Origin of the sequence: Pseudoalteromonas sp. JC28 (assembly GCF_013319255.1) — a bacterium.
Classification (GTDB): Bacteria; Pseudomonadota; Gammaproteobacteria; order Enterobacterales; family Alteromonadaceae; genus Pseudoalteromonas.
Genome location: NZ_QOKX01000001.1, coordinates 230,687 through 461,372, shown reverse-complemented (window position 1 = coordinate 461,372; position 230,686 = coordinate 230,687). Strand labels below are relative to the sequence as shown.

Here is a 230,686-nt window from a genome sequence, read left to right as displayed (position 1 = left end):
GTAACTCAGCATTGAAGACATAGTTTAGCGAGTCAATGTCAATGCCACGAGCTGCTACATCCGTTGCGACCAAGACGCGAATTTCACCTGATTTGAATTGAGATAGCGCTTTGTCACGCGCGCCTTGAGACTTATCACCGTGGATCGCTGCGGTTTTAAGGCCATCCTTATTCAATTCTTTTGCGTAGCTATCAGCACTATTTTTTGTGCGAGTAAACACCAGTACCTGATGCCAATTATTTTTGCCAATCAAGTGGGCGATCAATTCACGTTTGCGATCTTCGTCTACCGAATAGAAAGTTTGCGTAACTGTGCTTGCGGTGCTGTTCTGGGATTCAACTCCTACTCGCTTAGGGTCGTTCAACCAAGGCTTTACTTGGGATAACACAGCATCGTCAACCGTAGCTGAAAATAGCAATGTTTGACGCTTAAGCGGCATAGTGCGCATGATCCGCTTAATTTCCCCCATAAACCCCATATCTAACATGCGATCTGCTTCATCGAAGACCAAGTGTTGAATATTTTTGAGTGTTAATGTGCCTTTGATTAGGTGGTCAAGTAAACGCCCAGGTGTCGCAACTACTACGTCTACACCCGCTCTTAAGCGCTTTTCTTGCGGGCCAATATTTGCACCGCCATATAAGCACACGACATTTAAACTGGTGTTCACCACTAACTTTTCAGTGTGCTCTGCAACCTGCTGTGCCAGCTCACGAGTCGGCGTTAATATCAATGCCTTAACCGATTTCTCACCTTGCGTGGCGCCTATCAGCATGGAGTGCAAAATCGGCAGCATGAAGGCGGCAGTCTTACCGGTTCCAGTTTGGGCACTTGCAATTAAATCACAACCACTGAGCAGAAGTGGAATACTCTTTTCTTGAATTGGTGTGGGTGACTCAAACCCAAGCTCAGTAATTGCGCTTAGTAGTTCAGGGTGAAGTTGTAACTCGCTAAATGTCATTGGAGATCAGTGTCTATTACCAAAATTGTGCAGATTATAGCAAAGGATTGTAAGGAAAAAACTGGGAGATAGTTTTATTAAGCTAAATAAGTAAAGGTAATTAACTGATACTATTTTAAGAATCTAATTAAAGCAAACAACTCATTATTAGATAAAAAAGAACAAAACTATTTATAGCTCAGACTTGACAAACATCCAAATTGAAACAAAATTGTAAATCAGGTTAACTAAAGGTTCTCCTGCTTAAATATTACGATTATTAATTTAAAAAAGGATTTAATATGAAATATCTGTTTTCAACTGTCATTATGGCAGCATTTTTGTTCTCTAGTTTTACCTTTGCTATGAATGATAATACTACAATTTATCTCACTGAAAACGGGATTAAAGGAGTTATCCAGGCTCAACATAGCGTTAAAACAGAGTCGTTTGATCAGAAAGGCATGCATTCTCCAATCGAGTTTTCAGTATCCAATGACTTGCTTGATACTATTTCCGCATCTATCACATATCAGGGCAATCACTATGCTTTGTTACTCAATCAAGTTAAAAAACAAGTTAAGATAACTGGTACTGATATCAATAATAAACCTCTTATTAATACCCCAGCACTTCGTGCCGACATAAAGAATATGCTACACGACGTAGAGCTTAATAGTGGTTTGATTATGAAAAGCCAATCAACTCTAGATAAGGAGTCGAAACTTGCACTCTTAAAATTCTTCGAATTTTTATCTACCTATCCATTAGGTGAAGCAATTGATCAGCAAATAGAGAGCAAAATCAGTGCACAAGATTGGACTGATCTCTGTGCGTATATGGGTAAATCAAAGACTGCTGTTTGGGATATTACCAACTCGTCTGTAAAGACAAGAAATTATATCGTCGGTGGTCATGGCTTTTGTGCAGCTAGATGTGGTGCGGGTTGTCCAATGTTTGGTGATGGTCAATATACCCAAGATTGCTTGAATCACGATGCCTGTGCCGATGTTGAAGGTGAGCAACTAGGTGTATGTGGTGACGAATGGACTTCAGCCTCAGACGACTTTTGGTTTTCTCCTGACTGTACAACTCCACCACCATCATTACGTTAAAATAATAATTTTTGGCTGGTATGCTGTTTTGCAAGCGAGATCACTACATCCATATAGGCATTGAGCATGACTAAGTGAAATCGGTATTATCAGCCTAGGTTAATCTATCGGGGGCACAATCACCTGAAATGACTAATAAGGAAATGTTCATGTCACGACAAAGATTGAAGCTATTAACGATAGGTCTTTGCTTAATAGCCTTTACACCTTTGCTTGGTTTACTTCTTGCGGAGCTTATCGCTGAAATTCTTCACTGCCATGTTGCAGAAAGTGCTAGCTCAGATTGTATTGTCGCCGGCTATGATTTTGGTATGCCACTAGCAATTTTATACACAGGTGGTTGGGTAAGTATGATTACGGTCCCTGTTGCGGGCTTGGCAGCTTTAGTTTGTTACATCAAATACCGTGATGCAAAACTAAATAACAACCAATAAAAAAGGGGCTTAACGCCCCTTCTATTCACATCAACTTGATTAAATTGCTGCGTTTCTGAATTCTCTAACAAATTGCTTAACAGGCATATCGTTACAACGTAAGTTGCGAACCTGTTGGTTATTCAAACGTAGGTGATTAACGCCGTGACGTACTGCATCTAAGCATAACTCAGTTGCTGTATCTGACTTTTCAGCAATTAGCTCCACTTTCTTTTCTTGCTTTTGCGAGCGCTTCGCTGCTTTTGCAAACTCACGAATATCTTCACCATTACAGTGGATGCTTGGTGAGAAGCGAGAAATAAATAGGCCTAGTGATGCAGCTTCTTTACGTGCTGCACTGAAACCTTGCTCTGCTGCAACAGCACATACTTTTGTCGCTGGTGATGCGTCAGCTTGAGTGAACTCAACCTGTGAAGCGAAAGCTGTTGTAGAAACCAAAGAAACAAGACCAAAGAAAGAGAGAGATTTAAGCATAATATACCCCAATTGAACGATTCGGCGCGGATTATAATTACAACGACGAATAAGTAAACAGCTAAATCATGCAATTTTGGTTATTTAATGATCTATTTACACTAAGCTAAAATCCTCGTTATCCTCTCGCTAAACTTGTGCAAAATTTAACAACTGCCAACATGCTTGTCAGCTGACTAAATAAGTAATTTCACCCAAGCGCTGACCCTCTCGTTTTTAAGTGATAAACTTTGCCAAATAACAGCAAGAATCTAAAGAGAGCGCTATGAAAATTGTTTCGTTTAATATAAACGGCCTCAGAGCTAGACTACATCAATTACAGGCATTGATTGAAAAACACCAACCTGATGTCATTGGACTGCAAGAAATTAAAGTCCATGACGAAGCTTTTCCTATCGACGATGTAGAAGCACTTGGCTACCATGTTTACTTCCATGGTCAAAAGGCGCATTACGGTGTGGCACTACTCTCCAAGAAACCTGCAAAAGCTATCCAAAAAGGCTTCGCTACGGATACTGATGAATCACAACGTCGCATGATCAGCGGTACGTTTGAAAGTGATTCAGGTAACGAAGTTACCGTTATGAATGGTTACTTCCCTCAAGGTGATAACATCAGCCATGAAACAAAATTTCCGTATAAAAGACAATTTTATGCAGATCTCATGACCCACTTAAATGATTTTGCCGATCCTCAATCTAACCTTGTAGTCATGGGCGATATTAATATTTCTCCATTGGATGCGGATATTGGTATTGGTGAGCAAAACCGCAAGCGTTGGTTAAAGACGGGTAAGTGCTCGTTCCAACCAGAAGAGCGTGAGTGGTTAAAAACACTGCTAGATTGGGGCTTTAAAGATACATTTAGAGTGCTGACACCTGATGCAACCGAAAAGTATTCGTGGTTTGACTACCGCTCAAAAGGGTTTGATGATAACCGAGGTCTGCGCATAGATGTGGTTTTAGCAACCGCTCCATTAACTGCGAAATGTATTGAAAGTGACATAGATTACGAATTGAGAGGAATTGATAAGCCCTCTGATCACGCACCAATTTGGGCAACTTTCGACATTTAATCATCTGCTTTTTCCGCCGAGACTGTAAATACAGTGCTCGGCATAGAGCAAAATCACCAATTTTAAAAACTGGATAGAAACGTGACGTTTATCGCTGCCCTTGGGTTATTTTTACTCAGTTTTCATCGCAAAGAATACCTGCAATTACTACAAGTACCAGCCAGACAAACCGGCGTATTAAGTTGTGCGGTTATCCTCACGTTACTGTGGCAAATAAAAGCAGGCATTTTACCTGAGCTGAACATTCATATTCTTGGAATAACAGCAGTAACGTTAATTTTAGGTTGGCGACTGGGTGCGTTGAGTGCAACTTTGGCCTGCCTCGTCCATAGTTACTTTAGTGCTTTTACCTTGGTGGAGTTTGGTAATTTTTGGCTGTTTACTGCACTGATACCTGTCTACTTAAGCTATGGACTTTTTGCCCTTTGCTATCATCATTTACCGCGGCACTTTTTCGTTTATATTTTTGTTTGTGCATTTATTTTCGCAGGTACGGTGGGCTGTTTAAAGATACTTCTAAGCGCATTCTATTATTATGCAATCGATGCCTATACTTGGTATCAGTTGGCAGACAATTATCTCCATTTTGCCGTCATAATGTGGTTCCCTGAAGCCATGTTAAACGGCATGGCCATCACCTTACTCATTACATATCGCCCACATTGGGTAAAAACTTTTTTTGATAGGGAATACTTAGACAAATGATCTCCCACTACCGCTGTCCACTGTGTAAACTGCCTTTATATCAAGGTGGTGCGAGCTACAGCTGCAATAATAATCATCAATTTGATATTGCCAAAGAAGGCTATGTCAACTTACTACCCGTGCAAAATAAAAAATCAAAACAGCCGGGCGACAACCAAGAAATGGTTGCGGCGCGTCGGGCATTCTTCGAAACCGATCATTATCATTTTCTACGTGATAGGCTTGCACAAATCATCTCTGAAAAAGCGCCGGCTACCCTGCTGGACTTAGGGTGTGGTGAAGGCTTTTACACCCATGAAATCGCAAATCGCTGCGAGAATGCCAAAGTATACGGGGTCGATATCGCAAAACCTGCTGTCCGCTATGCCGCTAAACGCTATCCTCAAGTTGAATTTAGCGTAGCCTCCATCAAAGAGGCTCCTTTTGAAAATGAATTTGCAGATGTGATTGTGAGCATTTTTGCGCCAGTGTTCGCCGAAGAACTCGCCCGTCTATGCAAACCATCAGGCAGTTTGTATGTCGTCTCACCCGGCGAGCACCATCTATTCGAACTCAAGTCTCTGATTTATGACAATGTAAAGCTACACAAGGCACCAGAAACACCACAAGGGTTTGAGTTGGTTGAACGGACTAAATTACAACAAACACACAGAATGGAATTTGAGTGTGTTGAACACTTAATCATGATGACGCCATTTGCATGGAAATTTAAGCAACAACACATGGACAGATTACAAAAGATGGACCATATCGAAATCACGCTCTCGTTTTTGATAAACCAATATCAGCGCATGTAACCCTACATCAGCTCACCCATTATGAGCAAATCGCTGCCTACTTGCTTGGTAGGCAGGCAAACAGAAACTACAGATTTTCTTGCGTAAACGCTTTGTCCATTTTATCGAACATATCTTTTAGCAATCGCGCTAAGTCTCTATATCTAGGCTTTCTTGAGGACAGGGGTGCATCGTAGCCATTGGCAACCATCTTTTGATGCAGTTCTGTATACCAAGAATACAAAGCCGGATTTAACGGCGTTTCAGCTCTTTTACCAAGCCATAATAACCCTTGGACAGGAAGCGATAAAAAGAATAAAGCAATCGCAATGGCTTGCGGCAGATATTGAAAACCCAATTGGCTGGTCTGCAAAAACAGAGTAAACACCGCCAGCATAGGCATTGTATTTAAAGCAAGTTCTGTCGCCTTGATCACCCTAAATTCGGGGAACAACGGTGCTAACTCCTTGCGCATAGGCCACTCTTTCGAGTATTGACGTCCAAGTTGCACTTGCGAAATAAGACTTTTTTGCATCATAACTCCTAGGTGCTAACTTTTATATAAAAAATGAGGTAAAATCGACGTCTTTACTGTCAACTATACCTTAGTCTAAATGCGTAGCTTATATGCGCTATAGCTTTAAGCTTAATACGCAATAACTGTTATTGTCAAAACGGAAAGTCATTATGTCATCTCAGCATGTTTTGGTTCTTAATTGTGGAAGCTCCAGTCTTAAGTTTGCAATCATCGATAACGCAACGGGAGAGGAGATATTATCAGGTCTGGCTGAACGCCTAGCTGAACAATCACCACAAATTAAATATAAGTTCCAAGGCAACAAGGAAATCGTGCCCCTCAATAGTGGTGATGCGCACCAAGTTGCGATCACAACGCTTGTAAAACTCATCAAAGATCTCGCGTTAGACGCAAATCTTGTCGCTGTCGGCCACCGCGTGGTACACGGCGGTGAGCGCTTTACACAATCTGTCATTATCGATGACTCCGTTATAAATGCTATCCAAGAAACGGCTAGTCTGGCACCTTTACATAATCCAGCTAACCTACTAGGTATCCGCGCAGCTCAAGCCGCATTTGCGCATCTACCGCAAATTGCTGTCTTTGATACGGCTTTCCATCAAAGTATGGATCAAACAGCGTACCTTTATGCTCTACCCTATTCACTATATCGTGAGCATGGTGTTAGACGTTACGGTTTCCACGGCACCAGCCATGCTTATGTATCGGCGCAGGCCATCGAGATTTTAGGCTTAAAAGATAAGCCATCTCGTATTATTACCGCACACTTAGGCAATGGTTGTTCCGTTACCGCAATTAAAGACGGTAAATCGGTGGACACCAGCATGGGCTTAACTCCATTAGAAGGTCTAGTGATGGGCACCCGAAGTGGTGATATTGATCCGGGCTTATTCTCGTTTTTAGTTAATCACCTTAACTATTCAACACAGCAAATTGACACCTTGTTGAATAAACAAAGTGGCCTTCTAGGTATTAGTGAGCTTTCTAACGATTGCCGAACGATTGAAGAAGCAGCGCAGGAAAGCCACCCTCAAGCAACACTGGCGCTTGATATTTTCTGTTATCGTTTAGCCAAACAAATTGCTAGCTTCTTGGTACCACTAAACGGTTTAGATGCACTTGTATTTACCGGTGGAATTGGCGAAAACTCTGATGTTATCCGTGAAAAAGTAGTAAACCAGCTTAACTTCCTTGGCATGCATATCAATAAAGAGTGTAACCTCAACGCACGCTTTGGTAATCAAGGTGTGATCACTGATGAGTCTCACTCTCCTGTCGCTATGGTCATCCCAACCAATGAAGAGTGGGTGATTGCCAACGATGCAGCCACGCTTGCTAAAGGAGTGTAATGATGGGTCGTCGTATTATGCTTATTCCCATTTCTACGGGCGTTGGTTTGACGTCGGTGTCTGTAGGAATCGTCCGAGCACTGGAACAAAAAGCGGTAAAAGTAAATTTCTTTAAGCCAATTGCACAACCTCGCAAAGATGAAGTCGGCCCTGAAAAGTCAACACTCATCGTTCAGCAAGGTTCTACTATTGCCCCACCCACGCCGTTTGGGCTGAGCTACGCTGAGCAAATGATAGGTGATGGTAAAGGCGATGATTTGTTGGAAGAAATTGTGGAGCGCTTTGAAGGCACAGTACAAGACGATGAAGTTGCCATCATTGAAGGAATGGTTCCTACCCGTCGTCAACCTTACGCTGGCCGTGTAAACCGCGAGATTGCGCAAACACTAGGTGCAGATATCGTGTTTGTCTTAACGCCGGGTAATGACTCTATCGACGAGCTTGAAGACCGCTTAGAGATTGCTGCTGGCAATTATGGCGGTGTAAACCACCCTCGCGTATTGGGGTGTATTTTCAATAAAGTGAATGCACCGCTGGATGAAGATGGCAGAGCGCGCGCCGATCTGGTTGATCAATACAAACCAGAAGAACTTGAAAACGAGATGAATCGTTTGGCATCGCTACCTATTTTCAGAAAACACCCATTTCAACTTTTAGGTGCCATACCATGGGACTTTGACTTAGTAGCGCCGCGAGTTATCGACTTAAGCAATTATTTAAAAGCCGAAATCATCAATGCGGGTGATATGGAGCACCGTCGTCTGCGCCGTGTTACTTTTTGTGCAAGAACGGTATCGAACATTCTTAACCACTTTACGCCAGGTGCCCTGTTAGTTACTCCTGGCGATCGTTCAGATATCTTAGTCGCTGCGTGTTTATCGGCCATGAATGGCACCAAGATTGGCGCTATCTTGTTAACTGGTGGATTCAAACCAGAAGAGAAGATCATGACCTTATGCGAGCAAGCGATGGATACAGGTCTACCTATCCTTGCTACTGAGGCTGATACTTGGCGCACTTCTTTGCTATTACACAATTTCAATATGGAAGTACCCAGCGATGACGAGCAGCGCATCGAGCGCGTAAAGCAGCACAACGCCCGTCACATCGATAGCGAGTGGCTGGAAAGTTTGGCCAAAGGGGTCGCAAAAACCCGCAAACTCTCCCCTCCTGCGTTTCGTTACCTGCTGACTGATTTAGCTAGGCGTGCGAGCAAAACCATTGTGCTGCCTGAAGGTAATGAGCCGAGAACAATTAAAGCGGCTGCTATCTGTGGTGCGCGAAATATCGCTAAAACCGTACTGCTTGGAGATAGAGAAGAGATTGAACGTATCGCACAGCAACAAGGTGTTGAGCTTAATGAAAACGTGACTATCTTATCTCCTGAAGAAGAGCTGCAAAAGTACATTGCGCCTATGGTTGAGCTACGTAAAAACAAAGGCCTAACCGAGGTCGTTGCGGCAGAGCAACTGCAAGATAACGTCGTGCTCGGCACCATGATGTTAGCCGAAGGCCAAGTTGATGGCTTAGTATCTGGTGCGGTAAATACCACCGCCAATACTATTCGCCCACCCCTGCAGTTAATCAAAACGGCACCAGGCGCGTCGTTGGTAAGCTCAGTATTTTTCATGCTGCTACCGGACCAAGTGCTAGTATACGGTGACTGTGCAATTAACCCAGATCCAACGGCAGAACAGTTAGCAGATATCGCAATTCAATCTGCAGATTCCGCTGCAGCATTCGGCATTGAACCTCGCGTTGCCATGATCAGTTACAGCACAGGAACATCTGGACAAGGTGCAGATGTAGAAAAAGTGCGTGAAGCCACCGAGATCGCACAAAAGAAACGCCCTGATCTCGATATTGACGGGCCGCTGCAATACGATGCTGCCATTATGGAAAATGTCGCACGTAAAAAAGCGCCAAACAGCAAAGTCGCTGGTAAAGCAACGGTATTTGTCTTCCCAGATTTAAATACAGGTAACACCACATACAAGGCGGTGCAGCGAAGTGCTGAACTTGTTAGCATCGGACCTATGTTACAAGGTATGCGTAAGCCTGTTAACGACCTAAGCCGCGGGGCTTTGGTTGATGACATAGTATACACCATTGCCTTGACTGCTATTCAGGCAACACAAATCGAAGAATAATCTTTATACCAAGGGCTCAATGCATGAGCCCTTTTCTTTTTCATCTCACTAATCCTTTCTTTTGCCTAGAATTCAGGCGAACGCTCTGGTCTTTAAATTGACTTCGCTATACTATGAATTATACCAATTGGTATTTTTCCAAAAACAAGGGTTGGTAATGTCAAAGCAAACGCTGCAATTGCTCAAACAAGAATTTACGATACATAGCTTGGATTGCGATGACGCTGTTCCACAAGCAGTGTTAAACAGTGAAATCTTTTTTATTGCCAAAACTGAGGATGAACTCTCTATAGTTTGCGCGTCAGATATCGCAGTCAGTAGCCTCGCGGCTGAAAGTCATTGGAGAGCATTGGAAGTCGTGGGCCCGCTGGGGTTTTCGCTTACGGGAATTATGGCCAATATTTCTGGTGTGCTAGCAAAGTCCAACGTCTCTATTTTTACGTTATCAACGTACGATACCGATTACATTCTGGTAAAAGAAAGCCAAATCCAGCAAGCGATGCAAGCACTTAAAAAAGATGGATATTTATTACTTTGATTGAACTCTCACCACCAATCCAATATCGGCCAATATCCCAAATCGCAAACCCTATTGCCCATATTCCAAGTCCCTTTTCTGGCAAAGTCTTACCGCTAAGTACATATCCAAACGCGGCGATTGCGTCAGGTATGTTAGGGATTGGTGTTTGTGTACAAATGCGCGTGCCTTTGCTGCTATCTCCTTGTAACGGAAAACTAATCCAGATCAGAAAAAATAACTGCGAATACATTTTACACGCCAATAACGGCTTAAAAATGTTACTGAGCTTAGAAATCGGCAATGAATTTGCCAAACCCGAATATCTCAAAGCAAACAGCTTTGGCAAAACCACGGTAAAGCTTGGAGAGCCGCTATGCTTTTTTGATATTCCACTCAGTGAAGCAAAAACCATGGCCGCCATTGTGCTACTCAATGCACAAAAGCTTGGTGCGTGTTATTATCCTTTAAAACAAGTATCTGCGGCCAAAGAGCCGATAATCACAATTGCAAGGGCGTGTGCTTTATGACAATCACAATGTATGGGATCAGCAACTGCGATACCATTAAAAAAGCCAAAAAATATCTTCAAGACAACAATATCGAATTCACCTTTCACGACTACCGCAAAGATGGATTAGACGAAGCTCTACTCACCGCTTTTATTGATCAACTTGGCTGGGAAAACGTGTTAAACAAACGCGGGACCACATACCGAGCTCTTAGTGAAGAACAAAAACAAAATCTCGATGCGCAGTCAGCGAAACAACACCTTTTGGCGACACCAGCCATGATAAAACGTCCTATTTTGCAGTACCAAGGTCAATATCACTTGGGTTTTAAAGCTGCACAGTATGATGAGATTTTTGCCTAATGAGCGAAGTAGTTAAGCTCGCTCAAGCTCTGATCCAAAGGGCTTCTGTTACACCTGATGATGCTGGTTGCCAACAATTAATAAATGAACGCTTGGCAAAGCTTGGCTTTACCATCGAAGAACACTTCTTTGTTGATACGCTCAACACGTGGGCACGAAAAGGCGACAGCGGACCACATTTTTGCTTTGCTGGACACACAGATGTAGTACCGGTTGGTGACGAGAGTCAATGGCAGCACCCGCCATTTGCTGCAGAGATTGAAAATGACATGTTACATGGCCGCGGAGCTGCTGACATGAAAGGCTCACTTGCAGCTATGGTCGTGGCAACGGAAAGGTTTATCGAAAAACACCCCAACCACAAAGGGTCATTGTCTTTTTTGATAACCTCTGATGAGGAAGGTCCTTTCGTGAACGGCACAACTCGAGTTGTAGATTTATTAGAAGCCCGAAACGAAAAAATTGATATGTGCTTGGTTGGTGAACCTTCATCACGTCATGAGCTTGGCGACGTAGTAAAAAATGGTCGTCGCGGTTCACTCACCGGACACCTAAAAGTGATTGGAAAACAAGGTCACGTAGCCTACCCTCATCTCGCTAAAAACCCCATTCACTTGTCTGCGGCGGCGATTGCTGAACTCAGTCAAACCGAGTGGGATCAAGGGAATGCATTTTTCCCCGCAACAAGCTTCCAAGTTTCCAATATCAATGGCGGAACTGGAGCTGGCAATGTGATACCGGGCTCTTTGCAAGTACAGTTTAACTTTCGCTTTAGCACTGAAGTTACAGCCGATGAGCTCAAACAACGTGTTATTGCAATTTTAGACAAGCATCAACTTGATTATGAGCTTAATTGGATACTGAATGGGCTACCGTTTTTAACAGAGCCAGGCCCATTGCTCGATGTGACGATTGCAGCCATCAAAGAAGTGACGGGAATGCAAACCACACCGGAAACTTCAGGTGGCACATCTGATGGCCGATTTATTGCCCAAACGGGATGTAAAGTAATTGAGCTTGGTCCAATTAATGCCACAATCCATCAAGTCGATGAATGCGTGAGTTGCAAAGACTTAGATCAATTGGCCTTAGTCTATGAAAAGATCTTGGAGAAGTTACTTGCCTAGCCGCTATATGCTTACAAGCGCTGAATGCAGCGCTTGTGGCGTTAATGAATCACATCTGGTTTTTTACCATGGCCGCCATGTGCATAGCGCAATCGTTTCCGATCTCAACGCCCTCTCACAAGCTGCAAAAAAGGCAGGTTTTGAATTCTACATGGCGTCCGCATATCGAGGGTTTGAAAGGCAAAAAGCGATTTGGAATAGCAAGTTTGCGATGCGCCGTCCTGTTTTTGATATCTCTAACCAAGAGGTAGAACTGAGCAACCTCTCAGACATCGACAAAGTAAAAGCAATTATGTTGTTCTCCGCCCTACCTAGTGCTAGCCGCCACCATTTGGGTACTGATCTGGATGTGTTCGCCAAAAACCTTGTACCGACAGGACAATCACTACAACTAGAACCATGGGAATACCAGCAAGATGGACATCAGCACGAATTTTCGCTGTGGCTTGATGCGCATTTAGCAACTTTTGGTTTCTACCGGCCTTATGATTGCTATCGAGGGGGAGTTGCCGCGGAGCCTTGGCATATTAGCCACCAGCTAACGGCATCAAAACTTGCCACGTTGCAGTCCGTTGATGCGATTGATGCCGTGCTGAAACGCAGCGATATCAAAGGTAAAGGCGCAATATTGGCGAATCTCAGCGCACTACATCAGCAATTTATCACCAATGTAGCGCAGCCATAACGACTGATCCGAGCTTAAGTTACTTAGACTAGAAACGAAAGGTTATTTGTTTTTGTCGTGGATAGCGTCAAGCCTAGCCAGTAGACTTGAGGTATCAAAACGGTTGCCGCCAAGCGCTTGAACATCCGCATAATATTGATCCACTAAAGCTGTAAGCGCCAAATTTGCGCCGTTACTTCTTGACTCGTCTAGTGCAATGCCTAAATCTTTTCTCATCCAATCGACTGCAAAACCAAAGTCATATTCGCCTGCCAACATGGTTTTATAACGATTCTCCATTTGCCAAGAGCCAGCTGCACCCTTAGCAATCGTTTCAATTACCTTTTCACCATCAAGACCCGCCTTTTTAGCAAAGTGTAAGCCTTCTGCGAGCCCCTGTACCACACCTGCGATACAAATCTGATTGACCATTTTACAAAGCTGCCCAGCCCCCACTTCTCCAATTAATTGGCTAAAGCGAGCAAACGCGGCCATGATTGGTTGTGCTTTTTCAAACGTACTTTCGCCTCCTCCAACCATCACCGTTAACACGCCATTTTCTGCACCAGCCTGACCACCAGATACAGGGGCATCTAAGAATTCAACTTGTAATTTTCTGGCTTCTTGCGCTATTTCACGGGCAACTTTTGCAGATGTTGTCGTATGGTCAACTATCACCGCTCCCGGCTTTACCCCCGCTAACACACCACTCTCGCCATATACGACTGAGCGTAAATCGTCATCATTGCCAACACACATAAACACAAAATCACAGTCAGTCGCTGCATCTTTAGGTGTAACTGCAAAGTTGCCAGTATACTCAGCGGCCCATTTTTCGGCTTTGCTGGTAGTACGATTGTATACCGTGACTTGGTAACCCGCCTTTTGCAAATGCCCAGCCATTGGATACCCCATGACGCCTAATCCTATAAATGCGACTTTCACTGACATATTTCTGTCCTATTTCGTTGTTATCTTAATAAGAATGGAGTTTTTATACCCGACCACCTCTGTCATAGCAAATGAAAAAACCGCTTTGATACCGAATAACATGAATAAATCACACGGAGCCTGAAAGGATGGAGAATATTTATCGTTTTAGTGCACAGCTTATTGATGGCCAAGTTTTGCCATTACAGTCCTTAGCGGGAAGACCGCTATTGATCGTTAACATTGCGAGCAAATGTAGCTTTGCTCCGCAACTGTCTGCACTTGAAAAGCTATACAGCAAATACAAACCTTTTGGATTTGAGGTATTGGCCTTTCCTTGTAATCAGTTCGGTCGCAATGAACCACTTGAAGATGAAATGCTTAAAGAGTTTTACAATACACATTTCAATTTAAGCTTTAAGATCTGTACTAAAACACAAGTCAACGGACCTGATGCACATCCATTATTTAGCTATTTAAAATCTCACACCCGTGGTATCGCGCAAAACCGCGCAATTAAATGGAATTTTACCAAGTTTCTAATAAACTCTGAAGGCATGCTAGTATCAAGATATGCCCCAAGAACAAAACCAGAAACGCTTAAGTCAGTGATAGAGAGCCACATTAATCATGAGAATCGCCCTATTCAGTTCGCAAAACTATGAAGTGCCGTTTTTTGAGCAAGCCGTAAATACCTACTCAGAACTTGAAATAAGTTTTATTAGTGAGTCACTCAATGAAAAAACGGTTTCGCTGTGTCAGCACTATGACGCGGTTTGTGTATTTGTAAACGATACTGTAAATGCACAAGTGATTGATAAACTGGCTGACTATGGCGTTAAAACCATCGCCCTACGCTGCGCAGGTTTCAATAACGTTGATATTCAACAGGCAAAACAGCGTGACATAAAGGTTGTCCGTGTTCCAGCCTACAGCCCAGAAGCGGTTGCAGAACACTGTATCGCGTTGATGCTAACGCTCAGCCGCAAGACACATAAGGCCTACAATCGAGTTCGAGAAGATAATTTTGATCTCAACGGCTTACTCGGTTTTAATATTTACAATAAAACGGTTGGTATCATCGGCTGTGGCAAAATTGGCCAAGCCTTAGTCAGTATCTTAAACGGCTTTGGTGCCAATGTCCTAGTTTATGACCCAAACATAGGGGAAGGTCCTTATACCTTGGTCTCTCTAGATATCTTACTGGCGCAATCGGATATTATTAGCCTACACTGTCCGCTTAATGAACATACTCATCATATTATTGATGATGCTGCGTTTGCCAAAATGAAAGCGGGTGCCATGCTTATTAACACTAGTAGAGGCGCCCTGTTAGATAGCAAAGCCTGTATCGCCGCGCTTAAGTCTAAACGACTCGGTTACCTCGGCTTAGATGTATATGAGCAAGAGTCAGAGCTATTTTTTAAAAACCACAGTGAAGAAATAATTCAAGACGATGTTTTCTCGCGTTTGGTTAGCTTCCCCAATGTGCTAGTTACTGGACATCAAGGTTTTTTTACCAAAGAAGCACTAAAACAGATTGCAACAATAACCTGTGAAAACCTCGACGCAGCAAGACTTGAAAGGCCACTGACAAACCAAGTAGTCTGATTTCAGAAACCAAAAAAAGAGCATATCAGCCATGATGTGCTCTTTTGGTTACTTCAAAGTCGGGGGGAAGTAATTTGATTTATGCTTTACTCTTCAATTCAGCCGTAACCTGAGCCAAACCTACTTCTGAGATTCTCATCGTGATTTCTTTTTGCTTAGCGCTCAATAAAGAAATACCCTCAGCAACCATGTCATACACTTTCCAGTCTCCATCTTTGCTTTGACGAAACTTAAAATGCATGTCTATATCTGGTTTTGATTGCTCTCTTATTACCACCTTTACCGTCGCAAAATCAGCACCATCAGAAACTGGTAACTCTTCAAACAATACGTCTTGGCCTTTGTACTGTAAAAGTGCATTAGCGTAGGTAGATACAAGATAGTTATCAACCGCACCAATAAACTCGATGGCTTCGTCTCTTTTTAGCCCTTTAATATGTTTACCAAGCAATTTAAAAGATACAAACTTCACATCGATGTGTGGCATCAAGCGACTACGTACTATGCCCTTCATCTGAGTTTCAGTTGCTTTGCCATCTTGATTAACCGTTTTTATATCAGCAAATAGCTTATCGCCAACTTGGTTAATTAATTCATAAGGTGTGTCATTCGCAAACGCGACACCTGAGAAGATGAGAAAACTGAAAATAACAAGTAACTTTTTCATTGTTTAATCCTTATTAAACTGATGACACTAGTCTATCCAATTTGACGAGTGCAAATAAACATATCAATTCGCACCAAATTGATGCCCCTCCGACATCAATTAACGCAATGTAAAATTTCGCCTTACGATGACAATGACTCTTTATGAAGTCGTAAAGGAAAGGCGTATTCCCTTCATGGCGAGGTCTGAAGGGAAGTATACGGTGTTCAAGCGATGAAAAATGTCAGAAATTGTATCAATTTATTTGGACGCTGAGCCTAGCGAATGTAGCCAAGCTCAGTATTGTTGCGTAAAGGGGATAAATTATTGTTGCTAGTGGGGACTACAGTTTCATATCTGCCGCAAAAAACGTGATGTTATCGTTGCTTTCTAGCTTTTTCAGCGTTTCAATTATCGCATCATGCTGCGGTGAAATTGATTCAAGTTGCTGCAAAGTAATTTCATTTTTTTCAAGCTTTTCAGCCAGAGTATTGCCAATAAATGCCATTCTCTGCTGCGCACAAACACTATTAGAAAGCCAACTACCACACAAAGAAACGATGCCTATGTTTGGCGCTTTCTTCATTAAGACGTGTTGCTCAATAGCAGGTAATCCCGCTAAGCAACTTACTCGACCACAAAATATCAAATGCGAAATCAATTGTTGGGTATGTGTACCTGTTAAATCTAGTGCGCCTTGCACCTCTGCTGCACCAAAATGAAGCTGCAGGGCATCGGCTAAGCCGGCAAAGTCAGACTGGGTATAGACGAGATCTGCACCTAGCTTTTCAAGCAGCTTTTTATATTTAGACTCGGAACATGCCGCCACCCCAAGCCCCACCTGTTTGGCAAATTGTATTGCCATTTGGCCAACTGGATGATGAGCTGATTCGATTAAAATCGTATCACCTGTATTCAGTTGAAGCTTAAATAGCGCAATCAATGCACACATAGCAGGTGCGATTGCCGCTGAGGCGAGCTTACCATCAACATTTTCTGGTAGTACAGTAAGTGCGTGACTTGGCACCAAGGCAAATTCACTCATCGTGCCTTGCTCTCGAATGTCTCCATGCCAAAAAACCCGCGTACCTGGTTCTGGAAATCCCGTTTTACATGCTTTTTCCACAACACCCACAGCATCCACACCAAACACTCTATTCGGTGTTTCTTCACAGGGACAATTGGCCACTTTGGTATCGATAAAGCTTAAACCAACGTATTCAACTTTGACCAAGACTTGATCATCGGTTGCCTCAGGTAAGTTAATTTCTCCCTGCTCGAAGGTAAGTCCATTTGTGTGATTGAATCGGACTGCTTTCATCATATGCCTTTGCGTTAGGTTAAAAATAAAGTAGTGAGACTAGATTCATTAAACCATTGTTAGCATGTTGCCACAACTTTATTAGTGTAAATATGCCCCTCGCAATTCCAATTGTTTAGTGTCACAATGGCATCAGTCTTAGTGAACTTTCTCGCATTATGGATATTAGCAGCAGATTATTAATCTTTTTAGACGTTGTAGAGCGTGGTTCCTTTGCCAGTGCCGCACAACTGAGAAATATCGATCGCTCTGTCATTTCAAAGCAGATGACCAAGCTGGAAGAGGAACTCGGTGTAAGATTAATGAATCGTACGACTCGTTCCTTCTCGCTCACCTCTGCAGGTTCCGAGATGGTGAAAAAGGCAGAAGAGCTAAGGCTGCTACTAAACGACACTCAGCGCATCGCACAGAATTATCACACCGAGCCTAAAGGTTTGCTTAAAATTGCCAGCTCAACTGTGGTAGGTCGACGCTACGTACAACCTGTTATCAATGACTTTCAAAAACGTTTTCCTCATGTTGAGGTTGAACTTAGGCTTGAAGACAGACTCGTGGACTTAGTGGGTGAAGGCTTTGATTTAGCTTTTCGTGTCGGCGAGCCGAAAGATTCATCACTTATCGCCCGCAGAATTGCACGCAATCGATTGCTCATATTAGCAAGCCCGACGTTCTTAAAAACTCATGGCACGCCAAACTCGCTTGAGGAGCTCAGCGAATTACCTGCAGCAACCTACGCCAGTGATGCGTTAAGGTTTACCAGTATCACCTATCAAGACGAGCAAGGCATCGAGCAGCAAATGCCTGTAAAGAGTATCTTCAGAACCAACGACGGAGATACATTGATGGAAAGTGTGCTGTCTGGTACCTGTTATATTGTTGCACCAGCCTTTCTAGTCGGTAAAGAAATTACTGAAGGCAAATTACAACCGATTTTAACTAACACAAAACTGGTCGATTTTGCTGCGATGTATGCGCTCTATCCTCATCGTGATTTACCAGTCAGAACTAGGCTGTTCCTTGATGCATTCCGTGCATATATCGGTGAAGAAACCCCAATATGGGAAACAGAGATCCCTGGATTTGAACAAATGTACGGTTTTATCCCACCTAAGCCGATGTTAACTTTCTAGTCGACAGCAATTTATTCGTATATCTGGATATCAAGCTTTTTGCAGAGAGAGGTTATAGACCTCATCCGTCTAACCTTTTCATTGCGCCTTTCACCATATTCTGGGAATTAATCCACTTTACGCATTCGCTTAGCGAAAGTGGTTCACATATCTGAAAGCCCTGAATATACGGACAATTCAAGCTATACAAATACTGCAAACAAGCATCGCTTTCAACACCCTCAGCAACAATACTGCAGTTCAATTTACGTGCTAAAAACATACTGGTTTCTACTATGGCTTGATCTTTTTCACTTTCATGACTTAGCCTTACAAACGAACCGTCTATTTTGATCTGCGAAATTGGTAACTCTTTTAAAATAGAAAATGAAGAAAAACCAGTGCCGAAGTCATCAATACTCACTGCAAATCCCATATCTATTAATGTTTCAATTAGGCTTCTCGCTTTTTCCACTTCTTCCATTACGGTGCTTTCTGTAAGCTCAAATACTATATGAGTTGGGTCGACTCGGTGAGTATCCAGTAGCATAGCAAGGGTATTAATTAGATTCTGTTCAGCAAAATCTTGGCAGGAAAGGTTGATATGCACAACTAACTTGTCATCTATTTCAATCAATATTGCAAGGTCTTGGAATACACGGTTAATCACAAATGCACTCAGCTGCCGGATAAGATTATTACGCTCCGCTAACTCAATAAACTGATCTGGCATTATCATTGTACCGTCGGGCTGAGGCCACCTTAGTAGCGCTTCTACTCCATGAATATCACCACTTTGAGAACACACTATCGGTTGATAATAGAGCGCCAATTCACCTCGAGCGAGCGCAACTTTGAGATTAGCTAAAAGTTGGAACTCGGCCTCAATTCCCTCATGAAGCTCTTCATCAAAGATGACGATGCTTTGACGGCTATGCTTGGCCGAATACATGGCGATATCAGCTTGCTTCAAAAGGTCAAACACATCAAGTTGGCGCGATTTAGTCCATAAGCTTGCTCCTGCGCTGTAGGTCACATCCAGTTGTAACTCCTCAATTTCTATCCCAGACTTTAATTCGCTCAGTAGTGCATTGTTTTGAGAGTAAATACAGTTTACGTCTGTAACGTCCATCAGGATAATGAATTCATCGCCGCCCATGCGATATAACTTGCTACGAGGAAGCAGTGCTGCACGCATTTTGTGTGCAAGTTCCACCAACAATTTATCACCAAAGAAGTGCCCTTTTGCATCGTTGATCTGCTTAAAATTATTCAGATCAACCAAGATAACACTAAAGTCGAGCTGCTGATGCTTACGTTCATTAATGGCGTCAATGCAGCGCTGGCGATTCTCTAAATCCGTTAAAAAATCATGTTCAGCGTTATATTTGGCCTGCGTTGCAATTTCATTTAATTCTTGCAGACTTGTTAGACTTAGACAATTCACCACAAAAACAAAAATGGAGCCAAGAAACAGGATTAAACTTAAGCCTTGCTCAATGAAACTAGCGCTATTGTGATCGTACAGAAAGTAGGCAAAGCTCAAGTATCCGAGTTCAAACAGAGCCATAAGAATTAACAACACTCGCCACCCGACCGAAGAGGTTAATCGACATATTTTAAAGGCCGGTGAAAAAGCTAATCCCATGATAAAGCTGCCAGCTAATACTAATATAAGTGCAATCAAAGGAGTCGTCGTGCATGGAATACAATGGTTAGAGTATAGATTATAAATCTGCCCTTGCTCGGGACAGGCTAAATTATTCAACAATTGGTGGGGAATTTAGTAGCGGACTTGGCAGCCCGCTCACATAGACCAGTTGGCCTTGATTAAAAGTTAGTCTGCACTTTTTAGAATTCGGTAAAGTTGATCTTTTAACCACAGTCTCTTTTTCTTCAGTGACTCAAGATACTCATCACTTGAGTGCTCTACACCGTCTTCAATTCGAATAACTTCATTGTCTACTTCATGATAATCTTTAAAAAGTTTTGAGAAATGTCCATCAGACAGTTTTAATTCATGAATTCTGTCTTTAAACTCTGGCAGTTCTTTAGCTAGGCTGTGGCGTTCAATATTCATCGTTTTATTCCCATAAATAGCTAGGTAATCTGAGTTTGGGTATAAATCTCAGATTAAGGCTGAAAATGCATTTGAGTTTAGGGTAGACCCAATCAATGCGCCGTTAGTGACAGTGATTTCGAATACATTTTTTGAAGTTACTGTCTGATTGGGCCTGTTTCCATAGTACGCTGCCACCTTCTTTGAGTATTGATCTAACGCAAATCACATTCAGTTATAAACAATCAAAGTTTTTGTCGTTTCTTTATACTGTTCGTGATACAAAATCGAGGACCTTTGACCACATTCTTAGGGTTTCTCGCAAAGTCGCTAGCCGCCTAGATGCAATTGTTGTAAAATGTCGGCGTTTCTAAGCAAATCTATCTAGCAACTTTTGAGGAAAACCTGTGAGCGAACAAAAACAGTCTCTTAGTTATAAAGACGCTGGCGTTGACATCGATGCGGGCAACGCATTGGTCGAAAGAATTAAAGGCGTAGTGAAAAAAACTCGTCGCCCAGAAGTAATGGGTGGCATTGGTGGTTTTGGTGCACTATGCGAACTTCCAACTGGATATAAAGAGCCTGTTTTGGTTGCTGGCACTGACGGTGTTGGTACTAAGCTACGCTTAGCTATCGATTTGAAAAAGCACGACACAGTAGGTATTGACCTAGTTGCTATGTGTGTTAACGATCTTATTGTCCAAGGCGCTGAACCCCTATTTTTCTTGGACTACTATGCTACAGGCAAGTTAGACGTTGATGTTGCGGCGGACGTAGTATCTGGTATTGGTAAAGGATGCGAGCTTTCTGGTTGTGCGCTTATCGGTGGTGAAACGGCTGAAATGCCAGGCATGTACGAAGGCGATGACTACGATATGGCAGGCTTTTGTACTGGCGTGGTAGAGAAGTCTAAAATCATTGATGGAACTAAAGTTGCGGCTGGCAATCAGCTAATTGCACTAGGTTCAAGCGGTCCGCACTCAAACGGCTACTCTCTAATCCGTAAAGTACTAGAAGTATCTGGCGCAGACACTAACGCAGAGTTCGAAGGCAAAACCCTAGGCGAGCACCTGCTAGAACCAACGCGTATCTACGTGAAGCAAATCTTAGCGCTATTAAAAGAAGTTGATGTTCACGCACTTTCTCATATCACTGGCGGCGGTTTTTGGGAAAACATCCCTCGTGTGCTACCTGAGTCAGCAAAAGCGGTGATTAAAGGTGATAGCTGGCAATGGCCTGCAATCTTCAACTGGTTACAAGAAAACGGTAACATTGCAACGCACGAAATGTACCGCACATTCAACTGTGGTGTTGGCATGATCTTAGTTGTTCCTGCTGACAAGCTTGAACAAAGCCTTGAAATCCTGAAAGCACAAGGCGAAAACGCTTGGCACATCGGTGAAATTCAAGACGCTCAGGCTGGTGAAGAGCAAGTTGAGATCTTAGGTGGTGCCGAGTAATGGCACCCACTCGCCTTGTTGTTCTGATCTCTGGTAGTGGTTCAAATTTGCAAGCAATCATTGATGCTTGCAAATCTGGCTATATTCAAGGTGAAATTGCAGCCGTTGTCAGTAATAAAGCGGACGCATACGGCCTAACCAGAGCGCAAGAGGCTGGTATAGCGACTTCTGTTTTAGACCATAAGCAATACGCATCTCGTGAAGAGTATGACGTTGCGCTTGGTCAACTAATTGATAGCTTTACACCAGATTTGGTTGTATTAGCTGGATTTATGCGTATTCTAACTCCAAACTTGGTGCAAAAATTTAGAGGAAAAATGTTGAACATTCATCCTTCTTTGTTGCCTAAGTATCAAGGGCTGAACACCCACCAAAGAGCAATCGATGCAAACGATGCAGAACATGGTGCTAGCGTTCACTTTGTCACAGAAGAGTTAGATGGTGGTCCTGTGGTCTGTCAGGCCAAGGTCGCTGTTCTTCCAGATGATACGGCAGAGTCACTGGCGCAACGTGTGCATAAGCAAGAACACATTCTTTATCCTTTGGTGGTCAAATGGTTCAGCGAACAAAGACTAACAATGGAAGCAGACTATGCTGTTTTTGATAACAAAACCTTACCAGTTCAAGGTGCGCCGTACCCAGAAAAATAAAAAATGGAGCGCTGTGCTAATTGGTATTAGCGCTCTACTTTCCACTTCGACATTTGCGAACTCTCTCACTGAATATCACGCCGAATACCAAGTTTCACGCAAAGGTAAGGTTCATGGTAGTGCCACGCGAGACCTCACAAAAATAGCGGATGCAACATACGCTGTACGTTACAAAAGCGATATCGAATGGATGATTTTTTCAGACGTAAGAACTGAAGAATCATTGTTTAAAGTCGCTGAACATACCGTCAGCCCACTACATTACAGTATGACCCGTGAAGGGACTGGTCCAGATAAAAGCTACAAAATTAAGTTTGATCATCAAAACCAAGCAATTACCTCCAGTGAAGAAAAGTATCCACTGAAAGTGAAGTGGCTTGAGAATCAGCAAGATTTAATTAGTTATCAAGTACAGCTGCGAGAGGATTTAAAGGCGGGAAAGACCAAGTTTAGCTATCCTATCATAGACAAAAAAGGCGACCAGCGAAGCTATGATTTTGAGGTGGCTGGCGAGGAAATGATCACTCTACCTTTTGGCAACGTCAAAACCATCAAAGTTAAACGCGTTTATGATGATAGCGATCGTCAAGCCATTGCTTGGTTTGCACCAAGTTATGATCATATGCTGGTTAAAATGTACAAAGGTAAAGATGGTATGGAGCAGTTTCAGATAGAGCTTAAAACCTACCAACCCAAATCAGAGAGTTGATAGCTACATCGTTAACTCATCAAGGCGGCTCAACTAGGCCGCCTTTGCTTACAAAAACTCAGAACTACACCTTCTCACCTAATTTGAATAAAGCAAACTCGCCGGGCTCAAGTTTCTGCCACTGTTCATCGTTGGTCAGCGGTCGAGTCGCAATAACAGTGACAACATCATCTGGTGTGGTTTCCTTTTGAAAATCCACCACCATATCCGCATCAATTAAGGTAGCCTTACCAAATGGGGCTCTACGGGTTATCCAATGTAGATTATTGGTGCAATACGCCAACACATAAATACCATCGGTTATCAACATGTTGAATACCCCTTTGTCTCTCAATGTGTGCGCTAGCTTTGCGATATACCTGAAAACTGAGATCATGTTTGACGGACGACTTGGGTATTTTTCTCTTACTTTGTCCAAAATCCAGCAAAAGGCAAGTTCACTGTCTGTATTCCCAACAGATCGATAGAAGTCAGTTTTTAAATCTTTATAGTCCGAAAGCTGGCCATTGTGAGCATAAGTGATCTCCCGACCCCATAATTCTCGAGTAAATGGGTGGGTATTTTCAAGACAAGTCCGCCCCCTATTTCCCTGTCGAATATGACTTATTACAGACACGCTTTTAATCGGATATGCTTTGACTAGTTTAGCAATTTCAGACTGACAGCTAGGCTCTGGATCTTTAAAGGTTCGACATCCTTTCCCCTCGTAAAAGGTGATACCCCAGCCATCTTTGTGAGGACCCGTATTACCACCGCGCTCCAACAACCCAGAAAAGCTAAAACAAATATCCGTCGGTACGTTCGCCGACATCCCCAAAAGCTCACACATAAATCACTTAAACCCTAAATATCATAAAGTTATGATTAAAATACAAATCACAAATATCAAAAGGTCACACGTTTGGTCACACTTATGACTAGTAGCTCGATTATCGTAGATAGTCATACTACTGAATTATTGGCGGTAAGTTTATCATGTATCTCTGTGTCTTTACCTTTTAAATTCAACTACCTTGAGAGCGGTATTAATACGATTATTTTGAATGACTATCGGACTGTTCTCATCTAGAAAGCACTTTATTGGTTGAAAACCTTAATGACCACCCCAAGTTGACTGATAGATGGATCACATAGACACAAAGTAGATTACGAACTGAGGATTACTTCGCAATATCTAACCAAGTGCCACCCGTAAGCGTATCTAGATCATGCGCTTTTAACTCAAAAACCGAGTTGGGCGTGCCTGCCGCAGCCCAAATACGATCGTATTGCTTTAAATCTTTATCAATTATCGTCAACACAGAGTCAGTGTGCGCCACAGGAGGCACACCGCCAATGGCAAAACCGGTTTTTCCCCGCACAAAGTTTGCGTTCGCTTTTTCGAGCTTTACATTAATTGCTGCTTCCACTTTTTTCACGGACACTTGGTTGCTACCAGAAGCAATTATCAAGACCGCCTTTTCAGTATTGCTATCTTTAAATATCAGAGACTTGGCGATTTGAGACTCAGTGCAACCAATCGCATTTGCAGCATCTTTCGCGGTACGAGTAGAGTCTGCAAGCTCTGTAACGGTGAAGTTATGCCCATGACTGGCTAGGAACTCTTGAACACGTATTGATGAGGATTTTAACGGCTGTGACATTCAATTGCTCTTCCATGCTATGGTAGTTAAAACCAATCTAACAGCTAGTGAGCGGATTTTAAACATCATGTATGTTTTATACTATTTGTGATATCAGGCTAACCCTATCTCGGGGGTAGCATTGAAAAATATCCGAGTATCCCATTAAGAGAAACTCGGATCATGGCTGTATATAAACACTCAAGATATTAAGTTCAGTAAAGTCTATATTGTTACCACATGCCATTGATACGCAAGGCTAGCGCCAGCCAATGAGCATGCTAATAAAAAGTTCATTACCTCTTTTGAGCTAAGTGAACGAGACTCCCGAGAAAAATGCTTAGCATGTAATCTCATACCTAGTGGTTGCAATTCTTTTTCATGTTTTGGCAATGCTATCAATCCAGCAAGTAGCATGACTAAACAAAGCATATAACTACCTTGCACGATAAAGAATAGAGTAAGTGAAAATGCGGTGACAGAAAAAATCCAAGAAATGAATTTGAACATAGCAGCTCCGTTTGCTATCAGTGTTACCAGTTCGATTTTACAATCATCAAGCTGGCTAGTTTCTAATTTTAATACGGAGTTTAGAGTTATTAGTTTAAAAGCACAAGCAGACTAAAGTATTAGCCCTTATTTTCGAACAATGCCTTCATAAATTCATAGAATGCCTCTGCCTTGCGTGTCTTCAGCGAGTGCTGAGGCCTGACAAACCAAATAGGTGCGTCGTCACTTTCGAGACAACCTGGAATTATAGGCACTAACTCACCTCTTTTTAGGTTATCTCTGATGGCAATGTGAGATTTAACTGCAATACCATGCCCAGCTAGGGCAGCAGAAGTCATATTGTCTGAGTTTGAAATCGTAAAACGAGTTTTTGCGTTAAAGTGTACAATTCTACCGTTTGGTTCTTTTAACTTAAATTCTCGTTGCCAATGTAAGCATACAAAAAAGTGGTTTTGTAATTCGCTGATATTATCAGGCATGCCATAGCGGTCAATATAGCTCGGCGCTGCACATAATATCCGATGGTTATCGCATAGTTTTCTCGCCAACAACCCAGAATCAGCCAATTGTCCAACGCGTATCGCTACATCTTGAGCACCTTCAACTATGTTTACAAACTGATCGTTGATCAGGAAATCGAGTGCTAATTGCGGATGCGCTTGCTCAAATTGACTTAGATTTGGCATCACAAATTGTGAAAACACCCAAGGCGGCATAGTGACACGAAGTAACCCGCTCACCGCTGAGCCCCTTGCACCTATTTCGTGCTCAGCATCATAAAGCGCCTCTAATATATGCTCCACCCGCTCTCTAAAAGTACTTCCGGCTGGGGACAATGTTAGCGTACGACTATCTCTAAACAGCAAAGTCATGCCTAAATGTTGCTCTAACTTGTTAAGACGATGACTAACTGTCGCAGGCGAGAGTCTCAATTGCTTCGCAGCATTAACCACTCCTTGATGTTTAATAATAGCTAAGAATGTTTCGAGTTCAGCGATTGAATACATGTCGATTTAGTTTTTTCGAATCTTGCTTTCGAATATGCGCGCTTTGTTTAAATTTATCAAATAAATATACTGCTTCTCATCGCAACTAAATTGGAATTATCAATGAAACGCACCTTAATTAGTCTATTCGTTATGTTAGGAGGCCTAATGCCGAATATTAGCCAAGCCAACTCAAAGGTTGAACGCCCGGAAGTTATTTTCTTCGATGTCAATGAAACCTTACTTGATTTAGAGTCAATGAATAAGCCGGTTAGCCAAGTTTTAGGTGGCGATGAGTCCCTATTAGCCCTTTGGTTTTCCACTATGCTACATCACTCGTTAGTGACTACAGTAAGTGGTGATTATCAAGATTTTGGCAAGATAGGCGTTGCCGCGCTACAAATGGTTGCAAAAAACAAAGGCCTAACGATAACTGACGCACAAGCTAAACAAGCAATCGTGCCCGCTCTGCTCTCTTTGCCCCCGCATAAAGACGTCATTCCCGCGCTAAAACAGCTCAAGCAAGCTGGGTTTAAACTCGTGAGTTTAACCAATTCATCGAATGCGGGGGTTAAAGCGCAGTTTGAAAATGCCGGTCTAATTACCTATTTTGACCAACGCTTGAGTATTGAAGACATCAAAGTGTATAAGCCCGACCTTAGAGCCTACGAATGGGCGTTACAGCAATTAAATATTCGTCCAGACCAAGCGCTAATGGTGGCGGCTCACGGCTGGGATGTTGCCGGCGCTAAAGCCGCGGGCATGCACACAGCATTTATTGCAAGACCACAAAAGCAGCTCTACCCACTGGCAAAGACACCAGATTACGTGCTACCTGACTTAACAAGTTTGGCTGACGAGCTCATCACTTCTGGAAACGAGTAACATTGGAAAGTATCAGCTGGCACCTTGATACCAGCTGATAAAAATGCTCAGCATGCTTTATCTACATAATAAATGTACTAGATTTAAGGAGGTGAATCGAAGGAATAGCCTCCATGAATATAAATAAAAACACCCACATTGTGATCTGGATAATCATAGGTGTTAGCTTAACTATCCACGGCGCATCCCTTTTACTGAGCAGTACGCTTCTTAATAATATAACTTGGCCGCTGATAGAAGCGCATGCAGTGGTTGAAACCTTCGGCTCCGCTGTCGCCCTTTTCATTGCATTGGCGTTGTTATTTTTTGAAAAGTACAACACCGGTACAAGTTTTAATATCGAAATCGCCACGGCGCTGCTGGTAATGGGGATCTTAGATGGATTCCATGCCGCCGTAAATGTTGGCCAAACCTTCGTTTGGCTTCACAGTATCGCGACTTTCTTTGGTGGCCTCACTTTTATCACCCTGCTTGCTCACAGCCGATTTACTTGGTTTAAAAACCGCTATTGGCTGATCAGCGCATGCACAGCCGCTATCATCATCGGCACCATAAGCCTAGCTTACCCTACGGATTTACCACACATGGTTGAGCAAGGTCACTTTACTGGTACGGCGATGGCGCTCAACGTCATTGGCGGTACTATGTTTTTTGTCGCCGCAGTTAAAATTCTCCTTGTATATCGCGACTCTCATAATGTGAGCGATTTGCTCTTTTGCTTACATTGTTTCCTATTTGGCGCAGCCGCTATTATGTTCGAGCAATCCAAGTTGTGGGATACCGCTTGGTGGGGCTGGCATATTTTAAGGTTAATGGCCTATATCGTCGCTTTAGGGTTTTTACTAGTTGAAGGAATGCAAATCTTACAAGAGTTAAAACAACATAAAGAGCAGTTAGAAGAGTTAGTGAGTGAGCGCACTCGCTCACTAGTCGAGACCAATCAAAAGCTAGAAGAAACCGTTGCCTATCTCAACCGTACTCATACGCAATTACTTGAACGAGAGAAAATGGCATCGCTTGGCGATTTGGTTGCAGGTGTTGCACACGAAATCAATACCCCCATCGGGATTGGCATCACTTCCACCACTTATCTACAGCAGCACTTAGACGACCTCACCATGAAGTACCAAACCAAAGTGCTCTCTACCGGAGTATTGGAGGACTTTATTTCAGATTCTACTGGCGCTTGCAAACTGCTATTAAAAAACCTCCAACGCACCGCGAATTTAATTAATAGCTTTAAGCAAGTTGCTGTCGATCAATCTTGCGAGCAAGTGAGGGCCTTTAATGTCCATGATTATGTTCAAGAGATCATCGCGGCGCTCAATCCAGAGATTAAAAAGCATGACCATAAAATCAAGTTTCATTGCGATCCCGGCCTTATCGCCACGACCTATCCCGGTGTTATTTTTCAGATCATTTCGAATTTAGTCGCAAATTCCATTGCACATGGCTTTAAAGAGTCGGAACAAGGTGAGATCACCATTGAATTCTTTAAACATGATGAACACATTGAGCTTATTTATAAAGACAATGGTAAAGGCATGTCGGAGCTTGAATTAAGTAAGTTATTCGAGCCATTTTATACCACCAAAAGAGGAAGTGGCGGTATGGGACTTGGCGCTTATATTATCTATAACTTGGTGACTCAAGGGCTAGATGGAGATGTACACACCGTCAGCGAGCCCGGCAAAGGACTCGAATATAGGATAGCATTTGCTAATAAACAAGCGACGCCATTAAAAGTTGTTTCTTAACCGGATGACTGATTGAGTACTGCCACAATGGTCAGTACTCAATACTTCTATAATAATTAAATTAGAAAAATCCTAGAGGACTGGTGCTATAGCTCACTAAGAGGTTCTTGGTTTGTTGGTAATGATCCAGCGCTTTTTTGTGAGTTTCTCTGCCAATACCTGATTTTTTATAACCACCAAATGCCGCGTGTGCAGGATACATATGATAACAGTTAGTCCACACGCGACCCGCTTCGATTTGGCGACCAAATTGATATGCGCGATTCATATCTCTAGTCCACACCCCAGCACCTAAACCAAACTCAGAGCTATTCGCCAATTCCAACGCCTCTGCTTCATCTTTAAAAGTGCATAAAGAGATCACCGGACCAAATATTTCCTCTTGGAATACCCGCATTTGGTTATGCCCTTTTAACAGCGTCGGCTGAATATAAAAGCCTTTGTGATAACCCTCGCCAAGCTCTGCGACTTCGCCACCGATTAACACTTCAGCCCCTTCCTTCTTGCCAATATCAATATAGCTAAGGATTTTATCAAATTGGGCTTGTGAGGCTTGTGCACCAACCATGGTCTCTGTATCAAGCGGATTGCCGCGTTTAATCGCCTTGGTGCGTTCGATGACTTTGGCTATAAAGTCATCGTATATATCTTCTTGCACGAGCAAGCGCGATGGACAAGTACATACTTCGCCTTGGTTAAAGTAGGCCAGCACCGCGCCTTCAATACACTTACTTAGGTAATCATCGTCAGCTTGCATCACATCACTAAAGTAGATATTGGGCGACTTACCTCCTAGTTCCACCGTTGAGGGAATGATGTTTTCAGCAGCACATTTTAGAATGTGAGAGCCCACAGGAGTCGAGCCTGTAAACGCAATTTTTGCGATACGTGTACTCGTAGCAAGCGCTTCACCAGCCTCTTTCCCGAAACCATTTACAACATTAACCACACCATTTGGTAATAAATCAGCGATTAATTCCATCAACAACAAAATAGACGCAGGCGTTTGCTCCGCAGGTTTTAGCACTACGCAGTTTCCAGCTGCGAGAGCGGGTGCCAGTTTCCAAGCGGCCATAAGTAGTGGAAAGTTCCATGGGATGATCTGCCCCACAACGCCCAGAGGTTCATGAAAATGATAGGCCACGGTTGACTCATCAATTTCACCAATGGCTCCTTCTTGAGCACGAATGCAACCTGCAAAATAGCGGAAATGATCAGCTGCAAGGGGAACATCAGCGGCTAGCGTTTCACGTACAGCTTTTCCATTATCCCATGTTTCGGCTATCGCTAGGTATTCAAGGTTTGCTTCTATTCGGTCTGCGATTTTGAGTAATATATTGCTTCGTTCAGTGACCGAAGTTTTACCCCACGCCGCCTTTGCAGCATGGGCGGCGTCAAGTGCCAGTTCAATGTCTGCATCATTTGAACGCGGGATCTGACAAAACACTTCGCCATTAACAGGACTAATATTGTCGAAGTACTGACCGTTAACGGGTGGCGTCCATTCACCGCCAATAAAGTTTTGATATTGCGACTTAAAGCTGACGATCGCACCTTCAGTATTTGGATTTGCGTATATCATTTTTACCTCTGCAACTTGTGTTATTTATTTGGGCTTCATTCGTCCCAGTTTTGTTTTTACTAATATTTGACATTAGCCAAATTCACCTTTAAAAACTTAACTTAGGGTCTCGGAATGTATACGCACAGTCCAAAAGTAACCGAGAAGGAGTGCATTGTTTGCAGATCTCTAAACATCGCAGTCGTGTCGAACGCTTAGTTGAAAACAAAATAAGTTTTGCCGCCAATCACGTTGAGCTAAGCGTCTATGACACATACGAAAGTACCAACAGAGTCAAACTCGCCTCTAATGAAGTGTTGTTTTGTGCGATGATCACTGGCAAAAAAGTGATGCACGTAGACAGTTGCGACTATCATCAGCCCTTTTTACCTCATCAAAGCTTCGTATTGGCACCAGAACAAACCGTATTTATAGACTTTCCCGACGCCAGCTTATCCGCTCCCACCACCTGTTTAGCAATTGAGATCAGTCGAGAGAAAATTAATACCGTGAGCGAGAAGTTAGCGCTTTCGCTTCCTAGTGATTTTAATTATCAAAAGCAGCTGGTGCACACCGAGCATAACTGGCAAACCCAGCACTGTTTGGGGCGATTGCTCCATCTGTTCAGTGAGAATGAGGCTGAGCGGGGATACTTTATCGATTTGGCAATGGACGAACTAATTGCAAGACTACTACAGCAACAAAGCCGAGATCTGCTGTTAGGCGCAGTAAAACAAGCACCAGATCATAATGGTTTGTATCAAGCGATGCATTATTTGGAGACTCATTTAGACCAGCCACTAGATGTAGAGAAGCTTTGTAAACTTAGCTGCATGAGTAGAAGTCGCTTTTTCAATCAATTTAAAAAGTCATTTTCGACGACGCCACAGCAGTGGCTCCAAGCACGGAGACTAACTGAAGCAAAGGCAAAACTAAAAGCAGGAATTCAGATCACCGCAATTAGTTTTGCACTCGGCTTTAAGCATCCAAGTCAATTCAGTCGAGCGTTTAAACAAGCCTTTAATATCACACCGAAGGACTATCAACTTCAGGCACTAAAAGCCGATAAAAACGACTGGTTACTCCGTTAGTCCAGCCAAAACCCTGTTGCACCACGTATTCTCCGCCACTTGCCTGTTTATCCGGTTCAACCACATTGTACTTCTCAAGCAAACAGCCGGTTTGCTCAAAGCCGGTTTCAACAGCATAAAGCCATGCTTGCATAATCTTATTCGCGAGTTGATTTTGACCATATGCCCTTAAACCTGACACCGCAAACCACTGTAGTGGTGCCCAGCCATTAGGACTGTCCCACTGCTGTGAAGTAGTGACTAAGGTACTAACCAATCCACCTTGCTGCAAAAACTCTGCCTTGAGTTTTTTGCCAATATGCTCTGCCTGCTCAGGTGTAACCAGCTCTGCAAACATAGGCACAACGCCCGCTAGAGATTCAACGGAGGTACGCGCATAATCATTAAGATCCACATCGAAAAACCAGCCTTTTTTATCGCACCAACAATATTTCTGTATCAGTGCACTACGATTTGACGCTAAATTGGCATAGTACTGAGCTTGCGTTAGCTCGTTTAATTTCTCAAAACAACGTGCGATTTGCGACTCAAGCAATACTAGTAGTGCATTTAAATCCACAGGGATAATGTCTGTTGTACGAATGCTCGCTAAATCGTCAGCGTTTGCTAACCAACGGCTACTAAAGTCCCACCCCGACTCACAAGCCGCACGAATGTGCTGATAAAACGTTTCGCTGTCCGTAACCGCTGCGGCTAATTCTATATCCTCAATAAAAGACTCTGGGCGCGGCGCTGCAAGCGGATCCCAGTAGCGATTCAGTTTGCCCCCACATGGCATGTTGACGACTCGGTACTGCGCTTTTTTATCCGTGCAACTCAAATCCTCTCCGGTCTGCCAAAACTGATGCTCTTTCAGTAATGCCTGAGTAACTCGCGACAGCCACTGCTTATCATGGGATTTTTCCTGCCACAGTAAATCAACCATTAATGCTGTTACAGGTGGCTGGGAACGACTTTGGTAATAATCTCGATTGCCGTTAGGTACATGTCCAATACGATCAATAAGACTCACAAAGTTATCTAACATTCCCTCAACGAGATCGCTTCTGTTCGCATCCAAAAGCCCAAGTGCCGTAAAGTAGCTATCCCAGTAATAAATCTCATTAAAACGTCCACCCGGTACAACATACGGATGGGGTAAAGGTAGCAAGGAGCCCTTAGCAACGGTGCTCGGCTTTCTAGATAAACGCGACCACAGCGCACTGATATACTGCTGCGCACTAGTAAAATCGGGTAAGGCATTTAATTCTTTGTTGGCAACAAAGTCAAAATGCGCATGCACAAATCTAAGTAATGCCTCTCCCGTCGGCTTTTGCATCACATACTGGTTTTCTATCTCTGCAAGCGGAATTTTTGCGATGGCATCTGCAAAAACCTTACTGTCTGAAAACAGGCCAGCGCTTTGCACCGCCTTAAAAATCTCTGTGGAATAAAAGTTTGATTGGTACTGCATGTAAAACCTCAGCTCACCTTTTGTTGACTTGGCGTGTGAGCATGATTTGATTGGCTAGACTCACTCATCGATTTAAAGAAATATAAACACACTGCAATCACCAGCATGGGAATAAGTGCCCCATAAAACGCTTGTTGACCACCAAAATGTTGAAATACTAAACCTGTGATCATTGAACCCGTGCTACCACCCAGCGCTGAAAATACAACGATTAGCCCTGTCATCGACGCGTGCTGTGTAGTGGGTAAACTACTTAGCATTACCGAATTAATCACTGGATAAATAGGCGCCATAAAAAGACCGATCAGCGGCATGAGAAAAGCCACAAGGGGTGCGTCAAATAACGAAGAAATAAGCGTTTTCTCAATACCCTCAGTCATCGGTAACGTTAAAATCACTAATCCTGCCATAGCGGCAAGGCAAACATTTAACACCACATACCAATGTACTTTGGTGAGCACAACGCCGGCACCGAGCCGACCGAGTGCTAAGCAAGCAGCAAAAACACTGGTAATTTGCACGCTAATATTCACCGGTAATGACAAGATCTCATTATTAAAAGTAGGCAACCAAGTGCCTATACTCTGCTCTATCAATACGTATAAAAATGCGGAAATCACAAATACCAGCACAAGGGGCTTAGCCACAAGCTTTAACATCGCTATAAATGCAGAGACACTAGACTCGGTGGCTTGCGTTGGCTCTGGCTTTGCAATTGGGGAGATCCAAACAATAAATGCGGTGAACGCGCTCAGCACAGCTAACACGAAATAGACGTTTAACCAGCCAAGAGAGTTATCGCCGCTGTTAATAAACGCCGCAAAAATCCAATAACCGCCGAGGACCCCTAACATAAACACGCCCTCAATAAAATTAAGCAGGCTTGAATGTTGGTTGCTTCCTTCAGTGACTTGGCCAACGAGCGCATAAACCGACACTTTGACCACCGCAAATGCCGCACCCACGCAAGCAAATACTAGTTTAAGAATCCAAAACTCAGCGACCATAGGTGTGATACTGCAAATCAATGCCACGCCCGCGAGCACTGCGGTCAAAGCAATTTTAAATCCAACCCTGGGGATAACCGACGCAACCAGAAATGAAACGATGGCGATGGGAAGATCTTTAAATGCCTCTAAGGTGGCGGCCTGCGCTTTTGTAATGCCAAAGCTATGAATAGACTGCAAGATGACCGTCCCTACGCTATTGAGCAAAATAGCAAATAGGAAGTAACTAACGGCCATGGCAAGTATGATACGTGCTCGATTCATTGTTATTCTCGTTAAAACACTGTGATTCCTTTTTAGTCTAGACAGACTTTTTTATTTTTGCAATCGTTTGCATTTCAAATCACATCAAAACAATTTAAGCTAATGATTGTTATCGCATATTGTGCTGCGTTAACTAGATTGTCTGATCACTAATAATGACGGCACCTCTTGAGAAGCACATGTCTCACCACTTAGCTGAGAGAGCAGCTTTTCCACCAATAACTGTGCCGCTGCATTGGTGTCTTGTTTAATCGTAGATAGCGCAGGGAAGCTGATCTGTGCCATGGCTATGTCGTCAAATCCGACTATTCGTACGTCATTTGGTACGCTAACGTAACGCTCTTTTAGCGCTTTTAGTGCCCCAAGCGCGACCATATCACTACACGCAAAGATCCCATCAAAGGTTAATCCTTGTGCTCGCAACAAAGCGTTTATACTCGCGTAGGCAGCCTCTGAAGTAATGTCGATTTTAATCATTTGCGCTTCTACCTTGGCTTTTTCCACCGCATGGCAAAATCCGCGATAGCGCTCACCAAGTTCGGCATGACCCGGATCGCCCAAAAATAGAAGTTTAGACGCTCCCTTGGCAATTAAGTGCTCCGTTGCGCTAAGGCCACCAATAAAATTGTCACTACCAACGATAGGATAATTTGCAGAAGTTTTAGGGTCGCCCCATACCACGATCGGCGTGCCAGCTCTTGCAGCACGTTCAATTCGTGCTTGCTCCTTGCCTTGCCCGACAACGATAACTCCATCGGCTCGACGGCCAGAAATAAAATAACCATGCCAGTCTTCCCCTGCCATATAAGAATTAGAGAGTAATAACTCGTACCCTTTTCGGTTCACCGCACGATTAATATCGCTCACTACTTTAAGTAAAAATGGGTCGTCGACGGATTGTTTGGTTTCGGCTTCGAGATTGATAATAACGGCAATGACTTTGGTTTTTTGCATCCGTAAGCGACTAGCCGCCGCGTTAACGCTAAAGTGATGTTCTTTTGCAAGCGCCTGAATGCGCTCTCGAGTTTCCTTTTTTATCAGAGGGTTATCATTGAGTGCACGGGAAGCTGTGGAGGTAGAGACTCCAGCTAGCCTTGCTAGATCTGATAGCTTTAATTGTGTTGTTCCCATCGCAAACCCCTTTTTAGCACACGTTATTACATCGCTATTCTTACAATTTTTTGATACTTAAACCATAACTAATTGAATCTCCTACCCTAACCAAGCAGAAAAGATAAGCAATCACTGTAAATTTGTAACGCCTTCCATCATTTTATGACAAATTTTTAAACAACATCATTGCAAACGTTTGCATTAAGATCTATTTTAAAAAATAGACAGTCGTTAAATACCAGTCTATGACAACAACAAGAGGGCTTTAGCCGTGATAAAAACTAACTCCTTAAGCTTGATCGCTGCAGCTATAACGCTTGCGTTAAGCGCATCAGCTCAGGCTGAACAACAACCGAACAATAACAAAGAAAAAGTAGAAACCATCATTGTGTCAGGTACACCTGGTGGCGCAGGGATCAGAAAAATTGATGCAAGCTTTGCTGTGACTAACATCGATGCCGTGCAAATTGATAAGCTCGCCCCCAAAAGTACCGCTGACTTGCTTAAAGCGGTGCCTGGGATCTGGGTTGAAAGTTCAGGAGGTGAATCCGGTGCCAACGTTTTTGTTCGCGGCTTTCCAGGCGGTGGGGATGCGCCATTCTTAACGGTTAGTTTGCAAGGCAGTCCTATATATCCCGCGCCAACGCTCTCATTTTTAGAAAACACCTCGATTTTCAGACTCGATGAAACCATCAGTATGATGGAAGGCCTGCGTGGTGGACCAAACCCCGTGGTGTCTAATGGTCAGCCGGGCTTAACAACTAACTTTCAACTTAAACGCGGCCAAGCCGACACCGAAGGGACGTTTAAATATACCACCACAGACTATGGTCTTAATCGCATTGACGGCGTGTTAAGTGGTGAGATCTCCAATGATCTTTACTACATGGTTGGCGGCTATATCAAACGCTCTTCTGGGATCCGTGATGCGGGCTTTACCTCAGAAAAAGGCCATCAATTTACCATAAACCTAACCAAAGAGTTTGCTGATGGTGAATTTAACCTTTATACCCGTCAAACTGATGACAGAGGCGCATGGTATCTGCCAACCCCACTTAATGTTGAGGGTGTGGATGCGGGCTTTACTCAGCTGGGAACGAATAATCGCAAAGCTATTATTTATGTCGGTGATGAAAATGCACCGATGAGCGTAGATATGGGTGATGGTCGCGGCTGGAAAGGCCATGTTTCTGGAGGTAGCTTAAAAGTAGAATTCAAAAATGGTTGGCAGTTAAATGACCGCTTTAGCTTAACGCAAGGCGATGCAAATACACTAGGCCTTGTGCCTGCTGGCAGTGCCATGCGTTTAAGTGAAGTGGCGGACAATGGTGAAACCGCAACAGGTAGCGTCACGGGCGATGAATACGCGGGTGATACCATGGTACAACAATATGGTCGCTGGGTTGTATTAAAAGATATCGAAGCTTTCACCAATGACTTAGCCTTAAGCAAAACCTTTGGTGATTGGTCAAGTGCCTTTGGTATTTATACAGCAACTACTTCTGCAAAAGACTGGTGGAGCTTAGGCAATACCGCCTACCACGTTTTGGAACAAGGTGGCGAAGCATTGAATGGTATCGCGTGTAATAGCGATGTTGCCGGTTGCGCCTTCAACTACGACATTAACAGTTCTGGTGATGCCACGACATGGGCAGTTTATACCACTCATAGTTACCAAGCTACTGAAGCGCTTAAATTAGACTTAGGCCTGCGTAGTGAGCAGCACGAGGTAGAATACTCTGTAGATGAAGATTTAGACGGAGTGATCACAAAAGCGGTTGACTATGATGAGCGCAAGACTTCATGGACCTTAGGCGCTGACTATAGTTTGAGCTTAGATTCAGGTGTTTTTGTGCGTATGAACAAAGGCTACAAAATGCCTTATTTCGACGACTTCAGAGACAACTATAGCACCTATGAATCGGGCGAGTCGCTGATTAAAGAAGTCACACAAGCTGAGCTTGGCTATAAATATATGGGTGAAACCGGCGACCTCTTTGTTACTTTATTTACCAACGAAGTAAAAGGCGACACGTTTGTAAGACGCCCAGGTATACCTGCGGAAATTCTAACCAATGAAGCAACCGGTGTAGAACTTGATTACAGCTACAACCATGAATCGGGTTTATCGATAAACTTGAATGCCACTTGGCAAGACACTGAAATTACTGAAAGCCCAACAAATGAGGGAAATAAAGCACAGCGCCAACCAGATTGGATGCTGCGCGTTACACCAAGCTACGACTTTGAAATGTCAGGTATGTATGCCACCTTGTATGGCACACTCTCAGCTGTAGATGACCGTTTTGGCGATAATGAAAACACTGTCGTGTTAGAGGGCTACGAAAAGCTTGATATTGGCCTTATCGTAGAGCCAACAGAGGGCGTAAAATTACAACTAGCGGTAGATAATCTTACTGATAAACAAGGGATCACCGAGGGGGATCCACGTAACCCAGATTCACCTAACGGCCGCTATATCATGCCAAGGAGTGTAAAGTTTAGCGTTGCGTATACGTTCTAGTTGCTGTAACTAAGCGTTTAACATAGCGCTGCCCGCTTATATCAAATACCTGAGGCTGGTAGCGCTAAAAAGACCTAATCAAATACACTTCAGAACACCGCCTGCTACCCTAAACCTTAGTTATTGTGCCAAGAGAAACCGCCACCAACTTTTCTTCGTCACCGCTTTGCGCATATACCTTACATTCGCATGTCGCCTGACGTTTACCCGAATACAACACGGTTGACTTCGCAATTAGCTTATCGCCAATAGCGGGTCTAACATAATTCACTTTATACTCTGAGGTAACACAGCTGCCCAGCACCGATGCACCAGCAAAAGTAATACAATTATCAGCTAGATAGCTAACCACGCCGCCATGTGCAAAACCATAGTTTTGTTTAAGATCATCCCGAATAGCGAGACTTAACTCAGCAACGCCAACCTCAAACACCTCCAACTCAGCGCCCAACAACAAACTAAAAGACTGCTGTGCTAGGATCTCCTTTCCTTCCTCTAACATAGTATTGCTCAACTTCTTCTCCTTAATTATATTTAAAATATCAACGCTCAAATAGACTCGACGTCGCGAATAGTCTTCACGTTATAGTAAACAATCATAGTTAATTAAAACCGCGATATGATTAGCTCAACACGACTAAAAACTGGGCTAGAAATACCGCCTATCACTAAACTCCCATAGGTCAACTACAATGTAAACAAGCAGCTATATCAATTATTTTACGTATTCTGAATGAGTTTGAAATGTTGCCACATAATTTAGGACGGGGTAGCTACAATAAAAAAGCCGCTTAGCTAGAAACTAAACGACTTTTTCTATATTCAAGCTAGGGTTGGATTAATCTAACCAGAACTCTTTTTTGAACTTAATACCAAACTCACTGCGGTCATTGCTGCGCATGACACCAACAAAGCCACTTTGCTGTAGACGACCTACATCGTACACTTCGTTTAGCACGTTTTCACCGTATAGCGTTACTTCCATATCACCTTCAGCGTTGGTGTATGAGATGTTAAAGCCTAACAATTCGCGAGAATCAATATGCTCGCTTGCTCGTGTTACAGACTGACCTTGCATGTCTGAGCGGTACGAGTAGCTTGCGTTAACTGCAATCGTTGCACCATGCTCTAAGTCATGGAAGTAAGATGGTGCCACCATCACAGTCCATCGAGGTGTGAGTGCTGGCGCATCGCCTTTACCAATACCAATAACACCTTCATCAACATGGGTAATTTCTGAGTCTAGGTAACCGATTGAGCTGCGTACTGAGAAATCATCAGTAATTGCGATTGTCGTTTCAAGTTCAATACCTTGTGCTTTCGACTCACCTGCATTTTCCACGATAGTGACGAAACCACCGCCAGCAGTCGGGTCGTTGAAAGGTAGCGCCAGATCGGTGTAATCCGTTACAAATGCAGCAACCATCATAGATACGTTGTCATGCACTTGGCCTTTGAAACCGATTTCGTAGTTAATCGCTTTAGTTTCATCAAACGCAGCGAATTGATCTGGACCACCAAATGGACGTGGTGGGAAGCCGCCACTTTGGTACCCTTTTTGGACCTGCGCGTAAACATTGATGTCACGAGTTAACTGGTATGAAGCATTCACGTCCCACGTCACTTCGTCAAAGTCTGCGCTTACATATTTACGAGCACCAAAGCTTGGGAATAGTGCGTTTGCCTCTTTTTTGTCTTCAGAGTAACGTAAACCACCACCTATGCTGAACAGCTCAGTCACGTCAAAGCTTGCATTTATGTAAGCCGCATAGGCATCGGTTTCTTGGTTGATATCAAAGTAACCGTAGTCACCAAAAGAAGCAGTCTGACCATCGTTTAATAAGCCATTTGGCGTGTTCCACGGGCTAAATACGAACGGACCAGAGCTGGTAAAACCGTCTTCGTTAAAGTAATAAAGACCCGATACAAAATCCCAAGAGTCATAAGTACCGTTTAGTTGTAGTTCAAATGAGTACTGATCTGCACCGCCCTCTTCTGGGAATTCAGATAGATTAAGTGCTACCGCATCGTCATCTAGGCCACCGGTATATTCAGAACTACGCTTGCTTGCGATAAATTTAACAGAGTAAACATCACTTGCTTGCCAATCAGCAGTCACTGACCCACCCCAACCAGAGTAATCTGTGCTTTCAATGCCAGCAACCGTTGTTGCCAAATCATCAGGATTGTTTGGCAACATAGACTCATCTAGCAATGGGAAGTCACCATTGAAAGGGTCATTTGAGTCAAGTGGACCTGTTAATTCAATAGTATACGGTGATTGACCAGACTCGTTCTCAACGCCGTCAAATGCAGCGGTGACAACTAAATCATTCGTTGCTTGCCATCTAAGTGCTAAACGGCCACTAAACTCTTGCTCTTCGCCGATTTCCTTTTCAGGATTTGCTAAGTTGATTGCTTTACCTACACCGTCGCGCTCTTTATAAGAAGCACTTGCAGAAAAGCTCAGTGTGTCTGTTAACGTCTGGCTTGTATACAGGTCAGTCGCTAAACGACCGCGAGAACCTATTTTAGCTTCAACGCGTGCAACTTCTTCAGCGCCAGGTTGTTTAGTGATCACATTTACCGCACCGCCTAATGTGTTACGGCCGTACAGTGTACCTTGTGGACCACGTAGTACCTCTACGCGTTCAACATTGGGCAGTGAAAGGTTAGAACCCATTTGACGGCCAAGGTATACGCCATCAACGTAAACACCAACACCTGGGTCCGTTGTGATCACATGGTCTTGTAGACCAATACCACGGATAAATACAGAAGCATGTGCAGCGTTACCTACACCATAGCGAGTAATATTTAAGTTTGGAACGAACTTACCAATATCGTCTAGATTGCTGATATTGGCTTTATCAATATCACTAGCACCGATAGAAGTAATCGCAGTAGGCGTTTCGAACAAGCTTTCAGTACGTTTACGAGCAGTCACTTCTATTTTTTCAAAAACTTGTTTTTCTTGCTCTACATTAGCTTGTTCAGCCAATGCTGTACTAGGAAGGGCTACTGCTGCTAACACTGCAGCTGAAATCGCAGATAAACCAAGGCGAGGTAAAACTGTAATCATATAATCTCCAAAGGAATCACCGTGTGTGTGCTAGTTGCGAGAGGTCGCAACTAGAGAAGTAACAAGCTAAGTGTCATTACCTCTAGCCCAGTAATCCGTTAAATCTAAATAGACTTAAACACTACAAATTTTGGGCATAAAAAAAGATGCACTAGGGGCATCTCTTTCCTCTGGAGGGGTATTATAGTCACAACCAGAGTAAATTGAAATATTTATTTAATAAAAATTACTTTTAGGGTTTTTGTAACCATAATAAAACCAATATTAGAAAATTAATTTTAATAAAAAATCGTTACAGAACAATTGATTATACTAGATAGTAGGATTATATGTTACTAAAGTGAAACTTCAGCCTAGGTTTTTGCCGTGGTTTTAGTTTGTTTGAAATAGCTTCTATTAGCGAAGCTGTGAATGATAAGACTAATTGGTATTAGGCTTAGTGGCAAACGGCAGACGAAAAAAACCAGCCTAAGCTGGTTTTTTTATTTGGTGCGAATGGGGGGACTTGAACCCCCACGGCCGAAGCCACCACCCCCTCAAGATGGCGTGTCTACCAATTCCACCACATTCGCAAATTCGGTGTATTTCCTAATGATTAATTAGGTACGTCAGAAGCTGGATTTTCTTCTGTCGCTGGCACATCATTTGTTGCTGGAACTGTTGTTGCAGCAGCTGGGGCCTCTAGGTTTTCCCACTCATTAGTCTTTTTAATCTGACCCGTAGTTAGGTTACCTAGAACAATACTTAGTACAAAGAATATCGTTGCTAAGATTGTTGTTGTCTTGGTCATAAAATTACCTGCGCCTGATGAGCCGAAAACTGTCGCCGATGCACCTGCACCAAACGAAGAGCCCATATCTGCGCCTTTACCTTGTTGAATTAACACCATACCAATTAATGCTAATGCCACAATTAAGTAAACAACCATTAGAATTTCGTACATTTACTTATCCTTTTGCACTTCTGCATATAGCTGCGAAACTCTCAGGTTTTAGGCTTGCGCCACCTATAAGTCCACCGTCTATATCGTCTTGTGCGAATAACAATTCACTGTTCTGTTCATTAACACTGCCACCGTAAAGGAGTTGCAGTGATTGTGCAATTTGCTTGTCATTGTCTGAAAGCAAATCACGTATAAATTTGTGTACTGCTTGCGCTTGCTCAGGAGATGCTGTTTTACCAGTACCAATAGCCCAAACAGGTTCGTATGCTATCACAGAGTTTGTTAGCGCTGCTACACCTAATTTGGTGATAACTGCGTTTATTTGCCTAGCAACCACTTGCTCTGTCTGCCCATTTTCTCTTTCTTCTTCGGTTTCACCAACACATAAGATTGGTGTCAAACCTTGTTCTTGAGCATGTGCAAATTTGTTCGCAACATCTTCATCGCTTTCGCCGTAAATAGCTCGCCGCTCTGAGTGACCAACTAAGGTATATGTTGCACCTAGCGATTTTGCTAGGGACGCCTGAATTTCTCCAGTATATGCGCCTTCTTTATATTCCGAAACAGTTTGAGTTCCGACAGTAAGCCCTTTACTTGCTGCTTGCTCAATAAGCATGGCAGGAGGAAAAATAATAACATTTGCTTGAAATGCTTGATTGCTTACTGCTTCTGATATTTGGTCAACAAGGGCTTTTGAGCCATTCATTTTCCAGTTACCAGCAACAATTTGCTTTCTAGTTGTCATACGATACTCCGCAGTAGAAAGCGGGTGAGATACTAACTCTACTCACCCGAAGTTACAAGAAATAAATTTAATTTTTGGTTTAATTGCTCACAGATTCAACAACTTCAGCGATTTTTTGGGCAAAATCGATAACTTGCTTCTGTTGCTGAGCTTCAACCATGACGCGAACCACTGGCTCTGTACCAGATTTACGCAATAGCACTCTGCCCTTTCCGGCAAGCTGAGTTTCAACTTCAGCGACAACCGCTTTAACAGCGTCTTGCTCGGTTGGATCATCTTTAGTGCTATAGCGCACATTAATCATCTTCATTGGGTATTTGCTAAAACCTTCACCCAAATCTTTTAATGTTTTATTCTGCGCAACCATGGCAGCAAGCACTTGTAAGCTAGAGACAATGCCATCACCGGTGCTGATCAGATCCAGATTTAAAACGTGACCTGAACTTTCGCCGCCGATTTTCCAGCCTTTCTCACCAAGAAGCTCCATTACATAGCGGTCACCGACCTTACTACGCTCAAACGCAATTCCGCGTGATTTAAGGGCGTTTTCGAGCCCCATGTTAGACATTACCGTACCTACAACACCGCCACCTAATGTGCCATCGGCATGAGCTTGGCAAGCGATAATATAGACGATGTCATCACCATCAAATACATGACCGTCGTGATCGACCATCATGACTCGGTCACCATCACCATCATAAGCAATACCAACATCCGCTTGATGTTCAAGCACGGCTTTTTTCAACGCTTCGACATGCGTTGCACCGCATTTTTCGTTGATGTTGACACCATTAGGTTCACATGCGGTTGTGATCACATCCGCACCTAGTTCACGCATGACACTTGGTGCAATGTGATAAGTCGCGCCATTTGCGCAGTCCAGCACCACTTTCAACCCTTCAAGCGATAGCTCTTTAGGAAACTGGCCTTTACAAAATTCGATATAGCGACCATCCGCACTCTCTAGGCGCTTAGCTTTACCGAGTTTTTCAGACGCGACACACGTCATTGGTTCATCCAGCTTTGCTTCTATTGCAAGTTCCACCTCGTCAGGGAGCTTTTTACCATCGCCACCAAAAAACTTGATGCCATTGTCATGGTATGGATTATGAGATGCACTGATCACAATACCAGCCTCAGCTCTGAACGTTTGCGTCAAGTAAGCAACAGCAGGTGTCGGCATAGGCCCCAATAAAATCACATTGATCCCCGCGGCAATTAACCCAGCCTCTAACGCGGTTTCAAGAAGGTAGCCAGAAATGCGGGTATCTTTGCCAATAATTACCTTTTTGGTACCACGCTCAGACAGCACTTTTCCAGCCGCCCAGCCTAGTTTCATTGCAAACTCAGGCGTAATTGGGAACTCGCCCACCATGCCCCTTACACCATCCGTACCGAAGTACTTTCTTGTTGTCATTGAGTAACTCCATTGACCGACGCTAGCCATACATTAAGCGCGTCGCTTGTTTCTTTTACGTCATGAACACGAATTATGTGCGCGCCTTTCTGCGCACATATCAGCGCACCGGCTAGACTCGCAGCTACACGCTCATGCGTTTCCCGAGTGAGTAGTTGTCCAAACATGGACTTTCTAGAGAGGCCTGTCAGAATAGGCAAATTGAAAGCGTGAAACTTGTCCAACCCTCCTAATATCTGAAAGTTATGCTCTAGAGATTTACCGAAGCCAAAACCAGGATCTAAAATCAGCCGATTGGTATCAATCCCAGCTTGCTTGCACGCACTGATCCTAGCTTCGAAAAACTGACTGATGTCTGAAAATAAGTCATCATAGTGAGGGTTATTTTGCATTGAGCGAGGTTGACCTTGCATATGCATTAAACAAATTGGTACATCACTGTATTGAGCTGCGACTTCAAGCGCTTCTGGCTCTTGCAACGCTCGAACATCATTAATGATATCAGCGCCTGCCTCTATTGCTTGTTTCATCACCTCGGCTTTACTGGTATCTACCGAAATCACACAGTTAGAGTGTGTGCGAATTGCTTTAATAACCGGTATCACGCGCTGTAATTCTTCTTCTAATTGGACGTCTGGCGCGCCGGGACGAGTGGACTCTCCACCTATGTCTAAGATGGTAGCGCCTTGTGAAAGCATTAAATTTGCTTGCTCGATCGCACTATCAAGGTGAGTAAAATGTCCACCGTCAGAAAATGAGTCGGGAGTAACATTTAAAATCCCCATAACCTGAGGCTTATCTAAACTAAGGGTGCGCCCTTTGGGTAAACGTAACTCGTACATTCTATACCTATTTTCTGTAGTCTAAGTTTGGTGATAACGAAAGGCTTATAGCAGTTGATTCAAGTTCTCGCATCGAATGTCATAAAACTTATATCAACTGATACAAAAAAGCCCCGATTGCTCGGGGCTGTCGTATTCTACCTAATCTTACGATTTGTCATCAAGCTCTGAGTTTGATGATGTATCGTTTGACTGCTCTTCTGCTGGCTTTTCAGCTTTAGGCTCAGGTTTTATGTCAGTTACTTTTGCAGATTCTACTTTTTTCTCTGGCTTAATGTCATGTGCATCCCTTGGTGGACGAACATCACGACGCTCCATTAGATCATCAATCTGCAATGCATCAATCGTTTCGTATTTCATCAACGCATCTTTCATGGTGTGAAGAATATCCATATTATCTTTTAGGATTTGCTCCGCACGTTGGTAGTTGCGATCAATGAAATCTTTAATTTCAGCATCAATAAGCTTGGCGGTTTCATCCGACATACCTGACATACGGTGAGAACCACCACCCATGTACATTTCGCCTTGCTCTTCCAAATACATCTGTGGACCAAGTTTCGGACTTAAGCCCCACTGAGTAACCATTTTCTTAGCAATATCGGTTGCGCGCTCAATATCGTTGCTCGCGCCTGTCGTTACTTTGTCATCGCCGTAAATCAGCGCTTCAGCGATACGACCACCGTATAAACTCGAAAGCATAGATTCTAGGTGTTGCTTAGAGTGACTTACGCGGTCTTGCTCCGGCAAGTACATTGTTACACCTAATGCGCGACCACGTGGAATAATCGACACTTTATATACTGGGTCATGTTCAGGCACTAAACGACCAACAATCGCGTGACCAGCTTCGTGATATGCCGTCATTTCCTTTTCTTGCTCGCTCATCACCATGGACTTACGCTCAGCACCCATCATGATTTTATCTTTCGCGGCGTCAAATTCCGCCATACTTACCTTACGCTTGTTGCCCCGAGCGGCAAACAGTGCGGCTTCATTCACAAGGTTTGCCAAGTCTGCACCGGAAAAGCCCGGCGTACCACGTGCAATTACAGACGCTTCAACATTATCGTCTAATGGCACTTTGCGCATGTGAACGTTTAAGATTTGTTCACGACCACGAATATCCGGAAGACCAACCACGACTTGGCGGTCGAAACGGCCAGGACGTAATAATGCAGGATCTAGTACATCAGGACGGTTAGTAGCAGCGATAACGATAATACCTTCGTTACCCTCAAAGCCGTCCATTTCTACAAGCATTTGGTTAAGTGTTTGCTCACGCTCATCGTGACCACCGCCCATACCAGCGCCACGTTTACGGCCTACCGCGTCGATTTCATCGATAAAGATGATACAAGGCGCAGCTTTCTTTGCCTGTTCAAACATGTCACGAACACGAGATGCACCAACACCAACAAACATTTCTACGAAGTCAGAACCGGAAATGGTAAAGAATGGTACTTTTGCTTCACCAGCAACGGCTTTAGCAAGTAAGGTTTTACCCGTACCTGGAGGACCAACCATCAACACGCCTTTCGGAATGCTACCGCCCAACTTTTGGAACTTTGACGGGTCACGCAAAAAATCGACTAGCTCAGTAACATCTTCTTTCGCTTCGTCACAACCAGCGACGTCTGCAAATGTTGTCTTAACTTGGTCTTCGCTCATTAATCGAGCTTTACTTTTACCAAACGACATTGCGCCTTTGCCGCCACCGCCTTGCATTTGACGCATGAAGAAAATCCATACCCCAATAAGCAAAAGCATTGGGAACCAAGAAATAAAGATGTTTGCAAGGAAAGATTGCTCTTCCGGTGCAACGCCTTTGATGTTTACGTCGTTCTTAAGTAAGTCATTAACCAAATCCAAATCAGTTAATGGAATTACTGTTTGAAAACGATCACCACTTGAACGAACGCCGCTAATTACGCCTGTTTGACGATCAATACTGACTTCTCTTACAGAGCCATTGCGCACATCCTTTACAAATTGTGTGTAACTCGTTTGGCGATCATATTGTTCGCCACCGTTAAAGCTCTGGAACACAGTCATTAGCACTACTGCAATCACTAACCAGAGTATTAGATTTTTAGCCATATCGCTCAAGGAGTTAACCTCTTGTATCCAAAAAAATTCAAATTCAACTTGATGCTTTCCAACTGTACTACAGTTTGTAGCCCGTCGCCACTACATATACTTCGCGTGAACGAGGACGAGACGCTTTTGGTTTACGGATCTTTACGACCTTAAAACAATTACGTACCTCTTGTACAAATTGATCAAAGCCTTCTCCTTGGAAAACTTTAACCGCAAATGCACCGTTTGGTTTTAGCACTTGATGGCACATATCTAATGCTAGCTCGACCAGATACATACTGCCAGATTGATCGGTTGACATATTTCCGCTCATATTTGGTGCCATATCAGAAAAAACTACATCAACATTCTTGCCGTTTATTCTATCCAATAATGCATTTAATACCGCTTCTTCTCTGAAGTCTCCCTGAAGGAAATCGACACCCGCTAATGAGTCCATCGGTAAGATATCACAAGCAATAACTTGTCCGCCAATATCTACCTGCTCTGCGAGATACTGCGACCAGCTCCCCGGAGCAGCCCCTAAATCAACTACCGTCATTCCTTTACGGATCAATTTATCCTTTTGCTGGACTTCTTCCAGCTTAAAAACCGCTCGTGAACGATAGCCACGTTTTTGGGCTTCATGCACATACGGGTCTTCTACGTGTTCTTTTAACCAACGTTTCGAACTGGCGGAATGTTTTTTATTTGCCATATTAACTACAACTCATTAGTAATATTGTCTAGATGGCGTTAGAATATCGATAATTCAAGCCTTTTAATAAATAAGATTGTATCAATATGACCTTATCAAATAAACAAAAGCAGTTCCTAAAAGGGCTAGCTCATTCTTTAAACCCAGTTGTTCTTCTAGGCGCAAACGGCCTAACCGAAGGCGTCATGGCTGAAATTGAGCAAAACCTGAACATTCACGAACTTATCAAGGTAAAAGTACCAACCAATGATCGTGAAACTAAGAAACTGATTTTTGAAGCAATTGTTCGTGAAACAAATGCACATAAAGTACAAACCATTGGCCATATCATTGTGTTGTACCGCCAAAGCGAAGACAAAAAGATCCAGTTACCTCGTAACTAACCTTTGTTGTCTGCGACGTTTTCACCAGAAGACGTCGCAATCTCTTGCAATAAACTCGCTTCTTCTGCTTTTACTTTCTTAATTTCCTGCTCACTCACCTGAGGCAGTAATTTCTTCTCAAGCGCCAATGCGTCAACAATAAAGTCGTTTGTTAACTGATTAATAATGCCACTCTCTGCATTTAACAGTAGGCTAAACCCAATACCAAGCTCTGGAATAATCACCACATCGGTACGATAACCTTGCACCCAGCCACTATGATAATAGAGCAATTTGCCATCGTAACGATAAATTCGCCAGCCAAGTCCATAATAGGCTTCTTCTACATGACCACGCCAAACGCGTCTGCGTAGCTCTCGTTTCGTTAACGTATACGGCACTGATTGCTTACTCAGAGCATCCGGTGATAGAACACTTGGATACAGACCTAATTGTGCTTTTAACCACTGCGCCATATCAGCAGCACTAGCGTTTACACCAGCTGCGGGGAGTACTTTATAGTAATGCGGCTTTAATTTAGCGGTATGCCAACGCTTTCGCCCTCTGACATGCGGCCACGCAAAATTATCATTTTTTGTCATTTGCTCGTAGCCAAGGCCGGCGTCATGCATATTAAGTGGCGCGAAAACAAACTCTTCCATCCAAGTTTTGTAACTGATATTCGTCGCCTGCTCGATAACATCTCCAATCAAGCTAAACATGACATTTTGATAACCATAACACTCACCGGGCTGACATAACGCTTTGACTTGCAGTAAGCGCTCAACAATTTGTGGGTAGTCCATGCGAGACTCGATTAAATTATCGTAGGCATTGGGCACTAAGCCACTCGAGTGACTTAACAAATGATAGAGCTTAAGTTGGCTATAATCACCTTTGGCGACTTGCGGCAAGTAGCTGGCCACTCGATCGTCAATATTAAAATACCCTTCGCTCGCTAATTTAGCCGTTAGACTTCCTGCAAACGTTTTTGAAACCGATGCCAAGCGAAAGCGAGTTTGTTCGTTGACCACACTTCCTTGTCGACTTTTTGTCTTGCCAAAACCTTCTGCGTAGCTGCCGTGCTCGACATGCACGACGGATAAAGCAGCACCGGGCACCGATTTTTCTTTTAGTTTGCGCTCGACTTGCTTAGAATAGCTCTTTAAAAATTGTGACCATTGCTGGTTTGGGGTTTTTGCAATCGTTATTTTTGGATAACTAATGCAAAAAAAACAAACTAATGTGAGAATTAGCGACTTCATAATGACTCATTTCATTAACACTCGCCCGCCATACTAACATGATGAATTGGCGGAACTCACTAAATATAAGAAAATAACTGTTTAATTGAGGTATTTTAATGCGTTTAGTGCTAGCAGCTCTATGTACAAGTCTACTTTTTGGATGTGTCACCACAGCGCCATTAGCGCCAAAGTTAGATGTACCTAAGAAGCCACTACTAAAAAAGTCTGTTTATCAAATCAGCTATAGTACCGAACTTAATTCTGCACGAATTAAATCAGTGCAATTGCCCGCTCACCCACTTGCTCAAGGTGACACAGTCTACATCAATGCCGATAAGGTAAGCTTGACTGATACACTGAGAAAGCAGATTGTTGCTTTACTTGAGAAAAAAGGCCTGAAAGTTGTTGCAGCTAAAAACGCAAACTACACGCTAACAATTCATCAACTTGATTTGGAATTTGCAGCCAATAAAACGTACGCACTGGATAGGCCAAGAAACCCACATCCACATATTGCTGAACTTGCTCAAAATTCGCCAGCATTTCAATGCACTAATATTGTGGCTTCAGTCAGTATGCGCCTAGCACACCAAGCTTCGTCAGATGTTGTCTGGTTTGCCAAATCATCAGTAGATAGCGCTGGATTTCAAGGGATCCCTTTACAATTCACATTTACTGAAGTGGAAAAAATAGAAAACGAGCACGATGTACTGTCGTTTATTGTGGCCCAAAATACCGACGAGGCGCGCCGTCAACGTGGCGAAAAGCCTGTTGATATTCCTCCTTACAAGGTAACTAAAACGGTTTCGCCGCTCGAGAAAACCGCTGGTGCATGTACCCAAACCGAAGTATCAGCGCTAACAGCGGATATGCAAAAACACTTGGCCGAGAGTTTAATTGAAAAGCTAAACGTTAAGTAACATAAGTACTCGCCAGTTTGACAGAGGTCAACTGCAGGCTGGCGCTACACTTATTTACAGACAATGACGCTTTTAGAATTATACTCGACGCAGAAAAATAAAAAGTTCGGAGTAAAGACATGGAGCAATACGGCACAATCTTATTGGTTGAAGATGACACTTCATTAGCGCAATGGGTCGCTGAATATCTTGATAATCAAGGTTACAAAACACATTGCTGCTACCGCGGTGATGAAGTCGTTGAACGTGTTAAGTCACTAGACCCCGACCTTGTTTTACTTGACCTTATGCTCCCCGGTAAGGACGGTATCAGCGTATGCCGTGACTTACGTCAGTTTTATAGCAAGCCTGTTATTATGCTCACAGCCAAAGATGAAGAAATGGATGAAGTCATCGGTTTGGAAGTTGGCGCTAGCGATTATGTAATCAAGCCTGTGCGTCCTCGCGCCTTACTCGCTCGTATAAAAGCGAATGTTCGCGCTGCACAAGAAAAACCACAAGATCATCAAGCTGCCAATCACGAACTCGTGGTGGGACATTTATGTATCGACACTCAAGCTCGCAAAGTCAGTGTTGCAGGTCAAGAAGTCATCGTCTCTAGTGCCGAATACCTACTACTGCAATTTTTAGCCAGTCACGCTGGTGAAGTTGTCTCTCGCGATGCGGTTTTTAAAGCGACAAAAGGGAGAGAATATGACGGCCTCGACAGAAGCGTCGATGTGCTCATTTCTGCCCTACGTAAAAAGTTTAATGATGATCCTCAAAACCCAGAAAAAATTAAAACGGTGTGGGGTAAAGGGTATCTACTCGTGCCATCAGCTTGGTAATGAAGGTCGCAAGCTAATATCGTGAAAAAACTCTATATCTACTTACTCGCTGGTGCGTTAATTTCGATCTTCGCTCTGGGTTGGGTGATCGACACCTATAATCAGCAAACCGCTCCCTTAGAAGATAGTTTTGAGTGGCAAAGCAAACTGATTACAGGTCTTGCCAAGCAAGTTGCAGATATTGAACAGGGAAAACGAGAAGACGCAACGGCTTTGATTGCCAAACAATTTGACATCAACATTAGCTATAAAGATGGCGAAACGCTAGCCATGCCGCTCGAGTTAAAGCAACGGATGTTACAACCTGATGGGTTAGTAATAGAAAACGAGAATGTATACCTTCTAAAAACAACCCCTAAAATGGCGCCTGACTACGTTGAACTTGAATGGCAACCTCAGGTTGAACAGGCTGATTACGACGTATTGCTAACATTATTTTTCTACGGTGGAATTTGCGCAATATTATGGTTCATTCTCTCTCCGTTAGTTAAACGTTTGATCGTTCTCAATACTGCAGCAAAGCACTTTGCCAGCGGTAACCTAAGCGCGCGCATCGCCCCCAATCATTTCACCTATATCCGCGACTTGGAAAATACCTTTAATCGAATGGCAAGCCAAATAGAGAAGTTGATGGCTGAGAATAAGCTAATGGCCTCCAGTCTTTCTCATGACATTCGGACACCTGTTGCGTGTTTAAGGTTTGGCTTAGATGCAGCTTTAGATGAAAGTGATATCGATGCCATTCACGATTATTTAGCACGCATGGAAAAAGATTTAGATCAAATGGAGGACATGCTCTCGAGCTATCTATCTTTTGCGACGCTTGAACAAAAGTCTCATTTACTCAAACATGAAGTAACGACTCTATCTCGCTATGGTCAAGATCTAATGCAGCAAATGCAACCAAAGCTACAAAAGAACCAGTTGTCTGGTCGCGTAGAAATTCCTGAACAATTAATGATCCATGGCGACTTACATTGGCTTGCAAGAGCGATAAGTAATTTGATCAGCAATGCCTGTGACTTTGCCACTGCCAGTGTGTTATTAAGTGCACACCATACCGAGCATTGGCTCATTATTACCGTTGAAGACGATGGCCCTGGGATCGCGAGACAAAATTGGGATAAAGTCTTTAGTCCTTTCTTTCAAGAGCAAACTCACCGCAACCGTGCAGGTAAAAGCTACGGCTTAGGCCTTGCAATCGTTGCAAAAGTCATGGATTGGCATCATGGTACAGCCACCGTAAACCAGTCAGAGCGATTAGGTGGCGCAAAATTTGTGCTTTCGCTACCCTGTAAAGAAAAATAATTATTGTAAATAAGTCGCTACACGGTGACTTATCTCATATAGAAATAATCGTGAAAACATTAGCTTATAAGCTAAGCTTTGATTTTTGAGTGCAACAACTTAATTACGGCTAAATATCAGGCTAAAACTTGCGCTAAATCAAGGTAATTTACTCTTTTTATTTCTTTTTAATTACAGTAGATTGTCAGCGCCGTTAGAAATTTTTAGAGAAGTATAATAATTATGAGCAATGTCCGAGGAGAGTTCAGCTCTCGCTTTGGTTTTATTATGGCCGCCGCAGGGTCGGCGGTAGGTTTGGGAAACATTTGGGGCTTTCCAACACAAACGGCATCCAATGGTGGTGCTGCGTTTGTTTTAGTTTATCTGGTTTTGGCTTTTTGTCTTGCCTATCCAGCACTAATGGCAGAACTCGTCATTGGTCGTCACGGCCAAGCAAATGCCGTATCTTCACTGCGCAAACTAACAAATACAGCATGGCAAAGTAAACTTGCTTTTGTTGTCGGGTTCGGCGGTATAATTTGTGCGGGTCTTATTTTAAGTTTTTATGCAATCGTGGCAGGGTGGATGTTTAGCGCAACACTTGAGCCCATCGCGGAAGTTGCCTCAATGACTCAAGTGCAATCTTGGCTTGCTGATTCCTCTATGTCACGCAACATCGTCTTTACAGCCGCCTTTATTGCACTCACCGTGCTCATTATTAGTAAAGGCGTAGAAAACGGGATAGAAAAGTGGTCAAAGCGTTTGATGCCCGCACTTATCGGTATTTTATTCTCGTTAATTGCGTATGTATTAACCCAAGAAGGTGCCGTTGAAGGTCTTAAGGTGTATCTTGTTCCTGACTTTTCTTCTGTGCTTAATCCACAGTTACTCGTTGATGCCCTAGGGCAAGCATTTTTCTCGCTTTCGCTCGGTACCAGCGTGATGATCATTTACGGCTCATACATAAGTAAAAAAGAGAATCTAGTTTCACTTGGTGCAATGGTTACCTTAATTGACGTTTTTATCGCATTCGTTGCCGGCTTACTTATCATTCCCGCCATGTATGTCGCGCAAGCGCAAGGCGTAGAGATTTTTGCAGCTGACGGCTCACTGCTAAATGAAGACACCTTAGTGTTTCAGGTATTGCCAGCATTGTTTGATAGCATGGGTAGCATTGGCCTGGTGGTAAGCTTCGCTTTCTTTGCTCTGATGAGTATTGCCGCACTCACCTCGTCTATTTCGATGTTAGAAGCGCCTGTTTCCTATGCTGTTGAACGTTTTGCACTAGGCAGAGTACAGGCCACCTGGATCATCGGCACCTTGGTAACAGCCGTGAGCTTCACCATTTTGGTAAACATCGAGACGCTGTTCGGTTTTATTGTTAGCCTGACAACGAAGTTTGGTCAGCCACTACTTGGCATGCTGTGCTGTGTATTTGTCGGTTGGATTTGGCACAGAGCAAAACTGCTTAAAGAAATTGAATCAGGATGCCCGGAAGTTGGCAGTAGTTTCTTTTGGAAAGTATGGCCTTGGTACATCCGCTTCGTTTGTCCAATTGCCATTGCTGCGGTATTTTTAAATTCACTATAATTTCGCTCATAAAAAGAGGCTACGCATAGCCTCTTTTACTTTTTCACAAATAACATATCCTGATGCGGGATCCCATCTTCTAGATAATCTTCACCTTGCTTCACAAAGCCGAGCCCCGTATAAAACTTGTCTAGATAACACTGCGCAGAAATAACTAGATTCTCATGAGTAATCTCCGTTTCACAACAAGCAATCGCACGATGCATAAGATCATGTGCAACGCCCTGTCCTCGCAGCGTTGGCGAAACAATAACACGGCCTATGGACGCAGTAGTTGCGGATTTTCTATAACAACGTGCATACGCTAAAATTTGTTCATCTTTGACCAAAAACAGATGTTGAGTTTCAGACGCCCTATCGGTATCGTCAATTTCTGGATAGGGACATGCCTGTTCTACAACGAATACATCAACCCTTAGCTTTAAAATCTCAAAAAGCTCATCTTTAGTGAGCGCATCATAACTTTTAAGTTGCCAATTCATATTTTTCTCTGTCATACCGATTAGCTTTATTAAGACTGATTGGTATCATTTATGCTCGAAACAAAAACGCCCAGACAAAGCTGGGCGTTTGGAGTAAATTAAGTGATTATGAGAACAACCGCTCCAACTGATCGCACAATTGAGAGATATTGACGTGATCGTGCTCAATCGTTAAATCGACATATCCATCCCCTCGAAACGCTCTGTCCAACTCTATCAGTACATGAGTTCGATGTGCTTCAGGTACAAACGAAAGCTCAACTTCTTGTAGTCCAAATAATGCACGTGAGTTTGGTCGGTATTCTAGTTCTTGGTAACAACCAGAAACAGACTGAAACTCGGACGCTCGTAAATAGCCCTTTTCTACATCCGCTTTCACTAAATGGAAGCCTAAACGCTCCATCGCTGTCATACATGCTTTCACTGCTTCATTTGGATAAATGTGTAAAGCATCTTTGTCTGATGGGTCGATGGCTAAATCAATGTCTAAGCCTGTTTCAATCCAAACATGACAACGGTTGAAGCCTGCATTGATTTCTGTGATTGGTGTTTCTGAATGAAGTCGAGCTTCAAAAGGAATAACTTTTTCTTCGCCTGGGCCTATCGTGAAATTATTACCTACACGCCAACGGTCAATAACATGATTACTAAAGTATTCTCCGTCTTCCCCTTCAACCTTAACTCTTGTCATCAGCGCAAGCTCTAAACCAGTTACTTCTTGGCTAACGTCACCGCCTTTTACTACAATTTGCGCTTGAAATTTCTGTCCCGGGTGCAAATGCTCTGTTTCCAATACAGTGTCTACTTTTGCCGCACCGATACCGACAGATGCTAGGATCTTCTTAAACATTACGTCTCCTGTCCGGTATGTCCTTACCTGCATCATAACCATATTTTTTCCAACTTGTCAGCGAAAATTTATAATTTATATATCAGGAGGTTTTGGTACACTGCTCATATCTTGGATAAAAATTTAAAGTTATGGAACTGCTCTATTTTGCTGTCGCATTTGCATGCGGATTTTCTGTTTATCAATTAAAGCTTCCTCCTTTGATTGGTTTTTTGATGGCGGGCTTTGTCTTAAATCTACTTGGCCATAAAACCACAGACTTACTTACTCAACTTGCAGATCTTGGTGTAACGCTGCTGCTTTTTAGCATAGGTTTAAAATTACGAGTTGGTAACCTGATAAAGCCTCAGGTTTGGGCACCAGCGAGTATGCATATTATTACCAGTACGGCGTTTTTCGCTAGCCTGTTATTGATGCTAGGGGCGATGAGCCTACCTTTATTTACTGACCTAGACTGGCAAAGCGCTTTATTGGTTGGTTTTGCATTTAGCTTTTCCAGTACCGTTTTTGCGGTAAAAGTGCTCGAAGAACGTGGTGAAATGGCAAGTCTTCACGGTAAAATCTCAATCGGTATTTTGGTTATGCAAGATATCTTTGCGGTTATCTTTCTCGCCGTCAGTACCGGCAAAGTACCCAATATTTGGGCACTGGCACTGCTTGTGGTGCTACCGCTTGTACGTCCAGCTATGTTTTGGGTATTAAGCCGCTCAAAGCATGGTGAGCTACTCCCTCTTTTTGGCTTCTTTTTTGCGTTAGTCGCAGGTTATCATGCCTTTGAATTTGCGGGCCTAAAAGGTGATCTCGGTGCGCTGATCATGGGTATGATTTTCGCCCCACATAAAAAAGCCGGTGAGTTATCAAAATCACTATTGAATGTAAAAGACATCTTGCTTGTTGGTTTTTTCTTGAATATTGGTCTGAATGCCACGATTACACTGGACGCACTTTTAATAGCGATTCTACTGGTAATTGTTCTACCGATTAAAGTCTCACTTTATTATCTCTTCACCAATATGTTCAAATTGCGTGCTCGTACATCGCTATTGAGCGCTTTCACACTCACTAACTATAGCGAGTTTGGTCTTATCGTGTGTGCCGTTGCATCTGCTTCTGGTGCGGTTGCTCCTGACTGGCTAGCAGTAGTTGCTATTGCTGTTTCTATTACTTTTGTGATCGCGTCTCCGCTAAACAAACGTTCAAACGAAATCTACGTTAAATTAGAGCCTTGGTTATTAAAGTTTGAGAACCAAGACCGTTTAGAAGAAGAGCTTCCGGTAAATCTTACCGACACCAAGATCGTTATATTTGGTATGGGAAGGATTGGAACGGGTGCTTACGAAACAATACAGGCCAGCTTCCCAGATACCGTTGCTGGTGTAGATATTAAGCCTGAAGTAGTTGAAAAACATGTTTCCCGAGGGCGCAGGGTATTAACTGCTGACGCAACCGACCCTGATTTTTGGCAGCGTGTAAATCATTCTGAAGTAGAAATGGTTATGCTCGCGATGCCTAAACATATGCAGAATATTTATGCACTCGAGCAGCTCAAAGCATCAGGCTACAACGGCCAAGTTACCGCCATTGCAAACTACCCAGATCAACAGAAAGAATTAGAAGAAATGGGTGTGAATTCTACCTACAACTTCTATTTAGAAGCGGGTAGTGGCTTTGCAGAACACGTAAAAGAGAAATTATTTACTTAAATTAGTATTGGTTCTCAGTATCATAATTGGTACTGAGAACTATTTTCATATTCAGATCATCGTGTTACATCTAGACGTCCATCTTATTATTTCATTCCACTCATTATTCGATTTACAAAGCTTTACATCCAAGATGGTAATTTGCCCTCACTTCAGAGTAAACTGATCACATCGGACATGGCGTAAGTATCTATTTTATGAACAAAAAATTGATACCAAATGCCTTTTGAACATCGTGTCACTGGATTGTGAACAAGCTATACCTTTGGGGGTTTTATGATTAAGAATAAATCTAATGGTCAATTTTCTGCAGTAGTGGATGACGTCAAGGCTGCGCCTTTTTCAGACCTCCAAGAAAGGCTGGATGCAATTCAGGACGGTGGTATGACAGCGTTGGCAATTCGCAATATCCTATTTCATAAAATGCTCGATATGCATTCCGTACCAAACGATCACTATTTAAGGGATGAAGAAACCCCGAACCGGTTGGACGATCCAAAACTAATTGAAAAGTTAAATGAACTAGGCTTTTTCCGCAGCAAGCCTTCATCACAACTACACTAGTAAAGATTTAGGGAGCCTACTCTCCCACATAGGCTGACAATGCCCGTCGTCAGCCTATTTTCCCCTTCCAAGCACGAGCTTCACCTTTGAAAAACTCTCCCATACCGAAATTAATTCATTGCAAATATGTAGTTCTGAATAGTGAAGATCTAGTCACCCTGAGATGATTTAAGTGGTGGGTTACTTTTTTTCTTCGGTAATAAGGTTTTCCAAGCCTGCCTGAATGGCTTCAAGTAAATCGCGGTAAGTGAATCATGTCCCGCATCATATTGCCCAACTCCAATGGTAATTTGACCCACACTCGAGGCTTTAATAAGCGAGCCATACATACGATCCCAAATGGCAAGTGCTGAGCCTAAATTGGTATCAAAATGGATTGGATTGTCACTGTGATGTACTTGGTGCTGTGCAGGACTAATAAACCAATCTTCTAGCTTGTCACCCCAACTCAGCCATATATGTGAATGCCTTAAATTGGCCCCAAAAATATTAAACAAAAAGACAAACGCATTCGCCCCCAGAATATCGTACATGCTCAAGCTGCTGCCAAATACATAATACCCTACTCCAACCACAATTCCTTGAGTTAATGCCATACGACAGGCGTACAGGTAGCTTTCAACGGGATGTGAGCGATAAATGGTAAAGGGGGTCAGGACTTTTGCAGAATGGTGAACCTTGTGAAACTCCCAAAAGAATGGGATTTTATGTAGGATCAGATGCAGCAGGAATCGAGTGAGGTCATCGACTATAAACAAAAATAACGTAAATAGTCCAATCACTACCCATTCTGGCGCTTCTAGATATAACGCAGGACCAAAGAGCGCTTCAAGTCCACCGGATAATCCTAGCGCCACCGGTACCATAGTCAACACGATAGGCGTAAACGTCGCCGCCTTTATCAACCGATTTGTGATCAATAAACAGTAATCGAGCTTGGCACTTTTGCACCACCAGACTTGCTTGGGAAATAGGAATTTAAAAAAACCTTTACCAGAGCGCGTTTTTTCTGTGGCGATATAAACAGGAACAGCCATCAAAATGGCACTAAACAAGTATGGCAAATACACTCTTTTATTGGCATCGAACAAGTAGCCTGGGAGTTCAGTAATGCTTTGCCATAGTTGCTCTAACATAGTCATTTCCATCAAAAAGAAATAATGAATTCACATATCTTTGGAACAGCTCCATAGCTCTAGCGACAAGCCGCCATGAAGCTGCGGCTCTTACTCAAGAGCCGCGTAGACAATCAGTTAAAACTGGTATTTATAACCTAAACTAAATTGTCTTGGTTTGCCTGGGCGCGCGCCATACGGGCGACGACTAACAATTTCTGCTTCATCGAACAAGTTGTCGATTTTAGCATAGACTTGACCATACTGACCTAGCTCGTAACTCGCAGATACATCAACGATCGTTGTGCTGGGCACCTTTGCACCTTCAAGGACAAGCTCAAAGTCTTCAGTGCTCCTGCCAGCAGCTTCGCTCATCTCACTGATGTATTTAATGGCTACGTTAACTTTCCAATCACTTGCTGCAAGGCCGATGTTAAAAGTGGCTTGATGAGATGGTAAATACGGAAGCTCATCACCATTTTTAATATAACCCCATTGTGCGAACGTTGTCGCACGCTCATTCTGGAATTCACCTTTCGTATAGGTGTAGGTGAGACTATAAGGGATATCCAGTTGAAGATTCAAAGGATAACGTTGTGCAAACTGCATCTCTAGACCGTAAACATCCACCTCACCGCCACTGAACTGCTGGTCTTGTTGGTCATTGACACCACAGTTAGACTGACCACAGCTTTCGTTCAGATTCTCATAGTCATTGAAAAAGCTCACAATCTCAAACTGCGTCACACCATCATTAAAACGTCCACCGAATTCGTAGTTAACACTCTTCTCAAGCTCTATATCTGGATCCTGTTGTGGTGAAGAAGGTACAAAACCTTGATGTACGCCAAATAAGAGACCAGCATCATCAGAAAGCTGATAGAAACCACTTAGGCTTGGCAGCCAAATACGGGTGGTTTTATCAATCCAAACATCGGCATCTTTATTATCTTGGTAAGACATATCCATCAGCTCGCCGCGAAGGCCAAGGCCCAGTGTTAAAGCATCAAGCTGTACCTTATCTTCTAAATATACCGACCAAGCTTTAGTGTTTTCAGTATTCAGCGATGTAAACTGCTTTGAACCCTCTAGCAACACAGGTGAACCACCTTCCATTGCATATGCTTGCTCAAAATGTTTGCGCTCAATTTCATCTTCATGAAAACGCACGCCAACAGCAATATCATGGGTTAAGTTAAACAGGCTAAAGCTCGTATTGGCATCGACTTGAAGACCTTGTGAGAAATACTCACGGTCATTAGTCCCCATATTCAAAAAGATATTTGAACCTGCAACGACAGAGTCCCGTGCCCCTGTGATCACAGCGTACTCATTTGCGAAAGCCTCTGGGTTTGCCATGATTTTTGAAAGGGATGGTCCACTTTTACTACCTAGACTATTAAGCTTAAGCCAAGCTCGCTCATAGTCATTACGGTACAGCCTTGTCGTAACGTTAAAGTCTTTGCCATCAAGTACATGGGATAACATTACCTGAGTGTGCTTGGTATCCATCTCTGCAGGCTGAGACGCTGCGTATCGACGATACGGATTTTCAGCAAAATCTGCATCCGTTAAACCAAGGTAGGTTTCATCGGATAACTCATCAGCATAGCTGAGCTTTAAGCCAAAAGTATGGTTTAGCTCACCTTGTGACAGTTTATAATTAAACTTGGCTAAGATATCGTTCTTCTCAAACTCCGTATCACCACCGCCATCAAGCTCTTTAAAACCATCAGCTTGTAGATTTACCGCTTCGAATAAGAAGCCGACATTATTTACTACTGAACCGTAGTAACCATGTGCTTTGGAATAACCGTCGCTGCCAGCCGCAACATCAATACCGCCTTCTGTAAACTCTGGCACTTGGCGAGTCACTAAGTTAAGCGCACCAGCAACTGTTTGCGGGCCATGCTTGATAGCCGCAGGTCCTTTAAACACCTCAACCGCTGTCATACGAGTCGTAACCGGGAAATAATAAGCAGCCGGCGCAGAATAAGGAGCTGGGCCAATAAGCACACCGTCTTCCATTATGGTGATTTTTTTGCTTCGCTCAGGTGTTACACCACGAAACCCGATATTTGGTCGCAAGCCATAGCCATCTTCTTCACGAATATTAACGCCGGGTACGTTAGAAAGAATACGGTGAATATCATCATACTCGTATTCTGCCAACTGCGCCTCTGACAACAAGGTTGCAGAACCGGCTTCTTTTCGCAATTTATCGTGGTGGCTGATAATAGAGATATGCTCAATATCTTGATTGTCATCAGCAGCTTGCACTTGAGGTAGTGCAAAAATTACCGCTACCGCTAATAAAGATTTCTTCATGTTCATGCGCTTAGTCATTGTCACCTGCCGAAGTTTGTGGAAGTTCTAGGGCGAGCTTTTCGATAAACTCAGTCTTTAAGTCATCCGTCACTTTTTTAACGTCTGTATGCGTTTGCGTCACTTGCTCTGTAGAACCCGCAAGCTCAACTTTAAGACTCGCATTCATCGCAAGCAACGTGGCTTCTGCATCAGCAAGCCCTGCAAGCATACGCTCTTTAACATCACTACCATTCTCAGCATCTAAAAAGTCATCAAAGCCCAATGTATTCTCAGCATCTTGGCCATTACCAGTGAAGATGTTTCTAAATGCTCTGATGTTAACAAGTAAATTCTCTTTAGAATGTTCTGCAATTGGCGACTCCACCGCTTCTGGGCAAGCTTCTAAACCACATGCGTTCGGAAAACCTAGGCCTAACGGCGTCGCTATTTTGCCGTCTTTTAGCTCTTCGGTCATGTAAAATAGCGCCTTTGATATTTCATTAAGTGCTAAATGAGGCGTGTCAAACGGCGAGCCTGGTTGTCCTGCATTAACAAGTTTAGCTGCGTAGCCATTTTCTCCAGTCCACTGAGACAGGAGTATATTACTCTGTGCTTCAATGTCTTTAGCCACTTCCGTCGCAAACTCACAACGCGCAACCGCTCTTTCCTGAGTTGAACGGCTATTCCATGGTGCCAACGCATCATTCACTGACGAGCAGTTGTGGTCAAGATTGGCATTGAATAGAAGGTGCTCTAAGGCAGTTAAGCCTTTGCGGTTTGCAGTACGCTCAGAGATATTATAAGGATTGCTAGCATTACCATTAATGACGCCATCTTCAAAATACACTACATCCAAGTCGATATCACATAAAGAGCCTGTAGCGGGCCAAACATAAATATTATTTTTAAGCTCTTTACTATTGGCAGTAAGTGGACCCATTTGCATCAATTCAACATACTGCCACCCCACCATTGCGCTGCGCCAACTTTGTTGAGCGTTTTGCTTTAACGCGGCGGTATTTTCAGCCAGCGCTTTTTCAGCACTACAATAACTCGCAACTTCAAGTTGTTGTGTTACAGCAAGTTCATTGAATTGCTCAATTGCAGGGGTAAGCACATTATTCACAAGGTTACTTACCAAGGCCGCTTCATCAAATTGCGTGGGTAGAGTTGGGTTATCCGTTCCAGAGTTATTATCTTTCACTCCAGGTCCTTGGCTACTTGAAGTACTTTCACCACAACCCGACAATACCAAAGCCACAGCGACGGCAGCAGCACTTAAACGTTTAGATACTCTCATTTGTATTCTCTATTATCTATATACAACAAAAGGTTAGCAGAATTAACGGCTAACCTTTTAACGTTATAAACGAAAATTTAGATTACCAGTTGGCAACATTCTCAGCATCAAAATCATATGCAGTTGCAATGATTTCTCGCGCTTCCAATAAAGCAGTCTTATAAGCTTCCACTTTATCTGCCGCGAATTCAGGCTTATCACCCATCAATTCATGGATTTTAACAAAATCTGCATCTGTGACAGGAGAAAACGGATTAAACTGGAAATTTAATGCGAAGCCTTTCATTTCAGACCAGTGCTTTGCTACTGCATAGAATTGATCAGCATCAAAATCACCTGATGCGATATCGTCTAAATCACCATCATCATTTGAGATTGTATCATTGATATAATGCACAACGGTTGCAGCGATAGACTTTTCCCATGCTAGCAACGCTTGATTACGCAATGTTTCTAAGCGCGCTTTGTCCTCATCTGACCACTGTGCAACATTAGTACCAACATTAGCGTTGATAAGTTTACGTGCTTCAATAAACGCTAATTGTGCTTCAGCGCTGAAGTCCGTTGGGTTAGCGTTAGATTTAGTGCCACGGTCACGCTTTGCTGCATTTGTTGAGTTACCAAAGTTAAATTCAGATAGTAGATCGATTTTGCCGTTATTATCCAAATCATGATAACCACTTGCATACGCTTCACGGCCACCTTTAGCTGAAAGTTCATCATCTGTATAGTCTAGATAATCAACAGCAGCACCGAAATAGCCATAGCCTTCATCAAACTTGTGTTCAAGTTCCGTGTAGCTTTTGCCATCCGCTAATGTCGCGTTATCAGCTGACTTTTCACCAATGAGTAAATCATCTAGATAATCGTCCGCACCTTGAGAAAGCGACACTGCACCGTTTAAATGTTTTTGCATTAGCTGGGCAAGATCAAGGCCTTCCGGTGTTACATATAGTTTGTTCAGCGTGATAGCTGTGCCATTATGCTCTGCTTTGATTGTTGAGCCATTTTCAAACTGCTGAAGTTGCGCTTGTAGCAGGTCTAAATAGTGTAGGGCTAAACCTTCAGGTGTTTTTGGCTGTGTACCAAAGTTAACCCAACCAGCCATGACGCCATCCTCTTCCCATGCTTTATGCATATTAGAGGTATCACGTCCCGCAATTTTACCACCTTCGCCAGCAACGTTTTTCAGTGAACTTGAAATTTGTCCTAATGTGGTTTGTGCAGCGTTTGCGGCAACAGCGAAATCAAGGGTTTCATCCAAGACCACTGTGTCTGTCGGCATCAAGAACATTTTGATCTCTGCAATTGCTGCTTCAGCCGTTTTTTGGCCAGAGGCGTTACCTACAGTTTCATTATTAAGCTTACCCATTAGGCTCTTAATATGAACCATAGCCGCGTGACGTGCGATTTGGCCAGAATAAGAAACTGAAGATTCGCCTTGTGTGTTATTAAAGGCATAGCGGTTTACACCCGCTTTGTTTTCTTCAGCAATTTGTTGAACAGCAATTTCAGCTTCAACTTCTGTTTTTTCGCCTTTGCTGTCAGTTGCCGTGATAGTTACCGATACTTTACCGCCTTCAACCTGTTCGAAGTTTAGTGCGTTTGCAGCTTTGAGCTTAACCGCACCGTCAACAATTTCAAAACGGTTGTCAGAGATGGTTAGTGTCAATGCACTTACTTCATCGCTATCGTCAGAAAAAGAGATATTTGCAACCGCTGCGCCAAGCATATCCTCAGATACTGATGCACTGTCTACGGTAATAGTAGGTGCAGCATTGGTGGCTGGAGGTGGTGTTGTGTTGTTATCATCGTTGTCATTTGAGTTGCTGCTAGAGCCACCACATGCGGTGAGGCCTAAAGTTGCAGCGAGAATAGCAGTCGTTAACAGAGACTTTTTAAGTGCCATTGAATTGTTCCTTTGAGACTAATTATGTTTATATTTTCATAACTAGGCGTAAAGTATACACACACCTAAATAGCAATCAATATTATTTGCATTGTATAAATAACAATTTTCTCAAATTTGTGGTCCAAAAATTCAGCGGCGGGCGACTGTATAAACATTGAGGAGATAAGAATAATACAGTTAAAACAAAGACATAAATCCATTAGTACGAATTTATGCCTTTATTACGTATAACTTTTCATCAAATTTCTCCGAATTGAGCATTCGAAAAATTCGAAGTATCTTTGTGTTAAATCAAATTGTTACTTTTTAGTTCCAAACATCGGTAACAAATAGGTAACCTTGACGCCAAATCGTTTTGATCTTCTCTGGACGACTCGGATTATCGTGTAGCTTTTTACGCAAGCGAGAGATGCGAACGTCTATTGTCCGAGTGTCTGGGCGATAATATTTGCCAAGGATCTGCTCGTATACAAAGTCACGTTTCACTACTTTGCCGCCATTGCTCGCAAGTAACCACAGCAACTCAAACTCATGGGTTGTGAGGTCAATGCGCTCCTGCCCATAACTCACGCGCCTGGTGTTTTTGTCGATATGCAGCTGCCCAAAGGTTAATTGTTCAGGCTCATCGTCAAACTGCGAGTTTGCAGCTTGCCTTCTTAACACTGCATCGAGTCGAGCTCGCCATAGTCTAGGCTTTGCATCTTTGGAAATAACTTCGTCAGCACCGAGCTCTAAAAACAGGCTGTGAACATCCTCGTCATCGCTGTCAAGACTGACGATCACGGGAGCTTTGAATCTTTGTCTAAATTGGCTGATTGAATCGCAGGTTGGTACGGATGCGATAGCTTGATCAAGCACGATACCGTTAATGGATTTCCCTGAAAAACCGTTCAATTGACCTAATTCCCTCAACAACTCAACAGTGTAGCCTTGCTCTTCAAGCATTTTTTGTTGTGATGTCAATATATTGTTATTGCTTTGTGCAACCAAGATAGTGGACACGGACGCACCTCATTCATTCAACATGGATGAACACAGTGTAGTCACGCAACCTGAATGGATGCTTTACAGCGTAAATAATCCTTTTGCCGTATCCCAAAGTGCTTTAACAACTGGGTCATATAACCGTTTATTCTTAGTTACAAGTCCAATTTCAATCTCGTCCGATCTAAGCTGCAAAAGCTGAACTTGATTCTTAAATGGACTTTGACTAATTACTATCTCGGGGACACACGCAATACCAAACCCTAAACTCGCAAGCGCAACCATAGCTTCATGGCCCGAAACATGCGCATAGACTTTAGGAACAAAATTGTGTTTTTTGCAAAAGTTATCGATTCGATCTTTTAACACACCTTGCTCTGGCATAATAAAAGACAGCCTCTGCCACGGCATTTCACTATGACTGTATTCATCAATAATAGACTTAAGCGGACAGTCCATCGTTGGACCAATGAACACCAATCTCGAACGGCCGATTGGCAAATACTCTATACCGTTCGGTAGATGTTTTGGCTTCACCGCGACCGCAACATCTTCCTTACCACTAGCCACTTCTGCTATTGAATGCGCGGGATCACCAGTAATAAGATTTAACTCTACTTGCGGGTATAGGTGGCGAAACTTGGAAAAAAGATCATAAATAAAACTGTAAGTCGCGGTCACTGAACAAAATAAACTCAACTCACCGGTCAAAGGCTTATCATCGTCAACACATTCGCTCTTAAACTGCCGCCAGCTTGCCAACGTCGCTTGCGCGTAATGAACAAACGCTTTGCCTTGCTGAGTCAGCTCAACGGTGCGATTATCTCGTAGGAATAAAGGCGCGCCAACTTCCTCTTCTAACTGTTTGATTTGACGACTTAATGTCGGAGGACTTACAAAACAGCGCTCACTCGCTCGGGAAAAGTGCAGCGTATCTGCAAGTGCCAAAAAATATTTAAGTTGTTTGTGATTCATAGTATTTCACCTTTTGAAACACTATAGTTCAAATATATCATTTTACGCAATCAAAAGTTCGCCCTACTCTGACTTCAATCTATTTCTACAGAATCAGGAAATATCATGTCGAATTACTTTAATACTTTATCTTTACGTGAGCAATTAGCTCAGCTTTCTCAATGTGAATTCATGGATCCAAAAGAATTCGAACAAGGTGTCGACGTTCTGATTGGTAAAAAGCTGGTCATTGTTGGTTGCGGTGCACAAGGCTTGAACCAAGGTCTAAACTTAAGAGATTCTGGCTTGAACGTCAGTTACGCACTACGTCCTTCAGCAATTGAAGAAAAACGTCAATCGTTTCTTAATGCATCTGAAAACGGCTTTATTGTTGGCACTTATGAAGAACTCATTCCTGAAGCGGATTTGGTCCTAAACTTAACGCCTGACAAACAACATACTTCAGTTGTAAACGCAGTAATGCCGTTAATGAAAAAAGGCGCAACACTTGCTTATTCTCACGGCTTTAATATCGTCGAAGAAGGTATGCAAGTGCGTGAAGACATCACCGTAATCATGGTTGCACCAAAATGTCCTGGCACAGAAGTACGTGAAGAGTACAAGCGCGGCTTTGGTGTACCTACGCTGATTGCAGTTCACCCTGAAAACGACCCAGAGGGTAAAGGTCTCGCGCAAGCTAAGGCATATGCGGCGGGAACCGGTGGTCATCGTGCTGGCGTATTGCAGTCATCATTTATTGCTGAGGTAAAATCAGATCTAATGGGTGAGCAAACCATCCTATGTGGTATGTTGCAAACTGGCTCACTTCTATGCTTTGACAAAATGGTAGAAGAAGGCATTGAACCTGGATATGCATCAAAACTCGTACAATATGGCTGGGAGATCATCACTGAAGCGCTAAAACACGGTGGTATCACCAATATGATGGACAGACTGTCTAACCCCGCTAAGTTACGCGCATTTGAACTGAGCGAGCAACTAAAAGACATTATGCGCCCGCTTTATAACAAGCATATGGACGACATCATCAGTGGTGAATTTTCAGAAGGTATGATGGCTGATTGGGCTGAAAACGACAATAAATTGCTTACATGGCGTGCAGAAACCGCACAAACCGCGTTTGAAAAGCAAGCGAATACGGATGCTGAAATTTCAGAGCAGACTTTCTTCGACCAAGGTATTTTGATGGTTGCTATGGTTAAAGCCGGTGTAGAGCTAGCGTTCGAAACCATGACAGCAGCTGGCATTATTGATGAATCTGCTTACTACGAATCACTACACGAAACGCCGCTAATCGCGAACACCATTGCGCGCAAAAAGCTGTTCGAGATGAACCGTACTATTTCAGACACCGCAGAATATGGTTGCTACCTGTATAATCACGCATGTCTACCACTATTGAAGCCATTTATGAAATCAATCACAAAACGTGAGATTGGTGAAGGCTTGTTAGACAGTGACAATTATGCTGACAACCAAAAGCTCATCGCTGTAAACCGTGCGATCCGTAACCATCCGGTAGAAAAAATAGGTGAAATCCTTCGCGGTTACATGTCAGATATGAAAAAGATTGTTTAGTAAGTAGAAATAAATTTGCGTCAATAATATAGCAAACTAGTTCGCTTGTTAGTAACCAAGGCCACTTTCCACCCTGAGATTGTGGCCTTTTATCTCTATTTCTCAACATAACCACCCATTTAACTCAAATACAGTTAACACTAAATACTGAGATTAACTTTATTTTATAAACCAAAATTATTTTTTTGTGACTTGGATTGTTACTTGTTCCGAGCTGGTTATTTACTATGCTAGAATAATCGGTTCCACGGGATTACACACACAAATCGAATGCAAAACACAGGTTTAACAATTACTCAAAGAATTACCCTTTTGGGTAGTCTCATTGCGATTGCTGTCGCTTGTTTAATCGGGTTTACCTCGCTTTACAGCGCCAAAACGCTCATTAATGAACGCATGATGCAATCTGAATTGCCAAGCAAGATAGAAAGTATCAATAAATCATTAAGCAAGCAGATAGACACGTTGAAAAATGCAGCCGAACAGCTTTCAAGCAATTTATTAATCACCCAAAGTGCCAAGCAAAATACTTTGGATGAAAAACTTCTTGTCAACGAACTCAAGCGTATTGCGGCGCAGTATGACTTAGTTACGGCTTCTTGGGCTAACCGCGAAACCAATCAATATTGGAATCAAAACGGCTTTCTGCGAGTACTAAATAGAGAGCAGGATGGTTGGTTTTTCGGCTTTACCACTAGTGGCTCGCCATACTCTATTAGTATCTATCAAGAAGCGCCGGGCGATGTAAAAATGTTTGTAAACCATCAACAACTAAGCGGTGTTGGTTTAGCTGGACTTGCGAAAAGTATTGATGATATGCAGGCGATGCTTGCTAATATGAAAATCGAGCAAAGTGGCTTTGTTTTCGTCATTAATAGGCAAGGTACGGTGCAATTGCACCCAGATGCAAGCAAAGTCGCAAAGTCCTCAATTGAAGACTTTTACGGCCAGCACAGTCGCGATTTTACCTCCACACGTGGATTTGTCGTTAAAGAGTTGGAAGTGGGTGGCGAAACCAATTTAGTTGCAGCGAGCCCAATTCCAAACACAGATTTGCTTGTTATTGCCCAAGTGCCAACCAGTGAAATCAATAGTGGGATCACTTCTTTGCAGTGGCAAATCATTGGTTTTTCGATAGTGATTGCGCTAGTGGCGAGCTTTTTTAGTATGCTACTGGCTAAGAACTTAAGCGCGCCACTTAAAAAGATGGCAGATTTATTTGAACAGCTTGGTAGCGGTGACGCAAAACTCAATTATCGTTTACCAGACTCAGCACAACCTGAACTTCATGCTTTGGCTGGCGGCTTCAACCAGTTTATGGCTAAGATCGAAGAAGCTATCCACATGGTTGCGGAAGAGAGCCGTTCAATTCGCGTGACGAGCGAAGCCGTGTTTAAACAGAGCCAGCAAAACTCTCAGTCTCTGGATGAACAAAAGTCTCAAACCATGTCTGTTGCCGCGGCAATCAATGAAATGGGTGCGACAGTACAAGAGATAGCGAGCAGCGCGACCAACACGGCAAAATTGACAGAAGAAAGTAAAGCGTCAACCAAGCGCAGCCGTCAAGGTGTGCAAGAAAGCCAAGAAACACTTCACTTGCTTGCAGGTGACATCGAAAATATGGCAGGTCAAGTCGCTACGTTGGCCGATAAAACCCAGTCAATTGCCAATATCGTTGATGTGATCAGAGGCATATCTGAACAAACCAACTTGCTTGCACTCAATGCAGCGATTGAGTCTGCGCGAGCGGGTGAGCACGGTCGTGGGTTTGCCGTTGTTGCAGATGAGGTGAGAGCACTTGCGAGTCGTACATCACAATCTACCGACGAGATCCAAGCAACGATATCTGAATTAACTCAGGTGTCTGGCGCTGTCGTAAACCAAATCCAACAATCCAGTGAACAAGCAGAGCAAAGTGTTCAAACGATGCAATCGTCAGTGGAGTTAATGTTGGAAATCTCGGAAACCGCAAATCAAATAAATGACATGACCGCGCTTATCGCAACAGCGACAGAAGAGCAAAGTAATGTCGTTGCGGACGTCGGCCGCAACATCGAGCAAATTAGCGAAATTAGCGATGCCGTGATGAACGAGCAACTTGACACGGAACAAGCAATTCAGCGTCTTGCTGCATCAGCAAAAGCGCTTGATGATCTCGTCGCGAGCTTTTAACCTCTGCTCAACTCTAAAGTAAGCCTGCATGTTTCCTTGTAGGCTTACCCTTTCAAATTGTCTCTTTGTTACATGGTGTAACAATCACACCGCGCAAATTTTGCAATTATGGTCTAAATTCAATAATAGTAAGGGTCAAAGGTAAGCAATTAAGCCATAACTAAAAGTCAGCCGAATGCCCAATCTGGAGGTTGTATGAAGATAGTAATTCAGTTCTCTATTATTGTGCTTAGCATTATTTTACTTAGTGCTTGTAATAGCACTCCCAAAGCGACGATTGATAGATCAATTCTTAATGCAAATCACCAATTTACTGTTCACAAAGTTGAGTCGTATTCTGACGTCTTTCAACTCAATAACCAAATTCGCATTAAATTAGAACAATACTTTCACAACGGAGAGATAGGCCTTAAACGTGCTAAAATGCTGATGAGATTTTTGGTAAGTAGTGGAGATGATTCACTTTCTTACCTTTCAGGTGCAAATTTAACTGCAAATCAAGCATTTAATAATATGAACGCGAACTGCTTGTCCTTGTCTATACTAACTCACGCTATTGCTAAGCAGCTAGGCTTACGCAGCCAATTTCAACAAGTACACATACCTGAATATTGGGATGAGAGCCAAGGCTATAGCCTGCTAACAGGCCACGTCAACATCAAAATTTTTGAAGTAGATAACACACAGGACTCAGTTAAAACTTTATATGTTAAACCAACTGCGGTCACTGTTGATTTTGATCCTAATAGCCGCTCTCAACACTTTAGTACTTCACCAATTAGTACAAATACTATCTTATCTATGTTCTATAACAACAAAGGAGCAATGGAAATGATTAGTGGTAACTTAGATATGGCATATAGCTACTACAAGGCAGCCGTAGAAAGTGATCCCTATCATGACGGCGCCTGGGGGAACCTCGGTATTTTATACCGTATAACAAACCAGTACGACCTCGCCGAGCGAGCCTATAATCAGGCCATTGCCATTAACCACGATAATCGAAATGCACTAAGTAACCTTGCTAAACTCTACCACCTGACGGAACGAGATCATGAAGCTGGCATTATTGAAGCAAATATCCATAATTTGAGAAAAAGCAACCCTTATTACATGTTGGTATTAGGGAACGAAGCCTTTAAACAAGGAGAGTTAAATCGCGCTAAGCATTTTTATCAAAAAGCTTATCAACTTGATCGCAACGTTCATGGTAGCTACTTTGGGCTGGCAAAAGTTGCCTATGAGCAAGGCGATAGAAAAAAAGCGGAGTATTACCTCAACAAGGCATACAAAGCTTCTGTCTTCGAACACGACAAAGCGCGCTACGAAGGCAAACTGGCCTTATTGAGAGGAGTTGCAAGCAACCAATTGAATTTAACAGACAACGATGAGAGATAACAATAATAATGAAGAAATGTTCTTTCAAGCTAATCGGCATGATGCTGGCCGCGATATGTACCACGAATGTATTGGCTCAGTCGCGACATCAAAGTATTGCTAATGTTGATAATATATTGGTGCAAGATTTACAAGCTCTCACAAGTGCTCGTCACCAAGGCCGTAAAAGTGGTGCTCAATCGCCTAACATCAGTGCCCAATATATTTTTGCTGCTTTTGAGCAATTAGGTGGAAACCCGATCTATCAGCACTTTACCTTTAGAGCAGGTATTTTTAGTAAGGACGCAGGTCACAACGTCACGGCGATTTTACCTTGCACTCAACCTCGATGTGATAAGGCCATCGTTATCAGCGCGCATTACGACCATTTAGGAACCACAGGACAAAGACATTATCCAGGTGCCAATGATAATGCATCTGGCACCGCTGCAATGTTGCACATTGCGAGGCAACTTAGTAAAACAAATCGCGCTCGCGATATATTGTTTGTCGCAACCGATGCAGAAGAGCGCGGCTTACATGGAGCGAAACATTATGCCAAGCACCTTAAACGAGAAGTTGAGCTCAATATCAACCTTGATATGTTAGGAATAAATAACAACAACCGTTTATTTGCATTGTTTTCACCGGGTTTCAAGGAATATAAATCTGAGCTCCAGAACAAGGCGCAATCTTCAGTAAAATTGACCATAGTATCGTCACAACGACAAATTGAGCGTTATATAAATAACCCAAGAGTTGATTGGCACAAAGCAAGCGATCACTACGCCTTTTATCGCCAAGGGATCCCCTATATTTATTTTGGTATGGGTGAAGATAAACATCATCACACCACCAGGGATACACTAGAGAATATGGATCTAAATAAGTATCAGGCAGGGGTTAACCTCATCAATGACTTTATTTTGTCATTAACTCGTTCACCTTTTGACTCTACCAGCTGAATTTTTTGTGCTTTTGTCAGCTGCTTAACATGCCACTCAAGTTTTGCAGCTTGAGATTTAGTACCTGCAGCACATTGAAATTTTAACGTTAAGGGCCCTTTACCTTTTAAATTTTTTGCCCCCTTCCCAGCCTGATGCTGCTCTATGCGCCGCTCTACATTGGTTGTTATTCCTGTGTACCAATGACCAAAGCGCGTTTCTAGGATATATAAGCTCCAAATAGCTTGGTGATCCGTTTTATTGGGCTCGTTAAGTAACATTTTTCCTAGCACTAACAGGCTCTCCTCAAAATCTTATCAATGACTTCTACCACACATGGCAGCTCTTGCAACTTATCTGCGAACTTTTTACACTTAGTGCAGTCCAATTCCGCTAAGAGACTTTACCTTCTCTGTGCAATCGGTATCATGCAAATAACTGATAATAAGGATACACAATTTCATGCTGTCTAATAAAACCCTTTCTGTTTGGCTCAGTGCTGTAGTTATGACGGTATTTATGTCTGGCTGTTCAAGCTGGATTTATCGCATCAACGTGCCACAAGGTAATTTCTTAGAGCAGTCAGATGTAGATAAACTTCGCGTGCAAATGACCAGAGAGCAAGTGCTATATGTGCTAGGTACACCGCTTGCTAAAGATACTTTTAACAACAATATCTGGCATTACCAGTACGTATTTAATATTGATAGAGACTCAGAGGTCAGAAAGTCGTTTAGCGTTTATTTCGAGAATGACAAACTAGTTCGCGTGAGCGGCGACTTCGAAGAGCCGGAAGAATTTAACACCCCTTTAGACTCATAGAGTCAAGGGACACACATTATTTCGTAGTCAAAGGGGAAAGGTATTTCCCCTTTTTTAATTATTCCTTATCTCCTAAAGAGACAGGTCGCCCACCGGTAACTTTGCTTGCACGGCCCTCTTCTTTTGCTTTTTCCGCACGGCGTCTGCGCGCCTCTTTTGGGTCTGCGATTAATGGACGATAGATCTCTATTCTGTCACCGTCACTCACTACTTGATGTAATTTTACTGTGCGATTCCAGATCCCAAGCGTCAAGTCATTCGCATCTATCTCTGGGCATCTTTCTAATATCCCTGACTGTAGTACCGCTTGCTCAGCTGACGTCCCCTCAGGCACATCAACCGACAATGACGTCGCGCTGTCAGGCAATGCAAATACCACTTCAACCTTTATCATCATCTCGCTCCGTAAACAATTTTGGCTCGCTGGGTAAACGCAGATACCATATTCTTGGCCACTTCATTGAATAGCTTGCCAAACGCCATCTCAATTAATTTGCTCGCAAATTCAAACTCTAACTTTAAACTCACCTTACAAGCCTGTTCATCAAGCGCGGTAAACTCCCAGTAGCCGTTTAAAGACTTAAATGGCCCATCAACTAAACACATTTTTACTCGGTTGCCATCAAATTCATTTTTTGTGGTAAACCACTTTTTTAGGCCGGCTTTCGAAATTTCTAGACTCGCGGTCATCCCTTGTTCATCATTGCTGATAACTTTTGCATCTGAGCAATGCGGTAGAAATGCGGGATAAGCGTCAACATCATTGACCAATTCAAACATTTCCTTGGTGCTATACATCACCAAAGCACTTTTTTCTATCTGTGGCATAGACACTCCAAATCTTAATACAAGGATTTTACCAAGGTTTTGCAAATTTATCTTGTTTGCAGCCACTGACTAAGTAAAAATACGTCACATTAATGAAAAAGCGCTGTCTTAAAACAGGATTTATAGGTAGACTAAGCCATTATGGCAAAGAAAAATTCAAGTAAATCAAATAGCAATACCATAGCGCTAAATAAAAAAGCGCGTCATGAGTATTCACTACATGAAAAGTTCGAAGCAGGTATCGAATTACAAGGCTGGGAAGTAAAAAGTATCCGCGCCGGTAAAGTCAATATCTCAGATACTTACATCCATATCAAAAACGGCGAAGCCTATTTGTTGGCCAGTCAAATTCAACCGTTAAATAGTGCTTCTACACATGTGATATGTGATCCGCTTCGTTATCGTAAACTGTTACTAAATAAACGTGAAATCTCACGTCTTATCGGTGCAACCGAGCGTGACGGTTATTCTCTGATAGCCACAGCAATGTACTGGAAAAAGTGCTGGGTAAAACTCGAGTTCTATCTTGCGAAGGGTAAAAAGCAACACGATAAACGTGCTGATATTAAAGACCGTGATTGGTCACGTGATAAAGAACGTTTGATGAAACACAATGTACGTTAATTTATTTTAATATACGAACAGAACGAAAAAAGCAGGCTTAGCCTGCTTTTTTGTGTTTGATATCAAGTTAAGTGTAAAGCGCTTAACCTTTGTACTTTTTCATCACAAGTGTTGCGTTAGTACCACCAAAGCCAAAGCTGTTTGACATCACCGTATTAAGCGGTCCATCACGGCGCTCGGTTACAATGTCTAAACCTTGTGCTTGCTCGTCCAATTCATCAATGTTAATTGATGGTGCGATAAAGTCATTATCTAGCATCAGCAAAGAGTAAATCGCTTCATGCACGCCAGCCGCACCGAGTGCGTGGCCTGTCATTGCTTTAGTTGCACTAATAGCTGGGGAATTATCGCCAAACAATTCTTGAATAGCGCCTAACTCTTTCACGTCACCAACTGGTGTTGAAGTACCGTGCGTGTTTAGGTAGTCAATCGGTACATCAAGACCTTGCATCGCTTGCTTCATACAACGCACAGCGCCTTCACCTGATGGTGCTACCATGTCGTAACCATCTGATGTCGCACCATAGCCAACGATTTCAGCATAAATGTGCGCGCCGCGAGCAAGTGCGTGTTCTAGCTCTTCAACTACCACAATACCGCCACCGCCAGAGATGACGAAACCATCACGATTTGCATCGTACGTACGTGATGCGCGCTCAGGCGTTTCATTGTACTTGGTTGACAACGCACCCATGGCATCGAATTCCATCGCCAATGTCCAGTGTAGCTCTTCACCACCACCAGCAAAGATAACATCTTGTTTGCCTAGTTGAATCTGTTCAACAGCATTGCCAATACAGTGTGCTGATGTTGCACATGCAGAGCTGATTGAGTAGTTCACACCTTTAATTTTAAATGGTGTTGCCAAACACGCAGAAGTCGTGCTTGCCATGGTACGTGGAACCATATAAGGCCCTACACGCTTTACGCCTTTTTCGCGCAGAATATCAGCGGCTTCAACTTGGTACTTAGACGAACCACCACCAGAACCTACGATAAGGCCTGTGCGTTCGTTTGATACTTGCTCTTCTGATAGCCCTGAATCTTCAATTGCTTGCGCCATCGAGATATAAGAAAACGCTGCCGCGTCCCCCATAAAGCGATGTGCCTTACGGTCAACGAGAGATTTTACGTCGATATCTATTTTACCAGACACTTGGCTACGTAGGTTGTAGTCTGCAAATTCTTGGTTAAAAGCAATACCGCTCTTACCTGCTTTTAATGACTCTAAAACTTCTTGCTTGTTGTTGCCGATGCTCGAAACAACACCGATCCCCGTAATAACGGCTCTTCTCATGGGTTTATTCCCTTCGATATTACAAATTATGCGTAGTATACGCTGAATTTTAGCGCCAAGTGGTCAGCTTTCCAGCGTACACATGTACTCTGAACCTAAATAACTAAAAATGCAACCAGACTATTGAGTCGAAAGACAGTAAAATAGTTCCCAAATAGTCGAACATAGAGTCTTTCATGATAAAAAACGCTCAAATACACTTCAACGATGCTGGTACCCCTGTTGCCGATAGTTTTGACGATGTCTATTTTTCCAACGATGATGGATTAGCTGAGTCACATTACGTCTTTTATACTCAGAACCATATCGACGAGCGGTTACAAAATCATGGCAAAGACCGATTTGTCATCGCAGAAACGGGTTTTGGTACTGGATTAAACTTTCTCAACGCTTGGTATCACTTCAACCAGCGTAGCAAAGACGCATGCGTTAACCAACTCCACTTTGTCTCATTTGAGAAATATCCAATCCATATTGATGATTTAGTTAAAGCGCTACAAGCTTGGCCTACGCTTGCCCCGCTCGCCGAAAAACTCTGCCAACAATATCCGATGGCTCTTGAAGGATGCCATCGCCTAGAGTTTGATAATGGTCAAGTGACCTTAGATTTATGGTTTGGTGATATTCACGATAATTTACCACAACTAAGTTTCGAACAAGCCGGATTTGTCGATGCGTGGTTTTTAGATGGCTTTGCTCCGAGTAAAAACCCAGATATGTGGCAACAAAGCTTATTTGATGCCATGGCCAATATGAGCCGAGATAGCGCTACTTTAGCAACATTTACCGCAGCAGGTTTTGTCCGCAGGGGACTACAAGACGCCGGCTTTGGGTGCAAAAAAGTCAAAGGGTTTGGTCGCAAACGCGAAATGGTGGTCGGAACGCTGAGCCGTGCCAATAAAAACTCCAATACTCCAGCGTATTACAGCACCACACCGCGTAAGCTAGAGAGTATCGCTATTATTGGCGGCGGTATTGCCTCAAGTTGTTTGTTGTATCATCTTGGTAAACGTGATCTTGGTGCAACACTTTTTTGTCAAGACGACGCGTTAGCCAAAGGTGCTTCTCACAATCGCCAAGGCGCGCTATATCCAAACCTGCAAGCAGATCACACGCCATCGAGCGAGCTATACGCTCACAGCTTTTTATATGCAAAGCGTCTTTATCAGCATATTGCAAATACAGGATATCACTTCGCACATGATTGGTGTGGCGTACTCTTGCAGTCCGTTAGTGAGGCCAAACGAGCGCAACATCAAAACCTAGCCGAAAAGGCAACTTGGCCACATGATTTAATTCATGCCGTCGACGCCAAGCAGGCTTCAGCTATCGCAAACACCATACTGCCCTACGGTGGACTCTATATTCCAGAGGCCGGTTGGCTAAACCCTGCAGAGGTAACGCAAGCAGTGTTTGATGCAGCTCACGCGTTGAAAGCAGTTTCGACTTATTTTAATACTGACATACAAAAGCTCGAAAAAACCGAGAGCGGCTGGCTGTTACACAGTGAAGATAATACGTTTGGGCCGTTTTCAGATGTATTTGTCTGTGGCGGTGAGCACTCTGACCGATTCGAGCAAACCAAACATGTTCCTTTACACGGCGTCCGCGGTCAGGTCTCTCATGTTGATGCTGGAGAAGAATCACAAAAACTCAATACCGTACTTTGCCATAAAGGGTACTTTACTCCTGCAATGGATGGGCAACATTGTATGGGCGCGACATTTGAAAAAAACAGCAAAAGCCGAGAGGTAAAAGCCGAAGATGATGCAGTTAACCTTGCCCAGCTTGAACGCTTTTACAAAGACACGGAGTTAGCCGCGAGTCTTGGCGAAATCACCTCGGCAAAAGCCGCTGTACGTTGTTGTTTTAACGATCATTTGCCTATGCTTGGTCAAGTCCAGCATAACGATGAGTTTTGCTCGGCCTTTGCCAATTTAAGAAAGGGAAAACACTATGGTTTTGGAAATCCAGCACTACCCTATCAAGGAATTCATATTGTTACCGGTTTTGGCGCACGAGGACTGTGCAGCGCTCCGCTGGTTACTGAGCATTTAGTTGCAACTCTACTTGGCGAAGCAAGACCTTTAAGCGAGCGAGTAAATCAGGCAATCCACCCTGCCAGATTGCTCGTCAGAGATTTAATTAGAAGTAAAATCTAATAATGGCTAAGGCATAACATCACCTAGATCTAGATATTATGCCTTAGCGCTATACGCCCATTACACGGTAGAATTTCAATATCAATTGCTAACGGAGGAGAGCGCATAACAACTAGGCTTTCTCGGGCAGCTTTTTCCTCGAGTACAAATCACCCGAACTGAGCCCTCAAGTCCTCTTTCAATCCACTGGATATTTAAAATCTTGGCAACACGGAGTAATTGGGTTTTCATATGATAGGGCACCACGCTCGCGCCACCATGGCTAATACAAGCTTTTTGTAACTCTCCAATCAAGGCGTCAGCATCAATCCCTTGTGCATTAATAGCAGGATTGAGATCAAGACCTGCGCACAGCACTCTTGGACGATTCGCAACATCAACAATTTTTACTGACTCACAGCAATATAGACGCGGTTTGCCATTGACGTTCAGGATCGAAAGCTGAGCACTGGCACTATTACTATCATCATGAAATTTACGAAATACGGCCCAGTGCTGACACGGATCGGCAACGCTACGCATATTGCCCCAAGGTAAAGGAATGCCATTGCCCCGATACACCGCCTTGAGTTTACCGGCTTGATAAGCATCAAAATAATGCCAATGTGGATAAGGTGAAACCGATGTCATTCTGCGCATTGCGACGGAAGCAGAAATACCAAGTTGCTCATGGACGCGCACATCGTAACCTCGGCTTTCGAGTAACTGCCGAAATGGTGTACGGGGACACAATAAGGCCCCTGCAAAGAAGCTCGATTCAAAATCCTGCCACGCGCTCAAAATATCCTGAGCATTTGGAGTATCATGATCGGGGTTATCGTTACTTTTACGACTTTCTCCAGTAGTGAGTACACATTCTAAACCCTCACTATTGTGAAGCACGGCATGGCCAATATGAACGGCTAAATCGTATTTCATTCTCGCGGGATGTGCGTGCAATGCGCGATTTATAAACACCATGTTTGGCTCTTTGAAATAAGAAGTGATCATCCCCTCTCCGTCAGGCGATGATTGCTCAAACCACTCCACTTTTCGACCTTTTGCTATCAAAATTGCCATGAGATCATCACAGCTGAGATAGAGATTTTTACCTCCCACTTCATCGGCTGCTCGCTCTAAATCAGGAAAGTGGTTTTGATGGTGTTCTTGGTGGGCACGGATCAAAAGGTGCGCAAACTGCCTACCACTGATCCCCGCTTGGGATAGCATTTCTGGGATCGCAATTTGTAATATCTCTTTGGCAAATAGAAAGTTGGGCTCTAAAGCCATCCCCATTATCCCACCGAAATTGCCTTTATCTGGCGCAATCTCCGGCGCTTCAGGTTGACTGTCTAAAAACCACTCAATCGGTTTTTGAAATACATTAGAGAAGTTTTCGAGCATCGCTTCGCTTGGCGTACGCTGGCCTCTTTCAATCATTGACAGGTAGGAAACGGAAGGCGCGCTGGTTGGATCTTGCTTAACACATCGAGCCGATAAATCTTCTAAAGTCAGATGGTTACGCTTTCTTAGATTTCTTATTTTAGTACCCAAAAAGTGAGACTTTCTAATTAAGCTTGCAACTTTTGCCATGATTTCACACCCCATTTTTGTGAAATTCACACTGTGAAATTCTTTTTGTGAAATTATTTGAATATTTAACTTACACTCAAAATGTACACGAAACAACCTGAATATATTTCCCAATTTATGACAACATGAACAAGTGAGGTGGATCATGGCAGCGCAATTACAACCGCATACAGAGCAATCAATTGACGATACAAAAGCGCAACAGTCAATGCTGGCAAAACAGTATCTTGATGAACAATGTCCTTTAGAGTTTGGCTCACACATGGAGGTGACAGACTATGTGGTTTACTACAATCACCTGCTTGCGTTTTTTGCCAACGGCACCCATTGTGGTTTAAAAAATTGTAGCCAATTCGTCGCGCTTTGCGGTCACCGAGAAACGCCTGAGGCTGTTTTGCTAAAACAGGACGATGGCTTACATATTGAAATTACCTTCAATCGCACCGGAATGCTCGGCCAATTTGATAGCGCCCATATCGAAGATATTATCGTCGAAACGCCACTGGCGTCTGTGGTTGGTAAAAAGACTAAAACCCAGCTACAAAAACTATGGATGAGCTTTTATCACGGCGTGCAACAACCAGCAGGAAAAGCCTGTTATCGTGCCAAAAATGGGGATGATTATGAACTTTGAGTAAACACTCGATAATTTGTAATCAAATCGCTCAAACATTCAGTAAGTTTTAAGCTAAGCTAATTAAAATACCGCTCTTTTTTCGACTGAGCACATGACTAAATTGCTTAATTTTCTAAAAAACGTTAACTGGATGCTTTGGGCGCTCATACTTGGCATTTTTGCTGGTTTAGTTTTCGGTGAACGGTTATCATTTTTAAAACCTATCGGTACAGGTTTTGTAAACCTGATGCAAATCACCATTCTCCCCTATATTGTCGTCAGCCTTATCGTGGGTTTAGGCAAATTTAATCCCGAACAGGTTAAAAGTATTCTTGCAAAAGCGGCGCTAGTCATGGTCTCCATTTGGGTGGTAGGTCTTGCTGTGATCTGGTGCTTTATTATGACATTACCAGCGCATGATGCCGGGACCTTTTTCTCCCCGGCACTGGTCGCCGCTGCTCCCGAAGTAGACTTTGTTAAACATTATATTCCCGCTAATCCATTTGCCTCTATGGCGGAAGGTAATGTACCTGCCTTAGTCATATTTTGCATTGCGCTAGGTATGGCGCTTATTTCCAATCAAAAGAAAAACCGTTTACTGGATGTGTTAGAAGTCGTTGGTCAAGGTCTGTCGGTGATTTCCAAGAAGATCATTGCCATCTTCCCTATCGGCATTTTTGCGATGACAGCAAGCACCGCTGGCACCATGAGTGCAGAAGAACTGTCTGAATTGCAAGTATACTGGGTTGTCGTTTTATGTGTCGGCGTGTATTTAATGTTAGTACTACTACCTATGCTTGTTGCCGCACTCACCCCTGTTAAGTATCGCGACCTCATCATGGTTATGCGCAATGCATGGATAACCGCATTTAGTACCGGAAACGTTTTTATTGTATTGCCAGTGATCACCGAGGGGATCAAAGATCATTTACGCAAAATTAAGCAAAGCGACGAAAGCTCTGATCACATCGCAGAGGTGTTAGTGCCTATCGCTTATACCTTCCCGAGTTTAGGAAAGCTTACGACCCTCATTTTTGTCTCTTTTGCAGCATGGCTTACCGGCAACCAAATCGGCATCGAACAAATTCCTAATGTGTCTTTGTCGGCGATGCTAAGTTACTTTGCTAACGTACATATCGCTATTCCCTATTTGCTCGATACCTTGCGTGTCCCGGCTGATACTTATCAGTTATATCTATCAATGTCAGTACTCACCGCAAAGGTGGTTTCACCGACCACTGTGGTGTATATCTTCGCATTTGTATTTTTATGTATTTTCATCAACCGTAGACAATTACACCTAAAACGCGTGCGCTCGGTTTATTATTTAACGCTACTATCTGCACTACTCCCAGCATTTATGTTGTTGAGTTTTACGGCAAATAATTACCTCGGTAAACAAACTAAATCGGCCGATGATGCCATTGCTAATATGGTGATCTCAGATACCGTCCCTGCTCATGTGCTTAGCTATGTCCCTAAAGCATACCAAAGTGGTGAGTTGTCTTTGACGAATATCGATGTGATTAAAAAACGTAACCTGCTGCGTGTCGGATATCTTATCGATAATGTGCCATTTAGTTACTTTAATCAAAAAGACCAGTTAGTGGGTTTTGATGTCAGCCTAGCACATAGGCTCGCATCCGACCTTGGGGTTAAAATCGAGTTTATTCCTTTTAAAAAGCCACAACTGGCAGAGTATCTCAACAAGGGATATTTCGATATTGCAATGTCCGGCCTTGAAATTAATATTGCCGACTTACAAAGCGTGCGCTTTAGTGACAAGGTATTGGAACTGCAACTAGCGCTCTTGGCCAAAGATCATGATTTGAAGAAGTTTGCTGACAAGTCAGCCCTACTTACGCTTGATAAGCTGAATTTAGCTCACGTTGAGTATGCTCCGTTACTCAAACAATTGGCGCAGCAAAACCCTAAGGTAAAAGTATCCGGTATTAACAATTTGCAAAGCTATTTTAAGCACCCAGAAAGATATGACGCCTTAGTGATCAGCGCAGAGGCGGGCTTTGCATGGAGCATGTTCTACCCTGAATTTGGTGTTGTGGTACCGGAAGGGGCGAGTTTGAAATACCCCGTTGGATTTGCCGTCGCCAAGCGTAATCAAGATTTACTGAGTTATGTAAATGCGTGGTTGACTATACAGCATACCAATGGCCGTATTGAAAAAACTTATGATTACTGGATCTTAGGAAAAGGTAGTGTACAAAAGCAAACTCGTTGGTCGTTAATGGATGAACTTGAAATCGACCCTAACACACTTATTGATAAACTAAAGTTCTAATACCAACGGAATAAAAAACGCCGTCAGTTAACACGTTAACTGACGGCAAGTCTACTCACTGGGCGAGCTAGCTTTCAAGCTCACTTTAACCTTAGCCAAACCACAAAATAAAACAAGTTTTTAACAAAAAATTCATCATTTTGATAGCCGGCTTCGTAAACCACTACTGCGACTTACACTTCGATTCATACCCTGTACTAATACTTTATATTGCGCCACCAATTCAAACTGCTGTTTAGCTCGGGTGATCCCAGTATAAATAAGCTGGCGATTTATCCCCTGCTGTGCGCGTTGAATGGGTGGTAGTATCATTGCCGTGTAAGCAAACTCAGAGCCTTGCGATTTGTGGATAGTCATCACGTATACTCTATCAAAGCTCGGCAATCTTGCAGGATAAAAGCGCCTAACGCAGCCCTGTTCATCAATAAATGATGCCTGTAGCTCACCCTGTTCGTCGCGTAAAATGATCCCGATATCGCCGTTAAACAGTTTCAGCTGGTAATCATTTTGGGTGATCATAATGGGCATACCAACGTAAAACCGTCCTGTCGGTTGCACTAATCCCATTTGACTAAGCTTGAGCTCTATTCTGCGATTTAATTCGTTCACACCGTAAGGCCCCTCTCTCACGGCTGCAAGCAATTGATAACTGGCAAACTCGCTATGAATGATGGCTTCACTCTCACCATGATGAATGGCAAGCAGGTATCGCTGGTATTGCTCCGCCGCTCTGGCAATTAAGGCATTGTAGGTTTCACTATTTAATTCATGATGCTGTATATCGCTAAAACCTTGCCTCAGCACGCTGTCTAATTGCCGCTTATTGTTACTATTTACGGCAAATGCTAACTGACCTATCCCACTTCGACTGTCAAAACGGTGACTTTTTTGTAAAAACGCCAGATTATCTTCCAACATAAAGTCAGCGCTGGTATCACCCGATTCAGGCAAGTTTTGTTTACTCAACTCAGCTAGCTTTGCTTTCAGTGCCTGACTGTAATGTGGTGCTTGCCCAAGCGTTAAGTTTTCACATAAGTCGCTGAGTACGTTACCGGTATCTACCGATGCGAGCTGATCTTTATCGCCGAGCAAAATAAGCCGTGCATGTTTTGGTAGTGCATCCACCAGCTTAGCCATAAGCGATAAGTCCACCATGGATGCTTCGTCAACAATCAGCACATCAACATGCAGCGGGTTATCTTGATTATGACGATAGTGAACGCTATTAGGAATAACGCCTAACAAGCGATGAATAGTTTGCGCCTGCTCCGGCAGTAAATCAGCAAGCGCTGGCGGCAGGTTTAACCTCGCTTTCGCACCAATAATTGACTCACTGAGCCTCGCAGCCGCTTTGCCGGTCGGCGCTACTAGCTTGATGGTCAACGGCGCACTGTTATAAAGCGACTGTAAAATAGCAAGCAGTTTTGTGACCGTCGTGGTTTTTCCTGTGCCGGGACCACCCGTGATGACACAAAATCGCTTAATAATAGCAAGCGTACAAGCCACTTTTTGCCAATCAATGTCTTCTTCACTGGCTGGAAAAAACGACGCCAACAGTGCACTCAGTTTTGCTTCGTCCAGCGTAACATCGGCTTTTGCCAACATTTCAAAGTGTCCAGCAAGCCTTGCTTCATAATTTGCTAATCTCGCCAAGTAGAGCTTATTACCGTATAGCCGAAGCGGCTTATCTTCACCGATCGCAGGATGCTGTGCGAGCGCAGCAAAGGCTATACCTGTGCTTGAAAATGGCGACAACTCTACAGATCCATCCGCAACCGCGTAGCTGAGCTCAAACGGATCCTGATAATTAATACTGTCTAACTCTAAACAACTATGCTGACGTCCATGAGCGATTAATAATAGTAAAAATACATAGAAGTAATCGTCGTAGCCTTGCTGATTCAACAACTTGGCTAACGCGATATCGGCTTTACCAACTCGTTTGTGTTCAAGCAATAACGCTATAAAGCTATGATGATCGAATGCCTCAAAGTCCATACTTAACTGGCTCATACAGACTCCTCAAATAATGCATCTAATTCTAACACCTGCTCTACGCTTAACTGATTGAAGAAAATCCCCTGATTGTCCGGTAATGCACGTAAGAACAAATAGTAGTTTCCACCTAAATGCTGCTCAGGGTTATAGTCCACGAGGCGCTGCTTTAACAAGCGGTGAAGTGCCACGGTATAAATCATATACTGTAAATGATACTGATGAGACGACATCGCGGCATTGAGGTTATCGTAGTGATAATCTTCTGGGCTATCGCCAAGGTAGTTGGACTTGTAATCGAGAACAAAAAACTGTCCTTGCCACTTGAAGATTAAATCAATAAACCCTTTCAACATGCCTGTCACATCATCAAAGTTTAAAAACGACTTTTGTCCAGTGATATCACTGAGGATCTTGTTCAGCTTCACCGCACTGAGTGGTTTCAGTGGCAAATAAAACTCCATTTCAACAATACAGTCGTCCGGTGGCAGCACACCAAGTTGTAAATGAGGATGTGGCGCAAGTGGTGCTGCCAAACAGCTTGTTATCCAGCGCTCAGCGGTCTCTTGCCATTCGGTCGCAATACCAAACTTATCCAAAGATTTAGTGACCGCTTCGGTCAACGTATACTTATCTTCGTTTTTGGGGGAATTCGGTGCGGTAAAATCTATTAGCTCAAAGATTTCGTGCAAACAACTACCCGGCTTGGCGCCCTTAGGAAATGTATAAGAGTTTTTTTCCCGCTCTTGATGCTGCTCAGGTAAGTCCAGTAAATGGTTTTCGTCCACGGCCCCGGCTGGTTTATCACCATGATGCGTGTGATAGCTTAGCTGGCTGAAGCTTGTGGTACGCCAATGGCGTTCAATCTGACCGGTGAAGGTTTTCGCTGACAAAGTTAGAGGCTTGTCTTCAAGCGATATGTTTATCGCTTGCTGTGGCGCGGTGATTTCATCTAATCTTACACATTCCATTGCCGCATGTGCTTTACACAACTGGCTTAAGGCACTTTGCCAAGCCTCGGCACTGTCGAAGGTTTCCGTGCCAAACAAAGCAAATCCTAAAGCCGTTTTGTGCAGCGCAGACTTTTTACTGCGCCCTTGTTGAATGTCGTAAAGCCCAAGCTCGCAATAATGCACCGCACGCGTCAGCGCAACGTAAAGTAAGCGAATATCTTCAGCCAGTCGCTCTTGCTCTGCTTTTTCTTTAGCGTCATCACTGGCTTCAAGGTCGACAACTAACTTATCCCCTTGGTGATAAACTAACGTATCAGGCTCACGAAACCCAAGCGCAAATGGCATAAAGACAATCGGATACTCCAAACCTTTTGATGCGTGCATGGTCACAATTTTCACCAAATTGGCATCGCTCTCTAAACGAATTTGGCTGCTGCCACTCTGGGCGTTATTTAGCTGCGATAAAAACCAACGTAACACACGACCCGTGCCATCAAGTTCTAATTGCTTATGCTGTAAAAGCTCAGCCAAATGGCGGAAGTCAGTAAGCCAACGCTCTACTTCCATTCCCTGCTGCTGCCAAATCACTGGCAGCTCACAAGTTATCAATAAGTGTTCCAGCATCGCCATTGCACCAGAGCGATACCACAGCTGTGTTAACTCACTAAATAGCTGCAAATAACCTTGCCACTGCTGTTCATTAAACTGCAAGTCGTACAGTGCTTGGTTGTTTAAATAAAATAATGGTCCCGCAAGCACGCCTCTGAGCGCCGCTTCGTCGTAACTCCCGTGCAGTACATCAAGCAGTTGATACAACGCGATTGCTAGCGGCTGCCTAAATACACTATCTCTGGCAAGGTACACACTGGCAATATCGAGTTGATTTAAGGCTCGTTTTATCAAGCTCGCTTCTATGCGGTCGCGAACTAACACACAGATATCCGCTGGCACAACTGGGTTTTCGCCAATCTTCGCAACCCCCGACCGCCCTTGCTCGATAAGCGCTGCAACTCGACCTGCGAACGCCTGACTTAGCCGCGCTTGCGCGGCACTTTTATTAAGCGCTTCATCCTCATTTGGTAATACACTGAAGCGCAGAGCTGACGACTTTTTAGACGCGATAGTAAATTGCGCATCCTCGGCTTTACCTTGCGCGCTCACCTCAATGAAAGGGATATCTTTGTTGTAGATAAAACTATTGGGATGGCGAGTAAATATCGTATTCACTGCGGCAACCACGTCACTATCGGAGCGATAATTGGTTGCAAGCGTATACTGCCTGCCTTGCGCAACTCCTTGCTTTGCACCGATATAAGTAAAAATATCCGCTCCACGAAAGCCGTAAATGGCTTGTTTTGGGTCGCCTATCAAGGTTAATGCCGTATTTTTCTTTGCATAAACTCGGCTGAAAATCCCATATTGGATGGGATCGGTATCCTGAAACTCATCTATCATAGCAACCGGATATTGCAATGCAATTTTTTCGGCTAAGCACTCACCACTGTCGCCCATCAGCGCTTGATGCAGCTGCTTAAGTAAATCGTCGGGAGAGATCAAGCCATATTCTTCTTTGTGGGCGTGAAGCAAAGCTCTTACCTCAGTCACCGCTTGTTGCACTAACGCGATTTTAAGCCCACTCCCGACCAATTGATGGAGCTCTGCCAAGGTATCAAAGTGACGAATAAGTTCGTGCTCCAGCGGCGTTGTATTTTTTTTATATTGAGCAACATCAGCAAGGCTTTCACTGCCCCAAAGTCCAAACGAGTGATTGCTGCTACCAAACTCAAACCACCACTGCTCGCTGTTGACATAATTCTCAAGAGCTTGAAGGTTATCCTTTCGCCCTGGTGCACGATTGCCTGCCAGCCCCGATTTTTTCAACACATTGATGTAGTCAGCTTTGACTATTTCGGCCTTTAGCCACAGTGCTAATGTTTGGTATTTTTCACGTGCGGCAAACACTGCATCTAAGGAAACAGAGGGTTTAATTTCGGCATTTTCTCTTGCTAATAACGGTCTAACTTGCTTCGCCAGTGCATAAGGCGTAGCAAATTGCTCTATCACAGCCTGTGTTTTTTCTGTGTCTAGCGGGTAGACAAAACGTCGCCAATGATCTGCCATCGCGGCATCAATCAGCTCGCTCTCATCGAGAATAAATTCGAGGTTAAATGCCACCTTAGACTCAAAAGCGTGTTGCTTCAGCATTCTTTGGCAAAAGCCATGAATGGTGAATATCGCGGCCTCATCCATTGACTTAGCGGCAGCATCAAGGAGATCAAAGGCGCGCTTTTTATCTTCAATTTGCGCCAAAATGGCATTGATCAGTTCATCTTTACAGACTTCACCTAGTAGCACGTCTCGAGCTTGAATAATGCGTTTTCTCACTCGGTCTTTGATCTCTTGTGTTGCCGCTTCTGTGAAAGTTACCACTAAGATTTGTTCAACGCTTAACGGCTCATGTTGTTGATCAGAAGTGCGCAAGCCTAGTAAATAACGCAGATATAAACCGGTGATGGTGTAAGTTTTCCCCGTGCCTGCACTGGCTTCAATTAGGTTTTGGCCACTTAAAGGCATAGTAATGGGGTTAAGCATCTCCATGACGTACCTCCTCAGCGGCATTAAGAATAGGTGTTAACAAAGTAAGGCTAAGTGCGCAAAAACGCGCTTCATGAGCTGACAAATCGCTAAAGCATAGTTGAACATAGGGATCTTCTCCCTCTCCTCGACCAACATATTGCGGCTTAAATTTATATGCGGCCTTTTTAATATCCTGTGTCTTGGCGTATTCCATGCTAGAACTTGGGAAAAATGCCACAGGTTCGCTCAGCGCTTGTTTATAAAAAGCCAGCCACTGCTCCAAATATTGCTGAGCTTGTGGTTGTGAAATAGCGGTAAAGTGCACGCTTTGATCTAGCCCAACAATATAAGTCGTGACTTCATGCCCCATTACGCAAGCCGCGCAGTGATGTAAAAACCCTTTAATTAAATCTTTCGCTTTAATACTGGCGCTGCGATAGTACACTTGCCTGTTTTCATACACACAATCAAGCCAGCCAACCAGCAAATGCTCTGCAATACCAAGTTTTAGCTCTAGAGGCTCCTTTGCTTCATTAAGCAAAGGCGTTAGTACCTTAACCATAGGTTCAACGCGGGTCAGCAGCCCCTCTAGCTGTAGTTTGCCGATGTTCGCTTGTGGCAGCGAGCCTCGTTGTAAAATCTGTTCAAGATTTAAGGACCGTTGTTGTAGCTGAGCATCCAGCACTTCATCTAAATATTGATAGCGCTCCAATGCATCTAAGGCGAAAGGCTCTTCATCAAGTGTTAACGCTTCTATTGGTTTGAGTTTAATACCCAGCGCTTGCTGATAAAATAACTTTTGCGGCTCGCAAACGCCTCGCAGCAAATCGCTAAACTCAATTTCTGCGTCTAAAACTGGTACTAACGGTTTTACCTCATCAGCATGCGCCGCCCTATGCTGCCAAAGCCAAGTACGATTGTAGCTCTGTAGTGAGCCCGCTTTAAAATGTTCGGGATTAAAAGGTTGTAATGGCAGCTGTGAAGTTAATCGAGTGACTAAAGACTGCTTTGGCATGTCTTCGAAGTAAAAGCTGCGATCTAAATATTCTGTCAATTCGCTGACTAAAACGGATGGCACTTGGGCTTCGTTGTTAAAACAAGAGCGGCCAATATAACTGATATACAAGTTTTCTCGAGCACTGAGTAAGGCTTCTAAGAACAAGTATCTGTCGTCTAGTTTTCGTGAGCGATCGCCTTTACGTCTCGTGGAGTGTGCGACTAAATCAAAACCAATAGGCTGCACGGTACGAGGATAGTCCGCGTCATTTAGACCAAGCATACACACCACTTTAAATGGAATAGCACGCATCGGCATCAGCGTACAAAAGTTTACCGCTCCGGCTAAAAAGCGCTGCCCAACCCCTTTTTCTCTGACGCCTTGCTTAACCAAATACGCTAATATTTTTGCTGAGACTGGCGCTTGAATATCGCCATTTTCATGGTGTTTTTCGATATTCTCTATAATCTGCTCAAGCTTAAGTAAATCCCAACTCTGTTCAGATTCTGACGAGTAAAATAGCGCCATGGCTTCACGTAGAATTGCTGCAAAACTCGTTAAGGTCTTTTCGCTGCTGAGTTGTAGTTTTAACCAGATAAGCGCATCAACAAAGCCGATAAGCTTGTTAAGTACCGCCACCGACATACCTTCGACTTCATCAGCAGGATAAATGGAAGCGAACGGTGTCTGTTCATCGTTTGTTGCAACCCCTAAGAGCAAACGGTTGAGTCCATGCTGCCACGTATTTAGTGGTATTTTTGGCAAGCCATATTCGCTTTTATGGCTGTCGTTTAGGCCCCATTTAACACTGACCTGATCAAGCCAATAGCGAATTAAGTCAAACTCATGGCTTTCAAGGTTAAACTGTTCGGCGATCGGCGCAACGCCCAGCAAATCGAGAATATCCGACACGCAAAAACGGTTATTGGGTAAGTCTGTCAACGTCACAAAAGACGTTAAAATAGGCCGCTCTTGCTCAATTGCAAGATCAGAAATCGCATAGGGGATCCGCAGATTGTCCTCACTACTGTCAAACACAGCTTTAATAAATGGCGAATAGGTGCCCACATCAGGCATCATGACGATAATGTCTTTAGGCGTCAGACTAGGGTTTTGTTCAAACTGATTGAGTAAGTAATCATGGAGCCGCTCGACCTCACGCAGTGGCGTATGGCAATCCTGAAAAACGATACTGGTATCATCGGCCATAATGGGTAACTTGCCCTGCTGCGAAACAAACCAATTTGGATCAGCAGTTAACGACTCTCCTTTAAATGCCAACTGGTAGATCTCTTGCTGAACCTGACCAAGCAGACTGTCATCAAACGCGTCATCAAATCCATCAATCCAACTGGCATCAAGCTGCAATAATTGCTCAAAATAGTCACGCCCGAGCTTTCCCCATGAAGAGAGTAGTGGATTGCCAACGTAATAATACTCGCCGTCTTTCGCTTCGAGCTCTGGCATTTTGGCGTATTTTGCGGCGACTTTAGCTTGAGTCTTCTCATCGACTAAATCTCCCCAGTAGTGTTCACTAGGGTTAAAAAAGAATAAAAATACATTCGTTTTTTGGCCAAGCGATTGAAAAATATCAAGTTGGCTGGTTGATATTGCCGACAGTCCAAATATACAGATCCGCTCGGGAAGTTTGCCTTCTGGTGCATTGGCCAGCCCTTGCAGTAACTGATCGTGCATGTTGGCACGGTGATATGGACTTTGTTCAAGTGCTTCAACATGGTGGACTAAACGACGCCAGAGATCAGGCTGCCAAGGGGCGATGGCTTCAACATCCACATCTATAAGCGCATCTTGGCCCTGATCCCAAAATTCAATCCACTGGGGGCGATACATTAAATATTGGTCAAAAACGTCGGCAATTTTTTCACACAACGCAAAGAGTTTAATTCCTGAAGGGTCGTCACCTAAATAGTGCTTAAGCGCAATATATTGAGGCTTATCAATGCAGCCGGGTAATAGCGTAAATAGTTTCCAAGTCATATTGCCTTTATTAAAAGCGGATTCCTTGGGAACATCATCAATGAAATTTTGATATAGCTTCCAAATGAAGCTAGATGGTAATGGAAAGTCGACTTGTGCACTTATCCCTAAGTGTTGACTCATGCCTAGTTTGAGCCATTCAGACATACCAGGAGATTGTACTAACACCACTTCTTTTGCAAAAGGATTTGCGAGCGGTGCCGATTTTATGAGTGTGCAGAGTTGTGCCTGCAAGATTTCCATTCGATTCGATTGGATGATGTGTAACATGTTGTCTGCCATGCAGTTTAACGCTGTATTAAGTGTATCGGAATCTTCCTATAAGCGGTAGTTATTGAAGTTATTGCGAGTGCACTTGAGTAGAAAATCAACAACCGCCGCTTCTCAGAAACACTTTTATACCTATTTAACCTGAGTTTCGTATAATTAATGCCTTTCTAGCAGAAAGTTTTAGCGCTCATTGCATTCACTTGTTCTAAATGAGAAATTTTTAACACAGCTAGCGTCAGATTTAATCCCTCAAATTGAGCACCTTATTAAACCAAATTGGTATTAGAACAAATCTATATCAGAGCTCTCTTCCGGCGCTTCAATTTTATGCTCAGACAGCAACGCTTCGTAAAAACAAAGCATATCGCGACCGTTATCTTTTGCGTAATAAAGTGCTTTGTCGGCATTTTCAAGCACAGTGATAGGGAAATCATATGGACTAATGCGAGACATTCCAACACTGACGGTGAGCTTTTTTACGAATGGAAAGTGAGTATTTCGTACCAACTCCATAAACTCGTCCATCTTAGCTTTTATCGAATCGTAATCGGTTGGCTCAAAGACCAGTACAAATTCTTCGCCACCGAAGCGAAACAATAAGTCTGTGGATCGAAAAAACTGACGCATACGCTGCGCTAATAACAGTAAAACCTCATCTCCGCATACATGTCCGTAGTTATCGTTGACTTTTTTGAAGTGATCGATATCCATGATAGCAAGCCAGGAGGTTGCGCCTTTATGCACCGAGCGCACATCACCATGCCATACCGTTTTGTGTTGTTTGATAACTTGCTTTTCAATCAGTTGCTTTAAACGTTTTTCAAAGGTTTGACGGTTCAGTAGTCCGGTGAGTTTATCACGCTCGTTTTCGTGAAGAATGGTGAGATAATTTTCAAAAATGCGGCAAAATGCATTAAGTAATACTTGATCTGCACTCGACAAGCCCGTACTGATAACTGCTATTGCACCAACCGGCTTTTCCTGAAGGCTGATTGGCACCCAACGATGCTCAGTGCCATCTTTCGCTTGTACCGTAATTATACAGGCCGACTGCAAGCAAGAAATTAATTCCTTATCTGGCTCTTTAACTAGGCTTCGCTCTTCCCAATCAAATTCCTTATCGGAGAGTTTTCTTAAGAGCAGGCTTCTCTCTATCGCGATCTCTCCAGGAACGAGCAAGTCCTTATAGACAGCGACCTCTTTACAGCCTATGAACTCTTGAATAGTAGATACTAAGCTATATTCAAGAGAATCAACGTCTCTCGTTTTTGTTATTTTGATAACGGAATTTAGTAAATCTTCTTGCATGTCCGACGCACTCACAACTGCATTGCTGGCATATTATTACACACTTAGCGAACAAATAAACTCCAAAGTACTCCTTTATTCCTATCAATGTTAAAAAATAAGCTACAATCCAGTTGATTATTAATTAGCAAATACTTGAGGGTTAAACACTTAACTGCTCTCAAGCTTAATTGATAAAGATGACAACTTTTGCATCAAAAGTTTTCGCTTTACCACTGACGCCTGCTTTAAGCTTATGCAATGTACAAAAAAATGCCAAACTTAAGTGTTTGGCATTGCTATAAATTCATACTTATGGATTGGTTTTATTCTAATGTTGCAAGCATAGACTCATCATACTCTTTCACGGCTTGACCAGCTTGCACCTTCTCCACATAATCAGGATTAGCAATAAACGGCCTACCAATGGCTAATAAGTCAAATTGTTGGTTTTGGATAGCCTCAGCACCTGATTCAGCCGTATAACTCCCCACACCTACTAACGTCCCTTTATAAATGCTGCGTAAGTAAGCTGAAGCACTGCCGCCCAAATAATCAAACTCCATTGCATCGTCGAAAATGCCCAGATGCAGATAGGCTAAGTTGCGACTGTTTAACGCTTTAAGTAGGTAGTCAAATACCGCTCTGTCTCTTTGGTCGCCATCCATATTGAAGTAAGCACCCGGTGACACTCTCAGACCCACTCTGTCGGCACCAATACGCTCAGCGATAGCATCTGTCACCTCCAAAGCAAATCGGCTCATATTTTCTGGTGTTTGACCATACTCATCGGTACGCTGATTCGCAGCGTAATGTAAAAACTGGTCAATTAAATAACCATTGGCACCATGAATTTCAACCCCATCAAAACCTGCTTTTATCGCGTTTGCTGCCGCTTGGGCATAGTCGGCAATGAGTTTTGTAATATCTTCCTTCGTCGCCGCTTTTGGCGTTTGGTAGGTTAAATCACGCATTCTTGGAATTGAACCTTCGATACCAATAGCCGACGGTGCTAAAACTTCTCCGTCAAAAAAGTACGGGTGCGCAACACGCCCAACGTGCCACAATTGCGCAAACATTTTCCCCCCCTCAGCGTGTACAGCATCGGTTACTTTTTTCCACCCTGCAATTTGTGCTTGTGTAAACAAACCTGGGGTATTCGGGTAGCCTTGCCCATCAGGACGAATAATCGTCGCTTCACTAATGATTAATCCTGCTTTGGCTCGCTTAGCATAGTACTTCACCATGTCATCGGTAGGAACTAAATCGTCGTCTGCCATACAGCGCGTCAATGGCGCCATCAAGATGCGATTATTGAGTGATATCGTGTTATTTAGCTTAACATTTTCAAAAAGTACCTGTGGCATGCGTGTCTCTCCATATTTGAATATACATTCAAGATATGGATTCTTGAATCATTATTCAAGTTAAACCTTTACATTTTTTTCATTGTTATCAAAAATAGGGGTGAAGTATTGGTATAATGACGACGTTTAAACCCACTTGGTGCACCTAGGAAATCGATGAGAACAGCAGAGTTTGATAGAGAAACCGTACTGAGAAATGCCATGCAAGCATTTATGACTTATGGCTACAATAAAACCAGTATGCCCAAACTGACCGAAGTAACCGGACTCCATCCTGGTTCTATCTACTGTGCGTTCAAAAATAAAAAAGGTTTGCTATTAGCCGCTATAGATCAATATCAAGCAGACCGACGAGTGCATTATCAACAGCTGTTCGAAAACAGCACCAGCCTTCGCTGCGCACTTGAGCGATTCTTACAAGATCTCGTCGGTGAGTGTTTGGGCGACGAGTCAAAGAAAGTGTGTTTGCTCACCAAAACGCTTAATGAAATTGGCGAGCAGGATGCGGAAATTCAAACGGCACTCAGCGCTAACTTGCACCAATTTGAATCACTGATCAGGCAACAATTTTTAATGGTTTGGCCCGATAGTGAAGCATTAAGTGAAGATGAAGCCACAAAGAGAGCGCGTTTTTTCATTATGTCTGTATATGGTATCCGAACTTATGCAGCGACTCAGTGCGACAGCTCACACCTAAATGCACTGGCGGATAGGTTATTGGAGGTCTCTATTTAAAGCCGAGAGCTTTGAGCTTGGCTAAACTGCCGTTTAAACGTATCGTGTAAACTCTTGTCTATGAATTCGAGATGCCAGTTAATAAAGCGCTCGTCCACCGTCAAGCCCGCCAATACAGAATTAACCGCTGCTAAAAACCCGCGTGTAACGGGTGTATCCCGACAAGCGATATGCCCAGTAATAAATGGAGCAAAACCACTAACCGCAATTGGTACGGGTTTTTCTGATGCGTCTTTCGCGTGGTATGCAATAACCGAGGGATACTCAAGCAGCAACTCAAAGCGCTTGCTCATCAACATAGAATACATTTGTGCTTCGTTTTCGCTGCCTTCTTTCACGTAGAGCTGATCTGCTGGTGTCTGCTGTATCATGGCATCGGCAATATCACCATATGAGCGCTCTTTTTCTACGCCCAACAACCATTTGGGATGACTCGTTAACAATGCTTCTAGGTTTTGCTCGGTTTGTGCAGACGACAATTGCGCGGAAGGTGCAGCAAAAACTTGTAGCCCTAAAAAGTAAGTGGTCGGCTCAGAAAATAGTAATGTTTTACTGCGCGCTTTATTCACAACTAAGTTTCTAACACACTCCCCTTCACCACCTGCAATATTTTTAAGCGCACGATCAACACTGGCATCAGACTGTGTAATCTCAAACTGAGTTAATTGGCTTTGCAGATAGGAAAATACACGACTCTCAGTGAGGACACCTTGAGAAGGGTTATTGTAAATTGTGATTGCTTGCGGCTGGGGCTGAGCGATTGAATAGCTACAACAAAGTAGCAAACCAGATAGTATGCCAAGTCTATTCATTGATATGTCCTTTTATTTCCCGTTGATACTTCCCACAGTAGTCTATTTTATACTGCAAATTATATCGTTGGAACAGATTCAAAATAAGTAAAACTGCAATTCGTCCTCTTCCGGATGTTTTCACACAACCATTTTATTTACTTTCGATACTTTTCATAGAAAGAGTCAATTGAGCATTCAAATAGCGCTTTTATATGATTTTTAGCCTCTGGAATTGAGACAAGCTCAAAATCGACGGAAACAGATTTACCACCAAATAGTCCAAAAGTAGCTGGCTTAGACACAACATCCAAAGTCAGTAATCCGCTGTTATTTTCTATTGGTGTCAATTGGTAAGAGGCGCATTTACCGCCTTCATCGCCAAGTATAAAAAAGAACCCGCCACCTTCCCCAAGTGCCTCAAACAATTCCAATTCTTTGTCCCAAGGGTAATGATCAATAACATCCCAAGCTTCACGATAAGAACGTAGTTCTTTTTCATAATTGATCAGCTCAGTGCTGCCGTCACGATGTTGGTAATAGACTTTAACTCGCCTCATTAAACTTTCCTTATCCACTAACATCACATTTTTTGAGAATTTGCTGCCGGAGAAAAGCCTTCAGCAGCTTAGTTGACATACTCTACATTTTCGCCACAAATACGTCATGTATTTTCTCTCGCGTTAGCTGGTTGAAATCACCGTCATGATAGTTTTCGACATATTCAATAAAGGCGCTTGGAGTGATAGTAATAGCTGACAGAAGCCAGCTCGAACCGTCATCTTCATCATTATTAAACTCTACAGCTCCCCGAGACCTAGTCGCTTCATTATCAAGTCGCCAAATGCAAAACGTGACCTCTTCTATTTCGAAAGCCTCGTCATTCAGTACTTCCAACAGCTCTGTCGGCGCTCCCTCGTACATCCCAAGCCGTACACCGTACTCTTCTTGAGCATGAGGGCTAACTTCCGACTCATGATCGAACCCCTTGATAAGGATCGACTCGTCTTTAATCACAACAACAATATTGTCGCCGCCCCCATTTTCGTAAGTCGCGATATCAATACCAGAGGCCCAATTTTCGGTATAAGTAAAACAGCGCAAATACTCATCATCAGATGATTTCAATATCTAATGCCGCACTGGCCTTAAGAGCCAACTTCAATTCCTTATTTGATATTTTGTTGAGTTCCATCTCTTTCTCTATGTTGGAGGTGAGTTATTATGTAATTTAGCACTTTCTAAGGTCTAAATTATGATGAGTGTCGCTGCTTTTTTGACTTTCAGAGTCAACTTCCGGAGCAGCTTAATTATGCTACTATCGAGCTTATAGTAAAATCCTAATAGGAACGCAGAAATTTCTCCTAATGCTTCAGGGGGTTTGACTATATCTTATGACTAAGAGCGGATGTTTTAGCACCAATAATACATCATGTAAATGCATCAAGTAGTCTCAACTATATAAAACCAAACAGAGAGAAAAATGTTTCTTTCTACTATTTTACTAACGAATGCTGACTTAACCCTTCATATAAGAAAGGGTTAAGTAAGCACAGGGACAGACAATATGGATATATCAAATACCCAATGGCATGCTAAAACCAAAGCTTCGCCTGCTACCTCATATCGTTCGAATACGGATACCAACCAGAACAATGCACGCAATACACAGGTGTCTGTTTCTTCATTGGCTGTGAAACTAAAAGAAGCACAACAGGCGATTGACGCAGCTCGTTTAAATCAGCAATCATTTCCACAGGATAACAACGTTTTAACGTGGCAAGCGCAAAGCAATCAAGAAGAGATTAATTCGGCTAAGTGGGAGTTTGAGCAACTGTCAAAACCTCAACTGGAGACTATCGCCATGGATCCCAGTAATACCTTTTCAAAAGCAGAGAAGACTGCTGCTTACGAAAAGTGGCATGCACTTGATCAACGAGCGTTGTCTGAGCTGAAGCGGAACGCCCTCAATGATGATAATGCAATGACATCATTTGAAGCTGCGCTATACACACATAGCCAGACATTCTCAGAACTCGGTAAAGCTATGCTCCCTGATGATTATCTTTCGCAAGCACAGTCACACTTCGAGTCAGCGCTCCAAGACATGAACTTATCAGCGCATACAATGAGCAATCAAGCTGAGCATTACTATAGCCTAATGGTTACAGATCTGTTTGCTGGCAATGAACCTAAAGTGCACAATGGCGCTGAAGGGATGTCTTCACATAACTTAGAACGCAGCAACTATGACTTCTTGACTCATAAAGACAGATTTATGCTGGCTGATATGTATGAATATGCAGAAAAAAGTGGCATAGATTTCGAGTATATTCAAAAACTTGCTAGTGACATAGGAAACTACCGACGACATGATGACGGCAAATTACTCAGTAATTTCAACGAGGGGCATTTTAATACCGAAGGCCAAAAGCTCACTGTCGGATTTACGCAAAGAGATCAAGCCTCTATAGATCGCCTGATGAATAATGGTGCACTATCTTCCAGTGCTCTGGACGCGGGCTTTGTATCTTTTATCACAGACCCAGGCCTTGGCGCACTCTCTCACCAAGGCAGCTACCAGTTTCTGGCACATATAGCAGAAGTAACAGCCGGTATTGCGACCAGTGACTCAGCAACGGAATTTAAAACGTTCACCGAGGCAAGTAGCATCAACGAGCGCTATGTCATGACCCAATCTGAAGAAAGTATTTCCCTCCCAGAACCGGATGTGACATGCAAAAACGGGGTCTGTGAGGTAACCGAAAAAGGACGGAAAAATGGCGTAACCTTAACGCAAAATACTCAAGTGCTCGCACCGCCTATTGAGTTCAAGCCCGCTCAATTTGATACCCTATTCCACCTACAAACCGACCCCGATACTCAGAAATCACTCTGGTTCGAATGGCTTATAGAAAAGTAATTACTTAAACTTAAAGCGGGCATTTCGTATTTTTGTAAATAAGATAGCGAAGTTATCTCCACCTTATGTTCGTTTGACTTAATATCTATCGCTGAGACATTTAAGTTAAAATAAATCATAGATACCCACCTCAAATTCGGATGGCTGTGCTGTCTGCAACTCCAACCGATAATCTAAGGCTAAATGCACAAGCAAAGATATTTTAAATAAAAATGACGTAAGCCAGAATGGCTTTTTAAGATGCGCTGTATTGAGGAAATAAAAATGATGTTTAGGGTTATCATAGCCCCAGAATGTCCCCAAAAGTACGAGCAGCTTTTAGTAGATAATTGATTTGAATAAAGAAGGAATGGCGGAGAGAGAGGGAGTCGAACCCCAAAAAGCAATGTGAATACCCCTACATACCCCGCCATATCTACGTTTTAGAATTTAGCAGTGGATATGTTGGGGTATGTTTTTCTCTGGGATAGCCCCAAAATGTCCCCAACTTTACTGGATTTTCTCTTTGATTTCTTTGACCGATTCCTTGAGCCATTTAATATCTGTTTTGTTGGTCGTTACAGCGCCATACAAAAATATGGCGTTAGCCAGTATCGTGAGTNGCGGAGAGAGAGGGAGTCGAACCCCAAAAAGCAATGTGAATACCCCTACATACCCCGCCATATCTACGTTTTAGAATTTAGCAGTGGATATGTTGGGGTATGTTTTTCTCTGGGATAGCCCCAAAATGTCCCCAACTTTACTGGATTTTCTCTTTGATTTCTTTGACCGATTCCTTGAGCCATTTAATATCTGTTTTGTTGGTCGTTACAGCGCCATACAAAAATATGGCGTTAGCCAGTATCGTGAGTATCGTATCTTGACTGATATCCATGCCTTACCTCGCTTGCACAGTTGCTACGGTTTGTGGTGAGACCTCACCGTCTAACAACACCTGATACTCAGGCCGCAGCCTCATTTCAGCATCAAAAATGGTGTCCACCAATGCCTGATTTTTAGGGTTCAGCTTGATAACCGCTTCCAGCCACAGCTCATCTTTGACCTTGTAACTAAAATCCAGTTTTGATTTATCGAGGAAAAAGCCCGCCCATGCTCGTTCAATATCATGCGAGCCGTTCGCCTGAAATTGCAGTTTGGCCAGCAGATTCCCGAGCGGTTCGGTAAATGATTTTGAGCCGCTATTTATGTATTGGTAAATGTAGTAAACGCCCCCAATAGTGAGCAATAGACTCAGGTTTTTGCTAATGAAGTTACCCATAGAATCCCCACTGAAAACCGCGCTGAATTTCATCCATGGAATACGGCTGCTCACCATTTTCCATTTGAATCATAGCCTCAATCACCCGTGGGTATTCGCTATCATCCAGTGTTTTATTACTGTCCACATTGGCTCTGCTCGACACGAACGCGATATATCCTGCCGTGTCATTCTCATTGGGTGGAGCCCATCGGCTAATAATGTCGCTGACATTTCGAATATCGTATTTATGCGCATAGGTTCGCAGAATGCGAGCGGCGGCACGAATACCATGCTCAGCGGTTTCAAAAATGGCAAAACGACCATCATTGCCCACTAACCCAACCCAATTTTCACCCGCTTCAATATTCAACGGGTTGTTATTGCGGATACCCCGCGCAGCTTGTTGCGTTGTCATATATACCCCTATTCCCAAAACAATTAATGCGGTGATGCTGTTTGTGACGTCTAATTTCATCAGACACGCTCCTCCAGCACTTGCGCGATGCCAGCCGATACCAACACAGGCACTTCTGCGTACAAATCTAAAAAATAAGTGAACGATGTGCCGTAGTACTCAAGTGGGTAATGGTCTCGCACATCGCCGTCGACAAAGCTCTCAACCATGAATACCCTGTGAGTACCTGCCGACATTCGCACTCTCGCGCGCATTTCACCACAACTGCGACCACCTGAACCAATACGCCATCCACCTCCAAATTCTAGCTGCTCGCTTTGCTCATCTCCGACTGTCCAAAATAGCGCTGGATTAGTCTCGTGCACCCCCTCCCAATCGTAGGGGTCATTGGGGTATTGGCGCTGCACATCAACGATTGCATTTGCATAAATGTAAAAATACTGATTATCCAGTTCGGGCGGTATTACGATATCAACGTAGCGCACACCGCCCGCCTCCATTTCTGAGCGCGTGGGCATTTGGCTTTTGGGCCATGCGTATCGCGCAGGTTCCATCAACTGGTTTTCGTAGAATTTTGTTGTCGTCTCGTCAGTGACCCAATAGTAAAGCTCACCGTAGCTATTTATCTCAATATCCCGCCCCGCCTCGTACAACCTGCCGTTTTGCACAATGCCAGCGCCAGAAGTCATATTAGAACCACCAATGTACATGTCGCGGTCACATGTAATTGTGGTTTTTAGGCGCGGTGGGTCATAATCAAGCAATTTATTGACGCCCGGCATCAGTGTTATTTGGCGTGATGTCATCATATTTGAGCGCATGGGCTGGGGCGTAAAATGATACTCGTGCCACGACACCCATATTGCGATATCCATTGCAAACTCTGTATATATCGCAACACGCGCAAACTTAACGCTATTCAGGTTCATACCCTGATAAATCTCAGTTTCCAGTTTTACACTACCGTGTTCATCAAAAAAACGTGCAAAGACACCTGTTAGCGCCCTTACTACAGCAAACGAGGTGCCCGGCACATTAACATCCCACAACTCACCTGCGGCTAGTTTGTTTTTCAAAATCATCAATTAGCCCTCATCATTGCTACAGCCATACCCATGCCACCCAAACCCAACATGACGTACATCATGGTTTTGTTGGTGCTGATTGCGAGTTGTTGACCATCCGAGCGCGTGGAGTGGTCTGCGAACTGCAGTGCTTGCTTATGCGCCAAAATAGTTTGGTCGCTGGCGTCTTTGTATGCGTCCTGCGTTGCTGTAATTACCTGCGCCCCCAAATCCTTTGCTAAGTTTGATGCGTTATCCATGGAATACACTGCAACGTCTGTCATGCGTGCATTTGCATTGTCAGCGGCATCAATTGATAGGCCAGCGAGTTGCGCCGAGTTATCCATTGCGTAACTGGCAACGTCAGTAATTCGTGCGTTTGCATCCCCTATCGCACCAATCGTTGTGTTTAGCGTGTCACCAGCAAAACCAATAACATCGCTATTGATACCAGCAGACAACCCCAACATCTCACGCGCTAAATCGCCATTTTCGGCGAGCGCATCTCGCGTTAGTGAGTTTTGTGCGTTGATACTGTCACCCGCAATGTTTCGGGTCATTGACAGTGCATCGCCCGCGAAATCTAGTGAGTCGCGATTTACATTCCCTGCAAAATCAAACCCGTCTCGGGTCATATTGCCTGCAGCATCAAAACCCGCGATATTTGCATCAACTAACCCCGCACCTAGTGACTCAATTGCGCTAACCAGTCCGCCGTCAGTCATGTTGTACGTGTTGCCGCTACCATTTGTGATAAAACCATTATTGTCACCCTGAACACCAATACTCGTACTGGTGTTGTTGGTAACTTGGCGTGATGTACTTCTGGATTTACTACCCATTTAGCGTCATCCTATAAATTGCATAGCCGTCTTCGTCCGTCGACTCGTACACAAATTGATAGGCCGACAATAAACGTTTTAACGCCTTGCGTTTTGTGTGGTAAACAATGGAGGGGGCTGAAATGCGGCGAGCTAACGACACCACTTTTGGTGCAATCGACAGCAGGTTTTTACCTGCCGCGCACACCACACACAACCCGTCACGGTCTACACGCAACACGCAATAGCATCCATCAAACTCAACCAGTACCGCCGAACCATGCGCCACTTCATTTTTTACGGTTTCATAGTCTGCCGCTGCCGCTGATTTAATTTGATGAATTTCGCTAATGTGTGCCACGCGCATACCGCCCCCCTATTTTTTCAACAGAAATAAGGCGGCAATCGCCACAGCACCAATAATCAACAATTGGTTGTTAGTGCCGCCACCGAAATTGATATTTCCACCCTGAAAACCAATTCGCTGCATTTGGTCGCCTGTGCCAGATGTTGCGCCTGAACTAATGGGACTCCCCGCCCCATTAGTCATACTGGGCATCGCACCCGTTGCACCTAGCATTGCGCCAAACATTACGACTGCCCCGCAGGTTTGCGCATCCAATCACGTACATAGTCAGCCAAAATTGCACCCGCGACCGAGATAGCCACGCCATACGCAAAATACTTTAAGTTCTTCGGATTACCTTTCATTTCATTGCCTTCATAATTAGTGCCACAGCCAACAACCCACCAAATCCGTACAGTACGGTTGATTGTGGTAAACCAAACACCATTGGTTCAGTAGGTTGCGCGGTTTGGGTTTTTGGTGCGTCCACAAGCACCGCCGCACCATTGTCTAGCTCTGCGGTGTTCATGTGTTCGTTTTGGGTGATGCCGTTTGATGACTTGATGGCCTTAACCTTTTCGACATCGCCCCAAATTTTCAGCGCGTTACCCAAAAATGAGTTCGCGCCATCCCACCAACCGCCACCCGTTGTAGTTGCCGCCATTGTTGGCGCTCCCTCTGGTTGCATTGGTCAACCCCCCTTAGAATGTTGATTTTGCGTAGTCGTCGAAGTAATGCACGACCACTTCAGCGCTACCCGCTTCAGATGCCTCAACACGTAAACGCATGTCATTGATGGTGTTATCCAGCGCTAGCGCACTAAACACATCCCCTGCCAAAAACAGGTCAATTGCGTGTGTATTGGTTCGTGGTGAACGGCCGCGCTGCTTTAGGTGGTGCGTGTGTAGTGGTGCAGGAATGTGATCACGCCATTTCACGTTGTTCACCAGAAATTCGGCAGACGTAACGCCCGCTTTTTTAATTTCAATTAGCGCGATTTTTGCACCCAATGGACGTGGTAGGTTTTCAATTTCGTTGATACCGACCGCAAAGTTGTAGCGGAACGAACGGCGTTTGAATAACCAACCAGGAGCAGAACCAGAAGATTTTTCCGCGAATGCTTTAATCACCGGTGCAGTTGCATCCGTTGCGATATCAAATTTGATTTGTGCGATAGACAGGCCAGTTGTACCCAACGCAAAAAAGCGTTGCTCAACCAACGATGGATTTAATACACCCTCAATCTCAGGACGCACAAAGTACAGCGTTGCAATACCGTCAACCTGCTCACGTTTAAAATATGCGTTCTCATCCAGTAAGTCTTGCAACGTACCGTACTCGGTAAGTGTGCGGCCTTGCAGCTCAACTTTTAGATTTTTGATTTGTGCAGGTGTTACGCCTGAATATTCAAAATGGATTTTTTCGTATGTGCGGCCAACTGGCAGCGTTAACGAAACACTGCCGCCAGCAGCAACACCAGTTAGGTTATTTAGTGGAGAAACTTCTAACATTGCGCCCCCCTTAACCTACGATTGTGCGTTTGATTGAACGAAGCGCACGAACGTTATTAAGAACGGCCAGCACACCCAACGTGACGCCAACGGCAGTCAGAGTAGATTTATTTAACATGCGATGATTACCTTGTTTGGTTTTAAAATCGCTAAGTAATAAATCAGGCGTTTCGCTCCGCTGTACAACGGTTTTCGCTCCCCCTATAGCGAAAAGAGCGAAATTTTCGCTCTTTTTGGGTGTTTTTTAAGCAGCTCGGAGCTGGTCAAATGTCAGATTTTCGGCTTTACCCGTTTTTAAATGGATTACTTTTGGCTCAGTATTCCCTATTCCCCCCTTACTTTTTACCAAATAATAAAGCCGCTCATCCTCATAGAGGGCATTCAATTTGCTGATCAGGTAAATGTCTTGTAGGTCAGCATCCAATTCTACGGAAACCCGCTTTGCATCCGCTTGCGCTTCCTGCGCCCCGATCACTTTACGTGGCGAATTGTTCCAGATGGTTTTGGGCACTTCCTGCGAACGCTGAAATACAGTGTGCAAAACCACACCGAATTTTCGCCCACCCGTTGCCAGTTCACCGATGATAGAGTCATCCTTGCCAGCGGTGTCGCTGAGCTTGGCAAGCTCCTCAATCACTACGTGCAACTCTCGGTTGCCGTCTGCGGCTTCCCACATTAATTGACCAAACCAGTAGAGCTCGGCCTGTTTGGCTTTTTTCAGTTGCTCGCCTTTGAGGGATTTCGGAAACTCTGGACTATAGGCGACAACAAATTTCTTGCTCGAACGCCATGCTTCCACAAACGCACGAGCAAATTTCCAGCGGTTTGCGTAGTGATACACCGCACGGCCACCCAAACCATTAAAGTGGCCGAGCTTGCGGCCGTCGTATTTATAATCGCCGTACAAATCGAAAATCGCGCACTGATCACCCACCATATTCAGCAACTTAACGGCGGTAGTTTTACCGCCGCCAGTTCCTGCCAAATAACATACATGCTTTGCTTTTAAAGCATTGTTAGAGTTAATGGCCACTAACAACCTCCGTATTTTCGCTATTTAATTCGCTCTTGGTGTTCTCTTTTTCGTATGCCTTAATTTGCTTAAATACCGAAATCGCAGCAGTGCCAAGAACAAGGCCGAGTTCGATTTCTTCTTTCCATTTCACCATCCAAGAGGGCATCCCGCCCTTGCAGTATTTACGCACCACAGGCGCGGCTTTTTCTGCAATCACCTCTCGAGTGTCGTTATCAATGGTCACAGGGGCTTCAATGGTTGATTCGATAAAGTCGGCCAGCGAAGAAACGCCATACCCAGCCAGCGCACTAATGTCGCCGTCGGTCATTTCTTCCGATTCAGCAACTTCCCCCACTTGCTCATCCTGAACAGCCGTGAATTTATCTAGATGGCTGTATTCGTCCACCTGTGGCGATTGCTGCAACTCCGATTGCGCCGATTGCGAGCCACCCCCAAAAGTTAAATCCTCCATCGCCGTCGCTATCGCTGTCTTCTGTAGTTCCGCTGGTAACTCGTTCGCTTGATTCTGCATGCTCTTTCGCTCCTAGTTCGCTAATTTGTTCTGTTTGTGGCACCCATTCATCAGGTGCGGGATTGTGTAAAACCACCTGCGTTTGCATTTCGCTATTTTCGCTCTGCAAAGCTTGCGGTTGCTGGGATTGTTTATTTACCGCTTTCGCCCATTTCGCTTGAACATAGTCCCCGCTTCTTTGGTCCATTCCGCAATTGGAACAGTGCAAGTAAAAAAGTTTTCTGCCGTTTTTTCGTCGCTTGATGCTGGCGAACGTGCCGCAGCCGTCACACTCAATTACGCCTAGTTCCTCGTTAGTCGATTTCGCCATCTTGCATCCCCTCTAACATTTCTATTCGGCTCGCCATTTCTGACATTAGCGACACCGTGTCATCAAGCGCGGCCTCTGCCAGTCTAATTTTTTTACCTACCTGAATGGCTGGTAGCTTTTTCGCCTCATTAATTTTCCCAGCGATTTTTACGATTTTTTGCTGCAACATTAGTGACACTCCTGACTTATAAATAGAGCCGCTATCCGTTTACACACCTCACTAATATTTGATTCATCAATTTCCCACAGCGGTTGCTCAAATCCATCTATAACCAAGAGCAACCCTTCAGGTCGATGCCACAATTGCACTACACTTACATTCTTACTGCTTTCGAACATCCCTATAACAGAGCCAGCAAATGGCGCTTCCGTACATGTCCACCTCATTAGCCTCCACGCATCTTCCAGCGCACTCGCACAGTTTGTTTGGTTTTCTGTTAATTTCACTTAATTCTCCTCAGATTCCCAATGCTCATATTTTTTCACCCACTTCACGCGCTCGACTGTGCATGTGATTTTGATGCCCGATTGCTCTAAACCACCATTGATACATTCGTCCAGCATCCCCTCAAATACATATTCTTTTAACGCTCCATGGAACATGAATAACAGGCATATCACGCCCCCAGCCAGTTTGTACCCATCACGCATAACTCATTGACTCCTGCATTAGATTCCCGCCGCGAACCCAGTAATGAGTTACGGTTTGGTTGATTTCATCATCTTCTTGGTACGTTGCCCCCCGCATCACCGCTTTTCGATGTTCGGGTGGTATTAAATGAATGGGGTTTACCTTTTCCCCATGCCCAATCTGCCAATCATTGGCTGGGGTATTACAGTTATTTCCAGTGCTCCAAGGAGAGTCGCTGTCGCTCCTCTTTAAAAGCCATTGCGTAACCCGAGTGACATAGGTAAACCCGCGCGATGCGATACCTATGGTGCGCTGTTTTGGCTCTCCGTATGCGTTAGCACCGTTTTCTTCCTTGGCTAGCTCTACTGGCCTTGATTGCTCACCCAATGCGCCGCCGAGCAATTCAATAAACTCAGCAAAGCGGCTATTGTCGGCCGCTTCGAATATCTCTTTTGCGATTTCAGACAGTTTTTCGACTGACTCTTTAGGCACACGGCGAAACTCGCGCCATATACCAACAGGCGCACCGCCGATAAATTGAAATTGACGAATRCGCCAACGGCTAGCCCATGCCGCTACATTCATCACAATGCCGTTTTCAGACTCAATAGGTAGCCCCGTTTCGTCATCAAACATATCGCCCATGTGCGCGCCGTTTATGTTCTTGGAAATGTATTTGATGATGTACGACACCGCGTCGCCTTTGCTTTTGTCTTCCGGTGTGGCATCAAAACGATTTTCTGCAGCGCCCTCTTCGTCGCCATCGTGTTGCAAGGCATAGCGGCGCAGGGTGTTTGTGACTGTGACTTCGTCATTTGGCTTCATAAACAACACCATRTGCCAGTGCGGGGTTGCATCTGCGTGAGGCTCAACAATACGCAAACCAAACACCCCAATTTTAGCCTTGGATAACTCAGCGCGGACTTTCGACCATTGTTTTACCAAATACTCTTGGGTTTCGCGTGGCGATGCGTTGTTATATTTGCCGCTACAGGCGTGGTACTTAGACGGCGCAGTAACGGTGTAGAACATGCACGCCATGCCTTTTTCCTCTGCCCATTCTTTATAGCCACGAATGCGAACTATCGCGGGGTTGCATCTGCGTGAGGCTCAACAATACGCAAACCAAACACCCCAATTTTAGCCTTGGATAACTCAGCGCGGACTTTCGACCATTGTTTTACCAAATACTCTTGGGTTTCGCGTGGCGATGCGTTGTTATATTTGCCGCTACAGGCGTGGTACTTAGACGGCGCAGTAACGGTGTAGAACATGCACGCCATGCCTTTTTCCTCTGCCCATTCTTTATAGCCACGAATGCGAACTATCATTTCAATACGCCTGATTTCAGGGTTAGAAATGGAATGGTCAAAAACGTGTTTCAGGTCGATGGTTTCGCCGTCCTTGCTTTCAAGCTGCATGGACTCAACCCATTCACGTTGTGACTTTTTGCTGTGGCGGAACTCTTGAACTGCATCTTTGCTGGCATACGGGGAGACCCCTTTTTTAACCAGACCCATAGTGATATTTAAATGCTCAAGCGTGGTGTCGCGTAAACGGTTTAGTTTGCGCAACCACCATTTATCACATTGCATGCGGCGTATTCCGCGCTCTAATCGGTCTGCTAGCAAATTGGTATCGCAACGCTCCCAAGTACCGTTTACTCTCTTGGACTTGGCGGCGTTAAAAGTGGCTTGATATGGGGGCGTCACCCCTTGCGACATCGTGAAATCATGCATTGCAATATAACTGGCAAAAACCAGTTGCTCTGCATCTTCAAGAGTCGTACTTTCATCAAACTCAACAATACCCATTTGCTGGCAAATCGTGGTGATCTGTTTGGCTTTATCTTTACGGGCTTTTTTGCTGTTTAATTCGCGGATAGTAAGTGGCGAACGGTCAACAATTTCAGTGACTCGCTCAATGGTTTTTCGCAGGTAAATATTTGCTGAGCGCTCAGGGTTTTTCGCTGTCTCTGAGTTAAAGCGTTTCGCATACCCATGTGCAGCAATGCGGCGTAAGCGGTTAGTAGGTATTAGCGCAAGCTTTTCTTTAACTTGCTCTGCAACCTTATCAAAACCGAACTTACCCCAACAATGCGGAGCAGCCCTAGTAATGGTAATGGGCTGCATCTTTTCGCTATTGCCGACAAGCTCCCAGCAAATGGGAAGTGAACGCGATTCAATCACGATTTAGACTCTGCTCTTTCTAATTCATCCTCAATGATGATTCGCAACTTCTTAGCAATACCTCTTAAGTGCTTTTTGTCATTTTCATTTACGGATGGTGACGGCAAGCGGTACTCAATAGCTTTTAGTACCTGCTGTTTTTCAAGCGTTGAAAAAGGGCAGTCATGTTTTTCAGGCGTGCTACTTCTTTTAATAGGTGAATTGTTTGTCATAGGCGTACACATTATTTATCTCTCCCTTTACGAATAACCGAACCAGGAGCGCCGTTTTCTTCAAAGTATTTAATGCAGTTACGACATAGCCAATGTTCTACAACTTCGCGATTCGGCTGCGATACCAAACCAACTGTTTCGCTGCCAGCAAAATCGCTGTTTTGGCAATTCTCACACTCCAGCAAATCATCAAGCATCTCTTGCAGCGCCTCGCTGGTTTCAATAGCTCCCCATTCGTTAAGAGTGGCAATATCACAAAGAATTAATTTAAGAGCCTCCTTATTCTCCCGCGCTTCTGTCTTGGCTTTTTCCTTTTCATCTAGGGTTAGCTTTTGGTATTCATCAATAAGCTTCCAGTAGTGTTCGATTCTCTCGCTCATTAATTTTAAAAGTGATTTCATAGGACCACCCTTTTGCTTGCGCTCATGCAGTTGCGTGCTGCCATGGCTAGCGCTGATTTCAATAATTGGTTGCTGCGTTCGCCGTTGCGTTGGGCGCGGGTTTCTTGCTCGATGCGCTTTTGCTCGGCTTCGTGCTGCGCTTTGTGTGATTTGATTTGAGCGCGCAATTGGCGGATTTTCATTCGCTGAATATCCCAATGTGATGGCTCGGTGATTAACTCGTCGATTTCTACGATTGAATGGCTCATGATCTAGTCCTTTATTAGAAAAATATCTGGACGTAGCTCAGTGCGACTTACACCAGTGACCTTTTCAACTTTAAGAACCAACTCGGCAGGCACCTTTCCTTTTTTCAACCAATAAGAGACTTTTTGTTGAGTAACCTTACCGCCAACAGCCTCTGCCAGTTGCTTCTGACCACCTATATTATTAATAGCTTGCTTTAGTGCAGACATAATTGCTCTCCTTTTTTTTGAACAATACAATCAAAACAAGTTAAACACAACTTTTCAAGTTAAATTTTACTTGTTTTTATGTTTGCCGCTATATCCCTTTACTTGTAAGCTAGTGACATAACAGTATTTTCATCAGGAATTGACCATGACAGAAAGCATTGGACAAAGAATCGCGAGATTAAGAAAGTCCAAAGGTTTGACCCAACTACAATTAGCTGAGCTTGTTGGTATGAGCCAGCAAGCCTTTGCTTCTCTAGAAAAAAAAGACACTCCACCAAAGCGAATTTATGAAATCTCAGCAGCGTTGGGAGTCGATGTTGGTTATATCTACAACGGTGAGAAAGGCAACTCATCGTTGTCAGTGGTCAAGGAAAGTGCATCAGACTCTTTTACTTGTGACGAGATCGAAGAAGTAATACCTGTAGCATTAGAACGAACAATCGTTGCACTACAAAAACAGTTTCAAGCACAAAACATTGGAAAGCTAGACATAGTGAAACACCAAGATATTATCGCTAGCTTTTTGGGCGCTAGTATTGCTGTCGAACTGAGTGGAGATTACGAAAGAATAGCCAAAAAATTCATAGAGCTAGAAAGTTTAAAAGCGTAGGTTATACCGAATGAATAGCTACTGGGTGGCAACTGCTAAAAAGCGCATGAAAGATTTAGGCCTTAAACAATGTGACCTACTAGATGTGTTTGGCGTTACAACAAGGGGAGCTGTCGGGCATTACTTTTCGGGTAGGCAGCCAATCAACGTAGATCAGCTAGAAGCACTTTCCAAGAAATTAGGCATTAGAATAGATTACTACGACACTAATGACGAACGTTATTCAATTGACGAGATAAATACACTGCTAAGCTATTGGATCCCAAAGCTTTCGAAAACAGGGCTTGCTCGATATGAAACAACCCCTGATATCATAAAAAACTTGATTATAAGCTCTCTCTCAGATAAGCAAAAATAATCAACTAGCCCTTTTTAATCGTTGAACTCTGCTAATTAAATTGTCTCTTTTGGATGAGTGAATGATGTTAAGAGCAACAGTATCCTCACCCCGAGCTAACTTAGAATCAATTTTTTTAGATTCTACCAGAATATCAACACAGTCGCTCAAAAGACTACATTCTGCTACTCCAAGAGTTTTCCCTTCTTGCGTTTCCTCTTTTGGCTCAGGCCTATACTTTAAAAGTCTATGACAAAATAGCAAACTCCCACATAAGCATAGGAACGAAAGCACAAACAGAAACACCATCAACATTACAAACTCCGTTTAAAAACTCTGTACTTAATTGTAACAAAAACAGCACTAAATGCTACACAAATATTAACATAAGGTATGCTGTACTGATAAAGTTTCCTTAACACCTCACTGTCTACATTTAACAAAACGTAACTCACATACCTAAGTACAGTTACCATAGTTATCACGACAAAACTAGCAGATACTAGCACAGCAAACTTACTGGCTCGAACCTCTCTAAACACATGAATTGTACATAAAAATGATGTCGCAGTTAGATAAAACACAGAGAAAGACAAATACCACAGATGCCTCATAAGCTCTCTATCATATATGTCAAACTTACTTTTAAGAAAGTAACCCCAACCATGCATCATTCCATTAAAAATGCAGAGCACTACTAGCGACCAAAGTATACTTTCATCCTTTGAACCGCTTTTAACAAATAAAATTAGTGCAACAAAATTAATGAACACTACAAAATCACCAATTTTAAAAAGCAAATCTGCCATCAAGTTTAACCTTCGTTAGTTTGCGTCACTCCACCTGAGTAATTCATATCGACAGCTTCAGTCTTTGGTGGCTCAACGCCATTCCCGCCCGTACCGCCAAAAACCTTTTTAAGAAGCTCATTAGGGATCACAACAAAATTTATATTCACAATTAATCTCCACTTACTTTAACTTACAAGACAACAACTTTTCAAGTAAAACAACCTTGACAAACCACTTAACGTGTAACAACCTATAAAAACACTTGAAAAGTGGTTTTATAGACAACTTGCTTGTCAATGATAACAGAGTCTAACAATGTTAAATAGTGAGAACAGATATGTTAAATCAAATGGCTTGTATCGGTTCATGGATACCGCAGGAAATGTACTTAAGGGTATACGGAGAGGAAAAAAGCACATTAGACGAAAGGATCAGGCGAAAACACTGGGTAAAAGGAACACACTATAACGTTCCGCGTGGTTCAAAAGGTCGTTGGATTAACATTGAAGAGGTAAACAAGTGGGCAGCGGGACAAATAAGTACATCGGCGTATTTACACGCAAATTAAAATCCGGTGAACGCCTTAACATTACGTTCAATTACCAAGGTGAGCGCTGCCGTGAAGCGCTCCCCGGGCTAAACCCTGAATTAAAGGGTGATTGGGATTTTGCCTTTGGGCTTAAAAAGGAAATTGAACGCATGATTCTACTCGGGAAGTTTGATTATGCTAACTACTTCCCAAACTCTCCTAAAGCCAAGAAATTTGCAGCTAAATCAACCGCAACAGTTAATGATTATTTAATGGAATACATTAGCAATAGTAAAAAGCGCGGTCTTAGCGTATCAACGATAGAGGGATATGAAAAAGCCAAAAATGCTTTTAAATCTATTCATCACATTAAAGTGGTAGACCTCACCCCGTCTGATATAAAGCGATACATAAAAGACTCGAATGTGACTTTAAAAACTATGCGTAATCGTCTGAGCGTGCTGAATTCAGCGCTTAACGAGGCTGTGGTAGATGGTGTGTTACCACTAAACCCATGTACATCTGTCAAACCACACCAATACATGAATAAAGTTGAAAAAGTGTCGGCTCGCGGTGAACACGATGATGTGGATCCTTTCCGCCCAAAAGAAATAGCGGCAATTTTAAACGCCTGCCGAAATGAATTAGAACGTAACCTGTTGACCGTCATGTTTTACACTGGCATGAGACCATCAGAAGCAGCTGCTTTACAGTGGATTGACGTTGACCTTGTTAATGAAGAGCTAAAGGTTTGTGAGGCGGTGATTTGGGACTCTACGAATAAAAAATCAGTTACTAAAGGAACAAAAACAAAATCGGGGAATCGAATTATTGAATTGCAACGACCTGCCTTGGAATCGCTACTCGCTCAACAACAGTATACAGGTGATAATAAGTTTGTTTTCATTGAGCCTAGACAAAAAAAGCAATTAACGGGTGCAGCCCAAATTCGTAAAAACATTTGGATACCCGTTCTTAATAAAAGTAATGTTCGTTATCGGCATCCGTATCAAGCTCGACATACGTTCGCAACAATGCTGATTAGTGACGGGCGTAACTTATGGTGGATAGCCGATCAGATGGGTCACGATGGTCCTGAAATGCTATTCAGGCATTATGGTAGTTACATTAAAGAGCATGATTTGAAGCTAAAACAAAAAAGCCGCACTTGATGCGGTTTTTTGTTGTATACACAAAACTCTGTCACCAGTTTGTCACGGGCTTGATTGGAATCTAATAAAATCAATAATATTCATTAACTTACACCCCATGTTGACAGTCATTCAAATCCCCCCAGCTCCACCACTTCATAGTGATTTTTGGAACCACCCAAAAATTGCCCGCAAAGCCTTATAGGCTGGGCAATTGGGTGGTTCAAAAATCCTTCTTCCTTATCGTACTTCAACATACCCGTGAACAAAATTTTGAGCAATGCGTTGCGATCTGCCAAACACCCTGTATCCCAGAGCTGACGCGGGTTCGATAACCAGATCATAGCGGTTCTAAAAGCGTGTTCAAAGCTTGGTTTCGATTTGCCTATATTTTTACGCTTTTCGCTTAGTAAAATTTTCTGGCGTTCTAGCTCTTGGATAGTCTTTTCATAGGTATTGATAAGAGTTGGGCTATCGGTTTCAAGTAAACGGTCAACCAGCTTATCGAGCTTGGCCTGAATTGCACTGCTCTCTTCTTCGATAGATTTTAAATTACCAACACTATTGTTATGGCGCTTATCCCACAGCATCTTCAGTGCTTTTTGAGCAACATGGAACATTTCTTTTGGCATGCGCAGTGCTCCCAGTAGGTTTCTAAATTCCTGATCAATTACATCACGTTTGATGGTTTTACCGTATTTCTTACACGCTTTTTTCGGACACCAATAATATGGGTATTTCTTGTTGCGCCCTTTTGCCATTGCTGCGGTCATTGCTGTACCGCAGCATCCACATGCGACATGCCCCCGCAAAGTAAATTCATCACTAATAAAAGATTGCTGCGGCTTGCGTGCTCCCCCTTCAATTTTATCCAGAATGGCCTGATGCGTCTCAAAGCTAATCAGCGCTTCATGTTTTGCGGGATGCATATGGATATTCCATTTTGGTACGCTTATATAGCCTGCATATAATGGCTTTTTTAGAATATCCGCAACACGCTGGTACGGAACCTTGCCTTTTGGGGTTTTAGGGAATGCTGCAAAGGATTCAAAAAAGCGCTTTACGTCAGTTTGAGTTTCAAACCGATTGGACGCAAAGCCTTCAAGTCCTTCTTTAATAATAGAAGCAACAGGCTCATCTCTCACAAGGATTTTTCCGTGCTCTGGTAGCTTGTCGTATTTAAGGCCTGGCACGGGGCAATAGCACCAGTAGCCATTTAAAACACGCGCGCTCATTCTGTTGATGACTTGCTCTTTATTCTTTTCCCTTTGGTGCTGAGACACAGAGGCTAGGAGGTTTTCTACCAGTAACGAGTCTGAGTCTGTGCCGAACTCAATGCTTGGGGATTCCAGTTTACCGCCAGCTTGTTGAATGGTCGTTCTTAACTGCAAATGCGCTTCCAGCCCTCTTGCTAAGCGGCTGATATCATCAATAATGACAATCGTCTGCTCAGGTTTGCGGCTTTCTAAATATTGCAGCAAATCTTGCATTCCAGGGCGCTCAACTAAGCCTCCTGAAACACCTTCGTCATAGAAGACTTCTTCTACATGGTAGCTCTTAAATTTCGCGTATTCTCGGCACCTCGTCTCTTGCGAGGACAATCCGTGTCCCTCTTTTAGCTGCCGCGCACTGGAAACGCGACAATAGGTGACTGCACTTTGCGTATGTGACATGCAATTCCTCCTTTGATGAGTTGGTTAATGCAATGTTTGCGTTGTTGATGGGGGTAACTTTGAATCTAATTCCATCTGTGTATTCTGTAAATGATTTAATTCCAATTCCCCGCGTTTACAGCGCACAGGGTTAATATTCCACTCTTTATCAACAATGGCCTCCATGGCAAGCCAAGTGAATTTAACCATGGCTTTTCTGTCATCTAGCGGCATATCCATGCCTTCTGTTAGGGATAATAAGGTGTTGAACTCGGTTGGTGTCATATTGTCCTCCTGCTAGATGTTAAGTGTTGGTTTGTCATCTGACTTCGAAAATCGAATTTTCTGCCTCAGCTCTGGGGTTAAGTCTTGCTTCATATCTTCGCTCAATTGCGCTTGCTCCTGTTGTTGCGCTTCCCGTAATACTTGCAGCTGGTTTTGAAGGCGCTTACGCTGTTCAAGCTGAAACTGGATGAGCTTTTCTTTTTCGCGCTCATCTCGCGCAATGGCTTGCTGCGCTAATTGTTCATTTTCCTTATGCTGCTTTTTGGATTTGCCTGTTAGGTAATCCCAAAGCCCAAGTAATCCTTTACGGATTTTGCTTTGCCGCTCAGCTTGCTCTTGCTGCGCTCTTGTTGTTTGCGCCAACGTCATTTGCTCACGCATGCTGCGTTGCTCGGCTCGCAAAACTTGTTTTTGATCTGTCAGTGGCTTGATTGCAAAATCGTGCTTAGCACGCAATGTTTTAGAAAAGCGCTTGTGGAGCTGTTCATACTGATCTGCAATCATGATTTCTGTTTCTTCTACTGTTGGTAAATCACTCGGCTCTCCAAGGCGAGCTTTCACCTCTTTAGCTTTAATATTCAAACTGCGAGACAAAGAATAGATTTCACCGCGCCAATCCATCGCCACAAATCCCCTACGATCTCCTTTTGCGAGAAAAAAACCGTTTTCAGACAGCGCGTGGCGAAGTGCTGGCTTGCTGTCTGATATTTTCCAGCATTGTTGTAGCGCTTGTTTTATTTCTCGTGGATCGACCCCTGTACGCTTGCTTTGTTGCCACTCTGCCAAGGTAAAATTTAAGGGATTGGTTAACTTTTTAGAGACAAAACCCTTGGGCAGATCCCAGCCATAATCAAGGTATAGCTCTTTCGCGATGCCATTAAGCCGCTGCTTATAAAAAGGGAGCTTGATGGCTTTCATATTCTCACCATCAATCCTTGAATACACACAATGCGCGTGCCTGCGTCCTTGCTTTTCATGGAAAATAATTGCGCGTGGTTGCTGGTTTAAATTCAGTTCTTGCTCAATCCGCTCTATTGCCTCTTCAAATTCTTTGATGCTGACTTGCTGATTGTCTGGTGGGTTAAGCGACAAAGAGAATAGAAATTTTTGGCAGCGCGTTGCCTTGGCAACCGCTTGCATCTCTTTAAATGCACCAACAACGTCATCACTGATAACACCACGCAAGTCATGCACCGTGACATGCTCATTGTCTTCTGTATTCATAAGGTGCAAGGCGAGCTGCTTAGCACCAGAGCGTTGCGATGCTTTTAAGATCATTGTGGCTTCAACCCTTGCGCAGTAATAAGTGAGCGGCGCATCCACATCACCGCATCATAGGCTTCATGAATTTGTGCGTTGGTGTCTGGGCTCAGGATTAAGTTTCCTGTGTTGATTGCTTTGGCAATCTGGTTTAAGTTGTTTGGAATTCTTGAACGACCGAGTAAATGCAGTATTTTTGCAATGTCTTGATTGTGGCTTTGCGGCATTAATGCTTTTTGCTGCGCGGTACTCAAAGAGGTATCAGTGAATAGTCGGTGCTTTATCCACTTAGCCTCACTGACTTTCATCGCAGCTGCCTCAGCTTTGATGTAAGCACGCTGCTTTGCCGTAAAACGGATTGAGTAAGGGGAGCTTACTGTCATGTTCCATCCTCTTTTAGGTGAATACGAGTATTGAAAAAGCTGGGCTGAAGCCATCAGCCCAGCAATTGATAGTTAGTGACTCAGCGTGTTGGTTTGTTTTACGCTAAGGCTGTCAGTGGCATTTTTGCGCAGTGCCTCAAGATCTTCTTTGGATGGACGTGGCTTAACTATGAGTTTGCCATGAACCGTGTCACCAACCATGTTTTCTGATTGACTACTGTTCCAAAGAGCCCCAATTTTCATTGGCCTCGCATGCTCGCCATTGCCAATTATCTGCAACACATCAAAATCAGGTTCTCGTCCTTTCTTTTGTGTATGCTGCTCTTTATCGTGCTGGTTTTGTGCTCTATCAGTCATTGTGTCTCCTGATTAATTGAAGTTAAATTTACACATAAGTTGGCTTTGCAATATTTAATGAAATGTTGGTTCTGGCTCCTCCAGCCAGCTCTCTCTAGGGCGGTATCCATAGTTGGCTGCACTTGCCATTGGCACAATGACGAACTCAATCCCCGCAAGCTCACCTTCTGTTCGGTGATGAGGAAGCCCATCTTGTTGCGCATAGCCCATAGCTAAGTAATCAATTTGCCCTTCTTCTATCGCTATCTTTTGAAAGACAATATGAGTTGGCTTGCCGACGGACGATGTGTTGATGTCCAGTTCATTAAATTCATCTAAGATCATTTTTTCTCCTAATCTTTGGTTGCGTTTTACTCTTACATTTGGCGGTCAAAATCGTAAATTAAGTGTTAAATATCAAACCCTTGACGGCGGGCATCCTGATAGAGGATGCACCTTTAAAAATAAGTTAATTACAGCTTCAAGTTGCATTCACTTGTATGGCTTAAAGCATTGAATTGAGCCCGAAGCAGGCCTTCATTACGCACCTTTTCAAGATCATTTCGTAACTTTTTACTCATTTCGCTCATTAATTTTTCACCCTCACGCAGTTGGTTGGCTTGTGCTTTGTAATACTCTGTATGTACCTGTTGCTCTAGTACGCCCCCTGGTGTGAGCTGTGGTTTCAGCTCAGGTTTTGCCAGTCTGGAGCGGAGCGCCTCCAGACTGGCTTTCGTGACCGTCACATGGTCTTCAACTACAAAGGAATAGCGGTAAAGCGAGCACCAGCTTTATTGAAATACTGAGCCCACGCTTTGCGTAACTGTGTGGTTTCTCTATCTTGCCTACCCGCACCTAAGCCAAACATCACAACATTGCATCCTTTAACATCTACAAATTCGCTAGGCGCTGGAAGCGACTGTTTGCCCGCCATCAATTTATTAGGGTTAACGTATTCAGATGCCTCAATACCGTCTGATAAAATCAGTATTGTTTTTGGAGCTTTCTGACAATCCAGAGCATTACGGTTAAACCATGCCAGCAAGTTGGTGCTAGGTTGCGGCTCGCTCCTTTCTGGTAGTGTCATAATGTAATGGAGGACTGCTTTTTCAATGCGCTTACGCTTTTGTCTGGTAAGTGTGTATTCATAACGCTCTAGGTTTTTTGCACTTTGTAGCTCGCCAAATGTTTGAACCAAAATGCTGTCTCCCAATTTTAGAGATGACATTTGCTCCGCTGAATATTGCGCAGCTCGTTTGACGAATGCTGCATTTGATAACATCGGATTCGACTGACTGACATCAACAATAATATGTAAGTCATCAGCAACAGCGTAACTTTGAACACCGATTGCCAAACATGCTGCAAGTGCCGACTTTTTGATAAAAGATGAAACTTTCATAAGAATATCTCCCATTACTGAGTGTGTTTTAAAATGTCATCACGTGTGATTGATTGAATTGGCTTTATTGCTTTCTCTAAAGCCGCTATGTTGATCTGATTTGGTGGCACTAGGCCTTCTGGACGCTGTATAAACTTTTCTCGATTGAGTAAGTTAATGGTTGGCTCCAAGCCATGCTGAATGGTCAACAGCACCTCGTCTGCAATTTCATTGCATAGTGCAAAGTCATCCCGCATTTTTAGTGTGTCTAACTCTTTTTGCAGTGCCTCATATTGTTGTTGGGCTTGTTGATACTCAGCGATATTTCTATTGTCTTGTTTAACGGCGCTATAGACTTGAACCGCTTTTCGAAATGACTGCTCCGCTTTAGTGAGCGCATGGTTTGCGACAAACACGGATATAACTGTCAATGAGCCTATACCAATAGAAAACAGAACACCCGCTAACGGAGAAACAACATCCACCATCCATTTAGCCATTGGGTCTTTGCTCTGCGGATCTAACTGTTCTGCTTGAAAAACAATGTCTTCAGGAAACAACATGTCTCCCACGCCGCCATGATAAAGGCTAGCGACAATTAAAACGCCGATGCCAATTAAATAGACGGGTATCAATAACCCTGCGAGCCTATCAATAAACTTGATCACGGGGTGTTTTGCGTTCTTATGCGCTAAGAAATGCACAGCAAGCACAAGGATTAAGCTCGCCAAGGCCATGATCCAAGGCTTCCAAATCGTGTCGTCTTCCCCGAAGATTGTTTCAAAAGTTGCAAAAACAATATGGGCTTCAAAGCCAGTCACCGCCAACGAGACAATCGCTGCCACTACAAATGTCACAATCAATGCGGTTAATTTTAGCGATGCCGCCGCACTGGGCTGGCGAAGTGACTCAAGTGTGGTGATCACGATTGAGTCAAAAATGGATGTTTTTTGCATGGGGCTACTCCTTTTCTTGATTAAAGGGGTGATATGGGCTAACAACATCATTAATTACGGAGTTGTCAGCTGCGTAATAATGTCTCTGGTACATCGCACTGGCTGCGTTTTCCGCACGGTGAACGCATTGCTGAATTTCAAACTCTAAGGCATTGAGCTTTTCTTGATGCTCTCGTTTTCTTTGCTGAAATAAGCTCTTTACTAAAGTCAGATCAGGGATCTGATGCGTTTGTACGGATTGCTTGATATGAGCGAATACGCCGAGTGTATTTTCATCTTGTGTGTTCATGCTTCTGTCCTCTCCTGTCAAAATTTCATTACCATTATCTTCATTGAATAAGCTGCACTGCATCGCCAGAGCGTTGCATTAACTGTTCAGGCGCTCACCTTTACTCCTGTGTCTAAAAATGGATTTTGGATTGAAAATCAGCCTGCTCAGAAAGCGTAGAATTGGCTCTCTATGCCCACTATCTAGGCCAAATGCTGTAACTGGTAGTTCTTTGAAGTAAGGAGCCAGCTTAAGGCGCATAGCCCTTGCCCCAGCTCGAATGACAATTAAGTTACCCGTATCTGGGGATAGAAAACGCTTGACCTGATCAGGGGTCATCACCAAGCTTTCTCTGTATGTTTTCTTACCTGTTCTAGGGTCTTTTTGGACGTGTGTTTTCTTGCCAAGCGCTTCACTGACATAGTTATAGTTATCTGGATGATTTGTACCCATGAACAAAACTGCATCCGCATTTCCTTCAAAACTGCCGTAGGTTTTGGGATAGGCCGCTTTCATACCTTCACGGTCCTGAGCAATCGCCACAATAGAAAGTCCGTATGAACGCGCAACAGGCAGCGCAGTCTCTAGCGTTTCGTTGTACCCCATAGCCTGAACTTCATCGATAACAAACAACGTTTGTCCCGATTTTTTAGGCACAGATTCAAAGGTGTAATTAACAAAATTTGTGAATAGGCGAAATAAAGGCTTTAGCTCTTCGCGTAAGCTCAGCACTGGAGCAACAAATGAAAACGCGACGTCATTACGTGTTTTTGCTTCTGATAGCGACTTAGTTGTCGCAGACAACATATATTTCACCGAAGGAGATGCTAGCCATTGCAACTGCTGTTGGAGCGTTGCAATCAATGAAGATTTCGTATCTCCTGAGGCATTGATAAAGGCAGACGCGCTTGAAGCAACAGCACCATCAAAAGCAGTATTATTAAGCAATTGGTTATTAAGCAACGCAACGGCTTCTTCAGATGTTGTCTCTAGTGAACCGTCTTCGTTAAAAACACGCAGCCCATGACAAGCTATTTCGTGCATAAATGGGAGCGTGTGAAATTTGTCTTCATACGCCGATAACATATGCAATAGCAGTGCTGTCACATAGCTTTTGCACGTATCTGTAAAAAAAGGGGATTTGCTATCAGCTAACGTAATGATGAGACTATTGGCTAAACGTTGGCACCATTTCACAGCAGCATCTTGCCCTTCGCGCTGCATGGCAGCCTTGATGTCATTCAGAGGGTTCCACTGGTCTGATTTTTCTGGATTATGCGGATGCAACTGTACCCATTCACGCTTATCATAGGGGGCGCGTTTTTCGGTCTGCTCTCCTTTCGGATCAATGATGATCAAACTTCCCTGATATAGAGACATCAAGGTCAGTGCATAAACTGATTTACCAGCGCCAGAAGCTGCATAAATCATTAAGTGGGTTTTAATCGAAATTCCAACAGGATTAACTAAACCAAAGCCTGCAAACCAAACCCTACCCAAGACAATTTGAGAGCCGTTGTTATACTCCATGGTCATCGTGCTGAGTGTGGACGAAAACCCAGCCGTATGCTGTTTACCAAATCTGAAAACGATCTCGCGCCATCGTGCAAAGGCCATTTTTAAACGAAATACACTTCTCCACCCAGGCAGCACACTGGGCAGCGCTTTATAAAGCCTTGGAGAATATAGCCCTAGCGCTCTAAACATCTGAAGGAAAAGAAATTTTAGAATCAAGCCAGTAATAATGTAAGTGACAGCAAATACAGCCATTACTGCCAAAACATCTTCCGCTGGCATAGATTGCAGGTCACCCACTAGGGCTATCAGCTGCGGCAAGTGCTTTTCAGCTAAATAAAGGCTCATTCTCACGCCCCCCTACCGTAATAACCAAACACTTTGCGTAGGACTAAGGTGAGAGTTATTCTGATGACATGCCCCCAAAAGAAGAACGCAACAAAACCAACAATGATTGCTTGTAGCTGCTCCGATAAGTACGCTAAGCGGATGTCAAAGAGAGCCAAGACAGCCTCAACAATCACAAGTGCTGGCAGCTTGGCGTAGTGAACTAAAGTTTCAAGAAAAGCGGTCATTTTACTGACCGCCATTTGATGATTTTAAAGTTGAAATTAAGTTTCTGACTTCCTGAACAGCGATTATCCCGAATGCGAGGCAAAAGAGACCATCACCGTGATACGCTGAAAGCGCAATACCTGTCAGCGTTGCAATAAGTGCAGATACCAGCAACGTACATTCCAAAACTATTTTTAATACTGCCTGGTTTGATGATTTCATGCCTGCCACCTCTTTTTGAACTGATTAGACTGGATAAAGACCTACGTGTGTAAGAACACTGCATGTGTCAACGTTGCTTCCTTTAACTTCATACTAAGTGAGTGGAGCACCACGATTGGGAAACTTGAGTGAGCTCAAAAGTGGCTGCAATAGCAGCCACCTCTATGCTCTTTGAATTTAAAAGAAGCATCAAAAGTCTTCCTCATCATGTTGCGGCTTGAGGTGCTCTTCGCACCAATTAGCAACATGGGCCGCATAAACTTCATCTTCAGACTGGACAACTAAACACTCATTGGCGAGTAAGTCCCAGCTACGCAAAAATGTATTTGGATCATGAAGCTGTTTGCGAATGGTTCGACCTTCAAAATCCGTCATCACTTCCCAGCTAGGTACAAAAATGACCGATAGCTTTGCATTACAGAACAGATTTGCATGGAGGATTGATAGCTCTTCCAAACCATCTCGTTCAGACCATTGATACTTGTTACCAACTCTTCGTAACCCTTCGTTTAACGCTTTTTGGTTCTCTTTGCCTGCAAAGTATTTTTGCGGCATAAATTTTAAGTCATGCTTTTTTGAATTCATTGTCTTCACCATTAAGTGAAAACAGCGCTGTTTTCATTTTTAAGTCACTAATTAAACAATTGGCCGATTGCTACCCACTGAAGAGGTTCAGCAGATAGAACAAGCATGCAAAATTATCTAATACTCGTATGTGGCGAAGACGGGAAGTTCATTTCCATAAAAAAGGAAGTGACGTTTTCTATTGACCTCATTACCCCAAATAGGATAACCATTTTTATGGTAAAAAATTGAAAGGCTATGGAATGGCAAAAAGTGAATTCAATGGAGCTTCAAAAGACTTCGATGATAAAGTTAATTTTCGCACTGAAGACATGCAATTAGCGGCAAGAGTGTTATGTAGGGAAATGGCAAAAGTAGAAGGCAAAAATGTAGGGGATATAGTATCTGAGGCCATATGGGAAATAGCTAAAGACCGCTTACACCCATTGCATATCAAATTAGCTCTTGAACGAGGGAATGTCGAAAACATTCCTGAGGTACTTTAAGAGAGCTTAGGTTAAATATACACTGGGCCTACAGCTGATGTTGCACAGGCCTAGAAGATGGACACTTTTAATTTTGAGACTTATTGGAGAGCTTTACCAAAACAAGTTAGAGCAGCTATAAATCTAATCTGCCTATCAGTTTCAGGTACTGATTACAAAGATCACGACAGCAAGAAAGTTTGGGTTGGAAAACTCTTTTGGGCCTACATAACAAAAGAAGGAAAAGGACCAAAAGAACAGTTACTATTTAGAAAAAATGTCGACCGCTACACACAATGTGACTGGAATACCTTAGCAAGGGTATCTAACAAAGGTTTAGGTTCTCAAAGCTCAAAAATTGCATTTTGCTATTCTGCACACCTTCATGAAAAACATTATAAAATTTCCATTTTTAACTTTATTTTTGATTTTATAAAGTATTGCAGTGAAAGAAACTCCAGCTTCAACTTTGAGACACTAAGTAGCTCAATAAATCACTTTAGAGAAAGCCAATACCCGCCATTGGGTTTACCTCAGCCTAGGGTTTCAAACGGCATAAATCACTTCGCTAATAGAGCAATAAAGAAAATCGTTGGTAGGGAAAATGAGCTCGCAAAGTTAAGAGCGTTTATTGATTCTAATGAACAATTTTCTTGGTTTCAGATAGCTGGCTCATCAGGGATGGGGAAAAGTAGACTTGCTTACGAAATGGTAATTGAAGCTAGAGAGAGAGGCTGGATTGCAGGCTTTTGGAAAAGCAAACATGACTTGAGTTTAAATACAGTTGATAAATTCGAAAATGAACTAAGTGAGTGGAACCCTACTGTCCCTCATTTAATAGTTTTTGATTATGTCCTAGGCCGTGAGAAAACTATAAAAACACTACTTGAATTTTTGTGCAGTAAAAGTAACCAAAAAGAGGAAAAAGTCAGGTTAATTTTAGTTGAAAGACAAAGTTGGTATCAAGAAGATTTAAAAGCAACTAATTCAGAAAAAGAGAAACATAAAATATCTAATAATAAATGCTCTGCATGGTTTATGTTAGTTTCTGAAAATGGAGTCGACAATCACAGTATCAATCAATGTAGATTTGAGAGTGGCTTTCTAGAATTGGGAGGCTTGAATGAAGACAACCTTCTTGAAATTATTAAACTTTCATTCGAGATAACAACAGGTAAAAAATTTGAAGAAACCCACATTAAAAGGGTAACCCTTCTACTTCAAAGTTGCATCCATGAAGGAAACCCTCTGTTTGCAAGCTTTATTGGGCAATATTATGATTACGACACAATAGTGAATTTGCAGACTCGCGAACACCTTTTGAATGAAGTTCTAACGCGGGATTACCATACGCGCTGGAAAGCAGTATGGGGGTCATCAACTCCAGCTATTGGAGAGGATATTGAGTCTATGAGACTCGCAGTTCTGTCAAATATTGTGGGAGGTTTAGACGTAACTGAGGCTAAGAACAATAATCTATTAGGAGCTGTTAGCAAGCACGATTTTAATCAAGCCCTAACTATAAATGGTACAGACATTGCTGATAGTGCTTTCTTCACTGATCTATACATCCCCGCTTTACAACCTGACATATTGAGAGAGTGGTTTGTACTTTCATCTTTAAAGGGGACTATCACTACTGAGAATATAATGGGCATTGCATGGAAGTATAACCCAGTAAAAACATCTAACTACCTTCTCAGATTAATACAAGATTTTGCATCGAGCAGCGTAACACAAAAAATTCTTAATTTCAGACCAAATGACCAAAAATCTTGGAAGGAACTCTCATCTAACTCTTTCCAAATAGCAAGTAAATTAACTGAAGAGAACTTAAACTTACCAGAACACATATTGCAATGTGATTTTTTCAATCAAACGAATGATTTCATATATAATCAGATTTTATCAATTTTTATAGATAATTACCTCGCATTCAGTGTGGAAGCACGCCCCTGCTCAGCAGAAAGGATGTTAGCAGAAATAAACAATCGCTATGACTTCATTAGGTCATATGCAAAGTACAATTGGTATGTCCCAGCTTCAGATTATAATGAAATTGAAACAAAAATGATTCATGACTGGACATGCAGATCACTAGAGGGGTGTGGGTTTTCCAGCTTTAATCTTGGTTTTTCATATTTCATTGGAGGCCAAGTTAACCCAGACATGAAATTAGCAAATAAATACCTAAAATCTGCCGCTGAACAAGGGTACGAAGCGGCAAAATTAATTTTAGGAGTTATTTATTACACTGGGATTGGAGTAGAAAAGTGTTTTGATACAGCAGTTAATTTCTTCACATCATCACTAAAAGATAACTGGGTTAGAACAAACGAAATATTAGCGTTACATCATTTTTTCTGGGGGACTGACAATTCAATAGATATTGAAAAAACCAAATACTATTTACAAAAATCAAATAGCCGTTTCGCCAAAGAGTTTTTTCGAACCAAGAAAGATATAGAAAAAATAGGTTTCGAGTCATCTTTTGACTCACTGACCTACATTTCCAGACATTTACTACATGAATACTCATTATCAAAAGGGTTAATAATTCAAACATGTGTTATGTTTTCCCTTACGACTAAAACCGTTACATTCTCATCTGGAAAAATCTTTAATGAAAAGTTCAATTTTTCCCACAGCCCTAAGTACTTTTTTTTAAATTTCGACCCAGCTTCATTGCTAATGGAAGTTTTCCTAAAAGACCTTGAGACAGAAAAAAGCTATGTAACTTACGCTCTTGTGGAGAGGCAGCGCTTAGCGTTACTACCGTCAATTCCGCTAGATTTTCCTCCATCTAGAATTGAGCCCTCTATGAGTTCTCCTATGGAACTTTCAGAGGACAATAATGCTGTAATTGAATATTTAATTTTTAAGCTCTATTGGCATTCTGGTTTGCACGTTGTTACAAACAACAGCAAGGCTGGATTACTACACCATTTGAACAATGAGAATTGTTTTATTACCTATAAATATGGTGCATTTAACAAGGAGGGCTATAGGGCTTTTAGAGGTTTTGCCTTCGTTGATGGATATAGCGATGCTTACCTGATGTGTGCAACCTTTGTAGTCTTCTCTAATGGAGCCATAGAAATTGAATACCACATGGACGAAGATATATATATTGAAAGTATACCTAAGACTTCCGACGTTGTAGATGTGATCCGCTGGAGAAGCATCAATCAGAACTTATCGATTCAGCTATCACTTTAATAACTTCTCTATTTGTTCATGTTACTTCCCGCAAGATGTCCCCTTTGTAATACATTTGAAATCAATACGACACTGACGTGTGCTAGTTGACCTCAAATACAAAGGGGCTCTCTTGGCAAGGGAAGCCGCTGCGCTTTTTCCCGTTGCATCCCTTATCGCTTTTTCTAATTTCGTGCCTTAATAAGAAAAACGTGTTGGCCGTGTGGTAAAAAACCAAGACAGATCCGCCACCAAAAACTTGTGCAGTTTTACCGCATCCAAGGGAGCATTCGCGCTCCCCTGGCAACCCCATCGACCAAAGAGCGTATTCCTGCCCTTTGGAAACCTGAACCAACCGTGCGCCGATTGGATGCCGCCAATATTTCGCTATTGGAAATCGACCAAAGATATTCCTTGGAACCTGTTCACCAACTTTTGCCAGCGATGTTTTTGATTATTGAAATTAACAATTGTTATTAAACCGTTGTATTGTGACAATGTCTACAGCTATGACCCAAACACGGCACATTAAAATCGGATAGCCGTATCACCAATAAACTTGCAGGGAAGCCTATGGAATTTGCGCACTCTCTCAGGTCCATACTCGGACTTTTGATTTCACCAAAAATCAGTGCATTAGATGAGCTTAGAAAGCTCACCCTTAAAGAAGTTAGCATCCCACCTGTGACAGTTGACGGAGAAGCGTCACTTATAAGGCTGGAGCATATGACGCACGGTATATCTTGGACACACGTATATGGCTCTAGTCCAGAATTACAGCCAGTAAAAGACGCCATCAGTGCCTTCGTAAGCATTGAAAACACTTATGACGAACATTTTGATTTCAAAAAACTGCAAAGTTTTTCAGCATCAAAAAGCTTTATGACTTGGTCTGAAAGCTCAAACGCCTCCAAATATAAAGATGCTCTAGAATGGGGGCAGAATATGTGGGAGGGAGACAATCTAGCCTTTACCACAGATCTAGACTTTCAAAACAATATTGCGCATTTGATGGGCGAAGGTATAGGCAGCTCTGGAGAGATCAACGTATCCATATATGCATGGCATGACGAGCGTATCTTGTGGTCAAACTCTGGTGGTTCCCACCATGGTGCCGCACTGATCAGACAAATGCATACACAAAATCGAGAGTTTTACTGTAAAGCAAAAATAACTCGCTATTCCATCAACAAGCATGTATTAACGCCGGTATTGGACGACTTTTATTTGCTCATTGTAGACGATGATTGCCTAAAAGACGGTGAAAAGTATTATCTAAGCCTCGCCCTATCTGACATGGATATTCACTTCAGTACTTGTGGTTTACCTATACGCAGCAGAAACTATCAACTCTTAGTGATCCCTAAAAAGCAAGATGTTGTAACCAAGAATGATTTGGATACTTGGGTTGCTGAGAACATTGCTGCTCAAAGAATCTTAGACTTTGCACAGTTTGTTTTGAAAAACCACAAGTGATAGTTTTATCTTTACTTGCTTAGGTGTAGTTACACCTAAACTGTTACAGGGGTAAATCGCAATACCACCAACCTATATAGGTCATCAAAATATTATTGACCAAGCTGGATAGAGATAGCCGTTTATCAACGCTTTTTAGCTAGAGTAGTTAGTTCAATACAACCTTTTTGGCGTATAAAGTCGGTTTGTATTGCCTCTGAGGGAAGCATATACAAAACGTCTAGAGGCAGTTCTCTACTCGCTATTAGCATCTCTTCTTTTAAACTAGATAATGCTCTACCAGATGGACCAACTATAAGGATATCAATATCTCGACCTACACCTTTCAAAGTCGACCCAAACATATATGCATCAAAGTATTTTAATGACAAACAATTATTAATCAGGTGAATTGCAACTTTACTTGCACTCATCAAAGGCTTTGAAGGTATTGCTTCATTCCTTCTGTCTTTAACACAGCACATCCGAGTTCTTTTCCTGTTGTGATAGCGTTGGCACATGGATCACCATTAGGGTTAATATTCCAAGCGATGTCAACAGGCCCAAATTCATCCCACAAACCTCTGATGTTGTCGGCAGTTGGTTCATAATCAGGGATTAACCCAATACGTAAGGTTTGACCACCTTTTAGAGTTACTAGAAAAATACGGTCAAATTCTCGCTCTGCATTGTCAACGATACCATATTGGTGAATTAATCTTGCTGCGAACGCATATACTTTATGTTCTGCAAAGTTTGCATTACCATCCAAGATAGCAGACCCAAGCGTACCCAAGTTACCCCAGCCGATATTTCTTTCTTTTAGGTAAGCGATTGCAGCCCCTTCCCAAACACACTGTTTGCGATACCCACAAAGAAAGTCAATGTTAGGGTTTAGCCGAACATATTCCGTTGCAACATCCTCAGACACACGATAACCACCATAAATCGCTGCTAATACATCTGGCTTCCCATCCGCTATAATTTCTACAACATCGTTCTCTACGTGCTTTGCACAAACTTTTTCATTTTCTCTATTTAAGTTCTCTAGAGTATATTTAACCTGCCACTTCATAAGAAAATCTTTTCCATTCCTTTCGGGAACCTAATAGCTTTACCCGCTACGCCACAAATATGCCTGTCGGTTAGACCTCGAACATGTTCTTTATATTCTGCATAGACTTGCCTTTCACTCTCAGTCATGTGACTCGTGTTTGACTTTAAGATAGAGAGAATTTGATAATGATTAGGCAGAATGACGCCTTTCACTCTTTGCTCCCATAGGCCCGCCGTTTCAGACTCAGGATTGTATTCAAACTCAATACCATCCACAGGGGCAAACTTTTCCCAAATAGCCCTGTTTTCATCCATTCTGTCTACAATAACACTCCTCACCTCTTCTCGGCTGTCATATTTGGAAATTCCTTGATATTTCGTCAAACTTGCCAAATGCTCTCTTTTCCACGTAATCAAAGTACTTCTAGAGTACGCATCTGGGTTTTTATCAATTATTGTATGACATGTTGGACACAGCAAAATTAGATTATCAAATGAGTCTGGATTAAAATCTTCCTTGGGTCTTTCTTCCTTTCTCGGGCCAGTTTCACCGTGTGGGATAACATGAGCCATTTCAGCAATGTGTTTAATGCCATTTAACTCTAGTGGGTACAGAGTCGCCAAACATTCTGGCCGTTGACAGTGTCCCGCAGATGCAGCGAACAAGCGTAACTTAATATCTGACGGAATTGATTTTCGTTTTGCCATAAAAAGAACAGATCCTTAGCTTAGTATTTCAGCCAGCGTATTCTAGCTTAAGCAAGTATTCAATCTATTCTCATCATTTGACTGCTTAACAATAGAATATTTATAAAACACTATATTGGTCATCGTAAGATATCTCTTCTAAGTGACATAGGACGTGAACGATATTTCAAATCGATCAGCCTGCTCTATGCCTAAATGGGGAAAGGCCTTTCCCTGCCTTCAATCGCTTCGCGCTTTGCGCCACCCTTTCTAGCGGGGACACCCCGTAACGCCCCGACTATTCACCTTAGAGAGCGGTCTTGTCCGCTCAAAATCAAGAAAAATGACGGTTTCCACCTTATCCTCACAAGCTCGGGGCGGACCCTCCGCAATTTTTCCTGATTTTTTCACCCCCGCCTAGTCGCCCTAGTCGGCAGGAGCCATGACGCGCGCACTTCGTGCTGTCGCATAGCTCCAACACCGAACAAAAGGATAACAGACTATGAGAAATGACATTCAAATTTATGTAGCTGATTTAGCCGCTTACAATGCTGGATACTTACATGGGGTCTGGATTGATGCCACATTGGCTGTCGATGATATGCAAGAGGCAATACAATCGATGCTTACCAGCAGCCCTGTCAGTAACGCTGAGGAATACGCAATTCATGATTATGAAGGGTTTGAAGGTGTGTCACTCAGTGAATGGGAGGGATTGCAGTCCGTTCATCAAATAGCGACGTTTATTGACGAACATGGTCCATTAGCTGCAAAACTGCTTGAACATTACGATTTAGACCAAGCAAAAACCGCGCTAGAGGACAATTATCATGGCTGTTATTCATCTCTTGCAGACTATGCAGAGCAGTTTACCAGCGACACAAGCGAAGTCCCGCAGCACTTACAAGCCTATATTGACTATGAGCGCATGGCCCAAGACTGGGAAATGTCTGGCGATATTTTTACAGTTGAAACCGCTCATGATGAAGTTCATGTTTTTAGCCCGTGCTAACTAGCTCCGTTATAGAGCTTATACCTATAAGCTCTATGACCACCCGCCAGACTGCGGCATAAGGAAAGCACTATCGTGCTGCTATTTGCTCATCCAACAAATCGGTCATGACCTCTTTATCGTCTGTTTTCAAAAAAAGATGCAGCTAAAGCCGCATCTTACTTTCATACTGAATGGCTGCAAGCGCAGCATTAAGCTTACTTAATGCCATGATGCTGCGCTTTGATCGGCTAATCTGATTGAACACGTTTTTATATAATCCACGCAGCTGATATGTATTCATCGTTCTAGCATTAAAAGCATGAGTAATATTCATTGTTGAGCCCTTCGTTCTTGTGAATGCGAAGGCCGAGGCCTTTTCGCGCCCACAACGCTAGGAAAAGGCTGACAGCATGAGCGATAAAACAGGAACATAAGGACTATTGAATAATTTAACGGTTTATTAAACCTATCGCACTAGAATACAACTATCGATTTAATTCGTTCGGGTGAGACAAAGAGGCGAACAATGACGCATTATATAAATAGTTCTGAGTACATAGGGTCGGGTTCATCACGAACCTATGTGAGCAAAGCTGTAGATTTGCGCAGTATTCCAGCATTCGGAGCCTTTTATGGATAAGGAATTCGAACAGGCCGAAGCAACTCGTTCAGCTAAGCAGCGCCAAGAAGACATAGATCAAATCAATCAAGAACGAGCTGGCATTGAAACGTCACGCATTCCCAAAACAGGGCTGTTAAAAGCCAAGCATGAAGAACGCCAGCGAGAAAAAGAGCACAATAGTCGCCTCAATTCCCAACTACTGTCTCAAGCATATCAAGACGCACACGATCGTACCCTGCGCCTATTAAATGACACGGAAGATCTGCTTTATCAGGCTTTAATTCAGTCAAAAGACGACTTATTCCGCATTCAAACAGAGCATGAGACATTGCTGGATAAGGCCATAACGCTCCCTAATGGCGACAAAGCTTTTATTAGTGAGCAAGGGGAAGTCTATAACGAAAATGGCGAACGTTTAGAGATCGAAGATGTACAAGCCATTTATGCCAGTCACCCGAATGCGCCAAGCTGGGAAGCCTTCTTAGCTAGTAAAGAGGCGTTAATCGTAGCAAATGACAAACACGATCAATTGCTCATTCATGAAGAGCGCTTAGTTGAATTACGCGAAGAGTTAGAGGATGAGAACACCCCGCCATCTATGGATCGACTAGAAAGTATTACTCAAGAACTTCGCGATGTATCAATGCAGATTTCCCCCAAACCAGATCATGACGTTGCTTTAGAAGTCTCCCACACCCAGCCAGTAAAAGTACCAGACCTATCACTGTAAACACTTGCAGTAGCACATATCTGATTTTACAGTTTTGATGAAAGCGTTTAGATTTTATCTAACGAACAGTTATAAGCCAAAAGCGACGGTGACAGATAGCAACCTTACAGTGTATGCTAACTAGCAAGGTCTTACTAATAACTTGTTACGTGACCACCATATTGAGGAGTTTTAGTTAATGCAAATTGGAGCAGCAGCAATCGCGAAAATTGCTGAAATGATATGCGGTGATCAACCGTTTCAGTTCTTCCCGTATCGAAGTTCATCTTACCTTACGAGATTTTTTGTCGATTTAGACCTTGATTATGTTCATGATGGCTCAACTAGACGAGTATGGGTTAGGGAGGTTCTAGATGAGCTTAATAAAAGGCAGTCTACTGACAATATGCCATCACCAGAAATGGTCAAGGTCATTGAATATCTATTACATCCAGATCACTTTCTCTTCGATGATAAAGTTGACCGTGATAAGGCTTTAGAAGCGATTACTTCAGCATTAAAAACAAATGATTTAACGATTTCAGTTCAACCGAACGGAACAGTTCGGCTACTACCTGCAAATGGCGAATTCGTTTCAACATCTTACGAAGAAATCCCGACCGAGCGAGTAATAACGTTTAAGCCCAGCGTATTTCAAGTTCCTGCTAAAAAATTAAACGAAAAGCTAATCTCTGTAATGATGCCATTTAATGCAGGATTCAATGGCACCTATTCAGCTATAACTAGAGTAGCTGATTACATGAGTTTGGAATGCAAGCGAGCTGATGACATATGGGATAATTCTACCTTTATACAAGATATCTTTGATTTGATATTTTGTTCGAAGGTGGTAGTGGTTGATTTTACAGGTAAAAACCCAAACGTCATGTATGAAACAGGGATAGCACATACTCTTGGAAAAACGGTTATTCCAATTACACAGTCTCTTGACGATATACCTTCTGACTTAGGGCATCATAGAGCATTAAAATATTATCCAAATGATGAAGGCTTAAGAAACCTAAGTAATGAGTTATATAAACGCCTTCAGGTTATTTATAAGCAAAACATATAAAAAACACTGTTGTTATACTGTTTTTCCGCTGTGAGTCAAACCAGCTTCAAACGCGGGCGTTGTATCTATAGGGGGGGGCGATGGAAAATTTTATTAAGGCAAACTTAATTCGTTCAGACTTAGTCGAGATTGATCGTCAATTGTCCAATGGCTTCCGTCATGATATGTCTACGATGTTATTGGTTAAACAAGCACTCCTAACGATAACAAATTTGGTAGACTTTGAGCTTTCCGTTAGGCTTCTTTATAAAAAACACCCGCAGCTTTCCGAACAATATAAAGAAAATGCCAAAAGCTATGATTTCTCCAAATATTTAAGAAATAAGTTTGTTGGCCATATTAAACCAGAGTTAATTATGAAAGCGATAGAGTGGAAGCCTGAGTTGAGCTATTCACTTAACTCTGTCAACGACCAAAAGATGATGTACGTGTTTAATTTATTCGTGCTAGAAACAGCAATCAATTCTTATGTTGCACAAGATGGTAAGCATAAAATTTTTGAAAGCGAGACAGACCTAGTTTATCCACCTGATTTCGAGCGATTTCTGATGTATCTAGAGACAATAATACGTTCAGCAATTAAATTTTTAGATGAGCTTTGCACGGCTCTTGGTGAAACTATTGATATACCGACACATCAGGAGCAAAAGCTAGAACATTGGCAGAAAGCCGGTGAGACAACATTTGAGTTTATAAAAAAATAGGTATAATGCGGTGGCGCCATAGCCCAAAAGACACATAAACGAATCACTGTCTTACATGGTGCTTATTAATGTTGGATAGCGTGGCTTCGCCACCTATCCACCCTAGTACAAAACATCGGCTGGGTTAGCTTAAGGGGTTTCCCGATAATTGGGCATATTGTACTCGCTTCATCGAATCTTTGGAAAGGCTATCCAGTGTCATGCCTTGCATTTGACTACCTAGATTTGGACGTCCGATTATGGCACATTTGCGATGGTCAGGATTGATTAAGTTACTGTTTTCAAACCTGACAGCTGTAGGTTAAGGCTTATTCAAGTTACTTGTGATAGGTGCCGCATTCCCTTTCAGTAAGGGCGATAAATATTGCACTCGGATATGAAGATGGATATTTTTCCATACTCGCTAAAATTAGACTGTTGCGCTCAGCTCGCTTGTCTCCAAAGTACCAATCAATAACGCATTTCCCTGTTTCTTTACTTTTGGCAGCTGCGACATGCCCAAGCGAATACATCGCGCCTTGAATCCAAAATTTTTTATAAGAACTATCAAGCTCTAAAAACTCAGCGTTAGTCATTCCAGCAGCAACAGCTTGAAAGCTCACCCCAACGGACAGGGCTCCATATAACAAAAACTTCTTTAATTTATATTTGAAAGTTGATAAAGGTATAATAACTGCGTACTCAGCAAGGATTTAATGGTGCGTCCCACCACACTTACAGCCTGTTGAATCCTTGCTAATCTATTTATACGTAACGGGAAAATGGATTATGCCAACTTTCAAATAAAAGTTAACAAGCTCAAAAATTTGAGATGTTTTAAAGACTGCGAATGCCCAAAAGTAACAACAGAAACCACCCTAAGCGAGGCTGTTCGATAAAAGTGCAGCCAATCCGAACACGCCAAGAAATCAACACCATCAAAGCCCATTTAAAACATCAACCCAGAGACCTTTGCTTATTTACCCTAGGCATCAACACGGCCTACAGGGCCAATGAATTACTATCACTCACCATAGGACAAGTCATACATCTGCAAGTGGGTGATTATTTAGAGCTTAAACAATCCAAAAACAAACAGTACCGCCCTATCACGTTAAACACCTCAGCCATCACCGCAATACAAAGTTGGCTAGAACACCACCCAAACCGCTTAGACCCCTCCGCCCCTTTGTTTGTGTCATTCCGAAGACTTAGGAAGCCACTCACAGTGCCAGCGTTAAATCGGCTGGTTAAAAGCTGGTGCGAGCATGCAAAACTCAATGGAAACTTTGGCTCACACACGCTCAGAAAAACATGGGGGTATCATCAACGCATCGAAAATCATGTGTCAGTAGCACTGCTAATGCGTGCATTTCGCCACGCCACCGAAGCCCAAACCCTAGATTACCTTGGCATCATCCCCGATGAGATCAAGGATATGTATTTAACGCTAGAGCTTTAGCTGCTTTGATTTAAAGAGGCAGCGAGAAACCTATCCAATACAACCATTAGACACTTACAGGTGCTGTGTGTCCATACTCTCTAGCTAGCTTTCTCTGACTGCTACTGAGGGCAGGCCATATTGTCTCTCTTCTGTCCACATCCAGTTTGCTCACAAGCCTTGTGAGCAAACTGGGTTCATAAATAAAATTACGCATAAGTTTAGATAAATAAGCATTTTATCTTGATGTTAAACTATCCAGATAACTTTTAGGTATTAATGCATTTCCGTTTCGGAACTCTTCTACCAAGTGAATGTTCTCAAAGTCATCAAAGTAGTCTTTTGGAACATGCTCAAAAACAATCATCTGGAAAGGCTTTTTCATATTATTTAAAATATTTCCTGTAAAGGTGTCCAACAATTTGAGTGCATCGATAACTTTTGCTTTATCTGAGTGATGCAACCTTTGTTCAGAAAGATTTCCTTCTTCACCGTAATAAGGCCTACTAGGCTGATCAATCAGTAAGAATGAAGGAACATGTTTGCTATTATTCGTTAGCATCAGCTCATGTAAACTTAAAAACATAAAGAGGTGTTTAAACATATCATTTGAACTACTTCCAGCCGCTTCAATATATGTCGTTCGAGGCTTCCTAAAGTCTATTTTCTTTTCTTTATAATTAAAAACTGGCTGATATTTTCCATAGTTTTCAAGTGATGGTTCAACTAACTCCATATACCCTGAAATTATTTCTTCTAAAACCTTTACACAAATATCCCTATTTTCTGAAGTATCAAAAACTCTAATTGAATTTAGCTGCTTTTCAAGTTCCTCTGTCGATACTATTTCTCCATGCTCATCAGAAGATGTGTATAATTCGAGCTGAGCTTTAGTTTGCCCCAGAAAAATGTACTTCTCTCTATCATCACGAAAACTTTTAGCTTGCTTCGGAAGTGCTTTGGACTCTTCTCTAAGTTCACTAATTAGTTGCTTACATTTAGCTATTTCATCAGAAGTTTTTCCGTCAATAGGCGTTCTACTTCTATTGGCTTTTTTAATTTTTATTAAGTCTCTTTCTAATGAGCTAATAAGAATATCAAATATAGATGTTTTCACGACATCTTCTTTTTCTCTCCAGTACTCTAACGGCCTCAAACTATCTTCAGTGGCGCCCAAACTAGACTTGTACTCTGTATATGCAGATTGAAAACGGATAAGGTTTCTAACTTTTCTTTCGAGAAAGCTAATCTCGGAGGTTATTTCGTCTATTCTATTTCCCTTAATATTACAAGCTTCATAAATTCCAGTATCTATAACTGACCTTAAAGATTCAATAGTCTCTGGAGCATCACTTCCCTCATTAATTAATCCAAACTCCTTAGCCTGCGAAGCTATATTTTTTAGATCGTCATTAAATTCTGCTCTCTTTTCGGATACTCTCTTATTTTTCTTTTCTACTTTTGCGATCTTCGATTTTAAAGTTAACATTTTTTCTCGCATAAGAATGTTCTCCACAGTCTCTATACCGACTGCTAAATCAAAGACTCTAGGAAGAGCTTCTCGATACCTGCTGTCATTTTGCTTGTCGAAGAAAACCTCACTATGCTGAATAATGTCACCTGATATGGTACAAAATAACATGAAATATCTAAGTGAAATCTTACTGTTAGCTTTTAATGTCTTGCCACCGAATGGAATTGTAACGTTCTTATCTATATCGAGTTCAGCTTCCAATATTTCCTTTAAGCTTCCCTCTGTCATATTCGAGAACGGTAGCTCTGGGATTTCACCGATCGATGAGAAGTAATACTCATTTGAGATTTTGGTTCTGTTGGGTGATTTTCTAGCGATGGAGTAATCTTTATCATTTATTTTTAGTTTTATTCCATACCAGGCTACATTTTCATTAATTTTACTCTCGGCAATTTTGTGCCTTGAAGCGAAAAGACAATAATCGATAATATGAAGAATTGCTGTTTTCCCTGTATTTGATTCGCCCGTTATGACATTTACTTTATCTTCTTTAAATTCAAGCTCTCTTTTGTAATGGCAATCACCTTTCATCCATAGGGTAATCTTTGTTATTGAATATTTCATATCTCAACCCTTAAGTTTAGGTACAGACTTGAAGCATCTTCACTCAATATTTTTGATATATTTTCTGAAGCCTTATAAACTTTTTTTAACCTGTTTCCCATTGATTTAGAATAAACGATCTCCTCAACAGAAGTGACATAGTTTTCTTCTATTAAAACCATATCAACTTCAGAAAGGAATTGAATACTATTAATGGAAGTACTCAAGCCATCATAAAAACGTTTGTTGAAATTTGAAAAACAATGAAGCTTATCTACTATCAGTTTATCTAAGCTTCTTAGTTGAGTTTTCCCATTGGCCAAATAAGATAGTAGCTCTTTATTCGTAACAAAAGGCATTATTAAAAAAACCTTTGTCAATTCAACCTTTTGTGATTTGTTTAGCACCATTGCTATTGCCAATGATGCAAAAGCTATATTGTTTAGTGTCTCCGCTCTCATTTATATTTATCCTGCCAACCTTTAATCCAGCCAATTATTGGTCTATTTGAAAGGCTATACAAACTTCCATGCCCCATGTCCGATCTCAGTTTCTGCCCAGATATTGATAATTCCTTACGTCTCATTTCAATCAAAATTTTGTGGGCTATATCAGTGTATTCATCAGGGTTATTCTTTTTTCGGTATGAAGACCGATACTCCATTTCCCACAGTCTAAAAATCTCGTCTTCAAACACTTTAATTTCTTCGGAAGTTAACTGCCCCTCTTCGACCCAATGAGATAAGTTGCTCTCGAGCATTAACCTGTAGCGAGTGTAATTCTGGATAATCTCTTGCTCACTTAGCTCTACATCCTCAATGTCTATCAATTGCTTAATAAAAATTTGTTCTTCAATACTATCTGGCAGGCCTCCTTCAAATTCATGTATTTTTAAGTCTGGATTGTTTGCTATACTAAAATATCTACGAAACTTTCGGCTTCTTTCTTCGAAGGAATAAGTAACACTTTTATTTTCTGAAAAGTTCTGAAATATTTCTTGTCTAACTACAGAATCAAGTTGACTAAAAAGGCTGTCGATAGATTTTGGATTAACGTCTTTCTCTTCAAGTACCGTTTTGCACTTATTAACTATTTCATCGACATTAAGATCACACCTTATATTAAACAAGAACTCTTTTAATACTTGTTCGTGAAGGTCAATTACTGAGCTAATATAACTTTTGATTTCATCAGATGAAACAGAATCACGAAGCGTAACTAAATAGCTATAAATTTCATCAAAATTACCGTTCCCATCTTGCAGTTTAGAAAGCTGTGATAAAAAACTGTTATTAGTTGAGTAGGATTTGTTTGAAGACAATATAAAGGTTGTTTTTTTTACAAATTTCTTTTGCTCATCGAGTCCCTCCCTTCCGTCATTCTTATCCCTAATGACAGAGCTCCAATTGTTCATGGTCTTCCATAGATCTGTGTCAAGCTCGGTTAAATTGGCAGTGGTTCCGTCTACTTTTTTTTGCACGGTATGTTTAACCTGAGTGAGTACAAGGTGATCACTATCAAGCTCAGTATGAACGTCATCAAACAGTTCAAACCCTATTGTCTCACCTTTTTTCAGCGTTAACAGCTTATACAAGAAATAGTAGTATTGGTAATCAAACCCAGCTATTGTCGCTGCAGCTGTTGTTTTCTCATGGTGAGGTTTTCCACTCATACTAACCTCTCTCGGATTTTTGAATTTTTTATCAAAACGCACCCTTCATAAAACCTAAGAACCGATTACTTGCCTCAACGTTTCTATGGGGCAATAGCAAAGTTATCACTAACCATATATAAAATATCCTTAAGAATGAAGGTGTTTTTTACTAAACAAGCAAAACAACGGCGAACCATCAACAATGGTCTTTATCTACATAACGGCTGGTCTTAGGTTCAAATCTACGCTTCTTATGACCAAGTGAAGTGTCCTGCAAAATGTCTTCGATTCTCGCCATTTCATCGAACAATTGGTTCAACTCATTTTCCGTAAGTTCCACCAAATTTTAGCGTTTTAAAACAGCCAGTTAGAGCAATATGCTTTAACTGGCTTTTTTGTTTTCAGGGCAAACATCCACATTTCATCCTAAAAAATGTCCACATCGTGACCACATTTATATAAAGCCCAAAATCCGCATATTTATTTTAGCTTTTATGGTCACATGGCTTATCCGATTTCAATCTACAATTTATCCAAATAACAATTCAAAATATGTCTTTATTGAGCCAATTTAGGCATAAATTCGGGATTGTCACTTCACCGTAATCACTATCAATTCTATGCTATCTGGACTAACATATTGATTAGATTTAAAGCGTAAGGAATATAGCGTGTCGTTAGCGAATGCTCACACAGTTCGCCAGAGCCGATTTTTGCCACTTGTTGCTGCACTACTCGTGTTAGTTGGCAGTATGCTTTATGGGTTGGTGTTATATGAGCAAGAAAAGGAGCATCATGCTGAAAAGGTAGCGGCGGCACTTGCCTCACGGCTTGACCATGTGACTGAGGGTGTAAACGAGCGCGTTACGCTGTATTGGTACGGTATTTTAGGGCTTCGCACTGCAATTTATGCGAATCAACAACACAGCTTTGACTACCAGGCGATGCAGCGTTATATCAGGTCCTTTGACTTCCAAGCAGAATATTCTGGGGCTCGTGGCGTGGGGATCATCAAATATGTCCCCGTTGATAGCGTAAGCAGCTTTGTACAACAAGCACAAGCTGAGCGTACAGACAGAACATTCTCCATCAAAACGCTAAACCCACATAGCACCAGCAAATTTGTTATCCAGTACATTGAACCCGAAGTAAACAACGATAAAGCCGTCGGCTTGGATATAGGTTCCGAAGCTAGTCGTAGAATAGCAGCAATAGAAGCTGCAACTGCCAATGAGCCGAGGCTTACCGCCCCAATTACCTTAGTGCAAGCCGACAATAAAATTAAATACGGCTTTTTGATACTCGCGCCAATTTATACCTCTATTGGTATGGCAACAAATGAAGAAAATCGGTTAGACAACTTAGTTGGTTGGACTTATTCCCCGTTACTTATCGATGAGATCCTGTCGACTTTGCTGTCTTTTCGACAAGATGTTTCAATTCAAATTTCCGATGTAACCAATAACGATGAAAACACACCATTTTATCAGGTGCTAAAAGAAGATATTAAAGAGTTGGATAACTCGGTGGCTAAACAGGTCACCTTGTTTGGTCGCTCTTGGGAAGTAAAAATTTGGCCAACTCCGCAATTTATCCGTTCACTCAATCTCGTCTCTCCTAATACCATTTTGCAAGTTGCGCTGCTGGTGTCTGCGCTATTGGCAATCATCACTTATATTCTGCTTTTAAGCTTTACGCGTCAGCGCTTAGCAGAAAAGGAAAAGCTAGCAGCCGAAGAAGAAAAAGCACAGTCCCTTGCTAAACTGAACTCTTCATTAGAACAGGAAGTAAAAGCACGAACTAAAGAAATCGTAAAATACAGCCAACTTCACACCAGCATTGTTGAAGGTTCGGGTTATGCCATTGTCGCCACCGATCCTGACGGTATCATTACCCAGTTTAACCCTGCTGCTGAGCGTTTATTAGGGTACAAAAAAGATGAACTCATTGGTAAATCATCCCCTGCCATTTTCCATCTTGAGGAAGAGGTCATAGCAAGAGCAAAAGCGTTAACGGAAGAGCTTGGCAGAGTCATTGAACCTGGGTTTGAAGTGTTTGTCGCCAAAGCCAAACAAGGTGTGGTAGATACTAGTCGATGGACTTACGTTACTAAGCAAAATCAACACGTTCAAATTAAGTTAAATGTAACAATCTTGACCGACGAACACGGCAATATTGATGGTTTTTTGGGCATCGCATTAGATCTCACTGAGCAGCTCAAACATGAGCGAGAACTCTCGCACGCCAAAGAAGCAGCTGAGCAAGCAGCCAAAGCCAAAGCCGTCTTTTTGGCGAATATGAGTCATGAAATACGAACCCCCATGAATGGCTTATACGGCACATTACAACTATTAAAGTCGGAACCACTTAACAGCACCGCTACCAACCTACTTGAGAAGGCGACTTACTCGGTTAAGGCACTTAATACTATCATCAACGATATTTTGGATTTCTCTAAAATTGAAGCCGGTAGAATTGAGCTTGAAGAACGACCATTTAATATTGAGGTGTTGGTTGAACATCTACGCTCAGATTTCTTAGTGTTGGCAAAAAACAAGGGATTAAAGCTTAAGATCTACGTTGAACTTGAGCATAAGTTTTGGCTTGGAGACGAAGTCAGAGTCAGGCAAGTGTTGCTTAACCTCTTGTCAAACTCCATTAAGTTTACTGAAACTGGTAGTATTATTACCCATATAAAACCACTCCAAAATGATTCAGGTATGCTTATCACCGTTGCCGACACCGGCATAGGAATGACAGAAGCCACAATCAAAAAACTCTTTTCACGATTTGAGCAGGCGGATAAGTCCACCACCAGAAAATTTGGTGGTACGGGGCTCGGCCTTTCTATCACCCGCTCCCTAATCGACCTGATGGGCGGCACGATAAAAGTAGAAAGTACTGTCGGAGAAGGCAGTCAATTTAGCATCGAGTTGCCCTTGCAAAAGGCTAAGTGTACATCAGAGCAACCAAAAGGCGATCCGCTAACAGCAGCAGACTTGAGCGGTACGTCCATATTGCTGGCTGAGGATAATCCAGTAAACCAGCTGGTAGTGCGTTCTATGATCAGTAAAGCCAATGGTGATATTACGATTGCGAATAATGGTAAAGAGTCCATTGAACAATTCGAGCTAAACAAACCCGACTTAATACTTATGGATATTCAAATGCCTGAAATGGATGGCGTTGAAGCCTGCAAGCGTCTCAAAAGAAAGGATCCCAATATCCCAATAATCGCATTGACTGCAAATGCCTTTGCGGAAGACAAAGCCTTGTATGAGCGCGTCGGATTTGATGGTTATGTTGCCAAACCCATAGAGCAGCTTGAGCTTATCAATACCATAGCGACCGTACTCGCACAGAGCCGCAATGTACAATAATAAATTAAGAAGCAAAAAACACTTTGCGGATACATTAAACATTCTTAATCGTTTAACAAAACACGTGTACCAGTCTTCCTTTGCTGATAAAATAAGCATGCTTTATAAAACGCTCAGAGATTTACGCCATGAAATGTTCTATATCACTTTTACTTAGTTTACTTATCACATTTTGGGCATTTGAAACTTTAGCGAAATGTAGCAAAACTTTGCGCATAGGAATGAACGAAACACTGTGGCCTCCTTATATTTCCCGTAAAGAAGGTAATGTCTCTGGTTTAGAGATTAATGCGCTAAACACCTTGTTTAACGACTCATCTTATTGCTTGGAATATGTCTTTTATCCCACTTCAGCGAGAATGCTAGCAGAGTTAAAGGTAGGTAAGGTAGATGTACTAATGGCTGCGACCAAAACGGCATCTAGAGCTAAGTTTGCTTACTTCACTACACCTTACCGCCAAGAAGTCATGGCATTATTCCAACATAAAGAAAAACCAAAAATTGGCGGCGAAGTCGAGTCGTTGATCCTTGCAGGAAACACATTTGCTCTGAATGCCGGCAGCTACTATGGAATTGCCTTTGAAAAACTGATCCAAGACTTTTATAACGACCAGCTGGTACACCTGCCCAATGCCGCTCGCCGCTTTAAAATGTTGGGTAAACAGCGAGTTGATTATGTTGTTGAAGATAAGCTCGCTGGCGAGCACTTTATTCAAGCCAAAGAGTATACCGATGTTATCTATTCTGGTATCGAGGCGAATAGAACTCCGGTTAGCTATATGCTTAGCAAAGTCAGTTTAACCACTGTAGACCTTGAAAATATTAATCGGCTAATTGAATTGCACCAGAGTGAACTCAACAATTTGTTTTCTTTTCATCACGTTTCCGATCCCCATTTATAATTGAAGAGGTAACCTCTACATTGTTGCTTATCTTTGTATAATGCTGTTTGTCGTAATTGATTTGGAACTATTTGTTACTGCCGACTACAGTTAATAGATGCGCAAAAATGTGGTTGGGATTTGCTTGGTTCGGTTTTTACTCTTTGTAACTTGTACATTTTATTTTTGCCAACATGCGTTGGCGAAAGACTTCTCATATTTTGAAAGTAAGCTAGACGAGGCCAGCGACTATTTAACGGTTAATCCTGCACAATCCTTGATTATTCTCGACAGTTTAGAGCAACTGCCAGATGTACCTGTACCGTTATTTATTCAGTGGCATTTGCTGAGCGCTCGTGCATCTGTACCAACAAACAAAGTTGATAGGCTCTATACCTCAATAAACGCGACCTTTCTGTATCCAGATGACATGTTTTTTAAAGCCAACCTCCCTACCATTTTGAGTGCGCTAGGGATTTGGTTACGCCGACAAGAATACCTTGATGATGCTGATACTAGTCTTAAGTGTGCCTACAAATATGCAGAAAATGACCGCCAACGACTTACGCTGACTAACAGTATGGCGCTAGTTGCCCGCAACCAAGATGACTACCAAAAAGCGAGAACATTGTATGCCAAAGCACGCAAATTAGCTGAGGAGTTAAAGCAAACCCCGGTACTTGCGATGATCGAAAGCAATTTGGGTAGCCTCGCACTTGATCAAGGTCGAGTATTTGAAGCCGAGCAGTATTTTCGCCATGCTCTGTTGGGCTATCAAGCCGTTGATAAACGCTCGGGTCAAATCTCAGCGGGGATTAACTTGATGTTTGTCTTTCTTATTCAAAAACAAATCGTGAACTACGAACGTTTACAAGGGCCCACGTCTACCCTAACCACAGCCTTTCCAAACGAATCAAAACAAGCTTGGCTACAATGGCTTGAGGCGCGCTATAAACAACTCGAGGGGGAGATGCCCAACCAAAGCACTAAGCAAGCGTTACAACTGGCATATACCCAGTTAGAAAGCGATAAAGTAAAGCTACTAGTACATAGATATTTAGCAAAAGAGTTAGGCGTCGAAGTAACGGCTCCCCTCCCCATCACAGCCAAGTCTTTTTCAAGCCCTTGGTTTGATAGAGTGAAGCTGTGTAGCTGGTAAGCAAATACATTCGTTCCTAAACGCAAAAAAGCCGCTCAATGAGCGGCTTTTTCAAATTGAATTTGCTTATTCAGCAGCCTTAGAGACCATCACCATTGCAGGGCGCAATAGACGACCGTTTAAGGTATACCCTTTTTGCATCACAGCAAGCACAGTATTTGGTGATACATCATTGCTTGGCTGAATTGACATTGCTTGGTGTAGCTCTGGGTTAAATGCTTCACCCTGCGGGTTTACCGCTTCAACACCAAATTTAGCAAGGGCATCAGCAAATGTCTTGATAGTCATATCAATACCTTCAAGCACTGGCTTTAAAGTTTCGTTTTCTTTGTCAGAAAACTCAATCGCACGCTCTAGGTTATCGATTACAGGTAGTAATTCGTTTGAGAACTTTTCTAGCGCAAATTTATGCGCTTTTTCAACATCCTGCGCTGCACGGCGACGAACATTTTCAAGCTCAGCAGCGGCGCGAACAACGCTATCTTTTTGTGAGTCGATAGTTTGCTTAGCGGTTTCAAGCTCAGCATACAGACCAGCGATTTCTTCTTCTGGGCTCAACTCACCCGCATTTTCTGCCTGCTCTTCCTGAGTTTGTTGTTCTGCTTGTGCTTCTACAACTTCCGCTTCCGCTTGTGTTTGTTCTTGTTCAAGCTCTTGCTCTGGGGCTTTTGTCTGCTCAGACATGTGGTGATTCTCCGATTCTTTACAACTGCGGTAATTATGGGGATTGAAATGAGAGTTTCAACCCTTTATTGCGGCAATTTTTTGAATTCCGACAAGATAGCTTCGATCTTTGAATCCGCAGGGCAAATGACGCAAAAGCGACTTTGATATTCTCCTTTGGAGAAATACGGCACACTAAGCACCACTACGCGATGTAAACCGAGCATGCTTAGCTCTTCGCCAAGTAACACGGATACACCGTCTTTAAACGCCAAGCGGTCTTCAACTTGGTCTAAAAATCCGACGCCAAGATTAATCTCTCTATCCAACTCTAGGCGGTTATATAAGTAGCGCTCGCCCACAACAATCGCATTATCTGAGCCTAATTGCTGACTTAACTGCTTAGTCCACTGGGCCAAAATATGATGACAACTCGGCGGTGCGCTGTGTGCCATGGCGCGCATTCGGTGCAACCCTTCAACTAAAGTTTGTTGACTGAATACAGTATTCATCCAAGCCGCGAACTGGTAACGCAACGCGTCGGAGTCATCAACGGGTTTATCTATACAAATATTGTGTGATTGCCCCGCTCTGTCTAACAGCAGGACCAGCCAATTTTTACGATCAAAATCGAGCACTTCGACACGGAACATTTGTTTGCTGCTAACTTGTGGTAATCCAACGCAGCAACAGACCTGGAAGTTTTGGCTCAATAAGTGGGCAAAAGAGACTATTGCGGATTGATCTGGTTGCCAATGAACGGCAACATCAGCCAGAGGAAAAAACTCCTGTAGCCAGAATTTTACACCTTGATCGGTGGGCACGCGGCCAGCTGACGTGTGCGGCGAATACAATAAGCCTTGATTTTCAAGTCTTGCCATTGCATTGCGTACGGTTGCAGAACAAATAGCAAGGCCGTCCTGCTTTGCTATTTTGCTGGATGCAACAGGCTGCCCTTCACCATTACAATAATGGCGCATGACCGCACACAGAATTTGTTCATCTCTGGGATTTAGTTTCATAATTATTTTAATATGGGTGTCAATTGCCAGTTTCAAGCACTACGCTTTTAATATAATCTTGCAACAAAGATACCAAGGACAAATGACTGAATGACGACCACGTTTAACACCATCGGCTTAATTGGCAAACCCAACCACGAAGGCGCGGGGACGACCTTACAACGACTCTACACATTTTTGCAAGCATTAGGATATGAAGTACTCGTAGAAGATCGCGTTGCGGAGCAAATAAAGTCGTTAGACGAAGACGCTGTTGTCGAGTTAGTTGAACTAGGTAAACGCTGCGATCTTGCTATTGTTGTTGGTGGTGACGGTAACATGCTTGGTGCGGCGAGAGTACTGGCTCGTTTTGATGTCGCCGTGATTGGGGTTAACCGCGGTAACTTAGGCTTTTTGACAGATTTGAACCCCGAAGGCTTTGAAGCGCAGCTAGAAGCGGTGTTAAGCGGCCAATTTATTGAAGAATCGAGATTTCTGTTAGAGGTGGCAGTATATCGACATCACCAACTTAAAAGCGCAAATTTAGCAATGAACGAAGCCGTATTACACGCTGATAAGGTTGCTCATATGATTGAATTTGAGGCCTTTATCAACGACGACTTTGTATTTTCCCAGCGCTCAGACGGTTTAATTGTCTCGACACCGACGGGGTCAACCGCTTACTCGCTTTCTGGTGGCGGGCCTATTTTAACCCCAGAACTCGACGCTATTTCTTTGGTGCCTATGTTTCCGCATACCTTATCCAGCCGGCCTTTAGTGGTGGATGCAGAAAAAGAAGTCAAACTTAAGTTAAGTCTAGAAAACACCGACAGCTTACAAGTAAGTTGTGACAGCCATGTTGTACTGGCTGTGCTACCTGGCGACGAGGTTATCATCAAAAAAGCGGAGAAAAGACTAAGATTGATCCACCCTAAATGCTACTCCTACTACAATGTTCTTAGACAGAAATTAAATTGGGGCAGTAGGCTTTACTAAGCACGCAAAGTTACGCAAAATAACCTTGGTTAATTTTTCTAATTTAGGTAAATAGCAATAAAATGGCTTACGTTGTATTTTTCACATTGGCGCTGCTTATCACTATACTTTCAGTGTATTTAGTGATTGAAAATAATAGAAGAAAAGCCCGTGAAGCGGAAAAAAAAGCCTTTAACGATCGTTTAAAAGTGATTAGTAGCAACTTTAAACTTAAAGTTGCTGAATTCGTCGAAGCGAAGATTTTAAGGCCAAAATACGCACCGCAGATCAATGCAATTGTTGGCAACTTTTTTGTCGTTCAAGCCCACTCGGAAGAAAACTTAGCGCAACTGGAAAAAGTGTCTGAGTTATTTATCTATTCAGTGACAAACGAGCTTAACAAGTGTCGCTCAAATGGCAATATGGATTTGCTTGCTGAGCAATTACAATATTTTGTTGCCGAATTACCCACGGCAGGCATTGCCTATAATCGCGATTTCTATCGCGAGATGCTCCCGGCCCTCATTGCTCGCATTCAAACACCTGAAACACCAGCACAACAGCAAGATGAAGATGTATTAGACTCACCAGAACTAACTAGCTCAGAGCCATCCAACCAACAAAAGCAAGCAGCAGCCTTAGTAAAAGAGCATGCCGTCGGTTAATCTTGCTATTATTTTTAGCAGAATTTTTTAATTTGAGTTGCTAAACAACAAAATACTGTATAAATTAACAGTAATTCTCTGTTAGGGTGTACAGTATGCTTTTAGCTTTAAATATTCAAAATTTTGCTATTGTTAGTGCGCTAAATACTGACTGGCATTGTGGCATGACCGCAATTACAGGTGAAACAGGCGCAGGTAAGTCCATTGCAATTGATGCGCTTTCTTTATGTCTCGGTGAGCGCGCTGATCCTTCTGCTATTCGTCCAGGTACCGACAAAGCGGATATCTCTGCTCAGTTTGATGTTTCAAATCTCCCAGCTGCCAAACGCTTTCTAACGGAGCATATGCTAGATAACGAAGAGAATGAATGTATTCTTCGTCGTGTTATTAGTAAAAGTGGGCGTAGTAAAAGCTACATCAATGGCTCCCCTGTTACTGCTGGCCAGCAAAAAGAGTTAGGCCAACATCTTATTGCAATCCATGGACAACACGCCCATCAGCTACTGCTAAAGCCAGAATATCAACTGCACTTGCTAGATGCCTATGCTAACCACACGACTTTGTTACAAGCAGTTAAGGGGCAATATAATCACTACCATAAACTGCAAAAAGAATATGCCGAACTACAAAAGTCACAGCAGGCACAAGCCGCAAAAAAACAACTTCTTGAGTACCAAGTAGCGGAGCTTGACGAGTTTGCCCTACAAGAAGGCGAATATGAAGATATTGAGACCGAACATTCACGCCTAAGCCATAGCCAAACCATTTTAGAACAATGCCACCGTGAGCTCTCTCGCCTTTATGAAAATGACGAGCAGACTGTGCTATCGCAACTACAACAAAGTGCACAAGTGTTCTCTGAACTCACCAGTTTTGACAAAACCCTTGAGAATATTGCGCAAGTGCTTGAAGAGGCAGCAGTACAAGTGGAAGAAGCCAGTAGAGAGATCCGCAGTTATTCCGATTCTGTCGAACAAGATCCGATGCGACTACAAGAGCTAGAAGATAGACTCTCTCAAGCTCTAGATTTAGCTAGAAAGCATCAAGTTCAGCCAGAATTGCTATATCAGCACCATCAAGCACTACAACACGAGCTTGAGTCTATTAGCTCTGATTCTGCACGACTGGATGCATTAGAGGAGGAAATTGCTGAAGCCATCAACGCTTATAACCAAGCTGCACAAGGATTAAGTCAAAGCCGCCAGCAAGCCAGTGCATCTCTTAACGAACGTATTTCTGCAAGTATGAAAGAGCTTGCGATGGGTGATGGTCAATTTGAGATCCAGTTAACGCCTAATCTTGGCGCTAAACCGAGCCCTCTTGGGTATGACCACATTGAATTTTACGTCTCTACTAACCCAGGCCAACCTTTACAGCCTATGGGCAAAGTTGCCTCGGGTGGTGAACTATCTCGGATAAGCTTAGCCATTCAAGTGATTATCGCAACACGCGTTACGACACCCACTTTGATTTTCGATGAAGTTGATGTAGGGATATCAGGTCCAACGGCTGCAACCGTAGGTAAATTGCTACGTCAGCTTGGCCAGTCCACGCAAGTTATTTGTGTTACCCATTTACCGCAAGTGGCATGCAGTGGTCACAACCAGTTCTTTGTCGCAAAACGGGTAGAACATGGCGAAACCTTTACCAAAATGACCCCAATGGCAGAAAGCCAACGCATTGATGAAATAGCAAGGTTAATTGGTGGAGATAAAATAAGTGACACGACAAGAGCGAGTGCAAAAGAATTATTACAAGTACAAAGTGCTTAGCCGTTATCAGGCTGATTGCTCCTGTTGATTAACGCGCAGCGTTATACCGAATTGCTGCGCGGATCAATGTACAGAAATGGGCTTCATTGATGGTGTCCTGCTGTTTTATATCAATCGCCCGTCGAGTGTTACCTGCAAACCCTGTATTGAATAACTGGTGCTCATCTTCAAACTTTGCACCGTATGCAAAGGTAAGTTTGACCTTATCTTTGTATACTTCGCCCGTGCAGATCATGCCAGCTTTTGACCAGACAGGCACTCCTGTTGGGTTGCTTGGCTTACGCCACTTGATATCTTCTTCTACCTCTTTATCAACACTTAGGATCAGACTTCTGACCTGCTGCAATACCACTGCACGCCAATCGCTTAAGCTCGCTATCTTTGCAGTGACCGCATCAGCGCCTGAGTTTATTGTTTCATTCATGATCTTTCCTTAATACTATTGATAAATATATGTTGAGTAAAATTAAGTTAGTGGCTAACAAGGGCCTGTTGACCTTTGCTGTTTGATTTTTGTTCTTCTGAGTGCGTTTTGGTCGCGACGCGCAACTTGCCGCCTAGTAATCTAGGTAAAAGTTGAGCAACAATGAACAAAGCACACTCAGGTGAACCCAAAGGGCAGCGCTTGATTAGCATTTCTACTGTGTTATCGCCTGACTCACATAGAACAACTATGCTACGCAGACTCTGCCTTGTATAAACACCAATCAAACTGCTGCAAAAACAAACTTAAAAGATAAACAGTCCCTACGCAAAATTCAAATAAAAAAACCCCAGCTACAACGAATGTAGTTGGGGTTTGTGAACGACAAAAGCGTTAAACTTCTAAATAATCCAAAATGCCTTCAGCAGCGTTGCGGCCTTCAAAAATCGCCGTTACCACTAAATCAGAACCTCGTACCGCGTCGCCACCGGCAAAGATCTTAGGATTACTTGTTTGATGTGTAAATGCGCCTTTTTCTGGTGCAACAATACCGCCCCAGTGATTTATTGCTACATCGTATTGTGCTAACCAATCAAGGTTGTGAGGCTTAAAACCAAATGCCATGATCACCGCGTCGGCTTCTAGTGTATGCTCAGAGCCTTCCACGGTTTCAGCACTACGGCGACCATTTTTGTCAGGTTCACCTAATTGTGTTTTCACCATTTTAACGCCCGTGACTTTGCCTGAGCTGTCAATTTCAATACCAACCGGCTGTAAATTGAATCTAAATTCAACCCCTTCTTCTTTGGCATTTTTAACTTCTCGAACTGAGCCTGGCATGTTTTCTTCATCACGACGATAAGCACAGATCACGGATTGCGCATTTTGTCTGACTGACGTTCTAACACAGTCCATCGCTGTGTCACCACCACCTAGTACCACCACGCGCTTACCAGCCATGTTCACATAGTTATGCTGACTTTCGTCATAGCCCATAACTCGGTTGGTGTTACCAATCAAAAATGGTAGCGCATCATAAACACCATCGGCATCTTCATTTGCAAGATTACCTTTCATGCTTTGGTACGTCCCCACACCTAAGAATACCGCGTCGTATTGCGACAATAACTCGTCCATTGAGACATCACGACCAACCTCGGTATTGAGTTTAAACTCAACGCCCATTTCGGTGAAAATCTCGCGACGGTTTTCCATTACCGATTTTTCTAATTTGAATGACGGGATCCCAAAGGTCAGCAAGCCACCAATCTCTGGGTTACGATCATACACCACAGGGCGCACGCCGTTTCGCACTAGAATATCTGCACAGCCAAGCCCTGCCGGACCCGCGCCTATGATTGCGACTTTCTTATCAGTCCAAGTAACGTAAGAAAGATCAGGCTTCCAGCCCTGTGCAAACGCCGTATCAGTAATATATTTTTCAATATTTCCTATAGTCACTGCACCAAACTCTTCGTTCAGCGTACACGCCCCCTCACAAAGCCTATCTTGCGGACATACTCGACCACACACTTCAGGCAAACTATTGGTACGGTGAGATAGCTCCGCTGCCTCAATGATTCTGCCGGTACGAATAAGTTTGAGCCATTGCGGAATATAGTTGTGAACTGGGCACTTCCATTCACAATACGGATTACCACAATCTAAACAACGATCGGATTGCGAATGAACTTGCTGCTCAGAAAATGGCTCATAAATTTCAACAAAAGATTGCTTACGCGTAGAAATAGGCTTTTTGCGCGGATCTACACGTTGTACATCGATAAATTGGTAAACGTTCTCGCTCATTGCTCTCTCCTACTGCGCCTGAATTCTTAGCTCAGCGCTACTACGCGCTCGGTGGCCAAGTAAACTGTTTAAATCGCTCGACTTTGGCTTTACCAATGTAAACATTGGCAAATACAACTCAAAGTTAGCTAAGATCTGCTCAGCTCGAGTTGAGCTCGTTAAATCTAAATGCTCTGCAATTAAACCGCGTAGATGTTCTTGGTGCGATGCCAGCGCTTTGAGGTCTACCAGCTCGACCAACTCAGGGTTGATCCGCTTATCAAAATCACTTTCTTCATCAAGTACATAGGCAAAACCACCAGTCATGCCTGCGCCAAAGTTAACGCCAACTTGACCAAGCACACACACCACGCCTCCCGTCATGTATTCGCAGCCATTATCACCAAGCCCTTCCACAACCGCTTGTACACCCGAATTCCGCACGGCAAAGCGCTCCCCAGCTCGACCTGCTGCAAACAACTTGCCGCCGGTCGCGCCATATAAACAGGTGTTACCGATGATAGCCGCCTGATGAGAGGCAAAGCTTGAGCCAACAGGAGGACGCACGACTAGCTTTCCACCAGCCATCCCTTTACCAACGTAATCGTTAGCATCACCGACTAATGTCATTTCAAGGCCACCCGCATTCCACACCCCAAACGATTGCCCTGCTGTACCATGTAACTCAAGTGCGATTGGATCTGCTGCCATACCTTGGTTACCATGCTTGCTCGCGATATAACCAGACAGCATTGCACCGATAGAGCGATCCGTATTGGATATACGACTCACCAACGAGATACCTGTCATTTCATCGATTGCCGTCTTCGCTTTCGCTAGTAAGCTTTCGTTCAACGCACCACTGTAATGTGACGGATTAGTATGGGTGCAATACAGCGCTTCATTTGACGGATTGTTCGGCTTCGCTAGAAGCGGACTTAAGTCGAGCTTTTTCTGCTTTGCAGTATTACCTTCAATGGCTTCAAGTAAATCCGTTCTACCAATCAAATCGGTGAGTTTTGTGACTCCCAAAGCGGCCATCAGTTCACGAGCCTCTTGCGCAATAAACTTAAAGTAGTTCATCGCCATTTCCGGCAATCCGTGATAATGCTTTTGACGCAACGTATCATCTTGCGTAGCAACACCGGTTGCACAGTTATTAAGGTGACAGATCCGCAGGTACTTACAGCCAAGCGCAACCATAGGGCCGGTACCAAAACCAAAGCTCTCAGCACCCAAAATTGCTGCTTTAATAATATCTAATCCGGTCTTTAAGCCGCCATCTGTTTGCAACCTAATGCGGTGGCGTAGACCATTTTCAACCAACGCCTGTTGCGTTTCAGCAAGGCCGAGCTCCCATGGGCTACCAGCATACTTTACCGATGTCAGCGGACTCGCCCCAGTACCACCGTCATAACCGGCAATGGTAATGAGATCGGCATACGCTTTAGCAACACCAGTCGCAATCGTGCCGACACCGGGCTCTGAAACCAGCTTGACCGAGATCATCGCTTCAGGATTGACCTGTTTGAGGTCAAAAATAAGCTGAGCTAAGTCTTCGATCGAATAAATATCGTGATGCGGCGGCGGCGAAATCAAAGTAACACCAGGAACCGAATAGCGTAGCTTCGCGATATAAGGGGTGACTTTTTCACCTGGAAGCTGACCACCCTCGCCCGGCTTTGCCCCTTGCGCAACTTTGATTTGAATAACGTCAGCTGAACGCAAATAATGTGGTGTCACACCGAATCGGCCAGAAGCAACCTGCTTAATACGCGAATTCTTTTCTGTACCAAAACGTAGCTTATCCTCACCACCCTCACCAGAGTTAGAGCAACCGCCGAGGCGATTCATCGCAATTGCTAACGCCTCGTGTGCCTCTGGTGATAATGCACCGATACTCATCGCAGCTGAGTCAAAACGTTTGTAGAGCTCGGTAGCAGGCTCAACGTCATTGATGTCGATTGCTTGTTGCGCCGTATTAAGCTTAAGCATATCTCGCAGATTTGTAATTGGGCGGTTATTTACCAGCTCCGCGTATTTAACGTAGTCTTGATAGTTACCCGAACGAACAGCGGTCTGCAAAGTTTGCACGACATCTGGGTTATACGCATGGTATTCACCACCATGCACATACTTTAATAATCCACCGTGTGATAGTAGTTTACGCTTGCTAAATGCCAATTTATTGAGTTGTTGTTGCTCCAAGGCAAAATCGTCAAAACACGCACCTTTAATACGGTTTGCAACGCCTTTGAAGCACAATTCAACCACCTCATCGGATAAACCGACGGCTTCAAACAACATCGAACAACGATAGGAAGCAATGGTGCTGATCCCCATCTTCGACATGATTTTGTATAAACCTTTGTTAATCGCGCCGCGATAAGACAAAGTCACCTCGCGGTAAGACTTTTTAATGATCTTCTTATCACACATTGCAACAAGGGTTTCGTAGGCTAGATAAGGATAAATCGCTGTTGCGCCAAAACCTAACAAAACAGCAAACTGGTGCGGATCTCTTACGCTACCTGTTTCAACCAAAATATTGGTGTCGCAACGCTGGTTGCCATCCACTAGTCGTCTTTGTACTGCCCCCACGGCCATCGCCGCTGGGATAACTTGTTTACCTGCAGCGATTTCTCGGTCACTGAGCACTAACATCACGCACCCAGAACCTGCTTTTGCAACGGCTTCATCACAAATGCGCTTGATTGCATCTTGCAATGACTCTTCAATCTCGTAAATCAATGAAATTTTACACGCACAGTAATGGTCATCATCGGCGGCTAATAGCTGCTGCATGTCAGAATAAGTCAATACTGGCGAGGCAAATTGCAAACGTTTAGCGTGACCTGTGGTTTCGTTGAAAACGTTTTGCTCACGACCAATACAAGTCGCCAGTGACATTACATGATTTTCCCGTAATGGATCGATTGGCGGGTTCGTGACCTGAGCAAACTTCTGGCGGAAGTAGTCAAATATCGAACGGTGTCCTTCAGATAGCACTGCAAATGGCGTATCGTCACCCATTGAGCCGGTTGCTTCTTGGCCGTTTTCGCCCATTACGCGGATCACTTGGTCGAGCTCTTCATTGGTATAACCAAACTGCTTCTGATAGGTCAGCAAAGTTTCGTCGTCAAGATCGCGCTTGCCAGCTGCTTTCTCATCTAGCGCTTCAAATGGCGTTAAACGCTTAACATTTTGCTCAAGCCAAGTTTTGTACGGGTGTCTGGATTTCAGGTCTTGATCGATTTCATCGGACTGCCAAATCTTGCCATGTAAGGTATCAACCACCAGTAATTCACCTGGACCCACGCGACCTTTTTCTATAACTTCATCTGGCGCGTAATCCCAAATGCCCACTTCCGAGGCAAGCGTAATAAAGCCGTCTTGCGTGATCACATAGCGGGCAGGACGAAGACCGTTACGGTCCAAATTACAGGCAGCAAAGCGTCCATCAGACATCACGATGCCAGCTGGGCCATCCCACGGCTCCATATGCATGGAGTTAAAGTCATAGAATGCGCGTAAGTCTTCATCCATGGCACGATTTTTCTGCCATGCAGGTGGCACTAACATACGCATAGCGCGGAATAAGTCCATGCCACCAGCTAAAAATAGCTCTAGCATGTTATCTAAACTAGACGAGTCAGAACCCGTTTCATTGACAAACGGTGCCGCATTTTGTAAGTCTGGTAATAACGGCGACGCGAACTTGTAAGCACGCGCTCTCGCCCACTGACGGTTACCTTCAATAGTATTGATTTCACCATTGTGAGCTAAATAGCGGAACGGTTGCGCCAACGGCCATCGAGGCTGTGTATTGGTTGAAAAGCGCTGATGGAATACACAAATCGCACTGGTCATCCGCATATCAGCAAGATCAGTATAAAAATTCGGTAGATCCGCAGGCATCATTAAGCCTTTATAGATAGTCACCAAACCGGACAAACTACAAATATAAAACTGCTCATCTTGCTCTAAACGCTTTTCGATGCGTCGTCTTGCAATATATAGACGACGCTCTAAATCTTTAGGACGCCACCCTTCAGGCGCACCGACAAAAACCTGTTTAAACTGCGGTAATTGTGCTTTAGCGATAGGACCTAACATAGATGGATCGGTGGGTACTTCACGCCAACCAATGAGCGTCAGTGTTTCTTTTTCTAATTCTTCACTGATCACTTTCTCAGCCGCAGCTGCAAGCTCATGATCCTGATTTAAAAATAGCATACCTACCGCATAGTTTTTGCCCACATGCCAATCATTTTCAGCTGCGACGGCGCGAAAAAAACTATCCGGTTTTTGTAATAACAGTCCGCAGCCATCGCCGGTTTTGCCATCTGCAGAAATACCACCTCGGTGCTGCATGCGGTCCAAACCTGTGATTGCTGTACGGATCAGTTTGTGACTCGGCTGACCGCTTACATGCGCAATCAAGCCAAATCCACAGTTATCTTTTTCTAATTTTGAGTCGTATAACATAGACTCCTCCCCTTGCTACAACGGCCAGCCCATGACGGTACGACGAAATGCTGGCAGATATTCAAAATTAGCCTTGATTGAAAGTAGAGTCAACACAAATATGAATACATATTCATAAACTTGAATATTTCTCATTGGTAAGACAAGTTAGCCAAAACCGTAATAAATTTGCCACTTTGAAAATAGTGAATATAAATTTGTAAAATGACACCGGTATCACACCAATAAAAATGCAACAAAACACAACCGAGAATAAACGTTTACGTAAACGTAAACTTTGATAAAAATGAATAATTATTCATTTTTTCAGTTTTGTAAAACTCAATATCGGAGCGCGTTCGATTACACTGTTTATATAGGTATGCAAAACAGAGCGCGTTTTTAGCTTGACGCTAACGTCAACTTAAGTTGATAAAAATAAGCGAGTAGCTCTGAGTTAGATAAGCGCGGATAGCGTTAATGAAAGTGTAGATATCTTAAATTCAATGAACTGCCGGTTTTCAACCAAACAGCAGACAAAAAGACTTGCTAAAAAAAGTAGGTAGGAAGATATTAGAAGATTTTTAGAAAATAAAGCATGGCAGAGTATCTACTCTGCCATTAGCGGTTAGCTTATTCCGCTGCTGCTTCGTCTTTCTTATATTTAGCTGCTGTTTCAGCAATAAGAGGTTGAAGCTCACCCTTTTGGAACATCTCAATGATGATGTCACAACCACCGATTAACTCACCTTCTACCCAAAGCTGAGGGAAAGTTGGCCAGTTCGCATAATGCGGTAGTTCAGCACGAATGTCTGGATTTAATAAAATGTCAACATAAGCAAACTGCTCACCACACGCCATCAAAGCCTGAGATGCCTGCGAAGAGAAACCACAGTTAGGGAGTTTTGGCGACCCTTTCATATATAGAATAATTGGATTTTCTTCGATCTGCTGTTTAATCTTGTCAATAGTTTCCATTAGTTACCTCAAAATGACGTTTCATCCAATGCTTATCAATATTTAGTTTAGCATCGGCGTTTTAGCTTGCTACTCACCTTAACAACACCTGTTGCATTCATAATGCCAAACTTTAAGCAGCGATAGAACCTTAGCTGCCATGGCTAAAATAAGCATAACCGCCTGTCACGATGTTCTACGCTTTGACTTCTATTCGGCATATGTTCACAAAGAATGTGTATTATAAGTCATTAAGTCACTGGCACGCATTGCTGTTTGCCAAAACTTGAGTAAAATAGTCAGGAATTATAGTATCACTATATAGGCCAATGGTATAGAAAAGTGGGCTGATGTTAGCTACCTTTCGTATGCGTTATTGGCAAATCAACCAAAAAATGGAGATTAATATGGCATTTGAACTACCGTCACTACCTTATGCACTAAATGCTCTTGAGCCGCACGTTTCTCAAGAGACGCTAGAATTCCACCACGGTAAGCACCACAACACATACGTTGTAAAGCTTAACGGTCTTATCGAAGGTACTGACTTTGAAGGTAAATCACTAGAAGAGATCGTATGTAGCTCTGAAGGTGGTGTTTTCAACAATGCTGCTCAAATCTGGAACCACACTTTCTACTGGCACAGCCTTGCGCCAAATGCAGGTGGCGAACCAACAGGTAAAGTTGCTGAACTAATTAATGCAAAATGGGGCTCATTCGCAGCATTCCAAGAAGCTTTCAACGACAAAGCAGTTAACAACTTTGGTTCAAGCTGGACTTGGTTAGTACAACTAGCTGACGGTTCTCTAGATATCGTTAACACTTCAAATGCAGCAACGCCGCTGACTGAAGAAGGTGTTACACCTATCATCACAGTTGACCTGTGGGAACACGCTTACTACATCGATTACCGTAATGTTCGTCCTGATTACCTTAAAGGTTTCTGGGCACTTGTTAACTGGGATTTCGCAAACAGCAACCTAGCTTAACATCAACTATCAGTATTGATGCAACAATGGGGCGCAAAAGCGCCCTTTTTTATGTCTGTAACTCAACATTAATACATAAAAAATCTAGTTTTTTTTGGGTATTCTTCATATCGCGACTAAGCTTTAAGTAACCTTTCCAAATCTGTGATCCGCAAACCACACCAAGTAGCTTATTGGAGGTCGTTATGACAATATTTGAACATTATCAGGCCAGATATGAAGCCGCGCAAGAAGAAGAGTACACCATCGCGGAATTTCTTGAAATTTGTAAAAATGACAAATCAGCCTATGCCAGCGCACCTGAGCGACTTCTGATGGCAATAGGCGAACCAGAAATGATCGATACGTCGAAAGATGCCAGACTTAGCAGGCTGTTTTCGAATAGAGTAATAGCTCGATACCCTGCCTTCAATGAGTTTTACGGTATGGAGGATGCCATCGAACAAATCGTATCGTATCTCAAACATGCCGCACAGGGGCTTGAAGAGTGCAAACAAGTACTCTATTTACTCGGCCCGGTAGGTGGTGGTAAATCGTCTATCGCAGAAAAGCTCAAGTATTTAATGCAAAAGGTGCCGGTTTATTCTTTAAAAGGCTCACCCGTTAATGACCACCCGCTTTGCTTGTTTAGCCCACAAGAAGATGCTGACCTACTTGAAAAAGAGTACGGCATTCCTGGGCGCTATATTAAAACGATAATGTCTCCATGGGCGACCAAACGCTTACATGAGTACAATGGAGATATTACCCAATTTAAGGTCGTAAAACGTTACCCTTCCATTCTTGATCAAATTGCTATCGCGAAAACGGAGCCTGGGGATGAGAACAACCAAGATATCTCAGCACTGGTGGGCAAAGTAGATATCCGTAAACTGGAGCATTTCGCTCAAAATGACCCCGATGCCTATGCGTATTCTGGAGCGCTATGCCTTGCGAACCAAGGTTTGATGGAATTTGTCGAGATGTTTAAAGCACCCATTAAGGTGCTACACCCGCTACTAACTGCAACCCAAGAAGGCAACTACAATGGTACGGAGGGTATTTCCGCCCTACCATTTAGCGGCCTAATACTTGCTCACTCTAACGAATCTGAATGGCAAACCTTTAAGAACAATAAAAACAACGAGGCATTTTTAGACCGTGTTTACATCGTTAAAGTGCCTTATTGTTTACGCGTGTCTGAAGAGGTCAAAATTTACGAGAAGCTTATTGAAAATAGTGAGCTCAGGGAAGCCCCCTGTGCGCCTGGCACTTTAGAAACTTTAGCGAAGTTTTCAGCACTGTCTCGGATTAAAGAGCCAGAGAACTCCAGTATCTATTCAAAAATGCGGGTGTACGATGGTGAAAGCTTAAAAGACACAGATCCAAAAGCTAAGTCCTATCAAGAATACAGAGACTACGCTGGTGTGGACGAAGGCATGAGCGGCCTCTCAACTCGCTTTGCCTTTAAGATCCTCTCTCGTGTGTTTAACTTTGACCACAGTGAAGTCGCAGCAAACCCAGTTCATTTATTTTATGTACTTGAGCAACAAATTGAGCGCGAACAATTTAACGCAGAAGTACAAGAGCGCTACCTAAGCCACCTTAAAGGGTATCTAATTCCGCAATATGTCGAATTTATTGGTAAAGAGCTACAAACAGCTTACCTTGAGTCGTACTCTGAGTACGGCCAAAACATTTTTGACCGCTATGTTACCTATGCAGATTTTTGGATCCAAGATCAAGAATATCGTGACCCAGATACTGGCCAACTGTTTGATAGAGCCGCACTTAACGGCGAGCTGGAAAAGATTGAAAAGCCAGCCGGTATTTCCAATCCCAAAGATTTCCGTAACGAGATAGTCAACTTTGTTTTAAGAGCAAGAGCCCATCACAATGGTGACAATCCAGTATGGACCAGCTATGAAAAACTAAGAACGGTTATCGAGAAGAAAATGTTCTCTAATACCGAAGACTTACTCCCTGTGATTTCGTTTAATGCAAAAACCTCTGCCGAAGATCAGAAGAAGCACGAGGACTTTGTCAATCGTATGGTTGATAAAGGCTATACCCAAAAACAAGTTCGCCTACTTTCAGAATGGTATTTAAGAGTTAGAAAGTCACAGTAACTTGTTAGTATGAAGAGGGTGTTATATGGCGCATTTTATTGACCGCCGTCTTAACGGTAAAAATAAGAGCACTCTGAACCGCCAACGTTTTATCCGCCGCTACAAGAAGCAGATAAAGAAAGCGGTTTCAGAGGCCATCAACAAACGTAGTGTGACTGATATCTCCAGTGGCGAAAGCATTTCTATCCCACAACGAGATATCAGCGAGCCCACTTTCCATCAGGGAAAAGGGGGTGACAGAGAGCTCATTCACCCAGGTAACGATCAATTTTCAACGGGCGATCGGATCCAACGCCCTCCTTCTGGGCAAGGTGGTGGGTCAGGTGATGGCGAGGCAAGTAACCAAGGCGAAGGACAAGACGACTTTGTATTTTCTATTTCAAAAGACGAATACTTAGACCTATTGTTTGAAGACTTGGAGTTACCCAACTTACAACAAAGCCAGTTAGATAAATTAATGCAATTGAAAACGCATCGAGCTGGCTTTTGTAATGATGGTATGCCTAGTAACCTAGATATTGTACGTAGTTTAAAAGGCTCAATGGCACGCCGCATTGCGATGACCTCGAGTAAACGCCGAGAGTTAAGGGAGTTGGAGGAAGAACTGGCGAGTATGCTTGCTGAACCGGTTCCTCCTCAACAAAAAATCAATGATATAGAACTGCGGATCCAAGTGCTAAAAGAGCAAATAGCCGCGGTGCCTTTCATCGACAATTACGACCTACGCTTTCGTAATTACGAAAGGCGTCCGCACCCCACCAGCAAAGCGGTCATGTTTTGCTTGATGGATGTGTCTGGCTCAATGGATCAAGCCACCAAAGACATGGCAAAACGTTTTTATATTTTGCTCTATCAGTTCTTAACCCGCACTTATAAAGATATTGAGGTAGTCTATATCCGCCACCATACCCAAGCAAAAGAAGTAGACGAGCAAGAGTTTTTCTACTCGCAAGAGACTGGTGGCACAATTGTCTCAAGTGCGCTGAAATTAATGGATGAAATCATTCAAGAGCGTTATGCCCAAGGCGATTGGAATATTTACGCCGCACAAGCCTCTGACGGTGATAACTGGGCAGATGATTCTCCACAATGCACCCAGATACTCTCTAACAAACTACTTAAAATTGTCCGCTACTATGCGTATATAGAGATAACGACCCGTGCACACCAAAGTCTGTGGCGGGAGTATCAAGGAGTAGCCAACTCATTTGACAACTTTGCTATGCAGCACATTCGAGGTGTAGAAGATATTTACCCTATCTTTAGAGAATTGTTCAAGAAGAACAAAAATAAGCAAAGTGCGGCATAATTTTTGGAGGGTTGCGCGATGACATATCAGCCAATTGACGATGGTCCAGATTGGACCTTTGATTTACTTGATACTTATCATCAGGAAATTGCTCGTGTAGCCGAGCATTACAGACTTGATACTTACCCAAATCAAATTGAGGTGATCACAGCTGAGCAGATGATGGATGCCTACTCAAGTGTGGGCATGCCAATTGGTTATGCACATTGGTCGTACGGTAAAAAATTTATCCAGACTGAGCAAACCTACAAACGAGGTCAAATGGGTCTTGCCTACGAGATTGTGATTAACTCTAATCCTTGTATTGCGTACTTAATGGAAGAAAATACCATGCCTATGCAGGCACTGGTGATGGCGCATGCGTGCTATGGTCATAATTCTTTCTTCAAGGGTAACTATCTATTTAAAACCTGGACGGACGCATCATCCATCATTGATTACTTGGTATTCGCTAAAAATTATGTCGCCAAGTGTGAAGAAAAGTACGGTATTGATGAGGTAGAAAACCTGATTGACTCTTGTCATGCATTAATGAATTACGGTGTTGATCGGTATAAAAGGCCGCAACGGATCTCTATGTTTGAAGAGCAAAAACGGCAAAAAGAACGGGAAGATTATTTGCAGTCCCAAGTTAATGAATTATGGCGAACCATTCCTAAAGGTGAAGATGAAGAAACAGACAACCGTGCCCGTTTCCCATCAGAACCCCAGGAAAATATACTGTATTTCATCGAGAAAAATGCCCCATTGTTGGAGTCTTGGCAACGCGAGATTATTCGTATTGTGCGTAAAGTATCACAGTACTTCTACCCGCAAAGACAAACTCAAGTCATGAATGAAGGCTGGGCTACATTTTGGCATTACACTATTTTGAACCATTTATATGACGAGGGAAAACTAAGTGATTCCTTTATGTTGGAGTTTTTGCAAAGCCATACCAATGTTGTGTATCAACCGCCATACAATAGTAAATTTTATTCTGGGATAAACCCCTATGCGCTCGGCTTTAATATGATGGTCGATATTCGCCGTATATGCGAAAACCCAACGGAAGAAGACAAACAGTGGTTCCCGGAATTTGCGGGGAGCAACTGGCTGGATACACTGCATTTTGCGATGCAAAATTTTAAAGACGAGAGCTTTATCAGCCAATTTTTATCTCCAAAGCTCATGCGCGACTTTAAGCTTTTTACGATTGTCGACAAACAAAAATCTCCGCACTTAGAAGTTGGCCCTATTCACGACGAAATGGGTTATCAACAACTTCGCAGTGCCCTTTCAGCGCAGTACAACTTGAGTAACCATGAGCCTAATATTCAAGTTTATGACGTCGATGTACGGGGAGATCGTTCACTTACGCTAAGGTATGTACCGCAAGGCGGGATCCCACTTGCCGCTTCAAAGCAAGAAGTGATAAAGCACCTCTATCGCTTATGGGGATTTAAAGTGAAACTTGAACAAGTAGATGAAAATGGCAATATCGAGCAGATAGCTCAATGCCCTGAAGAGGAAAGTGAATCGTAACTCTGTTAGTTTGACTTAGGAGACGGCAAACAGGTTGTATTTGCCGTGACTCCTTTCTAATGCTTAGACACTTTAGCTTCAACTACTCTACAGTGAGGTGTGTTATTAAACTCTAGACAGCACGTAAACACTTCCAACTGCAGAGCTTCGCTATTCAAAGTGCCGGTTACTTAAAAAAATTGAAGCTAAGTGGATAAATCCATACTTCCCCATTATTGGCTTTCATCGCGGCAATGATGGCAAATATAATATTAAGAATAGCTAACACAACGAACCCTAAAATACCAACCGCAACAAAAACTAAAATACCGCAAATTATGGAATAGATGATTAAGCTAATTAACCAGTTAATAGTGGCTTTTCCGTGTTGGTCGATTGTTTCGCTTTTATCCTTATTGGTTGCCCACATAACCACCGGTAATACAAGCCCTAGTCCCGGAGCAACAAAGCTCGCCAGTTGGCTCAAATGTAATAACATACAGTATGTATTTAGCGGCATCCCCCAGTATTCATCATTATCGTTCATTTTTCATTCCCTTTTATTGTTGTAAGTGATTACGCATTTCAAGCAAGTGTTTCATATTGACTGAAGTCTATGGAATTCTTCCTAATGAGTTAAAATCATTTAAGGAACTACTATTCACCTGCCTCATCTTAAAATAAATGGCTAAAGACCTCTAATTGAGAACTCAACTCCCCACTCCTCCATTAAAGCTAGATAAGCCATGATTTACAAGTCTTTTGATATCAAGAGCATGAGCGTAGACCTAACAACTCTGGTTAACCGCTATAGTTTAAAGACAAGGTTTATTCAATTTTCACCAAGTAAATAGTGTCTACTCAGACTAAGGCTTTACCAATTTTGGGTATAGATTTAAGATGAACCAAAGGACTCTAATCCAGACATAAAACCAATGGATCAATACAAAACCAAATTTGTTGTTGTTTATCTAATTGCTGCAATAATTACTGCGGCATGCCTATTAATGAATGGACCGATGCGTCCTGGCTTGCCTCTTGATAACACGGTAATAATGCGTATGGAGTTTATTGCCGAAAACTTAGTATTGTGGCAGTGGTCTTGGATAGCTTGGATGTTCTCTGCACTAGGTCTTTTAGTATTTAGTGTTATTTTAGCAGGTGAGCTCAAAGCAGACTTTAGAAAGCATGTTGGCCTGCTATTAGTCGCCTTGGGTGTGGCCCCAGATCTAATTGCTGAAGTAATTTATGCCTTTGTTTTACCAAAAGTAGTTCATTTAGCCATGGGAGAATCTGTATTTTTACTGTTTGAGCATATTGCAACCCATCTAACCGGTTACTTAGGTAATGGCCTTTATAATTTAGGAGGGCTTACGTTAACCTGTCTAGCCATTAAGCAAGGTATATTTAAAACATGGGTATCAGTGTGGGGGATCACCGCTTGGATTTTAGGCTTATTGCTGTCTGTATCTATCGCTGCTGGTCAACTTAAAGCTGCTGAGATATTTACTGCATCAAGCATGACTCTTAGTACACTTTGGATGATTATCTTTGCACATCAAGTTTTGAGGCCTAGATGGAATACGCAATCTTAAAATTAGTGCACATAGGTGCCTTGATTTTTTGGCTCGGCCCAGCTCTTGGTGCTTGGCTTGTATTAAAAGCAATAGAAAATGAAAATATAGGACCGGTGACCGCGAAGGTGGATCATGTGTTCTTTCTCATGGTCACACTGGAACATGTAGCATTTATTGTCCTCTTATTAACAGGCTTTTCTATGGCTTTTTTAGCTGGATGGTTTACATCTCCATGGCTCCAGCAAAAGCTACTTGTGGTCGGTCTCGTGATTATCCCGTTAGAGATTGTGGATATTTTCTTGGGAAATTGGTTAGCAGCAAAGGCATCTAAAAGAGTCCACTTGGGCATTGCAAGCGCTCAGCAACGGCGTTGGTTAGCGCTCTACCACGGCCCTTTTACTAAACTTGCACTCTTAACCATACCGGTTTCAGTCGTTATCGTGATGTATTTAGCGGTGAGTAAGATGCCACTTTTATCACTTTAATTCGCGGAATAACCGAACGATACTGTTGATTTGTCTAACAGACCGCTGTTCATTCCACACCGATACTAAAAAGTTAGTGGGGTAAGAATTATAAAGTGGCAATATGAATAGAACCGCATCGCGCTAAAGTCACCATATAAAGATAAATTTACTCGCTGGCCATGTCTTCAGAGTATACAGTTACCCGATTTCTTCCGCCCTCTTTAGAAACATACAAAGCGCTGTCCGCGGCTTCAATCCATTGTTCATGTTTTTCAAAAGACTCTTCGTACACGGCAACACCAAGGCTAACCGTAATCTTTATTTGTTGTTCATCGTAGTAAATAGATGAGTTTTCTATTAACGAGCGCAGTCTTTCGGCGAAAGTGATTGCACCCTTTACGTCTGTGTCGAGCAAAGTCACTGCAAACTCTTCACCGCCGTAGCGGCCTGCAGTGTCCGTTTCGCGTAGTGTTTTGCGTAGTAAGTCAGAGATATGACGGATTGCCTCATCTCCACCACTGTGACCGTATTCGTCATTGATACGCTTAAAGTGGTCAATATCAAACATAAGCAATGCACTTTGGCCTTGATTACGTTTCAAGCGTTTAAACTCTTGCTTTAGGCTTTCTTCCCAAAAGCCGCGATTATGCAACTGCGTTAAACTGTCTGTTCGGCTAATTTTTTCTAATTGTTTATTCAACGACTCAAGCTCTAACTTGTTGATTGCTTCGTCGGTTACATCGTATATGATCACACAAATATGCCCTACATCCCCCGTCACTGTGGTCAATGGGATGAAAGTTGCATTCTGATACATATAATCCGCTTTGCCTGTGATAGGTCGATAATTTTTGAATCGGAAAATATACGGCTGCTGCTCCCAAATGGTAAACGACCGATTTTTTAGCACGAATACAGGCTCAGCTTTTGATCTAAACCATTGCTCATCAATACTTGGGAACAAATCAAAAATGTCTTTATCTTTAACCGCACTCGGTAACAAACCAGAATGATTTTCCATAAAACCATTCCATATACATACCTTGTAGTCGCGATCGAGTACCACCAAGCCAACATCTACGGTGTTAAACATATCCATTAACCAATGGATTTCATTCATATCAAAATCGGCTGCAGGCATAGTTAATCATCCAATAAATAGGCTACTTTGTATTTTAATGTTTTAAGCGAGTCTTCTGTGAATAGCAGCATAAGGTCACAGTTAATGTTGTGATGCTCGATGCCATAGCTAATCTCTATAGCGAGCGTTCTTTGCCATCTCGCTTTGTTGGCTTTCACAAGCTCAGCAACATCACAATGTTGGCCAAGCACCACGGGGTGGCCTTGACTGAAAGACATATCGAGCTGCTTAGATAGTCCCGTTAAAATTGCGCCAATCAAGATATTGCTAATATCCATTAAAAGCTCAAGCTCAACTTTGGTATTAAGATCGCCATGATAATTCATCAAGGACGCGATCTCTTTGAAACTAGAGTCATTGAGCAGTAGCAATGCTTCTCCGGAAACACCGCCGCCAATAAAGCCTTGGCAAACGCCCGACGTAGTTGCGCTCGCATCAATCGCTTGCAGTGCCATATGCAGCTCGTTGACTTCGAGTACATTAACGTTTGGAATAGGTAATTCGACGAATACGTTTAGCAATCGCGCCAACAAATCACCCGCCTGCCCCATAGCGACGTTGGTAAGCTCTTGATAGATATCACGGATCTCAGGGTCTAGCTGCTCACCAAGTTTATGAACCAAGCTTTCTCTGATTGCTTTGTCTTTTATTCCATGATGCTCAATAATTTCAGCAAGTTTAGCTGCATCGCAGGGCTTACGGATAAAATCAATAGCGCCAAGTTCTATCACTCGTTGGTGCGCATTAGGTTGAATGTCGCCAGAAACAACGACAGTAAGCACGGATAAATCTTGCTCGGTAATGGCCTGTAGCACTTCATAGCCATCCATCTGCGGCATATTTAGATCAAGGAATAGAATCTCTGGAGAAAGTGCTTTTATTTGTTTAATACAGTCGAGTCCATTCTCTGCAAATTCTACTTTAATATCCCAGTCGTCTGGCAATGAACGCGCCAGCTGCCGACGGGCAAGTTTTGAATCGTCACAAATTAGGACTAGTGTTGACATACAAGCTCTCTTTCTGTTTCCCATGCGTATCGGCACGATGTCGGGAAGTTTTAGTTATAATTATGAGATTAAAGCTTAAAATTGCGACATATGTTAATAAAACGACGCCATCTTGACAATCTAAATGTCACTTAAGCTTGGTTAGTTACTGTCAGTATAATACACTCAAATCAATTAAGTTAACTTCAAAAGGAATACTTTATGCTGAAAGCGTTAGTTTTAGCGAGTGGTCTGTTTAGTGCGATATCATTGGCTTATGATTTACCTGAAAACTCGGTAGATATGGGCAAGGTAAAAGCGCAAGGTAAAGCGGTGGTATTGCTTGGTAATGGTGTAAAGCAAGGTCAGGCTGCACCGGATTTTAAGGTTGCCGATGCTGACTTCAGCCCTGTTACCCTGAAAGACTTTGAAAGTCGTGCAATTTTAATTAGTGTTGTTCCAAGCCTAGATACTGGCACTTGCAGCCTACAAACTAAACATTTCAATGAAAAAGTAGCAAGCCAATTTCCTGATGTTGCCATGTTGACGATTAGTGCTGACTTGCCGTTTGCGCAAAAGCGCTTTTGCAAAGCAGAAAATATCGACAAGGTTAAAACATTATCAGACGCCGTATGGCATTCTTTTGGTGAAAATTATGGCTTGTTGATTAAAGATATGGGCCTGCTCAGTCGTGCAATTTTTGTGCTAGACAAGGAACACAAGGTTGTTTACAAGCAGCTGGTAGAAAATTTAGCAAAAGAGCCAAACTACGAAGAAGTCGTTGGCGCACTGAAGAGTCTATAGCCTCACTATATACTCTCATCAATAAATACAACAAAGCCGGTCACTTAACAACGACCGGCTTTTTCAATTCGTTATACCAATTTACTTCATTAATTTTACTTTTGTAGATCTAGCATTAGCTTATTAAGACGGCTTACAAATCCCGCTGGATCTTTCAGGCTACCACGCTCTGCAAGCATTGCTTGGTCTAGTAGTACTTCTGCCCATTGTCCAAACTTGTCTTCGTCTTGTTCGTTATTCAAGTGCTTAACCAATTGGTGCTCAGGGTTAAGTTCAAATACCGGCTTAGACTCAGGCACGGCTTGACCCACCTGCTCCATTAGCTTTTGCATCTGAGAGCTCATGTCGTGATCGTCTGCAACCACACACGCAGGAGAATCTGTTAAGCGGTGCGTAAAGCGTACTTCTTTCACTTTATCGCCAAGTGCTGTTTTCACGCGCTCAACTAGGCCTTCAACTTCTTTCTCACTTTCTTCGTGTGCTTTTTTCGTCTCTTCGTCATCCATATCACCTAAGTCAAGATCACCACGCGTGATTGACTGAAGTGGCTTCTCGTTGAATTCAGTGAGGTGGCTCATCATCCACTCGTCAACACGATCCGACAACAGTAAAACTTCAATGCCTTTCTTACGGAAGATTTCAAGATGCGGTGAACTCTTTGCTGCTTCAAAGCTATCAGCCACAACATAGTAAATCTTATCTTGGCCTTCTTTCATACGCTCAATGTACTGCTCAAGAGAAACATTTTGCGTTTTCTCGTCAGTATGTGTAGAGCTAAAGCGCAATAGTTTTGCAATAGCATCTTTGTTTGCGAAATCTTCAGCAGGACCTTCTTTGATCACATTACCAAATTCATTCCAGAATGCTTGGTAATCTTCTGGTTTGTTTTTGCCCATACGCTCAAGCATTTTAAGTACACGAGATGTACAGCCTTTACGAATAGCTTGAGTGATCTTGTTGTCTTGTAGGATCTCACGAGATACGTTAAGCGGTAAATCGTTAGAATCTAGTAAGCCTTTAACAAAGCGCAGGTAGCTTGGCATAAACTGCTCGGCGTCATCCATGATGAACACGCGTTGTACATAAAGCTTAAGGCCAGCTTGACGCTCACGATTGTATAAATCGAAAGGTGCCTTTTTAGGGATATAAAGTAGGCTGGTGTATTCAGTTTTACCTTCTACTTTATTGTGTGCCCAAGTGAGTGGCTCTTCCCAATCATGACCAACATGCTTGTAGAACTCTTTATATTCTTCTTCGCTGATCTCTGATTTATCACGAGTCCAAAGTGCTGTGGCTTTGTTGATCGCTTCCCACTCGCCAGGTTGCGCTTCAATTTTCTCGCCATCTGGGCCTTCAGATTCAGGAACTGGGTCTTTATAAAGTTCAACAGGAATTGAAATGTGATCTGAGTATTTAGTCACAATACCGCGAAGGCGATAAGTTTCAAGGAACTCACTCTCTTCTTCACGAAGATGTAGTGTGATCTCTGTACCACGCTCTGCTTTTTCGATTTCAGCAATCGTGAAGTCGCCTTCACCTTGCGATTCCCATTCAACCGCCTCTGACTCACCCGCTTTACGCGTACGAACCGTTACTTTATCAGCAACAATGAATGCAGAATAGAAACCAACACCGAACTGACCAATCAGCTGTGAATCTTTTGCTTGGTCGCCAGTTAGGTTTTTAAAGAAATCAGCTGTACCAGATTTTGCGATGGTACCTAATGAGCTGATCACTTCGTCACGCGTCATACCAATACCATTGTCAGAAATGGTAATGGTTTTTGCATCTTTGTTTACGCTTAAGCGAACACGTAGTTCCGCGTCACCTTCGTAAAGGTCACCATTTTGCAAAGCTAAATAACGTAGTTTGTCAGCCGCGTCTGAAGCGTTAGATACTAATTCGCGTAAAAAGATCTCTTTGTTTGAGTACAAAGAGTGGATCATTAGGTTTAATAATTGTTTGACTTCTGTTTGAAAGCCTAATGTTTCTTTTTGAGCTGCGGACATTGTTCTCTCCAATATAAGCAATTAATGCAGTGTTCTTTATCAATATGCTAGGTATATGGGGGAAGAGAAAAAACTTTCAAGAGACTGAACAAAATTTTTAACAAATCGCCCTATTTTTTAGATTCAATTACTCCAAAAACAGGGCTTTAAGTAAGAAGCGTTAAGATTGGAGCTTCTTGCGCCCGCTAAACGCATGCATTAACGTCATACCGTCTACCAGGTCAAGCTCACCGCCAACAGGCATACCGTGAGCAATACGCGACGCTTCAACTTGATATTTATGACATAACTCAGAAATATAATGTGCCGTTGCCTCGCCTTCCACCGTTGGGTTTGTCGCTAAGATAACTTCATTAATATTGCCAGCACTTAGCTTACGCTCAAGAACATCAAGGCCGATTTCATTAGGGCCAATTCCATCCAGAGGCGATAAATGCCCCATCAGCACAAAATACAAGCCATTAAATTGGCCCGTTTGCTCTATCGCCAATACGTCCGTTGGTGATTCAACCACACAAAGCAGCCCTGTGTCTTGGCGCTTGATACTTTGGCAAATATCACACACCTCAACCTCACTAAATGTTCGGCAGCTTGAGCAATGACCGATGGCTTGCATCGCATGAGTAAGGCTTTGCCCCAGTTGGCTGCCGCCCTCTCTGTCTCGCTCTAATAAATGAAAGGCAATACGTTGCGCAGACTTAGGCCCAATGCCAGGTAAACAACGCAGCGCTTCAATAAGCGCCGTTAAACTTGGTGATAATTGCATAAATTCGTTTCTTGTGGCCCATGCAGTGCAAACGCACCGATAACAATGCCGAAATGATAAGGGATATTTCTATTGATTTAAAGCTTGAAGCAATTTCAATTCCCTTCACGCATTGTGAAGTTTAAAAACGCATTTACCATGAATTTTTCAACAATTCGACTCAAATGCTTGCAGCAAACAGGTATTCGCTCGACAATGGTTCCATTCCCGATAGTAAATACAATAGGACGACTGTCGGGCTCACTTCTCGAACTAGATAGAGACTACATAATGAAAAAAACGATAATAGCAAGTGCACTTGCAGCCGTTATGCTGACGGCTTGCTCTGAGCCACAAGTCACAACAAGTGAAACCCAAAAAACAGAAAACGCAGCGGTAGCCACTGGTAAGGCCGAACTTGGCAACTTTGGTGTTGACCTCAGTGCACGCGATGAAAGTGTAAAACCAGGCGATGATTTCTTTATGTACGCCAGCGGCACTTGGTACAAAAACTACGAAATGCCAGCAGACAAAACGCGTTTTGGTGCATTCTCTGCACTTGCTGAACGCAGTGAAGAGCAAGTAAAAACCATTATCGAAGAGATTGCTAACGGTAAAAACCTAAACGCCGAAGAGCAGCTAATTGCCGATTTTTACAATGCTTATATGGATGTTGAAACCCTAAATAAGCTTGGTATTAAACCTATTCAGCCACTACTTGCTGACATTGACGCCATTAACAACACTGACGGTCTAACCAAAGCATTCGGGCAATCTTGGTTAACTGGCGTAAATGCGCCGCTCGGCGGCGGTATGTGGTTTAACCGTCTAGACCCAAATAAATATGAGATGTCGATGGGTGCTGGCGGACTTGGACTACCAGATCGCTCTTACTATTTAGAAGAGGCTGAGCGTTTTGTTAAAACTCGAGAAGCATACGTTACGCATATTGCAGATATGCTTAAATTTGCGGGTAAAGACAAGCCGACTGAGCGCGCAGAGGCCATTCTTGCACTTGAAACTAAAATTGCTGAGGGACACTGGCCACGTGAAAAACGCAGAAATCGCGACCTGACATTAAATCAAGTCAAACGTGACGAACTAGCAACACAGTACCCAGGCTTTAATTGGGATTTATATTTTGCTGAAACAGGCTACAAAGTGCCTCAGCTAAATATGTCTCAGCCAGAGCCGATTAAAGCAATGATTGCGCTTATCAACTCTGAAGACTTGGCCGTTTGGAAAGACTACTTAACTTATCACGCAATTAGCGGCAATGCGTCGCTGCTGTCTGAAGATATCTTCAATACTAACTTTGAATTTTATGGCAAACATTTAAGTGGTCAACAAGAACCACGTGCTCGTTGGAAACGCGCAATAAGCGAAATGTCTGGCACTACGTCGCTTGGCTTTGCAATTGGTAAAGTTTACGTTGCCCGTTACTTCCCAGAGTCTTCTAAAAAACAAATGTCAGAATTGGTTGAAAACCTACGCACCGCGCTTGGTGAAAGGATTGAAAGCTTAGACTGGATGGGGGAAGAAACAAAAGTAAATGCTCAAGCAAAACTTGCCGCATTTACGCCTAAGATTGGCTACCCTGATAAATGGCAATCATTTGATGGGTTAACCTTAACCCGCGATAACTTAATGACGAATGTGAAAAACCTACGTGAGTTTTTCCGCAATGACAGTATCGCCAAAGAGCTTGAAAAAACCGACCGTAACCGCTGGGGTATGACACCGCAACGCGTAAACGCCTACTACAACAGCTCGTTTAATGAAATCGTTTTCCCTGCGGCAATTCTACAACCGCCATTCTTCGATCCAAATGCAGACCCTGCAGTAAACTACGGCGGTATTGGTGCGGTGATAGGGCACGAAATGGGCCACGGTTTTGATGACCAAGGATCTAAATCAGATGCCAACGGTATTCAGCGTAATTGGTGGACCGATTCAGATCGCGCTGCTTTCGAAGAAAAAGCAGACAAGCTCGCGGCGCAATACAACAAATATGAGCCTATTGAGGGTAACTTCGTAAACGGTCGTAACAGCCTTGGCGAAAACATCGGTGACGTAGGTGGCCTTGCAATGGCTTACCATGCTTATAAACTGAGCCTAAACGGCAAAGAAGCACCTGTGATTGATGGCTTGACTGGCGACCAACGTTTCTTCCTTGCCTGGGCACAAGTATGGAAAGAAAAGCGTACTGAGCAAAGCATGCTAAACCAACTACGCGCAGGTACACACGCACCAGGTCAATTTAGAGCGCTTGCACCTCGCAACCATGATGCATGGTATAAAGCGTTTGACGTTAAACCGGGTGACAAACTATACCTAGCACCTGAAGAGCGCGTGCGTATTTGGTAATAACTTGAATCCCAAAGCATAACCTGCCGTCACTGGCAGGTTATGCTGCTTTAACGCCGAGCAATACGCTTTTGCTTAGTTAAGTATGCCCCGCCTAATCCGCTTAAAAACCCAAAAATATGACTTGAACTACTCGTCTGTGCAGAAAAATCAAATAACGTCGCTAAAAAACTAATGTTGGCATAGTAAGTCAATACCAGCATAGCAATAAAACTAACAATACCAAGCACATCTCGATTGAATAGCGCAGCACCCAGCAATAAGCCAAAATAACCCATTACAATGCCTGATGCACCAATGTGATTAGCGTGCCCAGCAAACAGCCACACCAACAGCCCTGTAGCAACCACAATAAAAAGTGTTGCTCGCTTAAACCTTGGTAATCTCGCAGCCAAATAGCCGCTAATACTTAAACCGAGCAAATTACTCAGCAAATGTCCCCAGCTACCATGCACAAAAGGCGCAGTTAACACACCACTCAAATGATGAACATTATGCGGTACAATCCCAAAACGATAGACGGGTAAGCCAAAAATACCACCCAACAACTGTACGAGGCACATCACTGCCATCGCGTACAAAACCAGCTTAAAATTGGGCGGAAAAACTAGTGCACGTTTACTCATCTTATTGTCCACATCCCCTCTAATGGCACACCGCTGATAAGGTGGCTAAATTTTATTAACCTGTTAAAGCCAAGGGCATGTCACAACATCTTGGCTAAGGTCGATTAGAGTAACTTAGGAAGTACAGATAACCCTAGCTTTTCTTTAGTTGAAACAGACAACTTATCAACTTGAGAGATTATTTTTGCAGCTAATGCTTCTCCTTCCATAACACTTACCCCATGTTCACTTGCATATTCTTTAACTTTATCTGAAACAACACCTGTGGTAATCAACCATAAACTTACATTCGGTGTTTCTTTTTCAAATTCAATTAACTGATCAACTCCCCAATTACTAGTTGTACCTGAATGATGCTTACACTGAACATACACGATATTTGTCCCAGAAAAGTCATCACTTTTTTCCGCCCTAATATCAATATCAGAATGATCATTTGTCTGACTTTTTGACATAATATGCGTTCGATAACCTTCAATTTCTAAGAGTTCAGCAATTAACTTTTCTAAACCATACCCACCACTTTCTAGTCTAGATTGCCCTGTTATCAATCTATCTAGCAAACTACGTTCAATATGTTTTAATTCAATTTCTACTCGAGTCTGAAATTCTGAGTCAAATTTTATCTCTAGGTTTTGCTGTAGTTTTTCAATATAGCCGGTAATTTCTTCTTTAAATTCATTAAGGTTGGCAATCGACATCCTTATCTTTAATCTGCTTTGTAAGCCCTCGGTTAATTGATACCTTGGGATCTTAACCAAATTACCATTAGACTTTTTAAAAAAATTGACCGCGACTCTATTAGCTCCATTCCAAGGTGTTTCAGCGAATGATTTTTCACCAACTGCAACCCCTATTAACACAGCCCTATTTATCGGAACTACTACGATATCGCCTGCTGAAATTTCAAAAAATCGTTTGATTTGATTTCTTTGTCTGCCGACATCGATTCCCCTCTCTTTAATAAACTCATCAATTTCAAAAAAAGAATTAAATTTACTCAAATTAATTTCACGCCAACCATAACCAACTAAAGCCTGCTCGGCTAAGTACTCTGGGCCTCTAACTAATATTATGTTTTTCATTTTGTTCGTCCTTTACAGGTTAAGCCAATGCCAAAACGCTTCGGGCATTTCTTGCTCTACCATTTCCATAGCTTTGATATCGACAGTACTGTTACAACCCATCAGAGGTACTTCAATTTCTCTTGATTGCTCAGCCCAGCTAACTTCAAAGTAACGAACATTTTCATCATCATGGCATATCTTAGTTACTCTACCGAAACCGTATAGCTTCATGGTTTTACCAAATTGTTCACGCTTTTTAAGGACAAGAAGGTCACCTGCACACACTTCATACCATCGATTTATCTGAACTTCACTCTCTAGATAGTCAAAACGACAAATCCCATTTTCTTTCCAAAAAATATCTAATCTATTTGAAAAATCAGCTTCGGGACAAAAGCCCATAAATAAAATTGATGTATCTGCAGGCTTACTATATGGGATCGCATCAAGTATTAACTTTGCGTCTTTATCTCCTTTGTTGAAAATGCGTAGCGCATTTTCTTGTAAAACAGCCATTTGAGCTCGCGTTAAACTGCCACTTTTTAACTGGTCAAGTTGATTTTGATACTTCATAAATCCATCTCCACATTTAGAGTAGTTCAATACAGATAGACTTAAGTTAGAACATTTCCACAAAAAATAAAAGCTTTATTATTCAATAATATAAAGATAATTTTCAATGTAAAAATGCCTAAATCCCGTGCTATAGAATCGGTTTAAATCCATTTAGAACCCTCTTTTTTCAAAAAAAGTAGATTACGATGATAATTTTAAGGGATCAGATAAAGTAACAGCCCTCACCGAATCCGTGGTATCTATTAGGTATCCCTAAATTTCAGACAAAAAAATAGCGCCTTTAGGCGCTATTTTTATAGGATTCTTATTAAAACGGCATTTTGAAGCCTGGAGGCATTTGCATGCCGCCAGTGACTTCTGACATACGCTTTTGCGTTTCTTCACCTACACGTCGCACTGCGTCGTTTACCGCAGCGGCTAGTAGGTCTTCGATCATGTCTTTGTCGTCTTCCATTAGGCTTTCATCGATTTCTACGCGACGTACGTTGTGGCTACCAAGCATAGTTACTTTAACTAAACCTGCGCCTGCTTCACCTGTTACTTCTAGGCTCTTGATCTCTTCTTGGGCTTTTTCCATGCGCTCTTGCATTTGCTGCGCCTGCTTCATGATGTTGCCCATTCCGCCTTTAAACATATTCTGCTCTCTTATACTTCAATTTGGTTTACTGTGATAAAAGATAAGGGCTAACGCCCTTAATTACAATGCCTGAACACTATTTTCGTCAAGCATTGCGTCAAATTCTTGGACAAACGCGCTGACGAGAGGATCGTCACGCATCGCCGCTTTAGCTTGGACAAGCCTATGTTCATCTAACTGTTGCTGTACCAAAAACGGCGTGTTATTTACCGTGTCGATATAGTTAATCTCAAGCGCGATTGGCTGCTCAAGTAATGCGCTTAGGCTTTCAGTTAGTTTCTCTCTCAGCACTGCTGAATCCAAGTGCTGTTGACTCGCATCTACTTGCAATTGTACCTGCGCGCCTTGCTGCGTTATCACACTGTGTAATGCATACTGGCGAATTCGGCCACCTAATTGCATCTTTTCAATCATGTTTGCCCAATCGTCGCTCTGGTGAGCAAACTTAATGCCACTGATAGGACTAACAAAGTTTTCCGGTGCAGGGATCTCCACTTGAATACTTTGCTCGTTATCATCTTGTTTTACCGGTGATAACTGCTCTAGCAATTCTGGCGCTAAATTTTCCGTAATAGGTTTGTGGCGCTCTTGAAACGCTTCTTTCTTTTGCTTTTTTGGTGCCAAGCGAGGTGCTGCCGGCTGTGCACGTTGCGGCTGAGGCTGATACTCAGGTGTGATTACCGTCGTGGCTGGCGCTTGCTCTATTGGCATTGGCGCACTAGGCGCCTCAGACTTTTTTACCTCACCATTGGCTCCCACCAATCGACCCGCCCCAGAGATATTACGATTTTTTAAAATTCGTGCTATTGCTGACTGGGCTTGGTTTTGCTGCTCAGTAACACTGGCCGTAGCAACAGGTTCTGAAGCGCCTTGGTTTTGCACCTCAGGTTGAGACCAATCCTCTTGATTTTGCGATGCCATTTGCGCGTATGCAGCATCATCGACTGGCGCACTTTCATGATGATGTGCAGGAACTTGTTCTTGGAACCCCTGCTCTACCGCCTCTGACATGATACTGTCGTATTGGTTGGCCATCTCCGCCTCAGATGGCACAGAGGCGACTGGTGCTTGGCTTTGCACAGCTGGCGTTGGCGACACCGGCTCATAATGTGTTGTTTGTTGCACGGCTGGTGTCGTTGCTTCTGGTGCATATGTAGGTGTTGCTGTCGGCTGCACCTGAGGTGATGCCGCTACCGTTGCATTATCTTCCGTTGGCTTTTCTAACAGCGCTCGTAAATCCCCTACTTTGCTTTGCTTTTCAGAAGTCTCTTGGCTCACAGGAGCGCTAGGCACTACACTATGACTTTCTTTTTCGAACGCCATTAAGCGCAGCATGACCATCTCAAACCCAAGTTTAGGCTCGGGTGCCCACTTTAGGTCTTTTTTGCCATTTAACAGCAGTTGATACAACAACTGACCCTGTTGCGGTGCTAATTGCTCGGCAAATAGCTTAATGTCGTTGTTATCAAAATTTGATAACCGCGCAGCACTAGGCACAAGTTGAGTGAGCTGAATAACATGCAATAACGCAATTAAATCGTCCAGCACACTGACAAAATTACCGTTTTGTAGTGCTATTTTTTCAATCGCATTGAGTAAGGCATCACCGTCGTGACATAAAATTGCAGACAGCAAAATGACCGCATGAGCACTATCCATCAGTCCCAGCATAGATTGCACTGCAGGCACCGTTAAATTGCCATTTGTTTGTGCAATAGCCTGATCGGTCAAACTTAGAGCGTCACGCATACTGCCATCAGCGGCTTTAGCTAACGTTTGTAGCGCTACCGGATCAAAGGCAACTTGCTCTAGCGGCAGAATTTTTTCTAGCTGTTCAACTATTTGCCCTTGTGTCATTGCGTTCAGGTTGAACTGTAAACAGCGAGACAGAATAGTCACAGGCAACTTCTGTGGATCGGTTGTGGCGAGCAAAAATTTTACGTGCTCTGGCGGCTCTTCTAAGGTTTTAAGGAGCGCATTAAAACTGTGCTTCGACAGCATATGCACTTCATCGATGAGATAAACCTTGTAGCGACCACGGGTTGGTGCATATTGTACGTTGTCTAAGATTTCTCGCGTGTCTTCAACTTTTGTGCGAGAAGCCGCATCAATTTCGATTAAATCGATAAACTTACCAGTTTCAATCTCAGTACAGGCACTACACTGACCACAAGGCGTTGAAGTAACGCCTTGTTCGCAGTTAAGGCTTTTAGCAAAGATCCTAGCAATGGTTGTTTTGCCCACACCACGTGTTCCGGTGAATAAATAGGCATGGTGTAAACGCTTTTCATTGAGTGCGTTAACCAGAGCTTGTTTAACATGCTCTTGCCCCATTAATTCATGGAAGTTTTGCGGACGCCATTTTCGCGCCAGAACCTGATAGCTCATGCTTATTCGCCTTCGAACTCTACAAGTGAAAGGATTTTGATCCCAAGATCGTTAATTTTCTTTTCACCACCAAGCTCAGGCAATGAAATAACAAACGCAGCATCAGTGGCTTCACCGCCTAAGCGCTTAACCAGTTTTGCTGTTGCTTCAATAGTACCACCTGTTGCAAGTAAATCATCAACAAGTAGCACTTTATCACCTGTTTCAATTGCATCTGAGTGTAATTCAAGCGTATCTTCACCATATTCAAGCTGGTAAGACTGGCTGATCACCTCACGCGGTAACTTACCCGGCTTTCTTACTGGAATAAAAGGAATACCTAACTCATACGCCAATGGTGCACCGAAGATAAAACCACGCGATTCAGTACCGATGATTTTAGTGAAGCCGCCATCTTTATAAGCCGCAACGAACGCATCAATTGTTGCCTTAAACGCAGCAGGATTTGCTAGAAGTGAAGTCACGTCACGGAACATGATCCCAGGTTTTGGGTAATTAGGAACCGTCGCGATACTATTTTTGATCAATGACATATTCTCTGTCGTCATAATTGCTTTGCTTTAAGTTTATTACAAAAGAGTGAGATTATAACAATTTTCTATCCGGTTGAAACCGACTGAGTGACTTTGTGTGTCAGGATGGGGGAAAAGCGAACAATTTAGTGAGTATTTTATACCAATTAGCTTAATTAAGTGATCTATTTTGAGGCGAGAAAATCTTGTCGATAACACCGCTTCCGCATCCTGCTCACACCAAGGTACCTACATCCATATAGGCAAGGCGAAAGTTTTGCGATTTAGTTGTTCTAAATGAGAAATTTTTAACGCCGTTAGCGTCAGATTTGCTCCTTCAAATTGAGCAAGTATTAAGACTAATTGGTATATATCTGTATAGAATCGAAAAAGGCTGCGAAAAGCAGCCTCTAGGTAAATACGTTCAGCTTGACTTATGCAAGCGCTGTTGCCCAGCCTAGAATCGCGTTTAAACAACCAATTCCAGCGAATACAGCAACAAATGCAAGGAAATACTTTGCATTGAACGGATCTTTAAAGTCACCTTTAGACATAGATACTACCTTTAATTTTACAACTCGCGCCAACTGCATAGCAGCAGAAAGCATTGACTAGCGCCCTAGTCCGAGTTTAAGCACGACAAAAACAGGCCGTATAATAGTCGATGTTGCCAATAGCTTAAAGGTTTTTTGTTTTGATAATGCCAAGATCTGCGAATTCAGCTAGTGTATGCCGTGCCCCTTGCTGCAGCTGTTCAACGGTAAACTGAGGCACTTGCTGCGCGATAACATCCACAATGTCAGCGAGTTGCATACCATCATTGGCTTCAATCACCGACAACATTAAGGCCGTCATCGGATTTAGTGCGACAAACTGAACATCGTCCTCTTCGTCTCTATACAATGCAAAACTAAACGTTTGCCCTGCTGTTTTAGTTGGCCTAAAGGTTTCACTGATCTGATGAACTGGATATTGATAATGTGCAACTCTGGCTGTACTTGCCAAGCTAATTTCAACATCTGCAAGCGCTTGCAATTCAATTGAAAGCTCATGCTTTGCCTCAACGGTCGTTGCCACATCTAGCTCTAGCCATTCATAATGAGCAAGCTCTAACAAGAACTCAGGATCAACTTCAGTGGGCTCGTATTCTGTTTGTAAAAACTGCAAGAATTCTTTGCTAATCTCTAAAAAGTATGGCGAATGACAATCGTGCTTAACAAAAAACAGCCTAATTAACGCCAACCAATCTGCATTTTTATATAAGCTTTTAAGTACAGGAAACGCACTGCTCACGAAGCCTTCAACATTATTAAAAAACAGCTCTTGATAGATTTTTAAGCGCCGAGCTTCTATGCCTTCAGGTGCTGGTTGGTTGTCTGGATCTCTGATATGCGCCATAAACAGCTGCTGAGTTTCTACAAAAGACATAGCTATACCTGCTCCAAGCGCTTGGCGTATTTGGCCTGTATTGCTGAAATTCGCCCCGCTTCTGCCAGTAACTCTGCCATGGGAGGAATATTAAAATCACGCTCTAGTAACGTCGGAAATACCCCATGCAGCTCATAGGCTTTCTCTAATAAGTCCCATACTGGTGAAGATACCTCAGCGCCGTGCGTATCAACGAGTAAGTCTTCGGCTTCCACATAATGGCCTGCGATATGGCCGTATGCAATACGCTCGCTTGGCATAGCCGCTAAGAAGTGTTCGGCATCATAGCCATGGTTAATAGCGTTGACATAGATGTTGTTAACATCGAGTAGCAAATCGCAATCGGCCTCGGCTAATACCCCAAGGGTAAATTCCAACTCCGACATTTCTTGTCCAGGAGCGGCATAGTACGAGACATTTTCTACTGCAATCCGGCGTTCTAGATGTTCTTGGACTGCTCGGATCCGCTTAGCGGTATGATAGATTGCTTCTTCAGTAAAAGGGATTGGCATCAGATCGTACATATGACCCTCTCCCGAACAATAACTCAGATGCTCACTATAGGTAGCGATATTATGCTGGTTAAAAAATGTTTTGAGTTGAGATAAAAATTCGCGATCAAGCGGTGCAGGTGAACCCAGCGATAACGACAAGCCATGACAGATAAAGGTATGTTGTTGCGTCAATGCTTGAAATTGCTTTGCAAGCTTACCGCCAAATTTTAGCCAGTTTTCTGGTGCAACCTCATAAAAGTCTACTTGCTTTGGCGGCGCATTGAGCACGTCATCGACCATTTCACGGCGTAAACCAAGTCCTAAGTTGCCTAACTGCACTGCCATATTTCTCTCACTTTAGACATTATTTTGAACTAATCAGAAGCTGGCATCACAGAGGCTTTACTGTATGCATGGCTTCACTTTGGAATTACCCAATAGCGCTTTTTACCTTGACATAATTAGCTGCGCTATTGGGTCGAACATAATAGTGTTCTTAATTAGTGGTTACCACCGCATTTACCTTCGCCGCACTTGCCTTCTTTCTTGCCTTTAGCATCGCCACCACATTTACCTTCGCCGCACTTACCTTCTTTTTTGCCTTTGGCGTCGCCACCGCACTTGCCTTCGCCGCACTTACCTTCTTTTTTGCCTTTGGCGTCGCCACCGCATTTGCCTTCGCCGCACTTACCTTCTTTTTTACCTTTAGCGTCGCCACCACATTTGCCTTCGCCGCACTTACCTTCTTTTTTGCCTTTAGCATCGCCACCACATTTGCCTTCACCGCACTTACCCTCTTTTTTGCCTTTGGCGTCGCCACCGCATTTGCCTTCGCCGCACTTACCTTCACCAGCGTCTAGTTGATAACCAGCGGTCATTGTTTCAAAACTAAATGGATTCGCACTTGCGTCCGTCGCGGATAACCCCGCAGTACCTGCAACAACAGCGCTTAAAGTAAGGGCAATAGAGTTCTTTTTAACGGTATTCATAATGTTTGCTCTCTCAGAAATAGTAGATTCAATAAGTAGACCCAAACGTCTAAATATTTATTTCGCTAAACGTTTAAAAATTTTAGCTGTAATGCCAATTCGCTAAGTTTTGGTTTACATCCAGTTATAGTCCATCTGTTGTCTTTTTGCTATTTGCGGATAACTAGGGGCTGCTGATGACTTGCAGCAAACAATTAGCTAAAATGTCGCGCTTTTCGATGAGTCATCAGTGACTCATTTTATTTTTGTTGTATCTGAAGGTTAACACATGAAGCTTGTTCTGGCGCCGATGGAAGGTGTAGTTGATTTTAAAATGCGCGAATTACTCACAGATCTCGGCGGCTTTGATCTTTGTGTCACTGAATTTATTCGCGTCGTTGATCTCACCTTTCCACGTAGGGTATTTACTAGATACTGTCCTGAACTATTAAATGGTGGTTATACCAGAGCCGGAACACCGGTTAGAGTACAGCTTCTAGGTCAGGTTCCCCATGCGCTTGCTGAAAATGCACGAAAGGCCGTAAAGCTTGGCTCTCATGGTGTTGATTTGAACTTTGGTTGTCCTGCAAAAACCGTGAATAAAAGCCGTGGTGGTGCGGTTTTACTGAAAGAGCCTGAGCAAATTTATCAAATCATTAAAGCGGTTAGAGATGCGGTACCAGAAGAACATCAAGTAAGCGCCAAAATACGCCTTGGCTTTGACGATGATGCCAATAGCACTGAAATTGTCGATGCGGTCCAGCAAGGTGGTGCGTCGAGTTTGGCAATACATGCGCGTACCAAACGAGATGGCTACAAACCGCCAGCGTACTGGGAAAAGATCCCCCCTTTATTATCAAGGTTAACCATTCCTGTCGTTGCTAACGGTGAAATTTGGCAAGTTGAAGATGCACTACTCTGCCAAACACGTAGCCAATGCCAAGATTTGATGCTTGGTCGCGGTGCGCTAGCCACCCCCGATTTGGCAGCAAAAATCAAAGCGCATGTTAGCGGAACTCATTATACTCCGCTTACATGGGAAAACGTGGTCTACCATATCCTCCACTCTTCCATGCATCAAGATGAGAATATGAGTGAAAAGTACTTTTCGGCTAGAACAAAGCAATGGCTCAGTTATCTGAAACGTCAGTATGACGGCGCACATGTTCTTTTTGATGAAATCAAAACGCTTAAAAGCAAAGATGACGTCATGAAGGTGTTGCAGAAATATGCAATGTCTCCAGACATTGATTCAAATCATAACAGTGAAGTTTGACTGAAATGATAATGGGGTGTCGGATAGGAGAGCGCCCATGAATGAAAACACACAACACTACGAACAAAGCCTACAAGCAGAACTTGCCACACTTAGAAGCGACTTCTTGGGAGAGTTAAAAGCTTCACCCAATGAGTTTACTCATAATCTTGCCAATACCTTAGAGCTTAACCCACCTAATAAGTGGCTTGATATTGTGATGGAGAAGATAAATCCTGAGCAATTTCCACTCTATGATAGATTGATGAAAGTCGAAGCGGCATTATGCCAAATGGAAATCGGTCAGTTCGGGTATTGCTGTGATTGCGAGCAGACAATAGAACTTGAGTTGCTAGAACACGATCCAGCAACCCAACGCTGTCGCAGTTGTAAGACTAAGGCTTTAAAAAGTGGGGATATGCAGCAAAAATAGTCGCTGGGAAATAGACAAGATTAGCAATCAATTGTTGTGCTTGTTGTTCATTCAGCGCTAGTTTTGAGTTAAGCGCAACAAATGCTTGCTTTTGTGACCACCCTTGATAATGAATTCCCAAATCCACCGCCATCAAAGTCACGATTAGCGCTTTATGTTGCTCTATTGCCTTTGTACATTTTGCTACGGTCGAAGGCACATTAATAAACCCATCTCGCCAGTTGAGCCCTGCAATTCTTTGGCAGTTAGCCGGCAATAATTCCAGAATATAAGGTTGTTGAGTATCAGGCATTACCTTGAGCACATTCGCTTTGCTATTTTGATCATCAAACTTTGATAACGTCGCCAAAACTTTAGTAGGTGAATCTTGAATAGCCCCATAAAAATTGAGCTTTGATTGATACCATTCTTTTCCGTTGGGTAGTTGATGGAGTCCAAGCATAGCTCTTGGTTTATAATTACTCAGATAAGCTAACAAGGCCGAACGTGATGGTGCGTCAATATCCGAACTTTCAAGTTGGAGCATTAAAGTATCTCGCTCTAACCGGTTCAAGCGAATATTACTTTCATCGGCCTCTTTTAGTTTTACTTCTACAAACGCAAGCCACTGTCCAAGTTCATTTCTACTTACTTTATTTTTAACATTTTCCAGCACTGATATGTAAGCAGGCCAAGGCAAGTAGCGTTCAGGATATCTTTCCTGAATTCTTAAATAATCTAACTCTTTATGAGCCATAACATCTGGTTCATTCAACTCACTAGATAATAAGGCATGCCTTAGTTGTAAGTAACCTTCTGTGAACGGTAATACACTAATTTCATCGTCCGAGGGCTTGCTTAAACCATTATTAAGAGAAAGTAGTGAAGTTCTGAGCTCTTGGTAACTTACAGTTTGCTTCTGTTCAGTACAGCCAAAAAGGAATATAAGCGTAGCCAAAGTAAAACAGATCAGTAAATGCTTTTTCATAGTTCCACATTAAAATTTAGAATCAAAAAAGCCCCTTTCGGGGCTTTTTTACTAGAGACTTACGCCTCTACGCTGTGCTTTATCTTTGATAAAACCAGACCAACTTTTAGCAAATTTGCTAGTGCGAGGATCTTCCTGCGCTTTCAAAATTGCAGAGTAAGCTTGCTTAAACTTATCCTGATAGAAATAAGCTTCAGCCAAGTCTGTATAGGTATTGCCTTTTTTCTCAGTACCGAGCTCTAACGCCTTGTTTAGTCTCACAATAGCTGCACTAAACTGCTGATCCTGAAGTAAAAGACTACCTGCTTTACCATAAAGTTCTGCGTCATTGTCAAACTTCGCAGCTTCTTCGTAATATTTAGCAGCATCGCTGATATGTTTAGCTTGGTGGTAGTAACTTGCAAGCGCTGTTACGTTCTGCTTTGTTCGTTCAATTTTGCCATCTTTGATCGCTTTTTCGAACGTTTGAGCTGCACGCCAAGGATCTTCTGTTAAAGAATATAAGCTTCCAAGAATCTTATAATCATTCTCTTTTTCAAAATAACCTTTTTTATACGCCACCTTCATTACAGTCATACCTTTGCTGTAATCTTCGGTTTGCAAATAAAAACCACCCAGTTGTGTCCAAGCTTTCGGGTCTTCAGGGAAAACACGTACTAACTCTTCACCAACCTCTACAGCCTTTTTGAACTGTTTTAATTCAAAGTACGCAGCAACTTTCATCAGGTAGTATTGCTTATTAGGCTCTTCTACACCCGCAATCGCTTTATCAGCTGGAGCAATAACATTCGTATATTGCTTTAACTCATAATAAGCTTGAGCGATACGACCATATACTTTGGCGTCATTTTCACCAGTAAAGTCCATCCATGCTTCATAAGCCTTAATGCCTTCTGCGTACTTTTCAGTACCAAGCAAAAGGTCACCTAACAGCTTCATCAAATCGCCTTGCTCTTTGAAGTTAAGCGCGTCAGGCGCAATGGCTAGACGTGAGTATTTAATCGCTTCGGCGTAGTTTTCCTTTTGAGCATAAAGCTGGCCGAGGTAACGGTTGACTGTCGCTTTATCGAAATCATCTGAAGGATCAAGTTCGCGAAGCATTGCAATTGCTTCATCGACCTTTTCTTCATTATAGAGTTCGAACGCTTTAGCAACTTTTTTACCTACACGCTCACCCATGATCTTAGTTTTTGCCGCTTTGCGCTTCTCTATTTCTTCATAGTTAGGCGCTGCAGAAACTGAGCTTGAGTAAATACCACCAGTTAACGCTATCAAGAGAGCAAGAGCTGTAAATTTAGGTAAACTTTTCATGTCCTGCCTCCTTAATCTTGGTTTAACTTAAAGTCAAGCTGAACTGTGATGCCAGGTTGCTTTTGTGGCTTACCGTCAACAACCTTAGGACGGTATTTCCACTTGCGTAGTGCACGTTTTGCTTCACGGTCAAAGATGCGCTTCGGTTCAGCGTCGATAACTTCAATATCGTCAACTCCACCAAGCTCATTGATTGTGAATGATAAACGTACCCAACCTTCTTTGCCATCACGAGCAGCTTGAGGTGGATATTTTGGCTCGATTCGAACGATTGGTGTTGCATCACCGTCACGACCAAACTCACCAGGTCCAGATAAACCACCTGCGGTTCCACCTAGATCAATACTAGGCATATTAAAGCCGATATTTCCTGCAGTCGGATCAGCCGTGTCAGGCTGAGGCGGCTGCGGTTTAGGCGGCTGCTTTGGCGGTGGCGGCGGCGGAGGCGGGACGCGCTTCCGCTGCTGCACCTTTGATTCAGGCGGATTCGACATAATCTCGACTACGATTTGTTCCTTTTGTACGTCTGCCCTATCTGCTCCTCCGGAGATAAGATATGACATGAAAAAGAACAAGCCGAGAGTTACTGCCCCACCTGCTAGAAGTGAAAACAGAAGTCGAATCATTACTGATCTCCAGCTATTGAAATCTTCAAGTTGTCGCCAGTCGCTTTAATTTGGTCCATAACCTTAACAACTACGCCGTGTTTCGCACCTTTGTCGGCTTGAATAATAATCACGTCAGTAGGCTGTTCAGCCATTAGACTTTCAAGGTTTGCACTTACACGCTCAACATCAACCTGGCGCTTATCCATCCAAATCTCACCGTTTTCACGGATTGCGATAAAGATGTTCGCGTTTTTGGTTTTTTGTGCTTGTGCCGCTTTTGGCTTGTTAACCTCAATACCAGCTTCTTTAACAAAAGAAGTGGTTACGATGAAGAAGATAAGCATAATGAATACGATGTCTAGCATCGGCGTCATATCTACTGCTGCATCTTCCTCTTCACGAAAACGTTGTTTACGTGCCATAGTTCAATCTCTCTCTAGTGATGAGGCAAGCTATCAACTAGCTTCTCTTTAGCCATTTTCGCACGTGCTTCTAGACGCGTGCTAAAGAAAACACCTGATAGTGCCGCAACCATTCCAGCCATTGTTGGTACCGTAGCCATTGAAATGCCTGAAGCCATTAATCGCGCGTTACCCGTACCTTGAGTAGCCATTGTTTCAAATACGGTGATCATACCTGTCACTGTACCTAAAAGACCGATTAATGGACACATTGCAACCAATGTTTTGATAATCAACATGCGCTCATCTAATTTTTCAGACACTTCAGAAATCCAAGCATCGCGGATTCTGTGTGCGTACCAAGACGTAGTATCTTGCCGGGCGTCCCACTTAGCGACGATTTCCTTATGCATTTTAGGAAATTCGCCGAGTAGGAACCAATAGCGCTCAATCATTAAAACCCACATTAGAAAGAGTGCCATTGCGACCACGTACAATACATCGCCGCCTGTAGCAACAAAATCCCTGATAGATTCCCATATCTCCATCAGGACTAACATTAGGCTTTCTCCTTCTCCGCGTGAGTAGCAACAATACCTGCGCTTTGCTCATCTAGGATGTGTAGAACCGCTTTACTACGACCATGTACAACAGCATGAAGTAGAATCAGAGGTAGAGCTGCAATAAGACCTAGTGCCGTTGTTACTAGCGCTAGAGAGATGTTACCTGCCATGATCTTCGGATCACCAGTACCATGTAGTGTGATTGATTCGAATGTCATGATCATACCAACAACCGTACCTAATAGACCTAGTAGTGGCGCGATGGCCGCTAGGATCTTGATGATGTTTACGCCCATCTCGATACGCGGAGTTTCACGTAGGATAGCTTCATCAAGCTTAAGCTCTAGGTTTTCAACGTCTTGGTCTTTGTTGTCGTGATAAACTTTCAAGATACGACCAAGTGGGTTGTTTGTGTTAGGGTTATTTGCATTTTTGATTTGCGCTTTGATTTTACCACTAACAATGAATAGGTCTAGCATACGAACGATTGCAATCAATGCACCTAAGATAAGTAGTGCTGTAATGATGTAACCAACCGTGTCACCTTGGTGCCAGCGCTCTTCCATCGTTGCACGTTGAGTATTAAGTCGTAATAATGAACCACGAGTTGGGTCAACTGCAAACATAACAAACTTATCAGCAGATGCACCGATTAGACGCTCAACACCACCTAGTTCACCGCTTGGCTGCTTACCAAGAGGAACAATTTGCTTGTTCTCAGGATCGTAAATAACGTAGCCGTCTTTAGTGACTAGGTTGAAGTTACCAACACGTGTTACTTCTTTAACGTTTACGTCACCGTTTAGCTCAGCAACTTCAGCTTCAAACTTAGTTACTTTAGCTGATTCAGTCATTTCAGTTTGGAAAGCAATCCAAAGGTCTTCAAGTTCACGAGTAGTTGGCAGCTCTTTCGCTTCAGCTAGTGAACGAAGAACTTCAGCACGTCCTGGCTTTTCAGCACTTACAAGTGAAGCTTCGATTGAACCGATAGCATCAGCAGCTGAACGACGTACAACACCGAACATTTCACCGAGTGTACCTTTGGCATTTTCAAGCTCAACTTCTTTTTCAGCAAGTGTGATTTCATTTTGCTTGAATTGTTCATTTAAACGCTCACCACGTGCTTTCTCAGCAGCCAATTCACGCTTCGCTTTGTTCAACAATGCTTGTTTGTCAGCACGGTCGTTTAAAAACTCTTGCTCACGTTGTTTGTTGATTTTGCCTTCAGAGATACGGTTTTGTTTAACCTGTTCTAGGATTTTGTCTAAGGCTTCAGTGTTTGCGTGTGCATTTAGCGCGGCACCAGCAGAAACTGTTAACGCTGCAGCAACTGCAAAACCTTTAAATAGTTTCTTCATCATTAATTACTCCGCGCCAAAGATAGGTAGGTTTACAAGTTCAGGAGCCGCTTGCTTACGTGCAATACGGATCATGCTCTTAACTGGCTTAAGATATTCTTCGCCAAGTTGATCCCACTGCTTAGTGTTGTTGTTCCAAACCCAAGCATGTTTTTGGTCGAACGACTGAGCTACGTATGCGATACGGCCAAGGCGTGCGAAGTCAACATTGATGTTTTTGCCGTTTTGTTCAAGAGAACCTTGGCTCGCAATCATTGTTGCACTGTAGTCAGTTTCAATCGTGTAAGCTTCAAGCACTTGACGGAACTTCTCAGAAGTAGTTACAGATGAGTTAGTCATGATGCTGCGAAGTTTCTCAACGCGATCTAGACGTGTTTCTTGATTAAACGGAACGTCCGCTTTGATGAATTGCTCAAGCGTATCGATCATGCGATACATCAAAGGCACAACGTCCTGTTTTGTCTTGTCAATAGTACCAATTTGACGCTCAAGAGACTCAATACTTGCATTTTGATCCGCTACAAGACGTGCAACGTGATCGTTATACACTTTAAGCAGTTCTGCTTCTTCAACTAGACCACGGTATTCCGCGATCATTTCTTGAGACTGACCGTAAAGGTTATCAATCTTTTCTTGAGACTTTTTAGCAGCCGTTTGAGTTTGTTGACCTACTTTTTGTATGTCATTCAAAGGATCTGCAATCACATTGCTGCTTGCAAAAGCTGTCGCGCCTAAAAGCGCCGTAGCTACAAGGCTCTTTCTGATTTTAACAGACATAGTTCCCAACCAATTAAGTAATGTTACTTTTATAATTTTCGCGCTCTCACCAACGTAAGAGCAACCCTGATATCATTTGACAGATATCAACTGTCCAATAATGCTAAATGCAACACGATGTGTCAACTTCACTGTGAAAACATTTTTTGTCTATAAATAAGTAATAATTATATACAAAACAAAAAATTAACATCAAAAACACAGCAAAATATACACAACCCTCGCAAAACCAACCTTTTGCATACGCTGTTTACAATATTTTACATCGGATTTATTCCAATAAATTGAATAGATATTCCAAATAGAACTTATGAATAATCTATAAAAACAGTAGCATAGTCAAAATTACTCATTGCACAGAACGCAAATTATTTCATCTTCTGCGAACTAACGCAAAATTTGTTTATCTGTCCCAAATCGCTTGATCTATTTTTTCCTGTAGAATTTGAACGAATTCAGCGACGTGTAGACCATCCATTAAGGCGTGGTGGACTTCGATACAAAATGGCATCGTACCATCTGCTTTATTGTATTTTCCGAACACAAATTTTGGGATACCGAAGTCATCTCTACTGTGCCTTGCATGACCAAAACTGGAAAAAGATAGCCATGGAAGTATAGATACATGAACGCAATTTGGCACCTGACTTTCCGTTAAAAATTGCTCGCTGACAAGCGGCCCATTTAATTGCTCAGTTTTACTATGCAAATTGGCACTAATAAAGCGCTTGAAATCGGTTTCAGGGGCAAGCCTTACAAATCTGAAGGTTTCATCCTCCCGCAGAAAAACACTGCTAATTTCTACCACATCATATTCGACTACTGTCCCCGCTTCGATTCGGTAACGAATGGGCGCATAGCTTTGCAAAGCCAACTGCAGTGCATACAGGCAGCTAAGAGAAAACGGCACTGTATTACGCTTACTCATTTCATAAACTCTTTCCATTTGTAAGCTGACGGTGACTGTAAAATATGGCTGGGTAAAATCATTGAAGAAGGAAAAATGTTCTTGGCGAGGCCAAGTATCAAGAGATAGTTTCTTTTTCATACAAAAAAAGGGGCTCATGCCCCTCTCTGGTAATTAAACGGCGTTTTCATTATAGACCGTTTTCAATAATCTCTTGAGCTAATTTATCAGCAATAATATGCGTTGAAACTTTCTCATCTTCAGAACGCTTAAAGATTTCAGTTAGCGTGTCGTAGATGCCTTCTACGTGTTTAGTCGCTGCAGCCTCATCATAACCTTCAGGTTTTGTTTCATAGTAAACATTGATGATTCCACCAGCGTTGATCACGTAATCTGGCGCATAAAGAACACCTTTTTCACGAATGATCTCACCATGACGAGACTCTGCAAGCTGGTTGTTTGCACATCCTGCAATAATTGTGGCTTTGATACGAGGAATAGTATCGTCATTTACCGTAGCACCTAGTGCACACGGCGCATATACATCAACATCTAGATCATAGATTTCATCAATACCAACAGCAGTAGCATTGAAATCATTGACCACTCTTTGTACTGACTCTTCGTTGATATCAGTAACAAATAGCTCTGCACCCGCTTCATGGAGGTGCTTACATAAAGTGTAAGCAACTGCACCCAGGCCCTGCACGGCAACTTTGATACCAGCCAAGTCTTGGTGACCATACTTGTGTTGGTAAGCTGCTTTAATTCCAAGGAATGTGCCTAACGCAGTAAATGGAGAAGGGTTACCGCTTTTACCTTCGAGGCCCATTACGTAGTTAGTTTCTTTATGCATTACCATTACATCACCGGTTGTGATGTTTACATCTTCAGCTGAATAGTAACTGCCACCTAGACGGTCTAGGTGTTTACCAAATGCTCTGAATAGCGCTTCTGACTTGATAGTCTTAGCATCGCCAATAATGACAGATTTGCCACCACCAAATGGTAAACGTGCAACCGCATTCTTATATGTCATCCCTTTAGACAGACGCAGTACATCATATACAGCGTCTTCATCAGAGGCATAATTCCATAGACGGCAGCCACCTACAGCTGGACCTAGCTTAGTGTTATGTACCGCGATAATAGCTTTAAGGCCTGATGCTTCGTCTGAACAGAATACGACTTGTTCATGGTTATCAAATTCAACTTGGTTAAATACAGCCACTTTCTTCTTCTCCAAAAATTATCTATCCCATACGGGTAAGCTCTTAGGTGTGACTTTGCGTTCAATACCACACTAAGGGCAAATAGCGCTGAAATTGGCAAGACTCTATCACTAACTCTAGCACCATTCCACAAATTGAGATGATATAAACCCAATTTAAAGCAAATACAAATATTTAATTCAAAAGAAAAGAAAACAAAGGAAAAACAAACCAAAAATAAAAGCATTAAAGGAATTTTAATTTAACTTATTGAGCTTTTCTGAAGTTACTGTTTACGTAAACGGAAGGCTAATAAGCATTGTAAACATATCAGTACAAAAAAGGAGGCTGCTAGCCTCCTCAATAATGCTTCGGATCGTCACTTTAACACCGAAGACAAATATTTAAGTGGAAAGTAACTATATGCTCTCCACTAACGCAAAACTGATCAACTAAGTTTGCTATCTAACTCTTCAATTCGTGCTTTCCAAATTGCAGGGCCTTGGGTATGCGCATTCTCACCATTGCTATCGACGGCAACCGTCACCGGCATGTCTTCTACTTCAAATTCATAAATAGCTTCCATACCTAAGTCTTCAAACGCCACAACACGAGATTTCTTAATTGCCTTAGCCACTAAGTACGCTGCGCCACCTACAGCCATAAGGTATACGGCTTTATTCTGTTTGATTGACTCGACAGTTGCTGGACCGCGCTCGGCTTTACCGATCATGCCGATAAGACCCGTTTTCTCTAACATTAGATCAGTAAACTTATCCATACGTGTAGATGTGGTAGGACCTGCAGGTCCCACGACTTCATCGCCAACAGCATCCACAGGACCCACGTAATAGATGAACTTATTAGTGAAATCGACACCTTCTGGCAAGCCTTGACCAGAATTCATCATTTCTTGCAGACGTTTATGCGCTGCATCTCGACCAGTTAAGATCTTGCCAGAAAGCAGGACAGTTTCACCCATTTTCCATTCCTGAATATCTGCTTTGGTCAAAGTATCTAAATTGACACGACGCGTATCTTCACCTACTTCCCAAGTCACTTCTGGCCAATCTTCGAGCTTTGGTGCTTTTAGATCTGCAGGACCTGAACCATCTAGTGTGAAATGTACGTGGCGTGTAGCGGCACAGTTAGGGATCATTACCACTGGCTTAGACGCTGCGTGTGTTGGTGCTGTTTTGATTTTAACGTCAACAACGGTTGTTAAACCACCAAGGCCTTGTGCGCCAATGCCTAGCTTATTTGCACGTTCAAAAATTTCTAGACGCAGTTTTTCTTCTGCAGTTTCGGCACCGCGTTCCATCAGCTCATGGATATCAACCGGATCCATTAAGGATTCTTTTGCCAGTACAGCCGCTTTCTCTGCTGTACCACCGATACCTATACCTAGCATGCCCGGAGGACACCAACCAGCTCCCATTGTCGGTAATGTTTTTTCTACCCACTCTGCAACATCATCTGATGGATTTAGCATCACCATTTTAGTTTTGTTTTCAGAGCCGCCCCCCTTCGCTGCAATCATCACTTCAACTTCAGCACCAGGTACTAAGTCAATGTGTACTACCGAAGGCGTATTGTCTTTGGTGTTTTTACGGCTACCTGCTGGATCGGCAACGATTGATGCACGTAGCGGATTATCTGGGTTCATATAGGCACGACGAGTTCCCTCATCTACCATTTGTTGTACCGTCAAGTCAGTTTTATCCCACTTAACGTCCATACCGACTTTAACAAAACAGGTTACTATCCCAGTGTCTTGACACAGCGGACGCTTACCTTCTGCTGACATGCGTGAGTTAATTAAGATCTGTGCAATTGCATCTTTCGCGGCCTTACTTTCTTCTTTTTCGTAGGCTTTTTCTAATGCTTGGACAAAATCAAGTGGGTGGTAAAATGAGATATATTGAAGCGCATCTTCAATGCTATCAATAAAGTCTTGCTGACGGATTGTACTCATGACGGTTCCTCAATTTTCGACGGTATTTTTTGGTATTGAAACTTTCGCTGGCAATTGTTGTTATTCAGCGTCAGAAAGTCAATTTCAATACCTTAAACTATGGAATAGCAGGTAACTATGATAACCTCCCCGCCCGTTTGGGGCTAGCTTTGCAGGTCAAGTAAATGATAAACGAGCAAATAAACTGTACAAAATTAGACATTAGGCACAATGCACTAGAATTATTTGAACACTTTGCAAACGAATCTCAGGCTATCCTGTTAGATTCAAGCGATTCTGATCACATCAATAGCCGCTACGATATCATTGCGATTGCACCAATTAATTTACTTGAAGCTAAAGACGGAAATGTATTTTTAGACGGCGAACTGCAGAGTAATTCTATTTTCACTGTGATGAAAGGTAAGCTTGCCCAGTTTAGTAATTACAGTGCTCCTTATGATTTACCTTTTAACGGCGGTTGGCTTGGTTATTTTGGCTATGATCTCGGCCGTTATGTTGAACACATACCACATTGTGCGGAACATGATATTAAGCTACCCGACGCCTGTGTTGGTTTGTATCCAGACGCGCTAATTTATGACAAAGTACACAAAACTTGGTTTTATGTGTCGCAACCTGATACACAAAGGCTAGAAATGTATTTGCAGCGGCTCAAAGACGCCTCAGCGTTCGAGCCATTTAGACTGACGTCACAATGGCAGTCAAACATGACTAGAGCACAATACGAGCAAAACTTTGAGCGCATTCAATCTTATTTGTTAAGTGGCGACTGCTATCAAATAAACCTAGCACAGCGATTCACTGCTAACTTTGAAGGCACTCCGTGGCTCGCGTATAAAAAGCTTCGAAACCACAACCAAGCGCCTTTCTCAGCATTTTTTAACTTAGGCAATAGTGCTATTGTTTCTTTGTCACCAGAGCGCTTCATCCAAGTTAAAAACAATATTGTAGAAACTAAACCGATTAAAGGCACCCTGCCAAGGTTACCAAATACTGACGCCGATAAAGCGCAAGCTGAAAAACTGAGAAACAGCAGCAAAGACCGAGCCGAGAATGTCATGATAGTAGACCTACTACGTAACGACTTGGGTAAAGTGGCCAAGCCGGGTTCTGTCGCGGTTCCATCACTCTTCGCTATCGAGAGCTTCCCTGCTGTTCACCATCTAGTCAGTACGGTAACGTCCAAACTGGCAGAAGGAAAATGTGCTGTTGATCAACTCGAAGCCGCCTTCCCCGGTGGCTCCATAACAGGTGCACCTAAGATCCGCGCCATGGAGATCATCGAAGAGCTCGAGCCTCACAGACGCAGCGTTTATTGCGGCTCAATTGGTTACCTCAGCGCCTGTGGCAACATGGATACCTCTATCACTATCAGAACCCTAGTTTGTCATCAAAATAAGATACATTGCTGGGCAGGTGGTGGCATAGTCAAAGACTCTCAAGTACAGTTAGAGTTTGAAGAGACTTACCACAAAGTGAATAAAATTCTCCCGGTATTAAATGAAGATTGATCAGGTAATATCGCAATTTATGTTGGCGCCCATCATGACGCAAACACCAACCACATTGCATACTCTAAAGCAAAGTGCGGTGCTTATTCCTATTGTTGATGTAAACGCTCGAGCCCACCTGTTGTTTTGCAAACGCAGCAGCGAATTACCGAGCCACCCGAGTCAAATTTGCTTTCCTGGCGGCAAAGTCGAACAACAAGATAGTAATATCATCAACACAGCACTGCGCGAGACCGAAGAAGAGATAGGTCTGACAATCTCTGAGTCTCAAGTACTGGGCATATTACCGTTTATGCAAACGCTCACCGGCTACCAAATCACCCCCGTTGTTGCTTCTGTACAACAAGATGCGACTTGGGTGAATCAAAGCGACGAAGTGCAACACACCTTTACGGTGCCATTAAATCAATTAAGCGCTGCCGAGAATTGGCGAACCTTCCATTTTACCAATAAAGGCAAACCCGTTTCACTCGACGGATTTATGACACCACATGGCTTACTGTGGGGCGCAACGGCAAAAATCGTCAAACAGTTCACCGCCCTATTTTAGCCCTTAACTGGTAAGACCTTTTTTAAAATCCACCTCCACCTTGCAGATTAGAGACCTTTCTATCATGCTTACTGCAAAACTGGCATATACTTTTGCCGATTATGGGTTACTTCCCTAAGTAGACACGTTATGATGGCGTCCGTTTTAAAGGCAATGTGAGTAAAATTTATGATCAGTGCATTCGATATGTTTAGTATCGGTATTGGACCTTCTTCCTCTCATACAGTGGGACCAATGCGTGCTTCTAGGTTATTCGTACAAGACCTTCAGGCACAAGGCATCGTTGATGATATCACTTCGGTGAAAGTGGAACTGTTCGGTTCTTTAGGCCAAACAGGTATTGGCCACGGCTCTGGCAAAGCTGTTATTTTGGGACTTGCGGGTTACGATCCTGAGACCATAGATGCAGATCTAGTACCAGAGATCTTAGAAACCATAGAAAATGAACAGGTTATCTATCTCGACAAGCAACATAAAGTAAAATTTCCTAAGCAAGGCGCGATTGTTTTTCACCGTCGAAAAACGCTGCCTAAGCACTCCAATGCAATGGAAATCAAAGCGTATAAAGGCGAAGAGCTTGCTCATAGCCAAATTTACTATTCGATTGGTGGTGGCTTTATCGTTACCGATCAGAATTTTGAAGCTGAAAAGCAAGCTGCGCTAGATATCAGAACAGAAAACCCGGCACCTTACCCATTCAATTCAGCCGCCGAACTACTGGAAATGTGTAAAGAGTCTGGTCTCAGTGTGTCTTCGTTAATGATGGCCAACGAGAAAACGCTACGTAAAGAATCTGAAATCAAAGAAACGCTATTCCACATCTGGCAAGTAATGAAAGCTTGTATTGAACGTGGTATGAAAACCGAAGGTATTTTACCAGGCGGTTTAAAGGTTCGTCGTCGTGCACCTAGCCTGTATTTAAAACTCAGTGTAGAAACGCACCAAGATCCACTGCGCGCAATGGATTGGGTGGATTTGTTTGCACTTGCAGTTAATGAAGAAAATGCAGCGGGCGGCCGCGTAGTAACTGCACCAACCAATGGTGCAGCCGGTATTCTTCCAGCGGTGTTAATGTACTATCACACTTTTATCAAAGAAGTGGATATAGAGATTGCCACACGTTATCTACTTACCGCAGCGGCGATTGGGATCTTATATAAGAAGAATGCCTCTATATCTGGCGCTGAAGTTGGATGCCAAGGTGAAGTAGGTGTTGCGTGTTCAATGGCTGCTGGCGCTCTTACCGAAATAATGGGTGGTAACGTAGTACACGTTGAGAACGCCGCTGAGATTGGTATGGAGCATAATCTAGGCCTAACCTGCGATCCTGTCGGTGGGCTTGTGCAAGTTCCGTGTATTGAGCGCAATGCAATGGGTTCTATTAAAGCCATTAATGCTTCTCGTCTTGCTTTGCGCGGTACGGGCGATCAAAAAGTATCACTAGATAAAGTGATTAAAACGATGCTTGATACCGGTAACGATATGAAAACTAAATACAAGGAAACCGCGCGCGGTGGATTGGCGGTAAACATTATTGAGTGCTAGTTGACAATTGTCAGTTCACTTTACAGATGACTTAATGGCATCATGGTGGTAAATCATGATGCCATTTTTTATCGTCACTACAATGAATTCGTCATGATATTACTTATCAACAAAAAGGAGTAAATTGGCTATGTCAGGCACTACAATGGTTTTTTTGATTGTACTTATTAGTGTTGGTGGAGGAATAATTAGCGAAATCTATAAACGTCGCTTGGAATTTAAAAAAATAGACGCACAAAGAACAAAGGTGCATGATGAGCTACACTCAGAGATTGCTGCATTAAAAGCAAGAGTGGCAACACTGGAGCAAATTGTTACCGATGAAGGTTATCAAGTTAAAAAAGATATAAATAACTTATAAAAAAATACGGCTAATAGCGCTACTAGACAAAGGAAAGGAATCCTTTCTGGTTACTTTTTTCACCTCTTGTTACTGTTTACATTTGTTTTCAAAGAAGATAACCAATTGAATTAAATGATAAAAACACACAATTAATTACACTTAGTTTACAAAACTTAAAATTATATAATTGCTAACATTAATTTACTTGAGTACATTCGTTACTGCAAAGTGTACAAAGGTAAATAATATGAATAACAATAAATTCAAATACACCGCTTTATCCGCAGCGATAGTAGTAGCACTATCAGCTTGTGGTGGAAGCGATAACAACAATAATAGTTCAGCTCAAGAGCTAGATCATGCACCTCAGGCTGGTGTTACCCGGCTGGAAAATGTAAAACATTGGCAGACCATTTCAGGCTCGATTCAAGCCTCCGACGCAGATAGTGACAATCTATCAATTACAATATTTGACGGTGAGACAGAGATTTCGCCTGTAGATAATGTTTACACTTTTCCTCATGGTATTTTAACGCTGAAAAGCCTAACCGCTTTTGATTACTTGCCAATATCTGGCGAAGCGGCAACTATTAAGTACACTGTTACTGCAAAAGGAAAGTCAGCCAACGGTAGTATTGAGATCCCAGCATCACTAACTGACCCTCTTGCTTACCAACAATGGCACCTAAATAATACGGGTCAAAAGGCTTATGCACTGAGTGATGCAATGAAACAAGGCTTGGTCGACCTCTACGTCGGTCGTGGCATTATGACTGAAGAACAAGCGATTGAGTACTGGAATAGTGAATTTGCGGATGCAGAATCAAACATCTTAGTCGCTGGTGAAGATATGAATGTACCAGCAGCATTTGCCCAGGGTGTAACGGGCGAAGGTGTGACAGCCGTTGTCGTTGACTCAGGCCTAGAAATTAGACATGAAGATTTGGCTCCTAACGTTTTGCCAAATCGCTCTCTTAACCTACTTGACAATGCGCTTGATAAAACTGACCCTACGAGCACAGCGACTAATGGTGACCACGGGACTAGTGTTGCAGGTCTGATTGCATCTAAAGGCTGGAACGGCCTAGGCGGCCGTGGTGTTTCGCCTGATACTGGTCTTATCGGAATGAATTTACTAGCTAGCGGTGACAAGACACCAAAGCAAGATCTTTTAGTTCATGGCTTTCCTGGCTCTGGGATAACAGAAAGTGAGTCTATTTCTGTATTCAACCGCAGCTATGGCCTTACCTACCCTGTTCAATTTAGTTATTCGGAACTTGATGAAGCAATTGAATCTTATCCAAACAGGAAGCTTCGTTCAGGCAAAGGTGCTACTAACGTAAAATCAAGTGGTAATAGTTTTGTAAGTGAAGACTTAGAAGGCTCATTTTGTGATGACAATGGTGCAAATGACTTAGGATTAACCTGCTACAATAGCAACAGTGAAAGTAGCCAAGGGCACCCTTACTATTTCTCTATTGGTGCCGTTAACTCAAATGGTAAACATACTAGTTACTCAAGCGCTGGGGCAAACCTGTTAGCAGCAGCTCCTGCTGGGGAATATGGCCGTTGGGCTCCTGCAATGGTTACGACTGATCCAATGACATGTTTAAGTGGTAGTTCTGGTTATACTGGTCGCGCAATCGCCAGTTGGACAGGAGCTTATGGAGAGGAGTTCGCTGCAAGCCAATACCCATTCGATTACCCTGGACATCCAGAAAACCCTAACTGTAATTACCGTTCAACCATGAATGGAACCTCTTCTGCAGCACCAAACGCTTCAGGCGTGATCTCTCTGATCCTATCAGCGAACAGTGAGCTGACTTGGAGAGATGTACGTCATATCATTGTGTCAACAAGCACCAAAAATGACGCCGAAAATGCGCCAGTAACGGTGCCAGTAGGCGCTGGTGAATTTATCGCGCATGATGGCTGGGTAGAAAACGCAGCTGGCTATAGCCATAATAACCTTTATGGTTTTGGCCGTGTAGATGCCGGTGCAGCAGTTAAAATGGCCAAGTCTTACTCAACTAAACTTGGTGAAGAAGTTATTACAGATTGGATTGGCCAAGGCTCCGTAATGGGTCAAGATTCTCTAGAGATGGCAATCCCTGATAACAGTGAAGTTGGTGCCACTTACAAAGTGACTGTCTCAGAGGACATCAACGTTGAAGCTATCCAATTCAAACTGGATGTATTTAACGATGAGTTTGGTATGGGAATTCAAAATGATGAAGCTGTTATACAGTCTACAGCTGGTTCTGACTTGGCAATTGAAGTTATCTCTCCGAGCGGTACGAGAAGCGTTTTATTATCATCTAGACAAGCACTGATACGCCCTGCATATGATTTTAGCGGTGCTGGCTTCCAGGTTGGCTATATCCTAAAAAATGGCGTATTTTTATCAAACAGCTTCTATGGTGAGTCAGCTAAAGGAGAGTGGACAATTCGCTTGTTTGACGTGTCAGACAAGTCGTTTGCGACGACTAGCACAGGTGATATTGTCTACGATGGATACGTAAACAATTCAACGCCATCAAAACTGATGGGTGCAGCTGTACGTATCTTTGGCCATCAATCTGCTGAGTAATTGGAGTGTATACTATGAACAAGTTAAAAATCGCGGCATTAATTACAACTTCACTATTCTTAACTCAAGCAGAGGCTCGAGACAACTTGACTCCTAAACTGGAGAAAGTAAACAAAGTGGCAAATTTTGAAAAGCCTGATTTTGGTGCTTATAAGATTATGTCTGACTATGCATTAGTTCCGTTAGCCATTGCAGATCCTAGTGCTGTAATTAGCCAAAAAGGTGAAAAAGCGCTAGTCAAGTCGACGTCTATCAGCCAGTTATTTACTAAAGGCTCTTTAGTTAAAAATATATTCAATGGTGAGATTGCTCCAGTATCTGGTAACATCAACCTGCTTATGAAAGACAATGCGTCTGCACGCGAATTAGCAAGTGAGTACGGCGTTGCTGTTGAAAATACGTATGACGGTGGCCGAATTGCTGTTGTTAGTGTAAACAGCAACCAAGATTTACTAGGTAAACTTGCTGAACTGAAGCAATCAGGAAAGGTAGTTGAAGCTAGAATTGAAGTGTTAGGTACTTTATACACATCTAGATAATTTTCCTGTCAAACACTAATTTTTCTCAAGCCTCATTTAGAATGGGGCTTTTTTACGCTTCAAAAGCCTAATACACTGATGACTATATTTTCTGCTACCCCCTAAAACCTCAGATATGGCTAGATCAAAAGTGACCTCCGTATTTTGAAATCCATTATTTTATAACTAACCTAAACTCGTATACTTACTATTCTTTATAAAATTGCCTATTAAAAATACAAGCATTGGCTGAAACTTAAGTTATACCAATTTAGGCCCCGTGTCTTAGGCTATAGCTTTAGCGATGATTGCTCGAGGAGGGAATTTAATAGCTTATTTTTAGTACCAATCGGTTATGGGGAGAAATAGAATAATGAATATCTGTATGAAGTTAGTCAACTGACCCACAATATTTAGGCGGGTAAATATTGTGGGTTATCAGTATACTCTGTTACTGAGTGTCCTGTTTTAGCCAACTAACCACTTGGCCATGAAGACGATGACAGGCAGAGTAACAAGTGTTCGCAAGATAAAGATTAGGAATAGCTCCCATAAGTTCACCGGGATTTTGCTGCCAAGCAGCAACGCGCCAACTTCTGACATATAAATAAGCTGAGTTACGCTCATGGCAGCAACGATAAATCGGGTGGTATCGCTTTCAATGGAACCTGCGGCAAGAATTGACGGAATAAACATATCCGCAAAGCCGACAACTATTGTCTGCGCGGCCTTTTCTGCCTCTGCCACATTGAGTAGCTCGAGGTAAGGAACGAAAGGTGTGCCTAAATATTGAAATACTGGCGTATGCTCAGCAATAATCAACGCAAAAGTACCTACAGCCATCACTACAGGTAACACAGCAAACACCATATCTAATGCGTTGTGCAGGCCTTCTTCTAGTGTTCCTTTCACCCCTGGAGCCGTTTTAGCCTTGGTAAGCGCTATATCTAGGGAGTGGCTAAACAACCCCTTCCCTTTAGGCACAGCTTCAGAATCTTCATTATGATCACTACCATCAACATAAATATCTTTTTTAAATCTGAGCGGTGGTAAACGCGGCACAATAATCGCGGCAACAAAGCCGGCTGCGCATACGGTAAGATAAAATGGAGCAAACAGGTGTTCAAGTTTGACTTGGCCAATAACGACTAAGCAAAAAGTGATTGAAACCGCAGAGAATGTAGTACCAATGATTGCTGCTTCTCGTTGTGTGTAATGCTTATCTTCATATTGGCGAGCGGTCATCAAAATACCGACACTGCCATCACCAAGCCAAGATGCAACACAGTTTACTGCACTACGTCCTGGCACCCCGAATAAAGGGCGCATCACTTTGGTCAGAAGCGTACCAACCATCTCAAGCAAGCCAAAGTTAAGCAGGAGTGGCAGCAATAGTCCGGCTAAAATGAATACACAAAATAGCACGGGCAAAAGATCATTGAGCACTAACGCCCCTGTATTTTCCGAATGGATCGCTTCTGGACCAACACCATTGAAGGTAAGCACAATAAACACCATACCAACTAGTCGGGTTATTAACCAAATCCAGCTTACATCGAATAGGTGTCTTATTATGGTTATTTTTAATAGCGCTTGGGGTCTTAGGAGTTTAACCACCAGACTCATGATCCCAGTAATACATACTATTGCAACGATCATGTCTTTCATAAAAGGGGCTAGTTGCGCTTGCAACCATTTTGCCATCACTGCAATCGGGATAGTCATTGCCTCCCCGACCGCTACTGGCGTCATAAACAAAAAAATACCAATCAATGACGGTACGATAAACGCAAACCACGTTTGTAAAGTGGAGCGTGGTGTCATAGTGCTCTCTGTCATTTTTTACTTCCACAAAAACAAAGAAAAGAGCCGAAGCTCTTTTCGTTTTTAAATTATTATATTTATTAAATCGTTAGACCTTTTTGCCTTAGCAAAGTGATCAAGGCTTGATGCAGGTTATTCATGGTGTTTGCATCAAGTACATTCCCCTCGCTATCCTTCCAGGTAATGGAAGTACGCGTGTCCTGCGCTTGAGCGATCTTTATCGTGTAATCACCATTATCAATCGGTAATACAACCGCTTCTTCACCCCAAATAGAATCCCAAACACTGCTTTCAGGCGCTTCGTAACGAACCAAAACTTCCTGCTTTTCCCTATCGACACGAACAACCGTAAAGTTACTTCTTTCTAGGAAGTTAGAGAAGCGATCAAGTACCGCTTCTTGACCTTTTTCAGTCAGTAGCGCCGAATCACCATTCTTGTCAAATCCAAGTTCAAGTGCCAGTACACCTTGGCGCTTACGCATTTCAACTTGTAGTAAACGATATTGATAGTCAAATTCGGTCACAACTTCATTAAGCGCTCGTACCTCTAAGTGGTTCTTTTGAAGCGCAGTTAACTCGTCATCGCCTTGATAATCAACCAACTCTGCACGAATTGATGCGGTACGCTGGTGCTCTTTCTGTTCCAGGGTAAATTTAAATTTTTGCTTAGACGGCTCTACACTTTCTTCCCAAAACCAGCCGTCTTTTGGTTGGATCAGTGAATACCAAGTTGTCGTCACTGTCCCTTGTGCCTTGTTATCACTTTCAAACCCAGCGTTATGCATTGCGACGACGCCGTCCACGGCGCGCCAAATAAATGCTGGTAAATCTTCTATCCCATCATTTTTATCAAAATAAATCCTTGCGGCGTCTTCACCCTGCTCGACCCAACTACCTTGCGCAACCGTCAATACTTGCTGCGGTGCACGATAACTTACCGGCTCGGCCGTGTTCTCATATTGACCAACTGGCATGGCAAACTCAGGATCTCGGTAAGGTTGAGACAAGCCTTCAGGGGCTTTCACCGGAGCATTTGCACGATAATTTCTTTCGTGATGTGCATCATTTGTGAAAATACTACAGCCGCTTAGACTCACGGCAATTCCAAGAACCAGTGATTTTGGGATCCAATACTGCACTCATTTACTCCTTAGCAAACCCTATTATTATTCGAATCAAAGTTATGATTTAGGATTGCCGAATTGGTTCACACAAAGTTGCCAAAAATTGACAATCTCTGAATTGTTAGTGCTATGACATCGAATGTCCCATCAAATATTTTGGGAACACGTATTTCATAGCCAAAATTTTGCCCTATGTTACTTGTCATACATTAGAAAAACAAGCAACCATGTCCAGCAAGCACAATTCTATTTTTTATTACAACGCGCTAGCGCTAAAACTCAGATATGGTAGTATTTCGCGTTAATTATTAACCTTGAGCGCATTACGTGAAATCAGAGGTTCCAAAATGACCATGCATGCAAACCATCAACTTGTCTTAACCGCCATTGGAGAAGACAGATCTGGTATTGTTGGCGAATTGACACAGCTTGTGAGTGACTGCAACTGTAATATTATTGACAGTCGAATTGCAATATTGGGCAATGAGTTTACCTTTATCATGCTACTTGCCGGTGACATGGCGTCTATCAGTCGTGTCGAGCACACTTTACCTGCCAAAGGGATGGAGCTTGGCCTTTTAACGATGATGAAACGCACCGCAAGCCATCAACAAGGCGAATACAGTGCAGGTTATACTTTGGAATATGAAGGGTTAGATACTCCTGGTACGTTAAGTAAAGTAACACGCTATTTCGCAGCGCAAGGGGTGAATATTTGTTCACTGAAGTCAGATACCTTTGAGCAAGAAGACGAGCTACATATGCGCTGCGAGCTCGAGTTTAATATTCCTGTAGATGTGGATATCGATAACTTTAAAGTTCAGTTCGAAGATCTTTCACACTCCTTAAACGTAGACTATATATTCAGACGCATTCGCTAAGGATTTACTATGAATACTTTGAAAATCGGTGATAAAGCACCATTATTCTCACTGCAAAACCAAAACGACGAGACCGTTGAGCTTGCTACTTTATTAAAGTCACATCAAGTTTTAGTCTATTTTTATCCTAAAGCATTGACCCCGGGCTGTACCGTTCAAGCTGAAAATCTGCGTGACCACAAAGCTGAACTGGCTGAATTAAACACCGTAGCCGTTGGCATTAGTCCAGATGCTGTGAAAAAGTTAAAGAACTTTGAAAACAAAAAAGAGCTTAACTTTGACTTACTTTCGGATGAAGATCACGCGGTAGCCGATGAGTTTGGTGTGTGGGGCTTAAAGAAATTTATGGGTAAAGAGTATGACGGTATTCATCGCCTATCTTTCTTAGTCGGTCAAGATGGTACCATCAAGCACGTGTTCAATAAGTTTAAAACCAAAGACCACCATGAAGTCGTGATTAACCACTTGAAAGAACACGCTTAAAGTGACTCGTTAAGCCGTATATACGTATATTTGAGAAATAAAAAACGGAGCTGAATGCTCCGTTTTTTTATCCGCTTCAACCGACTTTAATCAAGCGCGTTTTCTACTTTATTAAATAAGGTAGTGATCTCTTTACTTGGTTCCTTGGTCAGTAGGCTAACAGCAAAGATAGCGACTGTCGCAACAATAAATCCTGGGACAATTTCATATAATGTCGCACTAAGCGGCTCGCCATTATAAGTAAACGGACCGTAGATCCATACCAACACAGTCACCGCACCAGATACCATGCCGGCGAGTGCTCCAGCAAAGTTCATACGAGACCAGAATAAGCTTATCAATACTAGCGGGCCAAATGCCGCACCAAAACCTGCCCAAGCATTACTCACAAGATCTAGAATCGAGCTATCTCTGTCGTACGCAAGATAAATGGCAGCAAGCGCTACAACTAGTACACTGATACGACCAACAAGCACAAGTTCTTTATCCGAAGCATTTTTGTTCAAGAATATCTTATAAAAGTCTTCCGTTAACGAGCTCGAACTCACTAACAACTGCGAAGAAATGGTACTCATAATTGCCGCAAGAATAGCTGCAAGTAAGAATCCCGCAATCAATGGGTGAAACAATAACTGGGATAAAATCAAGAAAATGGTCTCAGCATCGTCTACAACAATCCCATGCTCATGTGCATAAGCAGCACCAAACAAACCAGTGCCCACGGCACCGAGAGCTGCGACTATCATCCAGCTCATACCTATACGGCGCGCTGTTGGCATATCTTTAACACTTCGAACAGACATAAAGCGCACGATAATATGGGGTTGACCAAAATATCCAAGACCCCAAGACATTGCAGAAATAATGCCTATTGCGCCAGCTGATCCCACCCAAGTTAACATCGACGGATTTAACTCGTTCAGTGTTTGAGAAAGTGGATTATCGAGTAATGAGAAGGTAACTAAAGGCACTAAAATCAAAGCGATAAACATGATACAGCCTTGGACAAAGTCAGTCAGACTTACCGCTAAAAAGCCACCGAATAAAGTATAAAGCACAACAACACTAGTTGTGATATATAAGCCGCTCTCATAACTCATGCCAAATGAACTTTCGAACAGCTTGCCACCGGCAACCACGCCAGAAGAGGTATATAGCGTGAAGAAAACAATGATCACTAACGCAGAGACTATTCTTAACGCATTTCCTTTATCTTCGAAACGATTGGCAAAATAGTCAGGAATGGTGATCGCATCATTTGCATACTCTGTGTAAACACGCAGGCGCGGTGCGACCAATAAATAGTTGAGCCAAGCACCAATCACAAGGCCAATTGCAATCCATGTACTGCTAAAACCATAGAGGAACATTGCGCCAGGTAGACCCATCAAGATCCAACCACTCATGTCGGATGCACCAGCTGAAAGAGCTGCTACACTTGGTGGCAGACTACGGCCACCCAACATGTAGCCAGACACATCACTGGTCGACTTTTTATATGCATATAACCCAATTCCCAGCATCGCAATAAAATACAGTGCGAGAGAGATTATCGTACCAATCTCCAAATTAGCCTCCTAAATTGTTAGTTGGGCTCTTCTCCAAATGTGAGCTTTTTCTATCACTTAATTATTCGATTTCTAACTCACTTTGAATAAAAGCCAAAAACATAAAGACCTCACTATAACACGCACAAACCATACACCCAACCACCTGAGACTATTGACCAAAATAGTATTTTATTTGTACCTAATTCAACTGGTTAATTATCATTCACCCTATGCTCTGTATTTACCCATATTCTGTAAACTCAATTTCCCAGCGTGACCTGACTGCGCTTTTACCTTATATTAAAGCCAATAGCATTTTGTTTGGACGGTAGTATCTATGTACTTTTACGCGGCTCGTCAGCCAATTTTTGATGTCCAAAGGGAATTGATTGGCTACGAACTTTTATTTCGTGATGGATTAAGTAACGTATTTCCCGAAATTGACGGCGATGAAGCGACAAGCCGGTTAGTTGAGGGCAGCCAGTTTACCTTTGGCCTAGATGATTTAACCAATCAACAGCCAGCCTACATTAACTTCACCCTAGAAACACTTGCTAAAGGTTATGTACAAATGCTCGCCCCCGAGCAAGTTGTTGTAGAAATATTAGAAACAGTACAACCGGGCAAACGGCTCTTAGCCTGTGTCAAAGAGCTAAAAGAGCAAGGTTATACACTAGCGCTTGACGATTACCATCACCAAAATGTGTGGCGCCATTTTTTTCCTTATATCGACCAAATAAAAGTCGACTTTTTGGCGACTAACCTTGACCAAATTCATGCCATTAAAGGTGCGATACAGGATTTTCCTAACATTGATTTAGTGGCAGAAAAAGTAGAAACCTACGAGCAGTTTGAACTCGCCAAGTCGCTTGGATTCAAATATTTTCAAGGCTTCTTTTTTGCCAAACCCGAGATGGTCAAAACCAAAGCACTAGCCCCCTCGGAATTAGCCATGGCTGAATTGCTTTATGAGACTTCAAGCGTTGAGCCCGACCTTGCTAGGATCACTCAGGTCTTCGAGCGTGATGTAAACCTAAGCTACAAACTTCTTCGTTATGCAAATAGTGCCGTATTTAAACGCCGAGCAGAGATATCGACGATTAAACAAGCCTTGGTTGTACTCGGTAGTGATGAGCTTAAGCGTCTGATCTCATTATTGTTTGCTTCACAGCTTAATACTGAAAAGCCCAAAGAGCTGCTTTCACTCTCATTATTGCGTGCACACTTTATGGAAGCAATAGCAACTAAGGCCAACAAAGTCTCCGATACTGGGAGTACATTTTTGGTTGGTATGATGTCACTGATGGACGCCATTCTTGATGACGATATGGCCAGTTTATTGACGAAGTTACCCTTATCTCAAGAAATTAAATCAACTTTACTGAAGAAACCGAGTGCTTTTGGTATCTATCTAGACCTTGCAGAATCTCTGGAAAAAGGTGATTGGGATAGTGTTGAAACCATATCAAAATCTCTTGGCGTAACCAGCCAAAATATCGCAGAGCTATATCAAAAGTCGCAAGTTTGGAGTGACACTCAAATAAAAGCGATAGAGTAACCTATCAAAGGATGCGACAATCTGTCGCATCCCGCTAAGCACCTGATAGCGATAAAATAAGTTCACCAAAACAACTTCAAAGTGAACTTATGAAACGCACTCTACTCTCTCTTGCTATTGTTTCCTTATCCCCCATAACTCATGCCGATGAAATTGAAAAAATCGTTGTTATTGCACCGATGCAAACACCAATTACGCTAACAACGGATACAAAAGCAGTACGCCAACCACTACCAGCACAAGACGGCGCGGACTTACTCTCTTCAATTGCGGGGTTCTCACTAATTAAAAAAGGCGGCGCAAGCGCTGACCCTGTGTTTCGTGGCATGGCAGGCTCTAGAGTTGCCATTATCGCCAATAATGGGCAAACGCTTGGTGGTTGCGGTAGCCGCATGGACCCGCCAACGGCATATATTACGCCACAATCCTACGACACATTAAAAGTCATCAAAGGCCCACAAACTGTGTTGTATGGTCCAGGCAACAGTGCTGCCACTGTGGTGTTTGAGCGTGAAAATGAACGCCTAGCTAAGTCAGAAGTGATTGGCTTTACCAATGCGGTGCTGTCGAGCCAAGGCCGCCACAGTGTTAACAGTGATATCAAGGCTGGTAATGAACGCGGATACGCTCGGATCGCTGCAAATTACAGCGATGCTGATGATTATGAAGATGGCAATGGTACCAAAGTTCACTCGGCTTACGAGCGCTGGAATATAGACACAGAGTTTGCCTATACCCCAAACGATGACGCCTTTTACTCTATCACTTACGGGGTGAGCGATGGTGAAGTTGCCTATGCCGACCGCATGATGGATGGTAGCCTCTTCGACCGAGAAAATATTGGCCTGAATATCAAATTATCCTCCCTTTCATCTCTGATTGAAGAGTTAACATTCAACGCATACTATAACTACGTCGACCACATCATGGACAATCATAGCTTACGTCCTTTTGTTGCTAACATGATGATGAAAACCCCAACCTCTTCCAACCCTGACCGTAAAACTTATGGCGCAAAGCTTACGTTGACTTCAGAAGTCAATGCCCAACATACTTTTGTCTACGGTGTCGATTATCAAGCAAATGAGCACCGCAATCGAGTCAGCCGAGATCAATTCAACAATCCGGTAGAAACGATGCCGCGCCAAATAGATGCTGAATTTAGACAGCTCGGTGTATTTGCCGAGTTCGAATATCAATTGGGTCGCTCCAGCCAATGGGTTAGCGGATTACGCATTGATGATTGGCAGAGTGAAGATCATCGCACCATGATAAACGCAATGATGTCAATGAAACCAAACCCAACCGCCCTACAAACAAGAGACGATACGTTATTCAGCGGATTTAGCCGTTATCAAGCACAGTCTGAAAACAGCAGCTATTTTGCCGGTTTCGGCGTTACAGAGCGTTTTCCCGATTACTGGGAAGTTGTCGGTGGTAGTCGAGGAAGTGAAACGTCTATTTCTGCCTTTAATGTCGATACTGAAAAGACCTTGCAATTAGATGCTGGATTGGTAAAACAGTTCAAGGCCATTAACGTCAATTTCTCGGTGTTCTATAACCAAATTGACGACTATTTATTAGTCGACAATATGTTTGAAAAGATCAATATGACGTCAAAAGTGACCAGAAATATTGACGCGGAAACCTTCGGTTTTGAGGGTGAAGTAATGTGGCAAGCGAGCAAAGCGCTACAACTCACCGGAAGTATCAACTATGTAAAGGGTAATAACCTTACTGACAATCTCGCATTAGCTCAGCAACCACCTTTGCAACTGCGTATTGCAAGCAATTACCAATTAAGCGATAAGTGGCAACTAGGCGGATTGGTAAGATTAGTACAACACCAGCATAGAGTGGCGATTGGACAAGGGAATATTGCAGGTCAGGATATCGCTGCAACGACTGGATTTGGTACACTTGCACTCAACACCAATTATCAATATAGCGATGCATTACAACTCAGTGCAGGAGTAGATAATGTGCTCGATAAAGCCTATGCAGAGCATTTAAGTCGTTCAGGCGCCGCAGTAAGTGGCTTTGACCAAATTGATCGAGTCAATGAGCCGGGACGGACGCTCTGGGCAAATCTTAACTGGCGCTTTTAAGTTTTCGCAAAAATAACGAAAAGGTCGGCGATTGCCGACCTTTATTTTTACAGGTTCTCTAAAAAGTTCTCATCAAAATCATCCGGCTCTTCTTCCATTGGCGGGTTGCCATCAAATAGCTCGTACAATTGACGTTGATAGTATACATCCTTTAAGAAAGTGTATGGATCAAGCGACTCATTTAGCAGCTTTTCTTGTGACATCAAAGCCGCTCTTGCTTCAACCGCACGCAGCGCAAACACTAATACTGTTTGTGGCGTAGTGAGTGCAATTTCTGGCAAGACAAAGTTATCGACTACATCACCCGTTAAGTTTCTCGCGGTCGTCGGTCCCATAGCTGGGATCATAATATACGCACCATCACCAACGCCCCACACCCCAAGGGTTTGGCCAAAATCTTCGTCTTTAAGCTCAAGGCCAAGTGTTTTCGCAACATCAAACAAGCCAAAAATACCGACCGTAGAATTAACTAAAAAGCGAGCAACATTGATTGCCATATGATCAGGCTTGCCCTGCAATGCCGCGTTTACTGCATCGGTCGGCGCGGCGATGTTGGTGGTGAAATTAACCACACTACTGCGCACAGGAGCGGGAGTCACCGCAACATATCCTTTAGCAACAGGCCGTAAGATATAGGCGTCCAACACATCCATATTGAAGTCATAAAGTGGACGGTTAAGTGATTGAAATGGATCTCGTGGATCCTTTTTCTCTTCGGGTACTTGCGCACAACCGACAACGGTCAGCGCAAGTAAACCTGTGAGCACAGCTTTAAGCATTTATTTCCCTGTATTTGTTAAGACACGACTAATCTCGACAGTGAGCTGATTTTCGCCTTGTTGAAGTTCAATTACGCTTGAAGCACCCTCTAGTTCTCCATCTGAAGGCATTACTGAACCATCATTAGAAATACGTGCGGTGACCGTAACTTGAGAAAATTTCGACAAGGTTAATTCAGGCATCATTGCCATACTATCATCTAGGTTTACCGTCATTGGCAAGTTAAAGTTTGTAATTTTGGCGACCGCCAATGGCATGGCTGGGCCTTCAGCCGCTTTTGCAAAAACGAACAAAGTGCTGTCCTTTGGAATCTTGTTCTGTAACTCAGCTGAAATGGTTACAGTAGCGACAATACCAGCTTTTACAGCTACTGGTTCATCTGTTTGTTGACCCAACTTTTGCTCGATTTCAGCAATCCGCCCTGCGATCATCTCATAACGCGGATCATCTTTGGTTAATTGTGACAACAAGACTTCAAAAGCGGCTTTTGACTCTTTCCAATCTTGACGTTCATAGGCAATTAACGCCAGCAAGCTAATCGCATCAATATTCGTTGGATCATTCTTGAGCACTTTTGACAACATTCTGGCCGCGCGATTCATACTTGGCTCTGAGCCCTCTATCAATAATGCTTGGCTATAATTCACCAGAACATTATTGTTATTAGGTTGCATCACGAGTGCTTTATCAAATGCCTGCATCGCCATCTCAAAGTCACTAAGTGACATTGCAACACGACCAAGTAACATCCATGCAACTGCATCGTCGCCAGCGGTTGCTAGTTTAGTTCTTAGTCCCAGCGCAAATGCTTGTAGCTCGTTGGCATTTAGCGGCTCTCCAGATTGCATTACTGCACGCTCACCATACTCAGGTAACTTTTCAACGGCTTCATGCCAGCTAGCTATTTGCCTGTGGCTACCCGTATAGTAATAAAAGACACCTGTCACCAGCACCATAAAAGCAATACCTGTCAGCGCTAATACACGGTTGTCACCACGACTCGTCAATGATTGTTCAGGCGATAACTCGTTCAATAAGCGACGCTTGAGTTCAACCACAGATTCATTATAACTGTCTTTTTCGATACGCTGATTAGCAAGCTCTTCTTTTAACTCTTCCAAACGCTGATGAAAAATATCGATACGCTCGGCGTTCGCATCGTGATCAACCGTGACGCGCTTTTCCTTTTTAATAAACGGAAAAACCACAAACAGACCGGCAAATATGCCTAGCAGAAGAAACAAAAACCACATTTGAGTTAAATCTGTCGAGAATTCGCTCACTGCTCACGCTCCTGACGTTGATATTGATTAATGAGCTCAGCTAGCTTTTGTTCGTCTGCGGCATTCCAATCTTGTTTTTTCGCAGCGCGTTTTTGACGAAATATAATAAAGCCGAAACCTAAAATAATGATTGCCACTGGCAGTACCCAAAGTACGATTGTTGCAGGCGTAACAGGTGGTTGATAATGAACGAAATAGCCATAGCGGTCGATCATATAATCAATGACCTCTTGCTTAGACTGACCTTCATTAACCAATGCGATGACTTTGTCACGCAGGTCTTTGGCTACGACGGCATCTGAATCTGCAATGTTTTGGTTCTGGCATTTAGGGCAACGTAGCTCATGTGTCAGCTCTCGGAAAGTCTGCTCACGTTCCGCTGTAGCAAAATTATATTTGTCTTCTGTTGCTTGCGCCGCTGCAGTAATCATCATTAAAATCAAAACAATTACATATTTCATTGCGCCAACTCCTGATAGATTGCCGCAAACTTAGTGCGCCACACGCGTTCATTGATGTCGCCAGTATGATGCAACAAAATCTTACCTTGCTTATCTACCAAAAAAGTCTCTGGCGCGCCTGAAACACCTAGATCCAGTGCTAATGTACGCTCCAAATCAAGAATGTTAAATTGGTATGGGTTACCAGCACGACTCAGCATGTTATTGACATCTTGTCTTAGTGCATTGATATCAAACTGGTCGCCAAAATCAGGGTCATAAGCCTGCTCGTAATACAGGCCTATTATTTTCACGCCACGCTCTCTAAGCTCAGTTAAATAACCTAGCTCAGCGATACACGTTGGGCACCAAGTGCCCCATACGTTCATCAAGTAGACTTCACCCTTAAGCGAGTCGGCGGTCCAAGTTTTATCACTATCCATTAGATCGGGTAAAGAAAACTCAGGCATAGTGTGTCCTAAACGGCCTGTCTGAAGTTCTCTTGGATTACCAAATAGTCCTTGGTACAAAAACACACAAAGGAAAATAAATATCAAAAAAGGCGCTAAACCTAATAACTTGCGGTTCATGTTAAGCCTCCACTTGGGATGATTTTTTAACGCGGTTGCGGTAGCGTTTATCCGCAAGCACAATGAAGCCGGCAAAAGAGATAAGTAGCCCACCTAGCCACATCCAGCGTACGTATGGTTTGTGATAGATCCTAAGCGACCACGCGCCTGCAGAAAGCGGCTCGCCGAGTGCTAAATATAAATCACGGAAGAAACCATCATCAATAGCGGCTTCGGTCATAAACTGCATCCCTACATCATAACGGCGTTTTTCTGCATGCAGCTCGGTGACTTTTTTACCATTTTTGAATACCGTCACTACGCCAGCATGACCACCGTAGTTCGGGCCTCGAATTTCTTTTACGCCATCAAAGCGATATTCGTACTCGTTTAGCATCGCCGTTTCACCGGGTTTCATGCTCACGGAGCGCTCAACTGAGTATGCTGAAGTTAGCGTCACCGACGCGATAACAAAGGCAATACCAATGTGCCCGAGTACCATTGCCCAATAGCTCAATCCTAGCTTTTTAAAGCCGATCGCAACACTTGGGTGAACAGTCACTTTATTAAATAAGTCAGCAGCAGTAGCCACACTTATCCACACAGCCAGCGCTGTCGCAACGAACGTTAGTGGTGCCACCACTTCGTAGCTCGAGTACAACCACGTCGCGGTGAGCACTAAACTCACCGCAATCAATACAGCCCATTTTTTCACTAGTGGCGGCATTTTATTTTGTTTCCAGCGCAGCATAGGGGCTAAACCCAGCAAAATCGCGAACGGCACGATTAATATCGCAAACATTTGGTTAAAGAAAGGTACGCCAATAGAAATCGAGCCTAAGCCCAACTCTTTGTGGATCATAGGCAATAGCGTGCCCAATAATACAATCAAGGTCGCAACCACTAAGAAGATATTGTTGATCCATAGCGCTACTTCACGCGAAATGAATTGATAACGCCCTTCGCTATATACTTGAGCTACGCGCAGTGCGTAAAGCGCTAAGCTGCCACCCACAACCACAGCTAAGAATGACAGGATATATAAACCACGGTCAGGATCGGTTGCAAACGCATGCACCGATACGATAATGCCTGAGCGAACGATAAAGGTACCCAGTAAACATAAACTAAACGCGGTGATAGCAAGTAGTACTGTCCAAGACTTAAACACACCACGTTTTTCCGTTACTGCGAGTGAATGCAATAAAGCGGTTGCAACAAGCCAAGGCATCAGTGAAGCGTTTTCCACCGGATCCCAGAACCACCAACCGCCCCAGCCAAGCTCTGAGTACGCCCACCAACTACCAATTGTAATGCCAAGAGTAAGAAAGCCCCATGCGGCCATTGTCCAAGGACGAGACCATTTAGCCCAAGTATTATCAAGTTTACCAGTTAAAAGCGCAGCAATTGCAAAAGAGAAAGACACAGATAAGCCAACATAACCCATATAAAGGAGCGGCGGGTGAATGATCATACCTGGGTCTTGCAATAATGGATTCAAATCACGCCCTTCAACAGGGAAGTAAGGAAGCAAACGCTCAAACGGGCTCGACATCCACAGGGTATAGAGCATAAAACCCACCCCTAAAAAGCCAAGTACGCCTAACACACGCGCTCGCAATACCCACGGTAGCGACTTTGACATCACAGCAACCAGCATGGTCCACATGGATTGCATTACCAACCACAGTAAAATTGCGCCTTCGTGTCCACCCCATGTTGAGGTGATTTTATAATACCAAGGTAAAGTACTGCTCGAATGATGCGCCACATACGCAACCGTAAAGTCATCCATTAACGTGATGTAGATCAGTACCATAAATGAGAACACCACAAGAATACACTGACCAATGGCCAGTGAAGGAGCGGCTTTCATCAGCCTCAAATTACCCGTATAAGCCCCCCACAATGGGAAAATACACAGTAATAAGCTCAATGCCATCGCCAGAACTAAGGCGAAGTAACCTATTTCTGGGACCATTTTAGTTCTCGCTGTTTAAATTATATTTTGGCTTTTCGTGTTTAATGCCTTTCACGGCTTCAGCCACTTCTGATGGCATATACTCTTCATCATGCTTGGCAAGTACTTCAAACGCTTCAACTACATTAGACTCAACTAACGTCCCTTGCGCTACAATACCTTGGCCTTCACGGAATAGGTCAGGAAGGATGCCTTTGTAACGAATAGTAACCATAGGGCCGGTGTCGATAAGTTTAAATGACACATCTAAAGACGTTTCATCACGCACCACTGAACCTGGCACAACCATACCGCCAATACGCAGCTTCTGGCCAATTTGCGGGATTTCTTTTAACTCACCTTTACCTTCAACAAGCTCGCTCGGCGTGTAAAACAAATTAATATTTTCTTGTAGTGCATAAAGCGTAAGCCCAACCGCTGCGCCAATACCAAAGATTACGGCAGCAACGGTGAATAATCTCTTTTTGCGTCTAGGATTCATGCTTGCGACTCCTCTTTTGCTTTTTTAATCCGTGCTTCTCTTGCCATTTGCGCTTTAACTGCTTGCTTTAGCTTCTTACCATCCAAGATAGAGCCGACTAACATACCAGCCAGTATTAATGCACATGAGCCGAATGAGAGCCAAACATAAAAGCCATAGCCACCCATGGCTAAAAATTCACTGAAGGATTCAAACTGCATGATTAACCCCTATTCACTAATTCGCGGACCCAAGGACGGTGTTGCTCGCTTCGTAAAATTTCATTTTTCAAACGAATTAGCGTAACCACGCCAAGCACACCAGCAAACGCCACTATGTTGATCAACAAAGGCCACAACATAGAAGGATCAATCGCTGACGTATCAAATTTGGTGATAGTTGATCCCTGATGCAGCGTATTCCACCACTCTACCGAGAAATGAATAATAGGCAGATTAACGACCCCGACAATGGCAAGAATACAGGCAGCTCTACCACCTGATTTTTTATCTTCAAAGGCGTGATATAGAGACAAAACACCAAAATACAAAAACAGTAGGATAAGCTCTGACGTCAATCTTGCATCCCAGACCCACCAAGCGCCCCACATAGGTTTACCCCAAGCCGCACCGGTGATTAACGCAATCGCGGTCATTGCCGCACCAATAGGAGCAATGGCAATAACCGCCAGTTCAGCATTACGAATTTGCCATACCAAGGCAACAATCGCTGCAATAGCCATAGACGAGTATGCGCCCATTGACCAGATAGCCGATGGCACATGAATAAAGATAATACGATAGCTGTCTTTTTGTTGGTAGTCGGCTGGCGCATAGGCTAACCCCCAAACCCATCCAACAATTAAGCCCACTACCGCAATCACGGCAAAGTAAGGAAGCAAGGTGTTACACAATTGGTAAGCACGCTCCGCTTTGGCATAAGGATGTAACCACTTCCACATTTTAACTTACACTCACTCTTAAAGCTGACGATATGGCAATTGGTGCGGCAACAATTGCGACGGCAAGCATCGCACCAAGGATTGCAAGCTGACCACCATACGCTAAAGACATGCTACTGGTATCTATGGCGGACGTTGCAAAAATCAATACGGGGATATAAAGCGGAAGGACGAGTAAACTCATTAAAATGCCACCCTTTTGCAATGCAACGGTGAGTCCTGCGCCAATGGCCCCAATAAAACTTAATAACGGTGTACCTATCAGTAAGGTCAATACAGTCGCATTGAGAGATTGCGACTCGAGATTCATTAACAGCGCGAACAAGGGCGCAAGCACCACCATTGGCAAACCACTGACTGTCCAATGCGCTGCTACTTTTGCTAATACTGATAGCGATAATGGATAAGGTGAAGCAATCAATTGCTCTAATGAGCCGTCGTTGTAATCGTCCCTAAATAATTTATCTAGACCTAACATAGTCGATAAAAGCGCCGCTACCCAAATAATACCCGGAGCCATTCTGGTAAGCAGCGCAGGTTCAGGCCCAATTGCTAACGGAAATAAGGTGATCACGATAAGGAAAAACAACAAAGGATTGACTATCTCAGCGCGTTGTCTAAAGGCCAAGGTCACATCTTTGGCATAAACCGATTTAAAAGCTAACCAATAAGAATGTTGAGTCTGCATTACAAACGGTACTCCAACGCCAAGGTTTGTAACTGTGCAAAATGTGCGGTGAGATCTTGGTGGGTCGTCAATAAAATGGCGCCCCCCTTGTCGAGATGAGACTGGAACTGGGTTTGCAACATGGCGACCCCTTTTTTATCCAGCGCAGTAAATGGTTCATCTAGCACCCAAAGCTTGGCTTGATTAAGCCACAAACGTACTAATGCAACACGGCGCTGTTGGCCTGCCGACAATGTCCGCACAGGTACATCTTCAAGTCCGATTAAGCCGAGCTTAGCAAGCAGTGTATAGACTTCTTCTTCATCTGCCTGAGCGCCGTGAACCATAAGCCAATGTTGAACATTTTCGTAGGCACTAAGTTGTTGATTGACACCTGTCTTATGACCAATAAATAATAAATCGGCAGCGAATGAATCATAATCATCGCGGATATCAGTGCTGTTGTAGCGGATCTGCCCTTCATCCGCTCTGGCGAACCCAGCAATGATCCTCAACAAAGAGGTTTTTCCGGCACCATTTGGGCCTTCAATTTGCATGATCTGCCCCGCATGGAGAGTGAAACTTAATGAGTCAAACAAGCATCTATCTTGTTTGGTACAAGTGACGGCGTCTATCTCTAGCAAACTTGGGCTTCTCTTTACCTAAAATTGGGCGTTAGTCTAACATAATGGTATGGTAATACGAATAATCCGATGCGACCGATTAGCGAAAATTTGATTTAAAATAATGAATAAGCTGCCAATTACAACAAATACGACGACAGCATCTGTGATAAGCACAGATAATAGCGAAGTATCGAGATTAGACTTAGCCAAAAACCAACCGTTTGCAGCGAAGAATATCCAAATTAGTAACGATAAACTAAAAATGGATGTGGCAATTGATGGCCGCTGGCAAACTATCCAACTAGCGCTTAAGCCTCCAACCCAGCCCAATCTGCTTCCAGAAGCACAGGTTAGTATTGATGAAACTGGCAAGGTGGTCACCTTTCAAACGCCCAAATTACAAGCGCAAGTAACGCTGACAAAACAGCTTTTTGATATTTTAACGACGCTAAAGACGCACACGCCAAGCCCAGTAGTACAGTCTTCAGCAACCACGTTGCCAGACGCCACATTGCACATCAAGGTGCTTGATTTAAAAATACCGCTTCCGCAAGCCGTGGCACAATTGCTCGCAAGTGAAAACAAACTTATTGCGCATCTTAGTGCCCAACAAAGTAATGTTTCCTTGCAGGTCGTCAATCAATTTAAAGACTTGCTGTTTAGTACGGCTTTACCTAAGTCAATGATTGCAAAACTTATCTCTAGCCAACTTAGCAGTGTTGAGGTGAAGCCTCAGCCAAGTGGAGTAACACTTAACATTCATGACCGTTCAATAACCTTATCGCCAATAAGCAGTAACTGGCCTGCAGCAACCACATGGCAAAAAGGCGAAGTAAAAACGGCTTTCAATGGAATTGATATCACAAAATCGACACAACAAGTAAAAGTAGAGACCATAAAGCCGCTTAGCGCTTTGCTGCAACAAGTCACTGCAGTGAATAAGGAAACCCCCTTACCGCTTGAGTCACGCTTAGCATCAGTACATACGCTGGCGTATGACAAACCGTTACTTGAAGTCAATCTGCAACAAATTAAGTCAACAGTAGTAAAAGCGTTGCAAGTACTGATCGGAAGACCTTTTGGGAAGCCACTCACAAATCAGGTTGATCAGCCCGCGAACTCCCCAGTCAAGAACGGCCAAAGTCATGTTTTGAGTCGTTCGACCTCAGTGCTGTATATGCAAAGTGAGAAAGTAAGTGCTCACAATGAGAATAAACCAAGCACACCACTACAACAGCTCACAAACCAAATAAAACTGAATCTTACAGAGCTGATGGCAAAGCAACCATTACCGTTGCAAAAAAGTCACTTCCCCTTGCAAAGCGAAAAGTTAGCCAGCTCCATTGCTCGTTACTTACAACACCAGCTCGCAGAAACACCAAAATATCAAGCGCCACCGGTTGATTTTGAGGTGAAACAAAAAGCCCTGTCCTTATTATTGGACACTCTCACGGGTAAACTGTCGCTTAGCAATAAGCAAGTTGAACAGCTGACACAAGTCTTAGCGCGGCCGCTTTATCGTAAAGCGAGTTCTGCGCCTGTAGATTCGGCTAAAACGTTCCAGTTGCAATCTACAACACATTCACAAGGCACAAAAGTAACCGCTACGCCTTCTCAAGTACCGCAGCCTACCAGCAATCAAACTAAAGGGGTAATTGAAGCTCTGCTTACTCTGCCCATGACTAAGGCCGAACAAAAAGAAAACACACCAAACATGTTACGCCAAGCTTCTGCAACCATCGAAAAGCTCGTCAAAGCAGATACATTCAAACAAACGCCTGAATTGCAGAAATTAGTCAATCAAGCATTTTCGCGCTTGCTTGATGACCGTTCAGTCAACGCGCTCACCGTTAAAAACCAGTTAGAAAGCCAACTGGGCATGGCAACCTTTGCTAACACGCCAACAAGTTTAGCTCAATCGAGCTTTACACAAATGTTGGACCGTTTAATTGTGTCGCTATTAGGTAGTCAGGTGGCAAACCAAACTCAGAGCAATGAGCAAGCAACGCAAAAAATACAAGCTTTACTGGATGCGCTGCTACCACAACTGAAGTTGACCTCACCCAAGCAAACAACTGAAGCGCTACAACAACCACAAGCAAAAGAGCTGTTAAACGAATTAGGACAATTGCATAACCAACTACAACCGCAACAATCACAAACTACAACCACCAACTCTGCGAAACAAGACAGCGAAGCACAGTTAATTATTAACCTGCTCTTTCCCACCAAAGTAGGACAAGAGCAACAGCAAACACAATTACAAATAGGTGAATATAAAAAGTCGCCGAAACCTGGTATGCCGGAGAAGTCTGTGTGGTTTATTCGTCTTTGTTTTGATTTTGCAGAAAAAGGTCAGATCCATGCCCAAGCCGAGCTGATGGATAAAGCCCTGGAATGTGCATTAGTAGCCACCTCCAATCAGGTCAAGCAGCTTGCAGAGCCACATTTGGCAACGCTCAGACATAAGTTAGCATCTCATGGGCTACAAGTCGCAGAGATAGGCCTTAGGGAAGAAGCCAGCTTTCAAGATAAGTTCTCTAATGAACACGCAATTATCAACATTAAGGTGTAAAGAAATGACACAAAAATCTGCAATCGGGCTGTTATATGAAGCTGGTAGCGCACCTCAGGTCACCTTTAAAGGATATGGCGAACTAGCAGAGGAAATTATTGCGCTGGCAAAAGAGAAAAACATCATGATCCATGAGGATGAATCATTAGCACAAACACTCAGTGCACTTGAGTTACACCAAGAGATCCCAAAGGAACTCTACTATGTGATTGCTGAACTCATCGCTTTTTCTTACATTATGCGTGGTAAGTTTCCACCTGGTTGGGAAGGTTTTCGTGGCAAGTTAGATATTAAGGCATAGCCAAAATTTCCTACTTTCTAGGGCCTGTTGACCTTTGCTGTTTGATTTTTGTTCTCCTGAGTGTGTTTTGATCGCGACGCTCGACTTGCCGCCTAGTAATCTAGGCAAAAGTTGAGCAACAAAGAACAAAGCGCACTCAGGGGAACCCAAAGGGCAGCGCTTGATTGGAATTTCTTCTGTGTTATCGCCTAACTTACATAGAATAACTATGCTACGCAGGCTCTGCCTTGTATAAATACCAATCAAACTGCTGCAAAAACAAACTTGAAAGGTCAACAGGCCCTAGACAATCATTTTGATTTGTTATGTAAAGACATGAGCAGCTCTGCCTCAGCTCTTGGCAACTCACACTCGTGCATCACCTCTTCAATATCAGCACCAAGCTCCACCATTTTCACGGCGCGAGAATACATTTTAGCGTCAGGGTCATCATATTTCTGTGCTGCTTGCTGATTCGCAACGTCATTTAACTCTTGCTCGGTTGCGACCACCCGCTTACCAATACTCATGATACTGGCACGTAACTCCGCAACTTCGCTGCGTAATATTGCTATTTGTTGCTCAGACCCCTGCAGTGAGCTCGAAAGTTGCGCTGTTTGCCCCTGCGCATTCTGTAGTTTTTTACTCAGCACAAAAACAAACCTCAAGCATACTAACGCAAGTATGCTTGAGGTTATTGATATAACGAGTAAAACGGTTTGTGCGTTTACTACTTCAGACATCTAGATATGACTCAGCTCATCCCATTCATCATCGTTTAATAGCTTATTAAGATCGACTAAGATCAACAGCTCGCCTTCTCGATTTGATACGCCTTGGATAAACTTAGCGCTCTCTTCGGTACCTATGTTTGGCGCGCTGTCAATTTCCGAGCTACGTAAGTAAACCACCTCAGCAACGCTATCTACTAAGATACCAATAACTTGCTTTTCGGCTTCGATAATCACAATTCTTGAATTATCCGTTACTTCAGCACTTTGTAGACCAAACCTAGCTCGCGTGTCTATAACCGTTACAACGTTACCACGCAGATTAATGATCCCGAGTACGTAGCTTGGTGCACCTGGGACTGGTGCAATTTCGGTGTAACGCAGCACTTCTTGTACTTGCATTACATTGATACCGTAAGTTTCCTCTTCAAGCTTGTAAGTAACCCATTGCAATACTTCATCATTACTATCAGCATTTTTGTCTGCAGAAAGTAGTCTATCTTGGCTCATGGTTTCACTCCATCAATATACTAGTTACTGCTCTCGACTATCGAGGCCTTGTTCTAGCAAACGGTTTAAATTCTCTACATCAATCAGCGCGCACATTTTCTCTTTAATCACTCCAGCCAACCAAGGCCGTTTACCATCTGCTGTGCGCCACTTTATGTCTTCAGGCTTGAGGGTTAAGTTGTTGACTAGTTTTTCTGCTAACAGTCCCCAGTTACTATCCCCAAGTGTAATCAAATACTGGTAATCCAGCGTATCTTCTAATTCTGGCGTTAACTTTTCAGGCATCACCCATCGTGCAGTATCAACAACATTGAGTTTTTCTTCACGATTTAGCATCACACCCTTAAACCATTTAGGTTTACCAAAGAGTTGATTGACTTCGCCCAGTTGGTGTATTCCCCCAAGTGATTTCAGCGGAACCGCCAGTGTTAAGCCTGCCACTTCAAAAAACAATGCCTGAAATTCACCTTCTTGATAGGCTTCCCTTGCAGAAACAGACTCTATCGTTGCCTGTTCTTTGATAATAGATGTATTTTCAGTGACTTCAAGATCATGAGCCAATTTACTCGGCTGTTCTTGAATAACTTCACTCACTGACTCCAGAGGTTCTGTTGCAACTACGACTGAGGATTCTATTTCCTCAAGTTCTGATTTAGGTTCTTTTACTTGTTCAAGTAGCTTTGCAACTGGTGATAATTCGCATTGTTCAATCTCTGGCTCCTCTTGCAACAGGGCACCAAGATACTGCTTCATCACCTTCTCATTTGCAAATAAATGCTTACTCATTATGCTCTCTAGCTTAACTGCTTCAAATAGTCCAATAGTGCACGATAAGCGAACACGCCTCGTGATTTAGGACAAAATTGTACAGGGACTTGTTGTGCAAGGCTTGCATCCCTAAACTTGGTATCTACGGGAACCACACCTGGCCAAACGGCATCTTTGTATGTTTCCAGCAACGTTTTATACGCCTCCAACGACGCTTTAGTCCGTTTATCATACATAGTTGGAATAATAGTATATTGGTACTGTTTCTGCTGTGAAGACTGCATTAGCTCCATCGTGCGCATCATTCTATCTAGTCCCTTCAACGCCAAAAATTCAGTTTGAACCGGTACCAAAATTCGCTCACTCGCTGCTAATGCATTTACCATCAATACCCCGAGCACTGGTGGACAGTCTAAAATAGCATAGTCATATTGATCCGCTATCTTTTCGAGCGATTTCTTTAAGATAAGTCCCATGCCCGTTTTATTACCCATGCTACGATCAAGCGTAGCAATGGCCATAGTAGCAGGCAGAATATCCAAATTTTCAATAGTCGAAGGGCAAAGAGACTGTAAAATTTCTTCACTCGTCATGCTGCTGCCGCGTGCAAAAATATCATACACACTGACTTCCAACTCTTCAGAATCAATACCAAAGTAATATGTAAGTGAAGCATGTGGATCGGTATCAATAAGCAAAACCCGATGACCTTGTTCAGCAAGAATGCCTCCTAAGCTCACCGTTGTCGTGGTTTTACCCACGCCACCTTTTTGATTTGCTACTGTCCAAATTTTCACTCTATATTCCTTTGCTTATCACTATTGATTGCGTTCAATAGATACTATACCAACTCAATGTTATTCATTCTTTTTAGACGTTTGATATTTACAAGCTTCAAGCAAAATAACCAAATCGTGGCTTAGCCTATTAGTTACCAGCTTCTTTATTAATTCTTGCAGCAAAGTCTTGTAGCGCGATACTATCAGACGAAAGTCCAGCGCCAGCGACTGCTTGAGGCATCCCATAAACGACACAAGTCGCTTCATCTTGCGCCCAAATGGTGGCACCAACCTGTTTTAGCATACGAGCGCCATCTCGACCATCAGCGCCCATCCCCGTTAATACAATCGCTAACGTGTCGCCACCATAGGCTTTTGCAACACTTGCAAATGTCACATCAACGCTGGGTTTATAGGTGATCCTTGGACTATCATCTTCAAACACTTTTAGTGTCTTACTACCACCGCGATTTTCAACCAGCATTTGCTTGCCGCCAGGCGCTAGATAGGCCATGCCTGGCATTAATCTATCACCTTGTTCTGCTTCTTTAACCTTAATCTGGCATAAACTATTTAATCTTGCTGCAAACGCAGGTGTAAATGCCGCAGGCATATGCTGGATAAGTAAAATTGGATGAGGAAAGTTTGCTGGCAACTGCGTCAATATTGTCTGCAGTGCAACGGGTCCACCTGTTGATGTACCAATTGCAACCAGTCCATATTTCTTACCTGATGCTCTAGCACCCGCAGCACTGGATGTGCCACCAGATACCGGTCTCTGAAAACTTCTATCCGGTTGAGGGATCGTTGCTCTTCCAGTGTCAGCGCGAGTTGCTCTAGACTCGACGCGCTTTGGCGGAGTCGCGATACTAGGGCGCGTAAAGCGGCTAACTCGGCGGCGGCCAATTTCCTTTACCTTGTTTTGTAACGATTTAATTGCGTCTTCGCTATTGCGGGCAATGTCTTCAAACTTTTTCGGTAAAAAATCTACAGCGCCCGCATCCAGTGCATCTAACGTAGCACTAGCGCCTTCACGAGTTAACGAAGAAAACATTAAGATTGGGGTCGGAGTAGCCTGCATGATCTGCTTCACCGCACTGATCCCATCAAGCACAGGCATCTCTACGTCCATAGTAATGACATCTGGACGCAATGAAGCGGCCTTTTCAACCGCCTCCTTTCCATTAACTGCAAAATCTATAACTTTGATTTCACTGTCTTTTTCTAAAATTTCACTGACTCGACGACGAAAAAAACTGGAGTCGTCTACGACTAACACTTTAACTGCCATTGGCAACGCTCTTTAATTTGCTCTACAGCAGAGCAGCACATGCTGCTCTAGAATTCGAACTACGCCTAATAAAATTAGGCGTAGTGTTTTAATAAGTTGGGGACATCAAGGATTAGCGCAATACCACCATCAGATGTGATGGTCGCACCGGCCATACCTGGTGTACCTTGTAACAAAGCATCTAATGGTTTGATTACGACTTCCTCTTGGCCTATCAGAGAATCAACCACAAAACCGACTTGCTTGGTACCGATTTGAGCAATAACAACATGGCCTTCAGCCTTTCTCATGCCCCTATTAGCACCTTTTACCAACCAATGCTCAAGATAAAATAACGGGATCGCCTTTTCTCTCACTATAATAGTCAATTGACCATCAACTACATTCGTTTTAGTCAAATCTAAATGGAAGATCTCGTTCACACCGGCAAGTGGTAACGCAAACGTTTGTTCTCCGACTACCACCATCAAGGTAGGCAAAATAGCCAGTGTAAGCGGCACTTTTATCTCTAATACGGTACCAACACCCAATTCTGATTGGATGTTTACCGAGCCATTCAATTGAGTGATTTTCGTTTTAACAACGTCCATCCCTACACCGCGACCAGAAATATCTGAAATTTGTTCTTTTGTTGAAAATCCAGGTGCAAAGATCAAGTTATAGGCTTCAGTATCAGACAATCGGCTTGCTTGATCGGAGTCAATAACGCCTTTATTTATAGCAATTTTCTTGAGTTTTTCAGGATCCATACCGGCGCCATCATCTCGGATGGTGAGAAGAATATGATCCCCCTCTTGAGATGCTGACAACGTGACAGTCCCCATTCTTGGCTTACCCGATGCTTCGCGCACATCAGGCATTTCAATACCGTGATCCACTGAGTTTCTCACTAAGTGAACCAATGGATCTGCGAGCGCCTCAACAAGGTTTTTATCTAAATCTGTCTCTTCACCTTGTAAAACCAGGTTGATTTCTTTTTTCAAGCTACGCGCAAGGTCCCTCACCACTCGAGGGAAACGACCAAATACCTTTTTGATCGGCTGCATCCGCGTTTTCATCACAGCGCCCTGCAAGTCTGCGGTCACTACATCAAGGTTCGAAATAGCTTTACCCATGCTTTCGCTGTTGGTGTTATTCGCTAAACTAACCAAGCGGTTACGCACCAATACTAATTCGCCAACCATATTCATGATTTCATCAAGACGTTTGGTATCAACTCGCACTGTAGTCTCAGCTTGCGCAGCAGGTTTCTTTGCAGCTGCTGGCGCAGAAGCTTTTGCAGGCTCTGGCTCTTTTTGCGGGGCTGGAGTCGCAGGTTTAGCTTCAACTTTAGGCGCAGGCTTTGGAGCAGGTTTCGGAGGTGGCGCAGCTTTAGCAGGCTCAGGTTGAGCTGGCTCAGCTTCTGAGATATCTGTCGGCGATTCATCTACCGCTTTAGGAGCACTGCCTTTACCATGAAGTTCGTCAAGCAAAGCCTCAAACTCATCATCGGTAATTTCTTCATCTCCAGAGGGCACACTCGCAGCGCCTGATGACGTTGCTTTAGCCGCAGGCTCACTGGCTTGAGAAGTAGCCGCATCTTCTGCATTTGGTGCTCCACCAAATTTCCCAACCCCATGGAGTTCATCTAAGAGATTATCGAACTCGTCATCGGTGATATCGCCGTCATCTGCAGTTGACACCGTTTCAGGTTTAGCCGCCGGTGCGACAGCAGGCGCATTACCAGAGCCGTGTAACTCATCTAATAGATTTTCAAATTCTTCTTCTGTTATCTCATCAATGCTAGAGCCGCTATCATCGCCTGAATCTGCGTCCGCATCGAATAGAATATCATCCGCACTTAAATCTGGTACAACAGATTCTGGCTCTGAAACAGGTTCCTCAATCACTTCACTGACTTCGTCTTCAGATGCAGGTTGGCTGAGTTTATGGAGGGTTTCAAGCAACACAGGATCAGCAGCTTCGGGTTCCTCTCGGTTTTGAATACAAGCGAACATTTCGTTGATCGTATCCAAAGATTGCAAAATAACATCCATTAATTCTGACGTTACTTTTCGCTGCCCTTGTCTTAGTACATCAAACACGTTCTCTGCACCGTGACAGGCATCAACCAGTTCGGTCATACCGAGGAAGCCTGCTCCACCTTTAACAGTATGGAAGCCACGGAAAATCGCATTGAGAAGTTCTTTATCTTCGGGATTATTTTCTAGTTCAACAAGCTGTTCAGATAACAGTTCTAATATTTCGCCTGCTTCAACAAGAAAGTCCTGCAAGATATCTTCATCGACTTCAAAGCTCATACACACTCTCCAACTAGAAGCCTAAACTAGATAGCAAGTCATCGACTTCGTCTTGACCAGAAACCACGTCATCTCGCGATTCAGCGTCAATAATTGGACCTTCAGGTCCAGACAATTCATCACTGATAGTCTCAGTTGTTTTTATTTCGTTTTCATTCGCATTTTCTGCAACTGCAGGCGCTTCATCCGAAGTACCAAACACAGTTAGAAGGTGAATGAGACTATCTTCTACTTCTCTCACAAGCTCAATGACTCGACGGATGACCTGCCCAGTCAAATCCTGATAGTCTTGCGCCATCAGCACATTAGTCATTAAGCCTTGTAATTCGTCTGTACGTGTCTTTGAAGTCTGCATAAAGCTGTCGAGATCATGACACAGAGATTTAAACTCACCGAGTTGAATATCTCTGCTCATCAACCGATCCCAAGTAGGCTTTATTTGTGCTAACTCATCCGCAAGATTCTGCGCAAGAGGTAAGCTTTCTTCGACCGCGTCCATCGTTTTATTAGCAGCGCTTTCTGTCATTTCCATAACATAATTAAGACGCTGCTTGGCGTCAGGTATAGCCTCTGTCGTGAGATCTGAGAGTCGAGTATCCAGCTCAAAGTTCTTCAAGGACTCGTGTAATTGGCGAGTTAGCTTTCCAACTTCTGCAAATAACTCCGATTGCTCTTTGTTAGCAGCTTCTAAAATCAGCTGGTCAGCTTTTTCTTGTTCACCTTGCTCTAGTAGCTCAACAAGTTGCTTGGCTTGTTCAAGTGTAATTTGCGGCGCAGCATTTACAGACATAGGCCATATCCCCTTGCTGTTTAGCCTAGTCGCTCAAATACTTTTTCAAGCTTAGTCTTGAGCGTACCTGCAGTAAACGGTTTAACAATATATCCGTTCACCCCAGCTTGCGCTGCTGCAACAATTTGTTCTTTTTTCGCTTCTGCGGTAACCATCAACACTGGAATGTGCTTAAGCTTTTCATCTGCGCGTATTGCACGAAGCAGATCAATACCTTGCATGCCCGGCATGTTCCAATCAGTTACTACAAAGTCAAACTCCTGATTTTGTAGCATCGGAAGTGCTGTACTACCATCATCAGCTTCTTGAACATTGGTAAAGCCTAAATCTCTTAATAGGTTTTTGATTATTCTTCTCATAGTAGAGAAATCATCAACCACGAGAATCTTCATGTTCTTATCCAAAACTTCCTCCAGTGAGGTTCGAACCCAACTATTTTATGTACTCTAATTTATCCAGTCATTGATTTTAGCTTTGAGCTTTATCATTGCCTGACCGTGAATTTGGCTTACTCGAGATTCACTGACATCAAGGATGGCACCAATCTCTTTCAAATTCATTTCGTCGTTATAGTAAAGTGACAACACCAGAGCATCCCTTTCGGGTAGTGCTTTGATAGCATTTACTAAAGACTCGTTAAAACGTTCATTTTTAACGTTATTAAACGGTTTGTCTAGCGCAAAATCGCTGTTTGCTGGGGTTATCACATCTTCATCAACCCCTAGATCCTCAATGCCGATGACTTTACTTGCATTTACATCATGTAAAATATGATGGTACTCATCTAAAGATATATCAAGTTTTTCAGCGATTTCAGTGTCTTTTGGTTCGCGGCCAAGGAGAGATTCGAGCTCAGATATCGCTTCGGCTACCATTCTGCTGTTTTTATGTACGGACCGAGGGGCCCAATCTCCGCGACGGATTTCATCTAGCATTGCACCTCGGATGCGTATCCCCGCAAAGGTCTCGAAACTAGCGCCTTTAGTAGCATCGAAATTTTTAGATGCTTCAATCAATCCAATCATACCTGATTGAATTAGATCGTCGAGCTGCACACTTGCCGGAAGCCGAGCGATCAGGTGACATGCCACTTTTTTGACAAGTGGAGCATGTCTCTCGACCACTTTATGGATATGGTCAGAAGTTTGATATCCCGCAGCTCTGTTGACCGGAGAAGCCATAATCACCCGTTTACAAGTTGTTCAATGAAAAATTCTAGATGACCGGAAGGTTGATGAGGAATTGGCCATTTAACTGCCTTGGCAGCAAGTCCTTTAATTGCAACTGCTGCTGGAGAGCTCGGAAATAAATCCACGATTGCTCTTTGTCTACGAGAGGACTTACGCATGTTTTCGTCAAATGGTACTGTGGCCACTAATTCCAATGCTACATCAAGAAAACGGTCTGTAACTTTTGAAAGTTTAGCAAATAATTCTTGCCCTTCACGCATACTGCGGACCATATTGGCAACTATTTTAAAACGATAAACGCCATGCTCTCTGCTTAAAACTTTGATCAACGCATAAGCATCCGTAATAGAAGTCGGTTCATCACACACAACAACCATCACATCTTGTGCAGCTCGAGAGAAGCTCAGAACCATATCTGAGATACCAGCTGCGGTATCAACAATTAAAACATCAAATTGAGTGTTAAGCTCGCTAAATGCGCGAATAAGTCCAGCATGCTCTGCGGGAGTCAACTCCACCATGCTTTGAGAACCCGAAGTAGCTGGCACAATTTTGATACCAGCGGGACCTTCTACGAGAATCTCATCTAGTTCACATTCACCCGACAACACATGTGAAAGGTTCTTTTCTACTCGGAGCCCTAACATCACATCACAGTTTGCCAAGCCCAAGTCCGCATCTAAAACGAGAACTCGCTGTCCTTGTTGGCCCATAGCGATGGCAGTATTGAGCGAGACATTGGTTTTACCCACCCCACCTTTACCACCGGTCACGGCTATTACTTTTACACCCTGGTTGCTATTTTGACTCATTCTACGCAGGCCACTTGCTTGATCTAAAACTGTGTTAATCATACATTCCTACTGACTCTGACGCTACAGGTACACGTCGAGAGTGCTGTGCTTTTATTCTTTTTAAATACAATTGCTCAGCCTTTTTTACTAGCTTTTGAGCATTTGCTACGCGAATGTCTTCTGGCACTCGCTGACCGTTGGTAAGATACCCTATTGGCAAGCGATTTTGAATCGCTATGCTAATTATCTCACCCAAACTTAGACTTTCATCAAGTTTTGTGAAAATACAGCCACTTAAATTTACTTTTTTGAAGTGTCTTACTGTTTCTTGTAACACATTCATCTGTGCTGTCGCACTCAACACTAAATAGCTACGAATATCTACTCTCGCGCTACGCATAAGTGTATTTAACTGTTCAGTTAAGCGCAAATCTCTTTGACTCATTCCCGCCGTATCTATTAATACTAGACGCTTATTGCGTAAATGATAAAGCACTTCTGCAAGTTCATTTGCATCTTTAACTTGTTTAACCGGACAACCGATGATTCTACCATAGGTAGCTAGTTGCTCGTAAGCGCCAATTCTATAGGTATCGGTGGTTATTAGCGCCACTTTATCTGCACCGTATTTTTGTGCGCCTAATGCCGCTAATTTTGCAACCGTTGTGGTTTTGCCAACACCTGTTGGACCAACCATTGCAAATACGCCACCTTGACGAAGAATATCATTGTTGGTGGTGTGCATTTGGTTAATTACCATATTCAACAGCGCGTCCCAAGCTTCTTTACGAGACACATCATCAGGGATAAAACATGCCATTTGCTCTGCAACGTCTTTGTCTATGCCCATTCCTTCCAGACGATCTACAAGGCACGCACGGGTTGGATCGCGACGAGCCATTTCTTGTTTCATTAGACCAGATACTTGATGTTCAAGTAATTGACGAATAGCGTTCATTTCTTCGCGCATTGCACTCATTTCGTCAGGCTTGGCATTTAACTCAGGTAAATCATCACCAAAACCGTTGTCTAATTCATCAGACTCGCTCCACTGCTGTGGTTGCTCAAATCCATCATCATCAAAGTCAAAAGATTGGCGACGAGCTTGCTGTGGCTTCGCTTGGTACGCCGGCGCAGCAGTTTGTGTTTTACGTTGGCTGCTTAACATTTGCTCTGTATCAATCCCCGACTGGGAGAACATAGAAGC

General features: G+C 43.0%; 222 protein-coding genes and 1 tRNA gene (2 of these 223 cut by a window edge). 79 read left to right on the top strand and 144 right to left on the bottom strand.

Annotation, left to right across the window (positions count from 1 at the left end; all coding sequences use genetic code 11):
• Positions 1 to 961, bottom strand: the 5' portion of a protein-coding gene (locus DS891_RS02015; protein ID WP_174168715.1) for a DEAD/DEAH box helicase. The gene continues 275 nt to the left of window position 1, outside the view; only the first 961 of its 1,236 coding nucleotides appear in the window; it begins with the start codon at positions 959 to 961; its stop codon lies off the left edge, out of view.
• 281 nt (positions 962 to 1,242) lie between these two features.
• Between DS891_RS02015 and DS891_RS02010 the strand changes: the two genes are divergently transcribed.
• Together DS891_RS02010 and DS891_RS02005 are read left to right on the top strand one after the other, a co-directional pair.
• Positions 1,243 to 2,055 (top strand): hypothetical protein, encoded by an 813-nt coding sequence (locus DS891_RS02010; protein WP_174168714.1) that lies wholly within the window; start codon positions 1,243 to 1,245, stop codon positions 2,053 to 2,055.
• Between the two features lie 149 nt (positions 2,056 to 2,204).
• A complete protein-coding gene (locus DS891_RS02005; protein ID WP_010605040.1) occupies positions 2,205 to 2,489 on the top strand; it encodes a hypothetical protein in 285 nt (94 codons plus the stop codon).
• Between the two features lie 39 nt (positions 2,490 to 2,528).
• Here the strand turns inward: DS891_RS02005 and DS891_RS02000 are convergent, their stop codons facing one another.
• Positions 2,529 to 2,963, bottom strand: a complete 435-nt coding sequence (locus DS891_RS02000; RefSeq protein ID WP_010605041.1) for a hypothetical protein — start codon at positions 2,961 to 2,963, stop codon at positions 2,529 to 2,531.
• Between the two features lie 265 nt (positions 2,964 to 3,228).
• On the opposite strand from DS891_RS02000, the gene xthA reads away from it, so the two are divergent.
• From xthA to rlmA, 3 genes are all read left to right on the top strand, one after another.
• On the top strand, positions 3,229 to 4,038 hold the full coding sequence (gene xthA / locus DS891_RS01995; protein WP_010605042.1) for an exodeoxyribonuclease III: 810 nt from the start codon (positions 3,229 to 3,231) through the stop codon (positions 4,036 to 4,038).
• Between the two features lie 81 nt (positions 4,039 to 4,119).
• A complete protein-coding gene (locus DS891_RS01990) occupies positions 4,120 to 4,743 on the top strand; it encodes an energy-coupling factor ABC transporter permease (protein WP_010605043.1) in 624 nt (207 codons plus the stop codon).
• Positions 4,740 to 5,540 (top strand): 23S rRNA (guanine(745)-N(1))-methyltransferase, encoded by an 801-nt coding sequence (gene rlmA / locus DS891_RS01985; protein WP_174168713.1) that lies wholly within the window; start codon positions 4,740 to 4,742, stop codon positions 5,538 to 5,540. Before DS891_RS01990 ends, rlmA begins: the two co-directional genes overlap by 4 nt.
• Before the next feature lie 67 nt (positions 5,541 to 5,607).
• On the opposite strand, the gene yfbV is transcribed toward rlmA, so the two are convergent.
• Positions 5,608 to 6,054 (bottom strand): terminus macrodomain insulation protein YfbV, encoded by a 447-nt coding sequence (yfbV, locus tag DS891_RS01980; protein WP_010605045.1) that lies wholly within the window; start codon positions 6,052 to 6,054, stop codon positions 5,608 to 5,610.
• Positions 6,055 to 6,206: 152 nt separating this feature from the next.
• Between yfbV and DS891_RS01975 the strand changes: the two genes are divergently transcribed.
• The 7 genes from DS891_RS01975 to DS891_RS01945 all read left to right on the top strand — a co-directional run bounded on the left by DS891_RS01975 (position 6,207) and on the right by DS891_RS01945 (position 12,759).
• Entirely contained in the window at positions 6,207 to 7,406 is a 1,200-nt protein-coding gene (locus tag DS891_RS01975; RefSeq protein WP_174168712.1) for an acetate kinase, read from the top strand.
• Positions 7,407 to 7,408: 2 nt separating this feature from the next.
• Positions 7,409 to 9,556, top strand: coding sequence for a phosphate acetyltransferase (gene pta, locus DS891_RS01970; RefSeq protein ID WP_174169075.1), 2,148 nt, complete (start codon positions 7,409 to 7,411; stop codon positions 9,554 to 9,556).
• A 157-nt stretch (positions 9,557 to 9,713) separates the two neighbouring features.
• Positions 9,714 to 10,094 carry an ACT domain-containing protein gene (locus tag DS891_RS01965; RefSeq protein WP_010605048.1) on the top strand — a complete coding sequence of 127 codons (381 nt, stop codon included), beginning with the start codon at positions 9,714 to 9,716 and terminating at the stop codon, positions 10,092 to 10,094.
• Positions 10,091 to 10,603 (top strand): PTS glucose transporter subunit IIA, encoded by a 513-nt coding sequence (locus tag DS891_RS01960; protein ID WP_174168711.1) that lies wholly within the window; start codon positions 10,091 to 10,093, stop codon positions 10,601 to 10,603. The genes DS891_RS01965 and DS891_RS01960 overlap by 4 nt, the downstream gene beginning before the upstream one ends.
• Entirely contained in the window at positions 10,600 to 10,947 is a 348-nt protein-coding gene (locus tag DS891_RS01955) for an ArsC family reductase (RefSeq protein ID WP_010605050.1), read from the top strand. The genes DS891_RS01960 and DS891_RS01955 overlap by 4 nt, the downstream gene beginning before the upstream one ends.
• Positions 10,947 to 12,074, top strand: a complete 1,128-nt coding sequence (gene dapE / locus DS891_RS01950; RefSeq protein WP_010605051.1) for a succinyl-diaminopimelate desuccinylase — start codon at positions 10,947 to 10,949, stop codon at positions 12,072 to 12,074. Before DS891_RS01955 ends, dapE begins: the two co-directional genes overlap by 1 nt.
• Positions 12,067 to 12,759 carry a M15 family metallopeptidase gene (locus DS891_RS01945; protein ID WP_102056990.1) on the top strand — a complete coding sequence of 231 codons (693 nt, stop codon included), beginning with the start codon at positions 12,067 to 12,069 and terminating at the stop codon, positions 12,757 to 12,759. The genes dapE and DS891_RS01945 overlap by 8 nt, the downstream gene beginning before the upstream one ends.
• Before the next feature lie 42 nt (positions 12,760 to 12,801).
• Here the strand turns inward: DS891_RS01945 and DS891_RS01940 are convergent, their stop codons facing one another.
• Positions 12,802 to 13,689, bottom strand: a complete 888-nt coding sequence (locus DS891_RS01940; RefSeq protein ID WP_102056992.1) for an NAD(P)-dependent oxidoreductase — start codon at positions 13,687 to 13,689, stop codon at positions 12,802 to 12,804.
• A gap of 128 nt (positions 13,690 to 13,817) precedes the next feature.
• Here DS891_RS01940 and DS891_RS01935 point away from each other — a divergent pair, with 128 nt between their 5' ends.
• Together DS891_RS01935 and DS891_RS01930 are read left to right on the top strand one after the other, a co-directional pair.
• Positions 13,818 to 14,333, top strand: a complete 516-nt coding sequence (locus tag DS891_RS01935; RefSeq protein WP_010373899.1) for a glutathione peroxidase — start codon at positions 13,818 to 13,820, stop codon at positions 14,331 to 14,333.
• A complete protein-coding gene (locus DS891_RS01930) occupies positions 14,299 to 15,279 on the top strand; it encodes a 2-hydroxyacid dehydrogenase (RefSeq protein WP_174168710.1) in 981 nt (326 codons plus the stop codon). The genes DS891_RS01935 and DS891_RS01930 overlap by 35 nt, the downstream gene beginning before the upstream one ends.
• Before the next feature lie 79 nt (positions 15,280 to 15,358).
• Here the strand turns inward: DS891_RS01930 and DS891_RS01925 are convergent, their stop codons facing one another.
• On the bottom strand, positions 15,359 to 15,946 hold the full coding sequence (locus DS891_RS01925) for a phospholipid-binding protein MlaC (RefSeq protein WP_010373895.1): 588 nt from the start codon (positions 15,944 to 15,946) through the stop codon (positions 15,359 to 15,361).
• Between the two features lie 322 nt (positions 15,947 to 16,268).
• Entirely contained in the window at positions 16,269 to 17,249 is a 981-nt protein-coding gene (locus tag DS891_RS01920; RefSeq protein ID WP_227387048.1) for a zinc-binding dehydrogenase, read from the bottom strand.
• 155 nt (positions 17,250 to 17,404) lie between these two features.
• Between DS891_RS01920 and DS891_RS01915 the strand changes: the two genes are divergently transcribed.
• Positions 17,405 to 18,376 carry a LysR substrate-binding domain-containing protein gene (locus tag DS891_RS01915; protein ID WP_010605058.1) on the top strand — a complete coding sequence of 324 codons (972 nt, stop codon included), beginning with the start codon at positions 17,405 to 17,407 and terminating at the stop codon, positions 18,374 to 18,376.
• A 61-nt stretch (positions 18,377 to 18,437) separates the two neighbouring features.
• Here DS891_RS01915 and DS891_RS01910 read toward each other — a convergent pair whose 3' ends face one another.
• Positions 18,438 to 19,940 carry a bifunctional diguanylate cyclase/phosphodiesterase gene (locus DS891_RS01910; RefSeq protein ID WP_233525162.1) on the bottom strand — a complete coding sequence of 501 codons (1,503 nt, stop codon included), beginning with the start codon at positions 19,938 to 19,940 and terminating at the stop codon, positions 18,438 to 18,440.
• A gap of 252 nt (positions 19,941 to 20,192) precedes the next feature.
• Positions 20,193 to 20,435 carry a YdcH family protein gene (locus tag DS891_RS01905; protein WP_010373888.1) on the bottom strand — a complete coding sequence of 81 codons (243 nt, stop codon included), beginning with the start codon at positions 20,433 to 20,435 and terminating at the stop codon, positions 20,193 to 20,195.
• A gap of 386 nt (positions 20,436 to 20,821) precedes the next feature.
• Between DS891_RS01905 and purM the strand changes: the two genes are divergently transcribed.
• Genes purM through DS891_RS01890 form a run of 3 tightly spaced genes read left to right on the top strand, consistent with a single transcriptional unit; the run spans position 20,822 to position 23,233 of the window.
• A complete protein-coding gene (purM, locus tag DS891_RS01900) occupies positions 20,822 to 21,874 on the top strand; it encodes a phosphoribosylformylglycinamidine cyclo-ligase (RefSeq protein WP_102056995.1) in 1,053 nt (350 codons plus the stop codon).
• Complete coding sequence (purN, locus tag DS891_RS01895; RefSeq protein ID WP_017219541.1) at positions 21,874 to 22,524, top strand: phosphoribosylglycinamide formyltransferase; 651 nt, start codon at positions 21,874 to 21,876, stop codon at positions 22,522 to 22,524. The genes purM and purN overlap by 1 nt, the downstream gene beginning before the upstream one ends.
• A 13-nt stretch (positions 22,525 to 22,537) precedes the next feature.
• The gene (locus DS891_RS01890; RefSeq protein WP_019647394.1) at positions 22,538 to 23,233 is read left to right on the top strand and encodes a DUF3108 domain-containing protein; all 696 of its coding nucleotides are present in this window, start codon (positions 22,538 to 22,540) and stop codon (positions 23,231 to 23,233) included.
• 64 nt (positions 23,234 to 23,297) lie between these two features.
• On the opposite strand, the gene DS891_RS01885 is transcribed toward DS891_RS01890, so the two are convergent.
• The 4 genes from DS891_RS01885 to DS891_RS01870 form a co-directional block, all read right to left on the bottom strand.
• Positions 23,298 to 24,062 carry a class II glutamine amidotransferase gene (locus tag DS891_RS01885; RefSeq protein ID WP_174168709.1) on the bottom strand — a complete coding sequence of 255 codons (765 nt, stop codon included), beginning with the start codon at positions 24,060 to 24,062 and terminating at the stop codon, positions 23,298 to 23,300.
• Between the two features lie 331 nt (positions 24,063 to 24,393).
• Positions 24,394 to 24,876 (bottom strand): YbaK/EbsC family protein, encoded by a 483-nt coding sequence (locus tag DS891_RS01880; protein WP_174168708.1) that lies wholly within the window; start codon positions 24,874 to 24,876, stop codon positions 24,394 to 24,396.
• A 204-nt stretch (positions 24,877 to 25,080) separates the two neighbouring features.
• Positions 25,081 to 25,365, bottom strand: coding sequence for a hypothetical protein (locus tag DS891_RS01875; protein ID WP_010605066.1), 285 nt, complete (start codon positions 25,363 to 25,365; stop codon positions 25,081 to 25,083).
• A 119-nt stretch (positions 25,366 to 25,484) separates the two neighbouring features.
• Positions 25,485 to 26,372: a LysR family transcriptional regulator gene (locus DS891_RS01870; RefSeq protein ID WP_174168707.1), complete on the bottom strand. Its 888-nt coding sequence runs from the start codon at positions 26,370 to 26,372 to the stop codon at positions 25,485 to 25,487.
• 147 nt (positions 26,373 to 26,519) lie between these two features.
• Between DS891_RS01870 and DS891_RS01865 the strand changes: the two genes are divergently transcribed.
• Together DS891_RS01865 and DS891_RS01860 are read left to right on the top strand one after the other, a co-directional pair.
• The gene (locus DS891_RS01865; protein WP_174168705.1) at positions 26,520 to 27,236 is read left to right on the top strand and encodes a haloacid dehalogenase type II; all 717 of its coding nucleotides are present in this window, start codon (positions 26,520 to 26,522) and stop codon (positions 27,234 to 27,236) included.
• A 113-nt stretch (positions 27,237 to 27,349) separates the two neighbouring features.
• Positions 27,350 to 28,993, top strand: coding sequence for a sensor histidine kinase (locus DS891_RS01860; protein ID WP_010605069.1), 1,644 nt, complete (start codon positions 27,350 to 27,352; stop codon positions 28,991 to 28,993).
• Positions 28,994 to 29,054: 61 nt separating this feature from the next.
• On the opposite strand, the gene DS891_RS01855 is transcribed toward DS891_RS01860, so the two are convergent.
• On the bottom strand, positions 29,055 to 30,575 hold the full coding sequence (locus tag DS891_RS01855) for an aldehyde dehydrogenase family protein (protein WP_174168703.1): 1,521 nt from the start codon (positions 30,573 to 30,575) through the stop codon (positions 29,055 to 29,057).
• A gap of 158 nt (positions 30,576 to 30,733) precedes the next feature.
• Between DS891_RS01855 and DS891_RS01850 the strand changes: the two genes are divergently transcribed.
• The gene (locus DS891_RS01850) at positions 30,734 to 31,645 is read left to right on the top strand and encodes an AraC family transcriptional regulator (protein ID WP_174168701.1); all 912 of its coding nucleotides are present in this window, start codon (positions 30,734 to 30,736) and stop codon (positions 31,643 to 31,645) included.
• On the opposite strand, the gene DS891_RS01845 is transcribed toward DS891_RS01850, so the two are convergent.
• From DS891_RS01845 to DS891_RS01835, 3 genes are all read right to left on the bottom strand, one after another.
• A complete protein-coding gene (locus tag DS891_RS01845; protein WP_174168699.1) occupies positions 31,581 to 33,098 on the bottom strand; it encodes a trehalase family glycosidase in 1,518 nt (505 codons plus the stop codon). The genes DS891_RS01850 and DS891_RS01845 overlap by 65 nt on opposite strands.
• A gap of 8 nt (positions 33,099 to 33,106) precedes the next feature.
• Complete coding sequence (locus DS891_RS01840) at positions 33,107 to 34,369, bottom strand: sugar MFS transporter (RefSeq protein WP_174168697.1); 1,263 nt, start codon at positions 34,367 to 34,369, stop codon at positions 33,107 to 33,109.
• 129 nt (positions 34,370 to 34,498) lie between these two features.
• Positions 34,499 to 35,500, bottom strand: a complete 1,002-nt coding sequence (locus tag DS891_RS01835; RefSeq protein ID WP_102057002.1) for a LacI family DNA-binding transcriptional regulator — start codon at positions 35,498 to 35,500, stop codon at positions 34,499 to 34,501.
• Positions 35,501 to 35,753: 253 nt separating this feature from the next.
• Between DS891_RS01835 and DS891_RS01830 the strand changes: the two genes are divergently transcribed.
• Positions 35,754 to 38,006, top strand: a complete 2,253-nt coding sequence (locus DS891_RS01830; RefSeq protein ID WP_174168695.1) for a TonB-dependent receptor — start codon at positions 35,754 to 35,756, stop codon at positions 38,004 to 38,006.
• A gap of 109 nt (positions 38,007 to 38,115) precedes the next feature.
• On the opposite strand, the gene DS891_RS01825 is transcribed toward DS891_RS01830, so the two are convergent.
• From DS891_RS01825 to rlmE, 9 genes are all read right to left on the bottom strand, one after another.
• Complete coding sequence (locus DS891_RS01825) at positions 38,116 to 38,520, bottom strand: PaaI family thioesterase (RefSeq protein ID WP_010373862.1); 405 nt, start codon at positions 38,518 to 38,520, stop codon at positions 38,116 to 38,118.
• A 324-nt stretch (positions 38,521 to 38,844) separates the two neighbouring features.
• Positions 38,845 to 41,088: a TonB-dependent receptor gene (locus DS891_RS01820; RefSeq protein ID WP_174168693.1), complete on the bottom strand. Its 2,244-nt coding sequence runs from the start codon at positions 41,086 to 41,088 to the stop codon at positions 38,845 to 38,847.
• Positions 41,089 to 41,575: 487 nt separating this feature from the next.
• Positions 41,576 to 41,660, bottom strand: a tRNA-Leu gene (locus tag DS891_RS01815).
• 23 nt (positions 41,661 to 41,683) lie between these two features.
• Positions 41,684 to 42,031 (bottom strand): preprotein translocase subunit SecG, encoded by a 348-nt coding sequence (gene secG, locus DS891_RS01810; RefSeq protein ID WP_010373860.1) that lies wholly within the window; start codon positions 42,029 to 42,031, stop codon positions 41,684 to 41,686.
• 4 nt (positions 42,032 to 42,035) lie between these two features.
• Positions 42,036 to 42,776 (bottom strand): triose-phosphate isomerase, encoded by a 741-nt coding sequence (gene tpiA / locus DS891_RS01805; protein ID WP_010605078.1) that lies wholly within the window; start codon positions 42,774 to 42,776, stop codon positions 42,036 to 42,038.
• A 79-nt stretch (positions 42,777 to 42,855) separates the two neighbouring features.
• Positions 42,856 to 44,196, bottom strand: coding sequence for a phosphoglucosamine mutase (glmM, locus tag DS891_RS01800; protein WP_010373858.1), 1,341 nt, complete (start codon positions 44,194 to 44,196; stop codon positions 42,856 to 42,858).
• Positions 44,193 to 45,038, bottom strand: a complete 846-nt coding sequence (folP, locus tag DS891_RS01795; RefSeq protein ID WP_010605079.1) for a dihydropteroate synthase — start codon at positions 45,036 to 45,038, stop codon at positions 44,193 to 44,195. The genes glmM and folP overlap by 4 nt, the downstream gene beginning before the upstream one ends.
• A gap of 147 nt (positions 45,039 to 45,185) precedes the next feature.
• Positions 45,186 to 47,138 carry an ATP-dependent zinc metalloprotease FtsH gene (ftsH, locus tag DS891_RS01790; protein WP_010605080.1) on the bottom strand — a complete coding sequence of 651 codons (1,953 nt, stop codon included), beginning with the start codon at positions 47,136 to 47,138 and terminating at the stop codon, positions 45,186 to 45,188.
• Between the two features lie 67 nt (positions 47,139 to 47,205).
• The gene (rlmE, locus tag DS891_RS01785) at positions 47,206 to 47,835 is read right to left on the bottom strand and encodes a 23S rRNA (uridine(2552)-2'-O)-methyltransferase RlmE (RefSeq protein WP_010605081.1); all 630 of its coding nucleotides are present in this window, start codon (positions 47,833 to 47,835) and stop codon (positions 47,206 to 47,208) included.
• A gap of 86 nt (positions 47,836 to 47,921) precedes the next feature.
• On the opposite strand from rlmE, the gene yhbY reads away from it, so the two are divergent.
• Complete coding sequence (gene yhbY / locus DS891_RS01780; RefSeq protein WP_010373854.1) at positions 47,922 to 48,218, top strand: ribosome assembly RNA-binding protein YhbY; 297 nt, start codon at positions 47,922 to 47,924, stop codon at positions 48,216 to 48,218.
• On the opposite strand, the gene DS891_RS01775 is transcribed toward yhbY, so the two are convergent.
• Positions 48,215 to 49,462 (bottom strand): serine hydrolase, encoded by a 1,248-nt coding sequence (locus tag DS891_RS01775; protein WP_010605082.1) that lies wholly within the window; start codon positions 49,460 to 49,462, stop codon positions 48,215 to 48,217. The two genes, yhbY and DS891_RS01775, sit on opposite strands and share 4 nt — an antisense overlap.
• Positions 49,463 to 49,560: 98 nt before the next feature.
• On the opposite strand from DS891_RS01775, the gene DS891_RS01770 reads away from it, so the two are divergent.
• The 4 genes from DS891_RS01770 to DS891_RS01755 all read left to right on the top strand — a co-directional run bounded on the left by DS891_RS01770 (position 49,561) and on the right by DS891_RS01755 (position 54,068).
• Complete coding sequence (locus tag DS891_RS01770; RefSeq protein ID WP_010605083.1) at positions 49,561 to 50,364, top strand: hypothetical protein; 804 nt, start codon at positions 49,561 to 49,563, stop codon at positions 50,362 to 50,364.
• A 119-nt stretch (positions 50,365 to 50,483) separates the two neighbouring features.
• Positions 50,484 to 51,191: a response regulator gene (locus DS891_RS01765; RefSeq protein ID WP_010605084.1), complete on the top strand. Its 708-nt coding sequence runs from the start codon at positions 50,484 to 50,486 to the stop codon at positions 51,189 to 51,191.
• A 21-nt stretch (positions 51,192 to 51,212) separates the two neighbouring features.
• Positions 51,213 to 52,499 (top strand): HAMP domain-containing sensor histidine kinase, encoded by a 1,287-nt coding sequence (locus DS891_RS01760; protein ID WP_174168691.1) that lies wholly within the window; start codon positions 51,213 to 51,215, stop codon positions 52,497 to 52,499.
• 222 nt (positions 52,500 to 52,721) lie between these two features.
• Positions 52,722 to 54,068: a sodium-dependent transporter gene (locus tag DS891_RS01755; protein ID WP_102057009.1), complete on the top strand. Its 1,347-nt coding sequence runs from the start codon at positions 52,722 to 52,724 to the stop codon at positions 54,066 to 54,068.
• A 35-nt stretch (positions 54,069 to 54,103) separates the two neighbouring features.
• Here the strand turns inward: DS891_RS01755 and DS891_RS01750 are convergent, their stop codons facing one another.
• Both DS891_RS01750 and DS891_RS01745 read right to left on the bottom strand, forming a co-directional pair.
• Complete coding sequence (locus DS891_RS01750; protein ID WP_174169073.1) at positions 54,104 to 54,550, bottom strand: GNAT family N-acetyltransferase; 447 nt, start codon at positions 54,548 to 54,550, stop codon at positions 54,104 to 54,106.
• Between the two features lie 106 nt (positions 54,551 to 54,656).
• Positions 54,657 to 55,400 carry a sporulation protein gene (locus tag DS891_RS01745; RefSeq protein ID WP_010605088.1) on the bottom strand — a complete coding sequence of 248 codons (744 nt, stop codon included), beginning with the start codon at positions 55,398 to 55,400 and terminating at the stop codon, positions 54,657 to 54,659.
• A 131-nt stretch (positions 55,401 to 55,531) separates the two neighbouring features.
• Between DS891_RS01745 and DS891_RS01740 the strand changes: the two genes are divergently transcribed.
• Together DS891_RS01740 and DS891_RS01735 are read left to right on the top strand one after the other, a co-directional pair.
• Positions 55,532 to 57,103 (top strand): cation:proton antiporter family protein, encoded by a 1,572-nt coding sequence (locus DS891_RS01740; protein ID WP_174168689.1) that lies wholly within the window; start codon positions 55,532 to 55,534, stop codon positions 57,101 to 57,103.
• 276 nt (positions 57,104 to 57,379) lie between these two features.
• On the top strand, positions 57,380 to 57,667 hold the full coding sequence (locus tag DS891_RS01735) for a hypothetical protein (protein ID WP_088530338.1): 288 nt from the start codon (positions 57,380 to 57,382) through the stop codon (positions 57,665 to 57,667).
• A gap of 149 nt (positions 57,668 to 57,816) precedes the next feature.
• On the opposite strand, the gene DS891_RS01730 is transcribed toward DS891_RS01735, so the two are convergent.
• The 6 genes from DS891_RS01730 to ilvY form a co-directional block, all read right to left on the bottom strand.
• Positions 57,817 to 58,803: a sterol desaturase family protein gene (locus DS891_RS01730; RefSeq protein WP_174168688.1), complete on the bottom strand. Its 987-nt coding sequence runs from the start codon at positions 58,801 to 58,803 to the stop codon at positions 57,817 to 57,819.
• A 117-nt stretch (positions 58,804 to 58,920) separates the two neighbouring features.
• Entirely contained in the window at positions 58,921 to 61,128 is a 2,208-nt protein-coding gene (locus tag DS891_RS01725; protein WP_174168686.1) for a TonB-dependent receptor, read from the bottom strand.
• Positions 61,121 to 62,389: an imelysin family protein gene (locus tag DS891_RS01720; RefSeq protein WP_174168684.1), complete on the bottom strand. Its 1,269-nt coding sequence runs from the start codon at positions 62,387 to 62,389 to the stop codon at positions 61,121 to 61,123. The genes DS891_RS01725 and DS891_RS01720 overlap by 8 nt, the downstream gene beginning before the upstream one ends.
• An 82-nt stretch (positions 62,390 to 62,471) precedes the next feature.
• Positions 62,472 to 64,298: a DUF4856 domain-containing protein gene (locus tag DS891_RS01715; protein ID WP_174168683.1), complete on the bottom strand. Its 1,827-nt coding sequence runs from the start codon at positions 64,296 to 64,298 to the stop codon at positions 62,472 to 62,474.
• A 309-nt stretch (positions 64,299 to 64,607) separates the two neighbouring features.
• Positions 64,608 to 65,303 carry a response regulator transcription factor gene (locus DS891_RS01710; protein WP_010373828.1) on the bottom strand — a complete coding sequence of 232 codons (696 nt, stop codon included), beginning with the start codon at positions 65,301 to 65,303 and terminating at the stop codon, positions 64,608 to 64,610.
• A 63-nt stretch (positions 65,304 to 65,366) separates the two neighbouring features.
• A complete protein-coding gene (gene ilvY / locus DS891_RS01705) occupies positions 65,367 to 66,260 on the bottom strand; it encodes an HTH-type transcriptional activator IlvY (RefSeq protein WP_010605095.1) in 894 nt (297 codons plus the stop codon).
• A 105-nt stretch (positions 66,261 to 66,365) separates the two neighbouring features.
• On the opposite strand from ilvY, the gene ilvC reads away from it, so the two are divergent.
• The 4 genes from ilvC (at position 66,366) to DS891_RS01685 (ending at position 72,352) form a co-directional block, all read left to right on the top strand.
• A complete protein-coding gene (gene ilvC / locus DS891_RS01700) occupies positions 66,366 to 67,838 on the top strand; it encodes a ketol-acid reductoisomerase (RefSeq protein WP_174168681.1) in 1,473 nt (490 codons plus the stop codon).
• A gap of 270 nt (positions 67,839 to 68,108) precedes the next feature.
• Positions 68,109 to 70,010 carry a methyl-accepting chemotaxis protein gene (locus DS891_RS01695; protein WP_102057017.1) on the top strand — a complete coding sequence of 634 codons (1,902 nt, stop codon included), beginning with the start codon at positions 68,109 to 68,111 and terminating at the stop codon, positions 70,008 to 70,010.
• A 195-nt stretch (positions 70,011 to 70,205) separates the two neighbouring features.
• Positions 70,206 to 71,408: a tetratricopeptide repeat protein gene (locus DS891_RS01690; protein WP_174168680.1), complete on the top strand. Its 1,203-nt coding sequence runs from the start codon at positions 70,206 to 70,208 to the stop codon at positions 71,406 to 71,408.
• A gap of 8 nt (positions 71,409 to 71,416) precedes the next feature.
• Positions 71,417 to 72,352, top strand: a complete 936-nt coding sequence (locus DS891_RS01685) for a M20/M25/M40 family metallo-hydrolase (RefSeq protein WP_174168678.1) — start codon at positions 71,417 to 71,419, stop codon at positions 72,350 to 72,352.
• Here DS891_RS01685 and DS891_RS01680 read toward each other — a convergent pair.
• Entirely contained in the window at positions 72,280 to 72,612 is a 333-nt protein-coding gene (locus tag DS891_RS01680; protein ID WP_102057019.1) for a GIY-YIG nuclease family protein, read from the bottom strand. The genes DS891_RS01685 and DS891_RS01680 overlap by 73 nt on opposite strands.
• 181 nt (positions 72,613 to 72,793) lie before the next feature.
• Between DS891_RS01680 and DS891_RS01675 the strand changes: the two genes are divergently transcribed.
• Positions 72,794 to 73,153: an outer membrane protein assembly factor BamE gene (locus DS891_RS01675; RefSeq protein ID WP_010605101.1), complete on the top strand. Its 360-nt coding sequence runs from the start codon at positions 72,794 to 72,796 to the stop codon at positions 73,151 to 73,153.
• A gap of 58 nt (positions 73,154 to 73,211) precedes the next feature.
• On the opposite strand, the gene DS891_RS01670 is transcribed toward DS891_RS01675, so the two are convergent.
• On the bottom strand, positions 73,212 to 73,547 hold the full coding sequence (locus tag DS891_RS01670; RefSeq protein ID WP_102057020.1) for an RnfH family protein: 336 nt from the start codon (positions 73,545 to 73,547) through the stop codon (positions 73,212 to 73,214).
• Positions 73,547 to 73,981 (bottom strand): type II toxin-antitoxin system RatA family toxin, encoded by a 435-nt coding sequence (locus DS891_RS01665; RefSeq protein WP_010605103.1) that lies wholly within the window; start codon positions 73,979 to 73,981, stop codon positions 73,547 to 73,549. The genes DS891_RS01670 and DS891_RS01665 overlap by 1 nt, the downstream gene beginning before the upstream one ends.
• A gap of 141 nt (positions 73,982 to 74,122) precedes the next feature.
• On the opposite strand from DS891_RS01665, the gene smpB reads away from it, so the two are divergent.
• The gene (smpB, locus tag DS891_RS01660; protein WP_010379116.1) at positions 74,123 to 74,605 is read left to right on the top strand and encodes an SsrA-binding protein SmpB; all 483 of its coding nucleotides are present in this window, start codon (positions 74,123 to 74,125) and stop codon (positions 74,603 to 74,605) included.
• A gap of 82 nt (positions 74,606 to 74,687) precedes the next feature.
• Here smpB and fabB read toward each other — a convergent pair whose 3' ends face one another.
• Positions 74,688 to 75,902 (bottom strand): beta-ketoacyl-ACP synthase I, encoded by a 1,215-nt coding sequence (gene fabB, locus DS891_RS01655; RefSeq protein ID WP_174168676.1) that lies wholly within the window; start codon positions 75,900 to 75,902, stop codon positions 74,688 to 74,690.
• A gap of 176 nt (positions 75,903 to 76,078) precedes the next feature.
• Here fabB and mnmC point away from each other — a divergent pair, with 176 nt between their 5' ends.
• On the top strand, positions 76,079 to 78,064 hold the full coding sequence (gene mnmC / locus DS891_RS01650) for a bifunctional tRNA (5-methylaminomethyl-2-thiouridine)(34)-methyltransferase MnmD/FAD-dependent 5-carboxymethylaminomethyl-2-thiouridine(34) oxidoreductase MnmC (RefSeq protein WP_174168674.1): 1,986 nt from the start codon (positions 76,079 to 76,081) through the stop codon (positions 78,062 to 78,064).
• Positions 78,065 to 78,145: 81 nt separating this feature from the next.
• Here the strand turns inward: mnmC and DS891_RS01645 are convergent, their stop codons facing one another.
• Positions 78,146 to 79,636, bottom strand: a complete 1,491-nt coding sequence (locus DS891_RS01645; RefSeq protein ID WP_102057024.1) for a DUF3612 domain-containing protein — start codon at positions 79,634 to 79,636, stop codon at positions 78,146 to 78,148.
• Between the two features lie 145 nt (positions 79,637 to 79,781).
• On the opposite strand from DS891_RS01645, the gene DS891_RS01640 reads away from it, so the two are divergent.
• On the top strand, positions 79,782 to 80,270 hold the full coding sequence (locus DS891_RS01640) for a malate synthase (protein WP_174168672.1): 489 nt from the start codon (positions 79,782 to 79,784) through the stop codon (positions 80,268 to 80,270).
• A 94-nt stretch (positions 80,271 to 80,364) separates the two neighbouring features.
• Entirely contained in the window at positions 80,365 to 82,551 is a 2,187-nt protein-coding gene (locus tag DS891_RS01635; RefSeq protein WP_174168671.1) for a cation:dicarboxylase symporter family transporter, read from the top strand.
• Positions 82,552 to 82,686: 135 nt separating this feature from the next.
• Here the strand turns inward: DS891_RS01635 and recD are convergent, their stop codons facing one another.
• From recD to DS891_RS01610, 5 genes are all read right to left on the bottom strand, one after another.
• The gene (recD, locus tag DS891_RS01630; protein ID WP_174168669.1) at positions 82,687 to 84,564 is read right to left on the bottom strand and encodes an exodeoxyribonuclease V subunit alpha; all 1,878 of its coding nucleotides are present in this window, start codon (positions 84,562 to 84,564) and stop codon (positions 82,687 to 82,689) included.
• On the bottom strand, positions 84,561 to 88,097 hold the full coding sequence (recB, locus tag DS891_RS01625; protein WP_174168668.1) for an exodeoxyribonuclease V subunit beta: 3,537 nt from the start codon (positions 88,095 to 88,097) through the stop codon (positions 84,561 to 84,563). Before recB ends, recD begins: the two co-directional genes overlap by 4 nt.
• On the bottom strand, positions 88,084 to 91,341 hold the full coding sequence (gene recC, locus DS891_RS01620; RefSeq protein ID WP_174168666.1) for an exodeoxyribonuclease V subunit gamma: 3,258 nt from the start codon (positions 91,339 to 91,341) through the stop codon (positions 88,084 to 88,086). The genes recB and recC overlap by 14 nt, the downstream gene beginning before the upstream one ends.
• A gap of 282 nt (positions 91,342 to 91,623) precedes the next feature.
• The gene (locus DS891_RS01615; protein ID WP_010605111.1) at positions 91,624 to 92,649 is read right to left on the bottom strand and encodes a GGDEF domain-containing protein; all 1,026 of its coding nucleotides are present in this window, start codon (positions 92,647 to 92,649) and stop codon (positions 91,624 to 91,626) included.
• Positions 92,650 to 92,954: 305 nt separating this feature from the next.
• Entirely contained in the window at positions 92,955 to 93,995 is a 1,041-nt protein-coding gene (locus tag DS891_RS01610) for an alkene reductase (protein ID WP_174168664.1), read from the bottom strand.
• A gap of 156 nt (positions 93,996 to 94,151) precedes the next feature.
• On the opposite strand from DS891_RS01610, the gene DS891_RS01605 reads away from it, so the two are divergent.
• On the top strand, positions 94,152 to 94,730 hold the full coding sequence (locus DS891_RS01605) for a TetR/AcrR family transcriptional regulator (protein ID WP_010605113.1): 579 nt from the start codon (positions 94,152 to 94,154) through the stop codon (positions 94,728 to 94,730).
• On the opposite strand, the gene DS891_RS01600 is transcribed toward DS891_RS01605, so the two are convergent.
• The 3 genes from DS891_RS01600 to DS891_RS01590 form a co-directional block, all read right to left on the bottom strand.
• Entirely contained in the window at positions 94,727 to 95,542 is an 816-nt protein-coding gene (locus DS891_RS01600; RefSeq protein ID WP_174168663.1) for a hypothetical protein, read from the bottom strand. The genes DS891_RS01605 and DS891_RS01600 overlap by 4 nt on opposite strands.
• A 137-nt stretch (positions 95,543 to 95,679) precedes the next feature.
• Positions 95,680 to 96,081, bottom strand: a complete 402-nt coding sequence (locus tag DS891_RS01595; protein ID WP_174168662.1) for a hypothetical protein — start codon at positions 96,079 to 96,081, stop codon at positions 95,680 to 95,682.
• A gap of 82 nt (positions 96,082 to 96,163) precedes the next feature.
• Positions 96,164 to 96,649 (bottom strand): hypothetical protein, encoded by a 486-nt coding sequence (locus tag DS891_RS01590; RefSeq protein WP_174168660.1) that lies wholly within the window; start codon positions 96,647 to 96,649, stop codon positions 96,164 to 96,166.
• Between the two features lie 439 nt (positions 96,650 to 97,088).
• On the opposite strand from DS891_RS01590, the gene DS891_RS01585 reads away from it, so the two are divergent.
• Complete coding sequence (locus tag DS891_RS01585; RefSeq protein ID WP_174168658.1) at positions 97,089 to 98,444, top strand: hypothetical protein; 1,356 nt, start codon at positions 97,089 to 97,091, stop codon at positions 98,442 to 98,444.
• Between the two features lie 739 nt (positions 98,445 to 99,183).
• Here the strand turns inward: DS891_RS01585 and DS891_RS24670 are convergent.
• From DS891_RS24670 to DS891_RS01490, 20 genes are all read right to left on the bottom strand, one after another.
• On the bottom strand, positions 99,184 to 99,318 hold the full coding sequence (locus DS891_RS24670; RefSeq protein WP_302480140.1) for a hypothetical protein: 135 nt from the start codon (positions 99,316 to 99,318) through the stop codon (positions 99,184 to 99,186).
• Between the two features lie 3 nt (positions 99,319 to 99,321).
• Positions 99,322 to 99,702, bottom strand: coding sequence for a hypothetical protein (locus DS891_RS01580; protein WP_174168657.1), 381 nt, complete (start codon positions 99,700 to 99,702; stop codon positions 99,322 to 99,324).
• A complete protein-coding gene (locus DS891_RS01575; protein WP_254605645.1) occupies positions 99,695 to 100,099 on the bottom strand; it encodes a virion protein in 405 nt (134 codons plus the stop codon). The genes DS891_RS01580 and DS891_RS01575 overlap by 8 nt, the downstream gene beginning before the upstream one ends.
• Positions 100,100 to 100,158: 59 nt before the next feature.
• Positions 100,159 to 101,181, bottom strand: a complete 1,023-nt coding sequence (locus tag DS891_RS01570) for a hypothetical protein (RefSeq protein ID WP_174168654.1) — start codon at positions 101,179 to 101,181, stop codon at positions 100,159 to 100,161.
• Positions 101,181 to 102,005 carry a hypothetical protein gene (locus DS891_RS01565; protein WP_174168653.1) on the bottom strand — a complete coding sequence of 275 codons (825 nt, stop codon included), beginning with the start codon at positions 102,003 to 102,005 and terminating at the stop codon, positions 101,181 to 101,183. Before DS891_RS01565 ends, DS891_RS01570 begins: the two co-directional genes overlap by 1 nt.
• Positions 101,998 to 102,351, bottom strand: a complete 354-nt coding sequence (locus tag DS891_RS01560) for a hypothetical protein (RefSeq protein WP_174168651.1) — start codon at positions 102,349 to 102,351, stop codon at positions 101,998 to 102,000. Before DS891_RS01560 ends, DS891_RS01565 begins: the two co-directional genes overlap by 8 nt.
• 9 nt (positions 102,352 to 102,360) lie before the next feature.
• Positions 102,361 to 102,576 carry a hypothetical protein gene (locus DS891_RS01555; RefSeq protein ID WP_174168650.1) on the bottom strand — a complete coding sequence of 72 codons (216 nt, stop codon included), beginning with the start codon at positions 102,574 to 102,576 and terminating at the stop codon, positions 102,361 to 102,363.
• A 115-nt stretch (positions 102,577 to 102,691) separates the two neighbouring features.
• A complete protein-coding gene (locus DS891_RS01550) occupies positions 102,692 to 103,018 on the bottom strand; it encodes a hypothetical protein (protein WP_138580192.1) in 327 nt (108 codons plus the stop codon).
• A gap of 13 nt (positions 103,019 to 103,031) precedes the next feature.
• Positions 103,032 to 103,841, bottom strand: coding sequence for a major capsid protein P2 (locus DS891_RS01545; protein WP_174168648.1), 810 nt, complete (start codon positions 103,839 to 103,841; stop codon positions 103,032 to 103,034).
• 244 nt (positions 103,842 to 104,085) lie between these two features.
• Positions 104,086 to 104,874 (bottom strand): hypothetical protein, encoded by a 789-nt coding sequence (locus tag DS891_RS01540; protein ID WP_368032153.1) that lies wholly within the window; start codon positions 104,872 to 104,874, stop codon positions 104,086 to 104,088.
• Positions 104,864 to 105,388, bottom strand: a complete 525-nt coding sequence (locus tag DS891_RS01535) for a hypothetical protein (RefSeq protein WP_174168647.1) — start codon at positions 105,386 to 105,388, stop codon at positions 104,864 to 104,866. Before DS891_RS01535 ends, DS891_RS01540 begins: the two co-directional genes overlap by 11 nt.
• 293 nt (positions 105,389 to 105,681) lie before the next feature.
• A complete protein-coding gene (locus DS891_RS01530; protein WP_174168646.1) occupies positions 105,682 to 105,867 on the bottom strand; it encodes a hypothetical protein in 186 nt (61 codons plus the stop codon).
• Positions 105,867 to 106,145, bottom strand: a complete 279-nt coding sequence (locus tag DS891_RS01525; protein WP_174168644.1) for a hypothetical protein — start codon at positions 106,143 to 106,145, stop codon at positions 105,867 to 105,869. Before DS891_RS01525 ends, DS891_RS01530 begins: the two co-directional genes overlap by 1 nt.
• The gene (locus DS891_RS01520; RefSeq protein WP_174168643.1) at positions 106,146 to 106,349 is read right to left on the bottom strand and encodes a hypothetical protein; all 204 of its coding nucleotides are present in this window, start codon (positions 106,347 to 106,349) and stop codon (positions 106,146 to 106,148) included. It lies immediately after the preceding gene.
• On the bottom strand, positions 106,342 to 107,370 hold the full coding sequence (locus DS891_RS01515; protein WP_254605644.1) for a replication endonuclease: 1,029 nt from the start codon (positions 107,368 to 107,370) through the stop codon (positions 106,342 to 106,344). Before DS891_RS01515 ends, DS891_RS01520 begins: the two co-directional genes overlap by 8 nt.
• A gap of 41 nt (positions 107,371 to 107,411) precedes the next feature.
• On the bottom strand, positions 107,412 to 108,518 hold the full coding sequence (locus DS891_RS01510) for a replication endonuclease (RefSeq protein WP_217448568.1): 1,107 nt from the start codon (positions 108,516 to 108,518) through the stop codon (positions 107,412 to 107,414).
• A complete protein-coding gene (locus tag DS891_RS01505) occupies positions 108,515 to 108,730 on the bottom strand; it encodes a hypothetical protein (protein ID WP_174168642.1) in 216 nt (71 codons plus the stop codon). The genes DS891_RS01510 and DS891_RS01505 overlap by 4 nt, the downstream gene beginning before the upstream one ends.
• Positions 108,731 to 108,741: 11 nt before the next feature.
• Entirely contained in the window at positions 108,742 to 109,131 is a 390-nt protein-coding gene (locus DS891_RS01500) for a hypothetical protein (protein WP_174168641.1), read from the bottom strand.
• Positions 109,128 to 109,379, bottom strand: a complete 252-nt coding sequence (locus DS891_RS01495; RefSeq protein WP_174168640.1) for a hypothetical protein — start codon at positions 109,377 to 109,379, stop codon at positions 109,128 to 109,130. Before DS891_RS01495 ends, DS891_RS01500 begins: the two co-directional genes overlap by 4 nt.
• A 3-nt stretch (positions 109,380 to 109,382) precedes the next feature.
• Positions 109,383 to 109,586, bottom strand: a complete 204-nt coding sequence (locus tag DS891_RS01490; protein WP_174168636.1) for a YdaS family helix-turn-helix protein — start codon at positions 109,584 to 109,586, stop codon at positions 109,383 to 109,385.
• Positions 109,587 to 109,731: 145 nt separating this feature from the next.
• On the opposite strand from DS891_RS01490, the gene DS891_RS01485 reads away from it, so the two are divergent.
• On the top strand, positions 109,732 to 110,196 hold the full coding sequence (locus tag DS891_RS01485) for a helix-turn-helix transcriptional regulator (protein WP_174168635.1): 465 nt from the start codon (positions 109,732 to 109,734) through the stop codon (positions 110,194 to 110,196).
• 10 nt (positions 110,197 to 110,206) lie between these two features.
• Positions 110,207 to 110,554, top strand: coding sequence for a helix-turn-helix transcriptional regulator (locus tag DS891_RS01480; protein ID WP_174168633.1), 348 nt, complete (start codon positions 110,207 to 110,209; stop codon positions 110,552 to 110,554).
• A 793-nt stretch (positions 110,555 to 111,347) separates the two neighbouring features.
• On the opposite strand, the gene DS891_RS01475 is transcribed toward DS891_RS01480, so the two are convergent.
• A complete protein-coding gene (locus DS891_RS01475) occupies positions 111,348 to 111,491 on the bottom strand; it encodes a hypothetical protein (RefSeq protein WP_174168631.1) in 144 nt (47 codons plus the stop codon).
• 352 nt (positions 111,492 to 111,843) lie between these two features.
• On the opposite strand from DS891_RS01475, the gene DS891_RS24760 reads away from it, so the two are divergent.
• Entirely contained in the window at positions 111,844 to 113,025 is a 1,182-nt protein-coding gene (locus tag DS891_RS24760) for a tyrosine-type recombinase/integrase (protein WP_174168629.1), read from the top strand.
• Positions 113,026 to 113,132: 107 nt separating this feature from the next.
• Here the strand turns inward: DS891_RS24760 and DS891_RS01465 are convergent, their stop codons facing one another.
• The 14 genes from DS891_RS01465 to DS891_RS01400 all read right to left on the bottom strand — a co-directional run bounded on the left by DS891_RS01465 (position 113,133) and on the right by DS891_RS01400 (position 122,402).
• A complete protein-coding gene (locus DS891_RS01465) occupies positions 113,133 to 114,677 on the bottom strand; it encodes a recombinase family protein (protein ID WP_174168626.1) in 1,545 nt (514 codons plus the stop codon).
• 24 nt (positions 114,678 to 114,701) lie between these two features.
• The gene (locus DS891_RS01460) at positions 114,702 to 114,941 is read right to left on the bottom strand and encodes a hypothetical protein (RefSeq protein ID WP_174168625.1); all 240 of its coding nucleotides are present in this window, start codon (positions 114,939 to 114,941) and stop codon (positions 114,702 to 114,704) included.
• Between the two features lie 12 nt (positions 114,942 to 114,953).
• Positions 114,954 to 116,219 carry a relaxase gene (locus tag DS891_RS01455; protein WP_174168623.1) on the bottom strand — a complete coding sequence of 422 codons (1,266 nt, stop codon included), beginning with the start codon at positions 116,217 to 116,219 and terminating at the stop codon, positions 114,954 to 114,956.
• A complete protein-coding gene (gene mobC, locus DS891_RS01450) occupies positions 116,216 to 116,584 on the bottom strand; it encodes a plasmid mobilization relaxosome protein MobC (protein WP_174168621.1) in 369 nt (122 codons plus the stop codon). Before mobC ends, DS891_RS01455 begins: the two co-directional genes overlap by 4 nt.
• A gap of 72 nt (positions 116,585 to 116,656) precedes the next feature.
• The gene (locus DS891_RS01445) at positions 116,657 to 116,941 is read right to left on the bottom strand and encodes a hypothetical protein (RefSeq protein WP_174168620.1); all 285 of its coding nucleotides are present in this window, start codon (positions 116,939 to 116,941) and stop codon (positions 116,657 to 116,659) included.
• Positions 116,942 to 116,995: 54 nt separating this feature from the next.
• Positions 116,996 to 117,265, bottom strand: coding sequence for a hypothetical protein (locus DS891_RS01440; RefSeq protein ID WP_174168618.1), 270 nt, complete (start codon positions 117,263 to 117,265; stop codon positions 116,996 to 116,998).
• 128 nt (positions 117,266 to 117,393) lie between these two features.
• Positions 117,394 to 117,666 carry a hypothetical protein gene (locus tag DS891_RS01435; protein WP_174168617.1) on the bottom strand — a complete coding sequence of 91 codons (273 nt, stop codon included), beginning with the start codon at positions 117,664 to 117,666 and terminating at the stop codon, positions 117,394 to 117,396.
• Positions 117,667 to 117,677: 11 nt separating this feature from the next.
• Positions 117,678 to 118,322: a hypothetical protein gene (locus DS891_RS01430; RefSeq protein WP_174168615.1), complete on the bottom strand. Its 645-nt coding sequence runs from the start codon at positions 118,320 to 118,322 to the stop codon at positions 117,678 to 117,680.
• A 14-nt stretch (positions 118,323 to 118,336) separates the two neighbouring features.
• A complete protein-coding gene (locus tag DS891_RS01425; RefSeq protein ID WP_174168614.1) occupies positions 118,337 to 119,257 on the bottom strand; it encodes a hypothetical protein in 921 nt (306 codons plus the stop codon).
• 4 nt (positions 119,258 to 119,261) lie between these two features.
• A complete protein-coding gene (locus DS891_RS01420; RefSeq protein WP_174168612.1) occupies positions 119,262 to 119,546 on the bottom strand; it encodes a hypothetical protein in 285 nt (94 codons plus the stop codon).
• 78 nt (positions 119,547 to 119,624) lie between these two features.
• Positions 119,625 to 121,388 (bottom strand): type IV secretory system conjugative DNA transfer family protein, encoded by a 1,764-nt coding sequence (locus DS891_RS01415; RefSeq protein WP_174168610.1) that lies wholly within the window; start codon positions 121,386 to 121,388, stop codon positions 119,625 to 119,627.
• A 2-nt stretch (positions 121,389 to 121,390) separates the two neighbouring features.
• Positions 121,391 to 121,615, bottom strand: coding sequence for a hypothetical protein (locus DS891_RS01410; RefSeq protein ID WP_174168608.1), 225 nt, complete (start codon positions 121,613 to 121,615; stop codon positions 121,391 to 121,393).
• A 1-nt stretch (position 121,616) separates the two neighbouring features.
• Positions 121,617 to 121,817, bottom strand: a complete 201-nt coding sequence (locus DS891_RS01405; protein ID WP_174168607.1) for a hypothetical protein — start codon at positions 121,815 to 121,817, stop codon at positions 121,617 to 121,619.
• A 189-nt stretch (positions 121,818 to 122,006) separates the two neighbouring features.
• Positions 122,007 to 122,402 (bottom strand): hypothetical protein, encoded by a 396-nt coding sequence (locus DS891_RS01400; protein ID WP_174168606.1) that lies wholly within the window; start codon positions 122,400 to 122,402, stop codon positions 122,007 to 122,009.
• A 242-nt stretch (positions 122,403 to 122,644) separates the two neighbouring features.
• Between DS891_RS01400 and DS891_RS01395 the strand changes: the two genes are divergently transcribed.
• From DS891_RS01395 to DS891_RS01385, 3 genes are all read left to right on the top strand, one after another.
• On the top strand, positions 122,645 to 122,887 hold the full coding sequence (locus DS891_RS01395; protein WP_174168605.1) for a hypothetical protein: 243 nt from the start codon (positions 122,645 to 122,647) through the stop codon (positions 122,885 to 122,887).
• Between the two features lie 57 nt (positions 122,888 to 122,944).
• A complete protein-coding gene (locus DS891_RS01390; RefSeq protein WP_174168604.1) occupies positions 122,945 to 126,085 on the top strand; it encodes a tetratricopeptide repeat protein in 3,141 nt (1,046 codons plus the stop codon).
• A gap of 552 nt (positions 126,086 to 126,637) precedes the next feature.
• Positions 126,638 to 127,540 (top strand): DUF6685 family protein, encoded by a 903-nt coding sequence (locus tag DS891_RS01385; protein ID WP_174168603.1) that lies wholly within the window; start codon positions 126,638 to 126,640, stop codon positions 127,538 to 127,540.
• A 125-nt stretch (positions 127,541 to 127,665) separates the two neighbouring features.
• Here DS891_RS01385 and DS891_RS01380 read toward each other — a convergent pair whose 3' ends face one another.
• From DS891_RS01380 to DS891_RS01370, 3 genes are read right to left on the bottom strand one after another with little or no spacing between them, the layout of a single operon-like run.
• Positions 127,666 to 127,953, bottom strand: a complete 288-nt coding sequence (locus DS891_RS01380) for a nucleotidyltransferase domain-containing protein (RefSeq protein ID WP_174168602.1) — start codon at positions 127,951 to 127,953, stop codon at positions 127,666 to 127,668.
• Positions 127,953 to 128,594 (bottom strand): hypothetical protein, encoded by a 642-nt coding sequence (locus tag DS891_RS01375; protein ID WP_174168601.1) that lies wholly within the window; start codon positions 128,592 to 128,594, stop codon positions 127,953 to 127,955. Before DS891_RS01375 ends, DS891_RS01380 begins: the two co-directional genes overlap by 1 nt.
• Positions 128,591 to 129,283, bottom strand: a complete 693-nt coding sequence (locus tag DS891_RS01370) for an HNH endonuclease signature motif containing protein (RefSeq protein WP_174168600.1) — start codon at positions 129,281 to 129,283, stop codon at positions 128,591 to 128,593. Before DS891_RS01370 ends, DS891_RS01375 begins: the two co-directional genes overlap by 4 nt.
• A gap of 481 nt (positions 129,284 to 129,764) precedes the next feature.
• On the opposite strand from DS891_RS01370, the gene DS891_RS01365 reads away from it, so the two are divergent.
• Positions 129,765 to 130,274: an antirestriction protein ArdA gene (locus DS891_RS01365; RefSeq protein ID WP_174168599.1), complete on the top strand. Its 510-nt coding sequence runs from the start codon at positions 129,765 to 129,767 to the stop codon at positions 130,272 to 130,274.
• 145 nt (positions 130,275 to 130,419) lie between these two features.
• Here the strand turns inward: DS891_RS01365 and DS891_RS01360 are convergent, their stop codons facing one another.
• Positions 130,420 to 130,590, bottom strand: coding sequence for a hypothetical protein (locus tag DS891_RS01360; RefSeq protein WP_174168598.1), 171 nt, complete (start codon positions 130,588 to 130,590; stop codon positions 130,420 to 130,422).
• A gap of 298 nt (positions 130,591 to 130,888) precedes the next feature.
• Here DS891_RS01360 and DS891_RS01355 point away from each other — a divergent pair, with 298 nt between their 5' ends.
• The 3 genes from DS891_RS01355 to DS891_RS01345 all read left to right on the top strand — a co-directional run bounded on the left by DS891_RS01355 (position 130,889) and on the right by DS891_RS01345 (position 133,366).
• Positions 130,889 to 131,608: a hypothetical protein gene (locus DS891_RS01355; RefSeq protein WP_174168597.1), complete on the top strand. Its 720-nt coding sequence runs from the start codon at positions 130,889 to 130,891 to the stop codon at positions 131,606 to 131,608.
• Positions 131,609 to 131,786: 178 nt separating this feature from the next.
• The gene (locus tag DS891_RS01350) at positions 131,787 to 132,662 is read left to right on the top strand and encodes a hypothetical protein (protein ID WP_174168596.1); all 876 of its coding nucleotides are present in this window, start codon (positions 131,787 to 131,789) and stop codon (positions 132,660 to 132,662) included.
• An 80-nt stretch (positions 132,663 to 132,742) separates the two neighbouring features.
• A complete protein-coding gene (locus DS891_RS01345) occupies positions 132,743 to 133,366 on the top strand; it encodes a hypothetical protein (RefSeq protein ID WP_174168595.1) in 624 nt (207 codons plus the stop codon).
• 317 nt (positions 133,367 to 133,683) lie between these two features.
• Here the strand turns inward: DS891_RS01345 and DS891_RS01340 are convergent, their stop codons facing one another.
• A complete protein-coding gene (locus DS891_RS01340) occupies positions 133,684 to 133,995 on the bottom strand; it encodes a hypothetical protein (RefSeq protein ID WP_174168594.1) in 312 nt (103 codons plus the stop codon).
• Positions 133,996 to 134,195: 200 nt separating this feature from the next.
• On the opposite strand from DS891_RS01340, the gene DS891_RS01335 reads away from it, so the two are divergent.
• A complete protein-coding gene (locus DS891_RS01335) occupies positions 134,196 to 134,807 on the top strand; it encodes a tyrosine-type recombinase/integrase (RefSeq protein WP_174168593.1) in 612 nt (203 codons plus the stop codon).
• A gap of 217 nt (positions 134,808 to 135,024) precedes the next feature.
• On the opposite strand, the gene DS891_RS01330 is transcribed toward DS891_RS01335, so the two are convergent.
• From DS891_RS01330 to DS891_RS01320, 3 genes are read right to left on the bottom strand one after another with little or no spacing between them, the layout of a single operon-like run.
• Positions 135,025 to 136,884: a DUF3732 domain-containing protein gene (locus tag DS891_RS01330; RefSeq protein WP_174168592.1), complete on the bottom strand. Its 1,860-nt coding sequence runs from the start codon at positions 136,882 to 136,884 to the stop codon at positions 135,025 to 135,027.
• Entirely contained in the window at positions 136,881 to 137,324 is a 444-nt protein-coding gene (locus DS891_RS01325) for a three component ABC system middle component (RefSeq protein ID WP_174168591.1), read from the bottom strand. The genes DS891_RS01330 and DS891_RS01325 overlap by 4 nt, the downstream gene beginning before the upstream one ends.
• Positions 137,321 to 138,535 (bottom strand): ABC-three component system protein, encoded by a 1,215-nt coding sequence (locus tag DS891_RS01320; RefSeq protein ID WP_174168590.1) that lies wholly within the window; start codon positions 138,533 to 138,535, stop codon positions 137,321 to 137,323. Before DS891_RS01320 ends, DS891_RS01325 begins: the two co-directional genes overlap by 4 nt.
• A gap of 653 nt (positions 138,536 to 139,188) precedes the next feature.
• On the opposite strand from DS891_RS01320, the gene DS891_RS01315 reads away from it, so the two are divergent.
• The 3 genes from DS891_RS01315 (at position 139,189) to DS891_RS01305 (ending at position 143,937) form a co-directional block, all read left to right on the top strand.
• Positions 139,189 to 141,897 (top strand): CHASE domain-containing protein, encoded by a 2,709-nt coding sequence (locus DS891_RS01315; protein ID WP_174168589.1) that lies wholly within the window; start codon positions 139,189 to 139,191, stop codon positions 141,895 to 141,897.
• Between the two features lie 221 nt (positions 141,898 to 142,118).
• The gene (locus DS891_RS01310; protein ID WP_237116936.1) at positions 142,119 to 142,799 is read left to right on the top strand and encodes an ABC transporter substrate-binding protein; all 681 of its coding nucleotides are present in this window, start codon (positions 142,119 to 142,121) and stop codon (positions 142,797 to 142,799) included.
• A 97-nt stretch (positions 142,800 to 142,896) separates the two neighbouring features.
• Positions 142,897 to 143,937 (top strand): tetratricopeptide repeat protein, encoded by a 1,041-nt coding sequence (locus DS891_RS01305; RefSeq protein WP_174168588.1) that lies wholly within the window; start codon positions 142,897 to 142,899, stop codon positions 143,935 to 143,937.
• A 66-nt stretch (positions 143,938 to 144,003) separates the two neighbouring features.
• Here the strand turns inward: DS891_RS01305 and grpE are convergent, their stop codons facing one another.
• Both grpE and DS891_RS01295 read right to left on the bottom strand, forming a co-directional pair.
• On the bottom strand, positions 144,004 to 144,621 hold the full coding sequence (grpE, locus tag DS891_RS01300; RefSeq protein WP_102056533.1) for a nucleotide exchange factor GrpE: 618 nt from the start codon (positions 144,619 to 144,621) through the stop codon (positions 144,004 to 144,006).
• A 65-nt stretch (positions 144,622 to 144,686) separates the two neighbouring features.
• Entirely contained in the window at positions 144,687 to 145,622 is a 936-nt protein-coding gene (locus tag DS891_RS01295; protein WP_171039494.1) for an HrcA family transcriptional regulator, read from the bottom strand.
• Positions 145,623 to 145,712: 90 nt separating this feature from the next.
• Between DS891_RS01295 and nadK the strand changes: the two genes are divergently transcribed.
• The 3 genes from nadK (at position 145,713) to recN (ending at position 149,013) form a co-directional block, all read left to right on the top strand.
• The gene (nadK, locus tag DS891_RS01290; RefSeq protein WP_045990546.1) at positions 145,713 to 146,597 is read left to right on the top strand and encodes an NAD(+) kinase; all 885 of its coding nucleotides are present in this window, start codon (positions 145,713 to 145,715) and stop codon (positions 146,595 to 146,597) included.
• A 62-nt stretch (positions 146,598 to 146,659) separates the two neighbouring features.
• Entirely contained in the window at positions 146,660 to 147,241 is a 582-nt protein-coding gene (locus DS891_RS01285; RefSeq protein ID WP_010606436.1) for a hypothetical protein, read from the top strand.
• A gap of 95 nt (positions 147,242 to 147,336) precedes the next feature.
• A complete protein-coding gene (gene recN / locus DS891_RS01280; RefSeq protein WP_174168587.1) occupies positions 147,337 to 149,013 on the top strand; it encodes a DNA repair protein RecN in 1,677 nt (558 codons plus the stop codon).
• 28 nt (positions 149,014 to 149,041) lie between these two features.
• Here the strand turns inward: recN and DS891_RS01275 are convergent, their stop codons facing one another.
• The 4 genes from DS891_RS01275 to DS891_RS01260 all read right to left on the bottom strand — a co-directional run bounded on the left by DS891_RS01275 (position 149,042) and on the right by DS891_RS01260 (position 156,670).
• Positions 149,042 to 149,437: a DUF1801 domain-containing protein gene (locus tag DS891_RS01275; protein WP_010606434.1), complete on the bottom strand. Its 396-nt coding sequence runs from the start codon at positions 149,435 to 149,437 to the stop codon at positions 149,042 to 149,044.
• Positions 149,438 to 149,830: 393 nt separating this feature from the next.
• Positions 149,831 to 151,246, bottom strand: a complete 1,416-nt coding sequence (locus tag DS891_RS01270) for an FAD-dependent oxidoreductase (RefSeq protein WP_174168586.1) — start codon at positions 151,244 to 151,246, stop codon at positions 149,831 to 149,833.
• A gap of 9 nt (positions 151,247 to 151,255) precedes the next feature.
• On the bottom strand, positions 151,256 to 155,713 hold the full coding sequence (gltB, locus tag DS891_RS01265) for a glutamate synthase large subunit (RefSeq protein WP_174168585.1): 4,458 nt from the start codon (positions 155,711 to 155,713) through the stop codon (positions 151,256 to 151,258).
• A 612-nt stretch (positions 155,714 to 156,325) separates the two neighbouring features.
• Positions 156,326 to 156,670, bottom strand: coding sequence for a Grx4 family monothiol glutaredoxin (locus DS891_RS01260; RefSeq protein ID WP_010375406.1), 345 nt, complete (start codon positions 156,668 to 156,670; stop codon positions 156,326 to 156,328).
• A 386-nt stretch (positions 156,671 to 157,056) separates the two neighbouring features.
• On the opposite strand from DS891_RS01260, the gene DS891_RS01255 reads away from it, so the two are divergent.
• The 4 genes from DS891_RS01255 to DS891_RS01240 all read left to right on the top strand — a co-directional run bounded on the left by DS891_RS01255 (position 157,057) and on the right by DS891_RS01240 (position 162,579).
• Positions 157,057 to 157,638: a Fe-Mn family superoxide dismutase gene (locus DS891_RS01255; protein WP_010375405.1), complete on the top strand. Its 582-nt coding sequence runs from the start codon at positions 157,057 to 157,059 to the stop codon at positions 157,636 to 157,638.
• A gap of 185 nt (positions 157,639 to 157,823) precedes the next feature.
• A complete protein-coding gene (locus DS891_RS01250; RefSeq protein ID WP_010606431.1) occupies positions 157,824 to 159,746 on the top strand; it encodes a PrkA family serine protein kinase in 1,923 nt (640 codons plus the stop codon).
• A 25-nt stretch (positions 159,747 to 159,771) separates the two neighbouring features.
• The gene (locus tag DS891_RS01245) at positions 159,772 to 161,055 is read left to right on the top strand and encodes a YeaH/YhbH family protein (RefSeq protein WP_174168584.1); all 1,284 of its coding nucleotides are present in this window, start codon (positions 159,772 to 159,774) and stop codon (positions 161,053 to 161,055) included.
• Positions 161,056 to 161,073: 18 nt separating this feature from the next.
• A complete protein-coding gene (locus tag DS891_RS01240) occupies positions 161,074 to 162,579 on the top strand; it encodes a SpoVR family protein (RefSeq protein WP_010606429.1) in 1,506 nt (501 codons plus the stop codon).
• A 166-nt stretch (positions 162,580 to 162,745) separates the two neighbouring features.
• Here the strand turns inward: DS891_RS01240 and DS891_RS01235 are convergent, their stop codons facing one another.
• A complete protein-coding gene (locus DS891_RS01235; protein ID WP_039492452.1) occupies positions 162,746 to 163,105 on the bottom strand; it encodes a DUF4870 domain-containing protein in 360 nt (119 codons plus the stop codon).
• A 388-nt stretch (positions 163,106 to 163,493) separates the two neighbouring features.
• Between DS891_RS01235 and DS891_RS01230 the strand changes: the two genes are divergently transcribed.
• Entirely contained in the window at positions 163,494 to 164,153 is a 660-nt protein-coding gene (locus DS891_RS01230; protein WP_010606427.1) for a hypothetical protein, read from the top strand.
• Positions 164,135 to 164,620 carry a DUF2269 family protein gene (locus DS891_RS01225; protein WP_174168583.1) on the top strand — a complete coding sequence of 162 codons (486 nt, stop codon included), beginning with the start codon at positions 164,135 to 164,137 and terminating at the stop codon, positions 164,618 to 164,620. The genes DS891_RS01230 and DS891_RS01225 overlap by 19 nt, the downstream gene beginning before the upstream one ends.
• A gap of 148 nt (positions 164,621 to 164,768) precedes the next feature.
• Here the strand turns inward: DS891_RS01225 and DS891_RS01220 are convergent, their stop codons facing one another.
• Positions 164,769 to 165,743: a diguanylate cyclase gene (locus DS891_RS01220; RefSeq protein ID WP_010375394.1), complete on the bottom strand. Its 975-nt coding sequence runs from the start codon at positions 165,741 to 165,743 to the stop codon at positions 164,769 to 164,771.
• A 2-nt stretch (positions 165,744 to 165,745) separates the two neighbouring features.
• Positions 165,746 to 166,750 (bottom strand): response regulator, encoded by a 1,005-nt coding sequence (locus tag DS891_RS01215; RefSeq protein WP_010606424.1) that lies wholly within the window; start codon positions 166,748 to 166,750, stop codon positions 165,746 to 165,748.
• Positions 166,751 to 166,951: 201 nt separating this feature from the next.
• On the opposite strand from DS891_RS01215, the gene tpx reads away from it, so the two are divergent.
• A complete protein-coding gene (gene tpx, locus DS891_RS01210) occupies positions 166,952 to 167,533 on the top strand; it encodes a thiol peroxidase (RefSeq protein WP_010606423.1) in 582 nt (193 codons plus the stop codon).
• Positions 167,534 to 167,628: 95 nt separating this feature from the next.
• On the opposite strand, the gene htpG is transcribed toward tpx, so the two are convergent.
• Both htpG and recR read right to left on the bottom strand, forming a co-directional pair.
• A complete protein-coding gene (htpG, locus tag DS891_RS01205; RefSeq protein WP_010606422.1) occupies positions 167,629 to 169,542 on the bottom strand; it encodes a molecular chaperone HtpG in 1,914 nt (637 codons plus the stop codon).
• A gap of 160 nt (positions 169,543 to 169,702) precedes the next feature.
• Positions 169,703 to 170,308 carry a recombination mediator RecR gene (gene recR, locus DS891_RS01200; protein ID WP_130126571.1) on the bottom strand — a complete coding sequence of 202 codons (606 nt, stop codon included), beginning with the start codon at positions 170,306 to 170,308 and terminating at the stop codon, positions 169,703 to 169,705.
• 270 nt (positions 170,309 to 170,578) lie between these two features.
• On the opposite strand from recR, the gene DS891_RS01195 reads away from it, so the two are divergent.
• Positions 170,579 to 172,654 carry a M13 family metallopeptidase gene (locus DS891_RS01195; protein WP_174168582.1) on the top strand — a complete coding sequence of 692 codons (2,076 nt, stop codon included), beginning with the start codon at positions 170,579 to 170,581 and terminating at the stop codon, positions 172,652 to 172,654.
• Between the two features lie 50 nt (positions 172,655 to 172,704).
• Here DS891_RS01195 and DS891_RS01190 read toward each other — a convergent pair whose 3' ends face one another.
• The 9 genes from DS891_RS01190 to DS891_RS01150 form a co-directional block, all read right to left on the bottom strand.
• A complete protein-coding gene (locus tag DS891_RS01190; protein ID WP_174168581.1) occupies positions 172,705 to 173,280 on the bottom strand; it encodes a rhomboid family intramembrane serine protease in 576 nt (191 codons plus the stop codon).
• A gap of 104 nt (positions 173,281 to 173,384) precedes the next feature.
• Entirely contained in the window at positions 173,385 to 174,365 is a 981-nt protein-coding gene (locus DS891_RS01185) for a restriction endonuclease (RefSeq protein ID WP_174168580.1), read from the bottom strand.
• 12 nt (positions 174,366 to 174,377) lie between these two features.
• Positions 174,378 to 174,920, bottom strand: a complete 543-nt coding sequence (locus DS891_RS01180; RefSeq protein WP_174168579.1) for a hypothetical protein — start codon at positions 174,918 to 174,920, stop codon at positions 174,378 to 174,380.
• 310 nt (positions 174,921 to 175,230) lie between these two features.
• Entirely contained in the window at positions 175,231 to 175,557 is a 327-nt protein-coding gene (locus DS891_RS01175) for a YbaB/EbfC family nucleoid-associated protein (protein ID WP_010368987.1), read from the bottom strand.
• A 63-nt stretch (positions 175,558 to 175,620) separates the two neighbouring features.
• The gene (gene dnaX / locus DS891_RS01170) at positions 175,621 to 177,948 is read right to left on the bottom strand and encodes a DNA polymerase III subunit gamma/tau (RefSeq protein WP_174168578.1); all 2,328 of its coding nucleotides are present in this window, start codon (positions 177,946 to 177,948) and stop codon (positions 175,621 to 175,623) included.
• A gap of 2 nt (positions 177,949 to 177,950) precedes the next feature.
• Positions 177,951 to 178,496, bottom strand: a complete 546-nt coding sequence (apt, locus tag DS891_RS01165) for an adenine phosphoribosyltransferase (protein ID WP_010606415.1) — start codon at positions 178,494 to 178,496, stop codon at positions 177,951 to 177,953.
• A gap of 642 nt (positions 178,497 to 179,138) precedes the next feature.
• Positions 179,139 to 179,888, bottom strand: a complete 750-nt coding sequence (locus tag DS891_RS01160; protein WP_174168577.1) for a DUF2063 domain-containing protein — start codon at positions 179,886 to 179,888, stop codon at positions 179,139 to 179,141.
• A 2-nt stretch (positions 179,889 to 179,890) separates the two neighbouring features.
• Complete coding sequence (locus DS891_RS01155; RefSeq protein WP_174168576.1) at positions 179,891 to 180,727, bottom strand: DUF692 domain-containing protein; 837 nt, start codon at positions 180,725 to 180,727, stop codon at positions 179,891 to 179,893.
• Between the two features lie 155 nt (positions 180,728 to 180,882).
• Positions 180,883 to 181,371, bottom strand: coding sequence for a hypothetical protein (locus DS891_RS01150; RefSeq protein ID WP_174168575.1), 489 nt, complete (start codon positions 181,369 to 181,371; stop codon positions 180,883 to 180,885).
• 268 nt (positions 181,372 to 181,639) lie between these two features.
• On the opposite strand from DS891_RS01150, the gene DS891_RS01145 reads away from it, so the two are divergent.
• Positions 181,640 to 182,626, top strand: coding sequence for a tRNA-dihydrouridine synthase (locus DS891_RS01145; protein ID WP_174168574.1), 987 nt, complete (start codon positions 181,640 to 181,642; stop codon positions 182,624 to 182,626).
• A 37-nt stretch (positions 182,627 to 182,663) separates the two neighbouring features.
• Positions 182,664 to 183,038 carry a TraR/DksA C4-type zinc finger protein gene (locus DS891_RS01140; protein ID WP_010606408.1) on the top strand — a complete coding sequence of 125 codons (375 nt, stop codon included), beginning with the start codon at positions 182,664 to 182,666 and terminating at the stop codon, positions 183,036 to 183,038.
• Here the strand turns inward: DS891_RS01140 and DS891_RS01135 are convergent.
• The 10 genes from DS891_RS01135 to DS891_RS01090 form a co-directional block, all read right to left on the bottom strand.
• A complete protein-coding gene (locus DS891_RS01135) occupies positions 183,001 to 184,005 on the bottom strand; it encodes a hypothetical protein (RefSeq protein WP_174168573.1) in 1,005 nt (334 codons plus the stop codon). The genes DS891_RS01140 and DS891_RS01135 overlap by 38 nt on opposite strands.
• 51 nt (positions 184,006 to 184,056) lie before the next feature.
• Positions 184,057 to 185,316 (bottom strand): tetratricopeptide repeat protein, encoded by a 1,260-nt coding sequence (locus tag DS891_RS01130; RefSeq protein ID WP_174168572.1) that lies wholly within the window; start codon positions 185,314 to 185,316, stop codon positions 184,057 to 184,059.
• Positions 185,317 to 185,327: 11 nt separating this feature from the next.
• Complete coding sequence (locus DS891_RS01125; RefSeq protein WP_010606405.1) at positions 185,328 to 185,942, bottom strand: energy transducer TonB; 615 nt, start codon at positions 185,940 to 185,942, stop codon at positions 185,328 to 185,330.
• The gene (locus tag DS891_RS01120; RefSeq protein ID WP_010606404.1) at positions 185,942 to 186,346 is read right to left on the bottom strand and encodes a biopolymer transporter ExbD; all 405 of its coding nucleotides are present in this window, start codon (positions 186,344 to 186,346) and stop codon (positions 185,942 to 185,944) included. Before DS891_RS01120 ends, DS891_RS01125 begins: the two co-directional genes overlap by 1 nt.
• Positions 186,347 to 186,360: 14 nt before the next feature.
• Complete coding sequence (locus DS891_RS01115) at positions 186,361 to 186,885, bottom strand: MotA/TolQ/ExbB proton channel family protein (RefSeq protein ID WP_010606403.1); 525 nt, start codon at positions 186,883 to 186,885, stop codon at positions 186,361 to 186,363.
• Positions 186,885 to 188,246, bottom strand: coding sequence for a MotA/TolQ/ExbB proton channel family protein (locus DS891_RS01110; protein WP_029215858.1), 1,362 nt, complete (start codon positions 188,244 to 188,246; stop codon positions 186,885 to 186,887). The genes DS891_RS01115 and DS891_RS01110 overlap by 1 nt, the downstream gene beginning before the upstream one ends.
• Before the next feature lie 6 nt (positions 188,247 to 188,252).
• Positions 188,253 to 189,023: a DUF3450 domain-containing protein gene (locus DS891_RS01105; protein WP_010606401.1), complete on the bottom strand. Its 771-nt coding sequence runs from the start codon at positions 189,021 to 189,023 to the stop codon at positions 188,253 to 188,255.
• Positions 189,024 to 189,426: 403 nt separating this feature from the next.
• Positions 189,427 to 190,071, bottom strand: coding sequence for a CatA-like O-acetyltransferase (locus DS891_RS01100; RefSeq protein ID WP_174168571.1), 645 nt, complete (start codon positions 190,069 to 190,071; stop codon positions 189,427 to 189,429).
• Between the two features lie 49 nt (positions 190,072 to 190,120).
• Positions 190,121 to 191,161 (bottom strand): Glu/Leu/Phe/Val dehydrogenase, encoded by a 1,041-nt coding sequence (locus DS891_RS01095; protein WP_010606399.1) that lies wholly within the window; start codon positions 191,159 to 191,161, stop codon positions 190,121 to 190,123.
• A gap of 428 nt (positions 191,162 to 191,589) precedes the next feature.
• Complete coding sequence (locus DS891_RS01090) at positions 191,590 to 193,116, bottom strand: fumarate hydratase (RefSeq protein WP_010606398.1); 1,527 nt, start codon at positions 193,114 to 193,116, stop codon at positions 191,590 to 191,592.
• A gap of 164 nt (positions 193,117 to 193,280) precedes the next feature.
• Between DS891_RS01090 and pabB the strand changes: the two genes are divergently transcribed.
• The 6 genes from pabB to DS891_RS01060 all read left to right on the top strand — a co-directional run bounded on the left by pabB (position 193,281) and on the right by DS891_RS01060 (position 200,197).
• On the top strand, positions 193,281 to 194,630 hold the full coding sequence (pabB, locus tag DS891_RS01085) for an aminodeoxychorismate synthase component I (RefSeq protein WP_174168570.1): 1,350 nt from the start codon (positions 193,281 to 193,283) through the stop codon (positions 194,628 to 194,630).
• Positions 194,620 to 195,180 (top strand): CoA pyrophosphatase, encoded by a 561-nt coding sequence (locus DS891_RS01080; protein ID WP_174168569.1) that lies wholly within the window; start codon positions 194,620 to 194,622, stop codon positions 195,178 to 195,180. Before pabB ends, DS891_RS01080 begins: the two co-directional genes overlap by 11 nt.
• A gap of 168 nt (positions 195,181 to 195,348) precedes the next feature.
• The gene (locus DS891_RS01075; protein ID WP_010606395.1) at positions 195,349 to 196,725 is read left to right on the top strand and encodes an L-serine ammonia-lyase; all 1,377 of its coding nucleotides are present in this window, start codon (positions 195,349 to 195,351) and stop codon (positions 196,723 to 196,725) included.
• A 130-nt stretch (positions 196,726 to 196,855) separates the two neighbouring features.
• Entirely contained in the window at positions 196,856 to 197,086 is a 231-nt protein-coding gene (locus DS891_RS01070; RefSeq protein WP_174168568.1) for a hypothetical protein, read from the top strand.
• 229 nt (positions 197,087 to 197,315) lie between these two features.
• Positions 197,316 to 199,658, top strand: coding sequence for a S8 family serine peptidase (locus DS891_RS01065; RefSeq protein WP_174168567.1), 2,343 nt, complete (start codon positions 197,316 to 197,318; stop codon positions 199,656 to 199,658).
• Between the two features lie 14 nt (positions 199,659 to 199,672).
• Positions 199,673 to 200,197: a hypothetical protein gene (locus DS891_RS01060; protein WP_174168566.1), complete on the top strand. Its 525-nt coding sequence runs from the start codon at positions 199,673 to 199,675 to the stop codon at positions 200,195 to 200,197.
• 447 nt (positions 200,198 to 200,644) lie between these two features.
• Here the strand turns inward: DS891_RS01060 and DS891_RS01055 are convergent, their stop codons facing one another.
• Positions 200,645 to 202,015, bottom strand: a complete 1,371-nt coding sequence (locus DS891_RS01055) for a YjiH family protein (RefSeq protein ID WP_010606391.1) — start codon at positions 202,013 to 202,015, stop codon at positions 200,645 to 200,647.
• 65 nt (positions 202,016 to 202,080) lie between these two features.
• Positions 202,081 to 203,139 (bottom strand): outer membrane protein assembly factor BamC, encoded by a 1,059-nt coding sequence (gene bamC / locus DS891_RS01050; protein WP_010606390.1) that lies wholly within the window; start codon positions 203,137 to 203,139, stop codon positions 202,081 to 202,083.
• A 332-nt stretch (positions 203,140 to 203,471) separates the two neighbouring features.
• Between bamC and DS891_RS01045 the strand changes: the two genes are divergently transcribed.
• On the top strand, positions 203,472 to 204,005 hold the full coding sequence (locus tag DS891_RS01045; protein WP_010606389.1) for a glycine cleavage system protein R: 534 nt from the start codon (positions 203,472 to 203,474) through the stop codon (positions 204,003 to 204,005).
• A 9-nt stretch (positions 204,006 to 204,014) separates the two neighbouring features.
• Complete coding sequence (bcp, locus tag DS891_RS01040; RefSeq protein WP_174168565.1) at positions 204,015 to 204,488, top strand: thioredoxin-dependent thiol peroxidase; 474 nt, start codon at positions 204,015 to 204,017, stop codon at positions 204,486 to 204,488.
• A gap of 86 nt (positions 204,489 to 204,574) precedes the next feature.
• Here the strand turns inward: bcp and putP are convergent, their stop codons facing one another.
• Complete coding sequence (gene putP, locus DS891_RS01035; protein ID WP_010606387.1) at positions 204,575 to 206,056, bottom strand: sodium/proline symporter PutP; 1,482 nt, start codon at positions 206,054 to 206,056, stop codon at positions 204,575 to 204,577.
• A gap of 319 nt (positions 206,057 to 206,375) precedes the next feature.
• On the opposite strand from putP, the gene DS891_RS01030 reads away from it, so the two are divergent.
• Complete coding sequence (locus tag DS891_RS01030; RefSeq protein WP_010606386.1) at positions 206,376 to 207,596, top strand: EAL and HDOD domain-containing protein; 1,221 nt, start codon at positions 206,376 to 206,378, stop codon at positions 207,594 to 207,596.
• A gap of 89 nt (positions 207,597 to 207,685) precedes the next feature.
• Entirely contained in the window at positions 207,686 to 209,704 is a 2,019-nt protein-coding gene (locus DS891_RS01025; RefSeq protein WP_174168564.1) for a TonB-dependent copper receptor, read from the top strand.
• A 47-nt stretch (positions 209,705 to 209,751) separates the two neighbouring features.
• Here the strand turns inward: DS891_RS01025 and DS891_RS01020 are convergent, their stop codons facing one another.
• The 10 genes from DS891_RS01020 to ccmA are packed head-to-tail and all read right to left on the bottom strand — an operon-like array spanning position 209,752 to position 217,489.
• A complete protein-coding gene (locus DS891_RS01020; protein WP_130126584.1) occupies positions 209,752 to 210,483 on the bottom strand; it encodes a VacJ family lipoprotein in 732 nt (243 codons plus the stop codon).
• Positions 210,484 to 211,767, bottom strand: a complete 1,284-nt coding sequence (gene ccmI, locus DS891_RS01015; protein WP_102056498.1) for a c-type cytochrome biogenesis protein CcmI — start codon at positions 211,765 to 211,767, stop codon at positions 210,484 to 210,486.
• A complete protein-coding gene (locus DS891_RS01010) occupies positions 211,764 to 212,228 on the bottom strand; it encodes a cytochrome c-type biogenesis protein (RefSeq protein WP_174168563.1) in 465 nt (154 codons plus the stop codon). The genes ccmI and DS891_RS01010 overlap by 4 nt, the downstream gene beginning before the upstream one ends.
• Complete coding sequence (locus tag DS891_RS01005; RefSeq protein ID WP_174168562.1) at positions 212,225 to 212,797, bottom strand: redoxin family protein; 573 nt, start codon at positions 212,795 to 212,797, stop codon at positions 212,225 to 212,227. The genes DS891_RS01010 and DS891_RS01005 overlap by 4 nt, the downstream gene beginning before the upstream one ends.
• Before the next feature lies 1 nt (position 212,798).
• Positions 212,799 to 214,757: a heme lyase CcmF/NrfE family subunit gene (locus DS891_RS01000; RefSeq protein WP_174168561.1), complete on the bottom strand. Its 1,959-nt coding sequence runs from the start codon at positions 214,755 to 214,757 to the stop codon at positions 212,799 to 212,801.
• A gap of 1 nt (position 214,758) precedes the next feature.
• Positions 214,759 to 215,238, bottom strand: coding sequence for a cytochrome c maturation protein CcmE (gene ccmE, locus DS891_RS00995; RefSeq protein WP_010606379.1), 480 nt, complete (start codon positions 215,236 to 215,238; stop codon positions 214,759 to 214,761).
• Positions 215,235 to 215,438 (bottom strand): heme exporter protein CcmD, encoded by a 204-nt coding sequence (ccmD, locus tag DS891_RS00990; RefSeq protein ID WP_010606378.1) that lies wholly within the window; start codon positions 215,436 to 215,438, stop codon positions 215,235 to 215,237. The genes ccmE and ccmD overlap by 4 nt, the downstream gene beginning before the upstream one ends.
• A 2-nt stretch (positions 215,439 to 215,440) precedes the next feature.
• Entirely contained in the window at positions 215,441 to 216,178 is a 738-nt protein-coding gene (locus DS891_RS00985) for a heme ABC transporter permease (RefSeq protein ID WP_010369087.1), read from the bottom strand.
• A 1-nt stretch (position 216,179) separates the two neighbouring features.
• Positions 216,180 to 216,866, bottom strand: coding sequence for a heme exporter protein CcmB (gene ccmB / locus DS891_RS00980; protein WP_010606377.1), 687 nt, complete (start codon positions 216,864 to 216,866; stop codon positions 216,180 to 216,182).
• Positions 216,866 to 217,489, bottom strand: coding sequence for a cytochrome c biogenesis heme-transporting ATPase CcmA (ccmA, locus tag DS891_RS00975; RefSeq protein WP_081489968.1), 624 nt, complete (start codon positions 217,487 to 217,489; stop codon positions 216,866 to 216,868). Before ccmA ends, ccmB begins: the two co-directional genes overlap by 1 nt.
• 103 nt (positions 217,490 to 217,592) lie before the next feature.
• On the opposite strand from ccmA, the gene DS891_RS00970 reads away from it, so the two are divergent.
• Both DS891_RS00970 and DS891_RS00965 read left to right on the top strand, forming a co-directional pair.
• Positions 217,593 to 220,046, top strand: a complete 2,454-nt coding sequence (locus tag DS891_RS00970; RefSeq protein WP_174168560.1) for a flagellar hook-length control protein FliK — start codon at positions 217,593 to 217,595, stop codon at positions 220,044 to 220,046.
• 4 nt (positions 220,047 to 220,050) lie between these two features.
• The gene (locus tag DS891_RS00965; RefSeq protein ID WP_174168559.1) at positions 220,051 to 220,347 is read left to right on the top strand and encodes an EscU/YscU/HrcU family type III secretion system export apparatus switch protein; all 297 of its coding nucleotides are present in this window, start codon (positions 220,051 to 220,053) and stop codon (positions 220,345 to 220,347) included.
• A gap of 290 nt (positions 220,348 to 220,637) precedes the next feature.
• On the opposite strand, the gene DS891_RS00960 is transcribed toward DS891_RS00965, so the two are convergent.
• From DS891_RS00960 to flhF, 11 genes are all read right to left on the bottom strand, one after another.
• The gene (locus DS891_RS00960) at positions 220,638 to 221,069 is read right to left on the bottom strand and encodes a DUF2802 domain-containing protein (RefSeq protein WP_102056493.1); all 432 of its coding nucleotides are present in this window, start codon (positions 221,067 to 221,069) and stop codon (positions 220,638 to 220,640) included.
• A complete protein-coding gene (locus DS891_RS00955) occupies positions 221,070 to 221,567 on the bottom strand; it encodes a chemotaxis protein CheW (RefSeq protein WP_102056492.1) in 498 nt (165 codons plus the stop codon).
• Between the two features lie 24 nt (positions 221,568 to 221,591).
• A complete protein-coding gene (locus tag DS891_RS00950) occupies positions 221,592 to 222,353 on the bottom strand; it encodes a chemotaxis protein CheW (RefSeq protein WP_102056491.1) in 762 nt (253 codons plus the stop codon).
• Between the two features lie 8 nt (positions 222,354 to 222,361).
• Complete coding sequence (locus tag DS891_RS00945; protein ID WP_010606373.1) at positions 222,362 to 223,132, bottom strand: ParA family protein; 771 nt, start codon at positions 223,130 to 223,132, stop codon at positions 222,362 to 222,364.
• 130 nt (positions 223,133 to 223,262) lie between these two features.
• Positions 223,263 to 224,405 carry a chemotaxis response regulator protein-glutamate methylesterase gene (locus tag DS891_RS00940; protein ID WP_010606372.1) on the bottom strand — a complete coding sequence of 381 codons (1,143 nt, stop codon included), beginning with the start codon at positions 224,403 to 224,405 and terminating at the stop codon, positions 223,263 to 223,265.
• Between the two features lie 74 nt (positions 224,406 to 224,479).
• On the bottom strand, positions 224,480 to 226,705 hold the full coding sequence (locus tag DS891_RS00935; RefSeq protein WP_010606371.1) for a chemotaxis protein CheA: 2,226 nt from the start codon (positions 226,703 to 226,705) through the stop codon (positions 224,480 to 224,482).
• 13 nt (positions 226,706 to 226,718) lie between these two features.
• Positions 226,719 to 227,495 (bottom strand): protein phosphatase CheZ, encoded by a 777-nt coding sequence (locus DS891_RS00930; protein WP_010606370.1) that lies wholly within the window; start codon positions 227,493 to 227,495, stop codon positions 226,719 to 226,721.
• A 20-nt stretch (positions 227,496 to 227,515) separates the two neighbouring features.
• Positions 227,516 to 227,899: a chemotaxis response regulator CheY gene (gene cheY, locus DS891_RS00925; protein WP_010369104.1), complete on the bottom strand. Its 384-nt coding sequence runs from the start codon at positions 227,897 to 227,899 to the stop codon at positions 227,516 to 227,518.
• A 42-nt stretch (positions 227,900 to 227,941) separates the two neighbouring features.
• Positions 227,942 to 228,676, bottom strand: a complete 735-nt coding sequence (locus DS891_RS00920) for an RNA polymerase sigma factor FliA (protein WP_010369105.1) — start codon at positions 228,674 to 228,676, stop codon at positions 227,942 to 227,944.
• A 2-nt stretch (positions 228,677 to 228,678) separates the two neighbouring features.
• Positions 228,679 to 229,539 (bottom strand): MinD/ParA family protein, encoded by an 861-nt coding sequence (locus DS891_RS00915; protein ID WP_010606369.1) that lies wholly within the window; start codon positions 229,537 to 229,539, stop codon positions 228,679 to 228,681.
• Positions 229,532 to 230,686, bottom strand: partial view of a flagellar biosynthesis protein FlhF gene (gene flhF / locus DS891_RS00910; RefSeq protein ID WP_174168558.1) — the 3' portion only. The gene runs 321 nt beyond the window's last position; 1,155 of the gene's 1,476 nt are visible here — the last part of the coding sequence; its start codon lies beyond the right edge, outside the window; the stop codon is at positions 229,532 to 229,534. Before flhF ends, DS891_RS00915 begins: the two co-directional genes overlap by 8 nt.

Excerpts from the sequence above, each read along its gene's own strand:
- DS891_RS01605 (WP_010605113.1), top strand. The coding sequence starts at position 94,152 with ATGAGAACAGCAGAGTTTGATAGAGAAACCGTACTGAGAAATGCCATG.
- DS891_RS01190 (WP_174168581.1), bottom strand. The coding sequence starts at position 173,280 with ATGAGTAAACGTGCACTAGTTTTTCCGCCCAATTTTAAGCTGGTTTTG.
- DS891_RS01375 (WP_174168601.1), bottom strand. The coding sequence starts at position 128,594 with ATGAAGTGGCAGGTTAAATATACTCTAGAGAACTTAAATAGAGAAAAT.
- DS891_RS01595 (WP_174168662.1), bottom strand. The coding sequence starts at position 96,081 with ATGAGGCGAGTTAAAGTCTATTACCAACATCGTGACGGCAGCACTGAG.
- DS891_RS01820 (WP_174168693.1), bottom strand. The coding sequence starts at position 41,088 with ATGATTACAGTTTTACCTCGCCTTGGTTTATCTGCGATTTCAGCTGCA.
- DS891_RS01870 (WP_174168707.1), bottom strand. The coding sequence starts at position 26,372 with ATGTATTCAATCGCTGAACTCGAAACATTCTTAGCTATTATTAAACAT.
- DS891_RS01395 (WP_174168605.1), top strand. The coding sequence starts at position 122,645 with ATGGCAAAAAGTGAATTCAATGGAGCTTCAAAAGACTTCGATGATAAA.
- DS891_RS01920 (WP_227387048.1), bottom strand. The coding sequence starts at position 17,249 with ATGATGAAAGCAGTCCGATTCAATCACACAAATGGACTTACCTTCGAG.
- glmM (WP_010373858.1), bottom strand. The coding sequence starts at position 44,196 with ATGACAACAAGAAAGTACTTCGGTACGGATGGTGTAAGGGGCATGGTG.
- DS891_RS01855 (WP_174168703.1), bottom strand. The coding sequence starts at position 30,575 with ATGATATACGCAAATCCAAATACTGAAGGTGCGATCGTCAGCTTTAAG.
- DS891_RS01690 (WP_174168680.1), top strand. The coding sequence starts at position 70,206 with ATGAAGATAGTAATTCAGTTCTCTATTATTGTGCTTAGCATTATTTTA.
- DS891_RS01535 (WP_174168647.1), bottom strand. The coding sequence starts at position 105,388 with ATGCAGAATCAAGCGAACGAGTTACCAGCGGAACTACAGAAGACAGCG.
- DS891_RS01075 (WP_010606395.1), top strand. The coding sequence starts at position 195,349 with ATGATCAGTGCATTCGATATGTTTAGTATCGGTATTGGACCTTCTTCC.
- DS891_RS01245 (WP_174168584.1), top strand. The coding sequence starts at position 159,772 with ATGGCGCATTTTATTGACCGCCGTCTTAACGGTAAAAATAAGAGCACT.
- DS891_RS01750 (WP_174169073.1), bottom strand. The coding sequence starts at position 54,550 with ATGAATTGGCAACTTAAAAGTTATGATGCGCTCACTAAAGATGAGCTT.
- folP (WP_010605079.1), bottom strand. The coding sequence starts at position 45,038 with ATGTACGAGTTACGTTTACCCAAAGGGCGCACCCTTAGTTTAGATAAG.
- DS891_RS01520 (WP_174168643.1), bottom strand. The coding sequence starts at position 106,349 with ATGCGTGATGGGTACAAACTGGCTGGGGGCGTGATATGCCTGTTATTC.
- grpE (WP_102056533.1), bottom strand. The coding sequence starts at position 144,621 with ATGTCTGAGCAGACAAAAGCCCCAGAGCAAGAGCTTGAACAAGAACAA.
- DS891_RS01105 (WP_010606401.1), bottom strand. The coding sequence starts at position 189,023 with ATGTCTGTTAAAATCAGAAAGAGCCTTGTAGCTACGGCGCTTTTAGGC.
- DS891_RS01240 (WP_010606429.1), top strand. The coding sequence starts at position 161,074 with ATGACATATCAGCCAATTGACGATGGTCCAGATTGGACCTTTGATTTA.
- DS891_RS01905 (WP_010373888.1), bottom strand. The coding sequence starts at position 20,435 with ATGAATATTGAACGCCACAGCCTAGCTAAAGAACTGCCAGAGTTTAAA.
- DS891_RS01675 (WP_010605101.1), top strand. The coding sequence starts at position 72,794 with ATGCTGTCTAATAAAACCCTTTCTGTTTGGCTCAGTGCTGTAGTTATG.
- DS891_RS01935 (WP_010373899.1), top strand. The coding sequence starts at position 13,818 with ATGGAGAATATTTATCGTTTTAGTGCACAGCTTATTGATGGCCAAGTT.
- DS891_RS01115 (WP_010606403.1), bottom strand. The coding sequence starts at position 186,885 with ATGTTAGTCCTGATGGAGATATGGGAATCTATCAGGGATTTTGTTGCT.
- mobC (WP_174168621.1), bottom strand. The coding sequence starts at position 116,584 with ATGACAGTAAGCTCCCCTTACTCAATCCGTTTTACGGCAAAGCAGCGT.
- DS891_RS01140 (WP_010606408.1), top strand. The coding sequence starts at position 182,664 with ATGAATGAAAACACACAACACTACGAACAAAGCCTACAAGCAGAACTT.
- pabB (WP_174168570.1), top strand. The coding sequence starts at position 193,281 with ATGATAAACGAGCAAATAAACTGTACAAAATTAGACATTAGGCACAAT.
- DS891_RS01455 (WP_174168623.1), bottom strand. The coding sequence starts at position 116,219 with ATGATCTTAAAAGCATCGCAACGCTCTGGTGCTAAGCAGCTCGCCTTG.
- DS891_RS01345 (WP_174168595.1), top strand. The coding sequence starts at position 132,743 with ATGGAAAATTTTATTAAGGCAAACTTAATTCGTTCAGACTTAGTCGAG.
- DS891_RS01275 (WP_010606434.1), bottom strand. The coding sequence starts at position 149,437 with ATGAATGAAACAATAAACTCAGGCGCTGATGCGGTCACTGCAAAGATA.
- DS891_RS00920 (WP_010369105.1), bottom strand. The coding sequence starts at position 228,676 with ATGGCTTCTCCGGTCAACAGAGCTGCGGGATATCAAACTTCTGACCAT.
- DS891_RS01685 (WP_174168678.1), top strand. The coding sequence starts at position 71,417 with ATGAAGAAATGTTCTTTCAAGCTAATCGGCATGATGCTGGCCGCGATA.
- DS891_RS01090 (WP_010606398.1), bottom strand. The coding sequence starts at position 193,116 with ATGAGTACAATCCGTCAGCAAGACTTTATTGATAGCATTGAAGATGCG.
- DS891_RS00935 (WP_010606371.1), bottom strand. The coding sequence starts at position 226,705 with ATGAGCTTTGAAGTCGATGAAGATATCTTGCAGGACTTTCTTGTTGAA.
- DS891_RS01380 (WP_174168602.1), bottom strand. The coding sequence starts at position 127,953 with ATGAGTGCAAGTAAAGTTGCAATTCACCTGATTAATAATTGTTTGTCA.
- DS891_RS01635 (WP_174168671.1), top strand. The coding sequence starts at position 80,365 with ATGACTAAATTGCTTAATTTTCTAAAAAACGTTAACTGGATGCTTTGG.
- DS891_RS01490 (WP_174168636.1), bottom strand. The coding sequence starts at position 109,586 with ATGTCTGCACTAAAGCAAGCTATTAATAATATAGGTGGTCAGAAGCAA.
- DS891_RS01645 (WP_102057024.1), bottom strand. The coding sequence starts at position 79,636 with ATGGCAAAAGTTGCAAGCTTAATTAGAAAGTCTCACTTTTTGGGTACT.
- DS891_RS01505 (WP_174168642.1), bottom strand. The coding sequence starts at position 108,730 with ATGACAAACAATTCACCTATTAAAAGAAGTAGCACGCCTGAAAAACAT.
- DS891_RS01720 (WP_174168684.1), bottom strand. The coding sequence starts at position 62,389 with ATGAGAGTATCTAAACGTTTAAGTGCTGCTGCCGTCGCTGTGGCTTTG.
- DS891_RS01020 (WP_130126584.1), bottom strand. The coding sequence starts at position 210,483 with ATGCTTAAAGCTGTGCTCACAGGTTTACTTGCGCTGACCGTTGTCGGT.
- recC (WP_174168666.1), bottom strand. The coding sequence starts at position 91,341 with ATGTTACACATCATCCAATCGAATCGAATGGAAATCTTGCAGGCACAA.
- DS891_RS01460 (WP_174168625.1), bottom strand. The coding sequence starts at position 114,941 with ATGACACCAACCGAGTTCAACACCTTATTATCCCTAACAGAAGGCATG.
- DS891_RS01310 (WP_237116936.1), top strand. The coding sequence starts at position 142,119 with ATGAACGAAACACTGTGGCCTCCTTATATTTCCCGTAAAGAAGGTAAT.
- DS891_RS01610 (WP_174168664.1), bottom strand. The coding sequence starts at position 93,995 with ATGCCACAGGTACTTTTTGAAAATGTTAAGCTAAATAACACGATATCA.
- DS891_RS01120 (WP_010606404.1), bottom strand. The coding sequence starts at position 186,346 with ATGGCACGTAAACAACGTTTTCGTGAAGAGGAAGATGCAGCAGTAGAT.
- rlmA (WP_174168713.1), top strand. The coding sequence starts at position 4,740 with ATGATCTCCCACTACCGCTGTCCACTGTGTAAACTGCCTTTATATCAA.
- DS891_RS01580 (WP_174168657.1), bottom strand. The coding sequence starts at position 99,702 with ATGGGTAACTTCATTAGCAAAAACCTGAGTCTATTGCTCACTATTGGG.
- DS891_RS01225 (WP_174168583.1), top strand. The coding sequence starts at position 164,135 with ATGGAATACGCAATCTTAAAATTAGTGCACATAGGTGCCTTGATTTTT.
- DS891_RS01485 (WP_174168635.1), top strand. The coding sequence starts at position 109,732 with ATGACAGAAAGCATTGGACAAAGAATCGCGAGATTAAGAAAGTCCAAA.
- DS891_RS01600 (WP_174168663.1), bottom strand. The coding sequence starts at position 95,542 with ATGAATAGACTTGGCATACTATCTGGTTTGCTACTTTGTTGTAGCTAT.
- DS891_RS01555 (WP_174168650.1), bottom strand. The coding sequence starts at position 102,576 with ATGTTTGGCGCAATGCTAGGTGCAACGGGTGCGATGCCCAGTATGACT.
- DS891_RS01100 (WP_174168571.1), bottom strand. The coding sequence starts at position 190,071 with ATGAAAAAGAAACTATCTCTTGATACTTGGCCTCGCCAAGAACATTTT.
- DS891_RS01155 (WP_174168576.1), bottom strand. The coding sequence starts at position 180,727 with ATGGCAGTGCAGTTAGGCAACTTAGGACTTGGTTTACGCCGTGAAATG.
- yfbV (WP_010605045.1), bottom strand. The coding sequence starts at position 6,054 with ATGCAAAAAAGTCTTATTTCGCAAGTGCAACTTGGACGTCAATACTCG.
- DS891_RS01835 (WP_102057002.1), bottom strand. The coding sequence starts at position 35,500 with ATGGGAACAACACAATTAAAGCTATCAGATCTAGCAAGGCTAGCTGGA.
- apt (WP_010606415.1), bottom strand. The coding sequence starts at position 178,496 with ATGACGACAGAGAATATGTCATTGATCAAAAATAGTATCGCGACGGTT.
- DS891_RS01135 (WP_174168573.1), bottom strand. The coding sequence starts at position 184,005 with ATGAAAAAGCATTTACTGATCTGTTTTACTTTGGCTACGCTTATATTC.
- gltB (WP_174168585.1), bottom strand. The coding sequence starts at position 155,713 with ATGTTATACGACTCAAAATTAGAAAAAGATAACTGTGGATTTGGCTTG.
- ftsH (WP_010605080.1), bottom strand. The coding sequence starts at position 47,138 with ATGGCTAAAAATCTAATACTCTGGTTAGTGATTGCAGTAGTGCTAATG.
- DS891_RS01030 (WP_010606386.1), top strand. The coding sequence starts at position 206,376 with ATGTACTTTTACGCGGCTCGTCAGCCAATTTTTGATGTCCAAAGGGAA.
- DS891_RS00930 (WP_010606370.1), bottom strand. The coding sequence starts at position 227,495 with ATGTCTGTAAATGCTGCGCCGCAAATTACACTTGAACAAGCCAAGCAA.
- ccmE (WP_010606379.1), bottom strand. The coding sequence starts at position 215,238 with ATGAATCCTAGACGCAAAAAGAGATTATTCACCGTTGCTGCCGTAATC.
- DS891_RS01875 (WP_010605066.1), bottom strand. The coding sequence starts at position 25,365 with ATGTTCAAATTCATTTCTTGGATTTTTTCTGTCACCGCATTTTCACTT.
- DS891_RS01010 (WP_174168563.1), bottom strand. The coding sequence starts at position 212,228 with ATGAAATATGTAATTGTTTTGATTTTAATGATGATTACTGCAGCGGCG.
- DS891_RS01570 (WP_174168654.1), bottom strand. The coding sequence starts at position 101,181 with ATGATTTTGAAAAACAAACTAGCCGCAGGTGAGTTGTGGGATGTTAAT.
- DS891_RS01110 (WP_029215858.1), bottom strand. The coding sequence starts at position 188,246 with ATGAAGAAACTATTTAAAGGTTTTGCAGTTGCTGCAGCGTTAACAGTT.
- DS891_RS01445 (WP_174168620.1), bottom strand. The coding sequence starts at position 116,941 with ATGACTGATAGAGCACAAAACCAGCACGATAAAGAGCAGCATACACAA.
- DS891_RS01260 (WP_010375406.1), bottom strand. The coding sequence starts at position 156,670 with ATGGAAACTATTGACAAGATTAAACAGCAGATCGAAGAAAATCCAATT.
- DS891_RS01305 (WP_174168588.1), top strand. The coding sequence starts at position 142,897 with ATGCGCAAAAATGTGGTTGGGATTTGCTTGGTTCGGTTTTTACTCTTT.
- DS891_RS01740 (WP_174168689.1), top strand. The coding sequence starts at position 55,532 with ATGGAACTGCTCTATTTTGCTGTCGCATTTGCATGCGGATTTTCTGTT.
- DS891_RS01725 (WP_174168686.1), bottom strand. The coding sequence starts at position 61,128 with ATGACTAAGCGCATGAACATGAAGAAATCTTTATTAGCGGTAGCGGTA.
- DS891_RS01295 (WP_171039494.1), bottom strand. The coding sequence starts at position 145,622 with ATGAAACTAAATCCCAGAGATGAACAAATTCTGTGTGCGGTCATGCGC.
- tpx (WP_010606423.1), top strand. The coding sequence starts at position 166,952 with ATGCTGAAAGCGTTAGTTTTAGCGAGTGGTCTGTTTAGTGCGATATCA.
- DS891_RS01360 (WP_174168598.1), bottom strand. The coding sequence starts at position 130,590 with ATGAATATTACTCATGCTTTTAATGCTAGAACGATGAATACATATCAG.
- DS891_RS02000 (WP_010605041.1), bottom strand. The coding sequence starts at position 2,963 with ATGCTTAAATCTCTCTCTTTCTTTGGTCTTGTTTCTTTGGTTTCTACA.
- DS891_RS01955 (WP_010605050.1), top strand. The coding sequence starts at position 10,600 with ATGACAATCACAATGTATGGGATCAGCAACTGCGATACCATTAAAAAA.
- ilvC (WP_174168681.1), top strand. The coding sequence starts at position 66,366 with ATGTCGAATTACTTTAATACTTTATCTTTACGTGAGCAATTAGCTCAG.
- dapE (WP_010605051.1), top strand. The coding sequence starts at position 10,947 with ATGAGCGAAGTAGTTAAGCTCGCTCAAGCTCTGATCCAAAGGGCTTCT.
- DS891_RS01285 (WP_010606436.1), top strand. The coding sequence starts at position 146,660 with ATGGCTTACGTTGTATTTTTCACATTGGCGCTGCTTATCACTATACTT.
- DS891_RS01335 (WP_174168593.1), top strand. The coding sequence starts at position 134,196 with ATGCCCAAAAGTAACAACAGAAACCACCCTAAGCGAGGCTGTTCGATA.
- DS891_RS00915 (WP_010606369.1), bottom strand. The coding sequence starts at position 229,539 with ATGATTAACACAGTTTTAGATCAAGCAAGTGGCCTGCGTAGAATGAGT.
- DS891_RS01775 (WP_010605082.1), bottom strand. The coding sequence starts at position 49,462 with ATGAAGTCGCTAATTCTCACATTAGTTTGTTTTTTTTGCATTAGTTAT.
- DS891_RS01250 (WP_010606431.1), top strand. The coding sequence starts at position 157,824 with ATGACAATATTTGAACATTATCAGGCCAGATATGAAGCCGCGCAAGAA.
- DS891_RS01045 (WP_010606389.1), top strand. The coding sequence starts at position 203,472 with ATGACCATGCATGCAAACCATCAACTTGTCTTAACCGCCATTGGAGAA.
- smpB (WP_010379116.1), top strand. The coding sequence starts at position 74,123 with ATGGCAAAGAAAAATTCAAGTAAATCAAATAGCAATACCATAGCGCTA.
- DS891_RS01880 (WP_174168708.1), bottom strand. The coding sequence starts at position 24,876 with ATGTCACAGCCGTTAAAATCCTCATCAATACGTGTTCAAGAGTTCCTA.
- DS891_RS01745 (WP_010605088.1), bottom strand. The coding sequence starts at position 55,400 with ATGTTTAAGAAGATCCTAGCATCTGTCGGTATCGGTGCGGCAAAAGTA.
- DS891_RS01530 (WP_174168646.1), bottom strand. The coding sequence starts at position 105,867 with ATGTTGCAGCAAAAAATCGTAAAAATCGCTGGGAAAATTAATGAGGCG.
- DS891_RS01185 (WP_174168580.1), bottom strand. The coding sequence starts at position 174,365 with ATGAAAAACATAATATTAGTTAGAGGCCCAGAGTACTTAGCCGAGCAG.
- DS891_RS01145 (WP_174168574.1), top strand. The coding sequence starts at position 181,640 with ATGAAGCTTGTTCTGGCGCCGATGGAAGGTGTAGTTGATTTTAAAATG.
- DS891_RS02010 (WP_174168714.1), top strand. The coding sequence starts at position 1,243 with ATGAAATATCTGTTTTCAACTGTCATTATGGCAGCATTTTTGTTCTCT.
- purN (WP_017219541.1), top strand. The coding sequence starts at position 21,874 with ATGGCACCCACTCGCCTTGTTGTTCTGATCTCTGGTAGTGGTTCAAAT.
- DS891_RS01025 (WP_174168564.1), top strand. The coding sequence starts at position 207,686 with ATGAAACGCACTCTACTCTCTCTTGCTATTGTTTCCTTATCCCCCATA.
- DS891_RS01125 (WP_010606405.1), bottom strand. The coding sequence starts at position 185,942 with ATGATTCGACTTCTGTTTTCACTTCTAGCAGGTGGGGCAGTAACTCTC.
- DS891_RS01925 (WP_010373895.1), bottom strand. The coding sequence starts at position 15,946 with ATGAAAAAGTTACTTGTTATTTTCAGTTTTCTCATCTTCTCAGGTGTC.
- DS891_RS01465 (WP_174168626.1), bottom strand. The coding sequence starts at position 114,677 with ATGTCACATACGCAAAGTGCAGTCACCTATTGTCGCGTTTCCAGTGCG.
- bcp (WP_174168565.1), top strand. The coding sequence starts at position 204,015 with ATGAATACTTTGAAAATCGGTGATAAAGCACCATTATTCTCACTGCAA.
- DS891_RS01545 (WP_174168648.1), bottom strand. The coding sequence starts at position 103,841 with ATGTTAGAAGTTTCTCCACTAAATAACCTAACTGGTGTTGCTGCTGGC.
- DS891_RS01670 (WP_102057020.1), bottom strand. The coding sequence starts at position 73,547 with ATGATAAAGGTTGAAGTGGTATTTGCATTGCCTGACAGCGCGACGTCA.
- DS891_RS01160 (WP_174168577.1), bottom strand. The coding sequence starts at position 179,888 with ATGTCTTTTGTAGAAACTCAGCAGCTGTTTATGGCGCATATCAGAGAT.
- nadK (WP_045990546.1), top strand. The coding sequence starts at position 145,713 with ATGACGACCACGTTTAACACCATCGGCTTAATTGGCAAACCCAACCAC.
- recB (WP_174168668.1), bottom strand. The coding sequence starts at position 88,097 with ATGGAGATGCTTAACCCCATTACTATGCCTTTAAGTGGCCAAAACCTA.
- DS891_RS01365 (WP_174168599.1), top strand. The coding sequence starts at position 129,765 with ATGAGAAATGACATTCAAATTTATGTAGCTGATTTAGCCGCTTACAAT.
- DS891_RS01410 (WP_174168608.1), bottom strand. The coding sequence starts at position 121,615 with ATGACCGCTTTTCTTGAAACTTTAGTTCACTACGCCAAGCTGCCAGCA.
- DS891_RS01425 (WP_174168614.1), bottom strand. The coding sequence starts at position 119,257 with ATGCAAAAAACATCCATTTTTGACTCAATCGTGATCACCACACTTGAG.
- DS891_RS00940 (WP_010606372.1), bottom strand. The coding sequence starts at position 224,405 with ATGGCAGTTAAAGTGTTAGTCGTAGACGACTCCAGTTTTTTTCGTCGT.
- DS891_RS01180 (WP_174168579.1), bottom strand. The coding sequence starts at position 174,920 with ATGAAGTATCAAAATCAACTTGACCAGTTAAAAAGTGGCAGTTTAACG.
- dnaX (WP_174168578.1), bottom strand. The coding sequence starts at position 177,948 with ATGAGCTATCAGGTTCTGGCGCGAAAATGGCGTCCGCAAAACTTCCAT.
- DS891_RS01845 (WP_174168699.1), bottom strand. The coding sequence starts at position 33,098 with ATGCAGTACCAATCAAACTTTTATTCCACAGAGATTTTTAAGGCGGTG.
- ilvY (WP_010605095.1), bottom strand. The coding sequence starts at position 66,260 with ATGAATCACAAACAACTTAAATATTTTTTGGCACTTGCAGATACGCTG.
- DS891_RS01080 (WP_174168569.1), top strand. The coding sequence starts at position 194,620 with ATGAAGATTGATCAGGTAATATCGCAATTTATGTTGGCGCCCATCATG.
- DS891_RS01695 (WP_102057017.1), top strand. The coding sequence starts at position 68,109 with ATGCAAAACACAGGTTTAACAATTACTCAAAGAATTACCCTTTTGGGT.
- recN (WP_174168587.1), top strand. The coding sequence starts at position 147,337 with ATGCTTTTAGCTTTAAATATTCAAAATTTTGCTATTGTTAGTGCGCTA.
- DS891_RS01390 (WP_174168604.1), top strand. The coding sequence starts at position 122,945 with ATGGACACTTTTAATTTTGAGACTTATTGGAGAGCTTTACCAAAACAA.
- DS891_RS01480 (WP_174168633.1), top strand. The coding sequence starts at position 110,207 with ATGAATAGCTACTGGGTGGCAACTGCTAAAAAGCGCATGAAAGATTTA.
- DS891_RS01550 (WP_138580192.1), bottom strand. The coding sequence starts at position 103,018 with ATGCAACCAGAGGGAGCGCCAACAATGGCGGCAACTACAACGGGTGGC.
- ccmD (WP_010606378.1), bottom strand. The coding sequence starts at position 215,438 with ATGCAGTTTGAATCCTTCAGTGAATTTTTAGCCATGGGTGGCTATGGC.
- rlmE (WP_010605081.1), bottom strand. The coding sequence starts at position 47,835 with ATGGCAAATAAAAAACATTCCGCCAGTTCGAAACGTTGGTTAAAAGAA.
- DS891_RS01440 (WP_174168618.1), bottom strand. The coding sequence starts at position 117,265 with ATGATCTTAGATGAATTTAATGAACTGGACATCAACACATCGTCCGTC.
- DS891_RS01770 (WP_010605083.1), top strand. The coding sequence starts at position 49,561 with ATGCGTTTAGTGCTAGCAGCTCTATGTACAAGTCTACTTTTTGGATGT.
- DS891_RS01415 (WP_174168610.1), bottom strand. The coding sequence starts at position 121,388 with ATGAGCCTTTATTTAGCTGAAAAGCACTTGCCGCAGCTGATAGCCCTA.
- DS891_RS01320 (WP_174168590.1), bottom strand. The coding sequence starts at position 138,535 with ATGAGTGGAAAACCTCACCATGAGAAAACAACAGCTGCAGCGACAATA.
- DS891_RS01130 (WP_174168572.1), bottom strand. The coding sequence starts at position 185,316 with ATGAAAAGTTTACCTAAATTTACAGCTCTTGCTCTCTTGATAGCGTTA.
- DS891_RS01715 (WP_174168683.1), bottom strand. The coding sequence starts at position 64,298 with ATGGCACTTAAAAAGTCTCTGTTAACGACTGCTATTCTCGCTGCAACT.
- DS891_RS01680 (WP_102057019.1), bottom strand. The coding sequence starts at position 72,612 with ATGTTACTTAACGAGCCCAATAAAACGGATCACCAAGCTATTTGGAGC.
- xthA (WP_010605042.1), top strand. The coding sequence starts at position 3,229 with ATGAAAATTGTTTCGTTTAATATAAACGGCCTCAGAGCTAGACTACAT.
- DS891_RS01840 (WP_174168697.1), bottom strand. The coding sequence starts at position 34,369 with ATGAATCGAGCACGTATCATACTTGCCATGGCCGTTAGTTACTTCCTA.
- DS891_RS01330 (WP_174168592.1), bottom strand. The coding sequence starts at position 136,884 with ATGAAATATTCAATAACAAAGATTACCCTATGGATGAAAGGTGATTGC.
- DS891_RS00950 (WP_102056491.1), bottom strand. The coding sequence starts at position 222,353 with ATGAGTAAGCATTTATTTGCAAATGAGAAGGTGATGAAGCAGTATCTT.
- DS891_RS01270 (WP_174168586.1), bottom strand. The coding sequence starts at position 151,246 with ATGAGCGAGAACGTTTACCAATTTATCGATGTACAACGTGTAGATCCG.
- DS891_RS01400 (WP_174168606.1), bottom strand. The coding sequence starts at position 122,402 with ATGAATTCAAAAAAGCATGACTTAAAATTTATGCCGCAAAAATACTTT.
- DS891_RS01175 (WP_010368987.1), bottom strand. The coding sequence starts at position 175,557 with ATGTTTAAAGGCGGAATGGGCAACATCATGAAGCAGGCGCAGCAAATG.
- DS891_RS01735 (WP_088530338.1), top strand. The coding sequence starts at position 57,380 with ATGATTAAGAATAAATCTAATGGTCAATTTTCTGCAGTAGTGGATGAC.
- DS891_RS01940 (WP_102056992.1), bottom strand. The coding sequence starts at position 13,689 with ATGTCAGTGAAAGTCGCATTTATAGGATTAGGCGTCATGGGGTATCCA.
- mnmC (WP_174168674.1), top strand. The coding sequence starts at position 76,079 with ATGATAAAAAACGCTCAAATACACTTCAACGATGCTGGTACCCCTGTT.
- DS891_RS01665 (WP_010605103.1), bottom strand. The coding sequence starts at position 73,981 with ATGCCACAGATAGAAAAAAGTGCTTTGGTGATGTATAGCACCAAGGAA.
- DS891_RS00965 (WP_174168559.1), top strand. The coding sequence starts at position 220,051 with ATGACACAAAAATCTGCAATCGGGCTGTTATATGAAGCTGGTAGCGCA.
- DS891_RS01930 (WP_174168710.1), top strand. The coding sequence starts at position 14,299 with ATGAGAATCGCCCTATTCAGTTCGCAAAACTATGAAGTGCCGTTTTTT.
- DS891_RS24670 (WP_302480140.1), bottom strand. The coding sequence starts at position 99,318 with ATGGATATCAGTCAAGATACGATACTCACGATACTGGCTAACGCCATA.
- DS891_RS00955 (WP_102056492.1), bottom strand. The coding sequence starts at position 221,567 with ATGAGCCAAGATAGACTACTTTCTGCAGACAAAAATGCTGATAGTAAT.
- DS891_RS01860 (WP_010605069.1), top strand. The coding sequence starts at position 27,350 with ATGAATATAAATAAAAACACCCACATTGTGATCTGGATAATCATAGGT.
- htpG (WP_010606422.1), bottom strand. The coding sequence starts at position 169,542 with ATGTCCGCAGCTCAAAAAGAAACATTAGGCTTTCAAACAGAAGTCAAA.
- DS891_RS01495 (WP_174168640.1), bottom strand. The coding sequence starts at position 109,379 with ATGAGCCATTCAATCGTAGAAATCGACGAGTTAATCACCGAGCCATCA.
- DS891_RS01640 (WP_174168672.1), top strand. The coding sequence starts at position 79,782 with ATGGCAGCGCAATTACAACCGCATACAGAGCAATCAATTGACGATACA.
- secG (WP_010373860.1), bottom strand. The coding sequence starts at position 42,031 with ATGTACGAAATTCTAATGGTTGTTTACTTAATTGTGGCATTAGCATTA.
- pta (WP_174169075.1), top strand. The coding sequence starts at position 7,409 with ATGGGTCGTCGTATTATGCTTATTCCCATTTCTACGGGCGTTGGTTTG.
- DS891_RS02005 (WP_010605040.1), top strand. The coding sequence starts at position 2,205 with ATGTCACGACAAAGATTGAAGCTATTAACGATAGGTCTTTGCTTAATA.
- ccmB (WP_010606377.1), bottom strand. The coding sequence starts at position 216,866 with ATGCAGACTCAACATTCTTATTGGTTAGCTTTTAAATCGGTTTATGCC.
- DS891_RS01220 (WP_010375394.1), bottom strand. The coding sequence starts at position 165,743 with ATGCCTGCAGCCGATTTTGATATGAATGAAATCCATTGGTTAATGGAT.
- DS891_RS01235 (WP_039492452.1), bottom strand. The coding sequence starts at position 163,105 with ATGAACGATAATGATGAATACTGGGGGATGCCGCTAAATACATACTGT.
- fabB (WP_174168676.1), bottom strand. The coding sequence starts at position 75,902 with ATGAGAAGAGCCGTTATTACGGGGATCGGTGTTGTTTCGAGCATCGGC.
- DS891_RS01150 (WP_174168575.1), bottom strand. The coding sequence starts at position 181,371 with ATGAATACCGTTAAAAAGAACTCTATTGCCCTTACTTTAAGCGCTGTT.
- DS891_RS01765 (WP_010605084.1), top strand. The coding sequence starts at position 50,484 with ATGGAGCAATACGGCACAATCTTATTGGTTGAAGATGACACTTCATTA.
- DS891_RS01350 (WP_174168596.1), top strand. The coding sequence starts at position 131,787 with ATGCAAATTGGAGCAGCAGCAATCGCGAAAATTGCTGAAATGATATGC.
- DS891_RS01500 (WP_174168641.1), bottom strand. The coding sequence starts at position 109,131 with ATGAAATCACTTTTAAAATTAATGAGCGAGAGAATCGAACACTACTGG.
- DS891_RS01055 (WP_010606391.1), bottom strand. The coding sequence starts at position 202,015 with ATGACAGAGAGCACTATGACACCACGCTCCACTTTACAAACGTGGTTT.
- DS891_RS01755 (WP_102057009.1), top strand. The coding sequence starts at position 52,722 with ATGAGCAATGTCCGAGGAGAGTTCAGCTCTCGCTTTGGTTTTATTATG.
- DS891_RS01915 (WP_010605058.1), top strand. The coding sequence starts at position 17,405 with ATGGATATTAGCAGCAGATTATTAATCTTTTTAGACGTTGTAGAGCGT.
- DS891_RS00985 (WP_010369087.1), bottom strand. The coding sequence starts at position 216,178 with ATGTGGAAGTGGTTACATCCTTATGCCAAAGCGGAGCGTGCTTACCAA.
- recR (WP_130126571.1), bottom strand. The coding sequence starts at position 170,308 with ATGCAATTATCACCAAGTTTAACGGCGCTTATTGAAGCGCTGCGTTGT.
- DS891_RS01070 (WP_174168568.1), top strand. The coding sequence starts at position 196,856 with ATGTCAGGCACTACAATGGTTTTTTTGATTGTACTTATTAGTGTTGGT.
- DS891_RS01230 (WP_010606427.1), top strand. The coding sequence starts at position 163,494 with ATGGATCAATACAAAACCAAATTTGTTGTTGTTTATCTAATTGCTGCA.
- DS891_RS01215 (WP_010606424.1), bottom strand. The coding sequence starts at position 166,750 with ATGTCAACACTAGTCCTAATTTGTGACGATTCAAAACTTGCCCGTCGG.
- DS891_RS01975 (WP_174168712.1), top strand. The coding sequence starts at position 6,207 with ATGTCATCTCAGCATGTTTTGGTTCTTAATTGTGGAAGCTCCAGTCTT.
- DS891_RS01965 (WP_010605048.1), top strand. The coding sequence starts at position 9,714 with ATGTCAAAGCAAACGCTGCAATTGCTCAAACAAGAATTTACGATACAT.
- DS891_RS01615 (WP_010605111.1), bottom strand. The coding sequence starts at position 92,649 with ATGCAAGAAGATTTACTAAATTCCGTTATCAAAATAACAAAAACGAGA.
- DS891_RS01355 (WP_174168597.1), top strand. The coding sequence starts at position 130,889 with ATGGATAAGGAATTCGAACAGGCCGAAGCAACTCGTTCAGCTAAGCAG.
- DS891_RS01585 (WP_174168658.1), top strand. The coding sequence starts at position 97,089 with ATGGATATATCAAATACCCAATGGCATGCTAAAACCAAAGCTTCGCCT.
- DS891_RS01005 (WP_174168562.1), bottom strand. The coding sequence starts at position 212,797 with ATGAACCGCAAGTTATTAGGTTTAGCGCCTTTTTTGATATTTATTTTC.
- DS891_RS01000 (WP_174168561.1), bottom strand. The coding sequence starts at position 214,757 with ATGGTCCCAGAAATAGGTTACTTCGCCTTAGTTCTGGCGATGGCATTG.
- DS891_RS01730 (WP_174168688.1), bottom strand. The coding sequence starts at position 58,803 with ATGTTAGAGCAACTATGGCAAAGCATTACTGAACTCCCAGGCTACTTG.
- DS891_RS01195 (WP_174168582.1), top strand. The coding sequence starts at position 170,579 with ATGAAAAAAACGATAATAGCAAGTGCACTTGCAGCCGTTATGCTGACG.
- tpiA (WP_010605078.1), bottom strand. The coding sequence starts at position 42,776 with ATGACAACTAGAAAGCAAATTGTTGCTGGTAACTGGAAAATGAATGGC.
- DS891_RS01430 (WP_174168615.1), bottom strand. The coding sequence starts at position 118,322 with ATGAAAGTTTCATCTTTTATCAAAAAGTCGGCACTTGCAGCATGTTTG.
- DS891_RS01255 (WP_010375405.1), top strand. The coding sequence starts at position 157,057 with ATGGCATTTGAACTACCGTCACTACCTTATGCACTAAATGCTCTTGAG.
- DS891_RS01865 (WP_174168705.1), top strand. The coding sequence starts at position 26,520 with ATGCCGAATATTAGCCAAGCCAACTCAAAGGTTGAACGCCCGGAAGTT.
- DS891_RS01405 (WP_174168607.1), bottom strand. The coding sequence starts at position 121,817 with ATGAAATCATCAAACCAGGCAGTATTAAAAATAGTTTTGGAATGTACG.
- DS891_RS01325 (WP_174168591.1), bottom strand. The coding sequence starts at position 137,324 with ATGAGAGCGGAGACACTAAACAATATAGCTTTTGCATCATTGGCAATA.
- DS891_RS01385 (WP_174168603.1), top strand. The coding sequence starts at position 126,638 with ATGGAATTTGCGCACTCTCTCAGGTCCATACTCGGACTTTTGATTTCA.
- DS891_RS01560 (WP_174168651.1), bottom strand. The coding sequence starts at position 102,351 with ATGCGCGTGGCACACATTAGCGAAATTCATCAAATTAAATCAGCGGCA.
- DS891_RS00960 (WP_102056493.1), bottom strand. The coding sequence starts at position 221,069 with ATGTCTGAAGTAGTAAACGCACAAACCGTTTTACTCGTTATATCAATA.
- DS891_RS01420 (WP_174168612.1), bottom strand. The coding sequence starts at position 119,546 with ATGAACACACAAGATGAAAATACACTCGGCGTATTCGCTCATATCAAG.
- DS891_RS01370 (WP_174168600.1), bottom strand. The coding sequence starts at position 129,283 with ATGGCAAAACGAAAATCAATTCCGTCAGATATTAAGTTACGCTTGTTC.
- DS891_RS01060 (WP_174168566.1), top strand. The coding sequence starts at position 199,673 with ATGAACAAGTTAAAAATCGCGGCATTAATTACAACTTCACTATTCTTA.
- DS891_RS01885 (WP_174168709.1), bottom strand. The coding sequence starts at position 24,062 with ATGTGTGAGCTTTTGGGGATGTCGGCGAACGTACCGACGGATATTTGT.
- DS891_RS01575 (WP_254605645.1), bottom strand. The coding sequence starts at position 100,099 with ATGACAACGCAACAAGCTGCGCGGGGTATCCGCAATAACAACCCGTTG.
- yhbY (WP_010373854.1), top strand. The coding sequence starts at position 47,922 with ATGACCTTATCAAATAAACAAAAGCAGTTCCTAAAAGGGCTAGCTCAT.
- recD (WP_174168669.1), bottom strand. The coding sequence starts at position 84,564 with ATGAGCCAGTTAAGTATGGACTTTGAGGCATTCGATCATCATAGCTTT.
- DS891_RS01565 (WP_174168653.1), bottom strand. The coding sequence starts at position 102,005 with ATGGGTAGTAAATCCAGAAGTACATCACGCCAAGTTACCAACAACACC.
- DS891_RS00970 (WP_174168560.1), top strand. The coding sequence starts at position 217,593 with ATGAATAAGCTGCCAATTACAACAAATACGACGACAGCATCTGTGATA.
- DS891_RS01065 (WP_174168567.1), top strand. The coding sequence starts at position 197,316 with ATGAATAACAATAAATTCAAATACACCGCTTTATCCGCAGCGATAGTA.